The sequence below is a fragment of the Allobosea sp. FW305-C-101 genome (assembly GCF_058783685.1).
On the sequence record NZ_JBYSYT010000001.1, the window covers coordinates 951,898 to 1,173,369 of the forward strand.

Annotated in this window: 213 protein-coding genes, 1 tRNA gene and 1 riboswitch; of the genes, 105 read left to right on the forward strand and 109 right to left on the reverse strand. The window is 67.4% G+C overall.

What is annotated here, in order from left to right:
* Positions 1–45: 45 nt before the first annotated feature.
* Complete coding sequence (locus AC3WMA_RS04495; RefSeq protein ID WP_454657826.1) at positions 46–642, forward strand: superoxide dismutase; 597 nt, start codon at positions 46–48, stop codon at positions 640–642.
* Positions 643–712: 70 nt separating this feature from the next.
* On the opposite strand, the gene AC3WMA_RS04500 is transcribed toward AC3WMA_RS04495, so the two are convergent.
* Together AC3WMA_RS04500 and AC3WMA_RS04505 are read right to left on the reverse strand one after the other, a co-directional pair.
* Positions 713–2,398 carry a methyl-accepting chemotaxis protein gene (locus AC3WMA_RS04500; RefSeq protein ID WP_492284189.1) on the reverse strand — a complete coding sequence of 562 codons (1,686 nt, stop codon included), beginning with the start codon at positions 2,396–2,398 and terminating at the stop codon, positions 713–715.
* Between the two features lie 114 nt (positions 2,399–2,512).
* Positions 2,513–3,346 (reverse strand): ChbG/HpnK family deacetylase, encoded by an 834-nt coding sequence (locus AC3WMA_RS04505; protein ID WP_492284190.1) that lies wholly within the window; start codon positions 3,344–3,346, stop codon positions 2,513–2,515.
* A gap of 273 nt (positions 3,347–3,619) precedes the next feature.
* Between AC3WMA_RS04505 and AC3WMA_RS04510 the strand changes: the two genes are divergently transcribed.
* Together AC3WMA_RS04510 and murJ are read left to right on the forward strand one after the other, a co-directional pair.
* A complete protein-coding gene (locus AC3WMA_RS04510; RefSeq protein ID WP_492284191.1) occupies positions 3,620–4,579 on the forward strand; it encodes a glycosyltransferase family 2 protein in 960 nt (319 codons plus the stop codon).
* A 6-nt stretch (positions 4,580–4,585) separates the two neighbouring features.
* Positions 4,586–6,112 carry a murein biosynthesis integral membrane protein MurJ gene (murJ, locus tag AC3WMA_RS04515; protein ID WP_492284192.1) on the forward strand — a complete coding sequence of 509 codons (1,527 nt, stop codon included), beginning with the start codon at positions 4,586–4,588 and terminating at the stop codon, positions 6,110–6,112.
* 1 nt (position 6,113) lies between these two features.
* Here murJ and AC3WMA_RS04520 read toward each other — a convergent pair whose 3' ends face one another.
* The 4 genes from AC3WMA_RS04520 to AC3WMA_RS04535 all read right to left on the reverse strand — a co-directional run bounded on the left by AC3WMA_RS04520 (position 6,114) and on the right by AC3WMA_RS04535 (position 9,143).
* A complete protein-coding gene (locus AC3WMA_RS04520; RefSeq protein WP_492284193.1) occupies positions 6,114–7,091 on the reverse strand; it encodes an NAD(P)H-dependent flavin oxidoreductase in 978 nt (325 codons plus the stop codon).
* A 17-nt stretch (positions 7,092–7,108) separates the two neighbouring features.
* Positions 7,109–7,981, reverse strand: coding sequence for a branched-chain amino acid aminotransferase (locus AC3WMA_RS04525; protein WP_492284194.1), 873 nt, complete (start codon positions 7,979–7,981; stop codon positions 7,109–7,111).
* A 126-nt stretch (positions 7,982–8,107) separates the two neighbouring features.
* Positions 8,108–8,425, reverse strand: coding sequence for an AzlD family protein (locus AC3WMA_RS04530; protein ID WP_492284195.1), 318 nt, complete (start codon positions 8,423–8,425; stop codon positions 8,108–8,110).
* Positions 8,412–9,143, reverse strand: a complete 732-nt coding sequence (locus AC3WMA_RS04535) for an AzlC family ABC transporter permease (RefSeq protein WP_492284196.1) — start codon at positions 9,141–9,143, stop codon at positions 8,412–8,414. Before AC3WMA_RS04535 ends, AC3WMA_RS04530 begins: the two co-directional genes overlap by 14 nt.
* A 113-nt stretch (positions 9,144–9,256) precedes the next feature.
* Between AC3WMA_RS04535 and AC3WMA_RS04540 the strand changes: the two genes are divergently transcribed.
* Positions 9,257–9,889 carry a 4'-phosphopantetheinyl transferase family protein gene (locus tag AC3WMA_RS04540; protein WP_492284197.1) on the forward strand — a complete coding sequence of 211 codons (633 nt, stop codon included), beginning with the start codon at positions 9,257–9,259 and terminating at the stop codon, positions 9,887–9,889.
* Here AC3WMA_RS04540 and AC3WMA_RS04545 read toward each other — a convergent pair.
* The 7 genes from AC3WMA_RS04545 to pheS all read right to left on the reverse strand — a co-directional run bounded on the left by AC3WMA_RS04545 (position 9,877) and on the right by pheS (position 18,026).
* On the reverse strand, positions 9,877–10,620 hold the full coding sequence (locus AC3WMA_RS04545) for a TerC family protein (protein WP_492284198.1): 744 nt from the start codon (positions 10,618–10,620) through the stop codon (positions 9,877–9,879). The genes AC3WMA_RS04540 and AC3WMA_RS04545 overlap by 13 nt on opposite strands.
* A gap of 77 nt (positions 10,621–10,697) precedes the next feature.
* Positions 10,698–11,774 carry a tartrate dehydrogenase gene (locus AC3WMA_RS04550; protein ID WP_492284199.1) on the reverse strand — a complete coding sequence of 359 codons (1,077 nt, stop codon included), beginning with the start codon at positions 11,772–11,774 and terminating at the stop codon, positions 10,698–10,700.
* Positions 11,771–12,673 (reverse strand): alpha/beta fold hydrolase, encoded by a 903-nt coding sequence (locus AC3WMA_RS04555; protein WP_492284200.1) that lies wholly within the window; start codon positions 12,671–12,673, stop codon positions 11,771–11,773. The genes AC3WMA_RS04550 and AC3WMA_RS04555 overlap by 4 nt, the downstream gene beginning before the upstream one ends.
* A 231-nt stretch (positions 12,674–12,904) precedes the next feature.
* Positions 12,905–15,328: a phenylalanine--tRNA ligase subunit beta gene (gene pheT / locus AC3WMA_RS04560; RefSeq protein WP_492284201.1), complete on the reverse strand. Its 2,424-nt coding sequence runs from the start codon at positions 15,326–15,328 to the stop codon at positions 12,905–12,907.
* The gene (locus tag AC3WMA_RS04565; RefSeq protein WP_492284202.1) at positions 15,325–15,750 is read right to left on the reverse strand and encodes an ASCH domain-containing protein; all 426 of its coding nucleotides are present in this window, start codon (positions 15,748–15,750) and stop codon (positions 15,325–15,327) included. Before AC3WMA_RS04565 ends, pheT begins: the two co-directional genes overlap by 4 nt.
* A complete protein-coding gene (locus AC3WMA_RS04570) occupies positions 15,740–16,915 on the reverse strand; it encodes a ceramide glucosyltransferase (protein WP_492284203.1) in 1,176 nt (391 codons plus the stop codon). The genes AC3WMA_RS04565 and AC3WMA_RS04570 overlap by 11 nt, the downstream gene beginning before the upstream one ends.
* 28 nt (positions 16,916–16,943) lie before the next feature.
* Entirely contained in the window at positions 16,944–18,026 is a 1,083-nt protein-coding gene (pheS, locus tag AC3WMA_RS04575; RefSeq protein ID WP_492284204.1) for a phenylalanine--tRNA ligase subunit alpha, read from the reverse strand.
* A 140-nt stretch (positions 18,027–18,166) separates the two neighbouring features.
* On the opposite strand from pheS, the gene AC3WMA_RS04580 reads away from it, so the two are divergent.
* Positions 18,167–18,886: an LOG family protein gene (locus AC3WMA_RS04580; protein ID WP_492284745.1), complete on the forward strand. Its 720-nt coding sequence runs from the start codon at positions 18,167–18,169 to the stop codon at positions 18,884–18,886.
* Positions 18,887–18,947: 61 nt separating this feature from the next.
* Here the strand turns inward: AC3WMA_RS04580 and rplT are convergent, their stop codons facing one another.
* Both rplT and rpmI read right to left on the reverse strand, forming a co-directional pair.
* On the reverse strand, positions 18,948–19,322 hold the full coding sequence (gene rplT, locus AC3WMA_RS04585) for a 50S ribosomal protein L20 (protein ID WP_377846401.1): 375 nt from the start codon (positions 19,320–19,322) through the stop codon (positions 18,948–18,950).
* Positions 19,323–19,350: 28 nt separating this feature from the next.
* A complete protein-coding gene (gene rpmI, locus AC3WMA_RS04590; protein WP_047575639.1) occupies positions 19,351–19,551 on the reverse strand; it encodes a 50S ribosomal protein L35 in 201 nt (66 codons plus the stop codon).
* Positions 19,552–19,819: 268 nt separating this feature from the next.
* Here rpmI and AC3WMA_RS04595 point away from each other — a divergent pair, with 268 nt between their 5' ends.
* Complete coding sequence (locus AC3WMA_RS04595; protein ID WP_492284205.1) at positions 19,820–20,842, forward strand: amino acid ABC transporter substrate-binding protein; 1,023 nt, start codon at positions 19,820–19,822, stop codon at positions 20,840–20,842.
* A gap of 51 nt (positions 20,843–20,893) precedes the next feature.
* Here the strand turns inward: AC3WMA_RS04595 and AC3WMA_RS04600 are convergent, their stop codons facing one another.
* On the reverse strand, positions 20,894–22,102 hold the full coding sequence (locus tag AC3WMA_RS04600; RefSeq protein ID WP_492284206.1) for an MFS transporter: 1,209 nt from the start codon (positions 22,100–22,102) through the stop codon (positions 20,894–20,896).
* Between the two features lie 105 nt (positions 22,103–22,207).
* Here AC3WMA_RS04600 and AC3WMA_RS04605 point away from each other — a divergent pair, with 105 nt between their 5' ends.
* The gene (locus tag AC3WMA_RS04605; RefSeq protein ID WP_492284207.1) at positions 22,208–22,804 is read left to right on the forward strand and encodes a TetR/AcrR family transcriptional regulator; all 597 of its coding nucleotides are present in this window, start codon (positions 22,208–22,210) and stop codon (positions 22,802–22,804) included.
* 59 nt (positions 22,805–22,863) lie between these two features.
* Here AC3WMA_RS04605 and infC read toward each other — a convergent pair whose 3' ends face one another.
* Both infC and AC3WMA_RS04615 read right to left on the reverse strand, forming a co-directional pair.
* Positions 22,864–23,457 carry a translation initiation factor IF-3 gene (gene infC / locus AC3WMA_RS04610; protein WP_257732516.1) on the reverse strand — a complete coding sequence of 198 codons (594 nt, stop codon included), beginning with the start codon at positions 23,455–23,457 and terminating at the stop codon, positions 22,864–22,866.
* Positions 23,458–23,526: 69 nt separating this feature from the next.
* The gene (locus AC3WMA_RS04615) at positions 23,527–24,744 is read right to left on the reverse strand and encodes a glycosyltransferase family 4 protein (protein WP_492284208.1); all 1,218 of its coding nucleotides are present in this window, start codon (positions 24,742–24,744) and stop codon (positions 23,527–23,529) included.
* Between the two features lie 107 nt (positions 24,745–24,851).
* On the opposite strand from AC3WMA_RS04615, the gene AC3WMA_RS04620 reads away from it, so the two are divergent.
* Positions 24,852–25,628 (forward strand): alpha/beta hydrolase, encoded by a 777-nt coding sequence (locus AC3WMA_RS04620; RefSeq protein WP_492284209.1) that lies wholly within the window; start codon positions 24,852–24,854, stop codon positions 25,626–25,628.
* Positions 25,629–25,646: 18 nt separating this feature from the next.
* Here AC3WMA_RS04620 and AC3WMA_RS04625 read toward each other — a convergent pair whose 3' ends face one another.
* The 5 genes from AC3WMA_RS04625 to AC3WMA_RS04645 form a co-directional block, all read right to left on the reverse strand.
* Positions 25,647–25,913: a BQ00720 family protein gene (locus AC3WMA_RS04625; RefSeq protein ID WP_257732513.1), complete on the reverse strand. Its 267-nt coding sequence runs from the start codon at positions 25,911–25,913 to the stop codon at positions 25,647–25,649.
* A gap of 110 nt (positions 25,914–26,023) precedes the next feature.
* The gene (locus tag AC3WMA_RS04630) at positions 26,024–26,452 is read right to left on the reverse strand and encodes an Hsp20 family protein (protein ID WP_492284210.1); all 429 of its coding nucleotides are present in this window, start codon (positions 26,450–26,452) and stop codon (positions 26,024–26,026) included.
* Between the two features lie 185 nt (positions 26,453–26,637).
* Positions 26,638–26,714: transfer RNA gene (locus AC3WMA_RS04635), tRNA-His, on the reverse strand.
* A gap of 149 nt (positions 26,715–26,863) precedes the next feature.
* Complete coding sequence (locus AC3WMA_RS04640; RefSeq protein ID WP_492284211.1) at positions 26,864–27,718, reverse strand: phasin family protein; 855 nt, start codon at positions 27,716–27,718, stop codon at positions 26,864–26,866.
* A gap of 93 nt (positions 27,719–27,811) precedes the next feature.
* The gene (locus AC3WMA_RS04645) at positions 27,812–28,207 is read right to left on the reverse strand and encodes a phasin (RefSeq protein WP_492284212.1); all 396 of its coding nucleotides are present in this window, start codon (positions 28,205–28,207) and stop codon (positions 27,812–27,814) included.
* A gap of 225 nt (positions 28,208–28,432) precedes the next feature.
* Between AC3WMA_RS04645 and AC3WMA_RS04650 the strand changes: the two genes are divergently transcribed.
* The 3 genes from AC3WMA_RS04650 (at position 28,433) to AC3WMA_RS04660 (ending at position 32,076) form a co-directional block, all read left to right on the forward strand.
* Positions 28,433–31,384 carry a sensor histidine kinase gene (locus AC3WMA_RS04650; RefSeq protein ID WP_492284213.1) on the forward strand — a complete coding sequence of 984 codons (2,952 nt, stop codon included), beginning with the start codon at positions 28,433–28,435 and terminating at the stop codon, positions 31,382–31,384.
* A gap of 169 nt (positions 31,385–31,553) precedes the next feature.
* The gene (locus tag AC3WMA_RS04655; protein WP_492284214.1) at positions 31,554–31,829 is read left to right on the forward strand and encodes a BrnT family toxin; all 276 of its coding nucleotides are present in this window, start codon (positions 31,554–31,556) and stop codon (positions 31,827–31,829) included.
* Positions 31,798–32,076 (forward strand): helix-turn-helix domain-containing protein, encoded by a 279-nt coding sequence (locus AC3WMA_RS04660; protein ID WP_492284215.1) that lies wholly within the window; start codon positions 31,798–31,800, stop codon positions 32,074–32,076. Before AC3WMA_RS04655 ends, AC3WMA_RS04660 begins: the two co-directional genes overlap by 32 nt.
* Before the next feature lie 120 nt (positions 32,077–32,196).
* On the opposite strand, the gene mgtE is transcribed toward AC3WMA_RS04660, so the two are convergent.
* A complete protein-coding gene (mgtE, locus tag AC3WMA_RS04665; protein WP_492284216.1) occupies positions 32,197–33,564 on the reverse strand; it encodes a magnesium transporter in 1,368 nt (455 codons plus the stop codon).
* Between the two features lie 329 nt (positions 33,565–33,893).
* Here mgtE and AC3WMA_RS04670 point away from each other — a divergent pair, with 329 nt between their 5' ends.
* From AC3WMA_RS04670 to AC3WMA_RS04700, 7 genes are all read left to right on the forward strand, one after another.
* Complete coding sequence (locus AC3WMA_RS04670) at positions 33,894–34,556, forward strand: glutathione S-transferase family protein (RefSeq protein ID WP_492284217.1); 663 nt, start codon at positions 33,894–33,896, stop codon at positions 34,554–34,556.
* Between the two features lie 83 nt (positions 34,557–34,639).
* Positions 34,640–35,575, forward strand: coding sequence for a DMT family transporter (locus AC3WMA_RS04675; RefSeq protein WP_492284218.1), 936 nt, complete (start codon positions 34,640–34,642; stop codon positions 35,573–35,575).
* 184 nt (positions 35,576–35,759) lie between these two features.
* Positions 35,760–36,743, forward strand: a complete 984-nt coding sequence (locus AC3WMA_RS04680; RefSeq protein WP_492284219.1) for a LysR family transcriptional regulator — start codon at positions 35,760–35,762, stop codon at positions 36,741–36,743.
* Positions 36,743–37,261, forward strand: coding sequence for a tripartite tricarboxylate transporter TctB family protein (locus tag AC3WMA_RS04685; RefSeq protein WP_492284220.1), 519 nt, complete (start codon positions 36,743–36,745; stop codon positions 37,259–37,261). Before AC3WMA_RS04680 ends, AC3WMA_RS04685 begins: the two co-directional genes overlap by 1 nt.
* A 3-nt stretch (positions 37,262–37,264) precedes the next feature.
* Positions 37,265–38,764 (forward strand): tripartite tricarboxylate transporter permease, encoded by a 1,500-nt coding sequence (locus AC3WMA_RS04690; RefSeq protein WP_492284221.1) that lies wholly within the window; start codon positions 37,265–37,267, stop codon positions 38,762–38,764.
* 65 nt (positions 38,765–38,829) lie between these two features.
* Positions 38,830–39,804, forward strand: a complete 975-nt coding sequence (locus AC3WMA_RS04695; RefSeq protein WP_492284222.1) for a tripartite tricarboxylate transporter substrate-binding protein — start codon at positions 38,830–38,832, stop codon at positions 39,802–39,804.
* Between the two features lie 243 nt (positions 39,805–40,047).
* Positions 40,048–40,479, forward strand: coding sequence for a DUF1236 domain-containing protein (locus tag AC3WMA_RS04700; RefSeq protein WP_492284223.1), 432 nt, complete (start codon positions 40,048–40,050; stop codon positions 40,477–40,479).
* 90 nt (positions 40,480–40,569) lie between these two features.
* On the opposite strand, the gene upp is transcribed toward AC3WMA_RS04700, so the two are convergent.
* The 6 genes from upp to AC3WMA_RS04730 form a co-directional block, all read right to left on the reverse strand.
* Positions 40,570–41,211 (reverse strand): uracil phosphoribosyltransferase, encoded by a 642-nt coding sequence (gene upp / locus AC3WMA_RS04705; protein WP_257732500.1) that lies wholly within the window; start codon positions 41,209–41,211, stop codon positions 40,570–40,572.
* Between the two features lie 39 nt (positions 41,212–41,250).
* Positions 41,251–42,468, reverse strand: coding sequence for a URC4/urg3 family protein (locus AC3WMA_RS04710; RefSeq protein ID WP_492284224.1), 1,218 nt, complete (start codon positions 42,466–42,468; stop codon positions 41,251–41,253).
* Between the two features lie 26 nt (positions 42,469–42,494).
* Complete coding sequence (locus AC3WMA_RS04715; protein ID WP_492284225.1) at positions 42,495–43,757, reverse strand: GTP cyclohydrolase II; 1,263 nt, start codon at positions 43,755–43,757, stop codon at positions 42,495–42,497.
* Positions 43,758–43,859: 102 nt separating this feature from the next.
* Entirely contained in the window at positions 43,860–44,021 is a 162-nt protein-coding gene (locus tag AC3WMA_RS04720; RefSeq protein WP_091855869.1) for a Thivi_2564 family membrane protein, read from the reverse strand.
* Between the two features lie 262 nt (positions 44,022–44,283).
* Positions 44,284–46,608: a glycine--tRNA ligase subunit beta gene (gene glyS / locus AC3WMA_RS04725; protein ID WP_492284226.1), complete on the reverse strand. Its 2,325-nt coding sequence runs from the start codon at positions 46,606–46,608 to the stop codon at positions 44,284–44,286.
* Positions 46,608–47,525 carry a glycine--tRNA ligase subunit alpha gene (locus AC3WMA_RS04730; protein ID WP_492284746.1) on the reverse strand — a complete coding sequence of 306 codons (918 nt, stop codon included), beginning with the start codon at positions 47,523–47,525 and terminating at the stop codon, positions 46,608–46,610. The genes glyS and AC3WMA_RS04730 overlap by 1 nt, the downstream gene beginning before the upstream one ends.
* 254 nt (positions 47,526–47,779) lie before the next feature.
* Here AC3WMA_RS04730 and AC3WMA_RS04735 point away from each other — a divergent pair, with 254 nt between their 5' ends.
* From AC3WMA_RS04735 to AC3WMA_RS04745, 3 genes are all read left to right on the forward strand, one after another.
* On the forward strand, positions 47,780–48,049 hold the full coding sequence (locus AC3WMA_RS04735) for a hypothetical protein (protein WP_492284227.1): 270 nt from the start codon (positions 47,780–47,782) through the stop codon (positions 48,047–48,049).
* Between the two features lie 137 nt (positions 48,050–48,186).
* Positions 48,187–48,462: a hypothetical protein gene (locus AC3WMA_RS04740; RefSeq protein WP_492284228.1), complete on the forward strand. Its 276-nt coding sequence runs from the start codon at positions 48,187–48,189 to the stop codon at positions 48,460–48,462.
* A 155-nt stretch (positions 48,463–48,617) separates the two neighbouring features.
* A complete protein-coding gene (locus AC3WMA_RS04745; protein ID WP_492284229.1) occupies positions 48,618–48,923 on the forward strand; it encodes a hypothetical protein in 306 nt (101 codons plus the stop codon).
* Here AC3WMA_RS04745 and AC3WMA_RS04750 read toward each other — a convergent pair.
* On the reverse strand, positions 48,914–49,699 hold the full coding sequence (locus AC3WMA_RS04750; protein WP_492284230.1) for a tRNA1(Val) (adenine(37)-N6)-methyltransferase: 786 nt from the start codon (positions 49,697–49,699) through the stop codon (positions 48,914–48,916). The two genes, AC3WMA_RS04745 and AC3WMA_RS04750, sit on opposite strands and share 10 nt — an antisense overlap.
* Positions 49,692–49,916 (reverse strand): putative signal transducing protein, encoded by a 225-nt coding sequence (locus tag AC3WMA_RS04755; protein ID WP_492284231.1) that lies wholly within the window; start codon positions 49,914–49,916, stop codon positions 49,692–49,694. The genes AC3WMA_RS04750 and AC3WMA_RS04755 overlap by 8 nt, the downstream gene beginning before the upstream one ends.
* A 253-nt stretch (positions 49,917–50,169) precedes the next feature.
* On the opposite strand from AC3WMA_RS04755, the gene AC3WMA_RS04760 reads away from it, so the two are divergent.
* On the forward strand, positions 50,170–51,105 hold the full coding sequence (locus AC3WMA_RS04760) for a polyprenyl synthetase family protein (protein WP_492284747.1): 936 nt from the start codon (positions 50,170–50,172) through the stop codon (positions 51,103–51,105).
* A gap of 15 nt (positions 51,106–51,120) precedes the next feature.
* Here AC3WMA_RS04760 and AC3WMA_RS04765 read toward each other — a convergent pair whose 3' ends face one another.
* The 3 genes from AC3WMA_RS04765 to AC3WMA_RS04775 form a co-directional block, all read right to left on the reverse strand.
* Positions 51,121–51,996, reverse strand: a complete 876-nt coding sequence (locus AC3WMA_RS04765; RefSeq protein WP_492284232.1) for a 4-(cytidine 5'-diphospho)-2-C-methyl-D-erythritol kinase — start codon at positions 51,994–51,996, stop codon at positions 51,121–51,123.
* Between the two features lie 26 nt (positions 51,997–52,022).
* Positions 52,023–53,789, reverse strand: coding sequence for a tetratricopeptide repeat protein (locus tag AC3WMA_RS04770; RefSeq protein ID WP_492284233.1), 1,767 nt, complete (start codon positions 53,787–53,789; stop codon positions 52,023–52,025).
* A 468-nt stretch (positions 53,790–54,257) separates the two neighbouring features.
* Positions 54,258–55,937, reverse strand: coding sequence for an electron transfer flavoprotein-ubiquinone oxidoreductase (locus AC3WMA_RS04775; protein ID WP_492284234.1), 1,680 nt, complete (start codon positions 55,935–55,937; stop codon positions 54,258–54,260).
* A gap of 171 nt (positions 55,938–56,108) precedes the next feature.
* Between AC3WMA_RS04775 and AC3WMA_RS04780 the strand changes: the two genes are divergently transcribed.
* The 5 genes from AC3WMA_RS04780 (at position 56,109) to AC3WMA_RS04800 (ending at position 60,927) form a co-directional block, all read left to right on the forward strand.
* Complete coding sequence (locus AC3WMA_RS04780) at positions 56,109–56,933, forward strand: uracil-DNA glycosylase (protein ID WP_492284235.1); 825 nt, start codon at positions 56,109–56,111, stop codon at positions 56,931–56,933.
* Positions 56,934–57,048: 115 nt separating this feature from the next.
* A complete protein-coding gene (locus AC3WMA_RS04785; protein WP_492284236.1) occupies positions 57,049–58,479 on the forward strand; it encodes a cytochrome ubiquinol oxidase subunit I in 1,431 nt (476 codons plus the stop codon).
* A gap of 11 nt (positions 58,480–58,490) precedes the next feature.
* On the forward strand, positions 58,491–59,495 hold the full coding sequence (gene cydB / locus AC3WMA_RS04790; RefSeq protein ID WP_492284237.1) for a cytochrome d ubiquinol oxidase subunit II: 1,005 nt from the start codon (positions 58,491–58,493) through the stop codon (positions 59,493–59,495).
* 148 nt (positions 59,496–59,643) lie between these two features.
* Positions 59,644–60,525, forward strand: a complete 882-nt coding sequence (gene ypfJ / locus AC3WMA_RS04795) for a KPN_02809 family neutral zinc metallopeptidase (protein ID WP_492284238.1) — start codon at positions 59,644–59,646, stop codon at positions 60,523–60,525.
* Positions 60,526–60,588: 63 nt separating this feature from the next.
* Positions 60,589–60,927 carry a hypothetical protein gene (locus AC3WMA_RS04800; protein WP_492284239.1) on the forward strand — a complete coding sequence of 113 codons (339 nt, stop codon included), beginning with the start codon at positions 60,589–60,591 and terminating at the stop codon, positions 60,925–60,927.
* Positions 60,928–61,030: 103 nt separating this feature from the next.
* Here AC3WMA_RS04800 and AC3WMA_RS04805 read toward each other — a convergent pair whose 3' ends face one another.
* On the reverse strand, positions 61,031–61,156 hold the full coding sequence (locus tag AC3WMA_RS04805) for a hypothetical protein (RefSeq protein WP_257732482.1): 126 nt from the start codon (positions 61,154–61,156) through the stop codon (positions 61,031–61,033).
* 151 nt (positions 61,157–61,307) lie between these two features.
* Positions 61,308–61,793 (reverse strand): hypothetical protein, encoded by a 486-nt coding sequence (locus tag AC3WMA_RS04810; protein WP_492284240.1) that lies wholly within the window; start codon positions 61,791–61,793, stop codon positions 61,308–61,310.
* A gap of 232 nt (positions 61,794–62,025) precedes the next feature.
* Between AC3WMA_RS04810 and AC3WMA_RS04815 the strand changes: the two genes are divergently transcribed.
* From AC3WMA_RS04815 to AC3WMA_RS04830, 4 genes are all read left to right on the forward strand, one after another.
* Positions 62,026–63,111 (forward strand): PA0069 family radical SAM protein, encoded by a 1,086-nt coding sequence (locus AC3WMA_RS04815; protein ID WP_492284241.1) that lies wholly within the window; start codon positions 62,026–62,028, stop codon positions 63,109–63,111.
* Positions 63,112–63,330: 219 nt separating this feature from the next.
* Positions 63,331–63,942, forward strand: coding sequence for a ribonuclease HII (gene rnhB, locus AC3WMA_RS04820; RefSeq protein ID WP_492284748.1), 612 nt, complete (start codon positions 63,331–63,333; stop codon positions 63,940–63,942).
* 339 nt (positions 63,943–64,281) lie between these two features.
* Positions 64,282–65,484, forward strand: coding sequence for a site-specific DNA-methyltransferase (locus AC3WMA_RS04825; protein WP_492284242.1), 1,203 nt, complete (start codon positions 64,282–64,284; stop codon positions 65,482–65,484).
* Positions 65,485–65,586: 102 nt separating this feature from the next.
* Entirely contained in the window at positions 65,587–66,315 is a 729-nt protein-coding gene (locus tag AC3WMA_RS04830) for a papain-like cysteine protease family protein (RefSeq protein WP_492284243.1), read from the forward strand.
* Here AC3WMA_RS04830 and mutY read toward each other — a convergent pair.
* Together mutY and AC3WMA_RS04840 are read right to left on the reverse strand one after the other, a co-directional pair.
* Positions 66,294–67,358, reverse strand: a complete 1,065-nt coding sequence (gene mutY, locus AC3WMA_RS04835; protein WP_492284244.1) for an A/G-specific adenine glycosylase — start codon at positions 67,356–67,358, stop codon at positions 66,294–66,296. The two genes, AC3WMA_RS04830 and mutY, sit on opposite strands and share 22 nt — an antisense overlap.
* A 60-nt stretch (positions 67,359–67,418) precedes the next feature.
* Complete coding sequence (locus AC3WMA_RS04840; RefSeq protein ID WP_492284245.1) at positions 67,419–68,012, reverse strand: DNA polymerase III subunit epsilon; 594 nt, start codon at positions 68,010–68,012, stop codon at positions 67,419–67,421.
* A 118-nt stretch (positions 68,013–68,130) separates the two neighbouring features.
* Here AC3WMA_RS04840 and AC3WMA_RS04845 point away from each other — a divergent pair, with 118 nt between their 5' ends.
* The 9 genes from AC3WMA_RS04845 to AC3WMA_RS04885 all read left to right on the forward strand — a co-directional run bounded on the left by AC3WMA_RS04845 (position 68,131) and on the right by AC3WMA_RS04885 (position 76,983).
* Complete coding sequence (locus tag AC3WMA_RS04845; RefSeq protein ID WP_492284246.1) at positions 68,131–68,628, forward strand: DUF721 domain-containing protein; 498 nt, start codon at positions 68,131–68,133, stop codon at positions 68,626–68,628.
* Between the two features lie 92 nt (positions 68,629–68,720).
* Positions 68,721–69,341: a DsbA family protein gene (locus AC3WMA_RS04850; RefSeq protein ID WP_492284247.1), complete on the forward strand. Its 621-nt coding sequence runs from the start codon at positions 68,721–68,723 to the stop codon at positions 69,339–69,341.
* A gap of 162 nt (positions 69,342–69,503) precedes the next feature.
* Positions 69,504–72,959, forward strand: a complete 3,456-nt coding sequence (gene smc, locus AC3WMA_RS04855) for a chromosome segregation protein SMC (RefSeq protein WP_492284248.1) — start codon at positions 69,504–69,506, stop codon at positions 72,957–72,959.
* Between the two features lie 285 nt (positions 72,960–73,244).
* Positions 73,245–73,595, forward strand: coding sequence for an AtpZ/AtpI family protein (locus AC3WMA_RS04860; RefSeq protein ID WP_336809738.1), 351 nt, complete (start codon positions 73,245–73,247; stop codon positions 73,593–73,595).
* A 42-nt stretch (positions 73,596–73,637) separates the two neighbouring features.
* Positions 73,638–74,402: a F0F1 ATP synthase subunit A gene (locus AC3WMA_RS04865; RefSeq protein ID WP_492284249.1), complete on the forward strand. Its 765-nt coding sequence runs from the start codon at positions 73,638–73,640 to the stop codon at positions 74,400–74,402.
* 67 nt (positions 74,403–74,469) lie between these two features.
* Positions 74,470–74,697, forward strand: a complete 228-nt coding sequence (locus tag AC3WMA_RS04870) for a F0F1 ATP synthase subunit C (protein WP_038360954.1) — start codon at positions 74,470–74,472, stop codon at positions 74,695–74,697.
* A gap of 132 nt (positions 74,698–74,829) precedes the next feature.
* Positions 74,830–75,399: a F0F1 ATP synthase subunit B family protein gene (locus AC3WMA_RS04875; protein WP_492284250.1), complete on the forward strand. Its 570-nt coding sequence runs from the start codon at positions 74,830–74,832 to the stop codon at positions 75,397–75,399.
* Between the two features lie 11 nt (positions 75,400–75,410).
* A complete protein-coding gene (locus AC3WMA_RS04880) occupies positions 75,411–75,887 on the forward strand; it encodes a F0F1 ATP synthase subunit B family protein (protein WP_492284251.1) in 477 nt (158 codons plus the stop codon).
* A 289-nt stretch (positions 75,888–76,176) separates the two neighbouring features.
* Positions 76,177–76,983 carry a dienelactone hydrolase family protein gene (locus AC3WMA_RS04885; protein ID WP_492284252.1) on the forward strand — a complete coding sequence of 269 codons (807 nt, stop codon included), beginning with the start codon at positions 76,177–76,179 and terminating at the stop codon, positions 76,981–76,983.
* A gap of 6 nt (positions 76,984–76,989) precedes the next feature.
* On the opposite strand, the gene AC3WMA_RS04890 is transcribed toward AC3WMA_RS04885, so the two are convergent.
* The 7 genes from AC3WMA_RS04890 to AC3WMA_RS04920 form a co-directional block, all read right to left on the reverse strand.
* A complete protein-coding gene (locus AC3WMA_RS04890; RefSeq protein WP_492284253.1) occupies positions 76,990–78,249 on the reverse strand; it encodes a L,D-transpeptidase family protein in 1,260 nt (419 codons plus the stop codon).
* Between the two features lie 125 nt (positions 78,250–78,374).
* A complete protein-coding gene (gene gcvPB, locus AC3WMA_RS04895) occupies positions 78,375–79,946 on the reverse strand; it encodes an aminomethyl-transferring glycine dehydrogenase subunit GcvPB (protein WP_492284254.1) in 1,572 nt (523 codons plus the stop codon).
* Positions 79,946–81,286, reverse strand: a complete 1,341-nt coding sequence (gene gcvPA / locus AC3WMA_RS04900; protein WP_492284255.1) for an aminomethyl-transferring glycine dehydrogenase subunit GcvPA — start codon at positions 81,284–81,286, stop codon at positions 79,946–79,948. Before gcvPA ends, gcvPB begins: the two co-directional genes overlap by 1 nt.
* Before the next feature lie 159 nt (positions 81,287–81,445).
* Entirely contained in the window at positions 81,446–81,820 is a 375-nt protein-coding gene (gene gcvH / locus AC3WMA_RS04905) for a glycine cleavage system protein GcvH (RefSeq protein WP_492284256.1), read from the reverse strand.
* Positions 81,821–81,855: 35 nt separating this feature from the next.
* Positions 81,856–83,010 (reverse strand): glycine cleavage system aminomethyltransferase GcvT, encoded by a 1,155-nt coding sequence (gene gcvT, locus AC3WMA_RS04910; RefSeq protein WP_492284257.1) that lies wholly within the window; start codon positions 83,008–83,010, stop codon positions 81,856–81,858.
* Positions 83,011–83,172: 162 nt separating this feature from the next.
* A riboswitch (glycine riboswitch) is annotated at positions 83,173–83,263 on the reverse strand.
* Positions 83,264–83,340: 77 nt separating this feature from the next.
* Positions 83,341–83,937, reverse strand: a complete 597-nt coding sequence (locus tag AC3WMA_RS04915; protein WP_492284258.1) for a hypothetical protein — start codon at positions 83,935–83,937, stop codon at positions 83,341–83,343.
* Positions 83,934–84,452, reverse strand: coding sequence for an invasion associated locus B family protein (locus AC3WMA_RS04920; protein ID WP_374678976.1), 519 nt, complete (start codon positions 84,450–84,452; stop codon positions 83,934–83,936). The genes AC3WMA_RS04915 and AC3WMA_RS04920 overlap by 4 nt, the downstream gene beginning before the upstream one ends.
* A 337-nt stretch (positions 84,453–84,789) precedes the next feature.
* Here AC3WMA_RS04920 and coxB point away from each other — a divergent pair, with 337 nt between their 5' ends.
* The 12 genes from coxB to AC3WMA_RS04980 all read left to right on the forward strand — a co-directional run bounded on the left by coxB (position 84,790) and on the right by AC3WMA_RS04980 (position 97,818).
* Positions 84,790–85,668: a cytochrome c oxidase subunit II gene (coxB, locus tag AC3WMA_RS04925; RefSeq protein WP_492284259.1), complete on the forward strand. Its 879-nt coding sequence runs from the start codon at positions 84,790–84,792 to the stop codon at positions 85,666–85,668.
* Positions 85,669–85,687: 19 nt separating this feature from the next.
* Complete coding sequence (gene ctaD / locus AC3WMA_RS04930; protein ID WP_492284260.1) at positions 85,688–87,310, forward strand: cytochrome c oxidase subunit I; 1,623 nt, start codon at positions 85,688–85,690, stop codon at positions 87,308–87,310.
* 143 nt (positions 87,311–87,453) lie between these two features.
* Positions 87,454–88,398: a heme o synthase gene (locus AC3WMA_RS04935; RefSeq protein ID WP_492284261.1), complete on the forward strand. Its 945-nt coding sequence runs from the start codon at positions 87,454–87,456 to the stop codon at positions 88,396–88,398.
* Positions 88,395–88,568, forward strand: coding sequence for a cytochrome c oxidase system small membrane protein (locus AC3WMA_RS04940; RefSeq protein ID WP_492284262.1), 174 nt, complete (start codon positions 88,395–88,397; stop codon positions 88,566–88,568). Before AC3WMA_RS04935 ends, AC3WMA_RS04940 begins: the two co-directional genes overlap by 4 nt.
* Complete coding sequence (locus AC3WMA_RS04945) at positions 88,568–89,179, forward strand: cytochrome c oxidase assembly protein (RefSeq protein ID WP_492284263.1); 612 nt, start codon at positions 88,568–88,570, stop codon at positions 89,177–89,179. The genes AC3WMA_RS04940 and AC3WMA_RS04945 overlap by 1 nt, the downstream gene beginning before the upstream one ends.
* Positions 89,180–89,234: 55 nt before the next feature.
* Positions 89,235–90,095 carry a cytochrome c oxidase subunit 3 gene (locus AC3WMA_RS04950; RefSeq protein WP_492284264.1) on the forward strand — a complete coding sequence of 287 codons (861 nt, stop codon included), beginning with the start codon at positions 89,235–89,237 and terminating at the stop codon, positions 90,093–90,095.
* Between the two features lie 140 nt (positions 90,096–90,235).
* Positions 90,236–90,610, forward strand: a complete 375-nt coding sequence (locus AC3WMA_RS04955; RefSeq protein ID WP_492284265.1) for a DUF983 domain-containing protein — start codon at positions 90,236–90,238, stop codon at positions 90,608–90,610.
* On the forward strand, positions 90,607–91,374 hold the full coding sequence (locus AC3WMA_RS04960) for an SURF1 family protein (protein ID WP_492284266.1): 768 nt from the start codon (positions 90,607–90,609) through the stop codon (positions 91,372–91,374). Before AC3WMA_RS04955 ends, AC3WMA_RS04960 begins: the two co-directional genes overlap by 4 nt.
* 71 nt (positions 91,375–91,445) lie before the next feature.
* Positions 91,446–92,861 (forward strand): threonine synthase, encoded by a 1,416-nt coding sequence (gene thrC, locus AC3WMA_RS04965; protein WP_492284267.1) that lies wholly within the window; start codon positions 91,446–91,448, stop codon positions 92,859–92,861.
* 29 nt (positions 92,862–92,890) lie between these two features.
* Positions 92,891–94,198, forward strand: a complete 1,308-nt coding sequence (locus AC3WMA_RS04970; RefSeq protein WP_492284749.1) for a M16 family metallopeptidase — start codon at positions 92,891–92,893, stop codon at positions 94,196–94,198.
* A gap of 6 nt (positions 94,199–94,204) precedes the next feature.
* Positions 94,205–94,804, forward strand: coding sequence for a GNAT family N-acetyltransferase (locus AC3WMA_RS04975; RefSeq protein ID WP_492284268.1), 600 nt, complete (start codon positions 94,205–94,207; stop codon positions 94,802–94,804).
* Between the two features lie 77 nt (positions 94,805–94,881).
* Complete coding sequence (locus AC3WMA_RS04980; protein ID WP_492284269.1) at positions 94,882–97,818, forward strand: EAL domain-containing protein; 2,937 nt, start codon at positions 94,882–94,884, stop codon at positions 97,816–97,818.
* Between the two features lie 111 nt (positions 97,819–97,929).
* Here the strand turns inward: AC3WMA_RS04980 and AC3WMA_RS04985 are convergent, their stop codons facing one another.
* Complete coding sequence (locus tag AC3WMA_RS04985) at positions 97,930–98,541, reverse strand: YqgE/AlgH family protein (RefSeq protein ID WP_492284270.1); 612 nt, start codon at positions 98,539–98,541, stop codon at positions 97,930–97,932.
* Positions 98,542–98,799: 258 nt separating this feature from the next.
* Here AC3WMA_RS04985 and AC3WMA_RS04990 point away from each other — a divergent pair, with 258 nt between their 5' ends.
* From AC3WMA_RS04990 to AC3WMA_RS05015, 6 genes are all read left to right on the forward strand, one after another.
* Positions 98,800–99,663, forward strand: coding sequence for a protein-disulfide reductase DsbD domain-containing protein (locus AC3WMA_RS04990; RefSeq protein ID WP_492284271.1), 864 nt, complete (start codon positions 98,800–98,802; stop codon positions 99,661–99,663).
* A gap of 53 nt (positions 99,664–99,716) precedes the next feature.
* Positions 99,717–100,202: a peroxiredoxin gene (locus tag AC3WMA_RS04995; RefSeq protein ID WP_492284272.1), complete on the forward strand. Its 486-nt coding sequence runs from the start codon at positions 99,717–99,719 to the stop codon at positions 100,200–100,202.
* A 156-nt stretch (positions 100,203–100,358) separates the two neighbouring features.
* Positions 100,359–100,868 (forward strand): hypothetical protein, encoded by a 510-nt coding sequence (locus AC3WMA_RS05000; RefSeq protein WP_492284273.1) that lies wholly within the window; start codon positions 100,359–100,361, stop codon positions 100,866–100,868.
* A gap of 134 nt (positions 100,869–101,002) precedes the next feature.
* Positions 101,003–101,233, forward strand: coding sequence for a hypothetical protein (locus AC3WMA_RS05005; protein WP_492284274.1), 231 nt, complete (start codon positions 101,003–101,005; stop codon positions 101,231–101,233).
* A gap of 74 nt (positions 101,234–101,307) precedes the next feature.
* Positions 101,308–101,757: a GNAT family N-acetyltransferase gene (locus AC3WMA_RS05010; protein ID WP_492284275.1), complete on the forward strand. Its 450-nt coding sequence runs from the start codon at positions 101,308–101,310 to the stop codon at positions 101,755–101,757.
* A 20-nt stretch (positions 101,758–101,777) separates the two neighbouring features.
* Positions 101,778–102,560: a GNAT family N-acetyltransferase gene (locus AC3WMA_RS05015; protein WP_492284276.1), complete on the forward strand. Its 783-nt coding sequence runs from the start codon at positions 101,778–101,780 to the stop codon at positions 102,558–102,560.
* Here the strand turns inward: AC3WMA_RS05015 and AC3WMA_RS05020 are convergent.
* A complete protein-coding gene (locus tag AC3WMA_RS05020; protein ID WP_492284277.1) occupies positions 102,557–103,075 on the reverse strand; it encodes an anthrone oxygenase family protein in 519 nt (172 codons plus the stop codon). The two genes, AC3WMA_RS05015 and AC3WMA_RS05020, sit on opposite strands and share 4 nt — an antisense overlap.
* Before the next feature lie 87 nt (positions 103,076–103,162).
* On the opposite strand from AC3WMA_RS05020, the gene AC3WMA_RS05025 reads away from it, so the two are divergent.
* Positions 103,163–103,762 (forward strand): TetR/AcrR family transcriptional regulator, encoded by a 600-nt coding sequence (locus AC3WMA_RS05025; RefSeq protein WP_492284278.1) that lies wholly within the window; start codon positions 103,163–103,165, stop codon positions 103,760–103,762.
* Here the strand turns inward: AC3WMA_RS05025 and rnhA are convergent.
* The 3 genes from rnhA to ispH are packed head-to-tail and all read right to left on the reverse strand — an operon-like array spanning position 103,759 to position 106,181.
* Positions 103,759–104,208 carry a ribonuclease HI gene (rnhA, locus tag AC3WMA_RS05030; RefSeq protein WP_492284279.1) on the reverse strand — a complete coding sequence of 150 codons (450 nt, stop codon included), beginning with the start codon at positions 104,206–104,208 and terminating at the stop codon, positions 103,759–103,761. The genes AC3WMA_RS05025 and rnhA overlap by 4 nt on opposite strands.
* Positions 104,205–105,170, reverse strand: a complete 966-nt coding sequence (locus AC3WMA_RS05035) for a homoserine kinase (protein ID WP_492284280.1) — start codon at positions 105,168–105,170, stop codon at positions 104,205–104,207. Before AC3WMA_RS05035 ends, rnhA begins: the two co-directional genes overlap by 4 nt.
* Before the next feature lie 21 nt (positions 105,171–105,191).
* Positions 105,192–106,181, reverse strand: a complete 990-nt coding sequence (ispH, locus tag AC3WMA_RS05040) for a 4-hydroxy-3-methylbut-2-enyl diphosphate reductase (protein ID WP_492284281.1) — start codon at positions 106,179–106,181, stop codon at positions 105,192–105,194.
* 180 nt (positions 106,182–106,361) lie between these two features.
* Between ispH and AC3WMA_RS05045 the strand changes: the two genes are divergently transcribed.
* From AC3WMA_RS05045 to AC3WMA_RS05055, 3 genes are read left to right on the forward strand one after another with little or no spacing between them, the layout of a single operon-like run.
* Positions 106,362–108,227 carry a monovalent cation:proton antiporter-2 (CPA2) family protein gene (locus AC3WMA_RS05045; protein WP_492284282.1) on the forward strand — a complete coding sequence of 622 codons (1,866 nt, stop codon included), beginning with the start codon at positions 106,362–106,364 and terminating at the stop codon, positions 108,225–108,227.
* A complete protein-coding gene (locus AC3WMA_RS05050) occupies positions 108,224–109,630 on the forward strand; it encodes an MATE family efflux transporter (RefSeq protein WP_492284283.1) in 1,407 nt (468 codons plus the stop codon). Before AC3WMA_RS05045 ends, AC3WMA_RS05050 begins: the two co-directional genes overlap by 4 nt.
* A gap of 35 nt (positions 109,631–109,665) precedes the next feature.
* The gene (locus AC3WMA_RS05055) at positions 109,666–110,556 is read left to right on the forward strand and encodes a DUF937 domain-containing protein (RefSeq protein WP_492284284.1); all 891 of its coding nucleotides are present in this window, start codon (positions 109,666–109,668) and stop codon (positions 110,554–110,556) included.
* Positions 110,557–110,641: 85 nt separating this feature from the next.
* Here the strand turns inward: AC3WMA_RS05055 and AC3WMA_RS05060 are convergent, their stop codons facing one another.
* A complete protein-coding gene (locus tag AC3WMA_RS05060) occupies positions 110,642–111,004 on the reverse strand; it encodes a hypothetical protein (protein ID WP_492284285.1) in 363 nt (120 codons plus the stop codon).
* 180 nt (positions 111,005–111,184) lie between these two features.
* Between AC3WMA_RS05060 and AC3WMA_RS05065 the strand changes: the two genes are divergently transcribed.
* A complete protein-coding gene (locus tag AC3WMA_RS05065; protein ID WP_047580398.1) occupies positions 111,185–112,066 on the forward strand; it encodes a LysR substrate-binding domain-containing protein in 882 nt (293 codons plus the stop codon).
* 38 nt (positions 112,067–112,104) lie between these two features.
* Here the strand turns inward: AC3WMA_RS05065 and AC3WMA_RS05070 are convergent, their stop codons facing one another.
* The 3 genes from AC3WMA_RS05070 to AC3WMA_RS05080 form a co-directional block, all read right to left on the reverse strand.
* Positions 112,105–112,281 carry a Flp family type IVb pilin gene (locus AC3WMA_RS05070; RefSeq protein WP_492284286.1) on the reverse strand — a complete coding sequence of 59 codons (177 nt, stop codon included), beginning with the start codon at positions 112,279–112,281 and terminating at the stop codon, positions 112,105–112,107.
* A 103-nt stretch (positions 112,282–112,384) separates the two neighbouring features.
* The gene (locus tag AC3WMA_RS05075; protein ID WP_492284287.1) at positions 112,385–113,764 is read right to left on the reverse strand and encodes a glutamate--cysteine ligase; all 1,380 of its coding nucleotides are present in this window, start codon (positions 113,762–113,764) and stop codon (positions 112,385–112,387) included.
* Between the two features lie 169 nt (positions 113,765–113,933).
* Positions 113,934–114,680: a 16S rRNA (uracil(1498)-N(3))-methyltransferase gene (locus AC3WMA_RS05080; protein WP_492284288.1), complete on the reverse strand. Its 747-nt coding sequence runs from the start codon at positions 114,678–114,680 to the stop codon at positions 113,934–113,936.
* Positions 114,681–114,887: 207 nt separating this feature from the next.
* Here AC3WMA_RS05080 and AC3WMA_RS05085 point away from each other — a divergent pair, with 207 nt between their 5' ends.
* Together AC3WMA_RS05085 and ubiA are read left to right on the forward strand one after the other, a co-directional pair.
* Positions 114,888–115,355 (forward strand): hypothetical protein, encoded by a 468-nt coding sequence (locus AC3WMA_RS05085; protein WP_492284289.1) that lies wholly within the window; start codon positions 114,888–114,890, stop codon positions 115,353–115,355.
* Positions 115,356–115,371: 16 nt separating this feature from the next.
* On the forward strand, positions 115,372–116,337 hold the full coding sequence (gene ubiA / locus AC3WMA_RS05090; RefSeq protein ID WP_492284290.1) for a 4-hydroxybenzoate octaprenyltransferase: 966 nt from the start codon (positions 115,372–115,374) through the stop codon (positions 116,335–116,337).
* Positions 116,338–116,340: 3 nt separating this feature from the next.
* Here the strand turns inward: ubiA and AC3WMA_RS05095 are convergent, their stop codons facing one another.
* Positions 116,341–116,862, reverse strand: coding sequence for a DUF6101 family protein (locus AC3WMA_RS05095; protein WP_492284291.1), 522 nt, complete (start codon positions 116,860–116,862; stop codon positions 116,341–116,343).
* 249 nt (positions 116,863–117,111) lie between these two features.
* On the opposite strand from AC3WMA_RS05095, the gene AC3WMA_RS05100 reads away from it, so the two are divergent.
* From AC3WMA_RS05100 to lpxK, 5 genes are all read left to right on the forward strand, one after another.
* On the forward strand, positions 117,112–117,939 hold the full coding sequence (locus AC3WMA_RS05100; RefSeq protein WP_492284292.1) for a 3'(2'),5'-bisphosphate nucleotidase CysQ: 828 nt from the start codon (positions 117,112–117,114) through the stop codon (positions 117,937–117,939).
* A 90-nt stretch (positions 117,940–118,029) separates the two neighbouring features.
* A complete protein-coding gene (locus AC3WMA_RS05105) occupies positions 118,030–118,272 on the forward strand; it encodes a DUF4170 domain-containing protein (protein WP_492284293.1) in 243 nt (80 codons plus the stop codon).
* Positions 118,273–118,301: 29 nt separating this feature from the next.
* Positions 118,302–119,039, forward strand: coding sequence for a lysophospholipid acyltransferase family protein (locus AC3WMA_RS05110; RefSeq protein ID WP_492284294.1), 738 nt, complete (start codon positions 118,302–118,304; stop codon positions 119,037–119,039).
* Positions 119,036–120,340 carry a 3-deoxy-D-manno-octulosonic acid transferase gene (locus tag AC3WMA_RS05115; protein WP_492284295.1) on the forward strand — a complete coding sequence of 435 codons (1,305 nt, stop codon included), beginning with the start codon at positions 119,036–119,038 and terminating at the stop codon, positions 120,338–120,340. Before AC3WMA_RS05110 ends, AC3WMA_RS05115 begins: the two co-directional genes overlap by 4 nt.
* Positions 120,340–121,344 (forward strand): tetraacyldisaccharide 4'-kinase, encoded by a 1,005-nt coding sequence (lpxK, locus tag AC3WMA_RS05120; protein ID WP_492284296.1) that lies wholly within the window; start codon positions 120,340–120,342, stop codon positions 121,342–121,344. Before AC3WMA_RS05115 ends, lpxK begins: the two co-directional genes overlap by 1 nt.
* A 7-nt stretch (positions 121,345–121,351) precedes the next feature.
* Here the strand turns inward: lpxK and AC3WMA_RS05125 are convergent, their stop codons facing one another.
* Positions 121,352–121,573 (reverse strand): DUF2093 domain-containing protein, encoded by a 222-nt coding sequence (locus tag AC3WMA_RS05125; RefSeq protein ID WP_257732426.1) that lies wholly within the window; start codon positions 121,571–121,573, stop codon positions 121,352–121,354.
* Positions 121,574–121,683: 110 nt separating this feature from the next.
* Here AC3WMA_RS05125 and AC3WMA_RS05130 point away from each other — a divergent pair, with 110 nt between their 5' ends.
* Complete coding sequence (locus AC3WMA_RS05130) at positions 121,684–122,496, forward strand: dienelactone hydrolase family protein (RefSeq protein WP_492284297.1); 813 nt, start codon at positions 121,684–121,686, stop codon at positions 122,494–122,496.
* A 3-nt stretch (positions 122,497–122,499) separates the two neighbouring features.
* Here the strand turns inward: AC3WMA_RS05130 and xseA are convergent, their stop codons facing one another.
* The gene (gene xseA / locus AC3WMA_RS05135; RefSeq protein WP_492284298.1) at positions 122,500–124,095 is read right to left on the reverse strand and encodes an exodeoxyribonuclease VII large subunit; all 1,596 of its coding nucleotides are present in this window, start codon (positions 124,093–124,095) and stop codon (positions 122,500–122,502) included.
* Positions 124,096–124,187: 92 nt separating this feature from the next.
* On the opposite strand from xseA, the gene purD reads away from it, so the two are divergent.
* From purD to AC3WMA_RS05150, 3 genes are read left to right on the forward strand one after another with little or no spacing between them, the layout of a single operon-like run.
* The gene (gene purD / locus AC3WMA_RS05140) at positions 124,188–125,465 is read left to right on the forward strand and encodes a phosphoribosylamine--glycine ligase (RefSeq protein WP_492284299.1); all 1,278 of its coding nucleotides are present in this window, start codon (positions 124,188–124,190) and stop codon (positions 125,463–125,465) included.
* A 33-nt stretch (positions 125,466–125,498) separates the two neighbouring features.
* Positions 125,499–126,413, forward strand: coding sequence for an alpha/beta fold hydrolase (locus tag AC3WMA_RS05145; RefSeq protein ID WP_492284300.1), 915 nt, complete (start codon positions 125,499–125,501; stop codon positions 126,411–126,413).
* A 22-nt stretch (positions 126,414–126,435) separates the two neighbouring features.
* Positions 126,436–127,293, forward strand: a complete 858-nt coding sequence (locus tag AC3WMA_RS05150; protein ID WP_492284301.1) for a patatin-like phospholipase family protein — start codon at positions 126,436–126,438, stop codon at positions 127,291–127,293.
* Here AC3WMA_RS05150 and AC3WMA_RS05155 read toward each other — a convergent pair.
* Positions 127,253–128,017: an ArsR/SmtB family transcription factor gene (locus AC3WMA_RS05155; protein WP_492284302.1), complete on the reverse strand. Its 765-nt coding sequence runs from the start codon at positions 128,015–128,017 to the stop codon at positions 127,253–127,255. The genes AC3WMA_RS05150 and AC3WMA_RS05155 overlap by 41 nt on opposite strands.
* 87 nt (positions 128,018–128,104) lie before the next feature.
* On the opposite strand from AC3WMA_RS05155, the gene AC3WMA_RS05160 reads away from it, so the two are divergent.
* Together AC3WMA_RS05160 and AC3WMA_RS05165 are read left to right on the forward strand one after the other, a co-directional pair.
* Positions 128,105–128,848 (forward strand): sulfite exporter TauE/SafE family protein, encoded by a 744-nt coding sequence (locus AC3WMA_RS05160; protein ID WP_492284303.1) that lies wholly within the window; start codon positions 128,105–128,107, stop codon positions 128,846–128,848.
* A gap of 104 nt (positions 128,849–128,952) precedes the next feature.
* A complete protein-coding gene (locus tag AC3WMA_RS05165) occupies positions 128,953–129,204 on the forward strand; it encodes a hypothetical protein (protein WP_492284304.1) in 252 nt (83 codons plus the stop codon).
* Positions 129,205–129,207: 3 nt separating this feature from the next.
* Here the strand turns inward: AC3WMA_RS05165 and AC3WMA_RS05170 are convergent, their stop codons facing one another.
* A complete protein-coding gene (locus AC3WMA_RS05170; RefSeq protein ID WP_492284305.1) occupies positions 129,208–129,672 on the reverse strand; it encodes a nucleoside deaminase in 465 nt (154 codons plus the stop codon).
* A 684-nt stretch (positions 129,673–130,356) separates the two neighbouring features.
* On the opposite strand from AC3WMA_RS05170, the gene AC3WMA_RS05175 reads away from it, so the two are divergent.
* Together AC3WMA_RS05175 and rsmD are read left to right on the forward strand one after the other, a co-directional pair.
* Positions 130,357–132,024, forward strand: coding sequence for a pseudouridine synthase (locus AC3WMA_RS05175; RefSeq protein WP_492284750.1), 1,668 nt, complete (start codon positions 130,357–130,359; stop codon positions 132,022–132,024).
* Positions 132,025–132,027: 3 nt separating this feature from the next.
* Positions 132,028–132,591 carry a 16S rRNA (guanine(966)-N(2))-methyltransferase RsmD gene (gene rsmD, locus AC3WMA_RS05180; protein ID WP_492284306.1) on the forward strand — a complete coding sequence of 188 codons (564 nt, stop codon included), beginning with the start codon at positions 132,028–132,030 and terminating at the stop codon, positions 132,589–132,591.
* An 18-nt stretch (positions 132,592–132,609) separates the two neighbouring features.
* On the opposite strand, the gene AC3WMA_RS05185 is transcribed toward rsmD, so the two are convergent.
* From AC3WMA_RS05185 to AC3WMA_RS05230, 10 genes are all read right to left on the reverse strand, one after another.
* Entirely contained in the window at positions 132,610–132,906 is a 297-nt protein-coding gene (locus AC3WMA_RS05185) for a putative quinol monooxygenase (protein ID WP_492284307.1), read from the reverse strand.
* A 42-nt stretch (positions 132,907–132,948) separates the two neighbouring features.
* Positions 132,949–134,754, reverse strand: coding sequence for a DNA mismatch repair endonuclease MutL (gene mutL, locus AC3WMA_RS05190; RefSeq protein ID WP_492284308.1), 1,806 nt, complete (start codon positions 134,752–134,754; stop codon positions 132,949–132,951).
* A gap of 159 nt (positions 134,755–134,913) precedes the next feature.
* Positions 134,914–136,239, reverse strand: a complete 1,326-nt coding sequence (locus tag AC3WMA_RS05195; RefSeq protein ID WP_492284309.1) for a phosphoglucose isomerase-related protein — start codon at positions 136,237–136,239, stop codon at positions 134,914–134,916.
* A 36-nt stretch (positions 136,240–136,275) separates the two neighbouring features.
* The gene (locus AC3WMA_RS05200) at positions 136,276–137,571 is read right to left on the reverse strand and encodes a M16 family metallopeptidase (RefSeq protein ID WP_492284310.1); all 1,296 of its coding nucleotides are present in this window, start codon (positions 137,569–137,571) and stop codon (positions 136,276–136,278) included.
* A gap of 53 nt (positions 137,572–137,624) precedes the next feature.
* Positions 137,625–138,914, reverse strand: coding sequence for a M16 family metallopeptidase (locus AC3WMA_RS05205; RefSeq protein WP_492284311.1), 1,290 nt, complete (start codon positions 138,912–138,914; stop codon positions 137,625–137,627).
* Between the two features lie 146 nt (positions 138,915–139,060).
* On the reverse strand, positions 139,061–139,702 hold the full coding sequence (locus tag AC3WMA_RS05210) for a hypothetical protein (RefSeq protein ID WP_492284312.1): 642 nt from the start codon (positions 139,700–139,702) through the stop codon (positions 139,061–139,063).
* A 74-nt stretch (positions 139,703–139,776) separates the two neighbouring features.
* Entirely contained in the window at positions 139,777–140,259 is a 483-nt protein-coding gene (lspA, locus tag AC3WMA_RS05215) for a signal peptidase II (RefSeq protein WP_492284313.1), read from the reverse strand.
* Complete coding sequence (ileS, locus tag AC3WMA_RS05220) at positions 140,259–143,321, reverse strand: isoleucine--tRNA ligase (protein WP_492284314.1); 3,063 nt, start codon at positions 143,319–143,321, stop codon at positions 140,259–140,261. The genes lspA and ileS overlap by 1 nt, the downstream gene beginning before the upstream one ends.
* Before the next feature lie 200 nt (positions 143,322–143,521).
* Positions 143,522–144,505, reverse strand: a complete 984-nt coding sequence (locus AC3WMA_RS05225) for a bifunctional riboflavin kinase/FAD synthetase (protein ID WP_492284315.1) — start codon at positions 144,503–144,505, stop codon at positions 143,522–143,524.
* 96 nt (positions 144,506–144,601) lie between these two features.
* Positions 144,602–145,057 (reverse strand): MaoC family dehydratase, encoded by a 456-nt coding sequence (locus tag AC3WMA_RS05230; protein WP_492284316.1) that lies wholly within the window; start codon positions 145,055–145,057, stop codon positions 144,602–144,604.
* 493 nt (positions 145,058–145,550) lie between these two features.
* Between AC3WMA_RS05230 and AC3WMA_RS05235 the strand changes: the two genes are divergently transcribed.
* Positions 145,551–145,937, forward strand: a complete 387-nt coding sequence (locus tag AC3WMA_RS05235; RefSeq protein ID WP_257732403.1) for a response regulator — start codon at positions 145,551–145,553, stop codon at positions 145,935–145,937.
* Positions 145,938–146,064: 127 nt separating this feature from the next.
* On the opposite strand, the gene AC3WMA_RS05240 is transcribed toward AC3WMA_RS05235, so the two are convergent.
* The 3 genes from AC3WMA_RS05240 to AC3WMA_RS05250 form a co-directional block, all read right to left on the reverse strand.
* Positions 146,065–146,934, reverse strand: coding sequence for a TIGR01459 family HAD-type hydrolase (locus AC3WMA_RS05240; RefSeq protein ID WP_492284317.1), 870 nt, complete (start codon positions 146,932–146,934; stop codon positions 146,065–146,067).
* A gap of 110 nt (positions 146,935–147,044) precedes the next feature.
* Complete coding sequence (locus AC3WMA_RS05245) at positions 147,045–148,556, reverse strand: EAL domain-containing protein (protein WP_492284318.1); 1,512 nt, start codon at positions 148,554–148,556, stop codon at positions 147,045–147,047.
* A 133-nt stretch (positions 148,557–148,689) separates the two neighbouring features.
* The gene (locus AC3WMA_RS05250) at positions 148,690–150,447 is read right to left on the reverse strand and encodes a tetratricopeptide repeat protein (RefSeq protein WP_492284319.1); all 1,758 of its coding nucleotides are present in this window, start codon (positions 150,445–150,447) and stop codon (positions 148,690–148,692) included.
* Positions 150,448–150,626: 179 nt separating this feature from the next.
* Here AC3WMA_RS05250 and aptA point away from each other — a divergent pair, with 179 nt between their 5' ends.
* The gene (aptA, locus tag AC3WMA_RS05255) at positions 150,627–151,967 is read left to right on the forward strand and encodes an omega-aminotransferase AptA (RefSeq protein ID WP_492284320.1); all 1,341 of its coding nucleotides are present in this window, start codon (positions 150,627–150,629) and stop codon (positions 151,965–151,967) included.
* A 28-nt stretch (positions 151,968–151,995) separates the two neighbouring features.
* The gene (locus AC3WMA_RS05260; protein ID WP_492284321.1) at positions 151,996–153,099 is read left to right on the forward strand and encodes a serine hydrolase domain-containing protein; all 1,104 of its coding nucleotides are present in this window, start codon (positions 151,996–151,998) and stop codon (positions 153,097–153,099) included.
* Positions 153,100–153,111: 12 nt separating this feature from the next.
* Here AC3WMA_RS05260 and AC3WMA_RS05265 read toward each other — a convergent pair whose 3' ends face one another.
* The 5 genes from AC3WMA_RS05265 to AC3WMA_RS05285 all read right to left on the reverse strand — a co-directional run bounded on the left by AC3WMA_RS05265 (position 153,112) and on the right by AC3WMA_RS05285 (position 159,816).
* On the reverse strand, positions 153,112–153,606 hold the full coding sequence (locus AC3WMA_RS05265; RefSeq protein WP_492284322.1) for a peptide deformylase: 495 nt from the start codon (positions 153,604–153,606) through the stop codon (positions 153,112–153,114).
* 14 nt (positions 153,607–153,620) lie between these two features.
* The gene (locus AC3WMA_RS05270) at positions 153,621–155,822 is read right to left on the reverse strand and encodes a 3-hydroxyacyl-CoA dehydrogenase NAD-binding domain-containing protein (RefSeq protein WP_492284323.1); all 2,202 of its coding nucleotides are present in this window, start codon (positions 155,820–155,822) and stop codon (positions 153,621–153,623) included.
* 155 nt (positions 155,823–155,977) lie between these two features.
* Entirely contained in the window at positions 155,978–157,186 is a 1,209-nt protein-coding gene (locus AC3WMA_RS05275) for an acetyl-CoA C-acetyltransferase (RefSeq protein WP_492284324.1), read from the reverse strand.
* Positions 157,187–157,327: 141 nt separating this feature from the next.
* Complete coding sequence (locus tag AC3WMA_RS05280) at positions 157,328–159,115, reverse strand: acyl-CoA dehydrogenase C-terminal domain-containing protein (protein ID WP_492284325.1); 1,788 nt, start codon at positions 159,113–159,115, stop codon at positions 157,328–157,330.
* Between the two features lie 242 nt (positions 159,116–159,357).
* A complete protein-coding gene (locus AC3WMA_RS05285; protein WP_492284326.1) occupies positions 159,358–159,816 on the reverse strand; it encodes a MerR family transcriptional regulator in 459 nt (152 codons plus the stop codon).
* A 355-nt stretch (positions 159,817–160,171) separates the two neighbouring features.
* Here AC3WMA_RS05285 and AC3WMA_RS05290 point away from each other — a divergent pair, with 355 nt between their 5' ends.
* From AC3WMA_RS05290 to AC3WMA_RS05300, 3 genes are all read left to right on the forward strand, one after another.
* Positions 160,172–163,519 carry an SEL1-like repeat protein gene (locus AC3WMA_RS05290; protein WP_492284327.1) on the forward strand — a complete coding sequence of 1,116 codons (3,348 nt, stop codon included), beginning with the start codon at positions 160,172–160,174 and terminating at the stop codon, positions 163,517–163,519.
* Positions 163,520–163,700: 181 nt separating this feature from the next.
* Positions 163,701–164,630 (forward strand): sulfite exporter TauE/SafE family protein, encoded by a 930-nt coding sequence (locus AC3WMA_RS05295; protein ID WP_492284328.1) that lies wholly within the window; start codon positions 163,701–163,703, stop codon positions 164,628–164,630.
* Entirely contained in the window at positions 164,627–165,397 is a 771-nt protein-coding gene (locus AC3WMA_RS05300; protein WP_492284329.1) for a TIGR02186 family protein, read from the forward strand. The genes AC3WMA_RS05295 and AC3WMA_RS05300 overlap by 4 nt, the downstream gene beginning before the upstream one ends.
* On the opposite strand, the gene AC3WMA_RS05305 is transcribed toward AC3WMA_RS05300, so the two are convergent.
* Positions 165,394–166,635 carry a molybdopterin molybdotransferase MoeA gene (locus tag AC3WMA_RS05305; RefSeq protein WP_492284330.1) on the reverse strand — a complete coding sequence of 414 codons (1,242 nt, stop codon included), beginning with the start codon at positions 166,633–166,635 and terminating at the stop codon, positions 165,394–165,396. The two genes, AC3WMA_RS05300 and AC3WMA_RS05305, sit on opposite strands and share 4 nt — an antisense overlap.
* A gap of 160 nt (positions 166,636–166,795) precedes the next feature.
* Between AC3WMA_RS05305 and AC3WMA_RS05310 the strand changes: the two genes are divergently transcribed.
* The 3 genes from AC3WMA_RS05310 (at position 166,796) to AC3WMA_RS05320 (ending at position 168,753) form a co-directional block, all read left to right on the forward strand.
* Positions 166,796–167,044 carry a sulfurtransferase TusA family protein gene (locus AC3WMA_RS05310; RefSeq protein ID WP_492284751.1) on the forward strand — a complete coding sequence of 83 codons (249 nt, stop codon included), beginning with the start codon at positions 166,796–166,798 and terminating at the stop codon, positions 167,042–167,044.
* Positions 167,045–167,153: 109 nt separating this feature from the next.
* Positions 167,154–168,269: an Mrp/NBP35 family ATP-binding protein gene (locus AC3WMA_RS05315; RefSeq protein WP_492284331.1), complete on the forward strand. Its 1,116-nt coding sequence runs from the start codon at positions 167,154–167,156 to the stop codon at positions 168,267–168,269.
* Positions 168,270–168,351: 82 nt separating this feature from the next.
* Positions 168,352–168,753: an SRPBCC family protein gene (locus AC3WMA_RS05320; protein ID WP_492284332.1), complete on the forward strand. Its 402-nt coding sequence runs from the start codon at positions 168,352–168,354 to the stop codon at positions 168,751–168,753.
* Between the two features lie 7 nt (positions 168,754–168,760).
* Here AC3WMA_RS05320 and mobA read toward each other — a convergent pair whose 3' ends face one another.
* On the reverse strand, positions 168,761–169,378 hold the full coding sequence (gene mobA / locus AC3WMA_RS05325) for a molybdenum cofactor guanylyltransferase MobA (RefSeq protein WP_492284333.1): 618 nt from the start codon (positions 169,376–169,378) through the stop codon (positions 168,761–168,763).
* 5 nt (positions 169,379–169,383) lie between these two features.
* The gene (locus AC3WMA_RS05330) at positions 169,384–169,899 is read right to left on the reverse strand and encodes a DUF2478 domain-containing protein (RefSeq protein ID WP_492284334.1); all 516 of its coding nucleotides are present in this window, start codon (positions 169,897–169,899) and stop codon (positions 169,384–169,386) included.
* A gap of 240 nt (positions 169,900–170,139) precedes the next feature.
* Between AC3WMA_RS05330 and AC3WMA_RS05335 the strand changes: the two genes are divergently transcribed.
* From AC3WMA_RS05335 to AC3WMA_RS05345, 3 genes are all read left to right on the forward strand, one after another.
* On the forward strand, positions 170,140–171,396 hold the full coding sequence (locus AC3WMA_RS05335) for a peptide ABC transporter permease (RefSeq protein ID WP_492284335.1): 1,257 nt from the start codon (positions 170,140–170,142) through the stop codon (positions 171,394–171,396).
* A 113-nt stretch (positions 171,397–171,509) separates the two neighbouring features.
* Entirely contained in the window at positions 171,510–172,493 is a 984-nt protein-coding gene (locus AC3WMA_RS05340) for a threonine ammonia-lyase (protein ID WP_492284336.1), read from the forward strand.
* A 30-nt stretch (positions 172,494–172,523) separates the two neighbouring features.
* Positions 172,524–173,045 (forward strand): GNAT family N-acetyltransferase, encoded by a 522-nt coding sequence (locus tag AC3WMA_RS05345; protein ID WP_492284337.1) that lies wholly within the window; start codon positions 172,524–172,526, stop codon positions 173,043–173,045.
* 18 nt (positions 173,046–173,063) lie between these two features.
* On the opposite strand, the gene AC3WMA_RS05350 is transcribed toward AC3WMA_RS05345, so the two are convergent.
* Complete coding sequence (locus AC3WMA_RS05350; RefSeq protein ID WP_257732379.1) at positions 173,064–173,375, reverse strand: DUF882 domain-containing protein; 312 nt, start codon at positions 173,373–173,375, stop codon at positions 173,064–173,066.
* Positions 173,376–173,827: 452 nt separating this feature from the next.
* On the opposite strand from AC3WMA_RS05350, the gene AC3WMA_RS05355 reads away from it, so the two are divergent.
* Positions 173,828–175,000 (forward strand): M20 aminoacylase family protein, encoded by a 1,173-nt coding sequence (locus tag AC3WMA_RS05355; RefSeq protein ID WP_492284338.1) that lies wholly within the window; start codon positions 173,828–173,830, stop codon positions 174,998–175,000.
* Between the two features lie 10 nt (positions 175,001–175,010).
* Positions 175,011–176,117, forward strand: a complete 1,107-nt coding sequence (locus AC3WMA_RS05360) for an NAD(P)/FAD-dependent oxidoreductase (protein WP_492284339.1) — start codon at positions 175,011–175,013, stop codon at positions 176,115–176,117.
* A 178-nt stretch (positions 176,118–176,295) separates the two neighbouring features.
* On the opposite strand, the gene eda is transcribed toward AC3WMA_RS05360, so the two are convergent.
* The 8 genes from eda to AC3WMA_RS05400 form a co-directional block, all read right to left on the reverse strand.
* Positions 176,296–176,940, reverse strand: coding sequence for a bifunctional 4-hydroxy-2-oxoglutarate aldolase/2-dehydro-3-deoxy-phosphogluconate aldolase (eda, locus tag AC3WMA_RS05365; RefSeq protein ID WP_492284340.1), 645 nt, complete (start codon positions 176,938–176,940; stop codon positions 176,296–176,298).
* A 39-nt stretch (positions 176,941–176,979) separates the two neighbouring features.
* A complete protein-coding gene (gene pgl / locus AC3WMA_RS05370) occupies positions 176,980–177,666 on the reverse strand; it encodes a 6-phosphogluconolactonase (protein WP_492284341.1) in 687 nt (228 codons plus the stop codon).
* Positions 177,666–179,168, reverse strand: coding sequence for a glucose-6-phosphate dehydrogenase (gene zwf, locus AC3WMA_RS05375; protein WP_052231997.1), 1,503 nt, complete (start codon positions 179,166–179,168; stop codon positions 177,666–177,668). Before zwf ends, pgl begins: the two co-directional genes overlap by 1 nt.
* 335 nt (positions 179,169–179,503) lie before the next feature.
* Positions 179,504–180,256 carry an ABC transporter ATP-binding protein gene (locus tag AC3WMA_RS05380; protein ID WP_492284342.1) on the reverse strand — a complete coding sequence of 251 codons (753 nt, stop codon included), beginning with the start codon at positions 180,254–180,256 and terminating at the stop codon, positions 179,504–179,506.
* Complete coding sequence (locus tag AC3WMA_RS05385; protein ID WP_492284343.1) at positions 180,253–181,110, reverse strand: ABC transporter ATP-binding protein; 858 nt, start codon at positions 181,108–181,110, stop codon at positions 180,253–180,255. The genes AC3WMA_RS05380 and AC3WMA_RS05385 overlap by 4 nt, the downstream gene beginning before the upstream one ends.
* A 4-nt stretch (positions 181,111–181,114) precedes the next feature.
* Positions 181,115–182,020, reverse strand: a complete 906-nt coding sequence (nikC, locus tag AC3WMA_RS05390; protein WP_492284344.1) for a nickel transporter permease — start codon at positions 182,018–182,020, stop codon at positions 181,115–181,117.
* Between the two features lie 12 nt (positions 182,021–182,032).
* Positions 182,033–183,097, reverse strand: coding sequence for an ABC transporter permease (locus AC3WMA_RS05395; RefSeq protein WP_492284345.1), 1,065 nt, complete (start codon positions 183,095–183,097; stop codon positions 182,033–182,035).
* Positions 183,098–183,251: 154 nt separating this feature from the next.
* Entirely contained in the window at positions 183,252–184,853 is a 1,602-nt protein-coding gene (locus tag AC3WMA_RS05400) for an ABC transporter substrate-binding protein (RefSeq protein WP_492284752.1), read from the reverse strand.
* Positions 184,854–185,086: 233 nt separating this feature from the next.
* Here AC3WMA_RS05400 and AC3WMA_RS05405 point away from each other — a divergent pair, with 233 nt between their 5' ends.
* From AC3WMA_RS05405 to AC3WMA_RS05415, 3 genes are read left to right on the forward strand one after another with little or no spacing between them, the layout of a single operon-like run.
* Positions 185,087–188,488, forward strand: coding sequence for a transglutaminase family protein (locus tag AC3WMA_RS05405; protein WP_492284346.1), 3,402 nt, complete (start codon positions 185,087–185,089; stop codon positions 188,486–188,488).
* An 8-nt stretch (positions 188,489–188,496) separates the two neighbouring features.
* Positions 188,497–191,019, forward strand: a complete 2,523-nt coding sequence (locus AC3WMA_RS05410; RefSeq protein ID WP_492284347.1) for a circularly permuted type 2 ATP-grasp protein — start codon at positions 188,497–188,499, stop codon at positions 191,017–191,019.
* Complete coding sequence (locus tag AC3WMA_RS05415; protein ID WP_492284348.1) at positions 191,016–191,894, forward strand: transglutaminase family protein; 879 nt, start codon at positions 191,016–191,018, stop codon at positions 191,892–191,894. The genes AC3WMA_RS05410 and AC3WMA_RS05415 overlap by 4 nt, the downstream gene beginning before the upstream one ends.
* Before the next feature lie 4 nt (positions 191,895–191,898).
* Here AC3WMA_RS05415 and AC3WMA_RS05420 read toward each other — a convergent pair whose 3' ends face one another.
* Positions 191,899–192,261: a winged helix-turn-helix transcriptional regulator gene (locus AC3WMA_RS05420; protein ID WP_492284349.1), complete on the reverse strand. Its 363-nt coding sequence runs from the start codon at positions 192,259–192,261 to the stop codon at positions 191,899–191,901.
* Between the two features lie 99 nt (positions 192,262–192,360).
* Between AC3WMA_RS05420 and AC3WMA_RS05425 the strand changes: the two genes are divergently transcribed.
* Positions 192,361–193,374, forward strand: coding sequence for a zinc-binding alcohol dehydrogenase family protein (locus AC3WMA_RS05425; protein ID WP_492284350.1), 1,014 nt, complete (start codon positions 192,361–192,363; stop codon positions 193,372–193,374).
* A 56-nt stretch (positions 193,375–193,430) separates the two neighbouring features.
* On the opposite strand, the gene AC3WMA_RS05430 is transcribed toward AC3WMA_RS05425, so the two are convergent.
* Both AC3WMA_RS05430 and AC3WMA_RS05435 read right to left on the reverse strand, forming a co-directional pair.
* On the reverse strand, positions 193,431–194,876 hold the full coding sequence (locus AC3WMA_RS05430; protein ID WP_492284351.1) for an aldehyde dehydrogenase family protein: 1,446 nt from the start codon (positions 194,874–194,876) through the stop codon (positions 193,431–193,433).
* A 124-nt stretch (positions 194,877–195,000) separates the two neighbouring features.
* Entirely contained in the window at positions 195,001–195,153 is a 153-nt protein-coding gene (locus AC3WMA_RS05435) for a hypothetical protein (RefSeq protein WP_492284352.1), read from the reverse strand.
* Positions 195,154–195,323: 170 nt separating this feature from the next.
* Between AC3WMA_RS05435 and AC3WMA_RS05440 the strand changes: the two genes are divergently transcribed.
* The gene (locus AC3WMA_RS05440) at positions 195,324–195,812 is read left to right on the forward strand and encodes a pyridoxamine 5'-phosphate oxidase family protein (protein WP_377846078.1); all 489 of its coding nucleotides are present in this window, start codon (positions 195,324–195,326) and stop codon (positions 195,810–195,812) included.
* 13 nt (positions 195,813–195,825) lie between these two features.
* On the opposite strand, the gene AC3WMA_RS05445 is transcribed toward AC3WMA_RS05440, so the two are convergent.
* The 4 genes from AC3WMA_RS05445 to AC3WMA_RS05460 all read right to left on the reverse strand — a co-directional run bounded on the left by AC3WMA_RS05445 (position 195,826) and on the right by AC3WMA_RS05460 (position 199,111).
* Positions 195,826–196,476: a phosphatase PAP2 family protein gene (locus AC3WMA_RS05445; RefSeq protein WP_492284353.1), complete on the reverse strand. Its 651-nt coding sequence runs from the start codon at positions 196,474–196,476 to the stop codon at positions 195,826–195,828.
* Positions 196,477–196,568: 92 nt separating this feature from the next.
* Positions 196,569–197,468: a diacylglycerol/lipid kinase family protein gene (locus tag AC3WMA_RS05450; protein ID WP_492284354.1), complete on the reverse strand. Its 900-nt coding sequence runs from the start codon at positions 197,466–197,468 to the stop codon at positions 196,569–196,571.
* A gap of 44 nt (positions 197,469–197,512) precedes the next feature.
* Positions 197,513–198,400, reverse strand: coding sequence for a transglutaminase-like domain-containing protein (locus AC3WMA_RS05455; RefSeq protein WP_492284355.1), 888 nt, complete (start codon positions 198,398–198,400; stop codon positions 197,513–197,515).
* 327 nt (positions 198,401–198,727) lie between these two features.
* Positions 198,728–199,111: a PRC-barrel domain-containing protein gene (locus tag AC3WMA_RS05460; protein ID WP_492284356.1), complete on the reverse strand. Its 384-nt coding sequence runs from the start codon at positions 199,109–199,111 to the stop codon at positions 198,728–198,730.
* 255 nt (positions 199,112–199,366) lie between these two features.
* Between AC3WMA_RS05460 and AC3WMA_RS05465 the strand changes: the two genes are divergently transcribed.
* Positions 199,367–199,633, forward strand: a complete 267-nt coding sequence (locus AC3WMA_RS05465) for a YMGG-like glycine zipper-containing protein (protein ID WP_492284357.1) — start codon at positions 199,367–199,369, stop codon at positions 199,631–199,633.
* 76 nt (positions 199,634–199,709) lie between these two features.
* Here AC3WMA_RS05465 and hutC read toward each other — a convergent pair whose 3' ends face one another.
* Entirely contained in the window at positions 199,710–200,459 is a 750-nt protein-coding gene (hutC, locus tag AC3WMA_RS05470) for a histidine utilization transcriptional repressor HutC (protein WP_492284358.1), read from the reverse strand.
* A gap of 12 nt (positions 200,460–200,471) precedes the next feature.
* The gene (locus AC3WMA_RS05475) at positions 200,472–201,839 is read right to left on the reverse strand and encodes a formimidoylglutamate deiminase (protein WP_492284359.1); all 1,368 of its coding nucleotides are present in this window, start codon (positions 201,837–201,839) and stop codon (positions 200,472–200,474) included.
* Between the two features lie 179 nt (positions 201,840–202,018).
* Here AC3WMA_RS05475 and hutI point away from each other — a divergent pair, with 179 nt between their 5' ends.
* The 5 genes from hutI to AC3WMA_RS05500 all read left to right on the forward strand — a co-directional run bounded on the left by hutI (position 202,019) and on the right by AC3WMA_RS05500 (position 207,932).
* Entirely contained in the window at positions 202,019–203,185 is a 1,167-nt protein-coding gene (gene hutI, locus AC3WMA_RS05480) for an imidazolonepropionase (protein WP_492284753.1), read from the forward strand.
* Positions 203,182–204,714, forward strand: coding sequence for a histidine ammonia-lyase (gene hutH, locus AC3WMA_RS05485; protein ID WP_492284360.1), 1,533 nt, complete (start codon positions 203,182–203,184; stop codon positions 204,712–204,714). Before hutI ends, hutH begins: the two co-directional genes overlap by 4 nt.
* Positions 204,711–205,520: an N-formylglutamate deformylase gene (gene hutG / locus AC3WMA_RS05490; protein ID WP_492284361.1), complete on the forward strand. Its 810-nt coding sequence runs from the start codon at positions 204,711–204,713 to the stop codon at positions 205,518–205,520. The genes hutH and hutG overlap by 4 nt, the downstream gene beginning before the upstream one ends.
* Positions 205,517–207,184 carry a urocanate hydratase gene (gene hutU, locus AC3WMA_RS05495; protein WP_492284362.1) on the forward strand — a complete coding sequence of 556 codons (1,668 nt, stop codon included), beginning with the start codon at positions 205,517–205,519 and terminating at the stop codon, positions 207,182–207,184. Before hutG ends, hutU begins: the two co-directional genes overlap by 4 nt.
* Positions 207,185–207,371: 187 nt before the next feature.
* Positions 207,372–207,932 (forward strand): HutD/Ves family protein, encoded by a 561-nt coding sequence (locus tag AC3WMA_RS05500; RefSeq protein WP_492284363.1) that lies wholly within the window; start codon positions 207,372–207,374, stop codon positions 207,930–207,932.
* Positions 207,933–208,045: 113 nt separating this feature from the next.
* Here AC3WMA_RS05500 and AC3WMA_RS05505 read toward each other — a convergent pair whose 3' ends face one another.
* Positions 208,046–209,125: a citrate synthase/methylcitrate synthase gene (locus tag AC3WMA_RS05505; protein ID WP_492284364.1), complete on the reverse strand. Its 1,080-nt coding sequence runs from the start codon at positions 209,123–209,125 to the stop codon at positions 208,046–208,048.
* An 88-nt stretch (positions 209,126–209,213) separates the two neighbouring features.
* On the opposite strand from AC3WMA_RS05505, the gene AC3WMA_RS05510 reads away from it, so the two are divergent.
* Positions 209,214–210,353: a citrate synthase family protein gene (locus AC3WMA_RS05510; protein ID WP_492284365.1), complete on the forward strand. Its 1,140-nt coding sequence runs from the start codon at positions 209,214–209,216 to the stop codon at positions 210,351–210,353.
* On the opposite strand, the gene AC3WMA_RS05515 is transcribed toward AC3WMA_RS05510, so the two are convergent.
* From AC3WMA_RS05515 to AC3WMA_RS05535, 5 genes are all read right to left on the reverse strand, one after another.
* Positions 210,350–211,576 (reverse strand): class I SAM-dependent methyltransferase, encoded by a 1,227-nt coding sequence (locus tag AC3WMA_RS05515; protein WP_492284366.1) that lies wholly within the window; start codon positions 211,574–211,576, stop codon positions 210,350–210,352. The two genes, AC3WMA_RS05510 and AC3WMA_RS05515, sit on opposite strands and share 4 nt — an antisense overlap.
* A 152-nt stretch (positions 211,577–211,728) precedes the next feature.
* Positions 211,729–212,508: an ABC transporter ATP-binding protein gene (locus tag AC3WMA_RS05520; protein ID WP_492284367.1), complete on the reverse strand. Its 780-nt coding sequence runs from the start codon at positions 212,506–212,508 to the stop codon at positions 211,729–211,731.
* On the reverse strand, positions 212,505–213,278 hold the full coding sequence (locus AC3WMA_RS05525; protein WP_492284368.1) for an ABC transporter permease: 774 nt from the start codon (positions 213,276–213,278) through the stop codon (positions 212,505–212,507). Before AC3WMA_RS05525 ends, AC3WMA_RS05520 begins: the two co-directional genes overlap by 4 nt.
* The gene (locus tag AC3WMA_RS05530) at positions 213,275–213,811 is read right to left on the reverse strand and encodes a mismatch-specific DNA-glycosylase (RefSeq protein WP_492284369.1); all 537 of its coding nucleotides are present in this window, start codon (positions 213,809–213,811) and stop codon (positions 213,275–213,277) included. The genes AC3WMA_RS05525 and AC3WMA_RS05530 overlap by 4 nt, the downstream gene beginning before the upstream one ends.
* A 167-nt stretch (positions 213,812–213,978) precedes the next feature.
* Positions 213,979–214,938 carry an ABC transporter substrate-binding protein gene (locus AC3WMA_RS05535; protein ID WP_492284370.1) on the reverse strand — a complete coding sequence of 320 codons (960 nt, stop codon included), beginning with the start codon at positions 214,936–214,938 and terminating at the stop codon, positions 213,979–213,981.
* Between the two features lie 242 nt (positions 214,939–215,180).
* On the opposite strand from AC3WMA_RS05535, the gene AC3WMA_RS05540 reads away from it, so the two are divergent.
* Positions 215,181–216,737, forward strand: a complete 1,557-nt coding sequence (locus AC3WMA_RS05540) for an acetolactate synthase large subunit (protein ID WP_492284371.1) — start codon at positions 215,181–215,183, stop codon at positions 216,735–216,737.
* Between the two features lie 362 nt (positions 216,738–217,099).
* Here the strand turns inward: AC3WMA_RS05540 and AC3WMA_RS05545 are convergent, their stop codons facing one another.
* From AC3WMA_RS05545 to AC3WMA_RS05560, 4 genes are all read right to left on the reverse strand, one after another.
* Positions 217,100–218,143, reverse strand: a complete 1,044-nt coding sequence (locus AC3WMA_RS05545; protein WP_492284372.1) for a histone deacetylase family protein — start codon at positions 218,141–218,143, stop codon at positions 217,100–217,102.
* Between the two features lie 126 nt (positions 218,144–218,269).
* A complete protein-coding gene (locus AC3WMA_RS05550; RefSeq protein WP_492284373.1) occupies positions 218,270–218,866 on the reverse strand; it encodes a TetR/AcrR family transcriptional regulator in 597 nt (198 codons plus the stop codon).
* Positions 218,867–219,011: 145 nt separating this feature from the next.
* Positions 219,012–220,190, reverse strand: a complete 1,179-nt coding sequence (locus tag AC3WMA_RS05555; RefSeq protein WP_492284374.1) for an acyl-CoA dehydrogenase family protein — start codon at positions 220,188–220,190, stop codon at positions 219,012–219,014.
* Between the two features lie 99 nt (positions 220,191–220,289).
* Positions 220,290–221,411, reverse strand: a complete 1,122-nt coding sequence (locus tag AC3WMA_RS05560) for a diguanylate cyclase domain-containing protein (protein ID WP_492284375.1) — start codon at positions 221,409–221,411, stop codon at positions 220,290–220,292.
* Between the last annotated feature and the right edge of the window lie 61 nt (positions 221,412–221,472).

The following is a 221,472-nucleotide window of genomic DNA, read 5'->3' on the forward strand; positions in this document are numbered from 1 at the left end:
GGCCATTCTCATTTCAAGCGATTTCACAGCCCAAGGAGAGGCCTCATGTCCTTTACCCTTCCCGATCTGCCCTACGCCCATGATGCGCTCCAGCCCTTCATGTCGAAGGAGACGCTCGAGTACCATCACGACAAGCACCACCTCGCCTATGTGACCAACGGCAACAACGCCATCAAGGGCACGGAATTCGAGGGCAAGTCGCTGGAGGAGATCGTCAAGGGCTCCTATGGCAAGAACCCGGCCGTCTTCAACAATGCCGGCCAGCACTACAACCACCTCCATTTCTGGAAGTGGATGAAGCCGAATGGCGGCGGCAAGATCCCGGGCGCGCTGGAGAAGGCGATCGTCGACTCGTTCGGCTCGGTCGAGAAGTTCAAGGAAGACTTTGTCGCGGCCGGCGTCGGCCAGTTCGGCTCGGGCTGGGCCTGGCTTGAGGTCAAGGGCGGCAAGCTCGCCGTCAGCAAGACCCCGAACGGCGAGAGCCCGCTTGTCCATGGCGCCACCCCGATCCTCGGCGTCGACGTCTGGGAGCACTCCTACTACATCGACTACCGCAACCGTCGCCCCGACTATCTCAAGGCCTTCCTGGAGAGCCTGGTGAACTGGGACTACGTGGCCGAGCGTTTCGACGCCGCCAAGTAATCGGCAGATTGCCGGATACGAAAACGGGGCCTCGCGGCCCCGTTTTTTTATGCCCTGATCGGCGCCCTGCTCAGGCAGCGACGTTGCGCAGGAACTGGTCGACGGTCGAGTCGAGGCGCTGTGCCTGATCGGCGACTTCGCCGGCCGCACTACGCACCTGCTCCGCCGAGCGCCCGGTCTCCTCGACGCTGTCGGCGAGCACGCTGAGATCGCTCGACACCGAAAGAGCCGAGGTGCTGGCCATGGCGACGCCGCTGGCGATCTCGCCGGTCGCGATGGCCTGCTGCTCGATAGAGGTCGCGACCGAGTTTGCGAATTTCTCGATCGCGTTCATGCGCTCGGCAATGTTCTGGATCGAGCCCACGACCTGGCCGGTGGCGCCCTGGATCGCGGCGACCTGCGCCACGATGCGGTCGGTCGCGTCGGCCGTCTGGGCCGCCAGCGACTTGACCTCGTTGGCCACCACGGCGAAGCCGCGGCCCGCCTCGCCGGCGCGCGCCGCCTCGATGGTCGCGTTGAGCGCGAGCAGGTTGGTCTGGGCGGCGATATCGCGGATCAGGTTGACGACCTCGCCGATCGCACGGGCGGTCTCGTCGAGGGCCTGCACGGAACCTGCCGTATCGCGCGAGACGGACGCCGCCTCGACGATCTCGGTGCGGACGCGGCGGACCTGGAACTCGACCTCGCGGATCGCCGCGCCCATCTCCTCGGCCGCCTGCGCGGCGTTCTCGACATTGCCCGAAGCACCATGGGCGTTGTCGGCCGCGCGGGCCGCGCGCTCCGAAGATTCGGCGGCGACGCGAGCGAGGCCGTCGGAAGCCTCGCGCATCCGTTCGGCGTTATTCTTGAAGGCCTCGAGCGCGAGGCCGACATCGGTGCGGAACGAGGTGATCGCATGGTCGACGCCCTGCTGGCGCGCGATTCTCTCGACCTCGGCTACGCTCTGCTTCTCCTCGAGGGTCGCCCGTTCGGCGAGGCGAATCTTGAGAACGCCGAGCGCCCGCGCGATGGCGCCGATCTCGTCGCGCCGGCCGAGCGCATCGATCGGGGTCGATAGATTACCGTCGGAAATGCTCACGATCGCCTTGGTCATGCTGCGCAGGGGGCGCATCGCCCGCGAGAGCGAGAACCAGAGCAGCGGGCCGAGCACGAGCAGGATGAGCAGGCCGAGCCCCATGGTCACGAACTGCTCCCAGGCGGCCCGGGCCACCAGGCGCGTCTTGTCGAAACGCAGGGCGACATAACCAATCTGCTTCTGCAGATTGCCGACGCGGACGGCATAGATCTTGGTCAGATAGACATCGTCCTCGATATCGATCTCGTTGCGCGTCTGCAGCGCATTCCAGGGCTCTTCGCCGATCCGCTCGGCCAGCCAGCGCGGCGTCAGTGACAGGCGCGCCTCGACGGTGCGCCCGGCAGACGCCAGGCTGGAGATATCGTCGGCGACGATGCCGGCGTCGAAATCGGGGTCGCGCTGCAGCGAGGCGAGGATATATCCGAGCGTGCTGTTGTCCCGCGACAGGATCAGGGACGGTGCCGCGTTGACCACCATCAGGGTCAGTGCCGTGACTTTCTGGTCGAGATCGGCCCGTGTGCGGGCGTCGTTGTAGCGGGCGATCGCCATCACGACAAAGACGACGGCGATGGCGACGATCGCCACAGCCGCCGCCGCGATCTGCCGGCTGAGTGAGCCCAGGCCCTGCCCGCCCGGCTGCGCCGGCTCTCCCGCGCCGGCTGCGCGCCTGAACACCTTCATCGAGCCGATCATCTCCGAAACCGGCGCAAACTGCGGCAAAGCGCGGCGCCTCCAACCCTGCAAGAGAATGGCCGATGCCGGTAAACAAATCGCTTGCAGGCACGTCCTCGGCGGTCAGCCTTCAAGGGCGCCGAAGCGACGTAGCGGAAGGTCCGGCGGCGGCACGAAAGCGGCGATGGCGGCGTGCTCGACGGGCCGCGTCGCGATGACGGGATCGAGGCTGGCGAGCTCATCGTCGATGAAGCCGGGATGGCACATCACGAGATGGCGCGGACCGGGCGCGATCAGGAAGCGCCCGAGGTCCGCGCCGAAATCGCGCTGCGGATCGAAGGGCGCCACACCGGAAAAGCCGCGATTGACCCGCAAGCCCCGTCGCAGCGCCGCGCTACGGAAACCGGCGGCGAGGCCGGCGATGACGAAGGCCTTGCCGACCGCGATGCCGCGCGCCTTGATCGCTGCGGGACGATCCGATGGGTCGCGCACATAAAGCGAGCCGGCCGGGTATCGCCGGGCGAGGCTGTCAAGCAACGCCCGGCGCACACCGGGCAGCACATGGACATGCTGGTGACCGTCGACGAAATCCGGCGGACGCCCGAGCGCATCCTCGAAGGCATCGAACTGTTGCGCGATCTCCGTCGCAATCTCCTTGCGCACCGCCGGTGAGAGCGCGGCGGCGCGTGCGAGGTCCTTGAGACCCGGCAAGGTGCCACCCGGCGCGAGCCGCGGCATCGCCGAGAGCGGTGCGGCGCAGGTCAGGTTGAGATGCAGGCCGAGATCGGCCCTGTCGGCGAAGGCGCGGAGTTCGGGCGCGAGCCGGCGCCAGTGCGAACGATTGGTCATCGCCCCGGTCGCGGTCAGCTTGCCGCGCCCGAGCAGGTCGAGAATCGCGCGGCTGACGCCGTCCGTCATGGCGAAATCATCGGCGCACAGGATAAAGCCCTCGGCCATCGCGTTCTCATCCTCCATGCGCGCCAAAGCCGCCGTCGCCCGTTTCCGCGATCGTGGCAACCCTTTTGTGGAGCAAACCCCGGGTCGGCTGCGCCTGAATGAAAGGGCCGGCCATTCCGGGCTTGTCGGGCGGCAAGCTTTGCGGTTCTGTGCGTCGCGCCTCGTCTGCGAGGCAATGCATCCAAGGTTGAAAGGTCGTTCGTGTCGGATATCGGGCCCCAGCCGGTTCAACGTACGCCTCGGGCATCCCGCTGGCCCGAGCTGTCCATCGTCGTGCCCGTGCACAACGAGGCCGCCAATCTGCCGCTTCTCGTCGAACGGCTGCGGACGGCACTGACCGGCGAAGTCGCCTCCTGGGAAATCGTCTTCGTCGACGATGGCAGCCGCGACGAGACGCTGGCCGCGATCCGCGACCTCAACGCCGCCGACCCGCGCATCAGCGCCGTCTCCTTCAGCCGCAATTTCGGCAAGGAGATCGCGATCGCGGCCGGGCTCGACCATGCGCTCGGCGACGCCGTCGTCATCATGGACGCCGATCTCCAGCACCCGCCGGAGACGATCTCCGCCTTCCTCGCCAAATGGCGCGAGGGCTATCTCAACGTCTACGGGCAGCGCACCGATCGCGACGGCGAGACCCGGATGAAGCGCGGCTTCGCCAAGCTGTTCTACCGGCTCTTCGGCTATTTCGGCGAAACCCCGCTGCCGGAAGGTGCCGGCGATTTCCGCCTGCTCGACCGCAAGGCCGTCGATGCGCTGCGGGCCCTGCCGGAACGGGCGCGCTTCTCGAAGGGGCTCTATGCCTGGGTCGGCTTCCGCTCGATCGGCGTGCCTTTCCATGTCGCCGAACGCGAGCACGGCCAGTCCAAGTTCAGATACGGCAAGCTGTTCTCCTTCGCCTTCGATGGCCTTTCCTCGTTCTCGACCGTGCCGCTGAAGATCGCGACCTGGTCGGGCGCGATCATCGCCGTGATCGCCGCGTTCTCCGCCGTCTACTTCCTGCTGCGCACGCTCTTCTTCGGCACCGACCTGCCCGGCTTCCCGTCGCTGATCGTCTCGATCATGTTCTTCTCGGGCATCCAGCTTTTGTCGCTGGGCATGATCGGGGAATATGTCGGGCGCATCTTCGCCGAGGTGAAGCGCCGGCCGCTCTACCTGATCGGCGAGCGCATCGGCTTCGACGCCCGCACCGTCGACCATCCGCGCGGCGACGCTCTGCCGCCGCTGATCCGCTAGGCCTTCATGCTCAAGAACATCCTGTCGGTCGGCGGCTATACGCTGATCTCGCGGATCACCGGATTCATCCGTGATATCGTGCTGGCGGCGGTGCTCGGCGCGGGCGCGATCATGGACGCCTTCTCGGTCGCGCTGCGCCTGCCCAACCATTTCCGCGCCATTTTCGGTGAGGGCGCCGTCAACCAGGCTTATGTGCCGACCTATGCGCTGATCGCCGAGAAAGAGGGGCGCGAAGCCGCCAATCTCTTCGCCGACCGGCTCTTCACCGTCCAGCTGATCGTGCAGATCGTCCTGCTGGCGCTCGCCCTGCCCTTGATGCCCTGGCTGGTGACGCTGCTGGCGCCGGGCTTCACCAAGGACCCGGCGGTCTTCGAGCTCGCGGTCGCGCTGACGCGGATCACCTTCCCCTATCTCCTGTTCGTGACGATGGTCACGTTCCTCGGGGCGACGCTGAATGCCGTGGAGCGCTATGCCGCCTTCGCCGCCGCGCCGATCCTGCTCAACGTCTTCATCGTCGCCGCGCTGGCCGTGCCCTTCCTGTTCCCGAGCGCCGCCCATGCTGCCGCCTGGGGAGTCGCGATCTCCGGCGTGGCGCAATGGGTCCTGCTCTATGTCGCGGCGCGGCGGGCCGGCGTCTCCGGCAAGGTGGTGCGCCCGCGCATGGATGCCGGGGTCCGGCATTTCCTCAAGGTGTTCGGGCCGGCGGTGATCGGCTCGGCCGGCGTCCAGATCGCGATCTTCACGGACGGCATCATCGCCTCGATGCTGCCGCGCGGCGGCTATGCCGCGCTGTACTATGCCGAACGGCTCTACCAATTGCCACTCGGGCTGATCGCGATCGCGGTCGGCACCGTCGCGCTCTCGGCGATGAGCCGCGCCATCGCGCGGGGCGACGAGGCCGCCGCCAATCGCGCGCAGAGCCGCGCCATCGCGATCTCGCTCGCCGCCAGCGCGCCCTTCGTCGCCGCCTTCGTCGCGGTTCCCGAAATGATGATCGCGGGACTGTTCCAGCGCGGCGAATTCGATGCGCCGGCAAGCGCGGCGGCCGGCGCGGTTCTGTTCGCCTATGCGCTCGGCCTGCCGGCGATCGTGATGATCCGCACACAGGTCTCGGCCTTCCAGGCGCGCGGCGACACGATGACGCCGATGCTGGTCGCGCTCGCCGCCATCGCCTGCAATGTCGCGATCAAGCTCCTGCTCTGGCGCGACTGGGGAGCACCCGGACTGGCGCTCGCGACGGCAGCCGGCGCCTGGGTCAACCTGATCGTGCTCTTCGTCCTGGCGCGGCGACGCGGCCTGACCGCGCTCGACCGGCGCCTGCCCGGCTTCGCGGCGATCATCTGCGGCGTGGCGGCGATCTGCGGCCTGCTGGCCTGGTGGGGCAAGCCGCTAGCGCTCAAGCTGACGGCGGCCCTGCCCTTCGAACCGATTTTGATGGCGGTGCTGCTGTTGTCAGGCGTCGCAGCCGTGCTCTACGCGGTGCTGGCAGGCGGGCTGCTCAAGGTGACGGGGCTGCTCAGGCTGCTGCGCTAGCTCAGACGAGGAAGCGCTTTGCGCCACCGAGCAAGGCCGCGGCCTCAGCCACCATGCGCTCGACGATCTCGCCGGCGCTGGGAATATCCGCGACCAATCCGGCCGCCTCGCCGAAGATGACAGCGGCTTTGTCGGGATCGCCGGCCATGAAGGCTTCGCGATAAGCCGGGCTTTCGACGGCAATGGCATCTTGGAGCGCAGCATCGCGGCCCGCCCATTTCGCGATGAAGGCGTTGTCAGAGACCCGGATATCGAAGGGCTTCGGCCAGTCGAGTTGGCGGGCGATGTCGGGCAAGGAAGAGCGCACGGTCTGGTCGCCGGTGGCTGTGACGGCCGCAGCATGATGGCGCTCATGCACCAGCGCCTCGCGGCTCGCCCAGAAGCGCGTACCAGCCAGCACGCCATCGGCACCGAGCATCAGGGCTGCGGCGAGCCCGCGGCCATCGGCGATGCCACCTGCGGCAACGAGCAGCGTGTCGGGGCTTTCGCGGGCGATGAGATCCGCTGCCTCGGGCACGAAGGGCAGCGTCGCGCGGTTGGCGCCATGTCCGCCCGCTTCGGAGCCTTGCGCGACGACGATCGTGGCGCCGGCCTCGATGGCCACACGCACATGGGCGAGCGACTGGCACTGGCAGATCAGCGGCACGCCCGCCGCGGCGATCTCGTCGGCGAAGGGGCGCGGGTCGCCGAAGGAGAGCATCAGCGCGGCCGGCTTGTGCGCCAGCGCCTGCGTCAGAAGCTCAGGCTTCCTGGCCATCGACCAGGTGATGAAGCCGCAGCCGACCTGTGTGTTGCCGGCTGCAGCGAATTGCTGCTCGATCCAGGCGGCATCGCCATAGCCCCCGCCGATGAGGCCGAGGCCGCCGGCGCGGGTGACCGCCGCGGCCAGCACCCCGCCACCGGCCAGCGCCATCGGCGCCGACAGGATGGGATGGGCGATGCCGAGGCGTTCGGTCAATCGCGTGGCGAGGCGCGCCATGGACCCTGCCTTCTGGCTCAGGCGGCCTTCGGCTTGCTGTGTGCGTAGTCCATGTAAAGCTCGCGGGCGCGGCGGAAGAGCGGGCCGGGCTGCAGCGTGCGGTTGTCGATACGGGTCACCGGCATGCACTTCGAGTAGTTGCCGGACATGAAGATCTCGTCGGCCTGCTCGAAATCCTCGTAGCGCAGGCTGCATTCCTCGACCGGAATGCCGCTCTCGCGCATCAGCTTGATGACGCGCTGGCGGGTGATGCCGTTCAGGAAGGTGCCGTTCGGGACCGGGGTCTTCACCACGCCGTCCTTGGCGAGGAAGATGTTCGAGGTCGCGGTCTCCGCGACATTGCCCTGCATGTCGAGCACCAGCGCGTTGTCGAAGCCGGCGGCCTTCGCCACCTTCAGCACGCGGGCATTGTTCGGGTAGAGGCAGCCGGCCTTGGCGTCGGTCGGGGCGGTCTCGTAGCTCGGGCGGCGGAAGGCGCCCTTGGTCACCGAGAAGCCGGCCGTCGGCTGCGGCATCGCTGCCTCGAACAGGCAGAGCGCGAACTGCGTCGATTCCGGATCGGGCATGATGGTGGACGGGCCATCGGCCTCGCCCCAGTACATCGGCTTGACGTAAATCGCCGTGCCGGGGGCGAATTTCTTGACGCCCTCGAACATCTTCCCGACGATGAAGTCGGCCTCGACGGTCGGGTTCAGGCCGAGCGCGGTGGCCGAGCGGTTCACGCGGGCGGCATGCAGGTCGATGTCCGGCGCGACGCCATCGAAGTAGCGGCCGCCGTCGAAGACCGAGGAGGCCTGCCAGAGCACATGGCTGCGCGGACCGACGATGCCGGGGTTGCCCTCATGCCAGGCGCCATCGAACCAGGTCCACGTCTGAGAATACCATGCCATGACGGCGCTCCATTGTAGGCGATTTAACTCAGCCGCACCGTCCTCCCCCCGCCCTTCGCCGTCAACATGCAGCGATGCATATCGGGATGACGTGATGTGATGGAAGCAATCGGCCCGCGTGATGGATCAGTAGCCGAGCGCGCGCAGGCCCGAGATCGCCGCCATGCCGACGAGCAGCGCCAAGAGCTCGCTGCGCCGCAGGATCATGGTGCCGACGGCTGCAAGAAGCGCGATCGCCGCAGCCCAGCCCAGCCGCTCGATCAGGGGCAGCACCGTCGCTACGACGATCGAACCCGGCAGGGCCGCAAGCCCGCGCCGGACATGCGGCGTCAGCGGGATGATGCTCATCAGCGCCACGCCGGAGATGCGGCAGAGATAGGTCGCGGCGGCCATCGCGGTGATGGCAATGATCGCGCCCCAGGTGCCGGGATCAGGTAGCGTCATCGCTGAACGCTCCCGTGATCGCGCCGGCGAGCGAGCCGACGATGATGAAGGCGTAGCCGTCGACCAGCCGGGCGGTGACGAGCGCGACGAGGCCGGCGACGACCCAAGGCACCATGCCGCGCCTGCCGCGCCAGAGCGGCACGATCATCGCGGCGAAGAAGATCGGCATGACGAGATCGATGCCATAGCGGCGCGGGTCGCTGACCAGCGCGCCGAGCAGGTAGCCGCCGCCGGTCGCGATCACCCAGACCAGCCAGAGCGCGAGCCCTGCGCCGACCAGCACGCCGAGGTCGCGCCCGCCCTCGGCGCGGTAGCGCGTGCCGATCAGCCAGTTGGCATCGGTGAAGAAGAAGAGGTGGAAAGCGTTGAGCGTCTTCGGATATTTCGCGAACCAGGGCTGCAGCGAGGCACCCTGCAGCACCATGCGCGCATTGACGGTCGCGGTGACCACCGCGATGCCGGCAATCGCGCCCCAGGTCCATTCGGGGCGCCAGAGTTCCAGAGAGACGAGCTGCGCGACGCCGGCATAGACGAAGCCGCTCATCAGCATGGTCTGGAACAGGGTGAGCCCCTTCGCCGCCGCGGCCGCGCCGAAGGCGACAGCGAAGACGACGATGCCCGGCATCAGCACGGAGACCTTGCGCAGGCCGAGAATCATCCCGGCGGCGGTGATCGGTGCGTCCGGGACGGCCGGCGGCGTGTGCGGATCGGCTGACATGATCCTTCCAAAAGCGGGAAAGCCGGCGCTAAGGTCAACGCGCGCCAACGGCGCGCCTGCATGAATTCCGCGCAGGGCGCGACAGCCTTCGGCAGGGGCACTACAGATGGGCCATGCACTGGTTCGACGACGCCGATGCCATCGCTCCCGCCCTGCCCGCGACCTGGCTCGTCCGGACGAATGCTGCTCCGCGCAACCTGACGGAGCGCTCCGCGCTGAGACGTGGCATGGCGCGGCAGATCGTGGCGCGTCAGCTCGGTTGCCGTGAGGAGGACGTCGCCATCGCGCATGACGCGGTCGGGCGCCCTCTGCTTGATCTTCCCAGGAAATCTGGCCTGCATCTTTCATTGGCGACCCGGGCCGGGATCGTCGCCGTCGGCCTCGCGCGTCATCCGCTGGGCGTCGACGTCGAACAGGTCGATGAACAAGCTGCGCCGCCGCTCGACCTGTTGCACCCCGACGAGCGCGCCGCCCTCGTAGCAGCGGATACTCCCCAGCGAGCCCGGAGCTTCGTGCGCCTCTGGGCCGCGAAGGAAGCCTTTGTGAAGGCTTTGGGAACGGGCTTCCGGCGGGCGCCGGAGAGTTTCGCGGTGTCGCTTCTGTCGGAGACGACCTTTCGGGTGATCGACGCCTCCGCTCCCACGGACGCCATCGGTGTTCTCCGCACCATGAAAAACGGCGGCCATGAGATCATGGCCGCCGCGTTCGTCGCTACCGGTCAGGCTGAAGGAAATCAGCCGACCTGATCGATCGGCTTCTTCTTGAGGGCGTAGCCGACGATGCAGACGAAGGCCGCGCCGAGCACCGCCGCCGTATAGAACGGCACCTTGGCGGGCAGGAGACCGGCCGGGTTCGTCTCGGAGACCGGCACGCTCTGGACCCAGCTCGGCATATGGACCTGGAGCCACTGCATCACCGCCATGTCGCTGAGCAGCATCTCGCCCGCGATCCAGCCGAGCAGCGCCGCGCCGAGCCAGATCAGGATCGGGAAGCGCTCGAGAACCGACGAGAGCAGGCGGGCGCCGAAGATGATCAGCGGGATCGTCAGCAGCAGGCCGAACACGAACAGCTCGAAATGGCCGCGGGCGGCGGCGGCGATCGCGAGCACGTTGTCGAGGCTCATCACCGCGTCGGCAATGGCGATGGTGCGTACCGCCTTCCAGAGATTGTCGCTGGCGGCGATCTCGCCATGCGCCTCTTCCTCACCCTTGGCGAGCTTGATGGCGATCCAGAACAGGAGCAGCGCGCCGACGACCTTCAGGAACGGGATGTTCAGGAGGTAGCTGACAACCACCGCGAAGATGATGCGCAGGCCCACCGCCGCGCCGGCGCCGAGCCAGATGCCGACCTTGCGCTGCTTCTCCGGCAGCGAGCGCACGGCGAGCGCGATCACGACCGCGTTGTCGCCCGAAAGCAGCAGGTCGATCCAGATGATCTGGAGCAGTGAAGTCCAGAAGGCGGAAGATGCGAAATCCATTGGTCAGGTTGCCCCTTTTTGCGGTTTGTCAGAGAGCCGGATCAGGCCGGCGTGTTTTGATGAAGTAGCCGCGCATCCTAGAGCGCCTGCTCGACCGCCTTGCCGGCGGCTTCGGTGCCGAGCGAGCCGCCGAGATCGCGGGTGCGGGTCCGTGCATCGCCGAGCGCACGCTCGATCGCCGCCTCGATGCCCTTGGCCGCCTCGTGCTCGCCGAGATGGTCCAGCATCATCGCGCCCGACCAGATCATGCCGACGGGATTGGCGATGCTCTGCCCGGCAATATCGGGCGCCGAGCCGTGGACCGGCTCGAACAGCGAGGGATGGTCGCCGGTCGGGTTGATATTGCCGGAGGGCGCGATGCCGATCGTGCCGGTGCAGGCCGGTCCGAGATCGGAGAGGATGTCGCCGAACAGGTTGGAGGCTACGACCACGTCGAAACGGTCCGGGTTCAGCACGAAATGCGCGGTCAGGATGTCGATATGGTACTGGTCGACCGCGACGCCGGGGTAGTGCTTCGCCATCTCCTTCACCCGCTCGTCCCAGTACGGCATGGTGATCGAGATGCCGTTGGACTTGGTGGCCGAGGTCAGCTTCTTGCGCGGGCGACGCTGCGCCAATTCGAAGGCGTATTTCAGCACGCGGTCGACGCCGACCCGGCTCATCACCGTCTCCTGGATGACGATCTCGCGCTCGGTACCGGCATACATGCGCCCGCCGACCGAGGAATACTCGCCCTCGGTGTTCTCGCGCACGACGAAGAAGTCGATATCGCCGGGCTTGCGGTTGGCGAGCGGGCCGGGCACGCCCGGCATCAGGCGGACGGGGCGCAGGTTGACGTATTGGTCGAACTCGCGCCGGAACAGCAGCAGCGAACCCCAGAGCGAGATATGGTCCGGCACCTGCTGGGGCATGCCGACGGCGCCGAAATAGATCGCGTCATGGCCGCCGATCTTGTCCTTCCAGTCGTCCGGCAGCATCTTGCCGTGCTTGGCGTAGTAGTCGCAGGAGGAGAAATCGAACTCGTCGAGGCGCAGTTCGAAGCCGTATTTCTTGGAAGCGGCCTCGAGCACGCGCAGGCCCTCGGGCATGACCTCCTTGCCGATGCCGTCGCCGGGGATCACGGCGATGCGGTAAACGCGGTTGGTCCCGGTCATGCGGTTTCTCCGAAGAAGGCCTTGAACTCCGCGGCGACGAGATCGGGGACCTCCTCCGCCAGATAATGTCCGCCCGGCAGAGCCCGGCCGCGCACATCCTGCGCACGCTCGCGCCACAAGGCCAGAGGGTCGAAGCATTTTCCGATGACCCCGCGCTCGCCCCAGAGCGCCAGCAACGGGCAGGCGAGCTTGCTGCCGCCATCGGCATCGTCATGGGCGATATCGATCGTCGCGGCAGCGCGATAATCCTCGCAGCTCGCATGGATCATGGCGGGATCGCGGAAGCAGCGCAGGTATTCGGCAAGCGCCTCGGGCTCGAACAGCCGCATGTCGGAGGCGCGCCGGCTCGTCCAGTAGAAATCGGGATCGCTCTCGATCATGCGCTCCGGCATCGGCGCCGGCTGGATCAGGAAGAACCAGTGCCAGTAGGCGCGGGCGAAAGCGTCGGTGGTGTCGCGATACATCTCGCGCGTCGGCGCGATGTCGAGGGTCGCGAGTTTCAGGACGCGCTCGCCATGATCGAGCGCCAGACGATGCGCGACGCGGGCGCCGCGATCATGCGAGCCGACGCAGAAGTGCTCATGCCCGAGCGCGCTCATCACCTCGGCCATGTCCTGCGCCATGGCGCGCTTCGCGTAAGGCGCGTGATCGGCATCGCTCGGCGGCTTGTCGGAATCGCCATAGCCGCGCAGATCCGGGCAGATCAGGGTGAAATGCGGGGCGAGCAGCGGCGCGATCCGGCGCCACATCACATGGGTCTGCGGATAGCCGTGCAGCAGCAGAAGCGGCGGCCCCTCCCCGCCGATCCGCACGCGAATGCGCGGCCCCGACGTCGCGACGTCGAGCAGGCGAAAACCGGGGAACAGATTGTCCGCGACGGGACGTTCGGTGAGGCTCATAGGACCGCGAAGATGCAAGAATGCGTCAGCGCATACCCTGATAGCGCAGGGATTTCGCGCATGGATTATTACATAATGTCGATCAATGGTGGGAGACCCCGGCACCCCACGGCGTCATTCTCGGGCGCCGCGAAGCGGTGACCCGAGAATCTGCCGCCGAAAGAGCGCGGGAGCTCATCCAGCACGAGATGCTCGGGTCGAGCCCGAGCATGACGCGCCTTGGATGATCACTCAACCGCGCAGCGTCGCGCCGTAGCGCTTGCCGATCTCGGCGACGATCTTGCTGCCGACGGCCTCGATCTCGGCCTCGGTCAGCGTCTTCTCGGTCGGCTGCAGCGTGACCGCCAGCGCGACCGATTTCTTGCCGGCCTCGACGCCAGCCCCCTCGTAGAGATCGAAGACGCTGACATTGGCGATCAGCGCACGATCAGCGCCCTGCGCCGTCTTGACCATGTCGCCGGCCGCCACCGCCTTGTCGACGATGAAGGCGAAATCGCGCGTCACCGGCTGGAAGTCGGAGAGCGTGAGCTTCGGCTTGACCTTGGTCGGCTTGGCCTTGGGCAGGGGCAGCGCGTCGAGATGGATCTCGAAGGCGACCAGCGGCCCCTTCACGTCGAGCGCCTTGAGGATCTTGGGGTGGACCTCGCCGAAGGCGCCGATCACGCCCTTGGGGCCGAACTGGAGCGTGGCGGAGCGGCCGGGATGGGCCCAGGCCGGGCCGCCCGCAACGATCTGGAGGCCGCCGGTCGGGATGCCGAGCCCCGAAAGCAGGCCGAGCACATCCGCCTTGGCATCGAACAGGTCGACGTTCTTGGCGCCGCCGTCCCAGTGACGGCCGGTGCCGTCGAGACGGGCGGTGCCGCGGCGCAGGCCGGTCGCGGCGATGAGCTGGCCTTCCGGCTCGTCGCTCTTGAAGACCTGGCCGACCTCGAACAGCGCGACATCAGGGAAACCGCGATCGGCATTGCTCTGCGCGGCGCGGATCAGCCCCGGCAGCAGCGAGGGCCGCATATCCGAGAGATCGGCGGCGATCGGGTTGGCCAGCGCGAGCTTGGGCGAGCCGCCGCCGAAGAGCTTGGCTTGGTCCTGCGAGATGAAGGACCAGGTCACGGCCTCGACGAGGCCGCGCGCCGCGAGCGTGCGCTTGGCGGTGCGGGTGCGCTTCTGCAGCACGGTGAGGACCGGCTTGACGACCTCACCCTTGATGCGCGGCAGCGGCGTCGAGGCGACGCGATCGAGCCCGGCGATGCGGACGATCTCCTCGACGAGATCGGCCTTGCCACCGACATCGGCGCGCCAGGACGGCGGAGCGACCGTGACGCGGTCGCCCGCGCCCGAGACGTCGAAGCCGAGCGAGGTGAGCGCCGCCTGCATCTCGGCCTGCGGCAGGTCGAGCCCGGTCAGGCGCTTGACCTCGGACCAGGGGAAGTCGACCGCGGCCGGGCTACCCGGCAACTCGCCGACGAATTCCATCTCGGACGCTTCGCCGCCGCAGAGCTCGATCACCAGCGCGGTCGCGAGATCGAGGCCCGGCCGGGCGAAATCGGGATCGAGGCCGCGCTCGAAGCGATAGCGCGCATCCGAATTGATGCCGAGCGCGCGGCCCGAGCGGGCGACGTTCAGCGGGTCCCAGAGCGCGCTCTCGATCAGCACGTCGGTCGTCGTCTCGCTGCTGCCCGAGGCCTCGCCGCCCATGATGCCGGCCAGCGACTCGACGCCGTGCTCGTCTGCGATCACGACCTGCTCGTCGGTCAGCGTATAGGTCTTGCCGTCGAGAGCGAGGATGGTCTCGCCAGCCTTGGCGCGCCGAACGGTGAGATTGCCCTTTACCTTGGCGGCATCGAAGACGTGCAGCGGCCGGTTGCGGTCGAGCGTCATGAAATTGGTGATGTCGACCAGCGCGTTGATGGGGCGCAGGCCCACGGCGCGGAGGCGCGCCTGCAGCCAGTCCGGCGAGGGGCCGTTCTTGACGCCGCGCACGAGGCGCAGCGCGAAGGCCGGGCAGAGCTTCTTGTCGTCCGCGGCGAAATCCAAGGTGACCTTCACCGGGCACGGGAAGGAGCCGCTGATCGGCTGGATCGGCGCGTTCTTCAACTTGCCGAGGCCAGCGGCGGCGAGGTCGCGGGCGATGCCGGCGACGCCGAGTGCATCGGCCCGGTTCGGCGTCACCGCGATCTCGATCACGGCATCGTCGAGCCCGGCATAAGGAGCGTAGGGCTGGCCGACGGGCGCATCATCAGGCAATTCGATGATACCGTCGTGATCGTCGGAGAGTTCGAGCTCGGCTTCCGAGACCAGCATGCCGTTCGATTCGATGCCGCGGATCACACCCTTGCCGAGCGTGACCTTCTTGCCGGGGATGTAGCTGCCCGGCGGCGAGAACACGCCCTTCATGCCGGTGCGGGCATTCGGCGCGCCGCAGACGACCTGCACGGGCTCGCCGGACCCGGTATCGACCATGCAGACGCGCAGGCGGTCGGCATTCGGATGCTGCTTCGCCTCGATGACATAGGCGATGGTGAAGGCCGACAGCGCCGCAGCGCGATCCTCGATCGCCTCGACCTCCAAGCCGACGCGGGTCAAGGTCTCAGCGATCTCCGCAACGGAGGCGTCAGTGTCGAGATGCTCTTTGAGCCAGGAGATCGTGAACTTCATCGGTCTACGTCCATCGGGGCGAGCACTTCCACCAGACGGAAGCGTTCGCAAAGCAAGGGCATGTCGGGGCTGAAGACACCGATGCGCCGGAAATAGGATTCGTGGGCGTCCCGCCAGAAGGCCAGGGAGCGGTCCCCCTCCCCTTCGTCGAAGGCGAAGGCCTCGTCAACTTCATCGAAGCGCCGCGGGGTGAGTTCGAGCGTCTCGATGACGCAGACCGGCCGGCCCGTGCCGTCAAGCACGATCCAGAGCTCGTTGAGCTTGGGGCAATCGGGCGCGTCGAGCGTGTTCACCGTCGCGATCTTGCGACCGCTCACGACCAGCGCAGCAAGCTCCGTCGCGAGCTCCGGGCTGTCGCCGAAGGAAAAGCTCGGGCAATCGCGATAACGCTCCGGCAAGGAGGCGATCAGGTCAGCGTCCATCGCGCCCCGCCTGTGCCGGCGCCGTCGCATCGTTGAGCTTGTTGGCGCCGTCGGTGCTGATCTTCATGGCATTGCCGCGCCAGCTCACCTCGCCGCCGACGAAGGCATAGGCCCAGATGCCGGGGAAGGCGATGTCGCGTGCCAGCATGGCGAGCGGAGTACGCCAGTTCAGGAACCAGCCGACACTCGCGGACAGCACGATATCACCGGCATACCAGACGAGCAGCACGAGGAGCGGCGCAAGCCAAGCCGACAGCCCCAGCGCCGATGCACCGAAGGCAGCCAGCACGGCGGCTAGCAAAGGCGTGGACAGGATTTCCAGCGCGAAGAAGGGCAGGAAGGTCACGCGCCGCAGACGCGCCCAGCGGAACTGGCGCTGCACGACGTCCCTGAGCCGGCGCCGGCCAAGCGGCTGCTCGAAGGGCTGGCCGACGAGATGAACCTGCCGGCCGGTATTGCGCACCAGCTTGGTCGAGGCGGCGTCCTCGGCGATCTCGGCGCCGAGCGCGGCGATGCCGCCATTGGCGTCGAGGAAAGGCTTGTTCCAGAGCATCGACTTGCCCTGTGCGAAGCCCAGGCCCAGCGCCTCGCCGACATATTGCCAGCGCGCCTGGAAGGCGTTGAGGAAGGCGCATTCGACTTCGGCGCCAATGCACAGAGGCCGGGAACCGGCCGGCGTCGAGCAGACGAGCCCGGTCGTGGGCTGCCAGGCAGCCAACATGCGCTGGATATAGTCACGGGGCATCAGCACGTTGGAATCGGCGAGGATGACCCAATCGGTCTCTGCCGCGTCCCAGCCGCGCACGCAATTATTGAGCTTGGGATTGGCGCTGACCGGCACGTCGCCGACGATCAGGCGCGCCTTCTCGTTGCCGTAGAAGCCGATCAGTTCCTCGATCAGCGGGATGATCGGGTCATGCGCGTCAGCGACGCAGAAGATCGTGCTGTAGCGGGGATAGTCGAGTTCCAGCCCCGAGATCGCCGTCTCGCGGCTGAAGGCCTCGATGCCGCGCACCGGCCGAACGATGGTGACCGGCGGCAGTTCTTCAAGCAGAGCGGAGCGCTGCAGGGGCCGGCGCAGCCGCCAGAGCGCGATGGCCTGGCTCGCCAGGTTCATCACGCCCAGCAGCACGGCGATCGTCGCCGCCCAGCCCGCAGGCGTCATCGCGCCCTCCCCTGCCCGGTCGATGCCGTCATGAGGACAGGCCGCCCGTCAGCGTCGGCAGGTCGAGCGGGCGGAAGCCGTAATGCGCGAGCCAGCGCACATCGGCCTCGAAGAAGGGGCGCAGGTCCGGCATGCCGTATTTCAGCATGGCGATGCGGTCGATGCCCATGCCCCAGGCGAAGCCCTGATAGACCTCCGGGTCGAGCCCGCAATTCTTCAGCACGTTCGGGTGGACCATGCCGCAGCCGAGGATCTCCAGCCAGTCGTCGCCCTCGCCGAAGCGGATTTCGCCGCCCTTGCGCGAGCACTGGATGTCGACCTCCATCGAGGGCTCGGTGAAGGGGAAGAAGGACGGGCGGAAGCGCATCTTCACGTCGTCGATCTCGAAGAACGCCTTGCAGAACTCTTCGAGGATCCACTTGAGGTGGCCGAGATTGGCCGACTTGTCGATGACGAGCCCCTCGACCTGATGGAACATCGGGGTGTGGGTCTGGTCGGAATCGTTGCGATAGGTCCGGCCCGGGCAGATCACGCGGATCGGCGGCTCCTGCACCAGCATGGTGCGGACCTGAACCGGCGAGGTATGGGTGCGCAGCAGCTTGCGCTCGCCATTCTCATCCGGCGCGAAGAAGAAGGTGTCGTGCATCTCGCGTGCGGGATGGCCGACCGGGAAGTTCAGCTTGGTGAAGTTGAGATCGTCAGTCTCGACATCCGGCCCTTCGGCGATGGCGAAGCCCATGTCGCCGAAGATCGCGGTGATCTCGTCGATGACCTGGCTGATCGGATGGATGCGGCCGCGCGCCTCGGGGCCGTCCTGCACCGGCAGCGAGATATCGACGCGCTCGGAGGCAAGCCGGGCTTCGAGAGCGGCCTCGCCCAGCGCCTCTTTGCGAGCCGCGATCGCGCTCTGAACCCGGTCGCGCAGGCCGTTGATCTGCGGGCCCTTCTCCTTACGCTCGTCCGGCGTCATGCCGCCAAGCGTCTTCAGCAGCGCCGAGATCGAGCCGGACTTGCCGAGGGCGCCGATGCGCACATCCTCGATGGCGGCTTCATCGGCGGCAGAATCGATCGCGGCGAGGACGTCGCGTTCCAGGGTAGCGATATCGGTCATGAATTAAGTCGCAAGCGTTTGAAGGCGTGGGAACGGGCGCGTTCTAGCGGGAACGGGCGGGTTATGCCAGAGCGAAGCGACGACTTGAGGAGGCCGCCTTGCCCGACAATACCCGCCAGAAGGAATCGCCCTCTTACCGGATGGCCGCGCTCGACCCGGATTTCATCCTCGGCGATTCGATGCGCGGCGCGCGTTTCATGCTGGAATACCAGAAGGCGGAGGACAGCTTGAGGGCGCGCGGCGTCGTCTCGACCATCGTCGTCTTCGGCTCGGCGCGGGTGCGCGAGGGCAATCCCTGGTACGAGGCCGCCCGCACCTTCGGCCGCATCGCCTCCGAGCGCGGCGGGGCGCTGCGCGACGGCGAGGCCGGCCGCCATCACGTCATCGCCACGGGCGGCGGGCCGGGCATCATGGAAGCCGCCAATCGCGGCGCGACGGAAGCCGGCGCGATCTCGATCGGCTTCAACATCACCCTGCCGCACGAGCAGGAGCCGAACGCCTGGTCGACGCCGGACCTGACCTTCCTGTTCCACTATTTCGCGATGCGGAAGATGCATCTGGCGATGCGCGCGGCGGCGCTCGTGGTCTTCCCCGGCGGCTTCGGCACGCTCGACGAGTTGTTCGAGATCATGACGCTGGTCCAGACCGGCAAGATGGGCCCAGTGCCGATCGTGCTCTACGATTCCGGCTACTGGAAAGGCCTGCTCAATCTCGACGCAATGGCAGCGGCGGGCTTCATCCGGCCGGATGACCTGAAGCTGTTCAGCTACGTGGATTCGCCCGACGAGGCCTATGACCGGATCGTCGAAGGCGCCGGCGAGGGCTGGAACCCGCCGAAGAACGGAAGCGTGCAGACGTAGGGCCCAAAGAAAAAGGCCGGCGTCACCGCCGGCCTTTTCCAGTTCAGCGATGCGAGGCTGCTCAGGCAGCCTTGGCCTCGGCGCCCAGCACGCCCTTGACCGTCTCGACCACGGCAGCGAACGAGGCTGCATCGTCGATGGCCATGGCCGACAGGGTCTTGCGGTCCAGCTCGATGCCGGACTTGATCAGGCCACCGATGAAGACCGAATAGGTCAGGCCGTGCTCGCGCACCGCAGCGTTGAGACGCTGGATCCAGAGAGCGCGGAACGTGCGCTTCTTGTTCTTGCGGTCGCGATAGGCGTACTGCATCGACCGATCGACGGCCGCCTTCGCGGCGCGGATCGTATTCTTGCGGCGGCCATAGAAGCCCTTGGCAGCCTTGAACGTCTTCTTGTGCTTGGCGTGGGACGTTACGCCCCGTTTCACGCGAGCCATGTCATGATCTCCGGAATGTCAGGTGGCGTCAGCCGTTGGGGAGGAAGAACTTCTTCACGTTGGCAGCATCGCCCTCGAAGAGGGTCGTGGTACCGCGGTGATTGCGGATCTGCTTGTTGGTCCGCTTGATCATCCCGTGACGCTTGCCGGCCTGGGCGTAGAGCACCTTGCCGGTTCCGGTGATCTTGAACCGCTTTTTGGCGGCCGATTTGGTCTTGATCTTGGGCATTTGAGCTCCTCAATGGTCGTGGCTGCGCGTCTTTTGAACGCGTTGCCAATGTCTTGCTTTCAGGAAGCAAAGCACGATCGCCACGGCAGCCCTTATCAGCCGGGCGATCGAAGGCCGGGCCTATCGCAGAAAACGGCGTCTATTGCAAGTGCGAAGCCGGCAATCCCCAATGGGGCTGCCCGGAAAAGCAGCAGCGTTTTATCCGCTTCCTTCAAATGATTGTCACGCCGTAAGCTCAACAGGCGCGTTCCGCATCTGGAGTCTCCCCGTGAAGAAGCTTCTCACCCTCGCCGCAGGCCTGGCCCTGACGGCCGCCGCCTCAGCCCCTGCGCTTGCCCAATCGACGCTCGACAAGATCAAGGCGCGCGGCAACATCATCTGCGGCACCAGCGAGGGCGTTCCGGGTTTCTCGCTGCAGGACAAGAACGGCGCCTGGCAGGGCTTCGACACCGATGTCTGCCGCGCGCTCGCGGCCGCGATCTTCAACGACCCGAACAAGGCGACCTATCTCTCGCTGTCGAGCAAGAACCGCCTCGTCGCGCTGCAATCGGGCGAGATCGATGTGCTCGCCCGCACCACGACATGGTCGCTCGGCCGCGATATCGGCCAGGGCGTCAGCTTCACCGCGATCAACTATTACGACGGCCAGGGCTTCATCGTCCGCAAGAAGCTCGGCGTGAGCAGCGTCAAGGACCTCAACGGCGCATCGGTCTGCGTCGCGCAGGGCACCACCACCGAGCTCAACCTCGCCGATTACGGCCGAACCAACGGCATCAAGTTCGAGACCGTCGCCTTCGCGACGCTGGAGGACACGGTGCAGGCCTATGAGGCAGGGCGCTGCGACGCCTACACCACCGATCTCTCCTCGCTCGCCGGCACGCGCGGCCGGCTGAAGGACCCGGAAGAGCATGTTCTGCTCCAGCAGGTCATCTCCAAGGAACCGCTCGGCCCGTGGGTGCGCAAGAGCGACGCATCCTGGTTCGATCTCGTGCGCTGGACGGTGATCGCCACGATCAATGCCGAGGAGCTCGGCGTGACCCAGGCCAATGTCGAGGAACTCGCCAAGACCTCGCAGAACCCCGAGATCCGCCGCATGCTCGGCACTGAGGGCAAGTTCGGCGAAGGCCTCGGCCTGAGCAACGACTGGGTCGTGCGGATCATCAAGGCCGTCGGCAATTACGGCGAGAGCTTCGAGCGCCATTTCGGCGCCAAGACCACCAATCCGCTGCCGCGCGGCGTCAACAACCTCTGGACCAAGGGCGGCCTGCAATACGGCCCGCCGATCCGCTGAGGCGAGCCCCCCTCTGAAATCGGGCCGCTCCTTTGGGGAGCGGCCTTTTCTTCAAACGGCTTCGCAGACCAGCGTTTCGGCCCGCGCACCGAGCAGGCGGCTATAGCCGACGAGCACGACCAGCAGCGCAGCGACACCCGCCCCCACCGATATCCAGAAGCCGCTCTGGGCGCCGTAGGCGTCGATCAGGATGCCCGCGGCCGAGGCGCCGGCGGCCATACCGATATTGATTCCGGTGATCGCCCAGGTCATGCCCTCGGTGAGCTGGCGCGCCGGCACCAGCCGCTCGACCAGGCCCATGGCGATGATGATCGTCGGCGAAACCGCCGCGCCCGCCATGAAGAAGACCAGCGCCAGCGAATAGAGCCCGGTCACGGCCAGCAGCGGCAGGGTCGTCGCCGCCGCCAGCGCGATCGCGGCGAGGAACTGCATGGCGAGCGAAGCCTTGAGCCTCAACGTCCCGAAGACGAGGCCGACGATCAGCGAGCCCGCCGCGTAGACGGCGAGCGGCAGGCTCGCGGCGGCCTTCTGACCCTGCGCTTCCGCAAAGGCGACGGCGGTGATCTCGGCCGTGCCGAAGATTGCGCCGATCGCGATCATGACGAGCACGACGATCTGGACGCCGCCGACGCGGATGACCGAGACGTCCGTGCCGGCCACATGAGCGCGGACCGGCGGCTCGGTGCGCCGCTGCGCGCAGAGCAAGGGCACGCCGACGACGAGGAAGATCAGGGCGGCCAGCGGCCCGGCCTCGGGAAACAGCCCGACGCTCAGCCCGATCGCGACGATCGGCCCGATGATGAAGATGACTTCGTCGACCACCGATTCGAAGGCGAAGGCCGTGCGCAATTGCGGGGTGTCGCGGTAGAACTCGGTCCAGCGCGCCCTGACCATCGCGCCGATGCTCGGCGTCACGCCGGCGAGCAGCGCGAAGACGAAAAGCAGCCAGCTCGGCGCGCCCGTCCAGGTCGCGACCATCAGGCCGCTCAAGGCGAGCGCCCCGGCAGCGGCAGCCGGCATCAGCACGCGGCGCTGACCGTAGCGATCGACGAGGCGCGAGACCTGTGGCGTGATCATCGCACTTGCGAGCGCAAAGGTCGCCGCCACCGCGCCGGCGATCGCATATTCCCCGCGACGCTCGGACAGCATGGTGACGATGCCGAGCCCGACCATCGAGGCCGGCAGGCGGGCGATGAAGCCGGCACCGGAAAAGGCGAAGGCGCCCGGCACCTGGAAGATCTCGCGATAGGGATTAGGCATGACTCGGACCGTGATTACGAACATACGCCGCGTATGTGAGTGAGTGCGTAATTGCATACGCCTCGTATGTCAATTAACATACGGGGCGTATGTGATGGGGATATGATGGCTCGCAGACTTCGTGCCGACATGATCGCGGAGACCCGCGCCAGCCTGATCGCCGCCGCCCGCGAGGCGTTCGGGTCGGTCGGCTATGCCGGCGCCTCGATGGACGAGATGACGGCGGCCGCCGGGCTAACGCGCGGCGCGCTCTATCACCATTTCGGCGACAAGAAGGGCCTGTTCGCGGCCGTCATCGACCAGATCGATGCGGAAATGACGGTCAGGCTGCGCGCCGTCTCCGCCAGGGCCGGAGATCGCTGGACCGGCTTCCGCGACGAATGCGCCGCCTATCTCGCCATGGCGCTGGAGCCGGAAATGCAGCGCATCATGCTGCGCGACGGCCCGGCCGTGCTCGGCGATCCCTGGAGCTGGCCGATCCAGAACGACTGCATACGGATGATGGCCGGAAGCCTCGACGAGCTCGTCGCCGAGGGCGTTCTGGCGCCGCTCGATCCGGAGGCGGTGGCGACACTGATCTTCGGCGCGACCCAGCATGCGGCGCAATGGATCGCGCATGCGCCAGATCCGGAGGCGGCGCTCAAGGGCGCCACCGACGCCTTCGGCGCGATGCTGGACGGGCTGCTGAGAAAAGCGACATGAAAAAGGGCGCCAGCGGCGCCCTTTTTCTCGATCAGTAGCGATCGCGGGTGACGCGCGCCTCAGCGCGGCGCGAGCACCATGACCATCTGGCGGCCTTCGAGCTGCCAGTCGCTCTCGACCTTGGCGATCTCGGCGGTATCGACCTTGACCCGCTCAAGCACCTTCACGCCGAGATCCTGATGCGCCATCTCGCGGCCGCGGAAGCGCAGGGTGACCTTCACCTTGTCGCCTTCCTCGAAGAAGCCGTGCATGGCCTTCATCTTCACGTCGTAGTCGTGCTTGTCGATGCCGGGGCGCAGCTTGATTTCCTTGATCTCGATGGTGCGCTGCTTCTTGCGCGCCTCCGAGGCCTTCTTCTGCTCGAGAAAGCGGAAGCGACCGTAATCGAGGATCTTGCAGACCGGCGGAACGGAGTTCGGGGCGATCTCGACGAGGTCGAGGCCGGCATCCTCAGCAAGCTTCAGCGCATCGAAAAAGGACACGACGCCGCGGTTGGCGCCGGTATCGTCGATGAGCTGAACCTCGCGAACTCCACGGATATCGCGGTTCGAGCGGGGACCTTCTTTGGTCGGGGTCGGGGCAGCGCGGTAGGGACGACGAATGGGGGTATTCTCCTGTACTTGGCGCGCTTCGCGCCGTTGTTGCAGACACATTGCACAAAGACGGGCGATGTCAATGCATGACACCGCCACGGCAGGCATCTCCCACCGCGCAGAAGCCGGTCAGCGCCCCAGCAACGCGCAATAGACGTCAAGGGTTTCCGCGACCATCGCTTCGAGCGAGAAATGCCGCTCGACATGCACCCGCGCCCGCCGCGCCAGCGCATCGCGGGCGGAAGGGCGCAAAGCGAGCGCCTCGTTCAAGCCGGCCGCGAGGGCCGCGGCATCGCCCGGAGGCACGTGCCAGCCGGTGCGCTCGCCCGGCGCGACCTGCGGCGGCGCCAGCACCGTCTCGGGGACCGCCCCGAGATCGGAAACGACGACGGGCGTGCCCATCGCCTGCGCCTCGACCGCGACGCGGCCAAACGCTTCCGGATCGGTCGAGGGGACCGCGACGACCGCCGCCGAGAGCATCGCCGCCGGCATGTCCGAGCAGTGGCCGACGCGCTTCACCCGGCCTTCCAGTCCGGCCTTGGCGATCAGGGCGTCGAGCTCCTTGACGTAGCCATCCCTGCCCTGCGCATCGCCTGCGAGGATGAAGGCCGTGTCGGTATCGCCGCCGTCGCGCATGATGCGCGCGGCCTCGATCAGCACGCGCTGGCCCTTCCAGTTGGTCAGCCGGCCGGGCAGCAGCACGATGCGCTGGTGGGGCTCGACGCCCCAGGCCTTGCGCAGGGCCTGCACCCGCTCGGCACCGACGGCAGCCGGCGCGAAGGCCGAGAAATTGGTGCCGCGATTGACGACCCGGACCCGGTCGCCGGCGACCGGGTGCTTCGCCTGGATCAGGCCCGCCGTATAGACGGAATTGGCGATCACGACGTCGCCGCGCGCCATCACCGAGTTATAGAGCGTCTTCACCGCCGAACGGCTGTTATAGGAGCCGTGATAGGTGGTGACGAAGGGCAGCTTCAGGAGCCGCGCCGCGCCGAGCGCGACCCAGGCCGGGGCACGCGAGCGGGCGTGGATCAGCTCCACCCCCTCCTGTTTGCAGAGCCGCGCGAGCTTGCGGATGTTGAACAGCATCGCGACCGGGTTCTTGGACGCAGCCGGGAATGGCAGCCAGACTCCCCCCTTCGCCTGCAATTCGGCGACGAGGCGCCCGCCCTCCGTCGCGACCAGGGCGCGAGCGCCAGAATCGGTCAGCCCCTTGGCGATGTCGACGGCGGTTCGCTCGGCCCCGCCTGCTTCCAGTTCGGGGATGATCTGCAGGATCGTCCGCCCCGCCAGCGGATGCGTTTCGGTCGATGGCAGCGAAAGATGGGCACCTGGCTGGAAGGACATTCGCTCTCGGTCTGGACTTTCGTAAACGAGGGCGAATATGCCCCTATCGGATAGACGCCGCAGCCTTTAATCGCCGCGACGCCCTGATTCGTCACAGGAGATTTGCCTTGGAGCGCCAGCCGCCGCAATGGCTTGAGGTCGGAGATGGCCCCTCGAAGCGCCGCCTCGCCTATCTCCTGCAGGAGGGTCCGGCTGCGCCAGTGGTCTGGCTCGGCGGTTTCCGCTCCGACATGCGCGCGACCAAGGCCGAAGCGCTGGCCGATTGGGCCAAGGGCACCGGCCGTGCCTTCCTGCGCTTCGACTATGGCGGCCATGGCGAAAGCGATGGCGATTTCGGCAGCTTCACCCTGTCGGACTGGATCGGCGATGCGCTGGCAGTGATCGAAAGCCAGTGCCGCCAGCGGCCGATCCTGGTGGGATCCTCGATGGGCGGCTGGATCGCGTTGCTCGCGGCCCGCAAACTGCTCGGAACGCCGTTGCAGCCTGCCGGGCTCGTGCTGATCGCGCCGGCCGTCGATTTCTCCGAGGATCTGATGTGGGCGCAGATGCCCGATTCGATCCGCCGGATGATCATGGAGGAAGGTGTCTGGCAGCGGCCTTCGGAATACTCGCCGGAACCGACACCGATCACCCGCGCCCTGATCGAGGACGGGCGCCGACACCTGATGTTCGGCGGCGAGATCAAGGCCGGCTGCCCCGTGCATATCCTGCAGGGCATGCGCGACCCCGACGTGCCCTGGCGCCAGGCGCTGAAGCTCGTCGAGCATCTTAGCGGTGATCCCGTCGTCCTGACCTTGATCAAGGACGGCGATCACCGCCTGTCCACGCCGGACGATATCGTGAGGTTGCAGTCGGCCGTCGCCGAGATGGCGACCGCGCCCTGAGAACCGGGCTGGCGAGCGTCAGTGGACGCTGACCATCCTCAGATCATGCTCCCAGGCATTGGCCGTGGCGGCCTCGCGCGAATCCGTGACGAGGATCGGCGCGCCGTCGGCCGAGAGCAGGGTGAAGAGCTGCAAGCCGGACTCGATCTTGGGAGCCTGCGGGAAAATCCGCATCAGCTCGTCCGAGCTCATCGACTTGAGGTAGGCGACCTCCCCGGTGCCGAGCGCGGCGAATTCCGCAGGGGTCAGCGGGTTGATCTGGATGAGATTCCTGTCCTGTTTCATCGCGCCCTCCTTCAGAGCAGTGCGAATGCGGTTCCGATACTGCGCCTTCAATTATGAACAGATGCGAAAACCGCTGGCGCATCCTTCAAAGCTGGACGGGTCCCCGTCCTCTACTCCCGGCTCATGATATCGATACGCCGGACGAGCCGTTCCGGTTCCGGCCTGACCAGATCAATCGCGAGCAGGCCGTTCGACAGATCGGCGCCGAGGACCTGCATGCCGTCGGCCAGCAGGAAACTGCGCTGGAACTGACGGGCGGCGATGCCGCGGTGCAGGAACTGGCGATTCTTGTCGTCGCTCTGGCGGCCGCGGATGGTCAGCTGGTTCTCCTCCAGCGTGATCTCCAGCTGCTCGCGAGCAAAGCCCGCGACGGCCAGCGTGATGCGTAGACGATCGGGCTCGTCCTCCGTCCGTGGCAGCCGCTCGATATTATAGGGCGGGTAACCCTCGCTCGCACCCTTGGCGACGCGATCGAGCGCACGCTCGATATCGTCGAAGCCGAGCAGGAACGGGTGGGACAAGCTAGGTGGACGCGTCATCGCTTCAGGCCCTCGAGAGGCGCCTCATGGACATCGGGACCCGCCGCCGGGCAGCATCCCGCAGGCGAAAGGCGAACCCTTCCGCTTGAGCCAGATATGGCGAAGCGCAAAGGCCGCTTCAAGGGGCGGCGCTGAGCCGGCTCAGCCTGGAAGGGGGAAGGTTCCGACAATGTCCGGAAGAAGAATGGTACAGCCACCCCGGCTTGAACGGGGGACCTCTAGATCCACAATCTAGCGCTCTAACCAACTGAGCTATGGCTGCCCAAACCAGGCTTCGCGACCGGCCGCCGTGGCGGGGGTCGTCAGCGGCGCGGACCCTAGTGCCGAGTTTCCGCTTTTGCAACCGCGTAATTCAACTCCGGCCATGGAATTTCGGCGCGGCCGTCGCACGCGCCGAATTCGGCCACTCGATCAGTCCTTGCGCAGGGCCGCGTTGGCGGTCCGGGCGAGCTCCTTGAGGTGCTCGGCATAGGATTCGTAGCTGCGGCGCACTGCCTTGGCCTGGAGCGCGACCGCCTCCGAGGCGCTGTTGCTGCGGGCGAGCGATTGCGCATCGCCGAGCGTCGCCTCCAGCTCGGCACAGGCATGGTCGAGCATGCGGGCCTGCAAGGCACCGAAGGCACGCGCCATGGTTAGCGCCTGGCTCATCGCCGTCGCCGTGACCACGGCGGCCGCCTCGGGCGGGCGAGGCAGGGGCAGCGATTCGAGGGATGCAGGCGGCGGAGGCGGCGCCTTGGCAGCCGGAGCAGGAGCAGGAGCAGGAGCAGGCTCAGTCGGCTTTGCAGCGGGGGCGACAGGCGCGGCCTCGACGGTCGCCGGCTTGCTCGCGACGACAGGCTTGGCAGGCGCCGGCTCGGCAACGGCCGGCTTGGCAGGCGCGGGCTTGGCTTCGGCGACCACCGGCTTGGACACTGCTACGGCAGGCTTGGCGGCCTTGGCGGCAACCTTCGGCCCGGCGACCTTGGCCGCAGGCTTCTCGACCCGGACCTTGATCGGCGCCGCCTTTTTCGGGGCGCTCGCAAGCGCGGGCTTGCTGACGGGAGCCGGCTTGGCCGCAGCGGCAGGAGCCGGCGACGGCGCGGGAGCAGAGACCTTCACAGGCACGGGCTTGGCAGGCGCAGCGGCAACGGGTTGCGCCGGGGCCTTCGGCTTTTCAGGTTCAGCGGCGGATGGCGGCGTCGCGGCGGGCGCGGACGTCAACGCCTTCACCGGGGACAGGCTGACCGGAACCTTGGACTTGGTCCGGGTCGGAGCAGGCTTGACCATGACAGCTCTCCTTCAGCGGCAAACAGCGAAGGCCGGACACAGGGTCCGGCCAAAAGCGATGGCGGCGCCATACGGCGCCGAATCAGTCTCGTCTCAGCGGCCCTTGGTCGCCTTGCTGACGGTCTCGGCAGCCTTGGTCGCAGCATCCTGCGCGGCGGTGCCGAGGTCCTTGATCTGGCTCTGAAGCGCGGCGACCTGCGACTTCAGGAAGTCGGACTGATGCTGCATCACCTCGGTCAGGTCCTTCGACTTCACCAGCTTCTGGGCGAAATCGAACGCGGCCGCTACATTGTTCTCGGCATAGGAGATCGCCTTGCGGGTCGCTTCCTGGGTGTTGACGCGGGCGCTCTCGGCCGAGCCATGGGCATTGTCCACAGCCTTATGGGCAGCGCCCATGAAGCCGTCGAACGCCTTGCGGGCCTGCTCTACGCTGCGCTCGGCGAACTCGCGCATTTCGGTGGGCACTTCATAAGGCTGCTTGCCGTTCATCGAATCCTCCTGTCGAGTGACGATCCATCCCTAGATCATTGTGCAGTGCAATATCATTGTTGCGCTGCAATGACAACAGCGCGACAAGCCGGCGACGCCGACCATGTTAACGCTGTTTCGATGAGAAGCGGGAGAGCGATCTTCGGTTCCATGGATTTGCCGCCGTTTGGGGTCTATTAAGGCTTTGTTAGGCATAACGGGCGCGGATCGAGCGAGCAGGCAGGCATGAGCGAGGCCGGAGAGGACTGGGCGGAGTGGAGCGTGGCGGCGGCTGAAGACGCCGCCCTTGCGTCCTTTGCCGCCGGTGGCGCCCTGCTGCTGTGGGATCCGGCCGCCGAGAAGCCCTATTTCGTCAATGCGGCAGCCGAAGCGCTGCTCGGCGGGCAAGCGAGCCTGCCGGCACCGACCCGGCAACGCCTGAACCTGCTGGCCGGCGGCCTGGCCTCGGCCAACGGCATTCGCCTGGAACGCCTGCGCCTGACCGCGACCTTCGCCGCAGTGCCAGTCACCTGCGGCAGCAAGCTGGTCTCGCTCGCTGATGGACGCACCGCGCTGGCGATCGCCGTGCAGGCCTCCGAACTGCGCCGCCTCGGCGTCACCATTCCAAAGATCATCGAATCCGCGCCTGCTGCCGCTCCCGCCCGCAACGAGGCGCCCTCTCCCGCCAAGCCGGCAACGGTCCGCTTCCTCTGGCAGAGCGATCGCGAGGGCAAGCTGACCAAGCTCTCCGACAATATCGCCGCCCTCACCGGGCAGACGGCAGCGGCCGGGCTGATCGGCCAGCGCTGGCAGGACCTGCTCGGCTTGAGCTTCGCCGACAGCGATGGCGGACTGATCGAGCGGTTCGCCAAGAATGCGACCTGGAGCGGCCATAGCGTGCTGTGGCGCACCGATTCGCCCGGTGAGGCAGCGCCGGTCGAGCTTTCCGGCGTGCCGGTGCTCGATGCCGGCCGTCAGCTTGCCGGCTTCCGCGGCTTCGGCATCGCCCGGCTCAACGAGCGCTGCCCCTTCCCAGTGGCCGAGGCGGATGCCGTGGCGTCGGACGCTCTCGCCGAGACGGAGCAGGTTCCGGCTGCCGCCGAGATCGCACAAGACGAGGCCCAGCAGCCGGCAACCGATCTTGCCGCCATGGGCGAGACAACTGCAGCAGCCTCATCCGTTGCCGACGACGACAACGCAGCCGTGCCGGCCGCTTCGGTCGACGAGGAAGCCCCGGCGGCCAGCGAGCCCGACGCCGAGGATTTGTCGGAACTGTTCGATGGCGATGACGGCGCGGCTGACGAAGCCGATGCCGTGCCCGACGAGGCGATGGACGTCGCTGAACCGCTCCCCACTCCCGAAGCCCCTCCGGCGCCGGAGCCCGATTCGTTGCCCGGCAAGATCGTGCCGTTGCGCAATGGCCACCTGACGGCGATCCGGCCGGTGCTCGAACCGTCGAAGTCGCATCTGAGCTCGGCCGAGCGCAACGCCTTCCGCGAGATCGCCAAGGCGCTGGGCGCCAGACTCGCGGGCGACGACGAGCCGAGCGCACCGCGCCTGCCGCCGGTCGCGCCGCTGCAAGTCAAGGAGAAGGAAGCGGCATCGGCGGCCAAGGCTGTCACCGAAGCCGAAGCGACCACTGCTCCAGCCCGACAGCGCAACTCGCATGCCGACGTGCTCGACCGTTTGCCGATCGCCGTCCTCGTCAATCGCGGCGACGAGGCGCTCTATGCCAACCGCACGCTGCTCGAATTGCTGGACTATGCCGATCTCGCCGACCTGAAGGCCGGCGGCAAGGTCAGCCGCCTGATCAAGGAAGCCGCCCGCACCGATGGCGGCACGATGACGCTGATCGACCGGCTCGGCCATCTCGTCCATGTCGATGCCGTGCTGTCGAGCGTGAGCTGGCAGGACGAGCCGGCGACGCTGATGGCCTTCCGCCACCCCAATGGCGATGGCAGCGACGTTCCGGTGCTGACGCCGGAAGAGGCCGAGGAGGCCGAGCTTGCGGCCGAGTTCGCGGCGGAGGAGGCCGAATCGGCGGCCCGGGTCGAAGCGCTGCGGCTCGATGCCGATGCGCGGGATGCCCGGATCGGCGAGCTCACCGCCATGCTGGATACCGCGACCGACGGCGTCGTCACCGTCGACGATCGCGGGCGCATCCTGTCGCTGAACAAGGCGGCCGAGGCGCTGTTCGGCTACGATCAGCGCGAGGTCACCGGCGAATTGTTCACTTTGCTGTTCGCCGGCGAAAGCCATGCGCCGGCGCTCGACTATCTCGAAGGGCTGAAGGGCGGCGGCGTCGCCTCGGTGCTCAATGACGGACGCGAAGTGCAGGGCCGCGTGCGCCAGGGCGGCAAGATCGCGCTGTTCATGACGATGGGCCAGATCGCCCATGGCAGCGAGCCGCGCTTCTGCGCCGTGCTGCGCGACCTGACCGCCTGGAAGAAGACCGAGGGCGAGCTGGTCGAGGCCCGCAAGGCGGCGGAGACGGCGAGCGCCCAGAAATCCGACGTGCTCGCCAAGATCAGCCACGAGATCCGCACCCCGCTCAACGCGATCATCGGCTTCGCCGAGGTGATGGCCGAGGAGCGTTTCGGGCCGATCGCCAACGAGCGCTACAAGGAATATCTGCGCGATATCCACCAGTCGGGCGGCTACGTCATCAGCCTCGTCAATGACCTGCTCGACCTCGCCAAGATCGAGGCCGGCAAGCTCGACCTCGACTTCGTCAGCGTCAACCTGAACGAGATCGCGCTGTCGACCGTGTCGCTGCTCCAGCCGGAGGCGCAGCGCGGCCGCGTCGTCCTGCGCTCGGGGCTCTCACCGAAGCTGCCGCCCGTCGTCGCCGACGAGCGCTCGATCCGCCAGATCGCGATCAATCTGCTCTCGAACGCGGTGAAGTTCACCGATGCCGGCGGGCAGGTCATCATCTCGACGGCGCTCGGGGACCAGGGCGAGGCGATCCTCAGGGTGCGCGACACCGGCATCGGCATGGACGATGACGAGCTCCGGCTCGCGCTCGAACCCTTCCGCCAGGTGCCGACGACGCGCCGCGCCGGCGGCACGGGGCTCGGCCTGCCGCTGACCAAGGCGCTGGTCGAAGCGAACCGCGCGGCCATGGCGATCACCAGCGTCAAGAAAGAAGGCACGCTGGTCGAGATCACCTTCCCGCCGCAGCGCGTGCTGGCGAGCTGAGCCGGACCGCCCAACGTCATGCTCGGGCTTGACCCGAGCATCTCGGGCCGGAAGAGGCGCGTTACCCTGCCCGAGATTCCCGGGTCGAAGCTGCGCTTCGCCCGAGAATGACGGCCTTCATCGTGCGATGGATTGCGCCAAATACGGAAATCCCGTATAGTCACTGCATATGTCGGAAGACAGATTTGACCCCGTCAAGGACGCGACCAACCGTGCAAAACACGGGCTTCCGCTGGCGTTCGGCGACCGAATCTTCGGGGACCGCGATCACCTGATCATCCCCTCCATCCGCGAGATCGATGGCGAGGAACGTTTCAAGGTTGTCGGGATCGTCGAGGAGAAGCTGTTCACCGGCATTTTCGTCTGGCGGGGTGACCTACCCCGCTTCATCTCGGTGAGAAGGAGCAACAAGGGTGAAGAACGAGCCTACCGCTCTTCCTGCTGATGCAACCGATGCCGAGGATTTCCACGCATCGGCCAAGGCGTTGGACCGCGGCCAGCGCGCGCGTCTGATCCGCCAGACGCGGAGCCGACTCGGCCTGTCGCAATCCGAGTTCGCCACCCGTTTCCATGTTCCGGTCGGCACACTGCGCGATTGGGAGCAGGCGCGGGCGACCGCGCCTGATTTCGCGATCGCCTATGTGCGGGTCATCGGCCAGCATCCGGAGATGGTGGCGAAAGCGGTCGCCTAGCCGGCAGGCGTCATGCTCGGGCCTGCCCCGAGCATCTCATGCTCCTTATGCGCGGGAGCTCATCCTGCTCGAGATTCTCGGGTCGAAGCTGTGCTTCGCCCGAGAATGACGGCTTCTGCCTTACAGCAGCGTCCCGGTCAGGATCGCCGCCGCCACGCCGAAATAGATCACCAGGCCGGTGACATCGACCAGCGTCGCGACGAAGGGCGCCGAGGCGCTGGCCGGGTCGAAGCCGAGCCGCTTCAGCGCGAAGGGCAGCATCGAGCCGGCGAGCGAGCCGAAGGTGACGATGCCGACGAGCGCGCCGCCGACGGTCGCGGCGATCAGGATCCAGTGCGGCCCGTAATCGTAGAGGCCGAGCCACTGCCACGCGATGATCCGGGCGACGCCGATCAAGCCGAGAATGCTGCCGAGCGTCAGGCCGGTCGGCAGTTCGCGTAGCGCGATCCGCCACCAGTCCTTCAGCGTGACCTCGCGCAGCGCCAGCGCCCGGATGATCAGCGATGTTGCCTGCGAACCGGAATTGCCACCGGAGCTCATGATCAGCGGGATGAAGAGCGTCAGCACGATCGCCTTCTCCAGTTCGCCCTCGAAGAACTGCATGACGGAGGCCGTCAGCATCTCGCCGACCAGCAGGATCGAGAGCCAGCCGGCGCGCTTGCGGATCATCGCGAGGAAGCCGATTTCCTTATAGGGCTGGTCCAGCGCTTCCATGCCGCCGAGCTTCTGCACGTCCTCGGTGGTCTCGGCGATCATCGCGTCGATGACGTCGTCGAAGGTGACGATGCCGATGAGCTGCTCCTCGGCATCGACGACGGGCACGGAGAGCAGGTCGTATTTGGTGATGAGGCGAGCGACCTCCTCGCGATCGACCTCGGGAGTCACGCAGATCGGCTTATGCGCGGGCACCACCGATTCGACCGGGGCCTCGGGATCGCCGCTGATCAGGCGGCGCAGCGAGACGGCACGCACCAGCTTGCGGGTCACGGAATCGAGCACGTAGATCGCGTAGACCGTCTCACGCGAACGCTCGACGCGGCGGATATGGTCGAGCGTCTGCTGCACGGTCCAGTTCGAGGGCACGCTGACGAACTCGGTCGTCATGATCGAGCCCGCGCTGTGCTCGGGATAGGCCAGCAGCTTCTTCAGGTCGGACCGAGTCTGGCGGTCGATGCGGCCGCTCAGTCGTTGTCGAACCTCCTCGTCGAACTCCTGGAAGACGTCGGCCGCCCGATCCGCCGACATGGCGGAGAGCAGCGCGCCCGCGCGTTGGTCCGGCAGCAGCGCCACGGCTTCGGCAGCCGTGGTGAATTCAGGCTGGTCAAGCACTTCGACGGCGCGCTCGAAGGGCAGTTCAGCCAGGACATGCGCGATGGTCGCGGTGTCCTGGTCGTTCAACGTCTCGACGATGTCGGCGACGTGTTCCTGCGCCAGCGTCTGGGCCAACGTCACGGCAAGGAGGTCCGTGGTGGCGGCGGTATCATTCATGGCTCTGTTCCTTGCGATCGGGCCGTCGTGGCCGGATCGCAGGCGAGCCGGGGACCCGGTCAGGCGCGCGAGACGGCGGCGGACGGCTTCGACTGTCGGCTGGGACTGTCGCTGGGCATCGGGTCGGGGTTTCCTGTGAGCAGCCGGCCGCAGAGGCCGGGAGCAGGAGGCCAATGCACCCGCAAGACGCGCGCGTCAAACGGTTTTTTGCTTCGCGCGCGGCGATGATTGGCATTGGCCGATGCCACGCGACCGGCCTATTGTCGCCGCGACGCGCAGGCCCCTGCCGGGCGCGTCCCCGTTCCGCACTCTCTTGCTGGATTCCGCCGATGTCCCTGACGATCTATGGCTGTTACCGCTCGCGCGCGACGCGCGTCATCTGGCTCGCCAACGAGCTCGGCCTGCCCTTCAACCATGTGCCGGTGATCCAGGCCTATCGCCTGCCCGATCCGACCGCGCCGGGCGTGCCGCTGCATACCCGCAGCGCCGATTTCCTGAAGATCAACCCGAACGGCCATATCCCGAGCATCGACGATAACGGCTTCAAGCTGCACGAATCGCTGGCGATCAACCTCTACCTCGCCCGCAAGCATGGCGGGCCGCTCGCGCCCAAGGACGCCCAGGAAGAAGGGCTCGCGGTGATGTGGTCGCTCTGGGCCGCGACCGAATGCGAGACCCATGCGCTCAACCTGCAGTTCCATCTTGCGGCCTACCCGCCGGAGAAGCGCAAGCCCGAGCTGGTGGAAGCCGCTCTCGCCGCCCTGCCCGCCCCTTTTGCCGTGCTCGAAAAGACGCTCGTCGAGAATGGCGGCTACGTGATGGGCAACCGCTTCACCGTCGCCGACATCAACGTCGCCGAGATCATCCGCTACGCGAAGCCCGCGACCCAGCTCTTCGACGCCCATCCGCGCGTGAAGGCCTGGCTCGACGCCTGCCAGGCGCGGCCGGCCTTCCAGGCGATGTGGCAGGCGCGCGACGCCGAAGCTGCCTGAACCAGGACAGAATACGGGTGGCCGGGCCTCGTCCGGCCACCTACTGACGCGGGATGACCCGGCCCGAGAGCAGAGCTTCCGCCATGACACAGCCGATACCCGCTCCCGCGCTGCGCATGGGCCCGCTCGAATGGCTCCTGCTGATCGTCCTGTCGGTCCTGTGGGGCGGCTCGTTCTTCTTCAACAAGCTGACCGTCGCGGAATGGCCGCCCTTCGCGGTGGTGCAGGTGCGCGTCGGCCTCGCCGCGCTGGCGCTGCTGCTCGCCGTGCGAATCGCCGGGCACTCGATGGCGGTCGGGCGCGACCTCTGGCTCGCCTTCTTCGGGATGGGCATCCTCAACAACCTGATCCCGTTCAGCCTGTTTCTCTGGGGGCAACAGCAGATCGCGAGCGGCCTCGCCTCGATCCTGAACGCGACCACGCCGATCTTCGCAGTGCTGGTGATGCATTGCTTCGGCAATGAGAAGGCGACCGGCCTGAAGCTCGGCGGCGTGCTGGCCGGTCTCGTCGGCGTCGCCATCCTGATGGGCCCGGACGCGCTCAGCGGCCTCGGCTCCAATCTGGCGGCGCAGATCGCCTGCATCCTCGCCGCGGTCTCCTATGCCTTCTCCGGCCTGCTCGGCCGGCGCTTCCGGGGCGTGTCGCCGCTGGTGGCGGCCACGGGCCAGCTCTCGGCCTCGACCCTGATGATGCTCCCGATCGTCTTCGTGATGCATCCGCCCTGGACGCTGCCGGTGCCGTCCCAGCAGGCCCTTCTCGCCCTCGTCGGGCTGGCACTGATCTCGACGGCGCTGGCCTATCTGCTGTTCTTCCGGATCATGCGCACGGCCGGCCCGAGCAATGTCATGCTCGTCACCTTCCTGATCCCCGTCAGTGCGATCCTGCTCGGCTCCGGCCTTCTGGGCGAGGCTCTGCTGCCGCGCCATTTCGCCGGCATGGCCGCGATCTTCGTCGGGCTCGCCCTCATCGACGGCCGCATCATCCGCCTGGTTCGGACCGCCCCCGCACCCACCGCCTGACCTCGACTCCCGGTCGCCATAGCCCTTCCACAGCCGGGCTCCCTGCGGGGGCGCTCAGTCGAAAGGCTTTGTTGCCAAAAGATTATGAATTTCTGTAGGGTCGACACCTTGGCCGGAACCGCTATTGGCCACGGCCACCGATAGAGATATCGCGGCAAGCGATACACGGGACAGGGGACGGCTCATGGATGTGCGGCAACTGCGATGTTTCATCGCGGTAGCAGAAGAGCTGCATTTCGGCCGGGCGGCCGAGCGGCTTGGCATTGCGCCTCCTGCGCTGTCGCGCCAGATCAGCACCCTCGAAGACGAACTGGGCGTCGCCCTGCTGACCCGCACCACCCGTCAGGTCGCGATGACGCGCGCCGGGCTGATCATGCTGGAGGAAGCCAAGGGCATCCTCGTCAAGATGGAGCATGCCTCGCGGGCCGTGCGCGAGGCCTCGCTCGCGTCCGGCAAGGTGCTGCGTGTCGGCGCGATCGACGCGGCCTCGTCGAGCTTCGTGCCGGAGGCGCTGGTGGCCTTCCGCACCCGCTTCCCCGGGATCGAGATCAAGTTCGTCGAGGCGATGACGGCGGCGCTCGTCCAGATGCTGGAGGCCGGCAAGCTCGACCTGGCGCTGACCCGCCCGCCGCGCAAGCCGACCGACTGCGCCTTCGAGATCCTGCGGGTCGAGCGCCCGATCGTGGTGCTGAACGAGAATCATCCACTCGCCGCGCGCGAGCACCTGACCATGCTCGATCTGGTCGGCGAGCCCTTCGTCGTGCCGTCCAAGCGCATCCGGCCCTATGCCTATGATCTCGTCATGGCCTATTTCGAGAGCGTCGGCGCGGTTCCGAACGTGACGATCGAGGCGACCGAGAAGCCGGCGATGATGTCGGCGGTCGCTGCGGGACTGGGCATGGCGCTGGCGCCGGACTGGGTCTCGCGCCTCTCCTTCCCCGGCGTGACGATGCGGCGCCTGCGCGGTGCGATGCTCGACCCGCCGCCGCCCGGCGCGCTCGTCGGCGTGTCCTGGCGCCCGCAGCAGAAGCTGCCGTCGCGCGACGATTTCCTCGCGATCCTCCGGGAAAGCGTGACGCTGCTCGATGAGCGCCACATCCTGCCTTTCGCCCTACCAAAAACGCAGAAACGAACCGCCCGCACCGGGTCGCCAGTCGGAGGAGCCTGATGAGTTTGAACCAGATAGAGCGGGCCCGGGGCCTGCGCGTGCGATCGACGCAGGATTTGGCTGGCGGCCTGTTCATGGTGCTGCTCGCGCTCGGCGCCTTCGTCTTCTCCTGGGAGCTGCCGGCCGGCACGCTGCGCCAGCTCGGGCCGGGCATGCTGCCCAAGACCTTCGCGGTGATCTGCGGGGCGCTCGGCCTCATGCTGGTGCTCGCATCGCTGCGCTACAATGGTGAGAAGCTCTCGGGCTGGTCGTGGAAGGGCATCTTCTTCGCGCTGGGTGGCGCCTGCCTGTTCGCACTCACCATCCGCGGCTTCGAATTCGGCCCGATCCGGGTGCCGGCACTGGGCCTTCTGGTCTCAGGCCCCCTGCTGATCTTCTTCTCGGGCCTGGCGGCCGACGATCGCAGGCTCAAGGAGCTGGTGATCTTCGCCATTGCGATGTCGGCGGCCTGCATCCTGCTGTTCAAATACGCGCTGAGCCTGCCGATCCCGCTCGCGCCCTGGCTGCTGGGGATCTGACCGATGGATATGTTCTCCAATCTCGCACTGGGCTTCGGCGTCGCGTTGACGATGAAGAACATCGCGCTCTGCTTCGCCGGCTGCCTCGTCGGCACGCTGATCGGCGTGCTGCCCGGCGTCGGGCCGATCGCGACGATCTCGATCCTGCTGCCGATCACCTTCGGCCTCGACCCGACCGGCGCGCTGATCATGCTCGCCGGCATCTATTACGGCGCGCAATACGGCGGCTCGACCACGGCGATCCTGGTCAACATCCCCGGCGAGGCGACTTCGGTCGTCACCACGCTGGACGGGCACCAGATGGCGAGACAGGGCCGCGCCGGCGTCGCACTCGGCACGGCCGCGATCGGCTCCTTCTTCGCCGGCTGCGTCGCGACCATGATCATCGCCGCGCTCGGCGCGCCGCTGACCAAGATGGCGCTGCTCTTCGGCCCGGCCGAGTATTTCTCGCTGATGGTGATGGGCCTGTGCTTCGCAGTCGTGCTCGCGCGCGGCTCGATCCTCAAGGCCTTCTGCATGATCATGCTCGGCCTGCTGTTCTCGACCGTCGGCACCGACCTAGAGACCGGGCAGGAGCGCCTGACCTTCGGCATCGCCTCGCTCTCGGACGGCATCGACTTCTCGGTTTTGGCGATGGGCGTGTTCGGCTTCGCCGAGGTGCTGCGCAACCTCGAAAGCCCCGAGGCGCGCGACGTCGTCAAAGGCAAGATCGGCCGGCTGCTGCCGGACTGGAACGACATCAAGCAAGCGACCGCGCCGGTGCTGCGTGGCACGGCGATCGGCGGCATCCTCGGCATCCTGCCGGGCAACGGCGCCGTGCTCGGCCCCTTCGCCAGCTACACCATGGAAAAGAAGATCGCCAAGGACCCCTCCCGCTTCGGCAAGGGCGCGATCGAGGGCGTGGCGGGGCCGGAATCGGCCAATAATGCCGGCGCGCAGACCGCCTTCATCCCACTGCTCACGCTCGGCATCCCGCCGAATGCGGTGATGGCGCTGATGGTCGGCGCGATGACGATCCACGGCATCATCCCCGGCCCGCAGGTCATGACCCGCAACCCGGAGCTGTTCTGGGGCATGATCGCCTCGATGTGGGTCGGCAACCTGATGCTGCTGGTCATCAACCTGCCGCTGGTCGGCCTGTGGGTCCGGCTGCTGCAGGTGCCCTACCGGCTGATGTTCCCGGCGATCCTGATCTTCTGCTGCATCGGCATCTACTCGGTGAACAACCAGCCGCTCGACGTCGCCTTCACGGCGCTGTTCGGCCTGTTCGGCTACCTGCTGATCAAGCTCGGCTTCGAGCCGGCGCCACTGCTGCTCGGCTTCGTGCTGGGCAAGCTGATGGAAGAGAAGCTCCGGCAGGCGCTGATCATCTCGCGCGGCTCGTTCTGGACCTTCGTCGAGCGGCCGATCTCGGCGGGACTGCTGCTGGTCGCCGTGGCCGTGCTCACCATCGCGCTCTTGCCCTCGATCTCGAAGAAACGCGAGGAAGTCTTCACCGAATGACGGGGTTGCCGCCCCGGCGGCGGCCCCCCAGTTTCATCTCAAGCCAATCCCAGGGAGGAATACGCATGAAGAAGCTCGTTCTCGGCCTTGCCGCCGCCGCCACGCTGGCCTTTGCCGGCGGCGCACAGGCGCAGGCCTACCCGACGAAGCCCGTCACCATGATCGTGCCCTTCGCCGCCGGCGGGCCGACCGACATCATCGCCCGCATCGTCGCCGACCACATGTCGAAGACGCTCGGCCAGCAGATCGTGATCGAGAACGTCGCCGGCGCCGGCGGCACGACCGGCATCGCCCGCGCCGTCGCGGCCGCGCCGGACGGCTACACCATCGCGATGGGGCATCTCGGCACCTTCTCGGCGGCGCCCGCCACCTATCCCGGCCTCAAGTACGACCCGATCAACGGCATGCAGACGATCGGCCTGGCCGGCGGCACGCCGATCCTGATCGTCGCCCGCAAGAACCTCGAGGCGCCCGATCTCAAGGCCTTCGTCGCCGCCGTGAAGGCCAATCCGGACAAGTTCAACGAAGCCCATGCGGGCCTCGGTTCGGTGTCCTGGACGACCTGCACCCTGCTCAAGGGGATCCTCGGCACGCCGAAGATCAATGCCGTTGCCTATCGCGGCACGGGTCCTGCCCTGAACGACCTCGTCTCCGGCCAGGTCGACTTCATGTGCGACCAGATCGTGTCGGTCGCCGAGCAGGTCCGCGCCAATACGATCAAGGCCTATGCCATCGCCTCGGCCCAGCGCTCGCCGGCCCTGCCCGACGTGCCCACCACCAAGGAAGCCGGCCTGCCCGAGTACCAGATCGAAGCCTGGAACGGCATCGCCGGCCCGAAGGGCATGCCGAAGGAGGCCGTGGACAAGCTGGTCGACGCGCTCGGCAAGGCGCTCAACGACGAAGGCACCAAGAAGCGCCTGCTCGACCTCGGCACCGTGTTGCCGACGGCCGAGGAGCGGACCCCGGCCGGCTTCGCTGCGCTGATCAAGCGCGACGCCGACAAGCTGACGCCTGCGCTCTCGGCCGCGCCGAAGCAGTAAGCTTCCAGCGCTCTCAGACGACGATGCGGCGGGCCCTTATGGCCCGCCGTTTTCGTTTCCGGCATCGCGTTCATCAGTTACGCATCTGGGTCAGGCTTCTGTGCTGACCCACCAAAGCCTTGTTCTGGAAAGCTTTTCTCAGGTTCGTTTCCGACCGTTAACATCTCGTGACCCGATTTCCGGGAACTGTTCCCGCGCGCCTTGGTTGTCCCGCCGAAGATTAGCTTCGAAAGGAGACATCCCATGTTCAAGAAGCTTGCTATCGTTGCCGCCCTGGCCATCACCCCGGCGGTCGCCTTTGCCCAGAGCCAGCCCTCGGGCGGCGCGGTCGGCGGTGCGACCAGCGGCGCTGCGGCGGGCGCGGTTGGTGGCGCCGTCGTCGGCGGTCCTGTGGGCGCCGTGGTCGGCGGTGTCGGCGGTGCCGTGGTCGGCGCGATCGTCGGCGATGCGGCCGAGCCGAAGTTCCGTACCTATGTCGTTCAGCAGCGCGTCCCGTCCTACACCTATGCCGAACCGGTCGCGGTCGGCACGGTCCTGCCGCAGCAGGGCGTCGTCTACCACCAGCTGCCGGCCGATTACGCGCCGAACGCCTCGAACTATCGCTATACGGTCGTGAACGACCGTACCGTGATCGTCGAACCGCAGACGCGCCGCATCGTCCAGATCATCGAGTGATCCGGCACCTCGATTCAGGCGGCACCTGAATCTATTGGAAAGCCCGCCCCCAACCGGGCGGGCTTTCTGTCGTTCGGATATTGCGAAGCGTCAGCGGGTTCCGAACATGCGGTCCCCGGCATCGCCGAGGCCGGGGACGATATAGCCATGGTCGTTCAAGCGCTCGTCGATCGCCGCGGTCCAGATGCGGACATCGGGATGGGCGCCGCGCAGGCGGGCGATGCCCTCAGGCGAGGCCAGAAGGCAGACGAAGCGCAGATCCTTGGCGCCACGCTCCTTCAGGCGTTCGACCGCCGCGACGGCGGAATTGGCCGTCGCCAGCATCGGGTCCATCACCACGATCATGCGGTCCGCGATATCGGAGGGCGCCTTGAAGTAATACTCGACGGCCTGGAGCGTGTCGGGATCCCGATAGAGCCCGATATGGGCGACGCGCGCGGCCGGGACGAGTTCCAGCATGCCATCGAGGAAGCCGACGCCGGCGCGCAGGATCGGGGCGAAGACCATCTTCTTGCCGGAAATGACCGGCTGCATCGATTTCTGCAGCGGCGTCTCGATCTCGATCAACTCGGTCGGCAGGTCGCGCGTCACCTCGTAGCAGAGCAGCATGCCGATCTCGTTGAGGAGCTGGCGGAAACTCTTGGTGGAGCGATCCTTCTCGCGCATCAGCGTGAGCTTGTGCTGGACCAGCGGATGGTCGACGACGGTGACGCCGTCCTGGCTCGAAGTCATCAGCCGGTTACCCCTCTATCTCTCGGACTTGGCTTACCCTCAAAATACCGTGCCATCGCTGACGATGGTCAAGGGCGGGCTGCCATCCACACGCTTTTCGCGCGCGATCCGGCGCCCGGCCGCCCAGGTCCCGCCTTCGAGCACCTTGGCGAGCGGCAGTTCCTCGCGCGAACGGCCGAGGCGCTGGCGGATGAGAGCGCCGACCTCGTCGAGCAACGCGACGGTCAGCGCCCGCCATTCGACCACGAGGGGCGACGAGACCTCGTGCGCCTTCGTCCGATCCGCCTCGTCCTTCAGCGCGATGACGCCGCTGTCGAGGAAGAGCCCGCCATTGCGGTATTCCGGCAGGCCGGTCATCTCGTCGATATCGACCACGGTGATGCCGGCCCATTCCAGCGGCTCGATCAGCGAATAGGTCAGCCATTGCGAGAGCTTGTGGAAGGGCACGAGCCCTTCGGTCGGCTTTCCCGGCGCGATCAGCGGATGACGCCAGGTGTCGCCGAGCGCGACGCCGGCCAATGTCAGGCGCGACGGCCAGATGCCGCCGAAGGTGCCGAGCACCTCGCCCAGCATATGCGGCGCCCGCAGCGTGCCGGTCTCGGCGGCCGCGGCGAAGCGATCGAACAGGGCGCCCGGCCGCGACAAACCTTGCCGTTCCAGTTCCTCGCCGAGGCGGTTGAGTAGGGCGGCACGGCCTTCGAGCGCCAGCAGCGGATTTTCCGGGCCGGCCTGGAAGCCGCGCGCCAGAGCCGGCGCGTCGAGCCGCTTCAGGCCGGCCGCATCGGCTTGCAAGGGCTTGGCGGGATCGCTGGAGAACAAGCCGGCGGCGAACATGTCGAGCGAGGCCAGCGCCAGCCCTTCCGAACGGCCGATCTCGCGGCCGGTCGCGGCATCGCGATAGCGCCAGTCCGGGCCTGCACCAGCATCGAGCAGGACGCTGACGACAGCGAGGTCATAAGCGGCGCGGCCGCGTGCGGCGGGGTTGGCGAAGCCGGCGGTCTTGTCGAGCTTCTGCCAGCGATCCTCGCCATCGACAGTGAAATGGCGCCAGCGGGCGTGGAAGGGAATGTCGAGCGTCGGATAATTCGCGCCGATCGTCTCCAGTACGTAGTCGGCGCAGGCCTCGAGCCGGTCCGGATGCACGCTGAAATGCAGCAGCTGGCCGGCGAGCCCGAGCTCCAGCATCTCCTGCGCGCGCTCGCGCACGGCCGTGGGTTTCAATAGGGCGCGGAACGCCTCGGGATCGCGGTCGGGCATCATCAACTCGGGCAGGCGTGACGGAATCAGAACTTGTCGAGGTCGCGACCGACCGTCGATTTCAAGGCGTTGTCGCCGGGCGCGCCGTCGGGCGAGTAATAGCCCGCCGCCTTCTTGGCCTCGATCTCGACGGAGGCGTCGGGCGGGATCAGCTCCGGCGGGATCGCGACGCGCTCGCCGATGGTGATGCCGCTCTCGACCATGGCGTCGTATTTCATGTTCGACATCGACATCAGCCGGTCGATATGCGTGACGCCGAGCCAGTGCAGCACATCCGGCATGAGCTGCTGGAAACGGGCATCCTGAACGCCGGCTACGCATTCGGTGCGCTCGAAATAGGTCGCGGCGGAATCGCCGCCCTCCTGGCGCTTGCGGGCATTGTAGACGAGGAATTTCGTGACCTCGCCGAGAGCCCGGCCCTCCTTGCGGTTATAGACGATGAGGCCGACGCCGCCGCTCTGGGCCTCCTTCACGCATTCCTCGATGCCATGCGTGAGATAGGGCCGGCAGGTGCAGATATCGGAGCCGAACACGTCCGAGCCGTTGCACTCGTCATGGACGCGGCAGGCAATGCGCGTCTTCGGATCGGCGAGCCGCGAAGCCTCGCCCATGACGTAAGCCGTGATCGAGCCGATCGGCGGCAGGAAGACCTTGAGGTCCGGCCGCGTCACCAGCTCGGGATACATGCCGCCGGTCTGCTCGAAGAGCGTGCGGCGCAAGTCGCTCTCGGTCGTGCCGAAGCGCTCGGCGATGCCCGGCAGGTACCAGACCGGATCGACCGCGATCTTGGTGACGCTGATATCGCCGGACGCATGCAGGATATGGCCGTCGGCCGCGAGACGATGCGCGCCCATCGCGGCGAGGATCTCGGGCAGGTTGAGCCTGGCCTTGGTAATCGCGATCGAGGGGCGGATGTCGATGCCCTCGCCGATCAGCCGGCCGAAATCCTGCGCGACCGTGTGGCCGAAGGGATCGAGCGAGACGATTCTTTTCGGATCGGCCCATTGCGGCTGCGGCAGGATTTCCGCCGTCGGATAGGTGTTGGTCAGGTCCGGACGCTGCGAGGGGTTCATCGTGCGGGCCGAGATCGCCAGCGCCCGATACACCGAGTACGAGCCGCCATGGGCGCCGATGACGTTGCGGTCGGCCGGGTTGGTGGTCGAGGCGATGATCGGGCCGCGCTCAGTGGCGGTGGCTGCCCCCCATCGGATGGGAAAGCGCGCGGCTGCGCTGCCCGGCTCGGGATGGGAAGTCAGCCTGATATGGCCGTTGCGGTTCGGCGCGTTCATCGCGGTCACGTCCTGAAACGGAAAAGGGCCCCGGACGGGGATCGTCCGGGGCCCTCTGGACCTCGTGAAGTCTGAACCAGCGCGGTGACGCCGTCAATCGCCTTAGAAAACAGCGAGATAGCGCAGCAGCGAGATGATGCCGATCACGATCACGATGATCTGCACGACGTTCTTGATCTGCCCATCGAGCGGCAGCATCCGCACGAGGTAGAGCACGAGGCCGATGACGAGAACGGTGATCAGCAGCGAAATCAGAATGGACATGCTTTCAGCCCTTTATCTCGGCCGGTAGCCGGCCCCCCGGAGCCCAGCCGCGACGCATTCGCGGCTTGTCAGCCCCGCCGACAGAACGTCGCAGGGCGGGAATAGGTTCCGGAAGCGGGTTTGCCGGCGAAGGGGGAGCCGCGGCTTGCACGGTCAGAGCCGCCGTCATGGCCGGGCTTGTCCCGACCATTCATCTCTTCCTTCGGGCCACGCGGTGTCCAAGACGTGGATGCTCGCCACAGGGGCGAGCATGACGGCTAGGTCAACCCGCGATGCGATCGAAATCTGCGACCGCGCGCGTCGCCTGACGGAGTTGGTTGAGCAGCTTCAGGCGGTTGGCGCGCAAGGCCGGATCGGGATCGTTGACCGTGACCTTGTCGAAGAAGGCATCGACCGCCGGGCGGATTTCAGCGAGCGCGGCCATGGCGCCCTCGTAATCCTCGTTAGCGACCGCAGCCTCGGCCTTCGGCGTCGCCTGCGCGAGTGCTACGGCGAGCGCCTTCTCCTCGATCAGGCCGGCCTCGGCGATGAGATGCAGGTCGGGAGCAGCAGCAAAGGCGCCCTCCCCGTCCTTCTTCTCCTCGGCCTTGAGGATATTGGCGGCGCGCTTGTAGCCGGCGAGCAGGTTCCGGCCGTCCTCGGTGTCGAGGAAGCGGCCAAGCGCGGCGACGCGGCGGGTGATGAGGAGGAGGTCGTCGTTGGCCGAAGCGCCCTCGCCCAGCACAGCGTCGACGAGATCATGCCGCGCGCCCTGGTCGCGCAGCATGACTTTCAGGCGGTCGTGGAAGAAGGCGAGCAAACCGTCACTGATTTCGAGGAAACGTTTCGGCTCGATAATTCGATCTTTCCTTGCACCAATCAGCTCCTCAACTACAGAGCCAAAGGCTTCACCCCGAAGGTCAAACGTTTGAAGGAATTCATAAATCTTATCAGCGTGATCTCTACCGCCCATGAATATATCGCGATGCATGTGGAGCATGAACGCAACCCCAACTCCACGAAGCACCAGATTGAGACGCACCCCATTCTCGACCACCAGCCGGATCACACCCAGCGCCGCGCGACGCAGCGCATAGGGGTCCTTGCTGCCGGTCGGCTTCTCGTCGATGGCCCAGAAGCCGACGAGGGTGTCGAGCTTGTCGGCCAGCGCCACGGCCACCGAAACCGGATCGTTCGGGACGCGATCGGACGGCCCGAGCGGCTTGTAATGCTCCTCGACCGCCGCGGCGACCGAAGCGTCCTCGCCCTGCAGCTCGGCATATTTCCGGCCCATCAGGCCCTGCAGCTCGGGGAACTCGCCGACCATCTCGGTCGGGAGGTCGGCCTTGGCGAGCTTGGCGGCGCGCTCGGCCTTCGCCGGATCAGCGCCGACGATGGGAGCCAGTTCCCGCGCCAGCGCCGCGATGCGCTGGACGCGCTCGCCTTGCGTGCCGAGCTTGGCGTGGAAGACGACGCCGAGCTTGTCGAGCTTGGCCATGCGCTGGTCGAGCGGCTTGGCGAGATCGAGCCCAAGCTTTTCGGCGCTGTCCTTGAAGGTATCCAGGTCCGGCAGCGAGCCGCGATCGGTCTGCCAGAAATAGGCGGCGTCCGAGAGGCGCGCGCGCACGACGCGGCCGTTGCCGGCGGTGATCGCGACGCCGCCGTCGCTGGCGACGAGGTTCGAGATCAGGATGAAGCGATTGGCGAGATTACCGGTCGCCGGATCGCGCAGCACGAAGCATTTCTGGTTCGCGCGGATGGTGGCGCGGATCGCCTCGCCGGGGATGTCGAGGAAGCGCTCCTCGAAGGAGCCCATCAGCACGACCGGCCACTCGACGAGGCCGGCGACCTCCTCCAGCAGCCCCTCGTCCTCGACGAGATCGAGCCCCTGCGCGAAGGCAAGGTTGCGGGCATCGGTGAGGATGATCTCCTTGCGGCGGTCGGCATCGAGCACGACCTTCGCCTTCTCCAACGAGGTCACGTAGTCGTCGAGGCGCTTCACCGTGATCGGACCGGGCGCATGGAAGCGATGGCCGTAGGTCACGTTGCCCGAGACGATGCCGTCGACCTCGAAGGGCACGACTTCCGGGTCCTCGGTTTCGGCGGCGCCGAAGGTGCAGAGGATCGAGTGCAGCGGGCGCACCCAGCGCAGGCTCGCGCCGGCGGCCGAGGCCTTGCCCCAGCGCATCGATTTCGGCCAGGGGAAGGACCGGATCACGGCCGGCACGATCTCGGCGATGGCCGCGACGGTTTCCTGGCCGGGCTTCTCGATGATGGCGACGTAGGAATCGCCCTTCTTGGGATCGCTGACGATGGTCGCCTGATCGAGCGAGGTCAGGCCCGCCGCCTTGAGGAAGCCCTGCACAGCGGCGTCGGGCGCGCCGACACGCGGACCTTTCCGCTCCTCACGGACATCGCGGCCGCGAACGGGGAGACCGGCGATATGCAGCGCGAGCCGACGCGGCGTCACGAAGGCCTTGGCGCCCTCATAGACGAGGCCGCGCTCGACCAGCGCATCGGTGACGAGCTTCTTCAGGTCCTCGCCGGCCTTGCGCTGCATGCGCGCCGGGATTTCCTCGGAGAACAGTTCAAGCAGAAGATCGGGCATCAGTTCGCTCCCCCGCCGACGGTCTTCAGCCAGGCCGCGCCGCAGGCCTTGGCGAGCTCGCGCACGCGCAGGATGTAGCTCTGCCGCTCGGTGACCGAGATCACGCCGCGCGCATCGAGCAGGTTGAAGATATGGCTGGCCTTGATGCACTGGTCATAGGCCGGCAGGGCGAGTTCGTGGCGAGGCTGATTGGCGCCCGAGGCCGGCTCGCCGGCCGCGAGCAGCGCCTTGCACTCGGTCTCGGCGTCGGTGAAATGCTGGAACAGCATCGCCGTGTTGGCATGCTCGAAATTGTGCCGGGAGTATTCCTGCTCGGCTTGCAGGAAGACATCGCCATAGGAGATGCGGTCCTCGCCATCGAGGCCGTTGAAGTTGAGGTCGTAGACGTTCTCGACGCCCTGGACATACATCGCCAGGCGTTCGAGGCCATAGGTCAATTCACCCGCGACCGGGGCGCATTCGACGCCCGCGACCTGCTGGAAATAAGTGAACTGGCTGACTTCCATGCCGTCGCACCAGCATTCCCAGCCGAGGCCCCAGGCGCCCAGCGTCGGGCTCTCCCAGTCATCCTCGACGAAGCGCACGTCATGCAGGCCGAGATCGACGCCGATGGCGCGCAGCGAGTCGAGATAGAGTTCCTGCAGGTTCGGCGGCGACGGCTTCAGGATGACCTGGAACTGGTAATAGTGCTGGAGCCGGTTGGGGTTCTCGCCATAGCGGCCGTCTTTGGGGCGGCGCGAGGGCTGGACATAGGCTGCCCGCCACGGCTTCGGCCCGAGCGCGCGCAAAGTCGTCGCCGGGTGGAAGGTGCCGGCGCCGACTTCCATGTCGTAGGGCTGCAGCACCACGCAACCTCGCTCGGCCCAGAAGCGCTGCAGCGTCAGCAGCAGCCCCTGGAAGGAGCGGGTCGGGTCCATCGCCGGGGAGGAAGCCGGGATGGCGGAATGCGAGAGTGGCGCGGGGGCGGACAAGTGCCTGCAACCTTCCGATAACGAGGGAATGGCGGTGATTAGGGTTCGGGCCCGCCATGGTCAAGCTTGCACGGGAACCGCAGCCGGACAGGTTTCGTTCATAACCGGTCTGATATCGACAAAGGCAACCGCATGGTCAGCGATGTTCGGGGCGAGCATTTGATGCCGGGCCGGCGGTCGAACAACGAAGGAGTACGCCCGTGTTGACAACCCGCATCATTGCCGCCGCCTTTGGCGCCGCAACCTTGCTCGGTGCCGCCATGAGCAGCGCCCCGGCCTCTGCGGCCCCGATTTCCGCCGGCACGACCTTTGCCGCCGGCGCCGAGACCGGCCTCGTCCAGCAGGCCTGGCATCGCGGCCGGCCGCATTACGGCCCGGGCCGCCCGCATGTCCGCCGCTGCTGGACCGAGACCCGCCGCTTCTGGAACGGCCGGCGCTGGATCGTGCGCCAGCACCGCATCTGCCGCTGAGCCGGCCTCCCGCCGGTTTCGACGGGGCGAGCTGAACGGCGCCGCTTCGCGCCGTTCAGCAGCAACGGCCTCGCCTTCCGGCGGCAATGACGCGTCACCCATCGGCACTGCCGATGGCTCGATCGACGGAGAAGACCATGTTCCGGACAGCGCTTATCGCGACCGCCGTGGCGGGTGCCCTCGGGGGCTTCGCCCTGACGGCCGCCTCTGCCCCTGCGGCTCCGGCTAGCGCTCAGGCAGGCCAGACCGCGCAGGCTGGCGAAAACCTGGTCGAACAGGCTCAATACCATCGCGGCCCGCGCCGTCATTATGGCCCGCGCCCCTCCTATCACCGTCCGCGCTGCTTCTGGTCCGAGCGTCGTATCTGGGATGGCTGGCGCTGGGTTGTCCGCCCGGTGCGGGTCTGCCGCTGAGCGGCAGCAAGCATGGCCGCATTGCGGCCATTGGCTGAAGGCAAGGTGAACGGCGCGATCCCATGCCGTTCAGGTTCGGCGACGTAATGTCACAACTCAAGGGCGGCGTTTCATCCGACGGCAAGCGTTGCCGACGCCATCTCATGGAGGTTTTCATGTTTCGGACAATCATCGTCACGGCGGCGACCGCCGGCGCGCTGGGCTTGGCCGGCCTCGGCAGCACCTCTGCCTCCGCTGCTCCGGTCGGGGCCGCCCCGATCGCGGCCACCGCCGACGCGAGCGAAGGCATGGTGCAGCAGGCGCAGTATTATTACGGCCCGCGCCGCTATTACGGGCCGCCGCGCTACTATGGCCCGCGCTATTACGGCCCGCGGCGCTATTATGGCCCGCCGCGCTTTTATGGTCCGCGGCCCTATTACGGCCCGCCGCGCTTCTACGGCCCGCGTCCCTATTACTGGTAATCGGGAGCCAGGCGCTCGCGGCCGCGATGCACCGCATCGCTGAGCGGGGTCAGCCGTCCGTCGGCACCATTGATCACGAAAGCCGGCAGCAGAGCTGCCGGCTTTCTGCTGTTCAGGACGGCGGTGACGATGATCCGGATCGCCGGCTTGTCGGCGAAGGCATGAACCGGCCGGATCGCGACCGCACCGAAACCGGTTTGGAGACCGGCCAGCACCTCCGGCAGCGCCTCCACCGTGTGAATGAGCGCCAGATGCCCCTGGGGCTTGAGCAGGCGCCGGGCAGCCCGCAGCCATGGTTCCAGGGCCCCCTCGGCCATATGGGCCGCCTTGCGATTCGGAACCGGCGAAGCCTTGCTCCCGCCCGGCGGGTAGAAGGGTGGGTTCATCGCGACCGCATCATATGAGGCGGCGGCCAAGCCGAGCTCGGAGAGAATCGGGGCGCGCGCCGTGATATCGCCGGCAACGGCCGTCATGCGTCCGGCCATGTCGTTGAGCCCGGCATTGCGCACGGCCAGCGCGGCGAGTTCCGGATCGCGCTCCAGCAACGTGACATGCAGATCGGGCTGGGCCAGCGCGGCCGCGAGGCCGACCGTGCCCACGCCCGCGCCGATATCGAGCAACGCACCCTGCCCCAACTCCGGCAAGGCAGCTGCGAGCAGGATCGCGTCGCTGCCGGCGCGATGGCCCTTGCGCGGCTGGAGCAGCCGCAACCGGCCATCGAGCAGGCGATCCTCGACGATCTCGCCCAGCGCCGAGGTTGGCCCGATTTCACTCATCGCGGAGTTCGGCGCCGTAGCCCGCCTCGACCAGCAAGGCGCGAGCGCGCTTGCGGTCGGCCTCGCGCACCAGCAGGCGGCGCGGGAAGGCGCCGATCATGCCTTCAAGCGAGCTGATATGCTGGTCGGCGATCAGGCAATCGAGATTGGCGGAGGCCAGCAGCGCCTCGACGGCGCCGAGCAGGATGAGATCATTGGTGCGCATGAGTTCGTGCATGGCTCCATGGAGCCCAAGCACCCCGCCCTGCGCAAGAGCCCGGCACTTTCAGCCCTCGCTCACGCAAAGGTGCGGCGTCGCGCCGGTTTGCAGGGGCTGGCGTCCCATGCGACGGTTGTGGCATGGCAAGCGCGCGCCGTCCGGCGCGAGTATCCGACTTGGAGTGCGTTCAGTGGGTGTCGTCGTCTCCCTCGAGGAACGGGAATCGAACCAGGCCAGCATCGAGCCGCTGGTCGGGCTGACGCGCGATGACATGGCGCGGGTCAATGCGATGATCCTGTCGCGCACCGGCTCCGACGTGACGATGATCCCGGAGGTCGCCAATCACCTGATCTCGTCTGGCGGCAAGCGGCTGCGGCCGATGCTGACGCTCGCGATGGCCGATCTCTGCGGCTATCAGGGCGAAGGCCACGTCAAGCTCGCGGCCTCCGTCGAGTTCATGCACACCGCCACGCTGCTGCATGACGACGTCGTCGACGAGAGCGACATGCGCCGTGGCAAGCTCGCGGCCCGCATGCTCTGGGGCAACGAGGCGAGCGTTTTGGTCGGCGATTTCCTGCTTGGCCAGGCCTTCAAGATGATGGTCGAGGTCGGCTCGCTGCGCGCGCTCGACATCCTGTCGACGGCCGCCTCCGTGATCGCCGAGGGCGAGGTGCTGCAGCTTTCGGTCGCCAAGAACACGGAGACGACCGAGGACGAATACCTCTCGGTGATCCGCGGCAAGACGGCCGAGCTCTTCGCCGCCGCCTGCGAGGTCGGGCCGGTGATCGCCAATTCCTCGAAGGCCGATGCCGCCGCCTGCCGCAGCTACGGCCTCAATCTCGGCATCGCCTTCCAGCTCATCGACGACGCGCTCGACTATGGCGGCGTTGCCGCCAAGCTCGGCAAGAACACCGGCGACGATTTCCGCGAGGGCAAGATCACCCTGCCCGTCGTGCTCTCGTTCCGGCGCGGCGACGAGGCCGAGCGCGCCTTCTGGAAGCGTACGCTGCAGGACGGCGAAATTCGCGACGGCGACCTTGAAGAGGCTCAAGGCATCATGCGCCGGCACAAGGCGCTCGACGACACCATCGCCCGGGCCGAGCATTATGCGCGGATGGCGAAGGATGCGCTCGGCCTGTTCCCAGCCTCTCCGATGAAGCAGGCGCTCAACGCCGCCGTCGATTTCTGCGTCGCGCGGGCGCATTGAGCAGCCCACCGGCCGTCAGTTCAGCAGCGTCGGCTTGATCCACCAATCCGGCCGCTCGCGCTGCAAAGCCTTCGCCGCAGCGGCGCTGGCCATGCAATCGTCGAACAGCGCGTAGCAGGTCGCGCCGGAGCCCGACATGCGCGCGAGCCGGCAACCCGGCAGCGCCGCGAGCCGTTCGAGAACCTCGCCGATCACCGGCGCGATGCGTTGCGCTGGCGAGGCGAGATCGTTGGTCATTGCTGTCAGGTGCCTAAGAAGCTCGCTGGCCGATGCCGGCGCTGCAAGGTTGATCCTACGCGCTTCGGCAGCCACTTCACCGGCCTTGAGCCCGAGCGCCCGGAACACCGCGACCGTCTCGACCCCCACGCCCGGATTGACCAGAACTGCGAAGAGCCGCGGCAGGCTGAGCACCGGACCCAGCTTTTCGCCAATACCGGCCATCAATCGCGCCCGCGAATCGAGGCAGACGGGGACATCGGCGCCGACGCCGGCGGCGACCTGCCGCAGGACCGGATCGCTCGCAGCAATGCCGTTCAACCGCGCGAGAAGACGCAGCGCCGCAGCCGCATCGGCCGAGCCACCGCCGATACCGGACGCGACCGGCAATCTTTTCACGAGATGGAAGCGCCCGAGACTCAGGCCCGGGCGCGCGGCAGCGAGCGCACGGGCCGCCCGCAGCACGAGGTTGCCGTCATCGACCGCCAACCCTTCGGAGCGGGGGCCGGCGAGCGTGAGAGATAGCGGCGCGCCCGGATCGAGCGAGAGCGTATCGCCCACGCCTGCGAAGGCGACGAGGCTTTCAAGCTCGTGATAGCCGTCGGCACGCCGGCCGAGCACGCGCAGGTCGAGATTGACCTTGGCGCGGGCGCGCGTGGTCAGCGGCAGGGCCACGGCTTCAGGCCAGCGACGCGAGCGCGTCAGCCGCCATCCTTCTTCGGGGCTTCGGTCGCATTGGCCGAAGGCTCCTCAAGACCGCGATCGATCTTGCGCAGGATCTTCTCCAGGTCCTCGGGCTCGGGCTTGAGATCGCGGGCGTGGTTCCACTGGAACTTCGCCTCGAGCTGGCGGCCGGTGCGCCAGTAGACGTCGCCGAGATGGTCGTTGATGACCGGGTCGGAGGGGCGCAGCTCCGAGGCGCGCTCGATCTCGCGCGCGGCATCCTCGTAGCGGCCGAGCCGGTAATAGGCCCAGCCGAGCGAATCGATGATGTAGCCGTCGCGCGGACGCAATTCGACGGCGCGGCGCAGCATGTCGAGCGCCTCGTCGAGCTTGAGATGCTTGTCGACCAGCGAATAGCCAAGATAGTTCAGCACCAGCGCGCGCTCACGACCGAGCGGATCGGGCAGGAGTTCCAGCGCCTTGCGAAGATCGGCCTCGGCTTCGGGCCAGCGATTGATGCGCTCGCGGGCGATGCCGCGGAAATAGAACAAGTCCCAGTTGGCCCGGCCCGGCGAAGCGAGCTTCGAGATTGCCTTGTCATAGGCCGCCGCGGCCTCGGCGAACTGCTTGCGCGAGCGATAGATGTTGCCGAGCGCCGAGAGCGCGTCGACATCGTCAGGACGCTCCGCGATGACCTTGTCGAGATGCTTCACCGCCTCGTCGGGCTTGCCGAGATTCTCCAGCGCCAGACCGGCCTGGATTTCGGCATTCGGGCGCAGCGGAGAGGTCGCCGGCATCTTGTCGTAGACGGCGACGGCATCTTCCGGCTGGCGCGCGCGCTCGAGGATGTCGCCGAGCGTCAGGATGGCGAGGTCGTGGCCGGGATCGAGATAGATCGCCATGCGCAGGTAGAGCAGCGCGGCAGCTTCGTCGCCCTGGCGATTGCCGGCGCTGGCGAGGCCGTAGAGCACCTCGGCCGCGCCCTGCTGCGGCGTGGAGATCTGGCGCGGCGGCTGCTCCTTCTTGCCGACCAGCTCCATGCCCTCGCGGATGATCGGATGGTTCGGCAGCAGGCGGTCGAAGCCGGCATAGGTCTCGGCTGCGCCGTTGAAGTCGCCGTTGCGGGCCTGGAAGCGCGCCCAGAGATCGACGAGGCGGAGCGTGGTCTTCTCGGCGTCATAGGCCGATTTCAGGCGCTTCTCGGCATCGGCCCGGCGGCCGGCGGCGTCGAGGATCAGGCCGGCATGGTAGTCGCGGAAAAGATTGTAGGAAGGCTCGCCCTTCAGGCGCTCCAGCGTCTCGATGGCGCGCTTGGGATTGTTCGAGCCGAGATAGGACCAGGCCGAGAGCAGGGTCGCGGTGATGTCGGCCGCGCGGCCCCTGCCCCCGCGCTGGAGATGGTTGCGCGCGGTCTGGTAGCTCTTCTGCTTGATCGAGCGGATGCCGATGACGAGCTGGGCGAGGCCGTTGCTCGGGTCCTGCTGGATCAGCTTGTCGGCAGCCCGGAAGGCGTCCTGCATGGCACCGTCGGCCAGGAAGGCGACGAAGGCGCGCTCGGTCAGATCGTTGTTCTGCGGATCTTCCTTGATCGCCTCGCGCAGATAGACGGAGGCCGCGCCGAGATCGCGCGAGGCGCCGGCGACGATGGCCGCGAGGTAGTTACCCTCCAGACTATCACCCGGCTCAAGCGAATCAGCCGAGCGCGACTGGGTCGCGCCCTGGGCGGCGGCCACGGCTGGCAGGAACATCAACAGCGACAACGCAGCAGCCGTGCCGGAGGCACGAACCTTCTTCAATAATGTCACGACTGCCATTCTCCCTCGGCCCGCAGCCTCACCATCTCGGGGCGCACTCTTCAAGCGGACCGTGATCGCTTCGCGTAGGCCGCCAAGATGGCGGTTTCCGGGCGGGCGGGCAAGCCGGCCTCCCCATGAATGCGGCGGTTTCGTAGCAGCTGCGCAACACCTGGTGGAATCCCGGTGACGAAGCGGCCGGCACAAGAAAACGGCAATCATCCGCAAAGGATATCGTGTCTATATTCGGCTCGCTTGCGGTTCCCGCAGCGATTCCACTGGGACTATTCCAATGAAGAAGATCATTCTGAGCGTTGCCGCCGTCGCGCTTCTCGGCGGCTTCGTCGCCGGCTGCGCCAAGGAAGAGACCAAGCCGGTTGCTCCGATCGTCCGCAAGGGCTGATCAGACCGGTTTTAACGACAAAGGGCGCGCCGGCAGGCGCGCCCTTTTTGATTCGTCAGGCAAGTAAATCGCGGCGATCACATATTCGCGTAGCCGGGGCCGCCGCCACCTTCCGGCACCGTCCAGGTGATGTTCTGGGCGGGGTCCTTGATGTCGCAGGTCTTGCAGTGGACGCAGTTCTGCGCGTTGATCACGAAGCGCGGATTGGTCTTCGTCTCCGCATTTTCGTAGACGACCTCGTAGACGCCCGCCGGGCAATAGAGCCGCGCCGGCTCACCATAGAGCGGCAGGTTCTGCGAGATCGGAACCGACGGGTCGGTCAGCTTGAGATGCGCCGGCTGGTCTTCCTCGTGATTGGTCGAGGACAGGAAGACCGAGGACAGCTTGTCGAAGGAGATCTTGCCGTCCGGCTTCGGATAGGTGATCGGCGTGACCTCGGCGAGCGGCTTCAGCGTCGCGAAATCCGGCTTGCCGTGCTTGAGCGTGCCGAAAGGCGACCAGCCGAAGAGCTGGTTCAGCCACATGTCGATGCCGCCGAGCCCGATGCCGAGGAAGGTGCCGAACTTGGACCAGAGCGGCTTGACGTTGCGGACGCGCTTCAGGTCCTTGCCGATAGCGCTGTCGCGCCAGCTCGTCTCGATCTCGACGACCTCGTCATGCTGGCGCCCGGCCTGCAATGCCGGCACCAGCTTCTCCGCTGCGAGCATGCCCGACAGAATGGCGTTGTGGCTACCCTTGATGCGGGGAACGTTGACGAAGCCGGCCGCGCAGCCGATCAGCGCACCGCCCGGGAAGGTCAGCTTCGGCACCGACTGGAAGCCGCCCTCGGTGATGGCGCGGGAGCCATAGGCGATGCGCTTGGCGCCCTCGAAGGTGTCGCGGATCAGCGGATGGGTCTTGAAGCGCTGGAACTCGTCGAAGGGCGAGAGCGTCGGGTTCTGGTAGTTCAGATGCACGACGAAGCCGACGGAGACGAGATTATCGTCGAAATGGTAGAGGAACGAGCCGCCGCCGGTCTTGTTGTCGAGCGGCCAGCCGAAGGAGTGCTGGACGCGGCCCTTGTGGAACTTCTCCGGCTTCACCTGCCAGAGCTCCTTCAGGCCGATGCCGTATTTCTGGGGCTCGCGGCCCTCGTCGAGGGCAAACTTCCTGATCGCGATCTTCGAGAGCGAGCCGCGCGCGCCCTCGCCCAGCAGCGTGTAGCGGCCGCGCAGTTCCATGCCGCGGGTGAAGCGCTCGGAGACCGTGCCGTCCTTGGCGATGCCCATGTCGCCGGTGGCGATGCCGGCGACCGAGCCATCCTCGTTGAAGAGCAGTTCGGCAGCGGCGAAGCCCGGATAGATCTCGACGCCGAGCGCCTCGGCCCGCGCGCCCAGGAACTTCGCGACCAGCCCGAGCGAGCCGACGAAATTGCCGTGGTTGTTCATCAGCGAGGGCATGCCGAAATTCGGCAGGCGGATGCCGTTCGGCTGCGTCAGGAAATAGAAGATGTCTTCCTTGACCTCGGTGGTCAGGGGGCGATCGGGATCCTCGCGCCAGTCCGGCACCAGCTTGTCGAGGCCGATCGGATCGATGACCGCGCCGGAGAGGATATGGGCGCCGACCTCGGCGCCCTTCTCGACCACGACGACGGTAAGGTTCTCGTCGAGCTGCTTCAGCCGGATCGCGGCGGCCAGGCCAGCAGGACCCGCGCCGACGATGACGACGTCATAGTCCATGCTCTCGCGCGGTTCGCTCTGCGCTTCCTTGAGATCCATCCTGCCCTCCGCCTCAGCAACCGCGCCGCTTGATAGTTTATATATGAACTATTTCGCCGGGTCGTTCAATGCCGGCTTTCGTCCAGTCTGGAACCCCTCTATCCAAGCGTGCGTTCCATTTTGCAACTGCGTCGGCTCGCGAAGCGGCCTTGCAGGGTATAGGATACCCCTATGAGCCTGTCCGATGCAGTCGGCCCCGACGCGCCCGATCCCTATGAGTTGCTGAGCTGGTACGCCGAGATGGGCGTGACCGAGGCGCTCGACGAGACACCGCGCAACCATTTCGCCGATCCGGTTCCCGCCGGCGGCAACGGCCAGCCGCGCCTGCGCCCCCTGCCCGGCCGGCCTGCGGCTCCGGTGCGGCCTATGGCAGCGGCTGCGACGGCTCCGGACGACGCGACGGTCAGCGCGAAGGCATTGGCGCGAGAGGCCCGCACGCTCGACGAGCTGAAGACCGCGCTCGCCGGGTTCGAAGGCTGCGCGCTGAAGGCCACCGCCAAGAACCTGGTCTTCGCCGACGGCAATCCGGAAGGCCGCGTGATGATGGTTGGCGAGGCACCCGGCGCCGATGAGGACCGGATCGGCCTGCCCTTCGTCGGACGCTCCGGCCAGTTGCTCGATCGCATGCTGGCAGCGATCGGGCTGAGCCGGAAAGACGACGTCTATATCGCCAACATGCTGCCCTGGAGGCCGCCGGGCAACCGCACGCCGACGCCGCAGGAGGTCGCGATCTGCCTGCCCTTCATCCAGCGCCAGATCGAGCTTGCCGACCCCGATATCCTGGTCTGCGTCGGCGGCCCCTCGGCGCAAGGTCTGCTCGGGTTCACCGGCATCCTGCGCTCGCGCGGAAAATGGGTGGAATACGACACCGGCGCGCGACGCATCCGGGCGATCGCGACGCTGCACCCGGCCTATCTGCTTCGGCGCCCGCTCGACAAGCGCCTCGCCTGGCGCGACCTGCGCGCGCTGAAGGCGGCGCTCGACGGGAAGAATTGACGCAGCGACGTTGCGCGCAGGGGCGGCGCAAGGCAGAGTTACATTAGATCACATCCAGAAGCGCCCAAGCGGGCGTTCCCCAGCGCCTTGATGGCGTGGCCGACGGAGTTCTGCGATGGTCATCGATGCATTTCTGCTCTCACGCATCCAGTTCGCCTTCACGGTTTCCTTCCACATCGTCTTTCCCGCCTTCACGATCGGGCTTTCGGCCTATATCGCGACGCTGCTCGGGCTGTGGCTGAAGACGGGCGATGCGAAATTCCATCTGCTCGCGCGCTTCTGGACCAAGATCTTCGCGGTCTCCTTCGCGATGGGCGTGGTTTCCGGCATCGTGCTGTCCTACCAGTTCGGCACCAACTGGAGCCGGTTCTCGACGGCGGTCGGCAACGTCATCGGGCCTCTGATCGGCTACGAGGTGCTTTCGGCCTTCTTCCTCGAGGCCTCCTTCCTCGGCGTGATGCTGTTCGGCTGGAAGCGCGTGCCGCCCTGGCTGCACTTTCTCTCCGCCGTCATCGTCGCGGGCGGCACGGCGCTCTCCGGCTTCTGGATCCTCTCGGCCAATAGCTGGATGCAGTATCCGGCCGGGCACGAAGTACGCGACGGCATCGCCTATCCCGTCGACTGGATGAAGATCGTCTTCAACCCGACCTTCCCCTTACGCTTCGCCCATATGATGACGGCCGCCTATCTCACGACCGCCTTTGTCGTGCTCGCGACCGGGGCGCGCCACCTGCTCGCCGGGCACCGCACCGAATCGGCCAAGACGATGGTGCGGATGGCGATCCTGATGATCGCGCTCACCGCGCCGCTGCAGGCGGTGATCGGCGACTTCCATGGCCGCGATACCGCGACCTACCAGCCGGCCAAGCTCGCCGCGATCGAGGCTCACTGGGATTCGTCGAAGCCCGGCGCGCTCGTGCTCTTCGCCTGGCCGGACGAGAAGGCCGAGCTCAATCGCTTCGAGATCTCGATCCCCGGCGTCGCCAGCCTCGTCACCCACGGCAGCATGAACGCACTGTTCCCGAGCCTGAAGGACTTCAAGATCGAGGACCGGCCGCCCGTGCTCATCCCCTTCTTTGCCTTCCGGGCGATGGTCGGGATCGGCGTGCTGATGATCCTGTTCGGTTGGGTCGGCGCCTGGCTCTGGCGCAAGGGCACCGTCTTCGAATCGCGGCGCTGGCTCTGGCTCGCGCAATACACCTGGCCGGCCGGTTTCATCGCCATCCTCTCCGGCTGGTTCGTGACCGAGGTCGGGCGCCAGCCCTGGCTGGCGACAGGCATCATCCGCTCCGCAGACGCGATCTCACCGGTCACGACGCTGCAGGTCGCGATCTCGCTTGCGCTGTTCGTCTGCGTCTACTCCGTCGTCTTCACGGCCGGAATCCTGCTGATCAACCGCCTGATCGACAAGGGGCCGGACGAGATATCCGGCGAGGATGCGCCCGAGCAGCCATCGCAGCGCCCGCTCAAGGCGGCGCAGGGGGAGGCCGCCGCGATCTTCGGCGACGGCAAGCCCGGCGATGACAAGATCCAGCCCGCGATCTGAGGAGACGACCCATGGAATGGTATCTCCCCGTGATCTGGGCCGGTCTGATCGGCACCGCCGTGATGCTATATGTGGTGCTCGATGGCTTCGACCTCGGCATCGCCATCCTGTTCCCGACGACGAAGGACGAGGGCGAGCGCGACCAGATGATGAATTCGGTCGCGCCGTTCTGGGACGGCAACGAGACCTGGCTGGTACTGGGCGGCGGCGGGCTCTGGGTCGCCTTCCCGCAGGCCTATGCCATCATCATGCCGGCCTTCTACATCCCGGTGATCCTGATGCTGCTGGCGCTGATCTTCCGTGGTGTCGCCTTCGAGTTCCGCTGGGTCGCCAAGCCGCATCACCACCGCTGGGACCTCGCGTTCTGGCTCGGCTCCACCGTCGCCGCCTTCTCGCAGGGGCTCATCCTTGGCGGGCTGATCCAAGGCATCACGGTCGCGAACGGCCAGTTCGCGGGGGGCCCGTTCGACTGGCTGACTCCCTTCACCGTGATGTGCGGCATCGGCGTCGTGGTGGGCTATGCCCTGCTCGGCGCGACCTGGCTGATCTTCAAGACCGAAGGCCCGGTCGCGGAGCGGGCGCGCCGACAGGCCAGGACGCTGCTGCTCGCGCTGATGGGCTTCGCCGCGCTGGTTTCGCTGTGGACGCCGCTCGCCCATCCGCGCATTGCCGAGCGCTGGTTCACGCCGGGCAATCTCGCCCTGCTCTGGCCCTTCCCGGTGCTGACGGCGTTCTGCGGCTACATGGCCTGGAAGCGGCTCCACGGCGCGCATGAATTCACGCCCTTCGCCTTCACCATCGCGATCTTCCTGCTCTGCTTCCTCGGGCTGTCGATCTCGAACTTCCCCTATCTCGTGCCGCCCTCGGTCACGATCTGGGATGCCGCCGCCGCGCCGTCCTCCCATATCTTCGTGCTGATCGGCGTCGCCTTCCTGCTGCCGATGATCCTGTTCTACACGGCCTTCGTGTACTGGACCTTCCGCGGCAAGGTCCGGGCCGATAGCGGCTACCACTGAGAGCCTCCAACAAGACCCGGAGGGGTCTCGATGGAGGCTCTCAGGAACCGACGCGGTCAGCCGGCGTTCAGGAGCAGCTTGCAAAGACGACTTGAGTTCCCTGCCTCTCCCAGCGAGATTGCGGGGACGCTTCGTCGGGGACGCCTTCATGCAGTGGGAAGATTACCGCCAGTCCGAAAATCTCGAGGACAGGCGCGGCAGCGGCGGCGGTTTCGCCGGCATGCCCGGCGGTCGCGGCGGCGTCGGCATCGGCACGATGGTGGTGCTGGGCCTGCTCGGCTGGGCGCTCGGCATCGACCCGCGCCTGCTCATCGGCGGAGCCGAACTGATCGGCGGCATCGGCGGGCGCCCGCAGACGCAGGAGACACGCCGCTCCTCCGGCCCGCCGCAGGACGAGATGGGCCGTTTCGTCTCGGCCGTGCTGGCGCAGAACGAGGATATCTGGTCGAAGATCCTGCCGCAGCAGGCCAATATCCGCTACCAGCCGCCGCGCCTCGTGCTGTTCTCGGGCGTCGACCGCTCGGGCTGCGGCACGGCGCAGGCGGCAATGGGGCCGTTCTATTGCCCGGCCGACAAGAAGGTCTATCTCGACACCTCCTTCTTCCAGGAGATGCAGCGCAAGCTCGGCGGCGGCGGCGACTTCGCCTATGCCTATGTCGTCGGCCACGAGGTCGGCCACCACATCCAGAACCTGCTCGGCATCCTGCCCAAGGCCAACCAGCTGCGCGAGCGCTCCTCGGAGCGCGACGCGAATGCGATCTCGGTCAGGATCGAATTGCAGGCGGACTGCTTCGCCGGGGTCTGGGCTCATAACATCCAGGCGATGGGCCGGCTCGACCAGGGCGATATCGAGGAAGCGCTGCGTTCGGCTGCGGCGATCGGCGACGACAAGCTGCAGCAGGCCTCGCAGGGCGTGGTCGTGCCCGATTCCTTCACGCACGGCTCGTCCGCCCAGCGCACGAAATGGTTCAATGTCGGCTTCCAGTCCGGCTCGATGCAGCGCTGCGACACGTTCCGGAACCCGGTCTAGGGCGGCACACGCTCTATCTTTCGTCGAGATGGGCCCTGCCGCATAAGTTACAGGAGACCTCTCATGTGCCGTTTGCTGATCGCCGCGGTGCTGCTTGCCGCCGGCGCAACCATGATGGCGCCGGCTGCGTCCGCATCCTCCGTGAGCGAGGCGCTTCCGGCGGCGACCGCCGGGCGGCTCGATGGACAGCCGATAGCCTTCACCGCCAGCGCCGCCAGGCGCGAGCGGATGATGACCATCCAGCAGAACATGGAAGAGCAGCGGCGCTTTGGCCGCAGCGGAGGGCGCGGCTACGGCGGCGGCTACGACAATCGCGGTTACGACCGGGATCCCAACTACCGGCGGCGTCCCGGCAACCTGCCGCCTTACGGCTATCGCCGTCCTCATTCCAACCGGTGGTAACCGGGCGAGCTCGCAAAACAGAACGGGCCCGAACAGGGCCCGCGACGTTCACATGCTGCGCGGAGGGCTGCATCCAGCCCTCCGCTTCGTTTTCATGGAGCCTTCAGCTCCAGAATCCTTCCTGATGCACGCGAGGCGAGAACGTATCCTCGTCCTCTTGCTGTTCCTCGCGTTTGTCCTCTTCGCGCTCGGCTTCAAACGCTGAACAGGAATCGTGCCGGTCAAGCATGGGTCTCTCCTTTCGAAGGTCTGAGGGAGGTGCTTTGGGCAACCGTCAACATATGAACTTATGCTGCATTGCACAAGTTCCGATGCGAAACGCGATCTGCCATGCGCCCGAAGCATGACCAGCCGATGACATTAAGGAGCGTGCGAACGGCTTAGCCGGCCCGTTCCCGCAGGACCGGCAACCGCAGCGGTGCCCGGTCGATTCGGCCGGCCGCTGCCGCCGCGCGGAGCATGACGAGGCCGGGCCCAAGGCCACGCCCGCCCAAGGAGAAAGCCAGCCGCTCGCGCAGGGATGCGGCAATCCCGCTTGCCGGAATCAGGGCCGGCTTCGCCGCCGCGACCAGCAGATGGCGCTCCACGGCCTGCACCCAATGGGCCTGCGGCACGTCGCCGGCATCGAACAGGACGATACGCTCGCCCCGCGCACCGGCCGCGCCATCGCGCCAAGCGCTGCCATTGCTCGCGCGCAGATAACGGGCGCCCGTCGCATCAGCGGCGCGCTCGGTCTCGGGCGAACCGATGGTGTCGACGATCACCGCATGGCCGAGAAAGCCCTCCGCCACCGCCGGGATGAGGACGGCAAGGGTCGCTGCGAGCGCCTGCTGGGAACCATCGCTGCGGATCACGGCTGTGAGCATGAGCGAAATCCTATGCCGCAACGCAGCATGCCACAATCCCGCCACTTGCCTTTTGTTCTCTATATGTTCACTCTACGTGAGACCAGAATGCGTCGATTCCCGGCGCGCGACCCGGTTCGAAACCATGCCCCAGGCCAGACCCACCTCACGGCCCTTCCCGGCAGCCCAGCCCCTGCGGCGGGCGGACAGGGAGCCGAGTGTTTCCGCTCCGATCGTCGCGCCGGCTGACCCTATGGCCTATGCCGGCCACCGCATCGATCCCGACAGGCGGCGCGGGCGCGGCGCCACGATCAATCCGGGCGGACGCTACGAGACGGAGCAGCGCGTCACCGAGGATGACGGCTGGGGCTCGCTGGAGGAGCTGCCGCCGTTCTCGACCGAGATCGCCTATGAGAAGGCGCGCACCATCATCACGCGCAACGACTCGCCGGACATCTCCTTCGACCGTTCGATCAATCCCTATCGCGGCTGCGAGCATGGCTGCGTCTACTGCTTCGCCCGGCCGAGCCATGCCTATCTCGGCCTGTCGCCCGGGCTCGACTTCGAGAGCAAGCTGACGGCCAAGCCGGATGCGGCGGCGCTGCTGGAGAAGGAGCTCTCATCGCCCTCCTACCAGCCGCGCACCATCGCGATCGGCACCAATACCGATGCCTATCAGCCGATCGAGAAGAAGCTCCGGATCATGCGGCAGATCCTGGAGGTGCTGGCCAAGTTCAACCATCCCGTCGGCATCGTCACGAAATCGGCGCTGGTCCAGCGCGACATCGATATCCTCGCGCCGATGGCGGAAAAGGGGCTGGTCAAGGTCGCGCTCTCGGTGACGACGCTCGATCCCAAGACCGCGCGCGGCATGGAACCGCGCGCCGCCTCCCCCGCCAAACGCCTGGAGACGATCCGCAAGCTCTCGGAGGCTGGCATCCCGGTCACGGTGCTGGTCGCGCCGATCATCCCGGCGATCAACGAGCATGAGATCGAGCGCATCCTCGATTCGGCCAAGGCGGCGGGCGCCCAGGAGGCCGGCTATGTCCTGCTCAGGCTGCCGCTCGAGGTCCGCGATATCGTGCAGGAATGGCTGCTGACGCATCATCCCGACAAGCTCCGGCATGTGATGTCGCTGATCCGCTCGACGCGCGGCGGCAAGGACTACGATTCGCAATGGGGCCAACGCATGGTCGGCTCCGGCCCCTATGCCTGGATGATCGGCCGGCGCTTCGAGATGGCGGCCGAGCGCATCGGCTTCAATACAACCCGGCGCCGGCTGCGGACGGATCTCTTCGTGAAGCCGGAGAAGGAGAAGGCGCAGCTGAGCTTGTTTTGAGGCGCTGGGTCAGCCGTCATTCTCGGGCGCAGCGAAGCGCAGACCCGAGAATCTCCTTCACCAGATGGCTGCCGCAGATCAATCAACCGCGGGAACCCCTCTCCTGTAAGGAGAGGGGTTCCCGCGGTTCCCGCATCTATTGGGTCGGGTAAGAGCATAGCGGTGGAGCGCGCTCCCGCCGCTCTGGCCCAACGTCCCGGCCTGCTGCATAACCCCGCCATGCCCGCCGATTTCCACCGCGAGACATCCGCCATCGCCAACGGCTTTTGGCCGCTCGCCGGGATCGACGAGGTCGGGCGCGGCCCGCTGGCTGGGCCTGTCGTCGCGGCGGCCGTGATCCTCGATCCCGCCCGGGTGCCTCACGGACTCGACGATTCGAAGAAGCTGCCGGCGGCGATTCGCGAGGAGCTCTTCGGGGAGATCATGGAGCGGGCGCTGGCCGTTTCCGTCGCCAGCGTGACGGCGGTCGAGATCGACGCCATCAATATCCGCCAAGCGACGCTGCTCGCGATGCGCCGGGCCGTGGCCGCGCTGCCGCTCGCGCCGCGGCATGTGCTGGTCGATGGCAACGACCCGCCGCAATTCGATTGCTCCTGCGAGGCGATCATCCAAGGCGACGGGCAGGTCGCCTCGATCGCGGCGGCCTCGATCGTCGCCAAGGTGATGCGCGACCGGATGATGGCGCGGCTCTCGCAGCGCTATCCGGCCTATGGCTTCTCCGGCCATGTCGGCTATGGCACGCCGCAGCATCGCAAGGCGATCCTCGCGCACGGCCCCTGCCCCGAGCACCGCTATTCCTTCGCGCCGGTGAAAGGCGTCTGGTTCCGGTAGCCGGCGCATTTGTTCACGCGTCATTCTCGGGCGGAGCGCAGCGCAGACCCGGGAATCTCCGCCAGGAAGAGGCCCCGGAGCCTCGGTGCCAGAGATGCTCGGGGCACGCCGTAGCATGACGGCCAGCTCTGGCCGAAAGGGAAGCCGACCGCCCCGCCAACCTGCCGTAACGGCAGGCTCAGACGTTAACCGCCGTTTACGAATTTCCCTTGATTCACAATGGGCTAGGCAAAAGCTGCAGCCCCAGAATGACACGCATTTTTTTCAAAGCGGAAACCCGACCTTTACCCTGTCTGACCAATATCGCCCTCGTTGAAGTTGCGTAACGGTCTTGGCGTCATGGGTATCTCGCGTACCGGGACCGCCAGTGCTCCCGTCCGGATTCAGGTTTCGCGTACCGGACGGCCTGCACTGGGGGCTCGGATGAAGGCCAAGAGCCTTCCCGAACAAATCGGCATCCCTCGGGAGCTGCCGCTGGATCAGGTCCTCGTCGGCGATTGCATCGCCGCGATGAACGCCCTGCCACCGGCGAGCGTCGACCTGATCTTCGCCGATCCTCCCTATAATCTCCAGCTCGGCGGCGATCTGCGCCGGCCCGACGACAGCCTCGTCGATGCCGTCGACGACGACTGGGACAAGTTCGCCTCCTTCTCCGATTACGACCGCTTCACCCGCGACTGGCTGTCGGCCGCGCGGCGCATCCTGAAGCCGGACGGGGCGCTGTGGGTGATCGGCAGCTATCACAACATCTTCCGCGTCGGCGCGACGCTGCAGGATCTCGGCTTCTGGATGCTGAACGACATCGTCTGGCGCAAGGCCAATCCGATGCCGAATTTCCGCGGCCGGCGCTTCACCAATGCGCATGAGACGCTGATCTGGGCGGCGCGGGGCGAGAGTTCCAAATACACCTTCCATTACGAAGCGCTAAAGGGCGGCAATGACGACCTGCAGATGCGCTCGGACTGGTATCTGCCGCTCTGCACCGGCGACGAACGCCTGAAGGACGAAAACGGCGCCAAGGTGCACCCGACGCAGAAGCCGGAAGCCCTGCTCGCCCGCGTGCTGCTCTCGGCCTCGAATCCCGGCGACGTGATCCTCGACCCGTTCTTCGGCACGGGCACGACCGGCGCCGTCGCCAAGGCGCTGGGCCGCCGCTTCATTGGGCTCGAGCGTGATCCGGTCTATGCCAAGGCGGCGCGCGAACGCATTGAAGCGGTGACGCCGCTGGCGCCGGAAGCCTTCTCGACCGCGCCCTCAAAGCGCAGCGAGCCGCGCGTGCCGTTCCTCAGCCTGGTCGAGGCCGGGCTGGTGAAGGCCGGCGAGACCGTCCATGACGAGAAGCGCCGCTACAAGGCCACCGTGCGCGCCGACGGCACGCTGCTGCTCGGCCCTGCGGTCGGTTCGATCCACAAGGTCGGCGCGCTGGCGCAGGGCCTGCCCGCCTGCAACGGCTGGACCTTCTGGCATGTCGAGCGCGAAGGCGGGCTGACCGTCCTCGACACCCTGCGTGGCGAGATCCGGGCGCAGATGGCCGCGGCCTGAGCCGCCGGGCGCAAGCGCCCGGCCCTCCCGTCATTCGTTCAGAGGATGCGCGCCCGCCGCCCGCGAGCGCATGCTCGCCCGTATGACATAGAGGGCGGCAGCATGGCGACGATCCTCAAGAACGGCTCCCGTGGCCCCGAGGTCAAGGCGCTCCAGGAAGCGCTGAACGCCAAGCTCAAACCGATACCCAAGCTCGTGCCCGACGGGCAGTTCGGCACCCTCACCCACAATGCGGTCCTCGCCTTCCAGCGCAAGAACTGGCTGGTCGAGGATGGCCAGGCGGGCCCGGCGACCCAGTCCTGCCTCTACGATACCGAGGCCTTCGCGCCGATCCTGCACAAGGTCCCTTTCATCGCGCAGCCGACCAACACGACCTGTTGGGCGACATCGACGGCGATGATGAAGAAATCGACCGTGCCGATCATCATCGCCAAGACGCCGCCGGACATGATCGCCTCCGATGGCGGTTTGCTGAACTCCTCCGAAAGCGACCAGGCGATCGTCACCGGCCAGCGCTATGGCCGCGTCCACGGCCTGCGCTGCAATGCGCCGCAATCCTGGTCGGTCGAGCAGCTCCGGCAGGCAGTGTCGCGCGGGCCGTTGATGTTCGACATGCTCTGGCGCGTCGACGAATACACAGCCGGACGCGGCAGCCCCGGCCATATGATCGTCATCGTCGGCATGCGCGGCGACGGCAACCCGGACGGCACCGGCACGACGCTGCGCATTCACGACCCCTGGCCGCCGAACCGCGGCAAGGTTTATTCGAAGGGCTATTTCAAATGGTCCGTCGAATTGCCGACGATGACCTATCGCGTCTTCGAATTGTAGAGCCCGGCGCGCTCGACCACCTTCAGCATCAGGCTCGGCAGCGGCTCGCCGGATAGCTTCGCCAACGGCGTGAAGCGCATGCCTGCCGGGGCCTGCGTGCGCTCGGACACGCTGCCGGTGAACACGGTCAGCTCCAGCGGAAAATGCGTGAAGACATGGCGCACCGGCTCCGCCACCTGCGTCCAGCTTAACGGCAAGGGCGCATCCTGCGCCGCGCCGTCGAGTTCGTAATCGGCCCGCCATTCGCTGGTCGGCACCTCGGCCATGCCGCCGAGCAGGCCCTTGGCCGGCCGGGTGCGGAGCAGGATGGCGCCATCCTGCCGGGTGAGCACGAAGGCCGCGCCATAGCGCGTGACGCCGGCCTTCTTCTTCGCCTTGCGCGGAAAGCTCTCCTGCGTTCCGGCAAGCCGCGCCCGGCATGGCTCGCGCCAGGGGCAGAGGCCGCAGGCCGGATTGCGCGGCGTGCAGATGGTGGCACCGAGATCCATCAACGCCTGAGCGAAATCACCCGGCCGGCCGTGCGGCAGCAGCGCCAGCGCCTTCTCGCGAATCAGGGGCCGGGCGCCGGGCAATTCATCCTCGATGGCGAAGAGCCGGCTCATGACGCGCTCGACATTGCCGTCGACCGCCGCCGCCGGCCGGTCGAAGGCGATCGCGGCAACCGCACCGGCCGTATAGGCGCCGATGCCCGGCAGAGCGCGCAGGCCCTCCTCCGTATCGGGAAAGCGGCCGCGATGGCCCTCCATCACCGCCTTGGCGCAGGCGTGGAGATTGCGGGCGCGGGAATAATAGCCGAGCCCGGCCCAGGCCTGCATGACATCCTCGGACGGCGCCTCGGCGAGAGCCTTCACCGTCGGGAAGCGGGTCATGAAGCGCTCGTAATAGGGCTTCACGGCCGTGACGGTTGTCTGCTGCAGCATGATCTCAGAGGCCCAGACGCGATAGGGGTCGGGCCGCTCGCCCGCGCTCGCACGCCAGGGCAGCGCCCGGCGATGACGGTCGTACCAGGCGAGAAGGTCGGCGGCGCGGGCCTCTGGTTTCATGAGGCCGATGTAGCCCGAGAGGCCGGCGATGCGGAAGGGCGGGGATCGCCGAGCACCGTCCTAACGTCCGTGCGCTACGCGTCCATTCCGGATGACGAAGCTCAGGAGGTTTGCATAGCCACGCGCATCATCGATCGCGCGATGCGTGTGCTCGACATCGCCGAGCCATTCGGTGGGATAATTCCCGACATCGCATTCCCAATGCCCCCGCCCCGTGCTGCCCGCGACCATGGACATCAGACACAGAGGCGCATGAGAAAACAGGCGATCGGAGACCCATGGGCCTTCCAGCAGCGGGCGCCCGATAAATCGCCGCAGATAAAAATCGAACCATGGCCCATCGAGGCTGACCGGATGCGCGGCAAAGATCGGCTTGCCACCGAATGACCTCACCCACTCGACGAAACGACCGATGACAGTGGCTGCGGGTTCGGCGTTGCTGGTGGCAGCGGCCCAGGCTTCCGGGTGCCTCTGCCAGAAAGCCATGGTGCCGGGATCGCGGCCTGCGCCGTCCAGTGGCTCCAGAACAGCCTCGAATTCACCGAGAATGCTGCCGCTGGCCGAGACGGCGACGGAGCCGAACGAGAGCATCGAGTTTGCACCGGGGGTCGGCCCGTCGAATTCGCAATCTGTGACGACGTAAAACGGTGCCATCGCAGTTCCCGCTGTCCTTCAAGCCTCTGAAACGATCCTCTGTATAGAGCTTCGCCAACCCACCGCCAGCGGCGGCAAGCAACTTGCGGGCAGCCGGCCGCGCCCCCACAATGCAGCCATGTCCGCCAAACCTCTCGCAGAGCTGATCGACGACTGCATCGCGCCCGCGCTCGCCGCGCAGGGTTTCGCGGGGCGCGCCATCGTCTCGCTCTGGCCGGAGATCGTCGGCGAGCGGCTGGCGGCGCGTTCGCGACCGCTCAAGATCGATTGGCCGCGCCGCCGGCCGGCGCCGGGCGAGGCGTCCGAGCCGGCAACGATGGTGGTGCGGGTCGAGAGCGCCTTCGCGCTGGAGATGCAGCATCTCGGACCGCTCCTGGTCGAGCGCGTCAACACGCATCTGGGCTGGCGGGCCGTCGGCAAGCTCGTGCTGAAGCAGGGGCCGGTCGCGGCGCCGGTCGTTGCCAAGCCGGTGCAGAAGCTCGACAGCGAGACGGTGGCGCGCGTCGAGGCGCAGGTTTCGGGCGTCGCCGACGAGGGTCTGCGCGAGGCGCTGGCGAAGCTCGGCCGGGCCGTGGCATTGCGCGCGAAAACGCAAGGCGATGACACGGCTTCGTGAGCGGAGCGGTGCGCGGCATGATGCGCTCTTGCCACAATCGCGATGGCCTCTATAGCTCCAACCGATTTCGACCTTTCCGAGGATATCTCACGATGACGAACAGGCGACAGCTCCTGACCGGCGCAGCCGGCATCGCCGCTGCCGCGCTCGCCGGCGGCACCGCCGCGCGGGCCCAGACCAAGCTGCCCGATGCCGGCCCGCTGGGCGACGTATGGCTCGGCTCCGCCGACGCCAAGGTCAGCATCGTCGAGTATGCGTCGCTGACCTGCTCGCATTGTGCAACCTTCCACGCGGCGACCTGGCCGGAGCTGAAGAAGAAGTACATCGATACCGGCAAGGTGCGCTTCAACCTGCGCGAGTTCCCGCTCGATCCGCTGGCCACCGCCGGCTTCATGCTGGCCCGCTGCAACGGCAACGACAAATATTACCCGATGACGGACCTGCTCTTCGCGCAGCAGCGCAACTGGGCCTTCACCGACAAGCCGGTCGATGCGCTCTCCGCGCTGGTGAAGCAGGCCGGTTTCACACAGGAATCGTTCGAAGCCTGCTTGAAACGCCAGGATATCTATGACGCCGTCACGGTGGTGAAGGATGGCGGGGCCAAGGCTGGCGTGGATTCGACGCCGACCTTTTTCATCAACGGGCAGAAGCGTTCCGGTGCGCTCACGATCGCCGAATTCGACAAGATCCTGGAGCCGCTCCTCGGCAATTGAGGCGGCGTGCGCTGCGCATTCCCTTCTCCCCTCGGGGGAGAAGGTGTCTGCGAAGCAGACGGATGAGGGCAGGCTCGCGCTGCCCTGCCCTTCCCTCATCCGACCCGGCTCCGCCGGGCCACCTTCTCCCCCGAGGAGAGAAGGAAGAAAGCTGGCGCGCCGATGCAGCTGACGCGCCTCAAGCTCGCCGGCTTCAAGACCTTCGTCGAGCCGACGGAGTTCCCGATCGAGCCGGGGCTGACCGGCGTCGTCGGCCCCAATGGCTGCGGCAAGTCCAATCTCGTCGAAGCCCTGCGCTGGGTGATGGGCGAAAGCTCGTTCAAGAACATGCGCGGCTCGGGGATGGACGACGTCATCTTCGGCGGCTCCAACGAGCGCCCGGCCCGCAACATGGCCGAGGTCTCGCTCACCCTCGACAATAGCGACCGCAAGGCGCCGGCCGCCTTCAACGAAACCGATGTGCTGGAGGTCACGCGCCGGATCGAGCGCGAGGAGGGCTCAACCTATCGCATCAACGGCAAGGAGGTGCGGGCCAAGGACGTGCAGCTCCTCTTCGCCGATGCGGCGACCGGCGCGCGCTCGCCGGCCCTCGTCCGGCAGGGGCAGATCAGCGAGATCATCTCGGCCAAGCCGCAATCGCGCCGGCGCATCCTGGAAGATGCCGCCGGCATCGCCGGCCTGCACAGCCGTCGCCACGAGGCCGAACTGCGCCTGCGCGGCGCCGAAGACAACCTGACCCGGCTGGAAGACGTGCTCGGCGAGATCGACGGGCAGATCGACGCCCTCCTGCGTCAGGCAAGGCAGGCCGGGCGCTATCGCAGCCTCGCCTCCGATATCCGCCGGGCCGAGGCGATTCTCGCCGTCATCGCCCTGCACGATGCCCGCGCCCAGGAGGCCCAGGCCGCGCATGTGCTGGAAGAAGCCGTGCGCGGCGTCGCCGATCAGACCGGACTTCAAGCCGAGGCCGCTAAGAGGCAGGCGATCGCCGCCCATGAATTGCCGGCACTGCGCGAGGGTGAGGCGACAGCCGCTGCCGCGCTGGTCCGCCTGAAGCGCGGGCTGGACGAACTCGAAGCCGAGAACAGGCGAGCCCGCCAGCGCGCCGAGGAACTCGGCAAGCGCCTCGCCGAATTGCAGGCCGACCTGTCGCGTCAGGAGACGATCGGCCGCGACGCGACCGAGAGCCTCGCCCGACTGGCGGAGGAGGACGAAGCGCTCGCTCGCGAAGGCGACGGCGCCGGGTCAGGCGCGGAGGCCGCAGCGGCGGCGCAGCGCGGGGCGGAAGCGGCACTCGCTGCGGCGGAGGCCGAGCAAGCCACTGCGCAGGCCGCTTTATCCGATCTCGCCGCACGGCGCGGCGCCCTGGAGCGCTCACTGCGCGAGGCGCGCGATCGGCAGGATCGCGCCGGAGCCGAACGCGACAAGCTGCGCCGCGAGCTCGAAACCCTCGACGCATCCGATGCCAAAACTTTGCTCGACCGGCTACGCGAAGCGCTGGCCGCCGCCGAGAAGGCACTGAAGGCCACCGACGCCGACGTCATCACCGCGCGTAATGCCGTCGCTTCGGCGCGCGAGCGGGAAGCCGGGCAGCGCGGCCCTCTCGCCGAGGCCGACCGCCGGGCGCAGCGCCTCGACACCGAGATCGGCACGCTGCGCAAGCTGCTCGCCCCGGCTGCGGGTGATCGCTGGCCGGCGGTGCTCGAAGCCGTCAGCGTCGCCAAGGGTTACGAGGTCGCGCTCGGCGCCGCGCTCGGCGACGATCTCGACGCGTCGACCGAGGCGACCGCCCCTGCCCATTGGGACGATACCGGCGAAGGCGAGAGCGACCCCGCCCTGCCTGCGGGCGCCCAACCGCTGCTTGCCCATGTCAAGGCGCCGGCAGCGCTCCGGCGGCGGCTGGCGCAGATCGGCGTCGTCACCTCTGACGAGGGCGAGGCTCTGCGGCGCTCCCTGAAACAGGGTCAGATCCTCGTGTCGCAAGCGGGTGATCTCTGGCGCTGGGACGGTTTCACCAGCGCGGCCGACGCCCCCTCGCCTGCCGCGCGGCGGCTCTCCGAGAAGAATCGCCTTGCCGATCTCGAACGCGAGGCGAAAGCGGCCCGGGAGGCGGCTGAGGCTGCGCGCCGGGCTCTGGAAGCCGTGAGCGCCGAGGCGAGACAGGCCGCGCAGACCGAAAGCGCCGCGATCGAGGCTGCCAAGCAAGCGCGGCGCGGCGTCGACCAGGCCCGCGAGCAGTTGACCGTTGCCGAGCGCAAGGCGGCCGAAACGCTGGTCAAGCGCTCGACGCTCGCTGAAGCGGTCAAGCGCCTCGGCCAAGCCGTGTCGGAAGCTTCGCAGCAAGTCACAGCGCAGGAGACAGGGCTTTCCGCCCTGCCCGCTTCCGCCGAACTGGAAAATACCCTGCTCAAGGCCCGTGTGCTGCTGGGCGAGGCCCGGGCCGCCGCTTCCGATGCGCGCGCCCGACTTCAGACACTGGCGCGGGAGGCCGACCTGCGCGCCCGTCGCCGCGAGGCCATCGCCGCCGACATCAAGGCGTGGAAACAGCGCACGGCTGCGAGCCTCCAGAGCGCCGAGGAGACGCGACGCCGAATCGTAGCCGCCGGCGCCGAGCAGAAGACACTCTTAGAAGCGCCGGACACGTTCCTCACCGAGCGGCGGCGCCTCGTCGCGGAGATCGAGCAGGCGGAAGCTGCGCGCCGGGATGCCGCCGACAAGCTGGCTTCAGGCGAGACCGCGCTGGCCGAAGCCGACCGGCAGGCGCGCATCGCTCTAGAGGGTTTGTCGAGTGCCCGCGAGCGCCGCGCCTCGGCAGAAGCAAGGCTGGAAGCCGCTCGCCAGCGAGTCGGTGACATCATCCGGCAGATCGAGGACGGCCTCGAAACCGGGCTCGACGGCCTGCAGGCGATCGCTGGAATCAAATCCGGCGATGCGCTGCCCGAGCCGGAAGCGATCGAGCGGCGGCTCGCTAACCTCAAGGGCGAGCGCGAGCGGCTCGGCGCCGTCAATCTGCGTGCCGAGGACGAATTGACCGAGGTGAAGGCCAAGCGCGAAGGCCTCTCCAGCGAGCGCGACGACCTGACCGAGGCGATCCGCCGTCTGCGACAGGCGATCGGCGCGCTCAATCGCGAGGGGCGCGAGCGGCTCATCGCTGCTTTCGACGTCGTCAACGGCCATTTCCAACGGTTGTTCGGCGTGCTCTTCGGCGGTGGCGAGGCGGAACTCAAGCTGGTGGATTCGGAAGACCCGCTCGATGCCGGCCTCGAAATCTTCGCCCGCCCGCCCGGCAAGAAGCCGCAGGTGATGACGCTGCTCTCCGGCGGCGAGCAGGCGCTGACCGCGACCGCGCTGATCTTCGCGGTCTTCCTGACGAATCCCTCCCCGATCTGCGTGCTCGACGAGGTCGACGCCCCGCTCGACGACGCCAATGTCGAGCGCTACTGCGACCTGCTCGTCGACATGGCCCGCAATACCGAGACGCGCTTCATCCTGATCACGCACAACCCGATCACGATGGCCCGGATGGAACGCCTCTTCGGCGTGACCATGGCCGAACGCGGGGTCAGCCAGATGGTGTCGGTCGACATGGCGACGGCCGAGCGCATCCGAGACGCCGGATAAGCAGGCCTCGAGCGCTCCGGTCATCCCCAAAAACGTGGCCGTGAGCGGCCGCGGCCCGCTGAAAAAATGCCACATTCGGTCCCGCAATGCGGCAAGATTGTCGCACTTTGCCAGAATTTATAAATATTCCAATGCGTTAGACATTATCCACCTGCCTTGACAGCGCGGGGGGCTGCCAATAAAGGAGGCCGTGCTGACGACGGCTCGATGCGCGGGTTTGGTCGTGGTTATAGTGGTTTTTCGCCGGATCGCGGCGTAAACGCGATCAAGACGGAGACCAAGACCATGTCCGAACCCGACCCAAACGCCTCAGACTCGGAGTTGCGCGCAAGACTGGGTTCCCTGAAGTCCGCGATCCAGCGGGCGGAAGAGAACGAAAAGCCGGGCGCGAGCCCGGTTGGAGAGGACAAGGCCCTTGCGGGCGCGATGTCCTCAGGCTTTCGCGCCGCGACGGATCTTGCAGGCGGTGTCATCGCGGGTGCCCTGATCGGGTATCTCGGCGACCGGTGGCTGGGAACGTCCCCGTTCCTGCTGATCGCCTTCCTGGTGATCGGAACCATCGCGGGTTTCAGGGCCGTCTACCGGCTCGGTTCGCGTCCGACCTCCGGGTCGAAGGGCGGTCCGAAGGCGAATTGATCGAAAGGCGGCCGTCCGGGCCGCGCGACGAGGAACGAGACAATGGCGGCCGGCGGCGGAATCGATCCGATCCACCAATTCCACATCACGAATCTCGTTGAGCTGAAGCCGCTCGGCATCAATCTCTCCTTCACGAACACCTCGCTGTGGATGGTGATCGTGCTCGCCGTCGTCTCGGCGCTGATGATCTACGGCTCGAGCCAGCGTGCGGTCGTTCCCGGCCGCCTGCAGTCGCTCGCCGAGATGATCTACGAATTCGTCGCCTCCACGCTGACAGGCGTGATGGGCAAGGAAGGCATGAAGTTCTTCCCCTTCGTGTTCTCGCTGTTCATGTTCGTGCTGGCCAGCAACATGCTGGGCATGATCCCCGGCTCGTTCACCGTCACCAGCCAGATCATCGTCACCGCCGCCTTCGCCGTGCTCGTCATCTCGGTCGTGCTGGTCTACGGCATCGTGAAGCATGGCAGCCATTTCTTCGGCCTGTTCGTGCCGTCGGGCGTGCCCGGCTGGCTCCTGCCCTTCATGGTGCTGATCGAGGCCGTCTCCTTCCTGTCGCGCCCGGTTTCGCTGTCGCTTCGCCTGTTCGGCAACATGCTGGCCGGCCACATCGCCCTCAAGGTCTTCGGCGGCTTCGTCGTCGCGCTGCTCGGCTCGGGCGCCGTGCTGAGCTATGCCATTGCGCCGCTGCCGCTGCTGCTGGCTGTCGCGCTGACCGCGCTCGAATTCCTCGTCGCTTTCCTGCAGGCCTATGTCTTCGCGATCCTGACCTGCGTCTATCTCAACGACGCGCTGCACCCCGGCCACTGAGGCTAAGGGCAGCGCTCGCGAGAGTTCATCCCACCCCGTTAAAACCTTCCACACTGGAGATAAGACCATGGATCCTGTTGCAGCCAAGTTCATCGGCGCCGGCCTCGCCTCGCTCGGCATGGGCCTCGCCGCCATCGGCGTCGGCACCATCTTCGGCAACTTCCTCTCGGGCGCCCTGCGCAACCCGTCGGCGGCTGACGGCCAGTTCCCGCGCGCCTTCATCGGCGCGGCGCTCGCCGAAGGTCTGGGCATCTTCGCGTTCGTCGTCGCGCTCGTCCTGCTCTTCGTGGTCTGACGTTTTCGTCGACTGCTTTCTCGTCGCGCGTTCGGGCCATCCGGCCAAACGCGCGACGGTTTCCTATCTTTAAGCGCTGAAAGGCACGCCATGCCGGTTCGATCTTCAGGGTTCGTGCGAAAAGGATGGCCGGTGGCTATCGCCTCGTTCGCCACTCTGCTGGCGGGTGCGGCGCAGGCTGCCACTCCGGGCCTGACCGGCGAGAAGGCCTCCTTCCCGCCCTTCGACCCCGCGCATTTCGCCAGCAACCTGTTCTGGCTCGCGATCACCTTCGGTGCGCTGTACTGGCTGATGTCCAAGGTCGCGCTGCCGCGCCTCGGCTCCATCCTGGAAGAGCGCGCCGACACGATCGGCCGCGACCTCGACCAGGCCACCGAGATGCAGGCGAAGGCCGAGGATATGGCGCAGGCCTATGAGAAGGCTCTCGCCGAGGCCCGCAAGAACGCCCAGGGCATCGCCCAGACGGCGCGCGAAGCTGGCGCCAAGGCGAGCGACGCCCAGCGTCACGCCACCGAGGCCGAGCTTGCCGCCAAGATGGCGCAGGCCGAGGCGACCATCGCCAAGACCAAGACCAAGGCGATGGGCAATGTCCGCGATCTCGGCAGCGACATCGCCACCGCGATCGTCACCAAGCTGACCGGTCAGGCTCCCAGCGCCAGCGAGGCGTCGGCGGCTGTCGACCAGGCCCTGACGCGCGGCTGAGGAGAGTTCAGATGGATACTTTCTGGGTCGGCGTCGCCCTCGTCATCTTCCTGGCCATCCTGGTCAAGTTCGGCGTGCCGGGCGCGATCGTGAAGGCGCTCGACGCGCGCGGCGAGAAGGTCGCGCAGGAGCTGGCGGAAGCCCGCCGCCTGCGTCAGGAGGCCGAGAAGCTGCTCGCCGAGTACGATGCCAAGCGCAAGGCCGCCGAAGCCGAGGCCGCCGAGATCGTCTCCTCCGCCAATGACGAGGCCAAGCGCCTCGCGGCGGAAGCCGAGGCCAAGCTCGCCGATTTCGTCGCCCGCCGGACCAAGGCGGCCGAGGAGAAGATCGCCCAGGCCGAAAGCCAGGCCGAGGCCGAGGTTCGCGCCGCGGCTGCGGAGGCTGCCACCCAGGCCGCCGCGACCATCCTGCGCGGCCAGATGGCCGGCAAGGCTGGCGAAGCCGCCTTCGCCGCCGGGCTGAACGAGGTCAAGGCCAAGCTCAACTGAGCCGGAGCCGATTGCTCGATATGATGACGCCGCGCCCGCAAGGACGCGGCGTTTTTCTTTGCTGCTCTCCCGCCGGATTCCTGATCCGAACTGTCACAACCGCAATCACCCGGCACCCGTTGATGCGGGCGGAACACAACGTCATCCCGGACGCAGCGAAGCGGAGATCCGGGATCCATCATAGAGTTCCGGAGCCCTTCGATGGATCCCGCGGCAAGCCCGGGATGACGGAGTGGTTCCGAGGACTAGCCTGCAAACCTGATCGCGTATTTGGAAGCGGAGTTTGGGGATGATCGGTCGTCTTGTCCGCCTACTCGCTATCGCGCTCCTACCGCTTGCCTTGGCGGCAACCTCTGCGAACGCCTTCGAGAAGGTGAGCTTTCCGTCGCGCGATTCGCGCGAACTCGTCGGCTGGCTGGCGCGCCCGGCGGGAGCAGGCCCCTTCCCCGTCGTCGTCGGTCTGCACGGCTGCGCCGGGCTCTACGCCCGCTCGGGCGAGATCAATGCCCGCGAAAGCGACTGGTCGCAGCGCCTGACCAGCGCAGGCTATGCCGTTCTGCTTGTCGACAGCTTCGGACCGCGCGGCATCAAAGCGCTCTGCAACGAGCGCGAACGCTCGCTGACGCCGGCCGGCCGCGCCCGCGATGCCTTCGCCGCTATCGACTGGCTGGAGAAACAGGGCTTCGCCCTAAAGCAGCGCATCGCCCTGATCGGCTGGTCGAATGGCGGCTCGACGGCCTTGCGCGTCGCGGGCGCTCCCGAAGCCAGGCGCCTGCGCCATGTCATTGCCTTCTATCCCGGCTGCCGCGTCATCCTGAAGCGCGGCTGGCGGGCACAGACCGATACCGCGATCTTCCAGGGGCTGGCCGATGACTGGACGCCGGCGGCCCCGTGCGAAGAACTAGCCCGCAGCGGCGGGGCACGCTTCGTCGGCTTCCCCGGCGCCTATCACGATTTTGACCATCCGAGCCTGCCGTTGCGCGAGCGTAAGGCAGCCTATTCGCAGCGGCCCGATGGCCTGGTCACCATCGGCAGCGATCCGAAGGCGCGTGCCGAAGCCATCGACGCCGTGATGGCGATCCTGAAGCGGCCCTGACGGTTCTCAGTTGCTGGCGGTCGCCGTCGCAGCCGGCGGATTGCCCGAAGCCGTCATCGGCGTCGCTGCAGGCCGTGCCGGCGGCACGACCGCCGCCTTGGGCTTGGGTTTCCGCGGCTGGATCGTCGAGGTGACGATGCCCTGCGGCGTGTCGAGCCCGTAGATGTCGTCGCGGAACTGGACCTGCCCGTCCGCGCCCTGCCAGCCCGTCAGATAGACCCAGGCGACTGGGACCTGCTTCTTCAGCGTGATGTTCTTGCGCTCGCCCTTGGCGATCTCGTCCTCGATCGACTGGCGGTTCCATTCCGAGCCTTCGAGCAGCCAGGCTCCGAGATCGCGGACGCCCTCGATGCGGGCACAGCCGGATGAATTGAAGCGGATGTCGTTGCGGAACAGCGTCTTCTTCGGCGTGTCGTGCATGTAGACCGCATCGCTGTTGGGCATGTCGATCTTCATCTGGCCGAGCGAGTTGGTCGGCCCCGGCTCCTGGCGCACGTAGAAGTAGGGGTTCTTCAGCGTCGCCCAGTTGACGCCGGCCGGATCGATTTCCTTGTTCTCGGCCCCGAGCAATTTCATGTTCGACTTGGCGATGAAGCTCGGGTCCTTGCGCATATGCGGGATGATGTCGGCCTTCACGATCGACATCGGCACCGTCCAATACGGGTTCAGGTTGACCGAGGAGATATTCGCCTGGATCACCGGCGAGGGCCGGTCCGGCCGGCCGACGATGGCGAGGTGGCGCTGCGCGACCGTGCCGTTCTCGACCGCCTCGACGCTGGCGCCGGGGATGTTCACCACGACATAGCGATTGGCGAAGTTGAAGCCGTTGCCCTTGAGGCGCTCCAGCGTCGCGGTGAGCTGGTTCAGACGCGATTCGACCGGCGTGTTCATCGCCTTCAGGGTCAGGCGCCCGACCGTGCCGAGATCCGACAGGCCATGGCGGCGCTGGAAGCGCTTCACCGCCTCGACCACGTTCGCGTCATAGACGTCGCCGGCCACCGCCTCGGGCGCGAGATCGCCGCTGGCGAGCAGGCGCTGCTTCAGCACGACGACATCCGGCCCTTGCGAATCCGGCTTCAGGGATGTGGCGCTCGCCGGCACCTTGGGCCAGCCGCCGCGATTGGCGACGTCCTCATGCGCGATCAGCGCCTCGAGCGTGCGGTCATAGGTGTTGGGGCCATAGCTCGGCTCGTTGGCACGCACGAGCGCCGTCGAGGCCAGCAAAGCAGCGGCCGCAATGGCGAGGATGGAGGGACGCGCAGACATGAAAACCCCCGGGCCGCACAGAGCGGCACCGGGGGATCATTCCGCGACATGGTCAAGGAATGCTTAAGAAGCTGCCAGCGCCCTTCACCATGCTGACGAATGTCGTCAGCATGGCCGAAAACGCTTTACTCGGCGGCCTTGGCGGGAGCGGGCTTCTCCCATTTCAGGACCGGCGAACGGGCGGCGCGGGTCTCGTCGAGGCGGCGGATCGGGGCGTGATGCGGGGCGCTGGTGAAGCGCTCCTTGTCATTGCCCTTGGCCGCGATGGCGAGGTCGCGCAACGTCGCGATGAAGAGGTCGAGCGCCGCCTTCGATTCCGACTCGGTCGGCTCGATCAGCATGGCGCCGTGGACGACGAGCGGGAAATAGACCGTCATCGGGTGGTAGCCCTCGTCGATCATCGCCTTGGCAAAATCGAGCGTCGAGACGCCCGAGCCCTTCAGCCATTCGTCGTCGAACAGCACTTCATGCATCGACGGGTGATCCGGGAAGGGCAGCGACATCAGGTCACTGAGCCCGGCGCGGATGTAGTTCGCGTTCAGCACCGCGTCCTCGGAAGCCTGGCGCATGCCGTCCGAGCCGTGGCTCAGCATGTAGGCGAGTGCGCGAACGTACATGCCCATCTGGCCGTGGAAGGCGGTCATGCGGCCGAAGGGCTGGTTGCCCACTGGGGCTTCGTCGCACGACTCGATCAGATGCGGCTTGCCGTTCTCGACATGGATGAAGGGCACCGGCGCGAAGGGCGCCAGACGCTCGGAGAGCACGACCGGGCCGGCACCGGGACCGCCGCCGCCATGGGGCGTCGAGAAGGTCTTGTGCAGGTTGATATGCATCGCGTCGACGCCGAGGTCGCCGGGGCGGGCCTTGCCGACGATCGCGTTGAAGTTCGCGCCGTCGCAGTAGAAATAGGCGCCGGCCTCATGCATCGCCGCGGCGATCTCGACGATCTGCGGCTCGAAGATGCCGCAGGTGTTCGGGTTGGTCAGCATGATCGCGGCGATGTCCGGCCCGAGCAGGGCCTTGACGTCCTCGACCGCGACGGTGCCGTCCGGCCGGGCCGGAACCGCCTTCACCGAGAAGCCGATCAGAGCCGCCGTCGCCGGGTTGGTGCCATGGGCCGATTCGGGGACGAGCACGACATTGCGGGTCGCACCCTCGCCCTTGGCGGCGATCGCGGCCTTGATCGCCATCATGCCGCAAGCCTCGCCATGGGCGCCGGCCTTCGGCGACAGCGCCACGGCCGGCATGCCGGTCAGCGTCATCAGGTAGCGGGCAAGCTCCAGCATCAGGTCGAGCGCGCCGGGCACGCTCGAGAGCGGCTGCAGCGGATGCACGTCGGAGAAGCCCGGCAAACGCGCCACCTTCTCGTTGAGGCGGGCATTGTGCTTCATCGTGCAGGAGCCGAGCGGGAAGAGCCCGGTATCGATGCCGTAGTTCTTCTGGCTGAGGCGCACGAAGTGACGCATCGTCTCGGGCTCGGAGAGGCCGGGCAGGCCGATCTCGCCCTGGCGGGCATGCTTGCCGAGGCGCGACTTGAATGGCGCGGGCTTGTCGATGTCGACGCCGGTCGCCTCATGATGGCCGATCTCGAAGATCAGCGGCTCGACCTGCTGGAGAGCCTTGTTGCCGGTGAAGGTGGCGTGCTCGGTATGAGCGGCCTCGCCGGCCTGGGTGGGACGTCCCTGACGGTTCAGCATCACAGCACCTCCACGAGCGCCGCCACGAGGGCTGCCCGGTCTTCATCGGTATTCACCTCGGTCGAGGCGATGATCAGCAGGTCGTCGAGCCCGGCCTTGGGCAGGAGGCGCGAGACGGGGACGCCGGCCAGGATGCCCCTGGCGGCGAGCACCTCCACGACCTCGGCGGCGGGCTTCTTCAGCTTCACGGTGAACTCGTTGAAGAAGCTGTCGTTGAGGACGGTCACGCCCTCGACGCCGGCCAGCAGGTCGGCGAGCTTGACGGCATTGGCGTGATTCACCTCGGCAAGGCGCGCGAGGCCGGTCTGGCCGAGCAGCGTCATGTGGATGGTGAAGGCCAGCACGCAGAGGCCGGAATTGGTGCAGATGTTCGAGGTCGCCTTGTCGCGGCGGATATGCTGCTCACGGGTCGAGAGCGTCAGCACGAAACCGCGCTGGCCGGTCGAATCGACCGTCTCGCCGCAGAGCCGGCCCGGCATCTGGCGGATGTACTTCGACTTGGCGGCGAAGAGGCCGACATAGGGGCCGCCGAAATTCAGGGCGTTGCCGATCGACTGCCCCTCGCCGACGACGATATCGGCGTCCTGGGCGCCCGGCGGCACGACCGCGCCAAGCGAGACGACCTCGGTGAAGACCGCGATCAGCAGGGCGCCATGGGCATGGGCCTTTTCGGCGATCGGCTTGAGGTCGCGCAGGTTGCCGAACACGTCCGGCGACTGGACGACGACGCAGGAGGTGCTGTCGTCGATCTGGGAGAGGATGTCCTCATTGGCCGAGACGTCCGGCTTCAGGACCACGACCTCGTCGTTGGCCATCTCGGAGAGGGTCTCGACGACCGCGGTGTAGTGCGGGTGCAGGCCACCGGAGAGCACCGCCTTGCGGCGCTTGGTGACGCGGTGCGCCATCAGGACGGCCTCGCCCGTGCCGGTCGAGCCGTCATACATCGAGGCGTTGGCGACCTCCATGCCGGTCAGCGCCGCGACCTGGGTCTGGAACTCGAAGAGGTATTGCAACGTGCCCTGCGCGATCTCGGGCTGGTAGGGCGTGTAGCTGGTCAGGAACTCCGAGCGCTGGATCAGATGATCCACCGTCGCCGGGACATGGTGCTTGTAGGCGCCGGCGCCGACGAAGAAGGGCACGGCGGAGGCGGCGGTGTTCTTGCCGGCCATCTTGCCGAGGATGCGCTCGACCTCGAGCTCGCCCTTGGCGCGGGGCAGATCGACCGGGGCCTTCAGCAGCTTGCCAGCCGGCACGTCGCTGAACAGCGCGTCGACATCGGAGACGCCGATCCGCGCGAGCATGTCCTCGCGGTCGGTATCGGTGAGCGGGAGATAGCGCATGGGGTGATTCCGTTTCGGGGTGTCATCCCGTGCGCGCCACGGCATGGAATGCCGCTGCGCAGACACGGGATCGTGCGACGGGAAGGCGCCTCTTTCGGGGAACGGTCCCGCATCTGCGCAGCGGCATTGCATGCCGCAGCGCGTGCGGGATGACCGCGATCAGAGCGACTTCACGTAGTCCTGGTACTCGGCCTCGTTCATCAGGGCGTCGAGCTCGCCGGCATCCTTGATCCTGATCTTCAGGAACCAGCCCTTGCCCGCCGGGTCCTCGTTGACGGTGCCGGGCGCGGCTTCGAGCTCGCCATTGACCTCGACGACCTCGCCGGAAACCGGGGCATAGACCTCGGACGCGGCCTTCACGCTCTCCACCACGGCGGCCTCGCCGCCCTTGGCCAGCGCCTTGCCGACCGCGGGGAGCTCGACGAAGACGACGTCGCCGAGCTGCGACTGGGCGTAGTCGGAGATGCCGACGGTGCCGACGTCACCCTCGATGCGGATATATTCGTGGTCCTTGCTGTAGCGGGTCTCGGCCATGGTTTCCTCCTGGCGTCAGTTGTCCGGAAAAGGGTTCAGCGCTTGTAGCCGTTCGGCACGAAGGGCATCGTCGCCACGACGGCCGGCAGCGGCTTGCCGCGCACGATCAGGTTGAGCTGCGTGCCCGGCGCCGAATGGGCCTTGGCGACATAGCCCATGGCGCAGGGGCCGTTGAGCGTCGGGCCGAAGCCGCCGGAGGTCACGACGCCGATCACCTCGCCCTCGGGCGTCGCGATCTCGGTGCCCTCGCGGGCCGGAGCACGGCCTTCCGGCTTCAGGCCGACGCGGATGCGCGAAACGCCTTCCGCCAGCTCGCGCTGGACGCGCGCTGCACCCGGGAAACCGCCCTCCTCGCGGCGGCGCTTCTGGATCGACCAGTTGAGCGCGGCCTCGATCGGCGAGGTCGTGGTGTCGATGTCATGGCCGTAGAGGCACAGGCCGGCTTCGAGGCGCAGCGAATCGCGGGCACCGAGGCCGATCGGCTTGACGGTGCCGTCGAGCAGCAGCGTGTCCCAGATCTCGCCGATCTTGTTGGCGGCGGCGGAGATCTCGTAGCCGTCCTCGCCGGTATAGCCGGAGCGGCTGACATTGGCCTTGATGCCGGCGACCTTCATGGTGCGCGAGGACATGAAGCCCATCTCGGCGGCTTCGGGAGCGATCTTCGCGAGCGCCGCCTCGGCGCCCGGCCCCTGCAGCGCGATCAGGCCGCGATGCTCGGCCTTGACCAGTTTCACATTGGCCGGCAGACGCGCCTCGATATGGGCGTAGTCGGCATCCTTGCAGGCGGCATTGACGACGACATAGAGCGCGCCGTCCTCGTCGGGATCGATCGAGCGCGTCACCATCAGGTCGTCGAGGATGCCGCCCTCCTCGTTGAGGAGCTGCGAATAGCGCTGCTTGCCGGGGGCGAGATTGACGATATCGGCGGGGATCAGCGCTTCCAGCGCCTTCGCCGTCGTCTCGTGATCGGGGCCGATCAGGAAGCACTGGCCCATATGCGAGACGTCGAAGAGCCCGGCCTTCTCGCGCGTCCAGTTATGCTCGGTCAGGATGCCCGCCGGGTACTGCACCGGCATATCGTAACCGGCGAAGGGCACCATGCGGGCGCCGAGCGCGACATGGCGCGCATGGAGCGGGGTCTTCAGCGGCGCGGCAGCGCCGGCGGTGTCGGTAGTGGCCTCGGCAGCCATGGCATGCCCCTCCCAGAGTCAAGCGCAAGCCCCGGACGACAGTGTCCGGAACGCGCCCCCTCTGTCTCGGCACCTGAGAGATTTCCTCGCCCGACCCATAAGATCGGACGAGTTACACCCGTCGGTGGGCGGACATCGCTGCCCGCCGCTTTCCAGAGCGCCAAATCCCCAGCGGCCCTTTTGCCTGAGCGTTTCCGGGGCGGTTGCGCCTTCGGCGCCGGGCTCGAAACCCGGTCTCTCCCGCGGGGATATGCGGCTTCGGCACAGATACAAGACGCGCCGGTTGAGTCAATCGGCGCGCCGTCGTCTTTTACGGCAAAGCCGCCTTAATCAGCGGCGCCGACGTGCCGGCGCGGCAGGCCCGCCGCCGCCCAGGCCGACGAAGATCTCGACATCACCCTTGCCGGCCGGCACCATGATGCCTTCCTCGACATGGATGAAATCGGCGCCGCTCTGCCCGGAGGGAATCGATGCGCCGACGCGCGCGCTGCGCTTGCCGAGGACGCTCGTCCCGCGCATCACCGTGGTCGTCAGCGTGGCGCCATAGCTACCCGGGCTGCCGGCCGGGCCGAGCAGCACACGCCCCTCGACGCCGACCTTGAGGCGGAAGGTGCCGTTTCCGGTCGCGGTGCACTCGCGCGCAACGTTGGTGATCGAGATCTGATAGCGCAGGCCACTCGAATCCTGTCCCGCCTGGGCGCGGATCGCGGCGCCGCCATCGGAGATGATGACCTCGGGGCAGACCAGCGTCGCGTCAACATCGTCTTCCCGCGGCAGCTGATCGGCCGGCGGCGGCGTGGTGGACTGGAACATCACGACGTTTAGCGCGGTGTTGCCCCCGGATGACATCGATCCGCAACCGGCCAGGCCGAGGCACAGCAAAGGCAGGGCAAGCCAGCGGCTCGCGAACACAGTCTGGTCGATCACGGCAACGCCTCCACGCCCGGGCCGAAGCCATTGAGGGAAACGGGCACGCCCACCCCCTCTTCCGGCGTCTGAAATACGATGAAAGTCGCGCTCTTGCCGCCCTTGAGCTGGCCAAGCAGGGCATCGTCCATGACGACCTCCGCCACGCAACCGGTGGTCAGGCAGCGCACGAAGCCGGCGCGGCCGATATCCTTGTCGTCGATCTTGAGGCCGAGGCCCGAGGGCAACAGCACGCCGAGCGGGGCGACGACGCGCAGAAGCCTGCTCTTCTGGTCGGCCGTTTTCAGCACGATGACGAGAAGCGTCAGGTTGGGCCGGTCCTCGGCGGCGACGTTCTGGACGAGCGCGCATTGCTCCGCCTTGGCGCCCGGCGGCACCTCGCAGCGCATCTGCCAGTCGCCATGTGTCGAGCGCACCGCGCCCTGCGCGAAAGCGGAGCCGGCGGCGAGGCTCGTCCCCATGAGCGCCAGCGCCAGGGCGCCTGCCGCTCCGATGATCCTCATCATCCCTGCCATCCCTTTCAAACCGGTCCTTGAAACCGCAGCAGAAGCGCAGAATTCAGGCAAAACGCCGACCGCGCCAGAGAATCCCGCGGCTCCTCAACATAAAACGCGTTCGGACCATGCAGGGTGGGTCCTGTCAAGGCGGAACGCCGGCCCAGGAGCTTCGTCAAGGCCTCGTGCGATTTTGCCGCACTGTGGATGGGGGCAGTCTTCATTGCCCCTCTGGCGCAAGCGTGATCTTTGATTTATCGCAATCTCGAAGAATGAGGCGACTTCACGGTCGCCCCTTCATGCGTGGGGCAAAGCCGGTCGGCTCCCAGGCAAGTCGATTGAGGAGCATGTCGGATCGATGCGATTTCTGAGCAGGACCTTTGCAACAGCGGCCGCCACGGCCCTTGCCGTCGCAGCGCTGGCGACCGTCCCGGCGATCGCCGGCACCGGCATGCCGTCCCCCTGGCAGATGAACCTGCAGGGCGCGGTCACGCCCGTCGCCGAGTTCATCCACTGGTTCCATGACTGGCTGAACATCATCATCACCATCGTCACGCTCTTCGTGCTGGCGCTGATGATCTATGTCGTCTTCCGCTTCAACGAGAAGGCGAACCCGGTCCCCTCCAAGACCACGCACAACGCCTTGCTCGAGGTGGCCTGGACCGTGATCCCGGTCCTCATCCTCGTCGTGATCGCGATTCCCTCGTTCCGCCTGCTCAAGCTGCAGCTCGAGGTGCCGCAGTCCGACATGACCCTGAAGGTCACCGGCAACCAGTGGCGCTGGACCTACGAGTACCCGAAGGAGAGCGGCGGCTTCACCTTCGATTCGCTGATGCTGAACGAGGAAGAGCGCGCCAAGGCGATCGCCAGCAAGCGCATCGCCGAGGCCGAGGCGCCCCGCCTGCTCGCAGTCGACAACGAGGCCGTCATCCCGGTCGGCAAGATCGTCCGCGTCCAGGTCACCGCTTCCGACGTCATCCACAAGTTCACGGTCCCGTCCTTCGGCATCAAGATCGACGCCATTCCCGGCCGCCTGAACGAAACCTGGTTCAAGGCCGAGCGCGAAGGCATCTATTACGGCCAGTGCTCATTCATCTGCGGCCAGGACCACGCCTATATGCCGATCGCCGTCCGCGTCGTCAGCCAGGAGCGCTATGCCGCCTGGCTCGCGGAAGCGAAGCAGAAATTCGCCAATGCCGAAGATGCGGGCAGCAAGTTTGCTGCCGCGTCCAAGTAAGTCGCCGAGGAGAAGAACGATGGCAACAGCGGCTCACGCTCACGGCCATGACGAGGCCCATCACGCCAATCCGACCGGATGGCGCCGGTGGCTCCTGTCGACCAACCACAAGGACATCGGCACGCTCTACCTGATCTTCTCGATCATGGCGGGTCTCGTCGGCGGCTTCCTCTCGATCATGATGCGCATCGAGCTGCAGCAGCCCGGCCTGCAGATCTTCGCCAACGGTCAGAGCTACAACGTCTTCGTCACCGGCCACGGCCTGATCATGATCTTCTTCATGGTCATGCCCGCGGTCATCGGCGGCTTCGGCAACTGGTTCGTGCCGCTGATGATCGGCGCGCCGGACATGGCCTTCCCGCGCATGAACAACATCTCGTTCTGGCTGACGGTCGCCGCCTTCATCCTGATGATCATCTCGATGTTCGTCGAGGGTGCGCCGGGCGCCAAGGGCGTCGGCACGGGCTGGACGGTCTATCCGCCATTCTCGACATCCGGACACCCCGGCCCGTCGGTCGATTTCGGCATCCTGTCGCTGCACCTTGCCGGTGCCGCCTCGATCCTGGGCGCGATCAACTTCATCACCACGATCCTGAACATGCGCGCGCCGGGCATGACCATGCACCGCATGCCGCTGTTCGCCTGGGGCGTGCTGGTCACGGCGTTCCTGCTGCTCCTGTCGCTGCCGGTCCTCGCCGGCGCGATCACCATGCTGCTGACGGACCGCAATTTCGGCACGACCTTCTATGATCCGGCCGGCGGCGGTGATCCGATCCTGTACCAGCACCTGTTCTGGTTCTTCGGCCACCCCGAAGTGTACATCATGATCCTGCCGGCCTTCGGCATCGTCAGCCACATCATCTCGACCTTCTCGAAGAAGCCGATCTTCGGCTATCTCGGCATGGCCTACGCCATGGTGGCGATCGGCGTTGTCGGCTTCATCGTGTGGGCGCACCACATGTACACCGCCGGCCTGTCGCTCAACACGCAGCGCTATTTCGTGTTCGCGACGATGGTCATCGCGGTGCCGACCGGCATCAAGATCTTCTCCTGGATCGCGACGATGTGGGGCGGTTCGATCCGCTTCACCGCGCCGATGGTCTGGGCGATGGGCTTCATCTTCCTGTTCACCGTCGGCGGCGTCACCGGCGTCGTGCTGGCCAATGCCGGCGTCGACCGCTCGCTGCACGCGACCTATTACGTCGTGGCGCATTTCCACTACGTGCTGTCGCTCGGCGCCGTGTTCGGCATCTTCGCGGGCTTCTACTACTGGTTCCCGAAGATGAGCGGCTACGTGATCCCGGACTGGATCGGCACGCTGCATTTCTGGGTCGCCTTCGTCGGCGCGAACCTGCTGTTCTTCCCGCAGCACTTCCTCGGGCTCGCCGGCATGCCGCGTCATTATGTGGACTATCCGGACGCCTTCGCGGGATGGCATTTCTGGTCGTCGATCGGTTCCTACATCTTTGCCTTCGGCCTGCTGATCTTCTTCTACGGCCTCGTGGTCGCCTTCACGAAGAAGCAGCTCGCCGGCGACAATCCGTGGGGCGAAGGTGCGACGACGCTGGAGTGGACCCTGTCCTCGCCGCCGCCGTTCCACCAGTTCGAGACGCTGCCGCGCATCACCGGCTCGGACCACTGAGATTTGAGGCGGCGGGCTTCAGGGCCCGCCGCCGCCCTTCCCCCGAGCGCTCCAAGGAGCGTTCCGGAGACGGGCGGCAACCACGCCGCGAAGACCCCGCGCCCACGGGCGCCGTTCACAAGAGTACGAAGACGATCCAACTGATGTCTGCTGCGTTCGAGACCCGCACCGAGAGCCTGACAGCCTCCACCGGCGAAGCTCGTGACTTCTTCGCGCTGCTGAAGCCGCGCGTGATGTCGCTGGTCATCGTGACGGCGCTGACCGGCATGGCCACCGCGCCGGGCTCGGTGCACCCCGTGCTCGGCCTTGCCGCGCTGCTCGCGATCGCGGTCGGGGCGGGCGCGTCCGGCTGCCTCAACATGTGGTACGACGCCGATATCGACGCGCTGATGAGCCGCACCGCCAAGCGGCCGATCCCGTCGGGCCGCATCCTGCCCTCGGAGGCGCTGGCCTTCGGACTGACCCTTTCGATCGGCTCCGTGCTGGTGCTCGGGCTCGTCGCGAACGCGCTCGCCGCGGCGATGCTCGCCTTCACCATCTTCTTCTACGCCGTCGTCTATTCGATGTGGCTGAAGCGCTGGACGCCGCAGAACATCGTGATCGGCGGCGCTGCCGGCGCCTTCCCGCCCATGATCGGCGAGGCTGTCGTGACCGGCGATTTCGGCTGGCACTCCATCGTATTGTGCGCGATCATCTTCCTGTGGACCCCGCCGCATTTCTGGGCGCTCGCACTGGTGAAGTCCGGGGACTACGCCCGCGCCGGCATCCCGATGATGCCGAACGTCGCCGGCCCGGCCGCGACCCGCCGGCAGATCGTGCTCTATTCGCTGATCATGGCACCGGTCGCTGTCCTGCCGGCCCTGATGGGCTTCGGCGGCCTGCTCTACCTCGCCGTCTCGGTCTCGACCGGCCTCGTCATGATCGCGCTGTCGATCCAGGTCTGGCTGCGGACCGAAGGCCCCGCCGCGACCAAGGCCTGCTGGTCGCTGTTCGGCTTCTCGATCCTCTATTTGTTCCTGCTCTTCGCCGTGCTGATCGTCGAGAACGGCTTCGGGCTGATGTGGGCGCTGCCGAAGGTGATCGGATGAGCGAGCAGCGTCAGCAACAGGTCACCCCCGCGCCGTTCTCGCCCGAGGACATGGCGCGCCGTCGCCGCCGCTCCATCGCGCTGGCGCTGGTGCTCGGCGGGCTCGTGATCTTCTTCTTCGTGGTGACGCTGGTGAAGACCGGCCCCGCGATCCTGAACCGGCCGCTGTGATGACGGCGCCCGCTCCCCAGCAACGCAAGGGCAATCCGGCGCGCACCGCGCTGATCTGTGCCGGCGTCGCCTTCGGCATGCTTGGCGCCTCCTTCGCGGCGGTGCCGCTCTACGATCTGTTCTGCAAGGTCACCGGTTTCGGCGGCACGCCGATGATCGGAACGGCCGGCGCCGGCAAAATCCTCGACCGGACGATGGCGGTGCGCTTCGACGCCAATGTCGCGCCGGGGCTCGGCTGGAAATTCGAGGCGGAAAGCCCGGAGATCAAGGTCAGGGTCGGCGAGACCCAGACCGTGTTCTACAAGATGACGAATCGCTCGGACCGTACGGTCACGGGCATCGCGACCTATAATGTCGCGCCCGAGAAGGGCGCGGCCTATTTCGTCAAGATTCAATGCTTCTGCTTCACCGAGCATACGCTGAAGCCCGGCGAGAGCTTCGAGGCGCCGGTGGTGTTCTATATCGACCCTGAAATCGCCCAGAACCGCGAGCTCGACGGGGTCCACGCCATCACGCTGTCCTACACCTATTTCGCCTCCAAGTCGGGCCAGCCCGTCGCGGAGGACAAGGCCGGCCCCGTCAAGGGTGACGCGGGCAATCCGAAACTGTAGAACCACGCTAGACCACGAGCGCGGACAAAAAAGCCGTACGCGGAGACTTAATACGATGGCCGGGGCCCATACGAAGCACCACGATTATCACCTCGTCGATCCGAGCCCGTGGCCGCTCGTCGGCGCCGCCAGCGCGACGATCATGGCGATCGGCGCGGTGATGTGGATGAAGGCCATGCCGGTCGGCGGCATGCATATCGGCCCGCTCGTCTTCGGCGCCGGCCTGCTCGGCGTGCTCTACACCATGCTCGCCTGGTGGATGGACGTGGTGCGCGAGGCCGAGAAGGAAGGCCACCACACCCGCGTCGTTCAGATCCATCACCGCTACGGCATGATCATGTTCATCGCCTCCGAGGTGATGTTCTTCGTCGCCTGGTTCTGGGCCTATTTCGACGCCAGCCTCTTCGCCGGCGAGCACATCAACTACCTGCGCTACGACTTCACCGGCGGGCACTGGCCGCCGAAGGGCATCGAGACCTTCGATCCCTGGCACCTTCCGCTGCTCAACACGCTGATCCTGCTGACCTCGGGCACGACCGTGACCTGGGCGCATTACGCCCTGATCAACAACGATCGCGCCGGCCTGAAGCAAGCGCTGTGGCTGACCGTGATCCTCGGCGTCCTGTTCACGATCTGCCAGGCTTACGAGTATTCGCACGCCACCTTCGCCTTCAAGGGCAACATCTACGGCGCCACCTTCTTCATGGCGACGGGCTTCCACGGCGCGCATGTCATCATCGGCACGATCTTCCTGGCGGTTTGCCTGTACCGGGCGTATCTCGGCCACTTCAAGCCGAACCAGCATCTCGGCTTCGAGTTCGCCGCCTGGTACTGGCACTTCGTCGACGTGGTCTGGCTGTTCCTGTTCGCCGCGATCTATGTCTGGGGCGCGGGCGCGCCTGCCGCCGGACATTGACGCCGCTGACCGCGCTCTCGCGGTATCGTCTGAAGAAAGGCGGCCGCGAGGCCGCCTTTCCTGCTTAGGCCCTTTGATTTTGCATCGGCTTTCCCGAAAACCGCATTCCAGTTTTCGGGGCGATGCTCTGGGAGGCTGCGATGGCCGGTCCTGAACCCACACTCCCCTCCCCCTACTCGACGGGGCTGGCGGGTCGCTGCCCGCGCTGCGGCGAGGGCGCGCTGTTCGACGGCTTCCTCAAGCTCAAGCCGCGCTGCAATGCCTGCGGGCTCGACTACAAGTTCGCCGACTCGGCCGACGGCCCCGCCGTGTTCATCATGCTGATCGCGGGCTTCATCGTGCTGGGCGCGGCGCTCTATGTCGAAATCGCCTATGAGCCGCCGATCTGGCTGCACATGCTGATCTGGCTGCCACTGGCCATCATCCTCTGCCTCGGCCTGCTCAGGCCGATGAAGGGGCTCGCCGTCGCCCTGCAATATGCCCACAAGGCCGAGGAAGGCAGGCGCGAATCGTGACCGCCGTGTCGTCTCCCGCTCCCCGCAGGCCCGGATTGCTGCTGCCGACGCTGCTGACGGTCGTCGGCACGGTGGTGCTGTGCACGCTCGGCACCTGGCAGCTCCAGCGCATGGGCGAGAAGCACGCCTATATCGACCGCCTTCAGGAACAAGCGGCAGGAATCCCTGCCCCGATACCGCCGAGCGCGGGATGGGCGAAGCTCGATCCCGCCGCGCTCGACCTGACCCATGTCGTTGCCAAGGGCAGCTTTATCGATGACCGGATCGCCGGCGTGCGCACCACGATCGCCGCCGGCCCGCCCGGCAGCCGGCAGTTGTCCGGCTTCGGGCGCTGGGTCTTCCAGGCGTTCAAGCTGGAGGATGGCGGCGTCATCCTGGTCAATCGCGGCTTCGTGCCGGAAGGCCGGCTCGGCCAGGTTGGCCCGGCCAGCGGTAGCGACACGATCAAGGGCTTCCTGCGGGCACCGGAAGCCCGCAACAGCTTCACCCCGCAGGACCTGCCGGCCATCCGCGAGTTCTACACGCGCGACCCCGCCGCGATCGCGGCATCGCTCGGCCAGCCACCAGCGCCCTTCTATTTGGAAGCCGCCCGCGAGGGCGACGGCATGACGCCGCCGGCCGGGGTCGATGTCCGCGAGCTGATCGCCCGCATCCCCGACAACCACCTGCAATATGCGCTGACCTGGTTCGGGCTCGCACTGACGCTGCTCGGGGTGTTCGCGGCCTGGGTCTGGCAGACGCGAAAGGGCACGGCGGCAGGCTGAGCGCGCAACGGTTTTGCCGAATGCGCCGGACCGGCCTATAGCATCAGGCTGAGATCACCGAGGCCAAGATCGTGCTGCATGTTTCCACCCGGGGTGAAGCCCCGGCGCTGAGCTTTTCCGATGCGCTCCTGACCGGGCTCGCCCGTGACGGCGGCCTCTATCTGCCGCAGAGCTGGCCCAAACTCTCCGCAACGGAGATCGCCGGTTTCGCCGGCAAGCCCTACACGGCGGTCGCCGAGCGCGTGCTCGGTGCGCTCGCCGACGGCGATATCGAAAATGGCGCGCTCTCGGGCATGATCAGCCAAGCCTATGCCGGCTTCCGCCACCCGGCCGTCTGCCCGCTGACGCAGATCGGCGACAATCTCTTCGTGCTGGAGCTGTTCCACGGCCCGACGCTCGCCTTCAAGGACGTGGCGATGCAGTTGCTCGGGCGGCTGATGGATCATGTGCTCGGCCAGCGCGGCCAGCGCGCGACCATCGTCGGCGCGACCTCGGGCGATACCGGCGGGGCGGCCATCGACGCCTTCAAGGGGCTGAAGAGCGTCGACGTCTTCATCCTCTACCCTGAGGGCCGCGTCTCGGACGTGCAGCGCCGGCAGATGACCACGGTCGATGCCGATAATGTCCATGCCATCGCGGTCGAAGGTACCTTCGACGATTGCCAGAACCTCGTGAAGGCGATGTTCAACCATCACGCCTTCCGCGACGAGATCGGGCTCTCGGGCGTCAACTCGATCAACTGGGCGCGCATCGCGGCGCAGGTGGTCTATTACTTCACGGCGGCGGTCTCGCTCGGCGGACCGGGCCGGAAGGTCTCCTTCACGGTTCCGACCGGCAATTTCGGCGATATCCTCGCCGGCTGGGTCGCCAAGCAGATGGGCCTGCCGATCGAGCGGCTGGGCATCGCGACCAACAGCAACGACATCCTGGCGCGCACGCTGGAGACCGGCGCCTATGAGATGCGCGGCGTCCATGCGACGACCTCGCCCTCGATGGACATCCAGATCTCCTCGAATTTCGAGCGTTTGCTGTTCGAAGCGCATGGCCGTGACGGCGCCGCTGTCCGCCTCCTCATGCAGTCGCTGCAACAATCCGGCCGCTTCGAGATCGCCGGCGAGGCGCTCCAGCGCATCCGCAGCGAGTTCGACGCGGCCTCGCAGAGCGAGGACGAGATCGCGGGCGAGATCCGGAGGAGCTGGACCGAGGCCGGCTTTCTGCTCGATCCGCATACGGCGATCGGCGTGGGTGCCGCGCGGCAGGCCCTGAAGCGCGATTCCGCGACGCCGATGATCGTGCTCGGCACGGCCCATCCCGCGAAGTTCCCGGCCGCCGTGAAGGCAGCGAGCGGCATCGAGCCGGCGCTTCCCGCTCATCTCGCCGACCTGATGGAGCGCAAGGAGCGCGTGACGCTGCTGCCGAACGACCTCGGCACGATCGAGACCTTCGTGCGTGAGCATGCACGGGCCGTGCGCGGGGCGGCGGCGTGAGCGCGACCGCCCCGGTGGACGAGCACGAGCTGGCCGCGCCTGCGCGCCAGGACGGGCCTCACGATCCCGATGTCGCCCTGACCACCCTGCCGTCTGGCCTGCGCATCGTCTCGCAGCGCATGGACCATGCCGCGACCGTCTCGCTTGGCATCTGGATCGGCGCCGGCGCGCGCGACGAGCTCCCGAACGAGCATGGGCTTGCCCATCTGCTCGAGCATATGGCGTTCAAGGGCACGGCGCGGCGCAGCGCGCTGGAGATCGCCGAGGAGATCGAAAGCGTCGGCGGCGACCTCAATGCCGCGACCTCGGTGGAGTACACCTGCTACACCGCCCGCGTGCTCGGCTCGGATCTCGGCCTCGCCGTCGATATCCTCGCCGACATCATCACCTCGCCGTCGCTGACCGAGGAGGAGCTGAAGCGCGAGAAGGGCGTGATCCTGCAGGAAATCTCGGCTGTGCAGGATACGCCGGACGATCTCGTCTATGATCGCTTCCTGCAAGCCGCCTTCCCGGACCAGCCCATCGGCCGGCCGATCCTCGGCACCGCCAAGACGGTGAAGAGCTTCACCCCCGATGCGATCCGCGCCTATCTCGCCCGCAACTACCATGCCGGCAACATGGTGCTCGCCGCCTCCGGCGCGGTCGATCATGACGAGCTCGTGGCGCTCGCCAGGGAACATCTCGCGAAGCTGCCGGCCGCTCCCGCCGAACCGCTTCCGCGCGAAGCCGGGGAGTATCGCGGCGGCGAGGCCCGCATCGGCAGCGACGAAGAGCAGGTCCATCTCGTGCTCGGCCTGCCCGGCCTGCCCTTCAAGGGCGGCGCGCATTATGCGCTGCAGATCTTCGCCTCGGTGCTCGGCGGCGGCTTGTCGTCGCGCCTGTTCCAGGAGGTGCGCGAACAGCGCGGCCTCGCCTATGCCATCGACGCCTTCCACTGGCCCTTCTCCGATTGCGGCGTCTTCGGCATCGGGGCCGGCACGGCGCCGGAGGATGCGGGCGAACTGATCGAGGTCGCGCTCGGCTGCCTACGCCAGGCGGCGGAGGATGTCAGCGAGGCGGAAGTCGCCCGTGCCCGCGCCCAGATGAAGGTCGGCTTGCTGGCCTCGCTCGAAAGCCCCGGCGGCAAGCTGGAGCAGATGGCGCGGCAGGTCCTGCTCTTCGATCGGGCGATCCCGCGCGAGGAACTGGCCGCCCGGCTCGATGCGGTAACGCTGGACGACGTGCGTGCCGCAGGCCGCTCGCTGCTGGGGCACCAGCCGACCATCGCCGCCGTCGGCCCGACCCATGGCCTGCCGCCGGCCAAGCGCCTGCGCCACGCCGCCCGGGCGGCGGACTGACCGGCGATGGCGCTGTTCCGTTTCCCGAGCGAGCCGCCGAGCCGCCCGCTGATCCGGACGCCGAACCTCTATCTGCGCGCGCCCCAGGCCAGCGACCACGCGGCCTGGGCACTGCTGCGCATGGAAAGCCGGGAATTCCTGACACCCTGGGAACCGACCTGGAACGAGGACGACCTCACCCGCGCCTCGTTCCGCCTGCGTGCCAAGCGCGCGGCCCGCGAAATCTCGACCGACGAGGCCTATTCGCTCTTCATCTTCGAGACCGGCACGGAAACCCTGATCGGCGGGCTGACGCTGGGGCTGATCCGGCGCGGCGTCGCGCAGGCCTGCACGCTCGGCTACTGGATGGGCCGGCGCCATGCCGGCAAGGGCCATATGACGGAGGCCGTGCGCGGGGCCGTGCGCTTCGCCTTCTCCGACCTTGCCCTGCACCGCGTCGAGGCCGCCTGCCTGCCCAATAACGAGCCGTCGCGGCGCCTGCTGGAGCGTGTCGGCTTCCAGCACGAGGGGCTGGCGCGGGCCTATCTCAAGATCAACGGCAACTGGGCCGATCACCTGCTCTACGGCGTGCTCTCCAGCGACATACTGCCCGGTGGCAGACCGTGACTGCGGCGGTTGACCACAGCCCCGCTCCGCCTTGCCCTTGCCATGAGCGGCCGATAGGGCTTTTCGTTAAACATCGAATGATCGCTTCCCGCCTGATAGCCGAGCACAGCTTGTCCATTTCCGAGCGCATCTTCCGGGTCGGCCTCGCTCTGGCCGGCCTTGTCCTGTGGTTCTGCGCCGCTGTCCTGCCGGCCCAGGCCGTCGAGGCGGTCCGGGTTCCCGTCGACGCCCCTGTCATCGACCTGACCAATGTCGTCGAGCGCAACAGATCCGACGGCGACGTCATCCAGATCTCGACCGCGCCGGGGCCGGACGGCATCGTCCGGCGCATCGCGGTCAAGGCCCGCGAGGCCGGTGCGCGGCCGGACTGGATCGTCTTCGCGCTCACCAATGATTCCGACGAGCAGATCGACCGCCTGCTGGTCGCGCCCTTCCACCGCCTGATCGGCTCCGGCGTGGTCTGGCCCGATCTCGGCGACAAGCGCATCGAGGCGGTGACGGCGAGCCAGGGCCTTTCGCCCGACCGCGAGCCAAGCCCGGATGCCGACGTCTTCCTGATCACACTCGACCCCGGCACGACGGTCACCTTCGTCGCCGAGCTCAAGTCGCCGAACCTGCCGCAGCTCTATCTCTACGAAGCCGAGGCCTATCGGCAGAAGACCAATGGCCTGACGCTCTATAAGGGCATCATCATCGGCATCGCCGGCCTGCTGGCGCTGTTCCTGACCATCATCTTCGTGGTCAAGGGCGCGGTTATCTTCCCGGCCGCGGCGGCGCTTGCCTGGGCGGTCCTGGCCTATGCCGGCCTCGATTTCGGCTTCTTCCAGCGCCTGTTCCCACTGACGCCGGCGATCGAACGAATCTATCGCGCCGGTGCCGAGGTGGTGCTGGCGGCGACGCTGCTCGTCTTCCTCTTCGCCTATCTCAACCTGTCGCGCTGGCATGTGCGCTATGGCCACGTCACGCTGCTCTGGATTCTCGGCCTCGCCGGGCTGATCGGGCTTGCCGTCTTCGACGCGCCGATGGCGTCCGGCATCGCACGCATCTCGATCGCGGCCGTTGCGGCTATCGGCTTCATCCTCGTCGTGCATCTGGCGACGCATGGCTATGAGCGGGCGGTGATGCTGATCCCGACCTGGTTCCTGCTCGCTGTCTGGGTGACCGCCGCGAGCTTCACCGTGACCGGGCAGTTTCAGCGCGATCTGGTGGCCCCTGCCCTGCTCGGCGGGCTTGTCCTGATCGTGCTGCTCATCGGCTTCACCGTGATCCAGCATGCCTTTGCCGGTGGGGCGATCTCGCAAGGGCTGGTATCGGATACGGAGCGCCGGGCGCTCGCGTTGTCCGGCTCGGGCGATCTCGTCTTCGACTGGGATGTCAGCTCCGACAAGATCTTCGTCTCCCCCCAGATCGAAACGCTGCTCGGCCTGCCGAAGGGTGCGCTCGAAGGCTCGGCCGCGCGCTGGCTGGAGCACATGCATGTCGCCGACCGCGACCGCTATCGCGTCACGCTCGACGCCGTGCTGGAGCAGCGCCGCGGCAAGCTCAATCTCGACTTGCGTCTGCGCTCCGCCAACGGCGCCTATCACTGGGTCAATGTGAAGGCGCGTCCGGTGATCGGTTCCGATGGTGAAGTCATCCGCGTGATCGGCACGCTGGCCGACGTCACCGAGCAGCGCACGGCGCAGGAGCGCCTGCTGCACGATGCCGTCCACGACAACCTGACCGGCCTGCCCAACCGCAAGCTGTTCCAGGACCGGCTGGGCGCGATCTTCGGCTTCACCCGCGCCGACGACAATATCCGCCCGACCGTGCTCGTCATCGATGTCGACCGCTTCAAGCAGGTCAACGAATCCGTCGGCTTCTCGGCCGGCGATTCGATCCTGCTGACGCTGGCGCGCCGCCTCGGGCGGCTGCTCAGGGCGCAAGACACGCTCGCCCGCATCGGCGGCGACACCTTCGCGATGATCCTCGTCTCCGAGCGCGATCCCGAGCGCATTCTGGCTCTGGCCGAGCTGGTGCGCCGCGCCGTCTCGACGCCGATCACCTATGCCGAGCGCGAGATCGTGCTGACGCCCTCGATCGGCCTTGCCCTGTTCGATCCGGCGCCGGCCTCGCGCAAGGAGGACGCGCTGAAGAACGCCGAGCTCGCCATGGCCCATGCCAAGCGCCAAGGCGGCAACAAGATCGAGGTCTTCGTGCCGGCGATGCGGACCGACCGCAACGACCGGCTCGCGCTGGAAAGCGACCTGCGCCGGGCGATCGAACGCAACGAAATCCAGGTCATGTACCAGCCGATCGTCCGGCTGGAGGACCGCACCATCGCAGGGTTCGAGGCGCTGGTGCGCTGGGACCATCCGCGCGAAGGCCGCCTGATGCCGCAGGATTTCCTCGCCATCGCCGAGGAAACCGGGCTGATCGTCGATCTCGGCGTCTATGTCATGGACAAGACGGCGCGCGAGCTGGAGGCCTGGCAGGCGGCGCTGGAAGTCGAGCCGCCGATCTTCGCCAGCGTCAACGTCTCCAGCCGGCAATTGCTGCGTCACGACCTGCTGCATGACGTGAAGACCGTGCTCGGGCGCCGCCGCGTGCTGCCGGGCACGCTCAAGCTCGAGATCACCGAGAGCCTCGTGATGGAGAACCCGGAATATGCCGCGCAGATGCTGCAGCGTATCCGCGATCTCGGCGCCGGCCTCTCGCTCGACGATTTCGGCACGGGCTATTCCTCGCTGTCCTATCTGCAGCGCTTCCCGTTCGACACGATCAAGATCGACCAGAGCTTCGTGCGCCAGATGGGCAATGGCCGCCCACCGGTGATCCTGCGCTCGATCGTGCAGCTCGCCGCCGATCTTCACATGGATGTCGTCGCCGAGGGCGCGGAGAGCGAATCGGATGCGATCGAGCTCTATCAGCTCGGTTGCCAATACGCGCAGGGCTATATCTTCGGCCAGCCGATGACGGCGGCGGAAGCGCGGCGCCTGATGGGCGCGGCGGCTGCGGCGACCGAGGCGGTGTAGGAACCGCCGTCATTCTCGGGCGGAGCAAAGCGCAGACCCGAGAATCTCAGAACGAGAAGGCACTGGTTTCCGAGATGCTCGGGTCAAGCCCGAGCATGACGTGGTCGTCCCTCAGGCGTGCCCTGCCTCGCGCGACAGAAACGCCGGGTCGATGCCGATCTTGCCGAGCGCGCGCTGGTATTTGGTCTCGATGCCCTCGTCGAAGAGCAGTTCGGGATCGGCGGCGCAATGCAGCCAGCCGTTCGACTGGATCTCAGCCTCCAATTGCCCCGCGGCCCAGCCGGCATAGCCCAAAGCCAGCACCGCGTTCTCCGGCCCGTCGCCATTGGCGATGGCGCGCAGGATATCGAGCGTCGCGGTCAGGCAGATGCCCTCGTCGATCGGCAGGGTCGCCGATTCCAGGAAGAAATCGGCGGTATGCAGGACGAAGCCGCGCTTGGTCTCGACCGGCCCGCCGCGCAGCACCTGCATGCGCTCGGCCCGGCTCGGCAGGCGGATCACCTCCTCGGAGGGGATGACGTCGAGCTGGACGAGCAACTCCGGGAATTTCGTATCGCCCGCCGGCTTGTTGACGATGATGCCCATCGCCCCATCCTCGGAATGGGCGCAGACATAGACGACGCTGCGGCTGAAGCGTGTATCGGCCATGCCCGGCATCGCGATCAGGCATTGCCCATCGAGATAGGAGCGGCCGCCGACGCGCGATTGTGAGCCGATTTTCATGAGGCCATGCTAGAGGCTCTCGGGGAGGGTCGGCAAGGCTTGGCTGAGGCCGATGATGCCGAGGGGCACCTTCGCGGGTTGCGCCCGCCCTCGATCACGTTCGCGTGCACGAGCGGCGCCGCGCCCCGCGCGGCCGTCCCTATCGCGATTGTGCCCCAATCCTGCGCGAGATTACCGCGAGATCGTTCAGGCGCCGACCGGCGGAGGAAGACAGGTTTTGTTCGCTTTTCAGGCTCGCAATCGTTAAAGGCTGGGCCCGTGAACCGCATTCTCCCTCTGTTGGCCATGCTGCCGCTGGCGCTCAGTTCCACGGCGCAGGCGCAAGATGCCACCCACGAGGCGGCGACCTCGCCATGGTCCGCGAGCGAGCACGCGAAGCTGCGCCTGATCGCCGGACCGACCACCTCGACCGGCAAGCAGCGCGTCGGCGTCGAGATCGTGATGTCGCCGGGCTACAAGACCTATTGGCGCAGTCCCGGGCAGTTCGGCGTGCCGCCGGCCTTCGACTGGTCGGGCTCGACCAATATCGGCGGGCTCGACGTGCGCTGGCCCGTGCCGGAACGCTTCCAGGATTCGGCCGGCTATTCCATCGGCTATGTCGGGGAGGTCGTGATCCCGATCTCGGTCCAGCCGGTCGATCCGTCGCGGCCGGTGCTCGTCGTGCTCAAGCTCGACTATGCCGTCTGCGAGAAGATCTGCATCCCCGCCAAGGGCGAGGCCAGCCTGTGGCTCGAACCCGGCGTGACCACCGTGGCCTCGCCGCGGCTCGAAAGCTTCGAGGCGCGCGTGCCGGTTCCGGTCAAGCCCGGCGTCCATAAGGAGAAGATCGCGATCGTCGAGGCCGCGCCCGACGACGGCGTGGTCGATCCCGGCCTGCGTCTCATTCTGCAGCCGCCGCCGGACGGCAAGATCGAGGATATCTTCGTCGAAGGCTCGGGCATGTGGTCCTTCGGCAAGTCCCGCCTGACGCCGCAGGCGGACGGCACGGTCGTCGCCCAGATCCGCATCGACGAGCGGCCGAAGGGCATCGCCGGCCCGGTCCCGCTGATCTTCACCGTGCGCGGCACGCCGCGGCCGATCGAGACGCGGCTCGACCTCGACATCCCCGCCTCAAAGCCCTAATCCCTCAAGCCGAGCGGCCCCTCTGGCCGCAGGCTTCACGGAGAGACAGGCTCATGACCATCAAGGTGGGTGACAAGCTTCCCCAGGCGACGTTCCGCGTCATGACCGCCGACGGCCCCGCCGCGCGCACGACCGACGACCTGTTCAGCGGCAAGAAGGTGGTGCTCTTCGCCGTTCCCGGCGCCTTCACCCCGACCTGCCACCGCAACCACCTGCCGGGCTATCTGGAGAAGGCGGCCGAGATCAAGGCGAAGGGCGTCGACGCCATCATGGTCACCAGCACCAACGACGTCTTCGTCATGGACGCCTGGTCGAAGGCGACCGGCGGCGCCGGCGTGATCGATTTCCTCTCGGACGGCAATGCCGATTTCGCGAAGGAGATCGGCCTCTCGCTGGACGGCTCGGGCTTCGGCCTCGGCACCCGCTCGCAGCGCTATTCGATGCTGGTCGAGGACGGCGTGGTGAAGGTCCTCAGCGTCGAGGAAGCCGCCGGCAAGGCGGAAGCCTCCGGCGCCGAGGCGATGCTCGCCAAGCTCTGAGCCTAGCGGCACGGAACGAGATTTGAGCCCGCGCACCCGCTGCGCGGGCTTTTTGTTGGCTGGCCGGACAGGGCAAATGTCTGCAATCGGTCGGAAGCGGACATTCTTGGGGCGTCTGTTACCGGTTCGGAGCAGCGTAGGGCTGGAAGAGCCACAGTGAAATTTCAATATGTTGCATCTTGGTTTTATTGGGTCGTTCTAATCGTGGCGATGACGGCCTTTTTTGCTATCGGCCGCGCCGTCGAGTTCGGTCTGGAAAGTATCATGCCCTTCCTGTCGTCCAGGGAGGTGAATTCGGCTGTCGCACTGCTGATGTTGTGCATGGCTTTTATTGCAATCGTCGGATTTTCTAGAATTCAGCTTCGCTTCGGTTACCTTTTTCCGTCGAGCCACCTAATTCTAACGAAAACTGGCATGCATTTCGACCTGCCACTGCGCATCAGCGGCTTCGTTTCATGGCACGACATCGCAAGTGTCCGCAGCGTCACATTCCGAGGACGAATGCTCATCACCATTGAGTTCAAGCATAAACTCTCAATTGGTCCAGCGGGCGATGAGCGTGAACTCAGCCGGTTATTACTGCGTGGAGATCGCATTCTCCCTTCTGGAGAAAGTTTCGTGGAAGCCGCTCAGCGCTGTCATTATCAGGGGGACTACAATCCATAATTTCGTAGCTTCCAAGGCATAGTTTCCGCAACCTCAACTACCGCAACGGGTCGTAAGCCGACCTAGCTTTTGACATTGCGAGGCGCGCGCGGCCTCTTAAACTGCTCCACTTCTCTGGCGTATGGGGAGAGGACATGCCGTTTCAGGGCTTCGTTGTCGAACCTGCGGAGCTGGCAAAATTGGCTCGCGCCTTCGACGCCGCCTGGATGGCGGTGAATAGCGTGAACACCGTCGGCGGCCAGCAGCAGAGGCGGGCGAGAGCCCGTCTGGCAGGCATCATTCTCGATCTTTGGAGGGAGGATTCCGCTCAGGCTTTGAGCGCCAGCGCCGTCGAGCGCTTCCTGGCGTCAGACCAGCCCAACTGATCGATCCGATCTGCGCTTGTCATGAGACAAGCTGCGAAGCCCCGGCTAGCTTCCGGATCGGAGGAGATAAACCGATGGCCGATATCGTCATTCGCCCGCTTGCCGCGACCGACCGGGAGGCCTGGACGCCCCTCTGGCATGGCTACCTGACCTTCTACAAGGCGACGCTGCCGCCGGAGATCGACGCGATCACCTTCGGGCGCCTGACCGGCGGTGAGGAGCCGATGGGCGGCTTCCTCGCCTTCGAGGGCGACAAACCGCTCGGCATGGTCAACTGGGTGCTCCATCGCACGACCTGGAGCGAGAAGCCGATCTGCTATCTGCAGGACCTGTTCACCGTGCCGGAGTCGCGCGGCACCGGCGTCGGCCGCAGGCTGATCGAGGCCGTGAACCAGATGGCGCGGGCGAAGAACTGCTACCGCGTCTACTGGCAGACGCATGAATCCAACCTGCAGGGACAGGCGCTCTACGACAAGGTCGCCGACAAGTCCGGCTTCATCGTCTACCGCCAGCCGCTGGGCTGAGAGACCCGACCGGAGCGACCGTGATCGCGATCCGGGACAAGGCTGAGATCATCGAGCGGCTCGGTGCCGATCCGCTCGCCAATGTCGTCCTGCTGAAGCATCTGCAGGCCTATCCGCAGCACACGCGGGCGTTCCAGCAACGCTCGCCGGCCGGCACCGCGACGCTCGTCCTGCTCGACACCGCCGCCAGCGATTATGATCGCAAGACCTATCCGACGGCAGCCCATGCCGCCCTCATCCGCAGTGACGACAACGGGCTGACGGAAGCGCTGCTGAGCGAGTTGCCGGCGGAGGGCAGCATCGTCTTCAAGCTCGGCAGCCCGGCCGAGCTTGAAGTCGTTGACCATCGCTATCTGCTCGTGCGCAAGGCCAGCTTCCTATCATTCACATCGCCCGAGCGCGTTCCCAGCCACGATGGCGTCCTCGTCGCGAGCAGCGCCACGGATGCGATGTACGCGCTCTATTGCACGCAGGATCATGAACGGGATTGGCTCTCGCCGCTCCTAGCAGCCGGGCGCGCCTTCACCTGCGTGATCGGCTCAAGCGGCGAGCCGCTCTCCGCCTGCTTCGCCTTCGAAAGCTATGGCAGAGTCTGGGAGATCGGCGGCGTGGTTACGCGGCCGGACCAGCGCGGGCGCGGCCTCGGGACGCGCGTGGTCAGCGCCGCCCTTGCCGAGCTGGCGCGGCGCGGGCTGCTAGCCCGCTATCAGGTCCACGAGGACAACATCGCCTCGATCCGGCTGGCGGAATCGCTCGGGATGAAACCGCTTCTGCGGCTGACCCATTATCTGCACGAGCGTTAATTCGCAGCTTTCCACCCGGCCGAGTGCAGCTTCGTCAATCCAAAGACAGCACAGGCCAGCGCCAATCCGGAGGCCACCGTCCGGACCTGGTTCCAGACCTGCCACCTGCCCGAATAGCCGGCCCAGATATCCCGCGCCGCTTCGATATTCGATGGGACAGGCGAGACCTTCGCCAGCGCCTCGTTCATGGGGACATTGACGAGCATCGTGAGAGCGAGCCCGAAGGCCGCATAGATGACGGCCGCAGCGATGAACCAGCCCGCGGCTTGCCTCTGGCGGGACAGGAATAGGGCGATCGCCGTCAACGCCAGAACCACCGGAGTGAGGAAAAACGCCGGGAAGAAGACGATGTTGCGCACCGATGCGTTCATCGCCTGCATCGCCGCGATCGCCACGCGCGGGTCGGCCTGATCCAGACCCCACATCGTCGAACAGACCCAGGCATAGAAGAAACCGAAGATCGCGCCGCAGAGCAGGATCGACGCCGTCGACAACATCACGAGCAGGCTGGACATGGCGGCACCCCTTATCCGTACATCTCAGTACGCTTGATTTATCCGTACATAGAGATACGGATTTGTTCAAGATGCGGTGGGGGCAAGATGCGGGACGAGAGCAAGGCGGAGCGCCAGCGCGAGATCGAGGCCGTGGCCTACCGGCTGATCCGGGACCACGGCTATGGCGGCGTATCGATGCTGGCGATCGCCAAGGAGGCGAAGGCCTCGAACGAGACGCTCTATCGCTGGTACGGCAGCAAGCGCGGGCTGCTCGCCGCGATGGTCGAGCGGAATGCGCAGGCGACCGCCGACGCGTTGCAGGCGGCCATCGAAGACGGGGGGGACACTATCACCACGCTGGAGCATATCGCTCCGATCCTGCTCTCGATGCTGCTGGGCGAGAAGGCGATCCTGCTGAACCGCACCGCTGCTTCCGACGAGACAGGGGAGCTCGGGGCAACGATCGGCCAGGCGGGCCGCAGCGCCGTTTTTCCGCTGGTCGAAACGCTGATCGCGCGCGGGATGGCCAACGGCGGGCTGGATGCTCCGTCTGCGCGCGTGGCGACAGAGTGGTTCCTCTGCCTTCTGATCGGTGATCAGCAGATCAGGCGGGTCATCGGCACGCTGGAACAGCCCTCGGATGCGGAAGTCGCTGCACGCGCCGCCAGCGCGCTATCGGCCTTCCGAAAGCTGTGCGGCGCCTAGCGCCCCGGCTTGAACGGCGCCATGCCGGCGCGCGCCAGGGCGTCGGCACGCTCGTTCATCTCGTCGCCGGCGTGGCCCTTGACCCATTTCCACTCGATCTTGTGGCGGCCGAGCGCGGCTTCGAGGCGTTGCCAGAGCTCGGCATTCTTGACCGGCTTGCGATCGGCCGTCTTCCAGCCGTTCTTCTTCCAGCCATGGATCCAGCCAGTGATGCCCTGCCGCAGATACTGGCTGTCGGTGTGGAGCGCGACCGTGACGGGCCGCTTCAGCGCCTCCAGCGCGGCGATCGCGGCCATCAATTCCATGCGGTTATTGGTGGTCTGCGCCTCGCCGCCGGACAATTCCTTCTCGACGCCGTTGAAGGTCAGGATCGCGCCCCAGCCGCCCGGCCCCGGATTGCCCGAGCAGGCGCCGTCCGTCCAGACTTCGACCGTACCTTCGCTCATCGCTTCAGCCCGTATTCGCGGGCGTCAGCAATGCGCTGGTGGAAGACGAGCCTGCGGTCGTATTCGAGCGGGTCGAGCGGCTTGACGAGGGCACCCGGTGGCACGTTCAGCCAGTCGACCAATCGCGTCACCAGGAAGCGCAAGGCCGAGCCGCGGCAGAGCTGCGGCAGCGCCTCGACCTCCGCTGCGGTCAGCGGGCGCACGCTCTCGTAGCCGGCGAGCAGCGCCTGGCCTTTCGTCAGGTTGAACGAGGCATCGGCCTCGAAGCACCAGGAGTTCAGGCAGATCGCCAGATCATAGGCGAAGGCGTCGGTGCAGGCGAAATAGAAGTCGATCAGGCCGGACAGCCTGTCCTTGATGAAGAAGACATTGTTCGGAAAGAGATCGGCATGGATCACGCCGCGCGGCAGGTCCTGCGGCCATGAACGCTCATGGACCTCCACCTCCGCCATGACGCGCCGCGCCAATCCGGGCGAAACCGTATCGGCCGCGGCTCCCGCCTGCTCGGCCAGCGGACGCCAACCGGGAACCGACAGCGAATTGACCCGCTCCATGCCGAAATCGGCGCCGGCCTCGTGCAGCTGGGCCAGCCCGCGCCCGAGCTCGGCACAGTGGGTCACGTTCGGACGCCGGACGGACAGGCCATCGAGGAACGAGACGATCGCCGCCGGACGACCGGCCAGCCTGCCGACGGCCTCGCCGTCCTCCATGCGCAGCGGCACCGGGCAGATCAGGCCACGCCGGGCGAGATGGTCCATCAGCCCGATGAAGAAGGGCAGCTCCGCCTCGTCCACCCGCTCCTCATAGAGCGTCAGGATGTAGAAGGCCTTAGTCGTATGCAGCAGGAAGTTTGAGTTCGAGACGCCCTCGGCGATGCCCTTGACGGAGAGGAGATCGCCGATGCCGTAGCGCGCCACGAAGGCAGCCAGCTCGTCATCGGGCACTTCGGTATAGACGGCCACGCTTGCACTCTTCTGCTGAGATTATTCCGCCGCGTCCGGCGTCGCCTCGCCGCGCAATTCGCGCGGCAGCGGGAAGAAGACGTTCTCGTCGGCGGTCGAGACGGTCTCGACGCGGACCTCGTAGCGCGCGGCGAAGGCGTCGATGATCTCCTCGACCAGCACCTCGGGCGCGCTAGCGCCGGCGGTGATGCCGAGGCTGCGGATATTGCCGAAGACCGACCAGTCGATCTCGTCGGTGCGCAGCACGAGCCGCGCCACCGGGCAGCCGGCACGCTCGGCGACCTCACGCAGGCGCTGCGAGTTCGAGGAATTGGGCGAGCCGACGACGATCAGCCCCTCGACCAGCGGCGCGACGCGCTTCACCGCCTCCTGGCGGTTGGTCGTGGCGTAGCAGATGTCTTCCTTGTGCGGGGCGATCAGCTCCGGGAAGCGGGCCTGCAAGGCCTCGACGATCTCGCGGGTATCGTCGACCGAGAGCGTGGTCTGGGTGACATAGGCGAGTGGCTGGCCTTCCGGCGCCTCAAGCGTCGCGACGTCGTCCAGCGTCTCGATCAGGGTGATCGCGCCCTCTGGCAGCTGGCCCATCGTGCCGATCACCTCCGGATGGCCGGCATGGCCGACGAGCAGGATATGGCGGCCGCGCTTGTGATGGACCTCGGCCTCGCGATGGACCTTGGTCACCAGCGGGCAGGTCGCGTCGATGGCGAAGAGGTTGCGCGCCTTCGCCGCAGCCGGCACCGCCTTGGCGACGCCATGGGCCGAGAAGATCACCGGACGCGTCTCGTCAGGCACCTCGTCGAGCTCGGCGACGAAGACCGCGCCCTTCCGCTTCAGGGATTCGACGACGTATTTGTTATGGACGATCTCGTGGCGGACATAGACCGGCGCGCCATGCAGCTTCAGCGCCTTCTCGACGGCGTCGATGGCGCGCACCACCCCGGCGCAGAAGCCGCGCGGGGCACAGAGCAGGATGTCGAGCGGCGGCTTGATCACGCGCGAAGAGTTCTCCATCGGTCCGCGTCTTCTTTCGGCGGGATCGGGGCGATGTCAAGGAAGCGAAGCAGCGCAGGCTTGGCCGCCATGCCGATTGCCTCTCGCAGGATCGCCATCGAAAGCCTAGATAGAACGATGGCCCGCCACGCCGCGCGTCGCGCCTGACCGCCAAGCCCGTTCCAAAGCACCGAGTTCCGCATGGCCGACGCCGCCTCGCATGCCAGCTATCTCCCGCCGATCCTGACCTTCTGCGCCGGGGCGGTGATCGCCGTCCCGCTCTTCCGCAAGCTCGGCCAGTCGGCGGTGCTGGGCTATCTTGCGGCCGGCATCGTCATCGGCCCCTCGATCCTCGGCGTGATCAAGGACCCCGATGCGATCCGCGGCACGGCCGAGATCGGCGTCGTGCTGCTGCTCTTCCTCGTCGGCCTCGAATTGCAGCCGTCGCGGCTCTATTCGATGCGCAAGGACATCCTTGGCTCCGGCCTTGCGCAGATGGCGCTCAGTGCCGGCGGCATCGGGCTGGCCGGCTGGTATTTCGGTCTTTCGGCGGCGGGAGCGGTCGCGGTCGGCGTGGCGCTTGCCCTCTCGGCAACCTCGATCGCGTTGCAATTGCTGGAGGAACGCGGCGATGGCAACGAGACCTATGGCCGGCGCACCTTCTCGATCCTGCTGTTCCAGGACATGGCGATCGCGCCCGTGCTGGCACTGCTGCCGCTGCTTGCGACCACGGGCGGCAAGGAAACCGGCAGCCCGATGATGGCGCTGGCGAGCCTCGGCATCGCGCTTTTCGCGCTGGTGCTGATCGTGCTGGCCGGGCGCTATGTGATGAACCCGTTCTTCCGCATCCTCGCCCATACCGGCGCGAAGGACGTGATGACGGCGGCCGCATTGCTGATCGTGCTGGGATCGGCGCTATTGATGGAGCATGTCGGGCTCTCGATGGCGATGGGCGCCTTCCTCGCCGGCGTCATGCTGGCCGACTCGCATTTCCGGCACGAGCTGGAGGCCGATATCGAGCCGTTCCGCGGCGTTCTGCTCGGCCTGTTCTTCATGGCGGTCGGCATGTCGCTCGACCTCAAGCTGGTCGCCGACAACTGGCTGCTGCTCGCGCTCGCCGCGCCGCTGCTGGTGCTGTTCAAGATCGCCGTGGTGACCTCGATCCTGCGCCTGTCCTGCTCGTCCTGGCTCGAAGCGGTCCGGGCCGGCGCCCTGCTTTCGCCGGCCGGCGAATTCGCCTTCGTGCTGCTACCGCTCGGGCTCGCGAACGGGCTGCTCACGGCCCAGCAATCCGCGATGGTCACGGCACTTGCTGCGATCAGCATGCTGCTCGGCCCGGTCGTCGCCAAGCTGATCGATGCGGTGCTGCTGGCGCGCATCACGCCCGCGACGATGGACGAGGATTACGAGGGCGCCGGCGACAGCCCGGTGATGGTGATCGGCTTCGGCCGCTTCGGCCAGATCGTGACGCAAGCTTTGCTGCTCCAGCATATCGACGTCACCGTCATCGATTCGGATGTCGAGCGCATCCGCTCCGCATCCCAGTTCGGCTTCAAGATCTACTATGGCGACGGCACGCGGCTCGACGTGTTGCGCGCGGCTGGCGCCGGCAAGGCCCGCGTCATCTGCATCTGCGTCGACGACAAGCAGGCCGCGCTCCGCATCGTCGAGATGGTCAAGGCCGAATTCCCGAGCGTGCGGCTGCATGTGCGGGCCTATGACCGCATCCACGCGATCGAATTGATGAAGGCGAATGTCGACTTCCAGATGCGCGAGACCTTCGAATCGGCACTGGGCTTCGGCCGCGTCACCCTGGAGACGCTGGGCCTGACCCGCGACGAGGCCGATCTCGTGATCGACCATGTCCGCGACCGCGACGCGCAGCGCATGGAAATCCAGTTCCACGAGGGGCTCGCCGCCGCGATCAACCGCGTGCCGCGCGTCACGCCCGAGCCGCTCGTCCCACCCAAGGCCAAGTCGAAGCCGCTCACCCCTGAGACGCGGCAGGTCATCGAAGATGGCGGGGCCGAGATCGCGGTCGGCGGCGTCGGCGAGCCCGAGCGATGAGCGAGGCTACCGCGCGGCCGGGACAGGCCGTCTTCCTCGAGGGACCGCTGATGCGCCATGTCGCGGTGATGACCGCTACGAGCTCGGTCGGCCTGATGGCGGTGTTTGTCGTCGACCTTCTGTCGCTGCTCTACGTCTCCTGGCTCGGGCGGCCGGAAGCGACGGCCGGCGTCGGCTTCGCCACGATCGTGCTCTACCTGATGATCTCGGTGAATGTCGGGCTGATGATCGCCGTCACGGCGCTGACCTCGCGCAGCATCGGTGCGGGCGACCGCCCTGGCGCGCGACGCATCGCGGCCTCGACCATGGTCCTGTCGGCGCTCGTGGCGCTCGTCATCTCGCTCGCGGTGCTGCCCTTCCTGCCGAAGCTGCTCAGCCTGCTCGGCGCGCGCGACCAGTCGCATGCGGTCGCCCTCTCCTTCCTCTACATCGTGCTGCCATCGAACGCCCTGATGGCGATCGGCATGGGCCTCTCCGGCATCCTGCGCGCAGTCGGCGACGCCAGGCGCGCGATGTTCGTGACGCTCGGCGGCGGCATCGCGACAGCGGGGCTCGACCCGCTGCTGATCTTCGGCTTCGGCCTGGGGCCGGACGGTGCCGCGATCGCGATCGTGCTGGCGCGGATCATCATCATCGCCATCGGGTTCCATGGCTGCGTGAGCGTGCATGACATGATCGACCGTCCGCGCCTGTCCTTCGTCCGGCAGGATGCCGCCCGGACCTTCGCGATCGCGGGGCCGGCGATCCTGACCAATCTCTCGAACCCGATCGCCAATGCGGTCTTCGCCAGCGTCGTCGCTCGTTTCGGCGATGCGGCGATCGCGGCGCTCGCGATCGTCGACCGGCTGGTTCCAGTGGCCTTCGGCGTGCTCTTCGCGCTGTCGGGCTCGGTCGGGCCGATCCTCGGCCAGAACTGGGGCGCGGGACGCTTCGACCGGATGCGCCGGGGCCTGACCGATTCGGCGATCTTCGCGGGTGGCTGCGTCCTCGTCTCCTGGGCGCTGCTCTTCGCCTTCCGCGACGTCCTCGTTTCCGCCTTCCATGCGACGGGACTGACGGCGGAGCTCGTCCTGTTCTTCTGCCTGATCGCCGGGCCGATGTGGATCTTCGTCGGCATGCTCTTCGTCGCCAATGCCGCCTTCAACAATCTCGGCATGCCGTTCATGTCGACATTGTTCAGCTGGGGCCGCGCCACGCTGGGCACCGTGCCGCTCGCCATCCTCGGCGCGCATCTTGCCGGGCCGAAAGGTGCGATGGCCGGTTCGGCGCTCGGCGCCGTCGCCTTCGGCGTGCTGGCTCTCATCTTCGCCTATCGCGGCATCACCCGGCTGGAGCGCCGGGCCGCGCAGCGCCAGGCCGCAACCGATTTGCCAGGCAAGGACACCCTGCTATCGTCCTCCTAGGCACGGAACCAAAGACCGGCCGGGGAGAAGCGTCCATGATGAACCTGTTCGATATCATGCAATCGGCCCAGCACGGCCAGGCGCTGCCGAACCTCGCCCAGCAATACGGTCTGAGCCTGCAGCAGACGCAGGCCGCGCTCGATGCCCTGCTGCCGGCCTTCTCGATGGGGCTGCAGCGGCAGACGCGAGACCCTTACGCCTTCGGCTCGCTGGCGCAGATGATGACGGCCTCCCCCTATGCCCGCTTCTTCGAGGCCGGCGGCTATGGCATTCCGGCCGGCGCCCAGAATGCCGGCAACGATGTGCTGAGCCAGCTCTTCGGCTCGCGCGAGGTCAGCCAGGCGATCGCGGCGCAGGCGGCCGCGACCAGCGGCGTCTCGCAGGCGATCCTCAAGCAGATGCTGCCCGTCATCGCCGCAATGCTGATGGGCGGGCTCTCCAAGACATCGAGCAACGAAGGGCTGGGCGGCATCCTCGGCCAGTTCGCCGAGATGATGCGCGGCCAGATGCCGGGCATGCAGCCGGCACCGCAGCAGCCGCAGATGCCGGCCAATCCGTTCGAGGCGATCCTCAAGGGCATGTTCGGGCAGGCCGGCGGCCAGCCGCAGCCCAGTCCGCAGGCGGCCCCGTCCGATCCGTTCGGCGGCGCGTTCGGCCAGATCCTCGGAGGCATGTTCGGCGGCATGGCACCGCAGCCGGCGCCGGAGCCTGCTCCCGCCCCGCGCAGCGCGCCACGGCGCGCGCCCGCGCCGGAACCGGAGCCCGAGGAGGCGGCACCCTCGTCCTCTGCTAATGGGCCGGGCTCGATCGGGCTCGACGCGCTCAACCAGATGTTCGAGCACGGCCGCCAGATTCAGGACGAGCATCAGAACGCGCTGAAGTCGATCCTCGACGCCATGCTCGGCGGCGGACAGGGCCGCCGCTGAAGCAGGCCTAGCCTCTCAACGCTGAAGACAAGAAAAAGGGCGGAAGCACGAAGCTCCCGCCCGCAGGAACGCTGTCGCCAAGGGGTCAGGCGCAGCGTGCAACCGTGATATCGGCCTTCCCGGCCAGCATCGGCGCGGCGCCGGCATGGCGCAGGGCATGCTCGCGCCGCGCGGCGGCGAGATTCGACGAAGAGCGCGAGCGCTCAGCCAGGACGGTCGAGGGATCGTCGAGCCAGGACGCCGCCAGCGCGCCATCGATATCCGAGCGCACAAGGCCGATATCCTTGAGCCCACGCTCGTCAAGCTCGGCGCCGAGTCGCATCACCTCACGACGATGGATAAGGGCGCGCACGAGTTGGATCGTTCCGGCAGCTCCGATGGTGGCAACACGCGTGACGCCGGCCGAAATGGACGAGAGCGACTTCGCGGTGATGGTCATGAGCAGCATGACAGCCTCCTTTGGCGGTGCAGAACGTTGATCTCAGCCTCTCCGCCCCGCCCGGACGCGCCATTGACAGGAAATTTCGGAGTGCATCCAGACCTTAGCGAGGCTCTGGTCATCAGCCAAACGAATGGTTATGATGTCTCGCAACACTGATATTGATGGACAGTGGACGGGGGACCGCCAATGGCTCATGTGCTCGACGCCGATCAGCTCAAGACCTTCGTCGCCATTGCCGATACCGGGTCATTCACCCGCGCCGCCGAGATCGTCTTCAAGACGCAATCGGCCGTTTCCATGCAGATGAAGCGGCTCGAGGAGCGGGTCGGGCGGCCTCTGTTCGGCCGCGACGGGCGCCATGCCAAGCTGACCGAGGATGGCGAGCGCCTGCTCGACTATGCCCGCCGGATCGTCAGGCTGAACCTCGAATGCGTGGCCTCCTTCGCCGATGCCGATCTCAAGGGGCGCATCCGCCTCGGCGTGCCCGACGACTATGCCGACCGCTACCTGCCGGAAATCCTGGCCCGCTTCGCCCATTCGAATCCGCGCGCCGAGGTCACCGTGGTCTGCGAGCCCACGCCGATGCTGGCCGAGCGGATCGCGACCGGCGATATCGACCTCGCGATCATCACCCATGTCGAAAGCCGCGGCCAGGGCGAGATCATCCGCATCGAACCGCTGCTCTGGGTCACCTCGGCGCGCCACAGCGTGCATGAGGAGGATCCGCTGCCGCTCGCGCTGGGCCGGCCGACCTGCAACTGGCGGCAAGCGGCCGTCGATGCGCTGGAATCGAAAGGGCGCCGCTTCCGCGTGCTCTATGCGAGCTGGAACTCCACTGCCGTCGGCGCTGCGGTGCTGGCCGGGCTCGCGATCTCGGTACTGCCGGAGAGCGCGGTCAGGCCGGGCATGCGCATCCTCGGGCCCTCGGAAGGCTTCGCAACCTTGCCGTCCTGCAAGATCGGGTTGCTGCGCACCCGCTTCGATCCCTCGGTTCTGTCGAACGCGTTGGCCGAGCACATCATCCAGAGTCTCGACAACCTGGCGAGCTTCAAGACGGCGGCGGAATAGGGCTGAACCGGAGGCAGGACTTGGGGCTGGAGGCTTGATCAGCCCTTGAAGCCTGCCAGGACCGCCGTGAACTTCGCAGTGACGTCCTGGCCGATCGCGGTCGCGCCCGCCACGATGCTGATCGAGACCAGGCCGGCGATCAGCGCGTACTCGATCACGGTCACTCCGCGTTCGTCGCGAAGAAGCGCGGCAAAGCTGATGCGAAGGTGCTTCATGCCGCCAAGACTAGCGGCATAAATCGTCCAATTCGTTAATTCCGGACCTGCAATCCGCTCAAAATCGCATTTTTTGAGCGGATTACTGGCAATTCGGGAGATATCAGAGCGCCATTTCAGTCATGACCGGCTCGACCTTGCCGTGCCAGGCATCGCGATAGCGCGCCTCCAGAACCTGGGCCAGGCTCTGGCCACGCTCCAGAATGCCGTGCAACGGCATCAGGAAACGGGTTTCGTCCTGCCCGGCGGCGTTCTTCAGAGCCCTGCGCGCAAGGCCCGCACGCGACAATTCCACGACCTCGGCAGCGATCTCCGCGAGCTTGCGCCCACCGATCGTGGCCGCAAGCCCTTCGCGCGGCACCGCGTCGCGCAGCGCCTGCCGCTCCTCGGCGCTCCAGCCCTTGACGAGGTCCCAGGCCGCATCGAGCGACGTCGTATCGTAGAGCAGCCCGACCCAGAAGGCCGGCATCGCAGCCAGCATGTCGGCCGGGCCGGCATCGCAGCCACGCATCTCGAGGAAGCGCTTGAGCCGGACCTCGGGGAACAGCGTCGAGAGGTGATTGGCCCAGTCGGACATCGTCGCCTTCTCGCCCGGCAATTGCGGCAGGCGGCCGGCCAGCAGGTCGCGGAAGGAGGCACCGGCGACGTCGTGATAGATGTCGCCGCGCTTGACGAAGTACATGGGAACGTCGAGCGCCCAGTCGACATAGCCCTCATAGGACATGCCCTCGTCGAAGGCGAAGGCGAGCATGCCGGAGCGCGCGTTGTCGGTATCGCGCCAGATCTCGGAGCGCATCGACTGGAAGCCGTTGAGCTTGCGCTCCAGGAAGGGCGAGGACGCGAACAGGGCGGTGGAGAGCGGCTGCAATGCCAGCGAGACCCGGAGCTTGCGGACCATGTCCGCCTCGCTGGCGAAGTCGAGATTGACCTGCACGGTGCAGGTCCGGAACATCATGTCGAGGCCCATCGTGCCGACCTTCGGCATGTAGTTCGCCATGATCTTGTAGCGGCCCTTCGGCATCACCGGCGTCTCGGCACGGGTCCAGAGCGGCGAGGCGCCCAGGCCGGCAAAGCCGATATCATGCGGGGCTGCCACGGCCTTCACATCGGCGAGATGCGCCAGAAGCTCGGCCTCCGTCTCATGCAGCGTCGCCAGCGGCGCGCCGGACAATTCGAACTGACCGCCGGGCTCCAGCGAGATCGCGCCACCGCCATCCGGCCCCGCCAGGCCGATGATATGGCCGGCATCGACGATCGGTTCCCAGCCCAATCGCTGCTGCATACCTTCCAGCAGGGCGCGGATACCGCCTGCACCAGCGCGCCCCTCATAGGGAACGGGCGCGAGGTCGCTCCGATAGAACGGGAATTTCTCGTGCTCGGTGCCGATCCGGAAGGACGAGACCGGTTTCTCGCCGGCGGCGATCCACGCAATCAGTTCGGCTTTGGAACCGATCGGGGTCGAATCGGACACGTCGCGAGCCATGGGCGCTCCGGCAGATGAGTCAGGACGACCGGCCCCCGGCACTGAGCGCGCGGAGGAAGCCGGAAGATGATGCACAGACATAGGCGAGCGCCGGGCGCTCGACAACGACTGCTATCGTGCATTCGCGCAAAGGCGACCGGCGCTGGCGGCAGGTCTCGCCGCCCTGTTTTCAGGCGCGCGGCCAGTCGCCGAGAGCAGCCTGGACCAGAGCGAGTGCCGCGACCGCAGCCGTATCCGCCCGCAGGATGCGGGGACCGAGCGAGATCGGCAGCGTGTTGGGCCGCGACCGGATCAATTGCCGCTCGGCCTCGTCGAAGCCGCCTTCGGGTCCGATCAGGACGGCGAGCGGCGCCGGCTTGCACGCCGCCAGCGCGGCGAGCGGGCTCGCCTCCGCCATGCCCTCGTCGCAGAAGACCAGCAGCCGCTCCGGCGCCAGCGCAGCAAGGGCGGCTTCCAGGGAGCGTTCCGGCTCGATCTCCGGCAGACCGAGGATGCCGCATTGCTCGGCCGCCTCGATGGCATTGGCGCGCATCCGATCGAGATTGAGTCGGGAAACCTGGGTGCGCCGGGTCAGCACGGGCTGAAGGACCCCCGCGCCCATCTCGACTGCCTTCTGCGCCATGTAGTCGAGCCGGGCATGTTTCAGCGGCGCGAACAGGTAGTGCAGATCGGAGGCCGGAGGCTGCGGCTTCGTTTGCCGGACCAGTTCGAGGCTTGCCTGCTTGCGGCCTTCCGGCACGAGGCGCGCCAGCCATTCGCCGTCACGCCCGTTGAAGACGAGCACCGTGCCCTCGACCCGCAGGCGCAGGACATTGAGCAGGTAGTTGGCCTGCTCTCGTTCGAGCGGAAGAATCGCCGCCGGGCCAAAGGGCTGGTCGATATAGAGCCGGTGCCGGGCGAAATCGGGAACGGACATGGGCGCAAGCGCCTCCGGGAAAGCAAGAATATCGTCGAGAACGCTACGAAAAACGCCACAATCTCTTTCTAGTAGCGATCCGTTCCCAAAAGGCCACCCATGGACTCGCAAGAGTCGTTGGCGTTAACAGCGCCTGCTGTTAAGGACGTATCGAAGGATCGGCCGGGGAGGCCGGCAATCTGGAGTAAGGAAACCATGCGGCGTTGGATGGCTTCAGGCGCAATCGCGGTGCTCGGCCTTGCCGTGGCCCCGTTCCTGGCGGCTGCTCCCGCAAACGCGCAGGCCTCGGGCTGCGAACAGATCCAGAAGCTGCTCACCGAGCGCCAGTCGATCGTTGCGCGGCTCTCGTCCGCGCAGAAGGCCAAGCAGAAGATGACGCCGCAGGAAGCCTGCAGCGCCTTCGGCCGTCTCGTCAATAACGGCGATGCCGCGATCAAGTTCGCCACCGCCAACCAGGACTGGTGCCAGATCCCACCGGCCTTCATCGAAGGCATGCAAGCCGACAACAAGAAGGTTACCGGCTTCCGCGCGCAGGCCTGCAACGCGGTGAAGCAGCAGGCCGCGATGCAGCGCCGCGCCCAGCAGCAGGCGCAAGGGGCCAACCCGTTCGGCGGCGCCGACTCCATCACCGGCGGTGTCGGCGGCGGGATGCGCGTGCCGCAAGGCGCGCTCTGACCGGCGCGCCGGCGCCATGCCCGATCCGTCTCCCCTCGGAGCGATGCCCGGGCGCGACGCGCCTCTTCCCGATGCGCTGACCCGCCACTGGGTCGATACGCGGGCCCCCCGAGCCACACGGCCGTTCCTCAAGCTCGCCCGCATCGAGCGGCCGATCGGCTGGTGGCTGCTGCTGATGCCGTGCTGGTGGGCAGCCGGCCTTGCCGCCATCGCTGCCGGCCAGCCCTATCCCAATCCCTGGCATTGCCTGCTCTTCTTCGTCGGCGCCGTGTTGATGCGCGGCGCGGGCTGCACCTTCAACGACATCATCGACCGCAAGCTCGACGCCGAGGTGGCGCGCACGCGTGGGCGGCCACTGCCGTCCGGGCAGGTGACGGCGAAGGCCGCCGCCCTGTTCATGGTCGCGCAGGCGCTCCTCGGCTTCGTCGTACTGCTGCAGTTCAACCGCTTCACGATCATTCTCGGCATCGCCTCGCTCGTGATCGTTGCGATCTACCCGTTCATGAAGCGGGTCACGAACATGCCGCAGTTCGTGCTGGGGCTCGCCTTCTCATGGGGCGGGCTGATGGGCTGGAGCGCCGTGTTCGGCCGGCTCGATCCGCCGGCCTACCTGATCTACGCCGCTTCCATAGCCTGGACGGTCGGCTACGACACGATCTATGCGATGCAGGATCTGGAAGACGATGTCATCGCCGGCATCCGCTCGAGCGCGCGCTATTTCGGCGACCATACGCGCGAGGCGGTGGCGCTGTGCTTTGCGCTGGCGGTTGTGCTCACGGGCATCGCGATCTGGCTGGTCGGCGGCGGCCCCATCGCCTGGCTCGGCTTTGCGGCCTTTGCCGTGCATCTCGGCCGGCAAGTGACGCGCATCAATGGTGCGACGGCACCCGAAGCCCTACGGATTTTTCGGTCGAACCGCGATGCCGGCCTGCTTCTGGTGGCCGGGCTCGCGCTCGATACGATGAGTCGTTCGGTGTTCTGAGGATCAGTCCGTCATCCGGTCGCCGCTGACGATGACCGGCAGTTCGGCGAGACGCCCGGTCTTGCGACGGGTCAGGAAGCGTGGCCGGCGGCCATTGAGCAGGCCGTGACGGCGGCGGATGCGAACCGCTCCCAGCGCGACGCGGCCGAGCTGCGGATAAGGCTCGCTCACCACGCCATCGGCGGCTTCGAGCAGCAGCGGCAGGCCGCTGGTCCGCCCGAAATCCCGCCAGAGCGCGACCGCATCCTCCTGATCGGCTGACGCCACCACGATGGAGCGGCCGTCGCCGGCCGTCAGGGCCAGCTCGAAACGCTCATCGTCACCCGCCGGATTGGCAAGACGCAGCGCGACGCCGCGCCAGTTGCCATTGCCGCGCAGGATCCGCACGGAGCCGACGCGCTCGATCGCCGGAGCGACCGGACGATCCGGCATCGGGTTGCGGGAAACGATCGCTGTGGTTGTCGGACCACCGGAGAGAGCAGGCACAAAACCGCTCTCTCCGGCGGCCGGCGTGACGCTGGCCATCGGTTGTAACGCCTCTCTGTAATCCCTGCTGCAACGGAGCCCTCTGTCGATGCCGGGGCTCTCGTGCTTGCCATGTGAGGATGGCCGCCAGCCGTGTCCGAGCGCTTAAAGGGTTGGGTTAAAGGAAGGTGTTTCCGCCGCGATCCGACCCGAAACAGGTGGTTTCCCGCGGGATGCTTGACGGAATCTTTCGATCCATGGCCGCATTTTCGGCTTGAAACAGCGACTTTCACGGCCGATAGGAAAGCCATGAACGCCACCACGCTACCGATCGCGGCCGAGCTGCTGAAGGCTGTCGGCGAAAGCTGCCTGGAAGCAGGCACGATCGCGCTGGACCTGTTCCGGCCGGGCGCGGCGACGGCGGCGCGGACCTGGTCCAAGAGCGGCGGGTCGCCCGTCACCGAAGCCGATATCGGCGTCGACACCTTCCTGCGGATCCGTCTCTCCGAATTGCTCCCCGAGGCCGCCTGGCTGTCGGAGGAGACCGTGGACGACGCGCAGCGGCTCTCGCATCGCTACGTCTGGGTCGTCGACCCGATCGACGGCACGCGGGCCTTCATGCAGGGCTCGCCAGACTGGGCGGTGTGTGTCGCGCTGCTTGACCAAGGCGCGCCGATCCTCGGCATCGTGCATGCGCCGGCCTGCCAGGCGACCTATCGCGCGCTGGCCGGCGGTGGCGCGACCCTCAATGGCGAAACCATCAGGACGACTTCGGCGGACACGCTGACCGGCGCGCGCATCGCCGGCCCCAAGCCGATGCTCGATGCGCTCGCGCAGTTCGAGAGCTTCGAGGCCGCCGGCCGCATTCCGTCGCTGGCGCTGCGGCTCACGCGCATTGCCGACGGCACCATCGATGCCGGCCTGATCTCGCCCGACGCCCGCGACTGGGACCTGGCGGCGGCCGATCTCGTGCTGAGCGAAGCCGGCGGGCAGCTCACCGACGGCGAGGGCCGGCCTGTCGTCTACAATCGCGAGGTCCCCGTCCACGGTATGCTCGCGGCCAGCAACGGCAAGCTTACCGCGCCGCTGCTAGCGGCGATCGAGCGGCTGCGCGACGGACGGACGCAGCCCGCCTGACGATTTTTTTCAACGCTTCCGGCGCGGCCCGCTCGCATGGGTCGCCGGGATGGCTTATGGGGGCGCCAACGTCCCTCGCAGGAGAGTTCGATGAGCACCGAGCCGGAACAGAAGCAGCTTCTTCACCTCGTGCTGGGCGGCGAGCTCGCCTCGCTCGACGGCATCACCTTCAAGGATCTGTCGAAGCTCGACATCGTCGGCGTCTTCCCGAACTATGCCACCGCGCACTTGGCCTGGAAGGCCAAGGCGCAGCAGACCGTCGACCAGGCGCAGACGCGCTACTTCATCGTCCATCTCCACCGGCTGCTCGACCCCGAGACCGCCAAGAGCTGAGCCCGGACGGGCTTAGAACGACAGGACCTATGGGTTTTTCGATCCTCAAGACGCGCGTGGCGCAGGAAACGCTTGGCCGGATGCTGGCCGGCTATCTGCGCCTCGTGCAACGCACGAACCGGATCGTCTTCGAGCCCGCCGATATCTACGACCATGTCCGGCCGGACCTGCCGCTGATCTTCGCGATGTGGCACGGCCAGCACATCATGATCCCTTTCGCCCGGCCGGACTGGATGCCGGCCTGCTCGCTGGTCTCGCGCCATGGCGATGGCGGCTTCAACGCGGTCGCCCTGCGCGAGCTCGGCATCGGCGCGATCCGCGGCTCGGGCGCACTCGGCAAGAAAGTCCGCGAGAAGGGCGGCGCCAGCGCCTTCCTTGCCATGGTACGCCGGCTCGCCGCGGGTGACACCATGGTGCTCACCGCCGACGTGCCGAAGCGCGCCCGTATCGTCGGCCCCGGCATCATCGCGCTGGCCCGCGCCTCCGGCCGGCCGATCCGCGCGGTCGCCGTCGTGACGAGCCGGCGCATCGATTTCAACAGCTGGGACCGCGCCTCGATCGGCCTGCCCTTCGGACGCTGCGCCATCGTCGTCGGCGAGCCGATCCTGGTCGCGCGCGATGCCGACGAGGCGACGCAGGAAGCGGCGCGGCTCGCGCTTCAGGCCAGCCTCGACGACGTCCATGCCCGCGGCTACGCGATCGTCGGCAGCAGCGATCCGGGCGCCGGCCTGCGCGATAAGCAGCTGGCTGCCGGGGCGCCGGCATGAGCGGCAAGGGCGCGATCCTCCGCAGCTATCGCTATGCGACCTCCCTGCTGGAACCGGCTGCGGCCGGGCTCCTGCTCTGGCGCCAGCGACGCGGCAAGGAGGATGCGACGCGCCTCGCCGAGCGGCGCGGCCACGCGAGCGTCAAGCGGCCGAACAAGCCATTGGTCTGGCTGCACGGCGCCAGCGTCGGCGAGACCGTGACCCTGCTGCCCCTGATTGCCAAATTGCAGAAGCGCGGCTTTGCGGTGCTGGTGACCTCGGGCACCGTCACCTCCGCCAAGCTGATGGCGGCCAGGCTGCCGGGCGGCGTGATCCACCAGTACATCCCGCTCGACGTGGCGCGCTACATGCGCCGCTTCATGGATCACTGGCGGCCGGACCTGTGCCTGATCTGCGAATCCGAGATCTGGCCGAACCTGCTGATCGAGGCGCAGCGCCGCGACATCCCCGTCGTGATGGTCAATGGCCGGATGTCGGAGCGCTCCTTCGCGCGCTGGTACAAGATGCCGAAGACCTCGCGCTTCCTGCTCTCCTGCTTCGAGGCCTGCCTCGCGCAATCGCAGGGCGATGCCGAGCGTCTGGCGCAGCTCGGCGCGCCGCGCGTCAGCGTCAGCGGCAACCTGAAATTCGACGTGCCGGCCCCGCCCGCCGACCCCGACACGCTCGCGATCCTGGACGGCCAGACGACGGGCCGCCCGGTCTGGATCGCTGCCAGCACCCATCCCGGCGAGGACGAGCTGGTGCTCGCCGCCCATCTCGCGATCAAGCCCTATCTGCCTAAGCTGCTCACGATCATCGCGCCGCGCCACCCCCAGCGCGGCCCCGAGATCGAGGCGCTGGCCGAGGCGAACGATGTACCGGTCTCGCGCCGCGCAGCGGGCGGAAGCCCGGAGCGCGACGTCGATCTCTATGTCGCCGACACCGTCAACGAGCTCGGGCTGTTCTACCGTTTGTCGCAGGTCGCCTTCCTCGGCGGCTCGCTGGTCGAGGGCATCGGCGGGCATAACCCGATCGAGCCGGCCAAGCTCGGCTGCGCCCTGCTGCACGGGCCGCATGTCCATAACGCCGCCGAGATCTTCGCCGCCTTCGATCGCGACGGCGGCTCGCGCGAAGTTGCCGATGCGCAGGCGCTGGCCGGCGCGGTCCATCGCTGGCTGAACAACCCGGCCGAGGCCCGGCAGGCGGCGCGCGCTGCCGCGCAGACCGCGACCGAACTCGGCGGCGCCCTGAACCGCACGCTCCATGCGATCGAACCGCTGCTCATGCGTGTCGCGATCGGCCAGCGCGAGAGCGCGCCCTGATGCTGCGTGCCCCGCGCTTCTGGTGGCGGGAGACACCGACGCTGCTCGCCCGGCTGTTTCAGCCGCTCGGCTTCCTCTACGGGCGGATCACCTTGCGGCGGATGCGGCAGCCCGGCACCGAAGCCGGTGTTCCGGTCATCTGCGTCGGCAATTTCATCGCCGGCGGCGCCGGCAAGACGCCGACCGCGATCGCGATCGCGCGCCTGCTGGAGGCCCGGGGCGAAAAGCCCTTCGTGCTGATGCGCGGCTATGGCGGACAGCTTGCCGGGCCGGTCGAGGTCGATCCGGACCGGCATCGCGCGGCCGATGTCGGCGACGAACCGCTCCTGATGGCGCGCCATGCCCGCACCGTCATCGCCCGCGACCGGGTGGCCGGCGCCAGGCTGGCGCGCGGCCTTGGTGCCAGCCTCGTCGTGATGGATGACGGGCTGCAGAATCCCTCGCTGGTCAAGCATCTCAGGCTCGCGGTGGTCGACGGGGCAAGCGGCGCCGGCAACGGGCTTTGCCTGCCGGCCGGCCCCCTGCGCGCGCCGCTCGCCGAGCAGATGAGCCTAACGGACGCCGTCATCGTGATCGGGCCGGGGGACGCAGGCGGACGCGTCGCCGCTGTCGCGCGCGAGGCGAAGAAGCCGGTTCTCAAGGCGACCCTCAAGCCTGCCGATGCCGCCGTCGAGCGTTTGCGCGGGCGGAAGGTCGTCGCCCTGTCAGGGATCGGGCGGCCGGAGAAATTCGTGGCCACGCTGCGGGATGCGGGAGCGACCGTCATCGCCGAGCAAGCCCATGGCGACCATCACGCTTACGCGGCAAGCGATGTCACGGCTGCGCTAGCGGTTGCCCGGGAGCACTCCGCGCTGGTTGCAACCACCGAGAAGGATTGGACCAAGCTCGCGCCGCTCTGGCCCGAGGATGCGCGTGACGAACTGGTCGTGGTGCCGGTCTCGCTGGCTTTCGCGGAACCGGCCGGGATCAGCGGCTTGCTCGCTGCCATCGGCAAGGCGAGCTGAGATTTCGTCAGGCGCGGCCGGCGCGGCGCAGTCTCAGAAGCGCGGCTTCCGACGAGGAATAGGCTTCCTGCCACTCGATCGACCAGTAGCGGAGATCGTCGAGACGGATCGGCGCACCGGTCACGGCGCAGCGCACGAAAGCGCCCGGCTTGACCACGCGGAACTCGCCGGGGCCGTAATCGACGACAGCTTCAGGGCCATGAGGCGGAAGGCGCTCGCTGATATTCATCAAAATTGCATCAAATCATTGATCGGGAAACGGAAAGCCGGGATACTCCGGGGTTTGTGATAACCTTCTGGTCGGCGATGTCCAGTCTCCTGCGCCTCATGGCGTGCCTGATGAGCCTTGCGCTGCTCGCAGCACCGGCAGCCCGTGCCGGTGGCTACGAGCGCGTGGCCATTGCGACCGACCAGGGAACGCTGACCGGGGTGTTCTATCTGCCGGCCGGCCAGGGGCCGTTTCCGGCCGTCGTCGCTTTGCATGGTTGCGGCGGCTTGTGGCGCGAGCATGGCCAGCTTTCGCTCCGGCATGCCGATTGGGGCGAGCGGCTGGCCGCCGCCGGCTTCGCCGTGCTGATGCCGGACAGCTACGGCTCGCGCGGGCTCGGCTCGCAATGCGGCGTCAAGGACCTGACCGTCCGGGCCAACCGCGAGCGCGTCGCCGACGCGATGGCCGCGCGGAGCTGGCTGCAGCAGCGCGGCAACATCAAGCCTGACTCGATTGCGCTTCTCGGCTGGTCGAGCGGCGGCCTGACCGTCCTGACCGCGATCCGCAAGGAACGCATGCCCGCCGACGGCATGCCCGATTTCAAGCGCGCCGCCGCCTTCTACCCTGCCTGCCGGAGCCAGTCGGAATCGCCGAGCTTCTCCGCCCGCATCCCGCTCCTGATCCTGATCGGCGAGGCCGATGACTGGACGCCGGCCGCGCCCTGCGGCCATCTCGCCAAGGCTGCGCAGGCGCGTGGCGAGCAGGTCGGGCTCGTGCTCTATCCCGGCGCGCTGCATGATTTCGACCATCCGCGCCTCGAGGTGAAAGAGCGCGACAACATCGCCTATTCCGCCAGCGGCACCGGCAAGGCCACGGTCGGCACCAACATGGCGGCACGCGAGGACGCGCTGAAGCGGGTCAAGGCCTTCCTGACCGCGCCCTGAACCTCAGAACAGGTCGCCCTGCGATCCGGGCGTCGGCGCCTTGCGCAAGGGGCGCGGCGCAGGCGGCTTTGCTCCACCAGCCTCTCCACCGATAACGGTGACCCCGAAGCTGCCATCCGCGACCTGCAGCGAAAATGCCCTGCCCGGCTGAGCCGCCTCGACGCTGCGCACCAGGGCACCGGCTTCGTCGCGGATCAGGGCGTAGCCGCGGGAGAGCACCGCCTCAGGCCCGAGCGAACGGATCAGCGCCCAGAGCGAGGCGAGCCGGTCTGCGCGACGATGCAGCGCCTGACCGAAGGCGCGCTCGATCCGCTCGGAAAACACGGCGCCACGCTCACGGCGCTGGACTAAGCTTTGGCCGAATGCGTTGCGTGCCCGTATTTCCAACGCTGCCAGACGGTCACGGGCATGGATTATGCGAGTGCGCTCAGCGCTGATGGCATTACCTCGCGCCGTAGCGAGAACGCGGCCAAAACCCTCAAGATCAGAGCGCAACTTGGCGAGCCGCACCCGCGGCGAGTTATCCGCCAATCTGCGCGAGGCGTTCTGAAGCCGCAATTCATGTGCCCGCGCATTGCGAGCGAGCGCAGGCGCCAGCCGCGTCGCGGCAAGATCGAGCCGCTGGCGCGGGCCGGACAGGACGGCCTCAGGTCCCGGCAAGGCACGAGCGAGCGCGCGCAGGTCGCTGCGGCGGCGGTCGGAGAGGCGGAGCATCGCGCCGGCATGGCGACGCGCGAGATCGGCAACGAAGCCCATCAGCTCCGCCCGCACCGGCACGACCTTCTCGGCGGCGCCGGTGGGCGTCGGCGCGCGCAGATCGGCCGCGTGGTCGATCAAGGTCCAGTCGGTCTCATGGCCGACGGCGGAAACCAGCGGAATCTCCGAGGCCGCAGCCGCGCGGACCACGATCTCCTCGTTGAAGCTCATCAGGTCTTCGAGCGAGCCGCCGCCACGCGCGACGATGATGACGTCGGGACGCGGAATCCGCCCGCCTACGGGAAGCGCATTGAAGCCGGCAATGGCATTGGCGACCTCGGCGGCGCTTGTCTCGCCCTGCACGCGCACCGGCCAGACCAGGACATGGCGCGGGAAGCGGTCCTCCAGGCGGTGCAGGATATCGCGGATGACCGCGCCGGTCGGCGAGGTCACGACGCCGATCACGGAGGGCAGATAGGGGATGAGCTGCTTGCGCTCCTCGGCGAAGAGCCCTTCGGCGGCCAGCCGCTTGCGGCGCTCCTCCAGCAGCGCCATCAGCGCGCCGGCCCCGGCCAGCTCCAGCGAATCGATGACGATCTGGTAGCTCGACTTGCCGGCGAAGGTGGTGATCTTGCCGGTGGCGACGACCTCCAGCCCTTCCTGCGGGCGCGTCTTCAGGCGGCCGAAGACGCCCTTCCAGATCACCGCATCGATCTTGGCGTTGGTGTCCTTCAGCGAGAAATAGACATGGCCGGAGGCGACCGGGCCGCGATAGCCCGAAATCTCGCCGCGCACGCGCACGAAGCCGAAATTGTCCTCGATCGTGCGCTTCAGCGCTCCCGAGAGGTCAGAGACGCTCCATTCGGGCGCATTGCCGGTCGTCTGCTGCGATTCGCTGCTCATGGCCGGGACCATAACCGGACGGGCGATACAGCAGAAGCGTTGCCCGCAGCGCCCGGTGCCGTTATTGCGCCCGTGACGGAGCGGAGAGCGCGATGAAAATTCTTCTGATCGGTTCGGGCGGCCGCGAGCATGCGCTCGCCTGGGCGATTTCGGCCTCGCCGCTCTGCGACACGCTGTTCATCTCGCCGGGCAATCCCGGCACCGCCCATTGCGGCGAGAATGTCGTGATCGATATCGCCGACCACGCGGCGGTCGTCGCCTTCTGCCGGCTGCAGGCCATCGGCCTCGTCGTCGTTGGGCCGGAAGGGCCGCTGGTCGCCGGCATCGCCGACGATCTCAGGGCCGCCGGCATCAAGGTCTTCGGCCCGTCCAAGGCCGCCGCCCAGCTCGAAGGCTCGAAGGGCTTCACCAAGGAGCTCTGCGCCGAATTCGGCATCCCGACCGCCGGTTTCGGCCGCTTCAGCGACGCGGCTTCCGCCAAGACTTACGTCGCCACCCAGGGCGCGCCGATCGTGATCAAGGCCGACGGGCTCGCAGCCGGCAAGGGCGTGATCATGGCCGAGACGCTGGATCAGGCGAACGAGGCCATCGACATGATGTTCTCGGGCGGCTTCGGCGCGGCCGGGGCCGAGGTCGTGGTCGAGGAATGGATGATCGGCGAGGAAGCCAGCTTCTTCGCGCTCTGCGACGGCACGCATGCGCTGGCGCTCGCCTCGGCGCAGGACCACAAGCGCGTCGGCGACGGCGATACCGGGCCGAATACCGGCGGCATGGGCGCCTATTCGCCGGCCCCCGTGATGACGCCCGCGCTGACCGAGCGCGTCATGACCGAGATCATCCGGCCGACGCTGGCCGGCATGGCGAAGCGCGGCACGCCGTTCCAGGGCGTGCTCTTCGCCGGGCTGATGATCACGGCGCAGGGGCCGAAGCTGATCGAATACAACACCCGCTTCGGCGATCCCGAATGCGAGGTGCTGATGCCGCGCCTGAAGAGCGACATCGTGCCGGCGCTGCTCGCCGCCTGCGACGGCGTGCTCGACCGGGTCGACCTGCGCTGGCGCGACGAGCCGGCACTGACCGTGGTGCTCGCGGCGAAGGGCTATCCGGACAAGCCGGAGACGGGCAGCGTCATCCGCGACGTCGAGAAGGCGGAAGCGCTCGACGACGTGCTCGTCTTCCATGCCGGCACGAAGCTCAGGAATGGCGACCTCGTCGCCAATGGCGGGCGCGTGCTCAACGTGGTCGCGCTCGGCAAGACCGTCGGCGAGGCGCAGAAACGTGCCTATGAAGCCGTCGACAAGATCGACTGGCCCGGCGGCTTCTGCCGTCGCGACATCGGCTGGCAAGCGGTGAAGCGCGAGCAAGGCTGACAGGACCGTTTGCGCGGCGCTATGCTGCCGCCCATGGCGAACATCGACAGTCTCTTCCCCGGCTTCAAGGCGCATTGGATCGACGGGCCGCTCGGCAAGATCTTCGCGCGCGTCGGCGGCGAAGGCCCGCCGCTGGTGCTGATCCACGGCTTTCCGCAGACCCATGCCGAATGGCACCGGCTGGCGCCGGAGCTGGCCAAGACCCACACCGTCGTCTGCCCCGACCTGCGCGGCTATGGCTGGTCGGCCGCGCCGCATGGCGATGGCGGCCAGGAGACCTACACCAAGCGCGGCATGGGCGAGGACATCGTCGCGGTGATGCAGGCGCTCGGCCATATCCGCTTCGGCGTGATCGGCCATGATCGCGGCGCGCGCGTCGCCTATCGCCTCGCCCTCGACCATCCCGGCCGCGTCGAGCGGCTCGTCCTGCTCGACATCCTGCCGACGGTCTCGATGTGGGAGGGCATGAACGCGGCGCGCGCCATGCAGGTCTATCACTGGACCTTCCTCGCCCAGCCTGAGCCGATTCCCGAGAACCTGCTCAAGGCAGACCCGGTCGGCTGGCTCGATCGCACCATCGCGAGCTGGAGCCGCGCGAAGAATCTCGACCTGTTCGACCCGCTGGCGATGCAATCCTATGCTGAATCCTTCAGCGATCCCTCGCGCAGCCATGCGGCCTGCGAGGATTATCGCGCCGGCGCCACGACCGATATCGAGCACGACAAAGCCGATCTCGCGGCGAACAAGCGCATCCTCTGCCCAGTGCAGGTGTTGTGGGGCGAGGCCGGCATCCCGGCGAAGGGCGCAAGCCCGCTCGACGTCTGGCGCGAGACCTTCGCACCGCAGGCCGAGGGACAGGCGATCGACAGCGGCCACTTCCTGCCGGAAGAGAACCCGCAGGCCACACTGGCGGCACTGAGGCCGTTCCTGACGCGTTCTGCGGCCTGAACAGCAAGACGGAACCAAGGGCATGCCGGGTTCCCGCACCGCCGAAAGGACGCCCGAGATCGCCCTCGTGCTCGGGGCCGGTGGAGCGCGTGGCCTCAGCCATATCGCGGTGCTGGAGGCCTTTGACGAGCTCGGCGTGAAGCCCGCGCGCATCGCCGGCTGCTCGATCGGCGCGATCATCGGTGCAGCCTATGCCGCCGGGCTGTCCGGCCGGGAGCTGCGCGAGCATGCGCTGTCGACCTTCCGCGACCGGGCGCGAGTGATCGCGCGGCTTCTCGATTGCCGCGTCGGCAAGCTCGCCGATCTCGTGCGCGGCCTCGGCAATCCCGTGCTGATCGATGGCGAGCGCCTGCTCGACCTGTTCTGGCCGGAGGCCGTGCCCGATCGTTTCGAGGAGCTGGCGATCCCGTTCACGGCGATTGCCGCGGATTACCATCGCCACAGCGTAGTCATGCTGCATGATGGACCATTGACCCCTGCTGTCGCGGCCTCGCTTGCCATCCCCGGCCTGGTCCGGCCGGTCGCGCTCGGCGGGCGCGTGCTGATCGATGGCGGCGCGATCGATCCCCTGCCCTATCGGGAGTTGCTGGCGCCCAGCCGCATCGTCCTCGCGGTCGATGTCAGCGCGCCGATGACCGAGCCGGGCGAAGCGCGCATTCCCGGCGCGATGGAGGCGCTCGTCGGCGCCTCGCAGATCCTGACGCGCACGCTGGTCCAGCGCCTGATCGAACAGGAGCCGCCGGATATCCTGATCCGTGCCGGTGCCGACGGCGTCGGTGGGCTCGATTTCTTCAAGGCGAAGACGATCCTCGCGGCAGCCGAGCCGATCAAGGAAGAGGTCAAGCGAGCGCTGGAACGGGCTCTCGAATCGCGGGGCTGACTGGCTCCGGTGCATCGCAGCGGAAACCGGGAAGCGTAGCCTCCAGAACCGTTCTGCCCTCCTCAGTCAGGATCACGGCGCGGCTATCCTTGCGGCGGCGGACCCAGTCCATCTCGAAACAGCGGCAGGCGAACGAGGCCGCGAGATGGCCGGCGAGGTGCGGCCGGCGCTCGCTCCAGTCGAGGCAAGGGCGCAAGGCGGCGCGGCGGCTCCTGGCGGTGGCGTCGGGATCGAGGCCGAGCGCCCTGAATATCGCCTTGCCCGAGGCGGTCAGCGCATAGCCGCCCTCGCTCGCGGCGAGATGGCCGCCCGCCATCAGCGCATCGTGAATGCCGATGCCGAGCCTTCCGGCGAAATGGTCGTAGCAGGTGCGGGCCTGGCTCAATTCGGCACCGACGCGGGACGGCAGGCGCCGGCTCGTGCCGTCGAGATTGGCCAGCACCATCAGCCCTTCCAGCGCCGTCGCCACCTCGGGCCCGGTCAGCCGGTAGTAGCGATGGCGCCCCTGCACGGCGACATCGATCAGCTTGCCCTGCATCAGCTTGGCGAGATGCCCGCTTGCCGTCTGCGGCGCGACGCCGGCGATCCAGGCGAGCTCCTTGGCCGTCAGCGCGCGGCCGTTCATCAGCGCGTGCAGCATGTTGGCGCGGGCCGGATCGCCCATCAGATGGGCGATCTCCGCGAGATAGGGGCCTTGCGTGCTCATGGCCGCATGATGCGCCATCGCCGCCGCGCCGCAAGCAGGAACACTACGGCAAGGGCCGTAGCGTCGGGCCGCGACAGGCGCCCATGGCAATGCCAAAAGCAGGGCATGGACAACACGACTCTTCTCATCTTCGTCACCGCGACCTTCGTGCTCGCCGGCTTCGTCAAGGGTGTCATCGGGCTGGGACTGCCGACCATCGCGGTCGGCATCCTCGGCGTGGTCATGGCGCCCGCGCAGGCGGCGGCGCTGCTGGTCGTGCCCAATCTCGTCACCAATGGCTGGCAGATCGCGACCGGCCCAAAGCTCGGGGCCACGCTGAAGCGGCTCTGGCCGATGCTTACGACCATCTGCCTGGGCACCTGGGCTGGCGCCGGGTTGCTGCAACAGCAGAAGGACGGCAGTGCCACGCTCTGGCTCGGCGCCGCGCTTGTTCTCTATGCGCTCGTCGGTTTGAAGGCGGCGAAGCTGCGCGTACCGCCGCGCTGGGAAGGCTGGCTCGGGCCGGTGATCGGTTTCACGACGGGCGTCGTCACAGCCGCGACGGGCGTGTTCGTACTGCCGGCCGTGCCCTATCTGCAGGCGCTTGGCTTCGACAAGGACGAGCTGGTGCAGGCGCTCGGCATCTCCTTCATCGTCTCGACGCTGGCGCTGTCCTTCGGCCTGATCGGGGCGGGAGCGCTCAACGGCACCGTCGCCTGGCAATCGCTGCTGGCGCTCGTCCCTGCGCTGATCGGCATGGGCGCGGGACAATTCATCCGCAGCCGCATCTCTCCGGCGACTTTCAAGATCTGCTTCTTCGCCGGCCTGCTGGCGCTGGGAGCGTATCTCTGCTGGCGCAGCCTGGCCTGATGGTCCGGCCCTTGCTTGGGAAGTAAGGGCTGGACCTCGCCGGGCTTAACCAAGCGCTAACCATACGGGCGCAGCCTCGGCCGGCAGAAACGGGAGCGGCTCGCATGGAAGCCTTCACCATGGTCATCATGGCCTGCGTCGCCGGCGAGGCGCATTGCGCCACGAGCCGCGTCAGCGAAATGGGCTTCACCACGGCACAGGCCTGCGAGGCACGGATCGACGACATCGCTCGCACGATGACCAAGGAGTTCGGCAAGCGTCCGGAGTTCAAGGGTCGGCAGGTGACCTATGACGTCTCCTGCATGGACCGCGCGCAGCTCGCGGCGAAGTTCGGCATCGCCTCGTCGGATACGTGAGCCTTAACGCCGCTCGCGGAAGAAATCCCGGAGCAGCGCCGCGGCCTCCGTCTCGCGCAGGCCGCCATAGACCTCCGGCGCATGATGGCAGGTCGGGCTCTCATAGAGCCTGACGCCGTTCTCGACCGCGCCGCTCTTCGGATCACCGGCGCCGAAATAAAGCCGCCTGATCCGGGAGAACGAGATCGCCGCCGCGCACATCGGACAGGGTTCGAGCGTGACGTAGAGATCGCAGCCGATCAGTCGTTCGCTGCCGATCGCCTCGCAGGCGAGCCGAAGCGCCAGCATCTCGGCGTGCGCCGTCGGGTCCTTCAGCTCCAGCGTGCGGTTGCCGGCGCTGGCAAGGATCGCTCCGTCACGCACCACCACCGCGCCGACCGGCACCTCGCCGCGCGCGGCGGCAGCCTTCGCCTCGTCGAAGGCAAGCGCCATGGCATCGGCGGTGGATGAGTGTTGCGGCAGCGACATCGAAAACCCCAGCTTTGACGCTCGCAGCGAAGGAAAGCCTCTGCTACAAGCGCCGGTCATAGCGAATAAGCGAGCCAGGCCTTTCCCGCAAAGCGGTTGTGCTCGGCCGGCTCAGGAGCAAGCATGAAAGACGACGACAACAACAGAGGCCGCGGCCCACGCAAGGGCGGTGGCGCCGGCGGCCGTGGCCCCGGCCCCGGTGGCAAAGGCTTTGGCGGCAAGTCCTTCGGCAGCCGCCCCAGTGGCGAAGGTCGCGGGCCCGCGCGCGACGGAGAACGCAAGCCGTTCCGCAGCCGCCCGGCCCGCGATGAGCGCCCGGCCCGCGACGGCGAGCGCAAGCCCTTCCGCGGCCATTCGGCTGGTGACGAGCGTCCGGCCCGCCGCTTCGAGCGCCCTGCCGGCACTGAGGGCGAGGCTCCGCGCCCGCGCCGCTTCGATGGCGACCGCCCGGTCCGCGCCAGGACCGAGGGCGAAGGCCGCAATTTCCGCGAGCGCTCGGGCGATGAGCGCCCGCGCCGCACGGGCGACCGCCCCTTCGCAGGCCGCGACCGGCCGCAGGGCGACCGGCCGCCGCGTGGCGAGGGCCGCGACGGCGAGAAGCGTTTCTCGCGCCCGCGTTCGCCCCGTTTCGAGGGCCAGGACGATCGTCCGCGCCGCCCGCGCGCGGCTGAGCCCGAGCGCAAGCTGATCACGGCCGACGAACCCGAGCGGATCGCCAAGGTGATGGCGCGCGCCGGTGTCGCCTCGCGCCGCGACAGCGAAGCGATGATTGCGGAAGGTCGCGTCAGCGTGAACGGCACCGTGCTGGACAGCCCGGCCCGCGACGTGAAGCCGACCGATATCGTGCTGATCGACGGCGAGCCCTTGCCGGCCCGGGAGCGCACGCGGCTGTGGCTCTACCACAAGCCCCGCGGCGTGGTGACGACCAATTTCGACCCGGAAGGCCGGCCGACCGTCTTCGACGTGCTGCCGGAAGACCTGCCGCGCGTGCTGACCATCGGCCGGCTCGACATCAACACCGAAGGCCTGCTGCTGCTGACCAACGATGGCGGGCTGGCGCGGGTGCTGGAATTGCCGGAGACCGGCTGGCTGCGCCGTTACCGCGTGCGCGCCTTCGGCGAGGTGACGCAGGACGTGCTCGATACGGTCAAGGACGGCGTCACCATCGATGACGTCCATTACGGACCGGTGATCGCGCGCTTCGAGCGCCAGCAGGGCTTCAACACCTGGCTGACGGTCGATCTGCGCGAGGGCAAGAACCGCGAGGTCAAGACCGTGCTCGAGCATCTCGGGCTGACGGTGAACCGCCTGATCCGCATCTCCTTCGGCCCGTTCCAGCTCGGCGAGCTCGAAGAGGGCGAGGTCGACGAGATTCGATCGCGCGTGCTGCAGGACCAGCTCGGCACCGAGCTCGCGGCCAAGGCCGGCGCCGATTTCGAATCGCCGCGCCGCGACGCCCTGCCCGCCGCGCCGCGCCCGGCCCCGGCCGGCGACGATCGCCCGCGCCGCCGCCGCGACGAAGCCGGCCGCGACGACGAGCCGGCCCGCGCGCCGCTGCGCGGCGACAAGCCCTGGACCCGCACCGTCTGGCGCGATGCCGAGACCGAGCCGCAGCGCGAGCGCAAGGCCCCGCCGCGCCGCGGCGCCGACCCGAAGCTGGAGCGGCAGGAGCGCGAGGCCACCGGCGACGTCAAGCGCCGCCGCGACACGCCGATCGCCGATCCGAAGGGCCGGCGCGTGCTGGTCGAGCGCGTCCGCGCGCCCGTTTCGGAAGAACGCGCTGCTCCCGAACGCGAGAGCAAGCGCAGGCCCGACCGCAAGCCGCGCCAGGAGCGTGGCCGCGAAGAGCGTGGTGGCGACGAGGCACGCACGTCGCGTCCTCTTACCCGCACCGGCGGAGACGAAAGGCCGGCACGGCGCCCGCGCAGCGAGGCCGGCGAACGCGATCGCGGTGGTGACCGGCCGTGGGAAGATCGCGCACCGCGCGGCGAGCGTCCTGACCGCCCGCCCCGTGACGGCGCTGAGCGCCCTGCCCGCGCCTTCCGCGAGCGTTCATCGGAGGAGAGGCCGCGCGGCCGCAGCTTCGGCGACAAGCCTGCCGGCAAAGGCTTCGGGGGCAAGAGCTTCGGCGGGCGGTCTTCCGATCGGCCGGGCGATGACCGGCCCCGCGGCCGCAGCTTCGGCGACAAGCCGGGCGGCAAGAACTTCGGAGGCCGTTCCTCCGAGCGCCCTGCCGGTGGCGGACGCCCCTTCGGCGGCAAGCCTGGCGGTGGGCGACCGGGTGGCGGCAAGGGTCCGCGCCCCGGCGGCGGTGGCAGAGGTCCCCGTCCCGGTGGCGGCAGCCGCGACTAAGCGATGCGGATCGTCGGCGGACGCCTGGGCGGCCGGCCTCTGGCCGGCCCGAAACCGGGGATCGGCAGCATCCGGCCGACCTCGGACCGCCTGCGCGAATCCCTGTTCAACGTGCTCGTCCATGCCTATGGCGACGCGATCGAAGGCGCGCGCGTGCTCGATCTCTTCGCCGGCACGGGCGCGCTCGGCTTCGAGGCCTTGTCACGCGGCGCGGGCTTCGCCCTGCTGGTCGATGACGGCACGGAGGCGCGCGGCATCATCCGCGAGAACCAGATGGCTCTCGGTATCGCCGGCTTCAGCCGCATCTTCCGCCGCGACGCCACCAAGCTCGGCCCGATCACCGGTATGGCGCCGTTCGGCCTCGTCTTCTGCGACCCGCCCTATCGCAAGGGGCTGGGCGAGAAGGCGCTCGTCTCGGCCCGCGAGGGCGGCTGGCTGGCACCGGACGCGCTGATCGTGCTGGAAGAGGCTGCGGATGCCGAGATCAGCCTGCCGGAGGGCTTCGAGGAGCTGGAGCGGCGGGCATATGGCGAGACGCAGGTGATCCTGCTCAGCTCCAAACGATGAGTCTCACGGCATTCACGCTCAGTCGGTCGGGTTGAAGGCGTCCATCAGGATATAGGTGCCGGGCGCTTTCTGATGAGCATCGATCTGGGGCACCAGGCGGCGGAAATGCTCCGTCGCGCAGTGATGATCCAGTGCGGCGCGATCAGGCCATGTTTCGATGAAGACGAAGTGGCCCGGCTCCTTCTGATCGACGAACAGGTCGTAGCTGATGCAGAGCGGCTCCTGCCGTGTCAGCGCGACAAGCTCCTGGTAGAGCGGCGCGACGATACCGATGGCGTCGGCCTTGATGAAATCCTGAGCGATGACCTTGAGCACGCTGTTTCCTTCGCTTCGGCGAGGGTTATCCCGCCGAGCCCCTCATCGCCGCCCGAACAGCCGCTCGATATCGCTGAGCTTCAACTCCACATAGGTCGGTCGGCCGTGGTTGCATTGGCCTGAATTGGGCGTGATCTCCATTTCGCGCAAAAGCGCATCCATCTCCTCGGGGCGCATGCGGCGGCCGGCGCGGACCGAGTTGTGGCAAGCCATCGTCGCGAGCACATGGTCGAGCCGGCGCTCCAGCGACCCCGCCGTGCCGTGTTCGGCGAGCGCATCCGCGACATCGCGGACGAGGCGCTGGAGATTGCCGCCGGCGAGCTGGCTCGGCGCCTCGCGGACCAGAACCGCGCCCGGACCGAAGGATTCCAGCACGAGGCCGAGGCTTTCAAGCTCGCTGCCGGCAGCGATCAGCCGGTCGGCATCGACCGGGTCGAGTTCGACCACCTCGGGCAGCAGCAGGGGCTGGCGGGTGATGCCGTTGCGGGCGCGCTCGGCCTTGAGGCGTTCATAGACGAGGCGCTCATGGGCGGCGTGCTGGTCGACGATGACGACGCCTTCGCGGGTCTGGGCGACGATATAGGTCTCGTGGACCTGGGCGCGGGCGGCGCCAAGCGGCCGGTCGAGCGCGTCCGCCGAAGGCTCGGCGAGATGGGCGCGGGCATCCGCCGAGGGCGCGGCGAAATCGGAGAAGCCAGATTGCGGGGCGCTGGTCGTAAGGGGGGCTGGCGCGCCCCAGCTTGGCGCCTGTGGGAAAGCGGGGCGCGGGATCGTGTTGCCGCTGCCGCCCATCGAGAGCACGGCGCGGAAGGCATCGAGCGTGCGGGCGCCGCCCGTCGTGGTGGCGCGGTGGCCGGCTGCGGCGAGCGCCGCCTTCAGGCCGGAGACGACGAGGCCGCGCACCAGCGCCGGATCGCGGAAACGGACCTCGCTCTTGGCCGGGTGGACGTTGACGTCGACCGAGCGCGGATCGCAGCCGACATCGAGGAAGAGCACGGGATGCCGGTCGGAGGGCACGACATCTGCATAGGCGCCGCGCACGGCCGAGAGCAGCAGCTTGTCGCGCACCGGGCGGCCATTGACGGCGAGATGCACGCCGGCCGAGGTACCGCGATGGAAGGTCGGCAGGCCGGCGAAGCCTGAAATGCCGAAACCTTCGCGTTCCGCCTCGATGCGCAGCGCGTTCTCGGGGAAGTCGCGGCCGAGCGCGCGGCCGAGGCGGCGTAACAGGGCCTCCTCCCCGATCGGCTCGGCCGGCCAGTCGAAGGCGCTGATATGCTCGCCCTCCAGCGAGAAGCGGATCTCGGGATGGGCGATGGCGAGCCGCCTGAGCATCTCGGAGACCGCCTGCGCCTCGGCGCGGTCGCTCTTGAGGAATTTCAGGCGGGCAGGCGTGAAGATGAAGAGGTCCGAGACCTCGATGCGGGTGCCGGGCGCCGCCGCGACGGGGCGGACTACGCCCTTCTCGCCGGCCTCGACGACGAGGCCGGAGCCCTGCGCGGCATCGCGGCGGCGCGTCGCGATCGAGAGCCGGGCGACCGAGCCGATCGAGGGCAAGGCCTCGCCGCGGAAGCCGAGCGTGTCGATGGCGAAGAGGTCGCCGTCGGGGAGCTTCGAGGTGGCATGACGGTCGACGGCGAGTTCGAGGTCATCAGGCGTCATGCCGGCGCCGTCATCGACGACGCGGATGAGTTCGCGGCCGCCGCCCTGGATGGTGACGGCGATCGAGCGCGCGCCGGCATCGATCGCGTTCTCGACCAGCTCCTTCACGGCCGCAGCCGGCCGCTCGATCACCTCGCCAGCGGCGATGCGGTCGACCAGGACGGGATCGAGGCGGCGGACGGTCATGGGGCTCTAGCGGTCATCGGAAAACAGGGCTCGTCATTCTCGGGCGGAGCGAAGCGCAGACCCGAGAATCTCCGGCAGGAAGAGGCTCCCGAGCCTTCGTGTCCTGGGATGCTCGGGTCAAGCCCGAGCATGACGGCCACCCGCAAGGTTCGCTGCGACTCAGGCCCGCCCTTCGGCAAGATAGCGCTTGGCGAGGAGCTTCGCTTCTTCCACGGCCGGCTGGTCGAACGGATCCACGCCCATGGCGTAGCCGGTCAGGATCGTCTCCAGCATGAAATGCATCAGCATCTCGCCATGGCTGGTCTCGTCGATGCGCTCGACATGGAAGCGGCGCACCGCGCAACCGTTCTTGGCGAAGGTATCGATCATCGCGATGCCTTGCGCCGCGACGAGGTCGCCGATCGTCTTGCCGGCGAAATCGGCCTGACCGATCTTTTCCGCCAGGGCGGCGTCGATCTGCGGGCCCTTGCCTTTCACATGGGTCGTGATGACCGTGAAGACCTTGTCCTTGGGGCCGGCGAGGTAAAGCTGCTGCTGCGAATGCTGGTCGACGGGGCCGAGCGCGCCGACGGGCTGCGTGCCCTGCCCGTCCTTGCCGAGGCTCTCGGCCCAGAGCTGCATCCACCAGCGGGTGAGCAAGGCAAGCTTGTCGGCATAGGGCATCAGCACGGCGATGTTCTTGCCCGAGCGCATCGCGGCGAGATGCAGCGCCGCACCGACGGCAGCCGGCGTCTCGCGGACATCCTTGCCGGCGAAGAGCGGCGCGACCGCGCGGCCAGCGCCGAGCCTGAGCGCCTCGATATCGAGGCCGAGCACGGCGGCGGGCAGCAGGCCGCAATTGGTCAGCACGGAGTAGCGGCCGCCGACATCGGTGTGATGCTCGAGGAAGGGCGTGCCGAAGGGTTCGAGCAGCGCGCGCAGCGGATGCAGCTTGCCGGATTTCGCCGGTTCGGAGAGCCCCTCGAAATGCGTACCGATCTGCTGATCGGTCAGATGCGCGCCGCGCAAGGCCTCGATCGCGGCGATCGATTGCAGCAGGGTCTCGCCGGTGCCGCCCGATTTCGAGATGGCGACGAATTTGGTGGTCTTGAGCGGGAGCTTGGCGAGCAGCGCGGCATAGGTCGCGGGGTCGAGATTGTCGATGAAATGGACGCGCACGCCGGAGGTGAACTGCGAGAGCCCGGCGATACCGTAGCCGGTGAGCTGCGCCAGCGTCTGGCCGCCGAGGCTGGAGCCGCCGGTGCCGAGCACCAGCACGTCGGTGGTGCCGCCAGCCTTGAGGCGCTCAGCTGCGGCCTTCACGGGGCCGAGATCGGCGGTGTCGCTCGGCAGCTTCAGCAGCGGCAGCGAGCCATCCTTGGCCTGCGCCTGCAGCTTCACCAGCGCGGGCTTGAGATCGGCCAGCGCCGTCTCGAAGGCCGCATCGGGAATACCGCCCTTGCCGACCTTGGATTCGAGCGCGAGATCGAAGCTTTGCTGAAGCATGAACCTATCCGTATCGACGAGAAGACGAAGGCTATTTCAGACCAGCGCGACGGGCTTGCCAACCGCCTGGACGAGCAGTTCTGGGTTGCCGAACAAGCGCTTGGCGACGCGCTTGACATCGTCGAGCGTGACGGCCGCGAAGAGGCCGTTGCGACGGGCGAGGAAATCCGGCGTGTCGCCGCGCAGCGCCAGCGCCAACAGTTCTCCGGCGATCTTCGGCGAGGTGTCGAAGCGCAGCGGGTAGGAGCCGATGATGTAGCGCTTGGCCTCCTCGACCTCATGCTCGGTCGGGCCCTCCTCGGCGAGCTTCAGCATCTCCTCGCGGATGACCTTCATCGACTCCGCCGCGCGATCGTTGCGGGTGGCGGTGCCGCCGACCAGCATGGCACTCTCGCGCATCGGCATCAGGCTGGACGAGACGCCATAGGCGAGGCCGCGCTTCTCGCGCACCTCCATGAAGAGACGCGAGGTGAAAGCGGAGCCGCCGAGGATATGGTTCAGCACGCTGGCAGTGATGAAATCCGTATCATCCCACATCAGGCCCGGCCCGACGAAGCGCAGCACGGTCTGCGGCACGTCGAGATCGATGACATGGGTCTGGCCGAGGCCCTGGATCGGCAGGGGCTGCGCCGGGCGCTGCCGCGGCTCGCCCTTGGGCAGATCGCCGAAGAGCGCATCGAGCCGGCCGGCAAGCTCAGCCGCGGTGATGTCCCCGACGACGACGATCTTGAGGCCGGCGCGGTCCATGAGGGTGGGCCGCAGCGCCTTCAACGCCGGGGCTTCCAGCCTGGAGACGCTGTCGATATCGCCCTTCTCGGGCCGGCTATAGGCATGCCCCGGAAAGGCCGCGGCATAGAGCGCGTTGCGGCACATCACTTCGGGATTCTTCGCCTGACGCTGCAGGCCGGCGATGACCTGCGCACGGACACGGGCGACCGCGTCAGCATCGAAGCGTGGCTTGTTGAGCGCCAGCCCGAGCAGCTCGAAGGCAGTCTCGCGATGCGTGGACAGCGTCTGCAGATAGCCGTGGAAATCATCGCGGCGGGCCTCGAAGCCGAGGCTGATCGCGTGGTCGGCCATGCGGCCCTGGAAGGCCTCGGCGTCGAGATCGCCGGCGCCCTCGTCGAGCAGGCCGGAGATCAGGTAGGCGCTGCCGGCGGCATTGTCGGGATCGCGGCTGGCGCCGCCGTCAAAGGCGAAATCGACCGCGATCAACGGCAGGCTGTGCTCCTCGACCAGCCAGGCCTCGACGCCGCCAGGCGAGCGGACGGTCTGGACGGCGATGGCGGGGCCGGCCGTGTTGAGCTTGGGCGTCGGAATCGGGGCGTTCATGTCGCTTCCTGTCGGCGGAGCAGGGACTCCGCCCGTTCGGTGAGACGGCAGTGTCAGGCGGGCAGCAGCAGGCCGGTGACGCTGCGATCAGGCTTGAGGTAACGGCGCGCGGCCTCGATCACGGCATCGCGGCCGACAGCCTCGATGCGCTGCGGCCAGGCGAGCACATCCTCGACCGTCTCGCCGACGGCCAGCGCCGAGCCGAAGATGCGGGCGAGCGAGGACTGGTTGTCGCGGGCGAAGATCGTCTCGGCAACCAGCCGGGTGCGGGCGCGGGCCAGTTCCAGTTCGGTCGGCCCATCGGCCAGGAAGGCGGCGAGCGCCGCATCGAGCCCGGCTTCCATCGCCGCCATCTCGACGCCGGGGCGCGGGCTGGCGGAGATCTGGAAGGCGGCGCGATCGACCATCGAGCTCATGAAATAGGCGCTCGCGCCGGCGGCCAGTTCGTCCTCGACGCAGAGCTTGCGATAAAGCCGCGAGGTCGTGCCACCGCCCAGAATCTCGGCGACGAGTTCAAGCGCGAGGACCTCCTCGCGCTCGCCGCTCGTATAGGTCGGGGTCAGCCAGCCACGCCGCAGCGAAGGCTGCTGCACGCGCGGATCATTGAGCTGCACGCGGCGCGAGGCGCGCGGTTCCGGCTCGATCGGGCGGGAGCGGACGGGCGCCGCGCCGCGGGCCGCGATCTTGCCATAGGTCTCCTCGGCGAGGCGGCGGACCTCGGCGGCATCGGTATCGCCGGCGACGACGAGGATCGCGTTCTCGGGCGTGTAGAAGCGCTGGTAATAGGCGAAGGCGTCGTCCCGGCTCAGGCGCTCGATCTCGTGCTCCCAGCCGATGATCGGCGTGCCGTAGGGGTGATGGAAGAACAACGTCGCCGAGAATTCCTCGCCGAGCTGGGCGGAGGGGTCGGAATCGACGCGCATGCGCCGTTCTTCGAGCACCACGTCACGCTCGGGGGCGACCACGGTCTCGTCGAAGGAAAGGCCGGTCATCCGGTCGGCCTCGTAGTCCATCATCGCGCGCAGATGCTCCTTCGGCACCCGCTGGAAATAAGCGGTGTAGTCGAAGGAGGTGAAGGCGTTCTCCTGGCCGCCGAAGCCTGCGACGATCTTGGAGAACTCGCTGGCGGGCCAGCGTTCGGTACCCTTGAACATCAGGTGCTCGAGGAAATGGGCGATGCCGGACTTGGCCGACGGATCATCAGCCGAACCGTTGCGATACCAGACCATATGGGTGACGACCGGAGCGCGCCGGTCCTTCACCACCACGACATCGAGGCCATTGGCCAACCGGAAGGATTCGACCGGCTCCGCCTGGTCGCTCCGGTGCGCATGGATGTTCACCTGATGCCGTCTCCTCGATCGAAAAAAGGGCGGGCGCGACGCGCCCGCCCTTCTGGACAACTTGGTCAGGCAACCCTGCTTCGGCAAGGGGCAATCGGACCGGCGATCACGCCCGTGCGATCACGCTCCGTCCGATGCCGGCCTGCTCACTGCATGACCGGGCCGCGCCCGGTCACGAACTCGCGCTGGCCGGTGGCTTGCGTGTCTTCCTTGGGCCCGCCCGCACCCGGGCCGAAGGCGGCCGTCGCAGCCGGGCGGCGATAGCCGGTCGGCGGCTCGGTCAGGGTACGGCGCGGCGGCTCCTCGCCATGAAGAGCGGCGCTTTGGTCGATCTGGTTCTGGCGCGCGGCAAGCTCGCGGCCGATCCGGATCGGCTGGATCTGGTTGTTGTAGTTGTTCTGTTCCTCGGTGAAGCGCGGGCCTTCCGTGGGACGGGTGGTGCGGCCGCGACGAACCTCCTGCGGCGACATCATCGGGTTGTTGCGAACCCCGAGAGCCGGCACGTAGGGAGCCGGGTTGGCCTCGTCCCTGCGGCGCTGCACGTCCGGATCGTTCGGCCAGGCGGCGTTGCGCTCGCTGCCCGCCTGCTGTGGGCGCGGCAGGGTCGAGTTCGGCGGCACGACCAGCGGGGCGCGGGCGCGATAATCGATATCCGGATCGCCCCCCCTGCCCAAGACACCTTCCATCAGGTTCTTGAACAGCATGCCGTCCTGCGCGAAGGCCGGCGAAGCGGCGAGCACAAGCCCGCCGGCGATGAGCAGATGAGCCACGCGGACGCGTTTGGCCATGTCAAATCTCCCTTCGGACAATCTCGCCTCGTCTCAAAACCCAGACGAACGGCAAAACAATGGCGAAACCGTCGTTAAGCTGTCTTTTCTGCGCTCGGGCGGAAGGACTCATATAGCAGACCGAGCACTCCGACAACGATCGCAACGTCGGCGATGTTGAAGATATACCAGCTGAAGCTGCCCCAGTGGAAATGCACGAAGTCGACCACCGCGCCATAGACGGCGCGATCGACGCCGTTTCCGAGCGCCCCGCCGATGATCAGCGCGAGACTGAACACGCTGAAAGCTCGCGGCTCGCGCCACATCCAGCGCCAGAGCCAGATGGCTGCGACGAAGGAGATGACGACGAGGAACCAGCGGCCGAGATCCGTGCCCTGCTGGAACAGGCCGTAGGAGATGCCGCGGTTCCAGGCCAGCACGATCGTCAGGAACGAGGTGAGATCGTACGGCCCGTTCTGGGCCAGCCCGACGCTGTAGAGCAGCCACCATTTCAGGAGCTGATCGGCGACGAAGACGATCAGGACCGTCAGCAGGCCAAGGCGACGGGCGGACGTCATCAGGCGCGCACTCCCAGCTCCTTGAGCGCCTTGGCGTCGCGCGGCGTGACCTGGGGATAAGCCTTGTCGGCCGTGGCCGGGTCGAAATATTTCCAGGATCGGGCGCATTTGATGCCGGCAGCACGATGCGGCACGACCGCGACGCCCGGCACGTCGGCGAGGCGGAAGGCATCGGCCGGCCCCTCCCCGCTCTCGACGCGGATGCCGGAGGTGATGCTGATCTCGGCGAGATCGGCCCCGGACAGCGCGGCATAGAGATCGCTGTCGGAGACGAAGACCTGCGGAGCCGCCTCCAGCGAGGAGCCGAGGCGCTTGGCCGCGCGCTCCAGCTCCAGCGCGCCGGTGACGACACGGCGCACGCGGCGGATCTTGGCCCAGCGCTCGGCCAGCTCCGGATCGAGCCACTCTGCCTTGGCCGCGACGAATCGTTCGAGATGGACCGAGCCCTCGCCCGCCTTCTGGTCGGGATAGCGATCGAGCCAGGCTTCCTCGGCGGTAAAGACCAGGATCGGCGCGAGCCAGGTCGTGAGGCAGCGAAAGAGATGGTCGACGACGGTCAGCGCGCTCTTGCGGACATGGCTGGAGAGCGGATCGCAGTAGAGCGCATCCTTGCGCACGTCGAAATAGAAGGCCGAGAGCTCGGTGTTCATGAACTGCGAGAGCAGGAAAACGACCTTCTTGTAGTCGTAGGTGCGATAGGCCTCCTCGACCAGCGGCCCAAGCTCCGCAAGCCGGTGCAGCATCAGCCGCTCAAGCTCCGGCATGGTCTGCGGATTGGAGACGCGGACATCCTCGCTGAAATGGGCGAGCGTGCCGAGCATCCAGCGCATGGTGTTGCGCAGCTTGCGATAGGTCTCGACGAAGGTCTTGAGGATCTCCTTGCCGATGCGCAGGTCGTCCGAATAATCGGCGGCCGCAACCCAGAGGCGCAGGATGTCGGCGCCCGAGTCCTTGATGATGTCCTGCGGGGCGGTGACGTTGCCCTTCGATTTCGACATCTTCTCGCCCTTCTCGTCCAGGCAGAAGCCATGGGTCAGGACGATGTCGTAGGGCGCCCGGCCGCGCGTGCCGCAGCTTTCGAGCAGGCTCGAATGGAACCAGCCGCGATGCTGGTCCGAGCCCTCGAGATACATCACGCGGTCCTTGCCGCCATCGCCGCGACGGCGCGCGCGCAGGTCGCCCCGCTTCTCCAGCGTGAAGGCATGGGTCGAGCCGGAATCGAACCAGACGTCGAGCACGTCGGTGACGCGCTCGTACTGCGCGGGATCATAGCCGAAGGGCTTGAGGAAGCGGGCGCCGTCCGTATCGGTGAACCAGGCATCCGCGCCTTCGGCCTCGAAGGCCTCGGCGATCGCCGCGTTCACGCGGTCGTCGACGAGGATCTCCTTGGTCTCCTTCTCGACGAAGACCGTGATCGGCACGCCCCAGGCGCGCTGGCGCGAGACGACCCAGTCCGGCCGGTTGGCGATCATGCCGGTGATGCGGTTCTCGCCGGCGGCGGGGACCCATTCCGTCTCCTTGATTGCCTTCAGCGCGCGGTTGCGCAACGTATCGGTGTTGCCGCCCGCGACCGGCTGCGGATCGGCCGCATCCGGTGCGCCGGCCTCGCCGATCGGCTTGTCCATGGCGATGAACCATTGCGGCGTGTTGCGGAAGATCACCGGCTTCTTCGAGCGCCAGCTATGCGGGTACTGATGCTTCAGGCGGCCCCGCGCGATGATGTTGCCGGCCTCGACCAGCGCCTTGATGACGACATCGTTGGCGTTGCCCTTGTCGCCCTTGTCGGTGATGACCTGCGCACCCTCGAAGCCCGGAGCCTCCTTGGTGAAGCGGCCATCGGCGTCGACGGTATAGGGGATGCGGGTCTCGATGCCGCGCTCGGTGAGCTGGCGGCCATTGGCCATCCAGACGTCGAAGTCCTCGCGACCATGGCTGGGCGCGGTGTGGACGAAGCCGGTACCGGCATCGTCGGTGACGTGGTCGCCATCAAGCAACGGGACGACGAAGTCGTAGCCGCGGCCGCGCAGCGGGTGGGCGGCCTGCGAGAACTCAAGCTGTTCGGCGGAAACATCGTCGACCAACTCAAACGCTTCGACCTTTGCGGCCTTAAAGACACTTTCAGCCAGGTTCTTCGCAAGGACGTAGGTCGCGCCGGTCTTGGCCCAATTGTTCTCGGGCGCAGCCGTAACTTTGTAGAGGCCGTAGGCGACCTTGTTGCTGTAGGAGATTGCGCGATTGCCCGGGATCGTCCACGGCGTGGTCGTCCAGATAACGATCGACGCACCGGCCAATCGCTTGGCTTTCTCGAATTCCGGCCCAACGCGAGAACCACCTACATCGCCGCTAGACGCGTCTGTGATCGGAAACGCCACGAAGATCGTGTCGCTCGTGTGCTCCTCGTACTCGACCTCGGCCTCGGCGAGCGCGGTCTTCTCGACCACCGACCACATCACCGGCTTCGAGCCGCGATAGAGCTGGCCGGTCTCGGCGAATTTCATGATCTCGCGGGCGATCTGCGCCTCGGCCGGATAAGCCATGGTCAGATAAGGATGGGCCCAGTCGCCCTCGACGCCCAAGCGCTTGAACTCCTCGCGCTGGACGTCGACCCAGTGCTCGGCGAAGGAGCGGCATTCCTTGCGGAACTCGACGACGGGGACATCGTCCTTGTTCAGGCCCTTGGCGCGGTACTGCTCCTCGATCTTCCACTCGATCGGCAAGCCATGGCAGTCCCAGCCCGGCACATAGTTGGAATCGTAGCCGAGCATCTGCTGCGAACGCGTGACGAGGTCCTTGAGGACCTTGTTCAGCGCATGGCCGATATGGATGTTGCCGTTGGCATAGGGAGGGCCGTCATGCAGGACGAAACGGTCCCGCCCCTGCCCCGCTTCGCGCAGCTTGCGGTAGAGATCCATCTTGGCCCAGCGGGCGAGCAGCTCCGGCTCGCGCTGCGGCAGGCCGGCGCGCATCGGGAACTCGGTCTGGGGCAGGAAGAGCGTCTGCGAGTAATCGACGCCGTCGGCAGCGGTCTCGGCGGCTTTGGCGGTGTTGGTCTTGTCGGTCATCATCCGGCTCGGACAGTCGGGACGGCGGGCCGGTCGGGGCCTCGGGCGTCCACGCGTAAACGGGAAAAGCGGTCTTCAACCCGGACTGCGCAAACGCCCACGCTCTTCAGCGCGAGGCGGCAGCCGGGCCCGTAATTCGCCGGGAAAGATCGATCAGCATGGCGCGTTCTGCGGGCATGAGGGCTTCTAGCAGGCGCGGCTCAAGGAAGGAAGGCCAGCGTCTCCGCCAGAATGTCGCGTGCGCGGGCGCTGTCGGCGTCCATCTGGACGATCAGCGCCTCCAGCGAAGCGAACTTCTCCTCGCCGCGCAGCCAGTCGACGAAGGCGACATCGACGCGCTGGCCGTAGAGATCGCCGGAGAAATCGAAGACGAAGGTTTCGAGCCGCGGCGCGCCGTCGTCGAAGGTCGGACGGCGGCCGAAGCTCGCGACGCCATCATGCCAGACGCCGTCGATCTTCATCCGGACCGCATAGATGCCATGGCGCAGCTTGCAGTCGCGGGCGAGCTGCATGTTGGCGGTGGGATAGCCGAGCTCGCGCCCGCGCTTGTCGCCATGAGCGATCAGCCCCCGCACCAGCCAGGGCCGGCCGAGGAACTCCGCCGCGCGCGAGACATCTCCGGCTTCCAGCGCCGTGCGGATCAGCGTCGAGGAGACAGGCTCGCCCTTCCAGCTGAAAGGCGGCACGACCGCGACCGGAATGCCGGCGGCGAGGCCGTGAGCCTGCAGCATCTCAGGCGAGCCGGTGCGGCCCTTGCCGAAATGGAAATCGTAGCCGCAGACGAGGCCGGCGGCACCGAGCCGGCCGATCAACAGGTCATCGACGAAGTTTTCCGCGGGGATCGCTGCGATCTCGCGATCGAAGGGCAGGACGAAGACCTGCGGCAGGCCGGCTTCCGCCAGCAGTTCCAGCTTGAGCTGCGGCGAGGTCAGCCGGAAGACCGGCTCGTCGGGCCGGAAGACGCTGCGCGGATGCGGCTCGAAGGTGAAGGCCGCCGGCCTGCTTCCAAGCTCGCGACCGAGAGAAGCGGCGCGGTGCGCAAGCTCGGCATGGCCGCGATGGACGCCGTCGAAATTGCCCAAGGCCAGGACGGCACCGCGCAAGGCGTCGGGCATGGGCTTGTCGAGGTCGAGGACCACGGCCGTCGGCTCGGGGCGGACAGACTCATCGGCTTGGGATGGCATCAATCGGGAACGTCCACCTGCCCTCACAAACAGGGCGATGACCGTCTTTGCGGCGAAGGCCGGCGAGGCGTCAAGGCCGCGAGGCGTCGGAAGGCCTCAAACGCGCGGACTCGGCGGCATCGCGACCCAGGCCTCGCCCTCCATCACCGCCTTGCCGTCGACGAGGCACTCGCAGAAGAAGCGGGCCCGACGGCGCTCGGCAACCAGTTCGACGACCTCGACACGCGCGGTGACGACATCGCCGATCTTGACCGGAGCGAGGAAGGTCAGCGTCTGCGAGAGATAGACCGCGCCCGGCCCCGGCAAGCGCGTGCCGAGCAGCGCGGAGATGAGGCTCGCGGTCAGCATGCCATGGGCGATGCGCTGGCCGAACTTGGTATTGGCCGCGAAATGGTCGCAGAGATGGATCGGATTGGCGTCGCCCGAGAGTTCGGCGAAGAGCGCGACATCCCGCTCCATCACGGTCCGCATCAGGCTTTCGCTCCGGCCGACGGCCAGATCCTCGAAGGCGTGGACGGTGTAGAGCCCGCCAGACATCGGCTGAACTGTCATGGATCCCGCACGGCCCATGGGCCTGTGCCCTCCTGTCTGCGATCGGGTTAAGCATCTCGCAACCGCAACATCAGCGCAATTGGACTTTGGTGCGGCGCACCTTAGAGCCTCTAACAGAACCTGGCGGGGTCTCGACGTCGGCAATTCGTCCGTTCCGCCAGGAGCGGGGTGAAGCCGATACCGTTGGTATCGGCAAGCGCCGCGACGCCGCGGGCGGTCGAATTCCCGGCGCCGAAGGTGGGTTTTGGAGGGCCGCCTGCGGCGTCGGACCGACTTGCCGATATCTAAGGATATCGGCTGCGCGCTCCTCCTGGCATGCGTCTCCTCCAAAGCCCATCGAGACCCCGCCAGATTCTGTTAGAGGCTCTTACTCCCCTTGCGTCAGTTCGCAATTGGATTAACCGGTTCGCAAGGCGCGCCCGCTATCAACTCAGGCGAACGGCACGGCGCTGGTATCTCCCAGCACCGCGACCGTCATGCCTGGAGCATCAGAATGGCTCTCGACCCGTCCATGCCGATCCTCGTCGTCGACGACTACCAGACGATGGTCCGCATCATCCGCAACCTGCTGAAGCAGCTCGGCTTCGAGAATGTCGACGATGCCTCGGACGGCTCCGCAGCCATCTCGAAGATGCGCGACAAGAAGTACGGCCTCGTGATCTCCGACTGGAACATGGAGCCGATGAGCGGCTTCGAACTGCTCCAGAAGGTCCGCGAGGAGACGGCGCTGTCAGAAACACCGTTCATCATCGTCACCGCCGAATCGAAGACTGAGAATGTCGTCGCCGCCAAGAAGGCCGGCGTCAGCAACTACATCGTCAAGCCGTTCAACGCACAGACGCTGAAGACCAAGATCGAATCGGTCTGCGCTGCGGCCTGAAGGCCCGCCCTGCCGAGGCGCACCATGCTCGGGCTTGACCCGAGCCTCTCCTCAACCAGAGCCTTTCCGGCCTTAGATTCTTGGGGCGCGCCGCTTGGCTCCGCCCGAGAATGACAGCGGCTGTTTCTCACCACACCAGATGCGGCATGGCATAGGCCGGGCGGTGCGTCTGCCGGCCGAACCAGCCATGGCGCTCCTCCCATGAGGCTTCCATCAGATCCTGGGCGTGGATGCCGGCCAGCACCATGATGCCGGCCGCGCCGAACGCGTCGGCACCGGCGATATCGGTGCGGATCGCATCGCCGATCGCGCAGATCCTGTCCCGGGCGATCGCACGCCCCTTCGCCTTCTCGGCTGCCGCGACTGCCGCCTCATAGATCGGCCGGTGCGGCTTGCCGGCATAGATCACCCGGCCGCCGATCTCCTCATAGGCCAGTGCCACGGAACCGGCACAGGGAATGATGCGCCCGCCGCGCTCGACGACGAGGTCGGGATTGGCGCAGATCAGCGGGAGCCCGCGCGCGGCGAAGCCGGCGAGCAGGTCGGCATAGGTCGCCGCGGTGTCCTTCTCGTCGTCGAACAGGCCGGTGCAGAGCACATAGGCCGCCTCTTCAGGGGAGGTCTCGCGCACGTCGAGCCCGGCGATGAGCGGCAGGTCGCGATCGGGGCCGAGGCGGAACATCGGCTGGCCCGCCCGCTCACGGATCAGCGCACGGCAGACATCGCCGGAGGTGACGATCGCATCCCAGGCCTCGCGCGGCACGGCGAAACCATCGAGCTGGCCGACGATGACATCGGCCGGGCGCGGGGCATTGGTGACGAGGACGACGCTGATGCCGTGCTCGCGCATCCGCATCAGCGCGGCAATCGCGTCGCGATAGGCGGCGACACCGTTATGGACCACGCCCCAGACATCGCACAGGCAGAGATCGAAGCGATCCGCGACCTCGGAGAAACCCGAAAGCGGAAGGGTGGAAGCGATCCCCGATGACGACACTGTCTCGATCTCCGGCTGGGTGAGGAAGGCGAACGCCGCCTCTCGACATGGCCTGATCTAGACGGGATTCGCTGGGAGCGGAACCGGAGACCGCGACGGGCGGCCGCGCGTCAGGCGCTGGCGCGGCGCAGGACCGCCCGGAAAGGCAACCGCTCGGGTCGCGCTTCCTGCGGAGCCGTCTCCGGGAAGGGCAACGGAGCCGGCGATGCATTGGCTCGGGCGAGCAGGCGCTCGGCGATGCTCCGCGGTGCCGGCGCGGCTTCGACCTGCGTGGGAGCAGCCGGCGCAGGCGCGGGAGCAGGCGCGGCGGACACCGGCTCCGGCTCGGCGAAGACTTCGGGTTTCACCGGGCGTGGCGGCGAAAAGGCTAGTCCCTGCCCCATCATGGCGCCGAGTTCGATCATGTCGGCCGCGGCAGGATTGTCCTCGACCTGGTCCGCCACGAGCGTGACCGAGACGCGGGCCAGCAGCGTTGCGAGATCACCGGCAGCGATGTCGCTCTGGATTCGGCCGTCGAGATGCGCCTGGAGCAGCGCGGCGGGCGCCTTCACATAACGGATGCCCCGATCGAACAGGGCGCGCGGATCGAGGCGCAGATCAACGAGCTGGTCGAGCGCGAAACGCACGCCGTTCGCCGACATCGCGCCGAGCAGGCCGAGGCTGGTCGGGTCGAGCTCGCGGAACACCGCCTGCGGCATCTCGATGACCAGATGGGCGGTATGATCGCGGTATTTATCGAGGATACGGGTCAAGGCCGCCAGCGCCCGCGACGAGCTCCAGGTCGCGTGGCTGAAATTGCAGGAGACGAAGATGCCGCCATCCTTCGAGCCGAGATGGCGGGCAATCGCCAGGGCCCGTGTCAGCACGAGCGCGTCCAGCGTAGGCCCGAAACCGCGGGTCTCGACGGTCTCGATGAACTCATGCGGCAGGAGCAGCGTGTTCTCGTCCAGCCGCAGGCGCGCCAGCGCCTCGTAGCCGCAGGTCCGGCGTTGCGGCAGCGAGACGATCGGCTGCAGATGGACTTCCAGCCGGCCCTCGCTGAGCGCCTTGCCGATCAGTGCCGCGCGTTCGGCCTCTGCCTCCTCGCGCGCCGCAGCAGCGGCAGCCGCGCGCTCGGCGGCCAGCTTCTCGGCCCGCTCCCGGCGGACAGTTTCCGGATCGAGCACCACCTCGGGCGCCGGCGCGGCCACTGGTATGGCGACGGGCTCGGGCATGCGCGCGAGCACCGTCTCATGATCGGCGAGCGTCGTCGCGACCTGGTGGATCAAGTCGCCGAGCAACCCGACCTCGGCGGTCAGTTCGTGGATCGCGGCGCGCGCCGGCGCGGCATCGGCATCGCGCATCGGCATCTGCTCGACGCGCTGCGACAAGGCGTCGAGGCGAATGGCATTGGTCGCGAGCCGAACCTTGACCTCGCCGATCCCCGCCATGGCCTGCTCGTGCCGGGCGAGGCTGCGCCGCTCGAAGGCTCGCATCGCCAGCATGCAGCCGGCTCCGGAGGCCAGCAGGCCGAGCGCCGAGCCGAGCCCACCCGGAAGCAGGATCGCAACCGCTGCGCCAGCCGACAGGCCGGTCACGGCGCCTGCGAGAGGGTGCAGGGATTTCAGACGGGCAGGTGCCACGGCAGCGTTCGCGCTACGTCGAGGAATCGGAATGGGAAGCGAATCACGGTCTACAACCGCAGATTAACCTTGCCGGCGCGGTTATGCGAGCGACCGCCCCACTTCCGCCACATCCGGCGCACGCCACGAGGGCTTAAGGCTTGTTCAGGCCCAGCGCCGTCAGGATCCGGTCGATCACTGGCCGGGAGAACCCTCGCCGTTCGAGGAAGGCGCGCGGGTCTTTTCCGAACAGCGGCGCCTTCTCGTTGAGCTGGGTCAGCAGCTTCGCCTGCTTTTCCGGTTCATTGTCGGTCGCCGCCTTGAGCGCCTGGCCAAGCAGGCCGAACTGGCTCGAATCCGCCGCCAGCATGCCGGCGTGGCTTTCGGATACCTTTTCCGCTCCGACGAGATAGGCCCCGAGAAAGGCGTAGAAATCGTAGCGCGGCGGGCGGGCTACGCTGAGCGAGGTCGCGCGCTCCAACAGCGGCAGCCCTTCGAGCGGGCGGCCGAGCCGGACATACAGCGCGCCGATATCGGCCATGATCTCCGGATCATAGGGATTGCGGGCCTGTGCCTCACGGCCCATCTGGATCGCCTCGTCGGTCGCGCCGCGCAGCAGCAGCACCTTCATCATCGCCTGATAGGCTCGCGCGCCCGATGGCGCGAGCCGGACTGCCGTCAAGGCCGCCGCGAGGGAGCGGTCGAGCGGGGCGCGCGGATTATTTGCGTCACCCAGAGCGGCAGCGCCTTGCGGCGCCGGGCTGGCATGCTCGCGCAGCGTCATGATCGCGAGATGGGCCCAGGCCGGATAGAAACCCGGCTCCTGCTCGACCAACTGCGCGAGGCAGAGCTGGGCCGCCAGGTGCATCTCGGGCTGCATGGCGCGTCGCGCGTCGAAGGCCTTCAGGATGCAACGCATGGCCGGCGACGCCACGGACTGGCGTGCGTCGGCGGGAATGATGCCGAAAGGCTCGGCCAAGCGTGTCGCCAGCCGCCGCGCCATCTCGGCGAGATCGCTTTCCTGGAGCGTCGCGAGTGACGAGCGGCTCGACGAGGTCGTCCAGACGATACGTCCGTCTCGCACCGAGCGCAGGCGGGCCAGCCCCACCGCCCCGCTGTCCAGCCCCTGGGCGTCGATCTCGATCGCGTAGTCGACCTCGTCCTCCGGGGCGGAGCCGGGGAGCGGTGCCCTGATCGTCACGAGGTCATCGAACCGCGCCATGGCATCGACCAGCAGCGCCGAGAAGCGGCGCAGGACCTCGGCAAGCTTGGGGTCGGAAGGCGGGTTGGGGGTGATGATCGCGACGCGCACGAGAAGAGGCATCGCGGCCGTCTCGCGTGATGCGCCGGCTGCCTGCTCCACAGCGGCGGGCTTCGCGGCTTCGGTTACGGCCGGGCCGCGGGCCGGCGCCAGATACCACCAGCCGAGCGCCAGCAGGCCGCCTGCCAGGGCCGTGACGGTCAGCCCGGCCCAGCGCAGCGCGGTCCGCCGATCCGGCCCCTGTGCCTCGTCCGAGGCGTCGGGCGCGGCCCGGTTGCCCTCGCCGCCGAACCAGGTGAAGACCGGCACATAGCCGCCGACCGGCATCGAGATCTGCACGGGGTCGTCACGGCCGTCACCGGAATAATACTGCGCCAGCGCGCGCCGCAGCCGCCCCGCCTCGACGCGGACGATCGGGTCGAGCTGCGGATTGAAATCGGCCGGCCGGCCGAGCCCCTCGACCGCGATCGTATAGCCCTTCAGCTCGGCCGCGCGCCCTTCGACCGTGCGCTCGACCACGAAGCTCAGGAACGCGGAAAGCTGGGGCGCAGCGCGGAAGGCATCCGAGACAAGGACCCTGTCGAGGCCGGCGCGAATGATCGCCGCGGCTCGTACGTCCAGCCGTCCAGGATCATCTGCGCCTTCGGCCATCGGGGTCCGTTCTCTTTGCGCCCCTCAAGCGGGGATTGTACGCCATTGGCGACCTAACGTCACCCATCAGCGGGTTTACGCCGTCATCCGCTGGGCGCAGCCATCCTCGGCCATGATGGCGATTTACAGGCGGCTTGCTCCTGCTAGCTTCAACCAAGGTTAATCCACAGGGGCCTCGAATGACGTCAGCACCTTCCGCCATCGCCACGCCGAACGACCTCGAAGCCTACTGGATGCCGTTCACGGCCAACCGGTCGTTCAAGAAGAACCCGCGCATGGTCGCCCGCGCCGAGGGCATGTTCTACTACACGCCCGACAATAAGCCGGTCATGGACGGCACGGCCGGCCTGTGGTGCTGCAATGCCGGCCATGCCCGCGAGCCGATCATCCAGGCGATCCAGGCGCAGGCGCGCGACCTCGACTACGCTCCGTCCTTCCAGTACGGCCACCCCAAGGTCTTCGCCGCCGCGGCCCGGATCGCGGCGCTGGCGCCGGGCGATCTCGACCACGTCTTCTTCGCCGGCTCCGGCTCGGAAGCGGCCGATTCCGCGCTCAAGATCGCGCTCGCCTACTGGAACGTCTCGGGCAAGGCGGCCAAGACCCGCCTGATCGGCCGCGAGCGCGGCTATCACGGCGTCGGCTTCGGCGGCATCTCGGTCGGTGGGATGTCGAACAACCGCAAGTTCTTCGGCTCGCTGCTCACCGGCGTCGACCATCTCGCCCACACTTACGACCGCGAGAAGCAGGCTTTCAGCAAGGGCGAGCCGGATTACGGCGCGCATTTCGCCGATGATCTCGAGCGGATCGTCGCGCTGCACGATGCCTCGACCATCGCCGCCGTGATCGTCGAGCCGATGGCGGGATCCACCGGCGCGCTGCCGCCGCCGAAGGGCTATCTCAAGCGCCTGCGCGAGATCTGCGACAAGCACGGCATCCTCTTGATCTTCGACGAGGTCATCACCGGCTTCGGGCGTCTGGGCTTCGCCTTCGCCGCCGAGCGCTACGGCGTGATCCCCGACATGATCACCTTCGCCAAGGGCGTGACCTCCGGCACGGTGCCGATGGGCGGCGTGATCGTGCGCAAGCATATCTACGACGCCTTCATGGGCGGGCCGGACAACGTCATCGAGCTGTTCCACGGCTATACCTATTCGGGCCACCCGCTGGCGGCGGCGGCCTGCCTGGCGACGCTCGACATCTATCGCGACGAAGGGCTGTTCGAGCGGGCGCGCGCCATGGAAGGCGCCTGGGCCCAGGCGGTGATGAGCCTGAAGGGCGAGCCGAACGTCGTCGATATCCGCACGCTCGGCATCGTCGGCGCGGTCGACCTCGCGCCCCGCGCCGAGGGCGTCGGCAAGCGTGCCTTCGAAGCGATGGACCGCCTCTTCCGCGAGGAAGGCCTGATGGTGCGAACCGCAGCCGATACCATCGCTTTCTCGCCGCCGCTGATCATCTCGGAGAGCCAGATCGAAGAGCTGATCGAGAAGCTGCGCCGGGCGATCCGGGCAGTCGCGAACTGAGGCTGCGACAGGCAGGGATTTGCCGGACATGGATCGACGCATTTTTCTCACCGGCGCGAGCGCGGCCCTTGTGGCGCGCCCGGCCGCAGCGCAAGCGCCGACGCGCCAATGGCAATCCCTGTCTCTCGCCGAGGCGGGGTTCAAACCCGATGCGAGCGAGCGCCTGCAGAAGGCCTTCGCCGACGGCGAACTGAAGGGGCTCCATGGCCTTGTCGTGCTCCGGCACGGCAAGATCGCGATGGAGCACTATTTCACCGGCACGGACGAAATCTGGGGCGATAGCCGTGGCACCGTCGCCTTCAACGCCGACGAGCTTCACGACCTCCGCTCGGTGTCGAAGAGCATCGTCGGGCTGATCTACGGCATCGCGCTCGGCGAGGGACACGTCCCGAAACCGGATGCGCCGGTGTTGGCGAGCTTCCCGGATTATCGCGATCTCGCGGCCGATGCGGACCGGCAGCGCATCAAGATCGAGCATGTCCTGACCATGAGCATGGGTCTCGCCTGGGACGAGAGCCTGCCCTACACCGATCCGCGCAACAGCGAGATCGCGATGGAGCGGGCGGCCGATCGCTATCGCTTCATCCTGGAGCAGCCGATCACCCGTCCGCCCGGCGAGGCCTGGACCTATAGCGGCGGCGCCACGGCCCTGCTGGGCCATCTCGTCGCCAGGGGCTCGGGCCAGCGGCTCAGCGCCTATGCTTCAAGCCGCCTCTTCGCGCCGCTCGGGATCGGGCATTTCACCTGGACGAACGGCATGAACGGCGAGCAAGCCGCGGCCTCGGGCCTGCGCCTGCGTCCGCGCGATCTTGCCGCGATCGGGCAGCTCCTGCTGGACAAGGGCAGCCATGGCGGGCGGCAGATCATACCGGCCGACTGGGTGGAGCAGGCCCTCACCCAGCGCATGCAGCGAAAGGATGGGCTCGGCTACGGCTATCAGTGGTATCTCGGCCGCGATCGTGCCGGAGATGCCTGGTACGGCGCCGAAGGCAATGGCGGGCAACGCCTGATCGTCGCGCCCAAGCAGCAGATCGTCATCGCCACCACGGCGGGGAATTACAACCAGCCCGGCAATTCGCGGCTGCCGCTGCGCGTGGCGAGCGAATTCGTCTTCGGCGCCCTGGCCCAGTAGGCAGGGCGCCGCTCAGCTACGCCGCAACTTGTTGTAGCGGGCAATCAGCCTGTCGCGCTTGAGCCGCGACAGGCGGTCGATCCAGAAGATGCCGTCGAGCTGGTCGATCTCGTGCTGATGGCAGACGGCCAGCAGGCCGTCTGCCTCCTCGACATGCTCCGCCCCGTCGAGATCGCGATAGCGCACGCGAACATGGGCATGGCGCTCCAACTCGTCGGTGACACCGGGCATCGAGACGCTGCCCTCGACATGGCGGATGGTCTCGCGCGAGACGCCGTCCAGCACCGGATTGGCATAGGTCCGGACGTCGCCGGGCGTCAGCTCCAGCACCACCAGCCGCGACGACACGCCGATATGTGGCGCGGTGATGCCGATGCCGGGCGCTTCCCGCATCGTGTCGAGCAGATCGGCGGCAAGCTCGCGCAGGTCGGCATCGAAGCGCGTGACGGGTGCAGCCGCCACGCGCAAGCGCGGATCGGGAAAGCTCAGGATCGGCCGGGTGGCCATGGTGGCCCGCCCGCTCAGGCCACCTTCTTCTCGGCCGGGCCGTAGAAGCTCTCGCCGGTCTTGGCCATGCGCTTCAGCAGGCGGTTCGGCTTGAAGCGCTCGCCATGGGCCTTGGCCAGCTTCTCGCAGAGCTTCACGAAGGCAGCTGCCCCCATGTTGTCGATATAGGAGAGCGTGCCGCCCGAGTAAGGCGCGAAGCCGAAGCCGATGATCGAGCCGACATCGGCCTCGCGCGGATCGGTGACGACACCTTCCTCATAGGTCTTCGCAGCTTCCAGCGCCTGGGTGACCAGGAGGCGGTGCTTCAGCTCCTCCATGTCGACGCTCTCGGGATCGAGCCGCGGGCCTGCGAGATCGGCGAGCCCCGGCCAGAGGCGCTTCGGCCCGGCTTCCGGATAGTCGTAGAAGCCCTTCTTGTTCTTGCGGCCCAGCCGCCCGTGCTTCTCGACCATGTCGGCGAGCAGCTTCTCCTGCGCCGGATCGACCGCTCCGTCGCCGAGCTGGGCCTTGGTCGCCTTCAGCACCTTGTAGGCGAGATCGACCGCAACCTCATCGTTGAGCGAGAGCGGGCCGACCGGCATGCCGGCCTGCTTGCCGGCGGCCTCGATCATCGCCGGGGGCACGCCTTCCATCAGCATCAGATGGCCTTCGCGGATATAGTTGCCGACGCAGCGATTGGCGTAGAAGCCGCGGGTGTCATTCACGACGATCGGCGTCTTCTTGATGGCGCGGACGAAGTCCAGCGCCATGGCGAGCGCCTTCTTGCCGGTCTTCTTGGCCATGATGACCTCGACCAGCAGCATCTTCTCGACCGGCGAGAAGAAATGGATGCCGATGAAGTTCTTCGGGCGCTGGCTGGTCTCGGCGAGGCCGGTGATCGGCAGCGTCGAGGTGTTGGAGCCGAAGATGGTGCGCGGGCCGACCACGGCCTCGACCTTGGCGATGACCTCGGCCTTGACCTTCGGGTCCTCGAAAACGGCCTCGACGATCAGGTCGCAGCCCTTGAGATCGGCATAGTCGGCGGAGGCCTTGATGCGGCCGAGCAGCGCGTCGCGGTCTGCGGTCTTGGCGCGGCCCTTCATGATCTGGTCGGAGACCAGCTTGTGCGAATAGGCCTTGCCCTTCTCGGCCGCCTCGACGTCCTTATCGACCAGCACGACCTCTAGGCCGGCATTGGCGGTGACATAGGCGATGCCGGCGCCCATGAAGCCGGCGCCGATGACGCCGACCTTTTTGAGCTTGGACGGCGGCACGTCGGCCGGGCGGCGGGCGCCCTTGTTCAATTCCTGCATCGAGACGAAGAGCGAGCGGATCATCGAGGCCGCTTCCTTCGTCCGGAGGATCTTGGCGAAGTAACGGCTCTCGACCTTGAGGCCGAGATCGATCGGCAGCTGCAGGCCCTCATGGACCGCGCAGAGGATGGCACGCGCAGCCGGGTAATTGTCGTTGGTCTCGCGGCGATAGATCGCGTTGGCCGGCGGCCAGATCTGCATGCCGGCCGGCGAATGAACCTTGTTGGAGGGCAGCTTGAAGCCCTTCTGGTCCCAGGCTTGAGTCGCCTGCGGATTGGCCTTGAGCCAGTCCTTGGCGTTCTGGACGATGTCGGCACGCGGGGTGACGGCATGGACGAGGCCGGAATTGCGCGCCGGCAGCGCCTTCACCTGCTCGCCCTTGAACATCATCTGAAGCGCGTCACCGGTCTGCATCAGGCGGGCGACACGCTGGGTGCCGCCGGCGCCGGGGAAGAGCCCGACTTTGATCTCGGGCAGGCCAACGCGGGTCGAGGCGTCGTCCGAAACGACACGATACTGGCAGGAGAGCGCGAGCTCGAAGGCCCCGCCGAGGCAGACGCCGTTGATCGCCGCGGCGAAGGGTTTCCCGCAGGTTTCGAGCTTGCGGTAGAGCAGCGAGAGCTTGCGGCTCTCGTCGAAGAAGCTCTGCATCGCGACCGCCTCGCCCTTCTCCTTGGCGAGCGTCACATAGAGGTCGCGCAGGCCCTGGAGCATGGTGAGGTCGGCGCCACCGGAGAAGCTCTCCTTGCCGGAGGTGATGACGCAGCCCTTGATGGCTTCGTCGCCCGCGACCTTGTCGACGATCTGGTTGAGCTCCTCCATCACCTCGGGGGTGATGACGTTCATCGAGCGGCCGGGCATGTCCCAGGTCGCCACAGCGATGCCGTCGGCGTCGGTCTCAAAGCGGAAATTGGTGAGGTTCATGGACGGTCCCTCCGGTGGGTCGGGTCATCCCGGACGCCGCCACGCGGCGATCCGGGATCGTCATCAGGAAAAGGCGGTGCTGGGAGCTGGCTCGTCTTGCGGTCCCGTGTCTGCGCAGCGGTACTTCGCACCGCGGCGCGCACGGGAAGACAGTGCTAGACCCGCTCGATGATGGTGGCGACGCCCATGCCGACGGCGACGCAGAGCGTCACCAGCGCGACCTGCTTGTCCTGACGTTCCAGCTCGTCGAGCACGGTGCCCAGCACCATCGCGCCGGTCGCGCCGAGCGGGTGGCCCATGGCGATGGCGCCGCCGTTGACGTTCAGGATGGCGTCGTCGATGTCGAGCGCCTGCTGGTAGCGCAGCACGACCGAGGAGAAGGCCTCGTTCAGTTCGAACAGGTCGATGTCCTTGACGGACATGCCGGCCTTCTTCAGCACGCGCTCGGTGACGTCGACCGGACCGGTCAGCATCAGCGCGAGATCGGAGCCGACGGTGGCGAAAGCCTTGATCCGGGCGCGGGGCTTCAGGCCCGCAGCCTTGCCGGCCTTCTTCGAGCCGACGAGCACGGCGGCCGCACCATCGACGATGCCCGACGAATTGCCGGCATGATGAACGTGGTTGACGAACTCGACATCCGGATGCGCCGAAGTCGCAACCGCATCGAAGCCGCCCATCTCGCCCATCTGAACGAAAGAGGCCTTCAGAGCGGCCAGCGTCTGCATGTCGGTGCCGGGACGGATCGTCTCGTCACGATCGAGGATGACGAGGCCGTTGACGTCGGTAACGGGGATCACCGAGTTCTTGAAGCGGCCCTCGGCCCAGGCCTTGGCGGCGCGCTGGTGCGAGCGCACGGCGAAGGCGTCGACATCGTCACGGGAGAAGCCGTACTTGGTCGCGATCAGATCGGCCGCGACGCCCTGCGGCATGAAATAGGTGTCGATCGCGACTGATGGATCCACCGCGATGCCGAAGCCCGAAGCGCCCATGCCGACGCGCGACATCGACTCGACGCCGCCGCCGATCGCCATCTCCTTCTGGCCGGACATGACCTGCGCCGCGGCGAGGTTCACCGCATCGAGGCCCGAGGCGCAGAAGCGGTTGATCTGCACGCCCGGCACTTCCTTGCCGTAGCCGGCCTTAAGCGCGACGGTGCGGGCGATGTCGGCGCCTGCCTCGCCGACCGGGTCGACGCAGCCCATGACCACGTCCTCGACGAGGAGCGGATCGAGGTTGTTGCGATCCTTGATCGCGCGCAGCGCCTGGGTGCCGAGCTCGATCGCCGTCACTTCGTGAAGCGAGCCGTCGGCCTTGCCCTTGCCGCGCGGCGTCCGGACGTGATCGTAGATGAATGCGTCTGCCATCGAGGGATCTCCCTGGCCTGCCGCGACCCGGCGGCTTGTTTTTATGCCGGACGTCGTGGTCGGGCCTGGCCCGACCATCTTCCTATCCAGCGAACTCATCAAGGGCTGCCCGGGCCAGGCCCGGGCAGGACGGCGCTTTCGTCAGAACTGCTCGACGCTCAACGCCATGGTGGTGTCGGCGCCGGAGGTGATGCGCGCCAGATGGGCGCCGGTTTCCGGCAAGGTGCGCTCCATGAAGAAGCGGGCCGTGACCAGCTTGGCGCTCATCCGCTCGTCGGCACCGGCCTTGAGCTTCTCCTGCGCGGCCTTGGCCATCTTCACCCACATGTAGCCGAGCGAGACGAGACCGAGCAGGTGCATGAAGTCGGACGCACCGGCGCCGGCATTGTCGGGCTTGGCGAGCGCGTTGTTCATGAACCACATCGCCGCCTGCTGGAGATGGCCGAGCGAAGCCTGGAGCGGGCCGAGCAACGGCTTCAGCGCCTCGTCCTCGGCATTCTCCTTCAGGAAGGTGCCGACCTCGTTGAAGAAGGCCATGATGCCGCGACCGCCATCGCGGCCGAGCTTGCGGCCGACGAGGTCCATCGCCTGCACGCCGTTGGCGCCCTCGTAGATCATGGCGATACGGGCATCGCGGACGAACTGCTCGACGCCGGTCTCGGCGATGTAGCCGTGGCCACCGAACATCTGCTGCGCCTTCACCGCATTGTCGAAGCCGACATCGGTGAGCACGCCCTTGAGCACCGGGGTCATCAGGCCGAGCTGGTCGTCGGCCGCCTGGCGCTCGGCCGCATCGCCGGAACGATGGGCGATGTCCGACTTCAGCGCATTCCAGAGCACGAAGGCGCGGGCGGCCTCGTTGAAGGCCTTGATCGACATCAGCGTGCGGCGCACGTCCGGGTGGACGATGATCGGATCGGCCGGCTTGGCAGGCTCATTGGTGCCGGTCAGCGCGCGGCCCTGCAGGCGCTCCTTCGCATAGGCGACGGCGTTCTGATAGGCGACCTCGGACTGGGCGAGGCCCTGGATCGCGACGCCGAGGCGGGCCTCGTTCATCATCACGAACATGGCGTTGAGGCCCTTGTTCTCGGCCCCGACCAGCCAGCCCTGCGCGCCGTCATAGTTCATGACGCAGGTCGAATTGCCGTGGATGCCCATCTTGTGCTCGATCGAGCCGCAGGAGACGCCGTTATTGGCGCCGACCGAGCCGTCGCTACCCAGCTTGTTGCGCGGCACGACGAAGAGCGAGATGCCCTTCACGCCGGCAGGCGCGCCCTCGATGCGGGCCAACACGAGATGGACGATGTTCTCGGTGATGTCCTGCTCGCCGGCCGAGATGAAAATCTTGGTGCCGGAGATCGCGTAGGAGCCGTCGCCGTTCGGCACGGCCTTGGTCTTGAGGAGGCCGAGATCGGTGCCGCAATGCGGTTCGGTCAGGTTCATGGTGCCCGACCAGGTGCCGTCGATCATCTTCGGCAGGTAGGTGCGCTTGATCTCGTCGGAGCCATGGACATAGAGCGCGGCGATCGCGCCCATGGTCAGGCCGGGATACATGGCGAAGGCCATGTTCGCGGCCGAGGCGTATTCATTCATCACGGCGCCGAGCGTGTAGGGCAGGCCCTGGCCGCCATATTCCGGGTCCATGGCAAGCCCGATCCAGCCGCCGCCGGCATAGGCCTCATAGGCCGCCTTGAAGCCCTTCGGCGTGGTGACGCGGCCGTCGGCGTGACGGGTGCAGCCTTCCTGATCGCCGGAATAGTTGATCGGCTGGAGGACTTCCTCGCAGAGCTTGGCGCCCTCACCGAGCACGGCCTCGATCACATCCGAGGATGCATCGGCGAAGCCCGGCAGGTTGTTGTAGCGCTCGATGTTGAAGACGTCGTTGAGCAGGAAAAGCGTATCGTCGACGGGTGCCTTGTAGACCGGCATCTGATCCTCCCTCTCGTCGCAAAGGCGGCGCTTGATCCCTGTCGCCGCACCAAGATAGTTCACATATAAACAATCTGGATGAAGTTGCAACTGTGACGATACGATTTTGTCGGCCATGCGACAGGGGGCGCGCCGTGCCGCGCATAAAAAAAGCCCCGGCGAAAGCCGGGGCTTGGCGGGTGCGGATGTCATCCCGTGCCTGCGCAGCAGCGTTTCACGCTGCGGCGCATATGGGATGACGCTCAGGCCTTGCCGAGACGCGCGAGCGAGCTCTCGAGCTCGGCGATCGCGCCTTCGATCTCGGCGCGCTGGCTGCGCAGCAGCTCGAGCTGCTCGACGATCTGCTCGCGGCTGAGCTGCAGGCCGCCGACGGATGCGGCGGCATCGCCGGACGAACCCTTCTTGTCCTCGTTGGCGAGCATGGCGCGGATTTCGACGAGCGTGAATCCGAGCTGCTTGCCCTTGAGGATCAGGGCGAGGCGGGCGCGGTCGCGCGCCGAATAGATGCGCGTCATGCCGGAACGGCTCGGAGCGATCAGGCCCCGCGATTCATAGAAGCGCAGTGTGCGCAGCGTCACGCCGAAATCGCGGGCGAGGTCGCTAATGGTGAAATCGCCGGCCTGTTCGGCGGCGGCGGAGTCGGCGGCGTCGCGGGTTTCATGAATCGAGGAACCCGCCATAGCCAAGCTTTGGCGTGACATGAAAGCTGCAATCCTTGCGATTGGATCGAATCGCCGACCTTCTGACGGCATCGATCGATGCCTGAGTGATAGGCATGGAGCTCTCGCTGCGTCAGGTAATACGTGGCAGGGGCGGGGTAAGTTACCGTTACATGGCCCGAAAAGGCGCCTTCCCATGGGGCATTCGGGAAAAATTAACGATCAGGACCCCGATTATTAACCTGCTGTTTACCATGCAAGCCAAATGTCGGGAACGCGCATCGGCTTCGTGGCTTCGTCAACGGTATTTTCACGATCAGCCAAGGTTCGCGCGGAAGGCGACGGCATCAGGGGGCCTCGCCTGCCGCAGACAAGGTCCCCTTAGGCGAGCGAGATCATGGCCAACAGCTTGCCCTGGAGCGTGAAGGGCGTCGATCCCCGGACGCGCGATGCGGCAAAGGCGGCGGCCCGCCGGGCGGGCATGACGCTGGGCGAATGGCTCGACCACAAGATTCGCGACGAGAGCGAGGAAGCCCTTGCTTCGACGCCTCCGGAACAGCTCGACATCGCCGCCCTGTCCGAGCGGCTGGCGCGCCTGTCGCAGGGCCGGATGGATACGGCGCCGCGGCAGCCGGAGCCGGCCCCGTCGCGCGAGGCGATCGACAGCCTCGTCGGCCAGGCAGCCGCCCTCGAAAGCATGACGCGTGAAGCCAATGCCCGGACCGCCGGCGCGCTGGATTCGATCACCCGCTGGATCGAGAAGACCGAGGACCGCCTGTCGTCGAGCGAGCGCGGCTCGGCCGAGCGGCAGGAACGCGCCACCAATGTCATCGCCGACGCCATCAAGACGATGGGCGAGCGCATCGCCGAGATCGAGCGCCGCAACATCGAGGCCCAGCAACCGCGCGTCGAACAGGCGCCCCGCCTCGCCTTCAGCCGCGAGGGGCTTGCCGCCGCCGTCACCGACATCCGCACGCGCCAGCGCTTCCTCGACACCGACGAGGCCGTGGCAGCCCGGCCGGCAGCCGTCGCCCCCGAGCGCATCTCGGCCTTGCGCGAGGACCTGCGCGAGCTTGGCTCCCGCCTCTCCCACGAAAGCCGCCGCCCCGCCCAGCCGCAGCGGCCGGCCGCGCCCATGCGCGTCGACACCAGCGCCATCGAGGCCAAGATCGGCCTCCTGGCCGAACGCCTCGACAGGCTCGACCGGCGCGACCAGTTCGAGCCCCTGCTCAAGCCGCTCACCCGGATCGAGGCGGAAGTCTCGCGGCTCTCGCAGGACCGCGCCGGTGAAAGCTACCAGCGCTTCCAGCTGGAGATCGCGCATCTCGCCGCCAAGGTCGATGCGCTCGCCACCCGCGGCGGCCAGGTCACCAATCTCGATCCCGTCCGGCGTGACATCGCCGAACTGAGGGATCTCCTCGGCGCCGGCGGACAGGACCACAAGCTGGAGAACCTCTCCGAGCAGGTCGCCACGCTCGGTTTCGAGATCGGGCGGCTGCGCGACGTCCAGCCCGACATGAGCGAGCTGCGCAGCCTCGCGAACGCGATCGACGACGTGCGCGGCGTCGTGCTGTCGCAGCGCGGCGAATTCCCCGGCGCCGGCCTGCTGACGTCGCTGGGCACCCAGATCGACACCCTCTCGCACAAGTTCGACGCGATCGCCTCGCAAAAGCTCGACGAAGCGGCGTCCCAGCGCCAGAGCGAGTATCTCGCCAGCCGCATCGATTCGCTGCAGCAGCGGATCGAGACGCTGGCCGAGCAGGGCCCCTCCGCCGTCACCCGCCAGATCGAGGCGCTCTCCGGCCGGATCGAGAGCCTCGCCGCTTCGAGCCAGCTGACCCGGATGGTCGGCGAAGGCGCGGCCACGGTCGATCTAAACCCGATCGAGCAGATGCTGAAGCATCTCGCCGAGAAGATCGACGAGGCCGGCGCGCCCGGCGCCAACGCCGAATCCTTCGATGCGCTCGAACGGCAGATCTCCGGCATCGCCAGCCGTCTCGACGAGGCCTCCGCGACCCGCTTCGCCGAGAACGGCATGGAGCGTACGCTGCAGGATCTCGTCGTGCACCTGCGCTCGATGCGCGAGGAAACCGCCGCCGAACGGGCCGCACTGGTCCAGGCGGCGAGCACGACGGCCCCCGGAAAGGGCATTGCCGAACTGTCGAGCCTGGTCACCGGGCTGCACGACACCCACGCCTCGTCCGATCGCCAGACCCGCGATGCGCTCGGCGCCGTCCACGGCTCGCTCGAGACGATCATGTCGCGGCTCGCGAGCCTCGAAGCCGATCTGCACGGCGAGCGGCGCCCGCCCGCGGGCACCCTCGCCGCCGCGATGCGCGGCGACGATACCCTCGTTCAGGCCAAGCCGGCCCCTGCTCCCAACCGTGACGGCGCGAGCCTTTCGGTCGGTGCCGCCGCGCAGGACCGCTTTGCGGCACCGGCGAGCGAGCCCGCCCGGACCGAGCCCGCCCTGCCGGCGGTCAGCACCGCCTTCGACATGCCGCTCGAGCCCGGCTCCGGGCGCCCGCGCCCCGAAGCCGTCGCCGCTGCCGGCCAGGACCCGCAATCGGTGCGCCAGAGCCTGATCGCCGCCGCGCGACGCTCCGCCAAGGCCGCCAGCGAGGCGGCCGCGTCCACGCCCGTGCCCGCCGCCGAGCCATCGACCAAGAGCCCCGGCCGCCTCAAGGAGATTCTGGAGAAGCGCAAACGCCCGCTCCTGCTCGGCCTCGCCGCGCTGGTCCTCGCCATGGGTACCGCGCATCTCGTCACCACCTCGCTGCGTGGCGACGGCGACAAGGCCGCCAACAACGAAGCCCGCAGCCTGATCGCTCCGCCGGCCGCCCAGCCGGAGGCCCCTGCCGCGCCGGCCCAGGCGCCCGCCAAGGATCAGTCCTCCGCCCTGCCCGCCACCCCGCAAGAGGCTCCGGCTCAGCCGGCGGCCAGCACTGCCGCACCCGAGCGCTCCATCACCGCATCGGCGGCTCCCGCGGCGCCTGCCGAGGCCGCTCCTGCGGCGGCGGCGCCGGCCGAGCAGGCTCAGGTCGTAACCGGGATCGGTGACCTGCCGGCCGGGTTCGGCAGCGCAGGCCTGCGCAAGGCGGCCCAGGACGGCGATGCGCGCGCGGTCTACGAACTCGCGAGCAAGGCTGCCGACGGGCCAGCCAACCAGCGCGACCCCAAGCTCGCGCTGCGCCTGTTCGAGCGCGCCGCGGTCGCGGGGCTTGCCCCCGCCCAGTTCCGTGTCGGCAACATGTTCGAGAAGGGCATCGGCACGCAGCGCGACCTCGCGCTCGCCCGTGTCTGGTACCAGCGCGCCGCCGAGCGCGGCAACGCCAAGGCCATGCACAACCTCGCCGTGCTCCATGCCGAGGGCGCCTCGGGAAAACCGGACTATGCCATGGCGACGGAGTGGTTCCGCCGCGCTGCCGAGCTCGGCGTCCGCGACAGCCAGTACAATCTCGCCGTGCTGCTGGGACGCGGTCTCGGCGCGCCGACCGACCTCGCCCAGTCCTTCGTCTGGTTCTCGGTCGCGGCGGGCCAGGGCGACGAGGATGCCGGCCGCAAGCGCGACGAGGTGGCCCAGCGCCTGAAGCCCGAGGATCTCACCGCGGCCAAGGGACTGGCGGCGAGCTGGAAGCCCCGGACGCTCGACGCCGCCGCCAACGAAGTCGCTCCGCCGGCCAAGGGCTGGGATGCCCAGCCCACCGCGGCGGTGGCCAAGCCGGCAAAGCCGTCCCGGTCCTGAGCCGCGTCGCGCAACGTCATGCTTTCGACGTGTTGACGCGAGAGTAAGAACGATCGTTTCCTAGGGCGGGCCGGAAGCGGCCCGCCTTTTCCATTCGGAAACTTGCCTTAACCCGGACAGCCTAGTCTGGGGCTCATCAGGCGCATGCAAACGTTCATGCGCCGCCTTTCGAGGGATCAGCGTGCAGATCTACCTGCCGATCGCCGAGCTGCCGATCAGCGTGCTGATGGTTCTCGGCCTGAGTGGCGCGGTGGGCTTCATCTCCGGCCTGTTCGGCGTCGGCGGCGGCTTCCTGCTGACGCCGCTGCTGATCTTCCTCGACATCCCGCCGGCCGTGGCGGTCGCGACCGTCGCGGCGCAGGTCGCGGGCTCCTCGATGACCGGCGTGCTGACCTATCTCCGGCGCAAGGCGCTCGACCTCAAGCTCGGTGGCGTGCTCGTCAGCGGCGGTATCCTGGGCACCGTCCTCGGCGTGCTGTTCTTCAACACGATGCGCCGGCTCGGCCAGCTCGAACTCGTGATCACGCTGTCCTACGTCACGCTGTTCTCGATCATCGGCGGGCTGATGCTCTACGACGCGCTGCGCGCCATGCTGCGCGTCCGGGCCGGCAAGCCGGCGCGGTTGAAGCGGCGCGGCGGCATGCACCCCTGGTGGATGGGCCTGCCCTTCCGCCAGCGCTTCTACCGCTCCGGCCTTTATTGCAGCGTCATTCCCATCGCGCTCCTCGCCATCGTCATCGGCTTCATCGGCGCCGTGCTCGGCGTCGGCGGCGGCTTCATCCTGGTTCCCGGCCTGATCTACTTCTTCCGGATTCCGCCGGCCGTGGTGGTCGGCACCTCGCTGTTCCAGATCCTGGTGACGATGACCGGCGCGACCGTGCTGCACGCCGTCACCAACCAGTCGGTCGATATCGTTCTGGCCGTGCTGCTGCTGGTCGGCGGCGTGATCGGCGCGCAGTTCGGCGGACGAGCGGCGCGCAATCTCAATGTCGAATCCTTCCGCCTGCTGCTGGCGCTGCTGATCCTGTCGGTGGGCCTGCGCTTCGCCATCGAGCTCTTCATCCCGCCGAGCGAGCCGTTCTCGGTCGTCGTGCCGGAGAGCGCGCGATGAAATGGCTCGCCGCGCTCCTTACCGCATTCTCGATCGGGCACGCGACCAACGCGGCGCGCGCCGAGACGCTGATCGCGGCGATGTCGAGCCATCAGATCCAGATCACCTCGAACTATACCGGCAGCCAGCTCACGGTGTTCGGACTGGTCGAGCGCGACGGCCGGACGATCGCGCGCGGCGACCCCTACGACATCATCGTCACGGTGCGCGGGCCGAGGCGGATGCTGCTGGTGCGCGAGAAGGAGCGGCTCGGCCCGATCTGGATCAACCGGACGCAGAGGCGCTTCCCGGACAACCCGGTCTTCCTGCATGTTGCCAGCAACCGGCCGATCGCAGAGATGATGTCCAACGAAACGGCGCAGCGCGACCGTATCGGCCTCGCCAATGCCGAGCGGCCTTCCGGCAGCTGGGTCGATCTCGATCCCGGTGCGCGGCGCTTTCGCGAAAGCCTCGTCCGGATCATGCAGGCCAAGGACCTCTACGGCTACGAGGAGCGCGGCGTCACCTTCCTGTCGAGCGCGCTGTTCAGCGCACCGGTCGACATCCCCGCGACGGCGCCGACCGGCTCCTACACGGTCGATATCGTGCTCTATTCCGGCGGCGTGCCCCTAGCGCGGCAACAAACCAATTTCGAGGTGATCAAGACCGGGATCGAGCAGCGGCTGGCCTCCGGCGCCTATGACTGGGCCATCCTGTACGGCCTCGTCACCGTGCTTATCGCGCTGTTCCTCGGCTGGAGCGCGAGTGTGATCTTCCGACGCGACTAGAGAAGTTCCGCATAGGGCAGGAAGGGCGCGAAATCGCCCGCCTCGACCCGCGCGACATCTTCGGCCAGCACGACGAGCCCATCGGACTGCGCGAGCGAGGCGAGCGAGCCTGCGCCCTCGCCGGGATGCCGGCGAGCGACAACCACGCCATCAGCGCCCTGTTCGAGCGAAACGCGCAGGAATTCGCGGCGACCCGTTTTCCGGGCATGCGAAAAGTCAAGCCTGACCGGCCAGGCTCGCGGTCGAGCAGAGGTTTCGCCAGCCAGCCGGGCGATCAGCGGGCGCGCGACGAAGGCGAAGCCGACGAAAACCGCGACAGGATTGCCGGGCAGCCCCACGAAGGGCGTGCCGGCGACATTGCCGATCGCGATCGGCTTGCCCGGCTTGATCGCAACCCGCCAGAGGTCGAGCGCACCGCAGGCCAGCACGGCGTCCCTGACGTGATCGGCTTCGCCGACGGAGACGCCGCCGGAGGTGATGACGAGATCGCAACCGGCCGCCGCCTCGCGCAGCCGCTGCGCCAATCCTGCCGCCTCGTCGCTGAGGATGCCGAGATCGACGACCTCGGCGCCGGCCCGCGCCAGCATGGCCCGCAGCATCGCCCGATTGGCGTCATAGATCGCGCCGGAACCAAGTGCCCTGCCCGGCTCGGTGAGCTCGTCCCCGGTCGAGAACAGCGCGACACGCGGGCGGCGGCGCACCGTGACATCGGCCAGCCCCAGCGCAGCGAGCAGGCCGAGGTCCTGCGGGCCAAGGCGCCGGCCCGCCGGCAGGACCGCCTGACCACGCGCGACATCCTCACCCGCCAACCGCAGATTGGCGCCGCGCCTGATGCCGGCCGGCAGGGTGACCGCACCATCGCTTGCGACAACATCCTCCTGCATCACGATGGTATCGGCGCCGTCGGGAACCGGGGCACCGGTGAAAATGCGCCAGGCGCCCTGCTCCAATCGTGCGGGGGCCTCTCCGGCCATCGTCCAGCCCAGCACCGGCAGGCTAGTCGCCGCGCCGGGTGCGAGATCGCCGAAGCGGACGGCATAACCATCCACCGCGGAATTGGCGAAGGGCGGGAGATCGCACGGCGCGATCACCGCTTCCGCCAGCACATGGCCGTCGGCTTGGGCGAGCGGAAGCTTCACAGTGCCGGCGAGCGGGTGCACGCGCGAAACCGCATCAGCTGCCGCCTCGTCGAGCGTGACGAGCCCGGAATCGCTCCGGCCATCACCCAGCCGCGCCATCACGGTCCCCGCCTGCTTCGGCCGCCTGAGCGCATTGCCGCCCGCTTCCTCCCGATCGATCGTTCTTCATCGGCGGCGCGGCCTGTGGGGTCAAGCACCCTGCGGCATGGCGGCGGTTGCCGGCCGCCGAACAGCCGTCCTATGAAACAGCATGACGACGATGGCCCCGACGGGCACGCCCCCCGACGCGATCGAGCTGGACCTGCGCGGCCTGAAATGCCCGCTTCCGGTGCTGCGCGTGCGCAAGGCGCTGATCGCCGCGCGGGCCGGTACGCTCCTCGTCGTGCAATGCACCGACCCGATGGCCGCGATCGACCTGCCGAACCTCGCGCGCGAAACCGGCGACGTCATCGAGTTGCAGGGGGATGCGGACGGCGCCCTCGTCTTCCATATCCGCAAGGCGGCCTAGACAACCACGTCATGCTCGGGCTTGACCCGAGCATCTCCTGAAAGAGATTCTCGGGTCTGCGCTTCGCTACGCCCGAGAATGACGCTTCCGAGAAACGGAGTTCGACAACGTGACCGTCTCCCAAGCCGATGTCCTGCGGGCGCTCGAACTGGTGAAGCTGCCGGCAAGCGGGCAGTCGCTCGCCGCCTCCGGCCGCATCGGCGACATCCTTGTCGACGGCGGCAAGGTGATCTTCGCCATCGGCATCGACGCGACCGAAGCCGCAGCGATGGAGCCGGTGCGAAAGGCGGCCGAAAGCGCCGTCGGCGGCCTGCCGGGCGTGACGCAGGTTCTGGTCGGGCTGACGGCCGACAAGGCCGGTCCTTCGGCCGGGATGCAGGCCCGACAGCAGGCGCAGCGTCCCGGACCGGGCGGACCGCCCCGACCAGCCGGTGTGCCGGGCGTGAAGCAGATCATCGCCGTCGCCAGCGGCAAGGGCGGCGTCGGCAAGTCGACGACCGCGGCCAATCTCGCCGTGGCGCTCGCGACGCTCGGCCTCAAGGTCGGCGTGCTCGACTCCGACATCTACGGGCCGTCCATGCCGAAGATCTTCGGCATTACCGGCAAGCCGCAGATCGTCTCCGGCCGGACGCTCGCGCCGATGGAGGCCTATGGCCTCAAGGTCATGTCGATCGGCTTCCTCGTCGACGAGGAGACGCCGATGATCTGGCGCGGGCCGATGGTGATCTCGGCCATCACCCAGATGCTGCGCGAGGTCGCCTGGGGCGAGCTCGACGTGCTCGTCGTCGACATGCCGCCCGGCACCGGCGACGCCCAGCTCACCATGGCCCAACAGGTGCCGCTCGCCGGGGCCGTCATCGTCTCGACGCCGCAGGACCTCGCCCTGCTCGACGCGCGCCGCGGCGTCGCGATGTTCAGGAAGGTCGCGGTACCGATCCTCGGCCTCGTCGAGAACATGAGCTATTTCACCTGCCCGGCCTGCGGGCATCGCTCCGACATCTTCGCCCATGGCGGCGCCCGGCACGAGGCGGAGCGGCTCGGCATCCCCTTCCTCGGCGAGATCCCACTGGCCATGCCGATCCGCGAGACCTCCGATGGTGGCCGCCCGATCGTCGCCAGCGATCCCACGAGCGCCCATGCCAAGGCCTATGTCGCGCTGGCCCGGCAGGTGCAGGCCAGCCTCGGCGGCGCGGTCCGGGCCGCTCCGCGCATCGTCATCGAGTAGTATTCGGCGAGCGTCACGCCGGGTGCTTGACAAACCGGACTTTTTGTTCTTCTTTTGTTCTTTATCTGGAAGGACGAAAGCCATGGCCGTCCATCGCGCCCGCCATATCGGGATCGGCATCGACCACCCGGTGGAGGAGGTCTATGCCTTCCTCGCCGACCCCGCGAACTTCCCGCGCTGGGCCGAGGGCCTCGGCCACAGCTTCGTGCCGGTCGAGGGCATGACCTGGCGCGCCGAGACGCCGATGGGGCCGATGCGCATCCTGTTCAGCGAGCCGAACAACCATGGCGTGCTCGACCATGCCGTCATCCCCCAGCACGGTCCGGCCATGCACAATCCGATGCGGGTCGTCGCCAATGGCGACGGGGCCGAAATCGTGTTCACGCTGTTCCAGCGCGACGGCATGTCCGATGACGAGATGGCGGGGGATGCGGCCATGGTCGCCCGCGACCTCGCGGCGCTGAAGGCTCTGCTGGAAGGGTAAGCGCCAGTCAGGCCACGCTTGCGGCCAGCCGCTCAGCCTCGACGAGATCCTCGGGCGTGTTGACGTTGAAGAAGGGATCGAGCGGTTCAGCGGACCATTCGGCGACGGCGACGCCATGCCCCTGCGCCCAGCGGCCAAGCTTGCGCTCGCCCGCGGCCAGCGCCTCGCGTAACTCCTCCCGCAACGCGACCGGCCAGAGGCCGATGGCGTGGTGCTGCTGCCCACCCGAGGCCGCGCAGGCGAGCGGCGTGCCGGCGGCAGCCCGCGCCTGATGCAGGCGCGCGGCGAGATCCCCAGGAATGAAGGGCGTATCGGCGGCGACGCTGAGCAGCCACTCGGTTTGCGGCCTGTGAGCTGCAATCCAGTCAAGCCCGGCGAGGATTCCCGCAAGGGGTCCGGCAAAATCCGGCACCGTATCGGCGACGACCGGCAGGCCGAAGCCGGCGAGCCGCGCCGGATCGCCGTTGGCATTGAGCAGAAGGTCGTCACACTGGCCGCGCAGGCGATCGATGACATGGGCGAGGATCGGCCTGCCGGCGAGCGGCTTCAGCGCCTTGTCGCCACCGCCCATCCGCCGGGCGAGGCCGCCCGCGAGGATCAGGCCGATGGTCGGCGTTTCCGCCATGAGGCTCAAGCCGCGACGCGCGTTGCCGCCAGCGCCCAGCGCTCCACCGCCGCCTCATCGACAGGCAATTCGAGCCAGTCGTCACCGGCGAAATCACGCCAGGCCGGCAGGAAATCGCTGCGCACGGCGATCAGCAGCGGCAGGCCGGCGAGCAGCGCACCGGCGATCTCCGCGCGCAGCCCCTCGCCCGCGGCCTCCTGCTTGCCGAAGCGGTTGACGATGACGAGATCGGCGCGCCCGGCCAGCGCATCGGAGAAGGCTGCGGCAGCGGCGGCCAAACCAGCGGCATCGAGATGGCAGCCCGAAGCGCCTGCGCCGAGATCCTGGCTGATCGCGAAACGCCGGCCGCTCGCGACATCCTCCAGCGACATCGCCATGCAGCGGTCGTCGCAGGCCGGATCGTTGTGCTGGACGACGCCGCCGAGGCGCAGCCCCTGGCGCTTCAGCCGGGCCACGAGCCCGTGCATGAAGGCATCGATCGGAAAGCCGCTCGCAAAGGGGATGGCCGCCAGCATGGTCATGCCGGTTTCTCTCACGAACGCCGCCGCTTCGCCAGAGGCCCGGCGTCGCACCATCGGGTACCAGCCATAGGGGCCCTCCGGAGATCATCATGCTCCGCGCCATCGATTTGACGATGTCAAAACAGGCTTTCAGTGTTGCGCCGCACCTACAGTCGAGGGCGCTTGCGCCCGCTAGGGTGGCAGCGGCTCATCCCGGGCGGCCGGGCAGGCCGAGAGGCTGTCAGGACCCCGCCGAAACGCATGATCCGCAACAACGCCCAAGCCCCGCTCGATCCGGCCACCGACGCCGCGCTGCTGCTGCGGCGCATCGGCTTCGGCACGCTGGCACTCGTCCTGCCGCTGGCTGCGCTGGTCTCGCGCCGCGCTGCCGTCGTGCTGGTGCCGATCGGCATCGCCCTGCTGATCATCGCGACGCTGATCGAAGAGCCTCGCAAATTCGTCGGCACGCTCCGTGCGCTCCTGGTCAGCCGCCCCGGCCTGATCCTGATCGGCCTGATCGCCTGGGCCTTCCTCTCCCTGGTCTGGAGTCCGTTTCCGGGCGCCGCCGTCGAGAAGGCGGGCAATCTGATGCTCGCTGCCGTGCTCGGCTTCGTCGGCCTCTCGGCCCTGCCCGAGCGGATGCGCTCCTCGAACCTCAACCTTGTCGCGCTCGGCACCGGCACCGCCGGCATCTTCGCGCTCGGTCTGATCGCGGTCGCGGCGCTGCGCCATGCCGAGACACCGCCCGGCGCCGTCGAGCGCGGCGTCTCGATCATCCTGATCATGGCCTGGCCGGCGCTGGCCTGGCTGCTTTCGCGCGAGCGCGGCCTCAGTGCACTGGGCTTGGCCCTCGTCGTGACGCTGCTGGCGCTGACGCGCTTCGAGGACGGCGAGACGCTCGCCATGATCTTCGGCGCCGTCGCCTTTGGCGCCGTCACCGCCAGCCCTGAGCGCGCGACGCAGATCATCGCCGCCATCATCGCCGGGCTGATGCTGTTCGCGCCGATCCTGCCCTTCCTGATGGCGCCGCTGGTCTCGATCCTGCCCGACAGCGCCGACGACTTCGCGCAGATGCTCTCGATCTGGGCCGACGTGATCCGGCAATCGCCGATCGAGCTGATAACCGGGCACGGGCTCGATACCGTCGTGCGCGGGCAGATGAACGGCACCTTGCCGCAGCCCGCCCCGGCGACCCTGCTGTTCGAGACCTGGTACGAACTCGGGCTGGTCGGGGCCGCAGCCGCCGCAGCCTGCCTCTATTTCGCGATCCGCGCCGCCGGGCGCATGACCGGTGCGCTGGCAGCCGGCGGCGTCGCGGCTTTCACCACGGCCTTCGCGCTCAGCGTCTTCGGCTTCGCGCCGCTGCTGCCCTGGTGGCTGATGACCCTGACCGCCGTGATGCTGCTGTTCGGCGCCATCGCGCGGGGCCAGTACCGCACCGACCGCCCGGCGGTGCCGCTGCCGACGCGCCCGGTCAATCATACCCGGCCCAAGGCGAGCCCGCCGCCCGCTCCCTGACGGTCGGACTCAGCCGCAATCTCGAATGCGCTTAGCCGACGCTTGACGGCTGGGCGTCCGCCGCGCTCTCGTGCCGCCGAACCGGAATCGCTGGGGCAAAGGACCAGAGCGCCATGAGCTTCGACGTCACCGAATTCGACGTCACCCTTGCCGACGTCCAGGCCGCCGCCGCGCGCATTGCCGGCAAGGTCCGCCGCACGCCGACCTATTACAGCGCGGGGCTGTCCGCTCGGCTCGGCGTCGAGACCTGGGTGAAGGTCGAGAGCCTGCAGCTCGGCGGCTCGTTCAAGGTCCGCGGCTGCTACAACAAGCTGATGGGGCTCAGCGAAGCCGAACTGACGCGCGGTGTCGTCACCGTCTCGGGCGGGAACCACGCCATCGCCGTGTCACTCGTCGCGCGCGCCGTCGGCACGCGGGCGCTGGTGCTGATGCCGAAGGCGACGCCGGCGCTCAATATCCGCCTGACCGAGGAGGCCGGCGGGCAGGTCGAGCTCTGCGAGGATTCCGTCGCTGCCTTCGCCAAGGCCGAAGACTACGCCGCGCAGGGCATGACCCACGTCCATTCCTATGACGACCCGGCGATCATCGCCGGACATGGCACACTCGGCCTCGAACTGGCGGCCGATGCCGGCGGGCGGCTCGACCATGTCTTCATCTCGGTTGGCGGCGGCGGCTTCTCGGCCGGCGTCGGCACAGCCTTGAAGGGGCTCGATCCGGCCGTGCGGCTGCATGGCGTCGAGACCGAGGGCGCCACGACGATGACGCAGGCGCTGGCGGCTGGCGAACCTGTCGCGATCCGCCCGACCTCGATCGCCCGCACGCTCGGCGCGCCCTTCGCGACCAAGCGCACCATGGCCGCGGCCCGGCAGTTCCTCGAAGAGATCATCGTGGTGTCCGACGCGGAGGCCGTCCGCGAACTCGTCTGGGTGCTCCAGAACGGACGGGTGCTGCTGGAGCCGGCGGCCTCCTGCGTGGTCGCCGCCGCATTGGCGCGCAAGGACAGCTTCCGGTCCGACGAGAGGGTTTGCCTCGTGCTCTGCGGCTCGAATGTCGCGCTCGAGGATATCGACGGCTGGCGCAAGAGCTTCGGCGTCTGAGCCGGCGCGAAAGCATTTCCGGAACCGACTATGGACAACCGATCGATCCCAACGCTGCAGACGCAGCGCCTCGTACTGCGCCCGATGGCCGAGGCCGACTTCCCTGCCTATGCCGCCTTCCTGGCTTCGCCGCGGGCCGCCGGGCTGGGCGGGCCGTTATCCCTGAGACAGGCCTGGGGCCTGTTCTGCCACGACATCGCCTGCTGGAGCCTCTACGGCCATGGCGGGCTGATGATCGACCGGCGTTCGGACGGTGTCTGCATCGGACAGGTCGGTATCAGCCATGGCCCGCTCTTCCCGGAGAAGGAGCTGGGCTGGCTGCTCTATGAGGGCCATGAAGGACAGGGCTACGCGACCGAGGCCGCGCTCGCGCTGCGCGACTGGGCCGGGCAGGCGCTCGGGGTCCCCGAGCTGGTCAGCTATATCGCGCCGAACAACGCAGGTTCGGCCGCCGTGGCCGAGCGGCTCGGCGCCATCCGCGACCTGCTGGCCGACAGACCGGACCCGAACGATCTGGTCTATCGGCACAGGCTCACGACCACGCCCCGCTAAAGGGCGCGGCCCGCGTCGTCAGTTGCTGTTGCGGGCGAGCCGGGCATAGCGGCTGCGCTTGCTGGCGGAAGCGTAGCGGCTGCGCTTGTGGCCGTACCAGGAGAGCTCGCGCTCGCCGACATCGGCATGGACCAGGCCGTTGGAGTAGGTGCCGACACCGCCGACATTGTCGATTGCGCGCGCGGCAGCGGCGGCCTTGCGCGACGAGGTCGCCATCGGCCGGAAATCGATCGCCCGGCCACTATAGTGCTGCGAGTGGCGGGCATGGCGGCCGCCGCAGGTCGAGGTGATCTGGATCGGGCCGATCTTCGCGACAAGCTCGGCGATCATCGCCTTCGTCTCGGGCTTGAGGCAGCCGAGGCCTTTGACCTGCGGCTGAAAGGAAATTTTCTCGGGCGTGACATCAGCTAGGGCGGCCGCAGGCAAGAAACCACATAGTAACGCAAGCAACGACAAGCGACGCATCATCTACCAGACATGTAAGGGGGAATTGAAAGGGATCAGGCCAGATAATCTCGATGGCCCGAGCGGATGCCGCCTCCGCTAATCGTCAAGCAAGGCCAAATCATGGCTGCGGCCTTTCCAGATTATTGCACTACCGTTACCCAGATCGCTCCTCGACCCCCACAGATCGCTCCTGACCTTTCGATAGGGCCCTTGCCATTCCGCCAAGGCCCATCCCCTGCGCGCCACCGGCTTGGACAGGCGGGGCGAGGCTGGGCTAGCCTGCGCGACGGCACCCGCTTTCTGCGTGGTCGCCCCATGCCATCTCAGAGGATACGATGCCCAAGACCGACATCATCGCGGCGCTCACCCCGGAAATCACCGCGATCCGCCGCGACATCCATCGCCACCCCGAGCTGATGTACGACGTGCACCGGACCGCCGGCCTCGTCGCCGACAAGCTCCGGGAATGGGGCGTCGACGAAGTCGCCACCGGCGTCGGCCAGACCGGCGTCGTCGGCGTCATCAAGGGCAAGGGCCAGGATTCCGGCCGCGTCATCGCCATGCGCGCCGACATGGACGCGCTGCCGATCCATGAGGAGACCAATCTCCCGCACCGCTCGACCGTACCCGGCAAGATGCATGCCTGCGGCCATGACGGCCACACCGCCATGCTGCTCGGCGCCGCCAAGTACCTGAGCGAGACCCGCGATTTCGACGGCACCGCCGTGCTGATCTTCCAGCCGGCCGAAGAGGGCGGCGCCGGCGCCAAGGCGATGATCGACGACGGGCTGATCACCCGCTTCGGCATCCAGGAAGTCTACGGCATGCATAACAAGCCGGGCGTGCCCGTCGGCAAGTTCGAGATCCGCAAGGGCCCCGCCATGGCCGCGGCCGACCAGCTTCACATCAAGATCGAGGGCCTTGGCGGCCACGCGGCTGCGCCGCATCGCGTCAACGACCCGATCGTCGCCTCCTGCGCGCTCGTCTCGGCGCTGCAGACGGTTGCCTCGCGCAATGCCGACCCGCTCGAGTCGATTGTCGTCTCGGTGACCGCGCTGAATGCCGGCGAGGCCTTCAACGTCATTCCGCAGACCGCGGAGATCAAGGGCTCGGTCCGCACGCTGACGCCGGAAACCCGCGACCTCGCCGAGAAGCGCATCGCCGAGATCGTCGAGGGCGTGATGAAGGCCTTCGGCATGAAGTACCAGCTCAACTATCGCCGCGGCTATCCGGTGACCTTCAACCATGCCGGCCAGACCGATTTCGCCACCAGCGTGACGAAAGAGGCCTTCGGCTCGGACGCGATCAACACCGAGGTGCCGCCGACCATGGGTTCGGAAGACTTCTCCTACATGCTGGAGGAGCGCCCCGGCGCCTTCATCAATATCGGCAACGGCGACTCGGCTGGCCTGCACAACCCGGCCTACGAGTTCAACGATGCGGCGATCCCGGTCGGCGTGAACTACTGGGCGAGCCTCATCGAGATCGCTATGCCGCAGCGCAGCTGACGGCGAGGCGATGAGCGACATCGATTGTCTGGTGATCGGGGCCGGCGTCGTCGGCCTCGCGGTTGCCCGCGAACTGGCGCTGGCCGGACGCGAGGTCGTCATCGCCGAAGCCACTGAGGGCATCGGCACCCAGACCTCGGCACGCAATTCCGAGGTCATCCATGCCGGGATCTACTATCCGCCCGGCTCGCTGAAGGCTCGCGTCTGCGTCGCGGGCCGCAGCAAGCTCTATCGTTACCTCGGGGAGCGCGGCCTGCCGCATAAGCCCTGCGGCAAGCTGATCGTCGCCACCTCCGAGGCGCAGAAGCCGGCGCTGGAGACGATCATGGCCCGTGCCAAGGCTTCGGGCGTCGATACGCTGCGCTGGCTCTCTGGAGCCGAGGCGAAGGCGATGGAACCGGAGGTGCGCTGCGAGATCGCCCTGCTCTCGCCCGAGACCGGTGTTGTCGACAGCCATGCGCTGATGCTGTCGCTGCTCGGCGAATGCGAGGCCGCCGGCGGCTCGCTTGCGCTGAACACCCCGATCACCGGCTGGCGGCGGGAGGCAGAGGGCTTCAGCGTCGATTTCGGCGGCGACGATCCGGCGACCTATTCGGTGCGCACTGTGGTCAATTCTGCCGGCCATGGCGCACCGAAACTGCTCGGCCTGCTCGACGATTTCCCGCGTGAGCATGTACCGGTGCAGCACTATGCCAAGGGCAATTACTTCGCACTGACGGGCAAACAGCCCTTCAGCCATCTCGTCTACCCGGTGCCGGAGGCGGCTGGTCTCGGCATCCACGCCACGATCGACATGGGTGGGCGCGTGAAATTCGGGCCCGATGTCGAATGGGTCGAGCACGATCAGGATCTGGTGGTCGATCCGGCGCGGGCAGAGAAATTCTACGCGGCGATCCGGACCTATTGGCCGGCGTTGCCCGACGGAGCGCTGGTCGCGGATTACGCGGGCATCCGCCCGAAGCTGCACGGGCCAAGCGAGCCGATGCCGGATTTCCGGATCGATGGGCCGGAGGTGCATGGGGTGCCGGGGCTGGTCAACCTGCTCGGTATCGAGAGCCCGGGGCTGACGAGTTCGCTCGCGATCGCCGAGATGGTGCGGGAGAAGCTCGCGGCCTGAAGGGTGTCTTCCCGCACGCGCCGCAGCACGCAGTGCTGCTGCGCAGATGCGGGACCGTCCTCAGGAAAAGGCGCCTTCTCGTCGCGCGGTCCCGTGTCTGCGCAGCAGCGTTACACGCTGCAGCGCGCACGGGATGACGCACTTCTTTCCACGCGCTTATCTTCCGCGCCGCGCGCCCTTACGCCCGCGCCTTCACGAACGCTTCCTTTGCCTCGCGCGCCAGCGTCTCGATACGCTTCCAATCACCCGCGGCGATCGCATCGGCCGGAACCAGCCAGGAGCCGCCGACGCAGATGACCTGCGGCAGAGCGAGGTAATCACTGAGGTTCTTCAGGCCGACACCGCCGGTCGGGCAGAAGGTCATCTGCGGGAACGGGCCGGAGAGCGCCTTCAGCGCCGGCGGGCCACCGGCCTGCTCGGCCGGAAAGAACTTCGCGGTGGTACGGCCAGCGGCAACCGCTCGCATGCAGTCGGAAGCCGTCGCGACGCCCGGCAGCCAGGGCAGGCCCGCCTTGCGCAGGGCTTCATCGACGCCCTCGCTGAAGCCAGGGCTGACCACGGCCTGCGCGCCGGCATCCTTGACCTGCTGGGCCTGAGCCGGCGTCACCACCGTGCCCGCGACCGCCAAGGCCTTCGGCACCGATTTCGCGATGGCCGCGAGGGCTTCCATCGCGGCCGGGCGGCGCAGCGTGACCTCGACGACATCGATGCCGCCGGCGACCAGCGCATGGGCGAGATCGACGGCGCGCGAGGCGTCCTCGATCACCACGACGGGGATCACGCCGCAGCTCTTCAACCGGGCAATCGCGGCAGTCTCGTCCATGGTCTCGTCTTTCAATCGATTTGAGCAGGAAATCCGGCTCTACTCCTTCGCCCAGTAGACGTCGAGCCCTCGCGCGCCGCCAAGCAGAAGATCGACCGGCAACGGCTGCTGCTCGCGCTCGGAAGCGACCTTGAGCACGGCTTCCTTGGCCGCGCCCGAGACCAGCAGGCTCGCCCAGCCGGCGCCAAGCAGGCGGGCGGGCGAGAGCGAGAGCCGCGGCGGCAGGCCCGGCGGGCGGGCGACGACGATGCCGCTATCGGGCACGTCGTGGAAGGTCGCCTCCGCACCCGGAAAGAGCGAGGCGATATGGCCGTCCGCGCCCATGCCGCTGACGAGCAGGTCGATCTCAGGGAGTTCGGCGAGCTTGGCGCAGAGCAGCGCAGCCGCCGCCTCGATATCGCTGCCGTGCTCGTGGAAGGACAGGAAATTGGCCCGCCCTGCGGCCAGCGGCGCGAATTGCGCCCGGATCATGCGCTCGTTCGAGGCGGCGTCATCGGCCGCGACGAAACGCTCGTCGGTCGGCAGCAGCGTGACCTGTTGCCAGGGCAGATCGTGCCGGCCGAGCGCGGCGAGGAAGCCCGCCGGGGTCGTGCCGCCGGGCACGGCGAGCAGCGCCCTGCCCTGTCCGGCGAGCAAATCCTTCAGCCGGATCGCGACGGCCTCCGCCAGCGCTTCGGAAGCGTCGGCCAAGGTGGCGAAGCGGTGCCAGGCGAGCGGGCCGGCCATCAGACCAGATCCGGATCGGCCCAGGAGCGGCCGTCGCGCTCGATCAGGCCGATCGCCTGCGACGGGCCCCAGGAGCCGGCGGCATAGCGATGCGGATGCGGGTAATAGTCCTGCCAGCCGGCGATGATCGGATCGACCCAGGACCAGGCCTGCTCGACCTCGTCGCGATGCATGAACAGCGTCTGGTCGCCGCGGATCACGTCGGTCAGGAGGCGCTCATAAGCGTCCGGCGTGCGCTCGTCGAAGGCGGTGGAATAGCGCAGGTCGAGCTGGCGCGGTACGATCTTGAGCCGGCCGGAGCCCGGCACCTTCATCATGAGCTGGAGCTGCACGCCATCGTTCGGCTGCAGGCGGATGAAGAGGCGGTTGGCGTCGAGCCGGTCGCAGGAGCCGCCGCCGAAGATCGAATGCGGCACCGGCTTGAAGGTGACGGCGATCTCGGAATAGCGCTGCGCCATGCGCTTTCCCGTGCGCAGGTAGATCGGCACGCCGGCCCAGCGCCAGTTGTCGACCTCGCAGCGGATGGCGACGAAGGTCTCGGTGTTCGAGCCGTGGCCGAGTTCCTCGGAATAGCCGCGCACGCGCTGGCCGTCGATCTGGCCGGCGCCGTACTGGCCGCGCACGGTGTAGCGCTGGACGTCCGGCCCGACGATGGGGCGCAGCGCCTTCAGAACCTTGATCTTCTCCTCGCGGACGGCGCCGGCCTCCAGCATGTTCGGCGGCTCGATGGCGAAGAGGGTCAGCAACTGCATGAGATGGTTCTGAACCATGTCACGCATATGCCCGGACTTGTCGTAATAGCCGGCGCGCTGCTCCAGCCCGACCGTCTCGGCTACCGTGATCTGGACATGGTCGATGTCCCGGCTCGACCATGAGCGCTCGAACAGCGTGTTGGCGAAGCGCAGGACAAGCAGGTTCTGCACCGTCTCCTTGCCGAGATAATGGTCGATCCGGTAGGTTCGGCTTTCCGGCAGGATGCGCGCGACGGCATCGTTGATCGCCCGCGCCGAGGCGAGATCGCGGCCGAGCGGCTTTTCCAGGATGACGCGCGAGGTCGGCGTCAGGATCTCGGCCTTGGCGAGGTTCTCGCAGATCGGGATGAAGAGATCGGGCGGCGTCGAGAGGTAGAAGGAGCGGACGCGCTCGCTCTCGCCCAGAGCCTGCTTCAGCGCGCCATAGGTTTCGGGCTTCACCGCATCGAGCATCACCATGGTCAGGCGGCGCAGGAAGGGCTCGACCTGATCCTTCGGGATGCCCTCCTCGTCGAGGCGCTTGGCGATCTGCTTCGGCAGACCCTCGACATCCTCCTCCTTGCGGACGATGGCGAGGATGCGGCTCTCGCCGGGCAGGACACCCTCGCGATTGCGCTGGGCCAGCGCCGGAAAGAGCTTGCGCAGGGCAAGGTCGCCGCCCGCGCCGAAGATCACGAGATCGAAGGGCGGGACCGGCGTCCGCTCGGGGGCGGTCTCGGGCCGAAGCGCGTTGTCCACGATAGCGTCCATCAATCCAGTAACTCCGTCAGGCGGTGCCGGTTCGCTGGACCGGCGCGAAGCTTCGCTGGCCTGCCAACGTCGATCCGGACACGAAGCAGCTAGCGCAAGGCTGCGGCCAGAGTGGGACGGTTTTGCCGCGCTGCAAAGAGGGGACAGCGCAGGGCCGCTGCCCGTGCCGTTCAATATACGCTGGTGTCTCCCTGAGCCCTCATCCTGAGGAGCCATTCCCCTGGGAATGGCGTCTCGAAGGATGCTTCAGGAGGCTCCGGAGACATCTGGAACATCCTTCGAGACGCGAGCCTGCGGCCCGCTCCTCAGGATGAGGGCTGAGATGTGGAACCCACTCAGCCCGCGCGCCGGAAGCCCGCGCTCGCGGTCAGCAATTGCTGGGCATAGGCCGTCTGCGGCTGGCGCGCGGCCAGCGTCTCGACCGTCATTTCCTCGACGGCGCGGCCGAACTGCATGACCAGCAGGCGCTCGCACATGTGGCCTACGACCGAAAGGTCGTGGCTGACGAGGATATAGGTGAGCTTCCGCTCCTGCCTGAGCGCCGCAAGCAGGTTCAGCACCTCCGCCTGGATCGAGACGTCGAGCGCCGAGGTCGGCTCGTCGAGCAGCAGGATTGAGGGTTCGAGCACCAGCGCCCGCGCGATCGCGACGCGCTGGCGTTGGCCACCTGAGAGCTGATGCGGATAGCGGAAGCGGAACGAAGCCGGCAGGCCGACATCGGAGAGCGCCTTGCCGATGCGGGCCTCGGCATTGTCGAGGCCGTGGATCGCGAGCGGCTCGGCCAGCGTATCGTCGACCGTCTTCTTGGGGTGCAGCGAGCCATAGGGATCCTGGAAGACCATCTGGACGTTGCGATAGAAGACCTTGTCGCGAACCTTGGGCTGCTCCGTGCCCTCGATCGTGACGGTGCCGCTCCATTCCCGGTTGAGGCCGGAGAGCACGCGGAGAACGGTCGACTTGCCCGAGCCGGACTCGCCGACGAGGCCGTAGCTCTCGCCCTTGCGGACTTCGAAGGAGAGGTCCTTCACGACATGGGAATCGCCGAAGGAGACGTTGAGCTTGTCGACGGAGATCGCTGCGTTCGTCATGCCAGCCACGCCGGGTCACGGTTGAGGGTGGCGAGCTTCGCCCGGGGATGGTCGAGGTCCGGCAGGCATTCGAGCAGGCCGAGCGTATAGGGATGGCGGCGGCTGCGCGCGGCCTCATCGGCAAGCTCGGCCGCCGGCAGCGTCTCCATGACCTTGCCGCCATACATGACGATGACGCGGTCGCAGAAGGACTGCACCAGATGCAGGTCGTGGCTGATGAAGATCAGCCCCATCCCGCGCTCGGTGACGAGATCGTCGAGGATCTTGAGGATCTGGAGCTGGACGGTGACGTCGAGAGCCGAGGTCGGCTCGTCGGCGATCAGGACTTCGGGCTCGGCGATCAGCATCATCGCGATCATGACGCGCTGGCCCATGCCGCCCGAGACCTCGTGCGGATAGAGATCGTAGACGCGAGCGGGCTCGCGGATCTGCACCTGCTCCAGCATGGCGAGGCTGCGCTCGCGCGCCTCCCGCGAGCCGGCCTTGCGGTGGATGCGATAGGCCTCGGCGATCTGGCTGCCCACGGTCTCGACCGGGTTCAGCGAGAATTTCGGATCCTGCATCACCATGGAGATATGGCGGCCGCGGAGCTTGCGCCGCGCACCCTTGTCCATCGCCGTCAGGTCCTGGCCGCGGAAGCGCATGCGGTCGGCGCTGACGACACCCGGATGCGGGATCAGGTCGAGGATGGCGCGACCGGTCATCGACTTGCCGGAACCGGACTCGCCGACGATGCCGAGCCGCTCGCGGCCGAGCGTGAAGGACAGGCCGCGCACGGCCCGAACGATGCCGGTCGGGGTGTGGAAGTCGACCTTGAGATTGTCGACCTCGAGAAGTGGCTGCTCGCTCGTCATCGGCTTACCTCGCATCCATGACGTCGCGGAGCCCGTCGCCGAGCAGGTTGAAGCCGAGGGCAACGATGCAGATGGCCACGCCTGGGAAGGTCGCGACCCACCACTGGTCGAAGATCTGCTCGCGGCCGGCCGAGATCATCGCGCCCCATTCCGGCATCGGCGGCTGCGCGCCGAGGCCGAGGAAGCCGAGGCCGGCGGCGGTCAGGATGATGCCGGCCATATCGAAGGTGGTGCGCACGATCAGCGAGGACATGCACATCGGCACGACATGCTTCCAGATGATGCGCGCCTGCGAGGCGCCCTGCAGGCGCATCGCCGCGATGTAATCCTGGTTGCGGATCACCATGGTCTCGGCGCGGGCGACGCGGGCATAGGGAGGCCAGGTCGTGATCGCGATGGCGATGATGGCGTTGACGATTCCGGGGCCGAGCGCCGCGACGAAGGCCAGCGCCAGAACGAGGCGCGGGAAGGCCAGGAAGACGTCGGTGATGCGCATCAGCAGACGGTCGACCCAGCCGCCGTAATAGCCGGAGATCGCCCCGATCAGCAGCCCGAAGGGACCGACCGTGACGACGACCAGCAGCACGATGACCAGCGTGATCCGCGTGCCGTAGACGATGCGGCTGAAGATGTCGCGGCCGAGCGCATCGGTGCCGAACCAGTTGGTCGCAGACGGCGGCAGGAGCCGCTTGTCGAGCGCCTGCGCGAGCGGATCGAAAGGCGCGATCAGGGGCGCGAAGGCGGCGATCAGCAGCAACAGGACGATGATGGCGAGGCCAGCCACCGCCATCGGGTTGCGCTTGAAGGCGAGCCATTGCCGGTAGAGCTGGCCTAGCCGTGCCTGGCGGCGCGACTCTGGGCTGTCGCTGATCAGCCAGGCATGCAGGCCTGTGGAGGAGGTATCGCTCATGGGTCCGCCTCCTCAGCGCACGCGCGGATCGGCCAGGCGGCCGATGATGTCGGTCAGGAGATTGACCGCGATGAAGACGACGCCGACCACCAGCGTGCCGCCGAGCACCGCGTTCATGTCGGCGTTGAGCAGGGCGTTGGTGAGATAGCGGCCGAGGCCCGGCCAGGCGAAGATCGTCTCGGTCAGCACCGAGCCCTCCAGCAGATGCATGTAGGAGAGCGCGATCACGGTGAAGAGCGGCACGGCGGCGTTGCGCAGCGCATGGCGCCAGATCACGGCGGTCTCGGAGACGCCCTTCACGCGGGCGGCGATGACGTATTGCTGCTGCAGCTCGGTGATCATGAAGCTGCGCGTCATCCGGCTGATATAGGCCACCGAGAGCAGGCCGAGCACCAGCGCCGGCAGGATGAGATGCGAGAAGGCATCCCAGAACGCCTCCCATTCGCCCTCCAGCGCCGCGTCGATCATGATGACGCCGGTGCGGGTGGTGACGATGTCCTGCCAGACCACCGAGATGCGGCCTGGGCCGGAGACCCAGCCGAGCTTGGCGTAGAACAGCAGGAGCGCCATCAGGCCGATCCAGAAGACCGGGACGGAATAGCCGACGAGACCGACGACGCGGGCGACCTGGTCCTGCCAGCGGCCCTGGTTGACGGCGGCGAGGATACCGAGCGGCACGCCGATGAGGACGCCGATCAGCGTGCCGAGCGTCGCGAGCTCCAGCGTCGCCGGGAAGACGCGCTTGATGTCCTCGACGACCGGGTTCGAGGTCAGCACGGAGGTGCCGAGATTCCCGGTGAAGACCTTGCCGATATAGATGGCGAATTGCTGCCAGAGCGGCTTGTCGAGGCCGAGCTCGATGCGCGCCGCCTCATAGGTCTCGGGCTTGGCGTTGTCGCCGACGACAGCGAGCACCGGGTCGATCGGGATGACGCGGGCGATGAAGAAGGTGACCAGCAGCAGGCCGAACATGGTGATGACCACGGTCGTCAGCTCGCGCGAGAGCGCGCGGCTCCAGCGCCGCAGCCTGCCCGGCGCGGCCGCCTTGCCTGTGGGAGCTTGCGTCACGGCTGTCATGACCCGCCTCCATTTCCAGTGTTTTTCGTCGGAGCGCCGGAAATGGCTGCAGGCGTTTCGCGCTGCGCCAGAATCCAGGCCATGTCCGGGATGAGCATGAAAGGAAGCCCGCCGCGACCTTTCGGGATCGCGGCGGGCTCCTGAGCCGGAAGGCTCAGTTCTTGACGATGGTGGCGTAGCGGTTGGTGTCCGAGCTCGGTCCGATGACCCAGCCGTTCACGTTCTTGCGCTCGGCCGAGACCTCGATCTGCTGGAACATGATGACGAAGGGCGAGACCTTCTGGTGGTCGCGCTGCAGACCCTCATAGGTGGTCTTGCGCTTGCTCGCATCGGCTTCCAGCACGGCGCTCTGGGTGACCTTGGTCATGTCCGGAATGTTCCAGGCATTGCGCCAGGCCAGCGTCTTCGACTTCGCTTCCTCGCCATTATCCTCGTTGATGGCGAAGGTTTCGGCATTGGTGTGCGGGTCGAGATAGTCCGGGCCCCACTGGCCGATATAGATATCGTGGGTGCGGGCGCGGTACTTGGTCAGGGTCTGCTTGCCGTCGCCGGGGATGATCTCCAGCTTGACGCCGGCCTGGGCCCAGGTCGCCTGGATCGCCTGCGCGATATCAGTGATCGGCGAGATCGAGCGGGTGTCCATGGTGACGGTGAAGCCGTTGCTGAGGCCGGCCTTGGCGAGCAGCTCCTTCGCCTTGGCGACGTTGAGCTGGTAGGGCTTGTCCGAGATCGCGCCAAGGAAGCCCTGCGGCAGGAAGGACTCGTGGCCCTTGTAGGTGCCTTCGAGGATGTTCTTCTCGATCGAGGCGTAATCGACCAGGAGCTTCAGCGCCTCGCGGACCTCGGGCTTCGCCAGGTTCGGGTTCTTCTGGTTCAGGCCGAGATAGAGGATGTAGCCCTTGTCGCCCTGGACGATCTTGAGCGCGTCGTTGCCCTTGACCGCCGTGAGCTGGTCCTTGGAGAGGTTGCGGGCGATATCGACGTCACCCTTCTCGACGAGGAGGCGCTGCGAGGCCGGCTCGGCGACATGGCGCACGACGATGCGCTTGCTCTTCGGCGCGCCCCGGTACCAGCTCTCGTTGGCGTCGAGCGTGTATTGCTCGTTCGGACGATAGCTGCGGACCTTGTAGGCGCCGGAGCCGGCCGAGTTCAGCTTCAGCCAGCCATTGCCCCAGTCGCCGTCCTTCTCATTGGCCTTGACCAGCTTCGAGTCGACGATGGCGGCGACGCCGGAGGTCAGACAGTTATAGAAGAAGGTCGGCGCGTAGGGCTTCGAGACCGTGATCTGGACGGTGTTCTCGTCGACGGCCTTGACCTTGTCGAGCACGTTCTCGGCGACGAAGCCGAACTGGCGCAGGATGAAGCCCGGCGACTTGTTGAGCGTGACCGCCCGCTGGAAGGAATAGACCACGTCGGCGGCCGTTACCGGGTTGCCCGAGTGGAACTTGACGCCTTTGCGCAGCTTGAAGGTGTAGGTCAGGTTGTCGGGGCTGACGCTCCAGCTCTCGGCGAGATCCGGAATCAGCTCGTTGTTCTTGGAAATGTCGATGTTGATCAGCTTGTCGTAGACATTCGCGCCGACTTCAACGCCCGAGAACTCGAAAGCCTCGGCCGGATCGAGCGTGATGATGTCGTCGATCTGCTTGGCCATCACGACGGTGTCCTTCGGCGTCTGCGCGAAGGCCGTCGTCGACATCAGGGCGGCAAAGGCCGAAACCGCCATCAATTTGGCTACGTGACGCATCGGATTCCCCATCATTCGTGTTGCGCGGGCGATGGCCGCCCGTTGGGCGCTATCTGCAACCAGTCCATCGCGACTGTCCAGTCAACGAACGGCGATGCAACGGGCGGAGCGGCGCATTTTGCACATCTCTTGAGCAGGGATGCCGGGCAGTCGCGCCATACCGTCCTGAGATTGCCTTGCGCATGCCGGCCGCCTCGCTAACCTGACGTTGCAGGCGGCTATCGCCTCGGACTAGGGGGCGAAACTTGGCCATCATCGCCGCGCTGAACCATGTCACGCATTACCGCTACGACCGGCCGGTCACGCTGGGGCCGCAGATCGTGCGCCTGCGGCCGGCGCCGCATTGCAGGGCCGGGATCGAAAGCTACTCGCTGAAGGTGACGCCGGCGCAGCATTTCGTGAACTGGCAACAGGACCCGGCCGGCAACTGGCTGGCGCGCTATGTCTTCCCGGAACCGGTGATGGAGTTCCGGATCGAGGTCGACGTCGTCACCGAATTGTCGATCATCAACCCGTTCGACTTCTTCGTCGAGGCGCAGGCCGAGACCTTCCCCTTCGCCTATACGCAAGAGCAGACCGAGGAGCTCGCGCCCTATCTGGTGAAGGAACCCGCAGGGCCGCTGCTCTCGGCCTTCCTCGCCGAATTGCCGCGCGAGCCGATGAACACGGTCAATTTCATCGTCGACCTCAATGCCCGCCTGCAGCAGCGCATTGCCTATGGCATCCGCATGGAGCCCGGCGTGCAGGAGCCGGAGCATACGCTGTCGATCGGGTCGGGCTCCTGCCGCGACACGAGCTGGCTGCTGGTCCAGGCGCTCAGGCATCTCGGCCTCGCGGCGCGCTTCGTCTCCGGTTACCTGATCCAGATGAGGGCGGATATCGATCCGCTCGAAGGCCCGCGCGGGACCGACAAGGACTTCACCGACCTGCATGCCTGGGCCGAGGTCTACATTCCCGGCGCGGGCTGGGTCGGGCTCGACCCGACCTCCGGCCTGCTCACCGGCGAGGGCCACCTGCCGCTGGCGGCGACGGCGCATTATCGCGCGGCCGCGCCGGTCTCGGGTGTCGCGAGCTATGCCGAAACGACCTTCCACTTCGAGATGAGCGTGACGCGCGTGCATGAGGTGCCGCGCATCACCCTGCCCTTCTCCGATGCGTCATGGGGTGAACTCGATGCGCTCGGCGGCAAGGTCGAGGCCGACCTGCAGGCGCAGGATGTCCGCCTCACCATGGGCGGCGAGCCGACCTTCGTCTCGATCGACGACCAGACCGGCGCCGAATGGAACATCGCCGCCGTCGGGCCGACCAAGCGCCAGCGCGCCGATACGCTGATCCGGCGCCTGCGCCAGCGTTTCGCGCCGGGCGGGATGCTGCATTACGGCCAGGGCAAATGGTATCCGGGCGAAACCCTGCCGCGCTGGGCCTTCGCGCTCTACTGGCGCCGCGACGGCGAGCCGATCTGGCGCAATGCCGACCTCATCGCCCGTGAGCCGGAGGCGCAGACCGGTGGCGATCGCGAGCTTGAGGTCGCGGCGACCATCCGCGATGCCGAGGCCCTGGCGCAGGGGCTCTCCGAAAAGCTCGGGCTCGGCGCCGATTACGTGATGCCGGCCTATGAGGATACCGGCGTCTGGCTGCTCAAGGAGGCGCAGCTTCCCGACAATGTCGATCCGCTCGATTCCCGCCTCTCCGATCCGGAGGAGCGCTCGCGGATGGCGCGCGTCTTCGAGCTCGGCCTCGGCAATCCGCGCGGCTATGTCATCCCGGTGCAGCGCTGGCAGGCCGGTGCGAGCGACCGCCGCTGGCGCTCCGAGAAATGGAAGCTGCGGCGCGGCAAGCTCTTCCTCGTGCCGGGCGACTCGCCGGTCGGCTACCGTTTGCCGCTGGGCTCTCTGCCGGTCGTGCCCAAGGCCGAGTACCCACATATCCACCCGCAGGACCCGATGGAGCCACGCCCGCCATTGGCGGCGGGTGGGCCTGTAGGAGCGAGCTGGACCGATCATCCCGAAGCCCGACCAGCGGAGCTTACCTCCGCGGAGGAGCGGCCCGGCCCGGCGCAGATGAGCATCGGGGCATCTGCCGCGGCAGGGCCGGTCCAGGACCGGCGCGAGCAGGAGATCGGCGGCGATCATGTCCGCACGGCACTCAGCCTCGAAATTCGCGACAACGTGCTCTGCATCTTCCTGCCGCCGGTCGAACGGCTGGAGGATTATCTCGACCTCGTCGCCTCCGTCGAAGCCGTCGCGGAAGAGCTCGGCCAGCCCGTGCATATCGAGGGCTACGCGCCGCCCTTCGATCCCCGCCTCGACGTGATCAAGGTCACGCCCGATCCCGGCGTGATCGAGGTCAATATCCACCCGGCGACGGATTGGCGCGAGGCGGCGGCGATCACGCAGGGCGTCTACGAGGAGGCGCGGCTGGCGCGGCTCTGCGCCGAGAAATTCATGGTCGACGGCCGCCATACCGGCACGGGCGGCGGCAACCATGTCGTGCTCGGCGGCGTGACGCCGGCCGACTCGCCCTTCCTGCGCCGGCCGGACCTGCTGAAGAGCATCATCCTCTACTGGAACCGGCATCCGTCGCTGTCCTACCTGTTCTCCGGGCTGTTCATCGGCCCGACCAGCCAGGCGCCGCGCATCGACGAAGCCCGTCAGGATCAGCTCTACGAGCTGGAGATCGCGCTGGCGCAGGTGCCCAAGCCCGGCGAGGCGCCGATCCCGCTCTGGCTGGTCGACCGGCTATTCCGCAACCTCCTGGTCGACGTCTCCGGCAACACGCATCGCACCGAGATCTGCATCGACAAGCTCTATTCGCCTGATGGGCCGACCGGGCGGCTCGGGCTCGTCGAGTTCCGCGGCTTCGAGATGCCGCCGGATTCGCGGATGTCGCTCGCCCAGCAATTGCTGCTGCGCGCGCTGATCGCCTGGCTCTGGCGCGAGCCGCTGGAGGGCAAGCTGGTCCGGTGGGGCACCGCCCTGCATGACCGCTTCATGCTGCCGGAGATGGTCTGGCAGGATTTCAAGGACGTCCTCAGTGACCTCCAGCGCGCCGGCTACGCCTTCGATCCCGTCTGGTTCGAGGCGCAGGCCGAGTTCCGCTTCCCGTTCTTCGGCAAGGTCGCGCATGGCGGCGTCGAGATCGAGATCCGGCAGGCTCTCGAACCCTGGCACGTCATGGGCGAGGAAGGCGCGATCGGCGGCACGGTGCGCTATGTCGATTCCTCGATCGAGCGCTTGCAGGTCAAGGCGACCGGGCTGGTGCCTGGCCGCCACCTGATAACCTGCAACGGCCGCCGCCTGCCGATGACACAGACCGGCGTCTCGGGAGAGTCCGTCGCGGCCGTGCGCTTCAAGGCCTGGCAGCCGGCGTCCGGCCTGCATCCGACGATCCCCGTGCATGCGCCCCTGACCTTCGACATCGTCGATCTCTGGTCCGGCCGCTCGCTCGGCGGTTGCGTCTACCACGTCGCCCATCCCGGGGGTCGCAATTACGAGACACCCCCGGTCAATTCCTACGAGGCGGAGGCGAGACGGCTCGCACGTTTCGAGGCGATCGGTCATAGTCCCGGCCCTCTGGCGATTCCGCCGGAGGAACGCAGCGCCGAATTCCCGCTCACGCTGGATCTGAGGCGCCCGACAGGGATTTGACGCGAAGCATGTCGGTGCAGGGCCGCACCCGATCGGGACGCAGCAGGGCCGAGCGGCGCGCATCGTTGCTCGCCGGCTATCGCCCGCTGCCGGGCGTCTTCGACGAATTCATCGACGAGAACGGCGACGTGCGCCCGCATTGGGAGCCGTTCCTGTCGGGATGGTGCGCGCTGTCGCCCTCCGAGCTGACCCAGCGCTTCGGGCTGGCCGACCGGCATGTCCGCGATACCGGCGTCTCCTATCGCGTCCATGGCGATATCGACGAGCGCGACCCCGGCGTCGGCGAACGGGCCTGGCCGCTCTCGCATGTGCCGCTCGTCATTCCCGAGGCGGAATGGCAGGTCATCGCGGCCGGCGTGACGCAGCGCGCCGAATTGCTCTCGACCGTGCTCGACGACATCTACGGGCCGGGCGAGCTGATCGCGGAGGGCCATCTGCCGGCAGCCGTCGTCACCGGCAGCCCCGATTACCTGCGCCCGCTGCACGGGATTGCCGGGGGCGGCACGCTGCAGCTCTATGCCGCCGATCTCGGACGTGGCCCGGATGGGCGCTGGTGGGTGCTGCAGGATCGGACGCAGGCCCCGTCCGGCACCGGCTATGCGCTGGAGAACCGGCTGGCACTGGCCCGCGCCTTCCCCGACATGTTCCGCAGCATGAACATCGAGCGGCTGGCGGCCTTCTTCCAGAGCTTCCGCGCGGGTCTAGTCACACGCTCGAAGCGCGTCGAGCCGCGCATCGCCCTGCTGACGCCCGGCCCACTCAACGAAAGCTATTTCGAGCAGGCCTATCTCGCGCGCTATCTCGGTTTCCTGCTCGTCGAGGGCGGCGACCTCCTGATGCGCGAAGGCCGGGTGCATGTGCGCACCATCGCCGGGCTGAAGCGCGCCGACGTGATCTGGCGGCGTATCGATGGCGATTTCGCCGATCCGCTGGAGCTCAATTCCGGCTCGGCGCTCGGCGTCGCCGGGCTGGTCGAGGCTGTCCGGCAGGGGCAGGTCCATGTCGCCAACGGGCTCGGCTCCGGCGTCGTCGAGGCGCACGCCCTGATGGGTTTCCTGCCGGCACTTGCCCGGCACGTGCTCGGACAGGACCTGATCCTGCCGAATATCGCGACCTGGTGGTGCGGACAGCCGCAGGAACGCCAGACCGTGCTCGACCGGCTCGGCGAGATGAGCATCGCGCCGGCCTTCCGTGGCGCCGGCAATGGCATCGACACGACTCAGGTCGTCGCCGGGGAGTTGCCGGAGGCAGAACGCGCGGCCCTGCGTGAGCGCATCGAAGCGCGCGGAATGGACTATGTCGGGCAGGAGGTTGTCAGGCTTTCGACCATGCCGGTCTTCCAGAACGGCCGGCTCGAGCCGCATCCGATGACGCTGCGCGTCTTCGCCGCCGCGACGCCCGAGGGCTGGAAAGTCATGCCCGGCGGCTTCTGCCGCATTTCCGACGAGCCCGACGCGCGGGCGGTCAGCATGCGCAACGGCGTGCGTTCCAGCGATGTCTGGGTCACCTCGGAGGAGCCGGTCGCGCAGGTCAGCCTGCTGCCGACACCGGACCGGATCAGCATCCGCCGCGTCACCGGCACCTTGCCGAGCCGTGCCGCCGACAACCTGTTCTGGCTCGGGCGCTATCTGGAGCGCGGCGAGGCGATCCTGCGGCTGGTGCGTGCGCTGCTCGGCCGCCTGATCGATCCGGACCCGGCGCCGGGGCGCAACGACGCCGTGCGCCAGCTTGCCGGCATGCTGGTCGCCTGGGGCGCGGCTCCGGGAGGACAGGAGAAGCGGACGCCGGCGGCGCAGGCCTATGCCGCGCTCTACAGCCTCGACGATTACGGCTCGGCCGCCGCCTCGCTGCGCGAAGCCCGGCGCACCGCCTCGGTCATCCGCGAGCGCCTTTCCGTCGATGCCTGGCGCCTGTTCGGCGACCTCCAGCACCAGCTCGCCCCGGAGGATGGGCGCAAGCCGAGCGAGGGCGAGGCCTATGAGATCGCCGACCGCGCGCTGAAATCGCTCGCCGCCTTCTCCGGTCTCGGCCAGGAGAACATGGTGCGCGGCAATGGCTGGCGTTTCCTTGATATCGGCCGGCGCCTGGAGCGGGGCATCGCGACCTGTCGCTTCGCCCGGCAACTCGCCGACAGCAACGCCTCCAGCGACAACCTCGACGCCCTGCTCGACCTGACGGATTCGCAGATCACCTATCGCTCGCGCTACCTGCTCGGCGCCAGCCTGCAGCCGGTGCTCGATCTCGTCATGCTCGACCCCTACAACCCGCGCTCCGTCGCCTTCCAGGTCGAGCGTCTCGACACCGAGATCGCCAACCTGCCGACGCTGACCGATGACGGCATGCTGGAGGCGCCGCGCCGGCTGGTGCTGCGGCTCGCGGCCGATTGCCGGACGATGGAGGCGAGCCGCCTCGACCGGACCAGCATCCTGCTGTTCGAACAGTTGCTGATGGGGCTCTCGGGCGCGATCGCCGACCGCTATTTCCTGCAGAACAGCGGCCCCGAAGGCTCGCGGATGACGAGCATCGCGTGATTTACGAGCTGCGCCACGTCACCACCTACGGCTATAGCCGGCCGGTGCCCTTTTCCCGCTGCATCCTGCGCTTGCTGCCGCGCGACGGGGCGGGCCAGCGCGTGCTGAAGAGCGAATTGCTGATCACGCCCCGCCCGGCCGAGCGTAATGACGGGCTCTGCTTCTTCGGCAACCACATGACCACGATCACCATCACCAAGCCGCATCGCGAGCTCAAGCTCGAGATGCGGGCGCGGATCGAGGTCGACCGCCCGCCGCCGCCCCATGCCGGGCTGACGCGGAACTGGGAGGATGTCGCGGCGCTGGCGCTCGATTCCCGGAGCCTCCAGCCGGATTCGCCAGCCCATCACCTCTATCCGAGCCGGCTCGTGCCGCATGTCCCGGCCGTGATCGACTATGCGCGGGCGAGCTTCGACGCCGGCCGCCCCGTGCTGGAAGCGGCCTGCGACCTGATGGCCCGGATCAGGCGTGACTTCACCTACGATCCCGAGGCGACCGAGGTGACGACGCCGCTGGCCGAGGCTTTCGATCAGCGCCACGGCGTCTGCCAGGATTTCGCGCATATCATGATCGCTGGTCTCAGGGGGCTCGGCCTGCCCGCCGCCTATGTCTCCGGCTATATCCGCACCATCCCGCCGCCCGGCCAGAAGCGGCTCGAAGGCGCCGATGCCAGCCATGCCTGGGCGATGTTGTGGTGCGGCCCCGAGATCGGCTGGGTCGGGCTCGACCCGACCAATGACCTGATCGTGGCGGACGATCATATCGTCACCGCCTTCGGCCGTGACTATGCCGATGTCGCCCCGCTCGACGGCGTGGTGATCGGGCCGGGCACGCAAAAGGTCGGCGTCGCCGTGGACGTGGTTCCGGTCGGCTGAGCCTTCAGGCCGCCGCCTCCGCCGCTTGGGGCTGTGGCGAGCGGGCATGGGCCTCGCCCCAGTTCTTCAGCGCCATGATCACAGGCTCCAGCGTCCGCCCCTTGGCCGAGAGGCTGTATTCCACCCGCGGCGGTACTTCGGGATAGACGACGCGCACGATCAGGCCGTCCGCCTCCAGCTCGCGCAACTGCGTGGTCAGCATGCGCTGGGTGACGCCGGGAATGCGCCGGCGGATCTCGTTGAAGCGCAGTGTGCCGCCCATCAGATGATAGAGCGCGATGCCCTTCCACTTGCCGCCGATCAGGCCGAGCGCCGCCTCGACGGGGCAGCCGGCCGAGCAATAGGGCTCCTGGAAGCGCGGCGGCATGACGGTATCCTTTTCGACACTATAGGCTGAAATTGTGCGTTCTTGCGACTTTCGAAGGTTATGCGCACCTCGGCTGCATCGCAATGCAGGAGAGCCGCCATGCGCGCCGTCGGATACCGCCAGTCGCAACCCATCACCGCCGAGACCAGCCTGATCGATCTCGACCTGCCCGAGCCGAAGGCCACCGGACGCGACCTGCTGGTCGAGGTCAAGGCGGTCTCGGTCAATCCGGTCGATACCAAGATCCGGGTCCGCAGCCAGCCGGCCGAAGGCCAGACGAGCGTCCTCGGCTGGGATGCCGCCGGCATCGTCAAGGCGGTGGGGCCGGAGGTGACCGGGTTCAAGCCGGGCGACGCGGTATTCTATGCCGGGGCGATCGACCGGCCGGGCTCGAATGCGGAATTCCATCTCGTCGATGAGCGTATCGCCGGACCCAAGCCGAAGAGCCTGGGCTTCGCGGAAGCCGCCGCCTTGCCGCTGACCGCGATCACCGCCTGGGAAATGCTGTTCGACCGGCTCGATATCCGCAAGCCCGTACCGGGCGCGGCGCATGCGCTCTTGATCATCGGCGGCGCGGGCGGCGTCGGCTCCATCGCGATCCAGCTCGCGCGTCAGTTGACCGACGTCACGGTGATCGCCACAGCCTCACGGCCCGAGACCCGCGCCTGGGCGCAGGAACTCGGCGCACACCATGTGATCGACCACACCCAGCCGCTGCCCGCTCAAATCGCCGCGCTCGGCATCGGCGCGCCGGCCTTCGTCTTCTCGACGACCCATACCGACACCCATCTGGAGGGCATCGTCGAACTCATGGCGCCGCAGGGGCGGTTCGGCCTGATCGACGACCCGAAGGTGCTCGACGCCAATCCGTTGAAGCGCAAGAGCCTCTCCCTGCATTGGGAGCTGATGTTCACCCGCTCGCTGTTCAAGACCGCCGACATGGGCGAGCAGGGCAAGCTGCTGGCCGAGGTCTCGCGGCTTGTCGACGAAGGCAAGATCCGCACGACGCTGGGCGAGCATTTCGGCACGATCAGCGCGGCCAACCTCAAGCGGGCGCATGCCCTGATCGAGAGCAACCGCGCCAAGGGCAAGATCGTGCTGGAAGGTTTCTGAACGAGAAGGGCCGCGCCTTCCGGCGCGGCCCTCCCATTTCGTTCGCTTCGAACGGATCAGGCCAGCGTGTAGGCCGTCTTCACCGTGGTGTAGAACTCCTTGGCGTAGGCGCCCTGCTCGCGCGGGCCATAGCTGGAGCCCTTCCGGCCGCCGAACGGCACGTGATAGTCGACGCCTGCCGTCGGCAGGTTGACCATCACCATGCCGGCCTCGCTGTTGCGCTTGAAATGCGTCGCATGCTTCAGCGAGGTCGTGCAGATGCCCGAGGAGAGGCCGAACTCGGTGTCGTTGGCGACAGCGAGCGCCTCGTCATAATCCTTGACGCGGACGATGTTGGCGACCGGGCCGAAGACCTCCTCGCGCGAGATGCGCATGGCGTTGGTGGTCTCGGTGAAGAGCGCCGGCGCGAGGTAGAAGCCGGGGGTGTCGCGCTTCAAAAGCTCGCCGCCGAAGACCAGCTTGCCGCCCTCGTCCTTGGCGATCTGGATGTATTTCAGGTCCTGGTCGAGCTGGCTCTGGTCCACGACCGGGCCGATATGGGTGCCGGCCTTCAGCGCGTCGTCCACAACGACGGTCTTGAGGCGCTCGATGCAGGCCTCGACGAACTTGTCGTGGATGCCGGCCTGGACGATCAGGCGCGAGGAGGCCGTGCAGCGCTGGCCGGTCGAGAAGAAGGCGCCGTTGACGGCGACCTCGACGGCGACCTTCAGGTCGGCGTCATCGAGCACGACGAGCGGATTCTTGCCGCCCATCTCGAGCTGGACCTTCTTCATCGGGTTGCCGGAGATAGCGGCGGCAGCGACCTTGCGGCCGGTGCCGACCGAGCCGGTGAAGGAGATCGCGGAGACGTCCTTGTGCTCCAGCAGTGCCTGGCCGACGACCGAGCCGCGGCCCATGACGAGGTTGAGCGCGCCCTTGGGCAGGCCGGCGCGCTGCAGGATATCGACCAGCGCCCAGGCCGAGCCCGGCACGAGATCGGCAGGCTTCAGCACGACGCAATTGCCCCAGGCGAGCGCCGGGGCAATCTTCCAGGCGGGGATCGCGATCGGGAAGTTCCAGGGCGTGATCATGCCGACGATGCCGACGGCCTCGCGGGTGATCTCGACGCCGACGCCGGGACGCACGGACGGAACCATCTCGCCGCCGAGGCGCAGGCACTCACCGGCGAAGAAAGCGAAGACCTGGCCGGCCCGGGTCGCCTCGCCGATGCCCTCGCCAAGGGTCTTGCCCTCTTCGCGCGAAAGCAGGCGGCCGAGCTCGTCCTTACGGGCGAGGATCTCGTCGGAGGCCTTCTTCAGGATGTCGTAGCGCTCCTGCGGAGTGGAGCGACTCCAGGCCGGGAAGGCAGCCTTGGCGGCGGCGACCGCGTTGTTCAGGTCCTCGACCGAGCCCTGCACATACTCGCCGACGACGTCATTGGTGTTCGAGGGATTGATGTTGCGCGAGGCATTGGCGCCGCCGGCCCATTCGCCGGCGATCAGGTTCTTGAAGGGCGCGTTCATCTCGTTCTCCCACGACACAGGTTCGTGGTTCGGGTGTTAGCGCCTTTGGGCCGGCAAGGCCAATGCCCTTTGGGCAGCTCGCTCTACTTTGATCGCACCGCGAGCGGTCATCGCGATTGCGAACTTACTTTTCCTTGATCGACAGCCCGTTCTTGCCGACCGAAATCTCGACGCCGTCCGGCTGCTTCTTCTCCTGGTAGAGCGAGAAGCCGGTCACGGCGAGGGCAGCGACGAGGATGAGGACCAGCACGGCCAGGAGATTACGCGATAAGACCATGAAGAGTTCCCGATAATGGCGGCCGGGCCGCGAGCCCTTTCCAAACGCAGGGCCGGCCATGATGTTCCAGAGAGCCGGGAACGATGCCTGCCACGCGGCGTTGGCATGACGCACAGGCTGGTTTCCACGGGGGGCCGGCCGTGACAAGATCGCACCGGCAGGAGGTTGCCATGCCAGACACCGAACTGCAGGAACGCATCTGGGCCGCGCTGGCCGCGCACCCTGTCTATATGGTCTCGCTCGTCGCAGAGGGCGACATCAGGACCCGGCCGATGTCCGGCCAGCTCGACCGCGACCACCATCGGCTGCTCTTCATCACGCACCGGCATACCGGCATCATCGGGGCAGCCCTGCGCTCGCCTTCGGTGAGTGTCGCGATCAGCCATGAGGATCGCAATTTCTACGCGGCGATCTCCTGCTCCGCTTCCGAGGTTCCGGGCCGCGAGACACTGCGACAGGTCTGGACGCCGATGGCGAGCGCCTGGTTCCCGAACGGGCCCGACGACCCCGACGCGACTTTGCTCGCACTGACGCCGACATCGGCCGAAATCTGGGACGGGCCGTCGAGCAGCGTGCTCGTGGCTTTCAAGCTGGCGACCGCCAAGATCCTTGGGCGCACGCCCGATCTCGGCGTCAACGCCACGATCGACATGCGCTGAGCTCCGATCGGGATCAGGCTGGGTCGGATTCCGCCATCCTGCGGCCGAGCCAGGCAATCACGACGCTCGACCAGACGACCCCGAGGGCCCAGCCGCCGAGGACATCTGACGGCCAGTGCACGCCGAGATAGATGCGGCTCAGTCCGATCAGGCCGACCATGACCACGGCCATGACCATGCAGAAGCGTGCGATATCCGTCCGCCGCGAGGCAAGGCCGACGAAGCCGGCAATGGTCAATAGCGTTACGGCCGAGAGGAAGGCGTGGCCGCTCGGGAAGCTCGCCGTGAAGGTCAGAGCGGCGTGCTCGACGATATCCGGCCGCTCGCGGGCGATCGCGATCTTCAGGCCGGTGCTCGCCAGGAAGGCGGCGATGAGGCTCACGACGAGCCCGATCGCGAGATGGCGATAGCCGCAGAGCCAGAGCGCCAGCGTCGCCGTCAGCGCCATGAAGAACAGGCCGATGAAGCTGCCGAGCGCGGTCATGTCGCGCACGGCCTCCTGGAACCAGGCCGGCCCGATCGGGACCGCGGGATTGGCCGCGTCGCGGAACAGCATGATCAGCGTCGTATCGAGGGAGAAGCTGCGCCCGGAGACGATCAGCAGCGCCAACCCGAGGAAGACCAGGGCGGCGGTAGCGGGAACCAGGACACGAGGCTTGGGCAAGAAAGGCGGTCTCCGAGAGGGATCTGGCAGGAGATTAACAGGCGCTGGCGAGCGTCGAACAGGCGGCGTTCTGCCGCCCTGCCCGGCTCCGTTCAGTGATTGGCGGGGCGCGCCGCGATCACCCGCAACGCCTTCGGCAGCAGGCCGTAGCTCAGCGGCCCCGCCTTGCGCTCGACCTCCCCGTCGAAGGTGATATGGCCGCGCCGCTTGTCGCGGCGGATCAGCGTCACCGCATCGCCGGTGAAGGAGGTCAGGTTATGCGAGTTCCGCCAGTGGCCCGACACCACCGAGAGCGCCGCCTTGCTGCGCGAATAGAGCCCGCCGGCATTGAGCACATGGACCTCGAAGAGCCCGTCATCGAGCCTCGGGCGGCGCCAGTCCGCACCTTCGAAACGGTTGACCGTGACCAGCACGGCATCCGCCTCGACGATGCGGTGGTCGTCGCCGACGGTGATGTCGAGCGTCACCGGCCGCGTGAACAGGATCGAGCGCGTCGCGGCGACGCCGAAAGCGGCCGCGCGGCTGAAGGGGAAGCGGCGGCGGGCATATTCGCGCTCGCGCGCCATCAGGCTGAAGAAGCCCATGCCGGAGATCGAGTGGAACAGGCGATCGTTGACCCGGCCGACATCCATCTCGACCGGCTCCCCCCCACACAGCGCCGCAACCTGCTGCTCCAGCGTGCCGAACAGGCCGAGATCGCGGCCGAGCACGTTCACCGTACCCATTGGCAGGATACCGATCGGGCGATCGGCCTGGATCAGAACTGGCAGGGCGCCATTGATCGTGCCGTCGCCGCCCGCCAGGACAGGCAGCGCATGCTTGTCCTCGATCGCGAGCGAGAGCGCGTCGTCGATCTCGCGCGGCGGCACGAGCCGCACATCCACGCCGCAGCCATGGTTGGCGAAGGCCGCCTCCAGCCGCGCGGCAAAGGCATCGGCGCCGGCTTCGAGAACCGTTCCGGCGCGGGCATTGACGACGATCGTGTAGCGCATTGTGCTGGGGTAGATGGGTGGCGCTCGACCATGCGCAAGAGCGCTCAGGCCGCGGCAGGACGAGCGTTGAACTGTTCCGGCATCGACGGCATCAGCGGCATCGGCACGTCCTCGACCTCCTCGGTGACGACTTCGAAGCGCTGCAGCGTGTGCGCCCCGAAGGAGCTGATCATCGCGACATCGGTCGCGTCGCGGCCACGCGCGATGACGACGCGGCCGATGCGCTGCTCGTTGTGGCGGGCATCGAAGGTGTACCAGCGTCCGCCGAGGAAGACCTCGAACCAGGCGTTGAAATCCATCGGCGCGGGATTGGCGGGCACGCCGATATCGCCGAGATAGCCGTTGCAGTAGCGCGCCGGGATATTCATGCAGCGGCAGAGTGCCACGGCAAGATGCGCGAAGTCGCGGCAGACGCCGATCCGCTCCTCGAAGGCTTCGGCAGCGGTTCGGGTGTTGCGGGCGAAATGATAGCCGAAGGTCAGGTGATTATGGACGAAGTCGACGATCGCCTGGACGCGCGACCAGCCCGGCTGGACCTGCCCGAACAGGCTCCAGGCCTGATCGTAGAGCTTGTCGGTCTCGCAATAACGGCTGCCGAGCAGGTAGACGAGCGCCGAATCCGGCAGGCGCGAGGGCGAGACCTCGCGGGCGATGGCGTTGATGACATCCGGCTCGCCGGAATCATGGACGATCCCCTCCGATTCCAGACGGATGCCGCCCGGCGGCGCGACCATGCGGCGGCGAATATTGCCGAAGGCGTCAAGATCCTGCGTCGTCGCGATGGCCAGGGACGGATCGCCAAGCGCGGTCACCTTCATCTCGTCCGGCGTCGTCAGATCGTGCCGGCGCGACGGATGCACGTCGAGCAGCGTGATCAAGGGCATGTCATGGGAACAGACCAACTCGATCCGATAGCCGTAGCGGATGCGCATCTCGCCTTCTCCTGATGTGAGGGCCGGACCGCTGCGCAAACTCGCCGCTGCGGATCGTCGGGTGTCGAAATCCCCCGGCGACTAGACGCGCGAATGGGCTCTTCTGTTCCCGCCGGTCGATGAAAAATGGCGCGGAATGCGGATGCTCCCCGAGAGCCCAAAAAAGAAGATGCGGGCCTTTCGGCCCGCATCCCGCCGCCACGACGGTTCGGCTGGGGGGATAGCAACCGCCGCGACCTGCGCTCTGGTCGTTTCGGCGCTTCCCCGAAGCGCCGAAACGATTCAAATCGTCGATCTGTCGCGTTTTCTCGCGAAACCGCCCTGCGGTTACATCATCCAGTAGGGCATCGTGCCGTAGTAGTCGTGGACACGCTTGCCGTAAGCCTTGTCATCCCAGTCGGGCTCGCCCTCGCTGTCATACATCGGCGCAGCCTCGAGCTGTTCCTTGGTCAACGGCACGACATAGCCGCCGCGCTGCGTGTCATAGTCGAGCACGCTCCACGGGATGGGGTGGTACTTCTCGCCCAGCCCGAGGAAGCCGCCGAAGGACATGATCGCGTAAGCGACCTTGCCGGTCAGCTTGTCGAGCATCACGTCGTAAATCTCGCCAAGATGATCGCCGGCTGTGTTGTAGACATCGGTTCCGGCGACACGGGCCCCCGCGATGAGCGGGTTGGCGGTCGCGGCAGCAGTCATGGGAATGTCGGTCATCGTCTTCCCCCTTGGTTCACGATGGGATGCCGGAGAGCCTGTCCTCCGGCGGGACTTGCCTTTCCAACCGCCGCTGCCGCGATAGGTTCCGGCGCATTGCGAATTTTCGAGGCCTTGAGGAAGGCTCGACCGCTCCTTCCTGCTCCTCTCCCGGCGCACCGTTCTCGCCCTGTCCGGTTAGCCGGCGGGAACCTTAAGCGCCCCGCGCTGTTTGGTGCTGCGAGCGACTCGTCATCTCACGGAGGAGGAGAGGTCATGATCATCAAGAAACTTATGCTCGTCGCGGCGCTGGGCGCTGCTCTCGGCGCCTGTACGGCGCGCGAGCAGAATGCCGGCACGGGCGCCCTGATCGGCGCAGGCGCGGGCGCCATCATCGGCGGCGCCGCCACGGGCCGAGCCGGCGGCGCGCTGGCGGGTGCTGCGATCGGCGGCGCGAGCGGCGCGATCATCGGCGGCGCGGCGACGCGTCAAAGCTGCTACGGGCGAGACGAATGGGGCCGCCGCGTGGTCTACGACTGCTGAGGCAGCATCATCCCATCGAAGGCCCGCCCACCGGCGGGCCTTTTCTTTTGCGTGCAGGGCGTGACAGCCTCTGCCCTCAGGCGGCGCCGTACGGGCCGAAGCGCCCGACGAAACGGTGGCGGAAGCCGGGATAGAGCAGGCGCACGGCCGTCACCGGCTGCGACTGGTTCCAGGTCCGGCGCTCGACCAGCAGGCAGGGCTCGCCCTCCGCGATCTCCAGCAAAGCCGCCTGTTCCTCCCCTGCCCCGATCGCGCTGATCGCATGCTCGGCCTGCGACCAGAGGCTGTGCTGCAGGAGCCAGTCGCCCGGCGGCGTCCCGGCGAAGTCTTCATCCGCGAGCCCGCTCACGCCGGCCGCGTGAATGACGCGCTCCTCCAGCACATGCGGCCTGCCGTCGGCGCGATGCAGAACGAGGAGATGCGTGACCTTGTCGGAACGCTTGAGACCGAAGAGTTCGGCCACCTCCGGCGAAGGCCGGCCGTCGGTACGCGCCAGCACCTCATAGGCGTAGGCCTGGCCGAGTTGGCGCACCTCTTCCGGGATCGAGAGGATGTCGAGCATGGCGTGGCTCGCCGGCGGGGTCGCGACAACGGTTCCCGATCGGCGGCGGCGGATGATCAGGCCCTCGCGGGCGAGCTGGACCAACGCGCGATGCACGGTCATGCGCGACGCACCGAGCTGTTCCATCAGGGCATGCTCGGGCGGCACGCTGGTCCCGGGCTGCCACTCCCCGCTGACGACGAGATCGCGGATCGCCCGCCGGATCTGGTCATAGACCGGCCCGGCGCCGTCCAGTTTCACCGCGTCGAGCCGGGTTTCCGTCATCGTCGTCCCTGATTACTCCGTTGCGAGGAGGCGCCGCATCACGCCGCCGAAGCGCTTGCGCACCGAATCGCGGGCGAGATGGCGCCCCTCGGCCACCACCCTCCTGCCACCGACGACGACATCACGCAAAGGCATGGCGTTGGCAGCGAAGATCGCGCTGTCGACCGCCTCGGCGCCGGAGCGGCCAACGAGGGCCGGATGATCGGTATCGAGCGTGATGAAATCGGCGCGGTGGCCGGGCGCGATGGCGCCGATGGCACGGCCGCAAGCCCGCGCACCGCCGGCGCAGGCGGCCTGCCAGAGCGCGAGGCCGGTCGAGGCCTTCTCCTCGGCGAAAAGCGCGCGGCGACGGTCGCGCAGGCGCTGCGAATATTCGAGCTGGCGCAGTTCAGAGCCCGCATCGATCTGGATGTTGGAATCGCTGCCGACGCCATAGGCGCCGCCCGCTTGTGCATAGCGAATGCCATCGAAGATGCCGTCGCCGAGGCTGGACTCTGTGATCGGGCAGAGGCCCGCGACCGCGCCGCTGCGGGCGATGCCGTCCCGCTCGGCATCGGTCAGATGCGTCGCGTGGATCAGGCACCAGCGCTTGTCGAGCGGGATCGTGTCCATCAGCAGTTCGACCGGGCGCTTGCCGGTGATCTTCAGGCTGGCCTCGACCTCCGGCACCTGCTCGGCGACATGGATGTGGACCGGGTCGTTCGGGCGCAGCGACGAGACCCAGCCGAGATCGTCGAGCGCGACGGCACGCAATGAATGCGGGGCGACGCCGAGCCGCGCGTCCGGCAGATCGCGGATCGCGGCGGCGCTGCCTTCAAGCAGGCGCTGATAGGCGTCGCGCTCGTTGACGAAGCGGCGCTGGCCGTGGACCGAGGGCGCCTGCCCGAAATTTCCGAAGCGATAGAGCACCGGCAGCAGGGTGAGGCCGAGGCCGGTTTCCTGCGCGGCGGAGGCGATCGCCTGCCCCATCGTCGCGATATTGGCGTAGGCGCGCCCGTCCTTGTCGTGATGCAGATAGTGGAACTCGGCGAGCGCGGTGAAGCCGCCTTCCAGCATCTCGACGAAGGCCTGTGCCGCAACGGCCTGTACATCCTCCGGATCGAGCCGGTCGAGGAAGCGGTACATCACCTCGCGCCAGGTCCAGAAGGAATCCTCGGGCGCGCCGCGGCGCTCGGACAGGCCGGCCATGCCGCGTTGGAAGGCATGGCTGTGCAGGTTCGGCATGCCCGGCAGCGCGATCCCCGCGAAGCTGCGGACATCTCCCGCCGGCTTCACCCCTGCCTCGACGGAGACGATCGCGCCGTCGGCGACGGTCAGCTTCACATCGCTGGCAAAACCTTCGGGCAGAAGGGCCTCGGCCAGATGCAGGGTCTCGGTCACCGTTTCGCTCCGTCGCTCATTGGCGTTTATTTGCATATGCAAATAACACTTGCTATTTGCATATGCAATTAGATATCATGGCTTCAATTCAAAGAGTAGCGGGAGGACGCACGGTGGCGAAAGCGCCTGGTGAAACGCTGGCTTGCGACAAGCTCTGGACGAATGCGCGATTGGCGACGATGTCGGCTGGGGTCGATGCTCCCTATGGCGCGATAGAGGATGGCGTGATCGCCGCCCGTGACGGCCGCATCGTCTATGCCGGGCCGCGCAATGAGGCACCCGCCTTTCAGGCAGCCGAGACCATCGATTGCGCAGGCCGCTGGATCACACCCGGCCTGATCGATTGCCACACCCATCTCGTCTATGGCGGCGACCGGGCGCATGAGTTCGAATTGCGACTGCAGGGCGCGACCTATGAGGAGATCGCGCGGGCCGGCGGCGGCATCCTCTCCACCGTCAAGGCGACGCGCGAGGCGAGCGAGGATACGCTCTTCGCCTCCGCCGATAAGCGCCTCGCCGCGCTGATGGCCGAGGGTATCACCACCGTCGAGATCAAATCCGGCTACGGGCTGGAGCAGCAGGCGGAGCTCAAGCAACTCCGCGTCGCGCGCCGGATCGGTCGCGAGCGGCCGGTCACCGTGCGCACCACCTTCCTCGGCGCCCATGCCGTGCCACCGGAATACAAGGGCCGCTCGGGCGACTACACCGCGCTCGTCGCCGGGCCGCTTCTCGATGCCGTCGCGACTGAGCAACTGGCCGATGCCGTGGACGTCTTCTGCGAGGGCATCGCCTTCTCGCCGGACGAGACCAAAACCGTATTCGAGGCCGCCAAGGCCAAGGGCCTGGCGATCAAGCTCCATGCCGAGCAGTTGTCCAATCTCCACGGCGCCAAGCTCGCCGCCGAGATGGGCGCGCTTTCGGCCGACCATCTCGAATATCTCGACGAGGACGGCGTCATCGCCATGGCCAAGGCCGGCACGGTCGCGGTCGTGCTGCCCGGCGCCTTCTATTTCCTGCGCGAAACGCAGAAGCCGCCGATCGAATTGATGCGCAAGCATGGCGCGGCGATCGCGCTCGCGACCGATGCCAATCCCGGCTCCTCGCCGCTGACCTCGCCTTTGCTCGTGCTCAACATGGCCTGCACGCTCTTCCGGATGACGCCGGAGGAGGCGCTGGCCGGGCTCACCCGCCACGCCGCCAAGGCCCTCGGACTTCAGGACGAGGTCGGCACGCTCGAATCCGGCAAGCGCTGCGATCTCGCGATCTGGGAGATCGAGCGCCCCGCAGAACTCGCCTACCGCATCGGCTTCAATCCCCTTCACACCCGCATCTGGAACGGACAATGACCACGGTTTCGCTGAACCCGGGCGCAGCCCATCTCACCGACTGGCGCGCGATCCTCGACGGCGCCGTCGCCTCGCTAAGCAGCGAGAGCGCCAAGAACATCGCTTCCGGCCAGAAGATCGTCGAGGAGATCGTCGCCGCCGGCACGGTGACCTATGGCGTCAATACCGGCTTCGGCAAGCTCGCCAGCGTGCGCATCGCCGATGCCGATCTCGCCAAGCTCCAGAGCAATCTGATCGTCTCGCATGCGGTCGGCACCGGCCCTGCCCTGCCTGACGGCGTGGTGCGCCTGCTGCTGGCGATGAAGGCCGCGAGCCTGGCGCGCGGCGCCTCCGGCGTGCGCCCCGTCGTGATCGAGGCCCTGACCAACGCGCTCAAGGCCGACGCCTTGCCGGTGATCCCGGCCAAGGGCTCGGTCGGCGCCTCCGGCGATCTCGCCCCGCTCGCCCATATGACTGCGGCCCTGATGGGCTACGGCGAGATCCGCCTGAAGGGCGAGACCCTGCCGGCAGCCGAAGCGCTGAAGCGCGCGGGTCTCACCACGTTGGCGCTCGGCGCCAAGGAAGGCCTCGCGCTGATCAACGGCACGCAGGTCTCGACCACGCTCGCCATGACCGGCCTTGCCGCCATCGCTCGCGTCTTCGACGCGGCGCTCGTCGCCGGCGCGCTCTCGGTCGATGCGCTCAAGGGCTCCGACACCCCGTTCGATCCGCGCATCCAGAATCTCCGCGGCCAGCCCGGCCAGATCAAGGTCGCCAAGACCCTGCTCGACCTGATCGCCGGCAGCGCCATCCGCGAGAGCCATCGCCATGGCGACACGAAGGTGCAGGACCCCTATTCGCTGCGCTGCCAGCCGCAGGTGATGGGCGCGGTGCGCGACCTGATCGGCAACGCCGCCGCGACGCTCTCGATCGAGGCCAATGCCGTCACCGACAACCCGCTGGTGCTCGGCCCCGGCGAGATCGTTTCCGGCGGCAATTTTCACGCCGAGCCGGTCGCCTTCGCCGCCGACATCCTGGCCATGGCCGTCTGCGAGATCGGCAACCTCTCGGAGCGCCGCATGGCGCTGCTGGTCGACCCCGTGATGAGCGGCCTGCCGCCCTTCCTCGCCCGCGATGCCGGCCTGAACTCCGGCTTCATGATCGCGCAGGTCACGGCCGCGGCGCTCGCCTCCGAGAACAAGCAGAAGGCCTACCCTGCTTCGGTCGACACCATCCCGACCTCGGCCAACCAGGAAGACCATGTCTCGATGGCGACGCATGGCGCCTTCCGCCTGATCGACATGGCGAAGAATGCGGCGAGCATCATCGGCGTCGAGCTGATGGCTGCGGCAGAAGCGATCGAGCACCACCGCCCGCTCAAGACCAGCGCGCGCCTTGAGCCGGTGCTCGCCCTGCTGCGCGGCAAGATCGCGCCGCTGACCGAGGACCGCTACCTCGCCCCCGACCTCGCGGCCGCGACCGAGTTCGTGCTTTCCGGCGCCGTCGGCAAGGCGGCGGGCCTCGACAGCTTCGCCGAGTGCAGCGCATGAGCGCCGAGATCGTCACGGTCACGCGGGGCTCGTCCCCGCTGATCCTCTCCATGCCGCATCCCGGCACCGGCGTTCCGCCGGACGTCGCGGCGCAGCTCAACGCACGCGGAAAGCTGGTCGAGGATACCGACTGGCATATGCGCCAGCTCTACGGCTTCGCCGCGCCGTTCGCGCCGAGCATCGTCGAAGCGCAGCTCTCGCGCTTCGTCATCGACCTCAACCGCGACCCGGCCGGCGTCTCGCTCTATCCGGGCCAGGCGACGACCGAGCTCGTGCCGACGACGACCTTCGACGGCGCGCCAATCTGGCAGACCACGCCGGACGCCGCCGAGATCGAGCGGCGCAAGGCGGCCTATTTCCAGCCCTATCACACCGCGCTGGCGGCCGAGATCGAACGGGTGACGACCGAGCACGGCTATTGCGTGCTGTGGGATTGCCACTCGATCAAGTCGGTGATCCCGCGCCTGTTCGAAGGCACGCTGCCGACGCTGAACCTCGGCACGAATTCCGGCCAGAGCTGCGCCGGGAGTATCGAGGCCGCCGCCGTCACCGCGATGGCCGGCCAACCGCTCACCCAGATCGCCAATGGCCGCTTCAAGGGCGGCTGGATCACGCGCCATTACGGGCGCCCCTCCAGCCAAGTCCACGCGCTCCAGATGGAAATCGCGCTCTCGGCCTATCTCTCGGAGGAGAACGCGCCCTGGACCTTCGACGCGACGAAGGCCGCCGCCTTGCAAACCGCCTTGTCAGCCATCATCGCCGCAGCCCTGGACGCGGCCAAGACTCTCGAAGGGAGCCGCTCATGACCCGCCTGGACAATACCCGCGTCATCCGCCCCGCCACCGGCACCGAGCTCAGCGCCAAGAGCTGGATGACCGAGGCTCCGCTGCGCATGCTGATGAACAACCTGCACCCGGACGTCGCCGAGAATCCGCAGGAGCTCGTGGTCTATGGCGGCATCGGCCGCGCCGCCCGCTCCTGGGAGGATTACGACCGCATCGTCGCGACCTTGCGCCAGCTCGAGGCCGACGAGACCCTGCTCGTCCAGTCCGGCAAGCCGGTCGGCGTGTTCCGCACCCATAAGGATGCGCCGCGCGTCCTGATCGCGAACTCGAACCTCGTGCCGCACTGGGCGAACTGGGACCATTTCAACGAGCTCGATAAGAAGGGGCTCGCGATGTACGGCCAGATGACGGCCGGCTCCTGGATCTATATCGGCACCCAGGGCATCGTGCAGGGCACCTACGAGACCTTCGTCGAGGCCGGCCGCCAGCACTACAACGGCAGCCTCAAGGGCAAGTGGGTCCTCACCGGCGGCCTCGGCGGCATGGGCGGCGCGCAGCCTCTCGCCGCAGTGATGGCCGGCGCCTCCTGCCTTGCCGTCGAGTGCAATCCCGACTCGATCGATTTCCGCCTGCGCACCCGCTATCTCGACGAGAAGGCCGAGACGCTCGACGAGGCTCTGGAGATGATCGCCCGCTGGACCAAGAACGGCGAGGCAAAGTCGGTCGGCCTGCTCGGCAACTGCGCCGAAATCCTGCCCGAGATGGTCCGCCGCGGCATCCGCCCCGACATGGTCACCGACCAGACCTCGGCGCATGACCCGATCAACGGCTACCTGCCGAAGGGCTGGACCATGGGCCAGTGGAAGCAGGCCCGCGAGGCCAATCCGAAATCCGTCGAGACCGCGGCGCGCGCCTCGATGCGCGAGCATGTCGAGGCGATGATCGCCTTCCAGGACATGGGCATCCCGACCTTCGACTACGGCAACAACATCCGCCAGGTCGCCAAGGAAGAGGGGCTGGAGAACGCCTTCGCCTTCCCTGGCTTCGTGCCGGCCTATATCCGCCCGCTGTTCTGCCGCGGCATCGGCCCGTTCCGCTGGGCTGCCCTCTCGGGCGATCCGGAGGACATCTACAAGACCGACGCCAAGGTGAAGGAGCTGCTGCCCGACAACAAGCACCTGCATAACTGGCTCGACATGGCGCGCGAGCGCATCGCGTTCCAGGGCGTGCCGGCGCGCATCTGCTGGGTCGGCCTCGGCGACCGCCATCGGCTGGGCCTCGCCTTCAACGAGATGGTCAGGAACGGCGAGCTCAAGGCGCCGGTCGTGATCGGCCGCGACCATCTCGATTCCGGCTCGGTCGCCTCGCCGAACCGCGAGACGGAAGCGATGAAGGACGGCTCGGACGCGGTCTCCGACTGGCCGCTGCTGAACGCCCTGCTCAACACGGCGTCCGGCGCGACCTGGGTCTCGCTGCACCATGGCGGCGGCGTCGGCATGGGCTTCTCGCAGCATTCGGGTGTGGTGATCTGCGCCGACGGCACCGACGACGCGGCCGCCCGCCTGTCGCGCGTGCTCTGGAACGACCCGGCGACCGGCGTGATGCGCCATGCCGATGCCGGCTACGAGATCGCGTTGGACTGCGCCCGCGAGAAGCAACTCAACCTGCCGGGTATCCTGGGCTGAGCCTCCCCGCTGTCATTCCGGGGCGGCGCGTCAGCGCCGAGCCCGGAATCCAGAACCGAAGCCGATCTTCGCATCGGCTCGGCAAACCCGCCGACCATGCGGATAGGGTATCGGTTCTGGGTTCCGGGCTCATGGCTTCGCCATGCCCCGGAATGACGCTGTGGTTCCGAGCGGAGAAACAAGTACGATGCGCATCATCCGCGCCGCCGATTGCAAGGTCATGCCGTGGAAGAATGGCGGCGGCACCACGACCGAAATCGCAGTCGCGCCTGAAGGCGCCTCGCTCGGCGATTTCGACTGGCGGATATCGATGGCCCATGTGGGCGCCGACGGCCCGTTCTCGTCCTTTCCCGATATCGACCGGACACTGTCCCTGCTGACCGGCAATGGCATCCGGCTGGCCTTCGGAGACGGCGAGACGGTTTCGCTCGACCGCACCACCGCACCGTTCTTCTTCGCCGCCGACCGGGCGGTGGACGGCGTGCTGGTCGATGGTGCGATCGACGATCTCAACGTGATGAGCCGGCGCGGGGCGTGGAGCCATCGCGTCGAGCGCCTGAGCGGCGGATCACATGAGATCGCGGTTGAGCGTGGCGTGCTGGTCCTGGTGGCTCGGCATGGAGAGTGGCAGGTGAATGGAGCGGCTCTGGCGGCTGGAGACAGCGCAGTGCTCGAAGCGCCCGTCACCGTAAAGCTCGCTGCCGGGAACGGCGGCGAGCTGTTCGCGATCCGACTGCAGCCGGTCTGAGCTGCCGTCATTCTCGGGCGGAGCGCAGCTCCGACCCGAGAATCTCATGACGAGAAGACACTGGTTTCCGAGATGCTCGGGTCAAGCCCGAGCATGACGGCAGCGGTGCCGCCTCAGGCCGCCTGCCGCGGCTGCGGGCCGACATAGACCGATTGCGGACGGATCAGGCGGCCGCTGGCGATCTGCTCCTTGGCATGGGCGAGCCAGCCCGTCGTCCGCCCCAGCGCGAAGACGCAGGTGAAGGAATCCGGCGTGAAGCCGAGCGCCTCCAGCAGCAGCGCGGTGTAGAACTCGACATTGGTCTCCAGCGTCCGGTTGGGCTTGCGCTCGCGCAGGATGGCGAGCGCCGCCTGCTCCACCGCCTCGGCCAGTGCGAGGCGTCCGCTATCGGCGCCGAGCCGGCGGATCGCGCCCTTCAGCGCATCGGCTCGCGGATCGCGGACGCGGTAGATCCGGTGGCCGAAGCCCATCAAACGGTCGCCGCGATCGAGCGCGTTTTCCAGCCAGGCCCGAGCATTGGCGGGCGCGCCGATCGCATCGAGCATCTCGATGACCGGGCCGGGCGCGCCGCCATGGAGCGGGCCCTTGAGTGCACCGATGCCGGCCAGCACGGCCGAGACCAGCCCGGCGCGGGTCGAGGCGACGACGCGGGAGGCGAAGGTCGAGGCGTTGAGGCCGTGATCGGCGACAGTCACCAGATAGGTATCGAGCACCGCCGCCTGCTGCTTCGTCGGCGCCTTGCCCGTCAGCATGCGCAATGTGTCGGCCGCCTGCGACAGCGACGGATCAGGCGCGATCGGCGCGAGACCTTGCCGAAGACGCAAGGACGCAGCCGTGAACACGGCCGGCGCCGCCAGAAGCCGCAACACCGTACCGACATCCTCGCCGTCGGGGATCAGCGCTGTCATCGCGCGGATCATCTCGACCGGGGCGAGCGTGAGAGGGACGACAGCTTTCCGCACCACAGTCTCGAACAGCTCCTGCCGCGCCGCGCCGAGCGCTGCGGCTAAGTCCTTCATGGCGGGCAGGTCCGGCACGAAGCCGTCGAGCATCAGCGCAGCCATCTCCTCGAAGGAAGTGTGGCCCGCGAGCTCGTCGAGGCTGTGGCCGCGCATCACCAGCCGGCCGGCCGCTCCATCGACTTCCGAGAGCACGGTGTGGGCGGCAACGACATCTTCCAGGCCATCGGACATGGCGGTTCTCCTCAACATCTGAGGGCTTGAAGATTGATAGCCTCGCCGCTAGAATCAATCTTGAACAATATAATCAATATATTTTTCGATGACCGACTGGCTGACAGCGCAACAGGTGATGCAGCGGCTCGGGCTGAAGCCGCAGACGCTCTACGCCTATGTCAGCCGCGGGCTGATCGAGGCGCGCGGCGATGCGGGCGACTCGCGCCGGCGGCTCTACCGGGCCGAGGACGTGGCGCGGCTGGAGCATCGCAAGGCGCGGGGGCGCAAGCCCGCGGCAATCGCCGAAGATGCGATCGCCTTCGGCGAGCCGATCCTGGCCTCGGGCATCGCCACGATCCAGCGCGGCAAGCTCTGGTATCGCGGGCAGGATGCCGAAAAGCTGGCCGAGACGGCGAAGCTGGAGGATGTCGCAAGGCTGCTCTGGGATTGCGGCTCGCAGCGCTTTCCGCCGCTGTTCACGATTGTGACGGAGGCGCCGGCAAGGCAGCGCATGTTCGCGGTGATCGCGGCGCGCGCCGCCAGCGACCCCGCGATGGCCGGCCGCACGAAGAAAGCGCTCTACCTGGAAGCCGCCTCCGTCATCGACTCGCTCGTCGACGCCACCGCCGGGCGGCCGGGCCAGGGGCCGATCCATCACCGACTGGCGCAGGCCTGGGGCTGCGACGAACGCGGTGCCGACCTGATCCGCCGCGCGCTGGTGCTGCTGGCCGACCACGAGCTCAACGCCTCGACCTTCGCGGTCCGGGTCGCGGCGTCGACGCGCGCCTCGCTCGCCGCCTGCATCCTGGCCGGGCTCGCGACGCTGTCGGGACCGCTGCATGGCGGGATGACCCCGCGGGTGCTCGGGCTGATGCGCGAGATCGCGAGCGAGGGCGTCGAGATGGCGGTCTCTGCCCGGCTGGCGACCGGCATGCCCCTGCCCGGTTTCGGCCATCCGCTCTATCCGGACGGCGATGCGCGGGCGCGGGCGCTACTCACGGCCTTCTCGCTACCACCGGCCTATGAGGAGACGCGCCGCGCCGTCACGGCGCTGACCGGCGAGGAGCCGAATATCGATTTCGTGCTGACGGCGATCGCGACTGAACTCGGGCTTGCGCCGGATGTGCCGTTCCAACTCTTCGCCGCGGCACGCTGCGCCGGCTGGATCGCGCATGCGCTGGAGCAAGGCGAGACCGGACGCCTGATCCGGCCTCGCGCCCGCTATGTCGGGCCGGAGCCGGCCTAGGCCGGCGCGGCAATCGTCCGCCCAAGCTTGCCCTCACGCTCCGCGATATAGCCGCGCGTGATCGGCAGGGCGTCGAGCTTCTTGGCGAGCTGGAACTGGAAGACGACGAGGTCGTCATGCCGGAAGCTCGCCTCGCAGGCGGCGAGGTAGAATTCCCACATCCTGGCGAAGCGCTCGTCATACATCGCCACCGCCTCGTCGCGGCGGGCGAGGAAGTTCTCGCGCCAGATTTTCAGCGTCTCGGCATAGTGCAGGCGCAGCACCTCGACATCGGTGATGACGAGCCCCTCCTGCTCGACCGCCGCCGCCACCTCCGACATGGCGGGGATGTAACCGCCGGGGAAGATGTACTTGGCGATGAAGGGATTGGTCGCGCCCGGCGGCGTCGAGCGGCCGATCGTGTGGACCAGCGCAACGCCGTCATCGCTCAGCAGTTCCCGGATCTTGCGGAAATAGTCGCGGTAATAGCCGACGCCGACATGCTCGAACATGCCGACCGCGACGATCCGGTCGAAGGGCTCGTTCAGATGCCGGTAGTCCTGCAGCCGGAATTCGACCGGCAGGCCGGATTCCGCGCCGCGCTGCTGCGCGATGGCGAGTTGCTCCTCGGAGAGCGTGATGCCTGTGACGGACGCCCCCGTCTCGCCGGCTATGGACAGCGCCATGCCGCCCCAACCGCAGCCGATATCGAGCACGCGCTGGCCCGGCTGGAGGTCGAGCTTGCCCATGATGTGGCGCTTCTTGGCGAGCTGCGCCTCAGCCAAGCTCATGCCGGGCTCGGCGAAATAGGCGCAGGAATACTGCATGTCCGGATCGAGGAAGAGCCGGAAGAAATCGCTCTTGAGATCGTAGTGATGCGCGACGTTGCGCTTCGCCAAAGCCGGCGTGTTGTGCTGGTGGAAGCGTCGCACCGCCGTGCGCAAGCCCTCCAGCACCTTGCCCCAACCTTTGGGGCGGGCGCGGTGCACGGCCGCGACCAGCGCATCGAGCAGGTCGTAGAGCGAGCCCTGCTCGACGACGACGCGCCCGTCCATCACGGCTTCACCAAGGGCGAGCTCGGGATTGAGCGCGAGTTTCAGTTCCGTCGGGGAATCGACGATGCGCATCCGCAAGCGCGGCGCGGAACCCTGCCCGACCGACTGCAAGGTACCATCGGGAAATACGACATCGATCCGTGGCTCGATCGCGAGCCGAGACAACATCCTGGCGATCAGCGAATGCATTGGCCCCACCTTCGGCAGCGCCCCTTTCGCTGAAGATGGCAACGCGATGCGCCGTCGTAACGGCCCCTCAGCGCAAGGCAGCCACACGCATGCGACATGACAACGCAGGCGGTGAAGTTCGGTTCCGCTAGGGAAGCATGGCCGGTGGCCGGCTAGTGATCCGCCGCGATGACCTCGGCGCGGATCTCCTCGACGAGGCGCTCCTTCAAGGCAACGAATTCCGGCGTCGTCTTGATGGTGTAGGGCCGCGGATGCGGCAAATCGACCGGGATATCGGCCTTGATCCGGCCCGGTCGCGCGCTCATCACCACGACGCGGGAGCCTACGAAGATCGCCTCCTCGATATCGTGGGTGACGAAGAGCACGGTCTTCTGCTCGCGCTCCCAGATGCCGAGCAGCATTTCCTGCATCAACGCCCGGGTCTGGTTGTCGAGCGCGCCGAAAGGCTCGTCGAGCAGCAGGATCTTGGGGTTGTTGGCGAGCGCCCGGGCAATCGCCGTGCGCTGCTGCATGCCGCCCGAGAGCTGCTTGGGGAAGTGGTCGACGAACTGGCCGAGCCCAACGCGCGTGGCCCAGTCGCGGGCGATCTTCAGTCGCTCGGCCTCGGACACGCCCTTCTCGCGCAGGCCGAAGGCGATGTTCTGCTGCACCGTCAGCCAGGGGAAGAGCGTGTAGCTCTGGAAGACGAAGCCGCGATCGGCGCCCGGCCCCGCGACCGGCGCGCCATCGAGCAGGATGCAGCCCTCGCTCGCGGTCTCCAGCCCGCCGATGATGCGCAGCAAGGTCGACTTGCCGCAGCCGGAGGGACCGAGGATGGTGATGAAGTCGTTGTCGGCAACAGTAAGCGAGGTCGGCATCAGGGCGCGCGTCGGCTCGCCGCCGCGCTGCGCCGGAAAGACCTTGCCGACATTCTCGACGAGAAGCTTGCTCATGTGCGCGCCCACGGAAACAGGCGCTGGTTGACCGCCTTGAAGAGGAAATCGGAGACGAGACCGATGAGGCCGATCACGATGATGCCGAAGATGATCTGCCCGGTGTTCAGCAGCGCCTGGCTGTCGGTGATCATGTGGCCGATGCCGGAGGACGAGCCGATCAGCTCGGCGACGATGACATAGGTCCAGGCCCAGCCGAGCACGAGGCGGAAGATCTCGGCGATCTCGGGCGCCGCGTTCGGCAGCATGACGCGGCGCACGACCGAGCTGTCGGTCGCGCCCAGCGTATAGGCGGCATCGACGAGGTCGCGCCGGATCGAGCCGACCGAGACGGCGATCATCAGGATGAGCTGGAAGACCGAGCCGATGAAGATGACGAGCAGTTTCTGTGTCTCGCCGATGCCGGCCCAGAGGATCAGCAGCGGGATGAAGGCCGAGGCCGGCAGGTAGCGCGCGAAGGAGACGAAGGGCTCCAGGAACGCCTCGATCGGCTTGTAGGCGCCCATCATGATGCCGATCGGCAGGGCGACGATGACGGCCAGGATGAAGCCGCCGACGACGCGCCAGATCGTCATCATGATGTCGAAGCTGAAGCCGTAGCGGACCATCAGGTTATAGCCCTCGCCGACCATGGTCAGCGGATCGGCCAGGAAGAGGCGCTGGACATAGCCGCCGAAGGTCGCGACCGACCAGAGCGCGACGAAAAGCGCGAAGAAGGCCAGGCCATAGCCGATACGGGCCGAGGCCGAGACAGGTTGCAAGGGTCTCATCGCGATAGGGTTCCGGTCACGGCCATGGCCAGTTGCTTCCAGGGTTCGATCGACCAGAAGCCGGCAGCGGCGCCGGAGGTCGAGGGGAGGACGTAGATGTCGGCATCGGCCAGTCCATGCGCTTGCGGCCCGTAGGCGAGCCGCCCCTCATTGATCCCGAGGGCGGCTTGCGCCGCACGCTTGCCGTTGAAGGCGAGGATGCGGGGCCGGTTCGCAGCGATCCGCGCCGCGAAGCCGGCCACGTCGAAATGGCCGCCACGCAGAGCGGAATCCGGGCCCGAGGTCCGCTTGGCGACATCGGTCAGGCCGATGCCGTAGCGCGGCAAGGTCAGGAACTCCTCCGGCCGGAGCCTCACCGGGACGAGCCCGATCTCATGAAGCACCGGCCAGAACTTGTTGCCAGGCCCGGCATAATAGGCGCCACGCCTGGCCGAGGCGGCGCCGGCCTGCGTGCCGCAGAAGACGACGCGCAGGCCGGGCTCCAGAACATCCGGGAGGATGTCGCCGTTCGCACCATCAAGATCCGCCGTCACCCCGCAGCCCTCATCCTGAGGAGCCGCACAGCGGCGTCTCGAAGGATGCTCCAGGTGGTTCCGGAGCCTCCTGAAACATCCTTCGAGACGCCATCCCTTTCGGGATGGCTCCTCAGGATGAGGGCTCGCGGGTATCTCAAGCAGCCCCCGGCCTCACTTCCTTGCGTTCACTTGCCGGCGACGAACTTCGTATCGACCAGCGTGGCGAGATCGGGCTTGGCCTTGATCAGGCCGATCTCGAGCAGCAGGTCGGCGGCCTTGGCCGAGAAGGCCTGCCAGTCGCCCGAGAAGAACTTCTTGTTACCCTCGGCATCCGACCAGCGCAGGTATCCGGCCGACTTGCCGAACTGCTCGCCGGTCTGCTTCACGTCGGCGCCCATGATCTCGTAGGCCTTGGCCTGGTTCTTCTTGATCATGTCCAGGGCCTCGTAATAGCTCTGGGTCAGCGCCGCCGCGGCCTTGTCGTTGACGAGGAAGGCGGGCGTGCAGCCGAAGGTGTCCATCACCATCGGGTAGTCCAGGGTGGTGGCGATGATCTTGCCCGCGTCCGGCTTGTCGCGGACGGAGGAGAGATAGGGCTCATAGGTCATGGCGGCATCGTTCTGGCCGGCGATGAAGGCTTGGGCTGCCGGGCCCGGCTCCATGTTGACGACCTTGACGTCCTTCACCGAGAGGCCGTTCTCCTTGAGCATCCAGGCCAGCGCGAAATAGGGCGAGGTGCCGGGCGCGGAAGCCGCGACCGTCTTGCCCTTCAGGTCCTTGATCGCGGCGACATCCTTGCGCACGGCCATACCGTCGGCGCCGTAGCTCTTGTCGAGCTGGAATATCTGCTTGGTCTTGATGCCGGCCGCATCCCAGACGATCCAGGTCTCGACCGTGGTCGCGGCGCACTGGATGTCGCCCGAGGCGATGGCGAGATGGCGATCCTTCTGCGGGATCTTCTTGATGGTGACGTCGAGGCCGTTCTTGGCGAAGATGCCGGCCTCCTTGGCGAGCACCAGCGGAGCGAAGCCGGTCCAGCCGGAAATGCCGATATTGACCTTGGTCTGCGCCTGGGCGCCGCCCGCCGCGAAGAGCGCCGCGAGGCCAAAACCGACCGCTGCGCCGGCGCGCTTGAAAACTGCCATGGTTGAAACCCTTCCCCTGTTTTTCGGCTGATGCGCCAATCCAACGCCTAGAGCGTCATCGCAGCGCCATGCAACCTTCGTTCCCATACATTTTAATTGCATATGCAAATACGTCAAGCGGCCGATCAGCGCCGCTTGGGAAAGTCATGACATTCTCTCGTTTGACAGGGCAGAGGGAATTTCCTCCTCTTCCGCCCGCCGGCGCGCAGACGCCCTTATTTCTTTCGAGTCGAGGTTTCCCGATGAACGGCGCCGACCGCCTTTGCGACACGCTTCTGATCAACGGCGTCGATACCTGCTTCGCCAATCCCGGTACCTCGGAGATGCATTTCGTCGCGGCGCTCGACCGCAAGCCGGAAATGCGCTGCGTGCTCGGCCTGTTCGAGGGTGTGGTGACCGGCGCGGCAGACGGCTATGCCCGCATGGCCGACAAGCCGGCGGCGACGCTGCTGCATTGCGGCCCCGGCATGGCGAATGCGCTCGCCAACATGCACAATGCCCGCCGCGCCCGCACGCCGATGATCAATGTCGTCGGCGACCACGCGACCTATCATCTCCAGCATGACGCGCCGCTGACCAGCGATATCGAGAGCCTGGCGCATCCGATGTCGCATTTCGTCCGCCGCATCGCGACGCCCGAGGATGTCGGCCCGGCGATCGGGGAGGCCTATGTCGCCTCGCTGACCCTGCCCGGTGTCACCACCGTGATTCTGCCGGCCGACTGCGCCTGGGGCAGCGTCGAGCCCGCCAAGCTGAAGCCGACCGAGCTGCCGGCTTTGAAGAGCGTCGAGGGCGCGACGATCCGCGAGGTTGCGGCCGGCCTGCGCAAGCATGGCGCCCGGGCCGCGATCATGCTGACGGGGCTCGCGCTCCGCGAAAAGCCGATGGAGATGGCCGCCCGCATCTGCGCGGTGACCGGCGCCCAGATCTTCAGCCAGATGTCGAACGGGCGCATCCAGCGCGGCGCCGGCCGCGTCGCCATGCCGAAGGTGTTCTACCCGATCGACAAGGCGCTCGAGCAGCTCAAGGATGTCGACTATCTCGTGCTCGTCGGCGCGCAGGTTCCGGTCGGCTTCTTCGCCTATCCCGGCAAGCCCGGCCGCCTGATCCATGACGGCTGCGAGGTCGCGACGCTGTCGATCCCCGGCGACGACCTGCCGGCCTCGATCACCGCGCTCGCCGAGGAGATGGGCGCGACCAAGACCGCTCCGCTCTACATCGCCCCGGCGCGCAAGGAGCAGCCCGGCCTGCCGACCGGCAAGCTCGATGCCGACAAGGCCTGCGCCATCGTCTCGGCCCTGCTGCCCGAGAACTGCATCGTCTGCGACGAGTCGGTCTCGTCCGGCCGCAGCTTCTACTACGATTGCCACAGCGCGCCGCAGCACGACTATATCCAGCTCACCGGCGGCGCGATCGGCGAAGGCATTCCGCTCGCGATCGGCGCGGCCGTCGCCTGCCCCGACCGCAAGGTCATCGGCATGCAGGCCGACGGCTCGGGCATGTACACGGTGCAGGGGCTGTGGACGCAGGCCCGCGAGAATCTCGACATCGTCACCGTCGTCTTCGCCAACCGGACCTACCAGATCCTGCATGGCGAGATGCGCGCCGTCGGCGTCAACGATTTCGGCCGCAACGCCACGCTGATGCTGAACATCGACGAGCCGGCGCTGGACTGGGTGATGATGGCCAAGGGCATGGGCGTCGAAGCGGCGCGGGCCACGACGGCGGAGGAATTCACCAGCCTGTTCAAGGCGGCGCTGGCCAAGAAGGGGCCGTTCCTGATCGAGGCTGCGATCTAAGCGGCGCCGAGCGGCACTGAAGAGTGTCATCCCGCACGCGCTGCGGCACGAAGTGCTGCTGCGCAGATGCGGGATCGTCTGCAAGAAAAGGCGCCTTCTCGTCACGCAGTCCCGTGTCTGCGCCGCAGCGTTCCACGCTGCAGCGCAGACACGGGATGACGCGTGTGGTTACTGGCGAGGTGCGGAAGAAGCAGTCGGTGTGGCGCGTCATCCCGCACGCGTTGCAACACGCAGTGTTGCGGCGCAGATGCGGGATCGTTCTCAGAAAAGGCGCCTTCTCGTCACGCGATCCCGTGTCTGCGCAGCAGCACTTCGTGCCGCAGCGCGCACGGGATGACAGGCGGTAACGCCAAAAAACAGCGCTACTTGAACTCGCCCAGGAAGGCGTCGAGGCAGTCGCCGATCGCCTCGATGGCGTAGCCGCCCTCCTGCACCACCAGCGTCGGCAGGCCGAAGCCCTTCACCTGCCGGCCGATCGTGCCGAAATCGCTGGCTTCCAGCTTCAGGACACCGATCGGATCGTCCTTGTGGGCATCATAGCCGAGCGCGATCACCACGGCATCGGCACCGAAATCGCGGATCGCCTTGCCGGCCTCGGCGACGGCGGCCTCCATCGCGGCGCCGCCCGCACCATGCGCCAGCGGCAGGTTCAGGTTGAAGCCCTCGCCCGGGCCGTTGCCGCGCTCGTCGGCATAGCCGGTGAAGAAGGGATAGTAGTTCGACGGGTCGGCATGGACAGAGATCGTCAGCACGTCGTTGCGACGGTAGAATATCTGCTGCGTGCCGTCGCCGTGATGGGCGTCGACGTCGAGGATCGCGACCTTGCCGAATTTGGAGCGCAGGCGCTGGGCCGCGATCGCCGTATTGTTGAGATAGCAGAAGCCGGTGGCGCGGTCGGCGCGGGCGTGGTGACCGGACGGACGGCAAAGCGAGTAGACCGCGCGCTCGCCGCCGAGGATCGCGTCCGCCGCGGAGACGGCCGTCTCCGACGAGCGCAGCGTCGAATGCCAGCAATGCTCGCCGATCGGCACCGAGAGATCGCCGAGATACCAGCCGAGCTGACCGATAAAGCCGGTCGGGCGGCAAGGCGGGCGGACATCCTCGTCCGGGCGGCCGCTCCAATAGGGGAAAGTGCTCGGCCAGACTTCCGGGCCGCGCTCGGCCGGCAGGTCCTGCCAGCGCGCCCAGGCGGTTTCGAGGAACTTGACGAAACCGGCGTCATGGATCGCCAGGACCGGCTCCGTGCCATGCGCCGCCGGCTTTTCCGGCGCGATACCGTGTTTCCTGAGCGCGCCGAGCAGGCGCTCCGTCCGTTCCGGCAGGTCCTTGGGAGCCACGACCTTGCCGTAGCGCATATACTGCTGGGGATCGTGAAGGGCTTGGTCGGGGTGATAGAAGGCGCGCATCAGGCGAAGCATCCTCGTCAGATCGCGAGGCGACCGTCAGCCCCGCGGGCGGATGCTAGCAACCGCCGCGACGCCGGTCAGCCATGACGATGCCGCCCACCCCTGCGTGGGAGGCGGGACCGCCGGTCAATGCGGTGAGAGCAGCGCGACGAATTCGCGCGCCAGGGCGTCGATCGAATGGCGTTCCGGCCTATACCAGTCGGTCGAGCCGTTGAGCGCGCCGAGCAGGAAGAGCCTGAGCACATCGGGCGAGTTGCCGGCGGGCATGCCGCCGGCCTCCTGCCATTCTGCGATCAGACGGCGCCAGACATCCTCATAGGCACGGCGCACGGCCCGCACGCTCTCCGGCACGGGCGCCGCGCCGAAGGTGAAGACCTTGATGCTGGCGGAGGTGTAGTCGCCATGGCCGTGCAGCGCCGAGAGATGCGCGCGGATCGCCGCCTCCAGCCGCACGCGCGGCGAGGCACCCTCCTCCGCGGCGAGCGCCGCGACGACCGCCTCATGGACGAAGCGCACGCCGTCATTGACGACGGCCTCGACGATCTCCTCCTTCGAGCCGAAATGGTAATAGAGGCTCGCCTTGCGGATACCGACGGCCTCGGCGATCTCGCGCAAGGTGGTCTGGTGATAGCCGCCGCCGCGCAGCAGCCGCGCGGCATGGTCGAGAATCAGCCGGCGGGAGCCGCCTTCGGCTGCTGGCCGCGTCGTTGGCGCTTCATTCATAGGGTGTCTTCCCGTGCGCGCTGCGGCGTGAAGCGCTGCAGCGCAGACACGGGACCGCGCGACGAGAAGGCGCTGTCCTGAAGACGGTCCCGCATCTGCGCGGCAGCACTGCGTGCTGCGGCGCGTGCGGGATGACGCTTGGCCCTCACAGCCGCTTCGCCACTTCCTCGAGCATGACCTCGGTCGCGCCGCCGCCAATGGCCTGGACGCGGGCGTCGCGGGTCATGCGCTCGATCGCGCTCTCGCGCATGTAGCCCATGCCGCCATGGAACTGCAGGCAGTCGTACATGACTTCGTTGACCAGCTCGCCGCAATAGGCCTTGGCCATCGAGACCTCGCGGGTGGCGTCGAAGCCCTGCGCGTCGAGCCAGGCGGCGTGATAGACGAGCTGGCGACCGGCCTCGACCTTGCCCGCGAGATCGGCGAGGCGCTGGCGGATCGCCTGCTTCTCCCAAAGTGGCGCGCCGAAGGCTTTTCGCGTCTTCACATAATCCAGCGTCAGGTCGATCGCGGCCTGCGCCTCGCCCATCGCCATGGCGCCGATCACGGTGCGCTCGTTCTGGAAATTGCTCATGATCGCGTAGAAGCCGCGACCTTCCTGCCCGAGCAGGTTCTCGGCCGGCACCTTGCAATCGACGAAGGAGAGCTCGGCGGTATCCGAGGAGCGCCAGCCATGCTTGTCGAGCGCACGCGAGACCGAGAAGCCCGGCGTGCCCTTCTCGACGACGAAGATCGAGACCGATTGCGAGGGCCGCGCTTGCGGATCGGTCTTGGCGGCGACGCAGTAGAGATCGGCATGGACGCCGTTGGTGATGAACATCTTGGCGCCGTTGAGGACGTAATGATCGCCCTCGCGCCGCGCCGTGGTGCGGATGCCCTTCACATCCGAGCCGGCATCGGGCTCGGTGACGGCGACCGCGACGATCTTTTCGCCCGCAATGATGCCGGGCAGGTACTTGTCCTTCTGCGCCTGATTGCCGGCATTGGCGATATGGACCGAGGCCATGTCGGTATGGACGAGCGCGGTGATCGCGACGCCGGAGAAGGTCGAGCGGCCGAGTTCCTCGGCCAGCACGACGGTCGCCATCGTGTCCATCTCGGAGCCACCGTAATCGGCGGGGTAGCGGATGCCGAAGAAGCCGAGTTCGCCCATCTTGCGCAGCACGTCGCGCGGGACGAAGCCGTCCTCCTCCCATTGCAGGGCATGCGGCTTGATCTCGGTCTCGACGAAGCGGCGGACCTGATCGCGCAGCGCCTCATGCTCCTCGGTGAAGTAAGGCGAGCGGCGCGCGCCCTCCGCGACAAGCTTTCCGCCTGATGACATTGCCTTCTCCCGTCCCTGTGCAGCGCCATCGGCGAGCTACCTGCCGGACGGTAGGTGAACGGCCCGCCGAGATCAAGCTACCGTCATTCGGAAGTGATGTCAGGCGACGTCGTCCCAGTGGGCGACCATGCTGCGGCCCTTGCCGGCGCGCTTGGCACCATAGAGCGCCTGATCGGCCGCGCGCGTCAGCACCTCCGCCGTCCAATGGCCGGAATCCCGTTCCGGCTTGACGGAGACACCGACGCTGGCGCCGACCGTCACGAACTGCCCCATCAGCAGGACCGGCGCCATGACGACCGACACCGCCCGGTCGGCGACCTCGGAGAGCGCAACCGCATCCTCGACGCCGCGCACGAGCAGGGCGAACTCATCGCCTCCCAGCCGCGCCACGATGTCGCCCGGCCGGACGACGCCCTTCAGGCGCATCGCGACCTGCTTGAGCAGATCGTCGCCGGCCTGATGGCCATGGCGGTCGTTGATCACCTTGAAGCCGTCGAGATCGAGCAGCAGCAGGCCGAGCGCCTCGCCGCTTTCTCCGGCTTCGTCGAGAACGCGATCCAATCCGCGGCGGTTGAGCAGGCCAGTCAAAGGATCGTGGCTCGCGGCGAAGTCGAGTTCGCGCCGCACCATCAGCAATTCCTCGAACTGGCCGATGATGTAATCGGAGCTCTCGTAGATCGAATAGAGATAGACAAGCAGGAGCACGCTCAGCGCCTGATAGAGCGGATCGCCGGAGACGAGGAAGGCGACGACCAGCGTGCCGATCGCGATGGTCGAGAGCACGGCGCAGATCCAGTAGCGCAGCGTGCGCAGATAGGAACCGGCCGTCAGCGCCATGGTGAGCCCGAGGCTGAGCACGAAGCCGCCGGCATGGTCGGCTGCGGCAGCCGCCAGGGTCAGCGCAGCGATGACGAGCGTGAAGGCGAAGGCGGTATAGGCGTAGCCGGCTTCCCAGCGCCGCGCCTCCACGAGGGTCAGCTTGCGCGTGGTGTCGCGACGCTTGAAGCCGATGATGTTGGCGATGCGCGCCATCGTCGTCACGACGCCGGCCCCCGTCAGCCACCAGAAGATCGCCTCGCCGGTCTGCACGGCCATGATGGCGGAGCCGACGATCAGCCCGGCCGCGATGCAGAGGATCTGTGGCAGGGCCGCGAAGAGACGCGAGATGATCTCGATCTCGATATCCGCGGGCAGCTGCGCGGCGCGTTTGCGGGGCCTCATCAGCAGATGCATGGGCATGGCTCTACGCGTGAGGCTCTAAGAACCTGTCAGCCCGATCCCC

Excerpts from the sequence above, each read along its gene's own strand:
- AC3WMA_RS04495 (WP_454657826.1), top strand. The coding sequence starts at position 46 with ATGTCCTTTACCCTTCCCGATCTGCCCTACGCCCATGATGCGCTCCAG.
- AC3WMA_RS04500 (WP_492284189.1), bottom strand. The coding sequence starts at position 2,398 with ATGAAGGTGTTCAGGCGCGCAGCCGGCGCGGGAGAGCCGGCGCAGCCG.
- AC3WMA_RS04505 (WP_492284190.1), bottom strand. The coding sequence starts at position 3,346 with ATGGCCGAGGGCTTTATCCTGTGCGCCGATGATTTCGCCATGACGGAC.
- murJ (WP_492284192.1), top strand. The coding sequence starts at position 4,586 with ATGCTCAAGAACATCCTGTCGGTCGGCGGCTATACGCTGATCTCGCGG.
- AC3WMA_RS04520 (WP_492284193.1), bottom strand. The coding sequence starts at position 7,091 with ATGGCGCGCCTCGCCACGCGATTGACCGAACGCCTCGGCATCGCCCAT.
- AC3WMA_RS04525 (WP_492284194.1), bottom strand. The coding sequence starts at position 7,981 with ATGGCATGGTATTCTCAGACGTGGACCTGGTTCGATGGCGCCTGGCAT.
- AC3WMA_RS04530 (WP_492284195.1), bottom strand. The coding sequence starts at position 8,425 with ATGACGCTACCTGATCCCGGCACCTGGGGCGCGATCATTGCCATCACC.
- AC3WMA_RS04535 (WP_492284196.1), bottom strand. The coding sequence starts at position 9,143 with ATGTCAGCCGATCCGCACACGCCGCCGGCCGTCCCGGACGCACCGATC.
- AC3WMA_RS04540 (WP_492284197.1), top strand. The coding sequence starts at position 9,257 with ATGCACTGGTTCGACGACGCCGATGCCATCGCTCCCGCCCTGCCCGCG.
- AC3WMA_RS04545 (WP_492284198.1), bottom strand. The coding sequence starts at position 10,620 with ATGGATTTCGCATCTTCCGCCTTCTGGACTTCACTGCTCCAGATCATC.
- AC3WMA_RS04550 (WP_492284199.1), bottom strand. The coding sequence starts at position 11,774 with ATGACCGGGACCAACCGCGTTTACCGCATCGCCGTGATCCCCGGCGAC.
- AC3WMA_RS04555 (WP_492284200.1), bottom strand. The coding sequence starts at position 12,673 with ATGAGCCTCACCGAACGTCCCGTCGCGGACAATCTGTTCCCCGGTTTT.
- pheT (WP_492284201.1), bottom strand. The coding sequence starts at position 15,328 with ATGAAGTTCACGATCTCCTGGCTCAAAGAGCATCTCGACACTGACGCC.
- AC3WMA_RS04565 (WP_492284202.1), bottom strand. The coding sequence starts at position 15,750 with ATGGACGCTGACCTGATCGCCTCCTTGCCGGAGCGTTATCGCGATTGC.
- AC3WMA_RS04570 (WP_492284203.1), bottom strand. The coding sequence starts at position 16,915 with ATGACGCCTGCGGGCTGGGCGGCGACGATCGCCGTGCTGCTGGGCGTG.
- pheS (WP_492284204.1), bottom strand. The coding sequence starts at position 18,026 with ATGACCGATATCGCTACCCTGGAACGCGACGTCCTCGCCGCGATCGAT.
- AC3WMA_RS04580 (WP_492284745.1), top strand. The coding sequence starts at position 18,167 with ATGGCCGCGCTCGACCCGGATTTCATCCTCGGCGATTCGATGCGCGGC.
- rplT (WP_377846401.1), bottom strand. The coding sequence starts at position 19,322 with ATGGCTCGCGTGAAACGGGGCGTAACGTCCCACGCCAAGCACAAGAAG.
- rpmI (WP_047575639.1), bottom strand. The coding sequence starts at position 19,551 with ATGCCCAAGATCAAGACCAAATCGGCCGCCAAAAAGCGGTTCAAGATC.
- AC3WMA_RS04600 (WP_492284206.1), bottom strand. The coding sequence starts at position 22,102 with ATGCCTAATCCCTATCGCGAGATCTTCCAGGTGCCGGGCGCCTTCGCC.
- AC3WMA_RS04605 (WP_492284207.1), top strand. The coding sequence starts at position 22,208 with ATGGCTCGCAGACTTCGTGCCGACATGATCGCGGAGACCCGCGCCAGC.
- infC (WP_257732516.1), bottom strand. The coding sequence starts at position 23,457 with ATGTGTCTGCAACAACGGCGCGAAGCGCGCCAAGTACAGGAGAATACC.
- AC3WMA_RS04615 (WP_492284208.1), bottom strand. The coding sequence starts at position 24,744 with ATGTCCTTCCAGCCAGGTGCCCATCTTTCGCTGCCATCGACCGAAACG.
- AC3WMA_RS04625 (WP_257732513.1), bottom strand. The coding sequence starts at position 25,913 with ATGAAACAGGACAGGAATCTCATCCAGATCAACCCGCTGACCCCTGCG.
- AC3WMA_RS04630 (WP_492284210.1), bottom strand. The coding sequence starts at position 26,452 with ATGACGCGTCCACCTAGCTTGTCCCACCCGTTCCTGCTCGGCTTCGAC.
- AC3WMA_RS04640 (WP_492284211.1), bottom strand. The coding sequence starts at position 27,718 with ATGGTCAAGCCTGCTCCGACCCGGACCAAGTCCAAGGTTCCGGTCAGC.
- AC3WMA_RS04645 (WP_492284212.1), bottom strand. The coding sequence starts at position 28,207 with ATGAACGGCAAGCAGCCTTATGAAGTGCCCACCGAAATGCGCGAGTTC.
- AC3WMA_RS04650 (WP_492284213.1), top strand. The coding sequence starts at position 28,433 with ATGAGCGAGGCCGGAGAGGACTGGGCGGAGTGGAGCGTGGCGGCGGCT.
- AC3WMA_RS04655 (WP_492284214.1), top strand. The coding sequence starts at position 31,554 with ATGTCGGAAGACAGATTTGACCCCGTCAAGGACGCGACCAACCGTGCA.
- mgtE (WP_492284216.1), bottom strand. The coding sequence starts at position 33,564 with ATGAATGATACCGCCGCCACCACGGACCTCCTTGCCGTGACGTTGGCC.
- AC3WMA_RS04670 (WP_492284217.1), top strand. The coding sequence starts at position 33,894 with ATGTCCCTGACGATCTATGGCTGTTACCGCTCGCGCGCGACGCGCGTC.
- AC3WMA_RS04675 (WP_492284218.1), top strand. The coding sequence starts at position 34,640 with ATGACACAGCCGATACCCGCTCCCGCGCTGCGCATGGGCCCGCTCGAA.
- AC3WMA_RS04680 (WP_492284219.1), top strand. The coding sequence starts at position 35,760 with ATGGATGTGCGGCAACTGCGATGTTTCATCGCGGTAGCAGAAGAGCTG.
- AC3WMA_RS04685 (WP_492284220.1), top strand. The coding sequence starts at position 36,743 with ATGAGTTTGAACCAGATAGAGCGGGCCCGGGGCCTGCGCGTGCGATCG.
- AC3WMA_RS04690 (WP_492284221.1), top strand. The coding sequence starts at position 37,265 with ATGGATATGTTCTCCAATCTCGCACTGGGCTTCGGCGTCGCGTTGACG.
- AC3WMA_RS04695 (WP_492284222.1), top strand. The coding sequence starts at position 38,830 with ATGAAGAAGCTCGTTCTCGGCCTTGCCGCCGCCGCCACGCTGGCCTTT.
- AC3WMA_RS04700 (WP_492284223.1), top strand. The coding sequence starts at position 40,048 with ATGTTCAAGAAGCTTGCTATCGTTGCCGCCCTGGCCATCACCCCGGCG.
- upp (WP_257732500.1), bottom strand. The coding sequence starts at position 41,211 with ATGACTTCGAGCCAGGACGGCGTCACCGTCGTCGACCATCCGCTGGTC.
- AC3WMA_RS04710 (WP_492284224.1), bottom strand. The coding sequence starts at position 42,468 with ATGCCCGACCGCGATCCCGAGGCGTTCCGCGCCCTATTGAAACCCACG.
- AC3WMA_RS04715 (WP_492284225.1), bottom strand. The coding sequence starts at position 43,757 with ATGAACGCGCCGAACCGCAACGGCCATATCAGGCTGACTTCCCATCCC.
- AC3WMA_RS04720 (WP_091855869.1), bottom strand. The coding sequence starts at position 44,021 with ATGTCCATTCTGATTTCGCTGCTGATCACCGTTCTCGTCATCGGCCTC.
- glyS (WP_492284226.1), bottom strand. The coding sequence starts at position 46,608 with ATGCCCGATCTTCTGCTTGAACTGTTCTCCGAGGAAATCCCGGCGCGC.
- AC3WMA_RS04730 (WP_492284746.1), bottom strand. The coding sequence starts at position 47,525 with ATGGACCCGACCCGCTCCTTCCAGGGGCTGCTGCTGACGCTGCAGCGC.
- AC3WMA_RS04740 (WP_492284228.1), top strand. The coding sequence starts at position 48,187 with ATGTTCCGGACAGCGCTTATCGCGACCGCCGTGGCGGGTGCCCTCGGG.
- AC3WMA_RS04745 (WP_492284229.1), top strand. The coding sequence starts at position 48,618 with ATGTTTCGGACAATCATCGTCACGGCGGCGACCGCCGGCGCGCTGGGC.
- AC3WMA_RS04750 (WP_492284230.1), bottom strand. The coding sequence starts at position 49,699 with ATGAGTGAAATCGGGCCAACCTCGGCGCTGGGCGAGATCGTCGAGGAT.
- AC3WMA_RS04755 (WP_492284231.1), bottom strand. The coding sequence starts at position 49,916 with ATGCACGAACTCATGCGCACCAATGATCTCATCCTGCTCGGCGCCGTC.
- AC3WMA_RS04760 (WP_492284747.1), top strand. The coding sequence starts at position 50,170 with ATGGCGCGGGTCAATGCGATGATCCTGTCGCGCACCGGCTCCGACGTG.
- AC3WMA_RS04775 (WP_492284234.1), bottom strand. The coding sequence starts at position 55,937 with ATGGATCTCAAGGAAGCGCAGAGCGAACCGCGCGAGAGCATGGACTAT.
- AC3WMA_RS04780 (WP_492284235.1), top strand. The coding sequence starts at position 56,109 with ATGAGCCTGTCCGATGCAGTCGGCCCCGACGCGCCCGATCCCTATGAG.
- AC3WMA_RS04785 (WP_492284236.1), top strand. The coding sequence starts at position 57,049 with ATGGTCATCGATGCATTTCTGCTCTCACGCATCCAGTTCGCCTTCACG.
- cydB (WP_492284237.1), top strand. The coding sequence starts at position 58,491 with ATGGAATGGTATCTCCCCGTGATCTGGGCCGGTCTGATCGGCACCGCC.
- ypfJ (WP_492284238.1), top strand. The coding sequence starts at position 59,644 with ATGCAGTGGGAAGATTACCGCCAGTCCGAAAATCTCGAGGACAGGCGC.
- AC3WMA_RS04800 (WP_492284239.1), top strand. The coding sequence starts at position 60,589 with ATGTGCCGTTTGCTGATCGCCGCGGTGCTGCTTGCCGCCGGCGCAACC.
- AC3WMA_RS04805 (WP_257732482.1), bottom strand. The coding sequence starts at position 61,156 with ATGCTTGACCGGCACGATTCCTGTTCAGCGTTTGAAGCCGAGCGCGAA.
- AC3WMA_RS04810 (WP_492284240.1), bottom strand. The coding sequence starts at position 61,793 with ATGCTCACAGCCGTGATCCGCAGCGATGGTTCCCAGCAGGCGCTCGCA.
- AC3WMA_RS04815 (WP_492284241.1), top strand. The coding sequence starts at position 62,026 with ATGGCCTATGCCGGCCACCGCATCGATCCCGACAGGCGGCGCGGGCGC.
- rnhB (WP_492284748.1), top strand. The coding sequence starts at position 63,331 with ATGCCCGCCGATTTCCACCGCGAGACATCCGCCATCGCCAACGGCTTT.
- AC3WMA_RS04825 (WP_492284242.1), top strand. The coding sequence starts at position 64,282 with ATGGGTATCTCGCGTACCGGGACCGCCAGTGCTCCCGTCCGGATTCAG.
- AC3WMA_RS04830 (WP_492284243.1), top strand. The coding sequence starts at position 65,587 with ATGGCGACGATCCTCAAGAACGGCTCCCGTGGCCCCGAGGTCAAGGCG.
- mutY (WP_492284244.1), bottom strand. The coding sequence starts at position 67,358 with ATGAAACCAGAGGCCCGCGCCGCCGACCTTCTCGCCTGGTACGACCGT.
- AC3WMA_RS04840 (WP_492284245.1), bottom strand. The coding sequence starts at position 68,012 with ATGGCACCGTTTTACGTCGTCACAGATTGCGAATTCGACGGGCCGACC.
- AC3WMA_RS04845 (WP_492284246.1), top strand. The coding sequence starts at position 68,131 with ATGTCCGCCAAACCTCTCGCAGAGCTGATCGACGACTGCATCGCGCCC.
- AC3WMA_RS04850 (WP_492284247.1), top strand. The coding sequence starts at position 68,721 with ATGACGAACAGGCGACAGCTCCTGACCGGCGCAGCCGGCATCGCCGCT.
- smc (WP_492284248.1), top strand. The coding sequence starts at position 69,504 with ATGCAGCTGACGCGCCTCAAGCTCGCCGGCTTCAAGACCTTCGTCGAG.
- AC3WMA_RS04860 (WP_336809738.1), top strand. The coding sequence starts at position 73,245 with ATGTCCGAACCCGACCCAAACGCCTCAGACTCGGAGTTGCGCGCAAGA.
- AC3WMA_RS04865 (WP_492284249.1), top strand. The coding sequence starts at position 73,638 with ATGGCGGCCGGCGGCGGAATCGATCCGATCCACCAATTCCACATCACG.
- AC3WMA_RS04870 (WP_038360954.1), top strand. The coding sequence starts at position 74,470 with ATGGATCCTGTTGCAGCCAAGTTCATCGGCGCCGGCCTCGCCTCGCTC.
- AC3WMA_RS04880 (WP_492284251.1), top strand. The coding sequence starts at position 75,411 with ATGGATACTTTCTGGGTCGGCGTCGCCCTCGTCATCTTCCTGGCCATC.
- AC3WMA_RS04885 (WP_492284252.1), top strand. The coding sequence starts at position 76,177 with ATGATCGGTCGTCTTGTCCGCCTACTCGCTATCGCGCTCCTACCGCTT.
- AC3WMA_RS04890 (WP_492284253.1), bottom strand. The coding sequence starts at position 78,249 with ATGTCTGCGCGTCCCTCCATCCTCGCCATTGCGGCCGCTGCTTTGCTG.
- gcvPB (WP_492284254.1), bottom strand. The coding sequence starts at position 79,946 with ATGCTGAACCGTCAGGGACGTCCCACCCAGGCCGGCGAGGCCGCTCAT.
- gcvPA (WP_492284255.1), bottom strand. The coding sequence starts at position 81,286 with ATGCGCTATCTCCCGCTCACCGATACCGACCGCGAGGACATGCTCGCG.
- gcvH (WP_492284256.1), bottom strand. The coding sequence starts at position 81,820 with ATGGCCGAGACCCGCTACAGCAAGGACCACGAATATATCCGCATCGAG.
- gcvT (WP_492284257.1), bottom strand. The coding sequence starts at position 83,010 with ATGGCTGCCGAGGCCACTACCGACACCGCCGGCGCTGCCGCGCCGCTG.
- AC3WMA_RS04920 (WP_374678976.1), bottom strand. The coding sequence starts at position 84,452 with ATGGCAGGGATGATGAGGATCATCGGAGCGGCAGGCGCCCTGGCGCTG.
- coxB (WP_492284259.1), top strand. The coding sequence starts at position 84,790 with ATGCGATTTCTGAGCAGGACCTTTGCAACAGCGGCCGCCACGGCCCTT.
- ctaD (WP_492284260.1), top strand. The coding sequence starts at position 85,688 with ATGGCAACAGCGGCTCACGCTCACGGCCATGACGAGGCCCATCACGCC.
- AC3WMA_RS04935 (WP_492284261.1), top strand. The coding sequence starts at position 87,454 with ATGTCTGCTGCGTTCGAGACCCGCACCGAGAGCCTGACAGCCTCCACC.
- AC3WMA_RS04940 (WP_492284262.1), top strand. The coding sequence starts at position 88,395 with ATGAGCGAGCAGCGTCAGCAACAGGTCACCCCCGCGCCGTTCTCGCCC.
- AC3WMA_RS04945 (WP_492284263.1), top strand. The coding sequence starts at position 88,568 with ATGACGGCGCCCGCTCCCCAGCAACGCAAGGGCAATCCGGCGCGCACC.
- AC3WMA_RS04950 (WP_492284264.1), top strand. The coding sequence starts at position 89,235 with ATGGCCGGGGCCCATACGAAGCACCACGATTATCACCTCGTCGATCCG.
- AC3WMA_RS04955 (WP_492284265.1), top strand. The coding sequence starts at position 90,236 with ATGGCCGGTCCTGAACCCACACTCCCCTCCCCCTACTCGACGGGGCTG.
- AC3WMA_RS04975 (WP_492284268.1), top strand. The coding sequence starts at position 94,205 with ATGGCGCTGTTCCGTTTCCCGAGCGAGCCGCCGAGCCGCCCGCTGATC.
- AC3WMA_RS04980 (WP_492284269.1), top strand. The coding sequence starts at position 94,882 with ATGATCGCTTCCCGCCTGATAGCCGAGCACAGCTTGTCCATTTCCGAG.
- AC3WMA_RS04985 (WP_492284270.1), bottom strand. The coding sequence starts at position 98,541 with ATGAAAATCGGCTCACAATCGCGCGTCGGCGGCCGCTCCTATCTCGAT.
- AC3WMA_RS04995 (WP_492284272.1), top strand. The coding sequence starts at position 99,717 with ATGACCATCAAGGTGGGTGACAAGCTTCCCCAGGCGACGTTCCGCGTC.
- AC3WMA_RS05005 (WP_492284274.1), top strand. The coding sequence starts at position 101,003 with ATGCCGTTTCAGGGCTTCGTTGTCGAACCTGCGGAGCTGGCAAAATTG.
- AC3WMA_RS05010 (WP_492284275.1), top strand. The coding sequence starts at position 101,308 with ATGGCCGATATCGTCATTCGCCCGCTTGCCGCGACCGACCGGGAGGCC.
- AC3WMA_RS05020 (WP_492284277.1), bottom strand. The coding sequence starts at position 103,075 with ATGTCCAGCCTGCTCGTGATGTTGTCGACGGCGTCGATCCTGCTCTGC.
- AC3WMA_RS05025 (WP_492284278.1), top strand. The coding sequence starts at position 103,163 with ATGCGGGACGAGAGCAAGGCGGAGCGCCAGCGCGAGATCGAGGCCGTG.
- rnhA (WP_492284279.1), bottom strand. The coding sequence starts at position 104,208 with ATGAGCGAAGGTACGGTCGAAGTCTGGACGGACGGCGCCTGCTCGGGC.
- ispH (WP_492284281.1), bottom strand. The coding sequence starts at position 106,181 with ATGGAGAACTCTTCGCGCGTGATCAAGCCGCCGCTCGACATCCTGCTC.
- AC3WMA_RS05045 (WP_492284282.1), top strand. The coding sequence starts at position 106,362 with ATGGCCGACGCCGCCTCGCATGCCAGCTATCTCCCGCCGATCCTGACC.
- AC3WMA_RS05050 (WP_492284283.1), top strand. The coding sequence starts at position 108,224 with ATGAGCGAGGCTACCGCGCGGCCGGGACAGGCCGTCTTCCTCGAGGGA.
- AC3WMA_RS05055 (WP_492284284.1), top strand. The coding sequence starts at position 109,666 with ATGATGAACCTGTTCGATATCATGCAATCGGCCCAGCACGGCCAGGCG.
- AC3WMA_RS05060 (WP_492284285.1), bottom strand. The coding sequence starts at position 111,004 with ATGCTGCTCATGACCATCACCGCGAAGTCGCTCTCGTCCATTTCGGCC.
- AC3WMA_RS05065 (WP_047580398.1), top strand. The coding sequence starts at position 111,185 with ATGGCTCATGTGCTCGACGCCGATCAGCTCAAGACCTTCGTCGCCATT.
- AC3WMA_RS05070 (WP_492284286.1), bottom strand. The coding sequence starts at position 112,281 with ATGAAGCACCTTCGCATCAGCTTTGCCGCGCTTCTTCGCGACGAACGC.
- AC3WMA_RS05075 (WP_492284287.1), bottom strand. The coding sequence starts at position 113,764 with ATGGCTCGCGACGTGTCCGATTCGACCCCGATCGGTTCCAAAGCCGAA.
- AC3WMA_RS05080 (WP_492284288.1), bottom strand. The coding sequence starts at position 114,680 with ATGTCCGTTCCCGATTTCGCCCGGCACCGGCTCTATATCGACCAGCCC.
- AC3WMA_RS05085 (WP_492284289.1), top strand. The coding sequence starts at position 114,888 with ATGGCTTCAGGCGCAATCGCGGTGCTCGGCCTTGCCGTGGCCCCGTTC.
- ubiA (WP_492284290.1), top strand. The coding sequence starts at position 115,372 with ATGCCCGATCCGTCTCCCCTCGGAGCGATGCCCGGGCGCGACGCGCCT.
- AC3WMA_RS05095 (WP_492284291.1), bottom strand. The coding sequence starts at position 116,862 with ATGGCCAGCGTCACGCCGGCCGCCGGAGAGAGCGGTTTTGTGCCTGCT.
- AC3WMA_RS05100 (WP_492284292.1), top strand. The coding sequence starts at position 117,112 with ATGAACGCCACCACGCTACCGATCGCGGCCGAGCTGCTGAAGGCTGTC.
- AC3WMA_RS05105 (WP_492284293.1), top strand. The coding sequence starts at position 118,030 with ATGAGCACCGAGCCGGAACAGAAGCAGCTTCTTCACCTCGTGCTGGGC.
- AC3WMA_RS05110 (WP_492284294.1), top strand. The coding sequence starts at position 118,302 with ATGGGTTTTTCGATCCTCAAGACGCGCGTGGCGCAGGAAACGCTTGGC.
- AC3WMA_RS05115 (WP_492284295.1), top strand. The coding sequence starts at position 119,036 with ATGAGCGGCAAGGGCGCGATCCTCCGCAGCTATCGCTATGCGACCTCC.
- lpxK (WP_492284296.1), top strand. The coding sequence starts at position 120,340 with ATGCTGCGTGCCCCGCGCTTCTGGTGGCGGGAGACACCGACGCTGCTC.
- AC3WMA_RS05125 (WP_257732426.1), bottom strand. The coding sequence starts at position 121,573 with ATGAATATCAGCGAGCGCCTTCCGCCTCATGGCCCTGAAGCTGTCGTC.
- AC3WMA_RS05130 (WP_492284297.1), top strand. The coding sequence starts at position 121,684 with ATGAGCCTTGCGCTGCTCGCAGCACCGGCAGCCCGTGCCGGTGGCTAC.
- xseA (WP_492284298.1), bottom strand. The coding sequence starts at position 124,095 with ATGAGCAGCGAATCGCAGCAGACGACCGGCAATGCGCCCGAATGGAGC.
- purD (WP_492284299.1), top strand. The coding sequence starts at position 124,188 with ATGAAAATTCTTCTGATCGGTTCGGGCGGCCGCGAGCATGCGCTCGCC.
- AC3WMA_RS05145 (WP_492284300.1), top strand. The coding sequence starts at position 125,499 with ATGGCGAACATCGACAGTCTCTTCCCCGGCTTCAAGGCGCATTGGATC.
- AC3WMA_RS05150 (WP_492284301.1), top strand. The coding sequence starts at position 126,436 with ATGCCGGGTTCCCGCACCGCCGAAAGGACGCCCGAGATCGCCCTCGTG.
- AC3WMA_RS05155 (WP_492284302.1), bottom strand. The coding sequence starts at position 128,017 with ATGGCGCATCATGCGGCCATGAGCACGCAAGGCCCCTATCTCGCGGAG.
- AC3WMA_RS05160 (WP_492284303.1), top strand. The coding sequence starts at position 128,105 with ATGGACAACACGACTCTTCTCATCTTCGTCACCGCGACCTTCGTGCTC.
- AC3WMA_RS05165 (WP_492284304.1), top strand. The coding sequence starts at position 128,953 with ATGGAAGCCTTCACCATGGTCATCATGGCCTGCGTCGCCGGCGAGGCG.
- AC3WMA_RS05170 (WP_492284305.1), bottom strand. The coding sequence starts at position 129,672 with ATGTCGCTGCCGCAACACTCATCCACCGCCGATGCCATGGCGCTTGCC.
- rsmD (WP_492284306.1), top strand. The coding sequence starts at position 132,028 with ATGCGGATCGTCGGCGGACGCCTGGGCGGCCGGCCTCTGGCCGGCCCG.
- mutL (WP_492284308.1), bottom strand. The coding sequence starts at position 134,754 with ATGACCGTCCGCCGCCTCGATCCCGTCCTGGTCGACCGCATCGCCGCT.
- AC3WMA_RS05195 (WP_492284309.1), bottom strand. The coding sequence starts at position 136,239 with ATGCTTCAGCAAAGCTTCGATCTCGCGCTCGAATCCAAGGTCGGCAAG.
- AC3WMA_RS05200 (WP_492284310.1), bottom strand. The coding sequence starts at position 137,571 with ATGAACGCCCCGATTCCGACGCCCAAGCTCAACACGGCCGGCCCCGCC.
- AC3WMA_RS05210 (WP_492284312.1), bottom strand. The coding sequence starts at position 139,702 with ATGGCCAAACGCGTCCGCGTGGCTCATCTGCTCATCGCCGGCGGGCTT.
- lspA (WP_492284313.1), bottom strand. The coding sequence starts at position 140,259 with ATGACGTCCGCCCGTCGCCTTGGCCTGCTGACGGTCCTGATCGTCTTC.
- ileS (WP_492284314.1), bottom strand. The coding sequence starts at position 143,321 with ATGACCGACAAGACCAACACCGCCAAAGCCGCCGAGACCGCTGCCGAC.
- AC3WMA_RS05225 (WP_492284315.1), bottom strand. The coding sequence starts at position 144,505 with ATGCCATCCCAAGCCGATGAGTCTGTCCGCCCCGAGCCGACGGCCGTG.
- AC3WMA_RS05230 (WP_492284316.1), bottom strand. The coding sequence starts at position 145,057 with ATGACAGTTCAGCCGATGTCTGGCGGGCTCTACACCGTCCACGCCTTC.
- AC3WMA_RS05235 (WP_257732403.1), top strand. The coding sequence starts at position 145,551 with ATGGCTCTCGACCCGTCCATGCCGATCCTCGTCGTCGACGACTACCAG.
- AC3WMA_RS05250 (WP_492284319.1), bottom strand. The coding sequence starts at position 150,447 with ATGGCCGAAGGCGCAGATGATCCTGGACGGCTGGACGTACGAGCCGCG.
- aptA (WP_492284320.1), top strand. The coding sequence starts at position 150,627 with ATGACGTCAGCACCTTCCGCCATCGCCACGCCGAACGACCTCGAAGCC.
- AC3WMA_RS05260 (WP_492284321.1), top strand. The coding sequence starts at position 151,996 with ATGGATCGACGCATTTTTCTCACCGGCGCGAGCGCGGCCCTTGTGGCG.
- AC3WMA_RS05265 (WP_492284322.1), bottom strand. The coding sequence starts at position 153,606 with ATGGCCACCCGGCCGATCCTGAGCTTTCCCGATCCGCGCTTGCGCGTG.
- AC3WMA_RS05270 (WP_492284323.1), bottom strand. The coding sequence starts at position 155,822 with ATGAACCTCACCAATTTCCGCTTTGAGACCGACGCCGACGGCATCGCT.
- AC3WMA_RS05275 (WP_492284324.1), bottom strand. The coding sequence starts at position 157,186 with ATGGCAGACGCATTCATCTACGATCACGTCCGGACGCCGCGCGGCAAG.
- AC3WMA_RS05280 (WP_492284325.1), bottom strand. The coding sequence starts at position 159,115 with ATGCCGGTCTACAAGGCACCCGTCGACGATACGCTTTTCCTGCTCAAC.
- AC3WMA_RS05285 (WP_492284326.1), bottom strand. The coding sequence starts at position 159,816 with ATGTCACGCCAAAGCTTGGCTATGGCGGGTTCCTCGATTCATGAAACC.
- AC3WMA_RS05290 (WP_492284327.1), top strand. The coding sequence starts at position 160,172 with ATGGCCAACAGCTTGCCCTGGAGCGTGAAGGGCGTCGATCCCCGGACG.
- AC3WMA_RS05300 (WP_492284329.1), top strand. The coding sequence starts at position 164,627 with ATGAAATGGCTCGCCGCGCTCCTTACCGCATTCTCGATCGGGCACGCG.
- AC3WMA_RS05305 (WP_492284330.1), bottom strand. The coding sequence starts at position 166,635 with ATGGCGCGGCTGGGTGATGGCCGGAGCGATTCCGGGCTCGTCACGCTC.
- AC3WMA_RS05310 (WP_492284751.1), top strand. The coding sequence starts at position 166,796 with ATGGCCCCGACGGGCACGCCCCCCGACGCGATCGAGCTGGACCTGCGC.
- AC3WMA_RS05320 (WP_492284332.1), top strand. The coding sequence starts at position 168,352 with ATGGCCGTCCATCGCGCCCGCCATATCGGGATCGGCATCGACCACCCG.
- mobA (WP_492284333.1), bottom strand. The coding sequence starts at position 169,378 with ATGGCGGAAACGCCGACCATCGGCCTGATCCTCGCGGGCGGCCTCGCC.
- AC3WMA_RS05330 (WP_492284334.1), bottom strand. The coding sequence starts at position 169,899 with ATGACCATGCTGGCGGCCATCCCCTTTGCGAGCGGCTTTCCGATCGAT.
- AC3WMA_RS05335 (WP_492284335.1), top strand. The coding sequence starts at position 170,140 with ATGATCCGCAACAACGCCCAAGCCCCGCTCGATCCGGCCACCGACGCC.
- AC3WMA_RS05340 (WP_492284336.1), top strand. The coding sequence starts at position 171,510 with ATGAGCTTCGACGTCACCGAATTCGACGTCACCCTTGCCGACGTCCAG.
- AC3WMA_RS05345 (WP_492284337.1), top strand. The coding sequence starts at position 172,524 with ATGGACAACCGATCGATCCCAACGCTGCAGACGCAGCGCCTCGTACTG.
- AC3WMA_RS05350 (WP_257732379.1), bottom strand. The coding sequence starts at position 173,375 with ATGATCGCCGAGCTTGTCGCGAAGATCGGCCCGATCCAGATCACCTCG.
- AC3WMA_RS05355 (WP_492284338.1), top strand. The coding sequence starts at position 173,828 with ATGCCCAAGACCGACATCATCGCGGCGCTCACCCCGGAAATCACCGCG.
- AC3WMA_RS05360 (WP_492284339.1), top strand. The coding sequence starts at position 175,011 with ATGAGCGACATCGATTGTCTGGTGATCGGGGCCGGCGTCGTCGGCCTC.
- eda (WP_492284340.1), bottom strand. The coding sequence starts at position 176,940 with ATGGACGAGACTGCCGCGATTGCCCGGTTGAAGAGCTGCGGCGTGATC.
- pgl (WP_492284341.1), bottom strand. The coding sequence starts at position 177,666 with ATGGCCGGCCCGCTCGCCTGGCACCGCTTCGCCACCTTGGCCGACGCT.
- zwf (WP_052231997.1), bottom strand. The coding sequence starts at position 179,168 with ATGGACGCTATCGTGGACAACGCGCTTCGGCCCGAGACCGCCCCCGAG.
- AC3WMA_RS05380 (WP_492284342.1), bottom strand. The coding sequence starts at position 180,256 with ATGACGAACGCAGCGATCTCCGTCGACAAGCTCAACGTCTCCTTCGGC.
- AC3WMA_RS05385 (WP_492284343.1), bottom strand. The coding sequence starts at position 181,110 with ATGACGAGCGAGCAGCCACTTCTCGAGGTCGACAATCTCAAGGTCGAC.
- nikC (WP_492284344.1), bottom strand. The coding sequence starts at position 182,020 with ATGAGCGATACCTCCTCCACAGGCCTGCATGCCTGGCTGATCAGCGAC.
- AC3WMA_RS05395 (WP_492284345.1), bottom strand. The coding sequence starts at position 183,097 with ATGACAGCCGTGACGCAAGCTCCCACAGGCAAGGCGGCCGCGCCGGGC.
- AC3WMA_RS05400 (WP_492284752.1), bottom strand. The coding sequence starts at position 184,853 with ATGGGGAATCCGATGCGTCACGTAGCCAAATTGATGGCGGTTTCGGCC.
- AC3WMA_RS05410 (WP_492284347.1), top strand. The coding sequence starts at position 188,497 with ATGTCGGTGCAGGGCCGCACCCGATCGGGACGCAGCAGGGCCGAGCGG.
- AC3WMA_RS05420 (WP_492284349.1), bottom strand. The coding sequence starts at position 192,261 with ATGCCGCCGCGCTTCCAGGAGCCCTATTGCTCGGCCGGCTGCCCCGTC.
- AC3WMA_RS05425 (WP_492284350.1), top strand. The coding sequence starts at position 192,361 with ATGCGCGCCGTCGGATACCGCCAGTCGCAACCCATCACCGCCGAGACC.
- AC3WMA_RS05430 (WP_492284351.1), bottom strand. The coding sequence starts at position 194,876 with ATGAACGCGCCCTTCAAGAACCTGATCGCCGGCGAATGGGCCGGCGGC.
- AC3WMA_RS05435 (WP_492284352.1), bottom strand. The coding sequence starts at position 195,153 with ATGGTCTTATCGCGTAATCTCCTGGCCGTGCTGGTCCTCATCCTCGTC.
- AC3WMA_RS05440 (WP_377846078.1), top strand. The coding sequence starts at position 195,324 with ATGCCAGACACCGAACTGCAGGAACGCATCTGGGCCGCGCTGGCCGCG.
- AC3WMA_RS05450 (WP_492284354.1), bottom strand. The coding sequence starts at position 197,468 with ATGCGCTACACGATCGTCGTCAATGCCCGCGCCGGAACGGTTCTCGAA.
- AC3WMA_RS05455 (WP_492284355.1), bottom strand. The coding sequence starts at position 198,400 with ATGCGCATCCGCTACGGCTATCGGATCGAGTTGGTCTGTTCCCATGAC.
- AC3WMA_RS05460 (WP_492284356.1), bottom strand. The coding sequence starts at position 199,111 with ATGACCGACATTCCCATGACTGCTGCCGCGACCGCCAACCCGCTCATC.
- AC3WMA_RS05465 (WP_492284357.1), top strand. The coding sequence starts at position 199,367 with ATGATCATCAAGAAACTTATGCTCGTCGCGGCGCTGGGCGCTGCTCTC.
- hutC (WP_492284358.1), bottom strand. The coding sequence starts at position 200,459 with ATGACGGAAACCCGGCTCGACGCGGTGAAACTGGACGGCGCCGGGCCG.
- hutI (WP_492284753.1), top strand. The coding sequence starts at position 202,019 with ATGTCGGCTGGGGTCGATGCTCCCTATGGCGCGATAGAGGATGGCGTG.
- hutH (WP_492284360.1), top strand. The coding sequence starts at position 203,182 with ATGACCACGGTTTCGCTGAACCCGGGCGCAGCCCATCTCACCGACTGG.
- hutG (WP_492284361.1), top strand. The coding sequence starts at position 204,711 with ATGAGCGCCGAGATCGTCACGGTCACGCGGGGCTCGTCCCCGCTGATC.
- hutU (WP_492284362.1), top strand. The coding sequence starts at position 205,517 with ATGACCCGCCTGGACAATACCCGCGTCATCCGCCCCGCCACCGGCACC.
- AC3WMA_RS05500 (WP_492284363.1), top strand. The coding sequence starts at position 207,372 with ATGCGCATCATCCGCGCCGCCGATTGCAAGGTCATGCCGTGGAAGAAT.
- AC3WMA_RS05505 (WP_492284364.1), bottom strand. The coding sequence starts at position 209,125 with ATGTCCGATGGCCTGGAAGATGTCGTTGCCGCCCACACCGTGCTCTCG.
- AC3WMA_RS05510 (WP_492284365.1), top strand. The coding sequence starts at position 209,214 with ATGACCGACTGGCTGACAGCGCAACAGGTGATGCAGCGGCTCGGGCTG.
- AC3WMA_RS05515 (WP_492284366.1), bottom strand. The coding sequence starts at position 211,576 with ATGCATTCGCTGATCGCCAGGATGTTGTCTCGGCTCGCGATCGAGCCA.
- AC3WMA_RS05520 (WP_492284367.1), bottom strand. The coding sequence starts at position 212,508 with ATGAGCAAGCTTCTCGTCGAGAATGTCGGCAAGGTCTTTCCGGCGCAG.
- AC3WMA_RS05525 (WP_492284368.1), bottom strand. The coding sequence starts at position 213,278 with ATGAGACCCTTGCAACCTGTCTCGGCCTCGGCCCGTATCGGCTATGGC.
- AC3WMA_RS05535 (WP_492284370.1), bottom strand. The coding sequence starts at position 214,938 with ATGGCAGTTTTCAAGCGCGCCGGCGCAGCGGTCGGTTTTGGCCTCGCG.
- AC3WMA_RS05540 (WP_492284371.1), top strand. The coding sequence starts at position 215,181 with ATGAACGGCGCCGACCGCCTTTGCGACACGCTTCTGATCAACGGCGTC.
- AC3WMA_RS05545 (WP_492284372.1), bottom strand. The coding sequence starts at position 218,143 with ATGCGCGCCTTCTATCACCCCGACCAAGCCCTTCACGATCCCCAGCAG.
- AC3WMA_RS05550 (WP_492284373.1), bottom strand. The coding sequence starts at position 218,866 with ATGAATGAAGCGCCAACGACGCGGCCAGCAGCCGAAGGCGGCTCCCGC.
- AC3WMA_RS05555 (WP_492284374.1), bottom strand. The coding sequence starts at position 220,190 with ATGTCATCAGGCGGAAAGCTTGTCGCGGAGGGCGCGCGCCGCTCGCCT.
- AC3WMA_RS05560 (WP_492284375.1), bottom strand. The coding sequence starts at position 221,411 with ATGAGGCCCCGCAAACGCGCCGCGCAGCTGCCCGCGGATATCGAGATC.